The sequence below is a fragment of the Microbacterium sp. P5_B6 genome, from assembly GCF_056400345.1.
Genome location: NZ_JBFULL010000004.1, coordinates 1 through 224974, shown reverse-complemented (window position 1 = coordinate 224974; position 224974 = coordinate 1). Strand labels below are relative to the sequence as shown.

The window sequence follows — 224974 nt, the reverse complement described above, 5'->3', positions numbered from 1 at the left end:
CGTTCCGGCGGTTCTGGCAGCCGCACCTCGACGCGCTCGCGACCGAGCTCGCCCGAGGACGCCGTGCCCGGCGGGCTGCGGCCGAGAAGACCCCGGCAGACGCGACGACGGATGCCCCGGCCGGGCCCACGCGCCCCGAGGCTCGGCGCGCGGCGCCAGCCGCGGGTGAAGAGGGCATGGGGACCGTCACCCGACAAGATGCGGCCGTCGATCCCGACGGCCCTGCCGAGAAGACAGAGGAGAACACACGATGGTCGATGTGAATGCGCAGATTGCGGCGGTCGAACGCGGCGTCGAGTCGAGTGAGCGCCACGGTCAGGCCGTCCGCGTGCAGCGGCTCGCGCAGGAGTACCCGGCCACGATCGAAGAGGCGTGGGATGCCGTCGCCACCGAGCGTGTCGGACGATGGTTCCTGCCCATCACCGGCGACCTGCGGGTGGGCGGCCGGTATCAGCTCGAGGGAAATGCCGGGGGCGTGGTGCGCGAGTGCCACCCGCCGGCAGGCGGCGTTGCCAGCTATCACGCGTCGTGGGAGTTCGGCGGGAACGTCACCTGGATCACGGTCCGGCTGACGGCGACCGGTGACGAGAGCACGCGCCTCGAACTGGAGCACGTCGCGCCCACCGCGGACGTCCCCGACGACATGTGGGAGCAGTTCGGCCCTGCGGCCACCGGGATCGGGTGGGACTCGGGCCTGCTCGGCCTCGCCCTTCACCTGGGGTCGGCGGTCGACGGCCCGACGCCGGAGGAGGGTCTCGCCTGGATGATGTCCGACGAGGGGAAGTCCTTCACCCGGGCCTCGGCGAAGGAATGGGAGGGCGCCCATGTCGCCGATGGGGCGGACCCTGAGGTGGCCGCCCGTGCGGCTGCCGCGACGGCCGCGATGTACCTGGGCGAGGCTCCGCACGACATGGGCGAGGCGCCCGCAGCGGAGTGATGCCGGCGGCGCTCGACCCGTCGACACGACGGCGGAATCAGGCATCCGTCACCCGCTCTGCGACGCCCTGGTCGCACGCACGCTGATCGATCACAGGCTCTCGGACGCGGGGCTATAGTCGAGGCAGCACGGGGGCTGCTCGCCGCTCTCGGCGACAGTGGAGGACTCGCAATGACCCTGTTCGACGGCATCACATCCCGGACCATCGAGACGTCTCGACTCGTCGTCAACATCCTCGAGCGGCAGGCTGATGACGCCGCGACGCCTCCCGAGCGCACCGTCGTCTTCATCCACGGAAACGGCTCGTCTTCGCTGTTCTGGCAGGAACTGATGCAGGACCTGCCCGGCGAGCTGCGGGCCATCGCGATCGACCTGCGTGGCTACGGCGGCACGGAGCACGCCCCGATCGATGCCACTCGAGGGGCGCGCGACTTCAGCGACGACGTGTTCGAGACGCTCCAGGCGCTCAGCATCCCGACAGCGCACTTCGTGGGGTGGTCGATGGGTGCTGGCGTGATCATGCAGTACGCACTCGAGCATCCGGTGCTGAGCCTCACGCTCGAGTCGCCCGTGTCACCCTACGGATTCGGCGGCACCCGCCGCGACGGCACACGGCTGACCGACGATGATGCCGGCACCGGGGGCGGCGCCGCGAACCCCGACTACATCGAGCGCCTGATCGCGCACGACATGAGCGACGAGGCGCCGACGTCGCCGCGGAACGTCTTCCGCTCGGGCTACGTCGCCGAGGGTTACACGACCGAGCACGAGGACGTCTGGGTCGAGTCGATGCTGTCGACCTCGACGGCGACGGGCAACTATCCCGGGGACTCGGTGCCGAGCCGCAACTGGCCTGGTTTCGCGGCGGGCACGGTGGGAGTCCTCAACGCCCTCACGCCCCGATACTTCAACGTCTCGGGGATCACGGATCTCGCGCACAAGCCGCCGATTCTGTGGATCCAGGGCACGGTCGACGCGATCATCTCGGACGCGTCCTTCTACGACTTCAACCACCTCGGTGCGTTGGGAATCGTCCCGGACTGGCCGGGAGCCGAGGTGGCGCCCGCGCAGGAGATGGTCTCGCAGATGCGCGATGTGCTCGGCGTCTATGCGGAGCGCGGCGGCGCGGTGACCGAACTCGCACTCGAGGGCGTCGGCCATACGCCCCACCTCGAGCGCCCGGCAGAGTTCCGCCATGCGCTTCTCGTCGTGATCGGCTACGTGGGCATGTCTGCCGACCCCGCGCCGCCGACCGAAGCGATCATCCTGCGCTCTGCGGACTAGGCGGGACTCCCTCGTCAAGGGGCGCGAGGCGCGCGACGCGGCATCCGTAGACTCATCCCCATGAGTGCATCGGGCGGCGGCAAGGCGATCATCGCGGCGTTCCTGGCGAACATGGGGATCGCCGTCGCGAAGTTCATCGCGTACTTGGTCTCGGGCTCGGCATCCATGCTCGCCGAGGCGATCCACTCGCTCGCCGACTCGGGCAACCAGCTCCTGCTGATGCTCGGCGGACGCATGGCGCGCCGCAAGGCCGACGTCGAGCATCCGTTCGGCTACGGCCGAGAGCGGTACGTGTACGCGTTCGTCGTCTCGATCATCCTGTTCTCGGTCGGCGGGCTCTTCTCGATCTATGAGGGCGTCGACAAGCTCACGCATCCCCACGAGCTCGAGAACGTCTGGGTGCCGCTCACGGTGCTCGTGATCGCGATCGTGCTCGAGTCGCTCTCGCTGCGGACCGCGGTCAAGGAGAGCAATCACGTGCGGGCGAAGGGGCAGTCCTGGGTGGCGTTCGTGCGCCACGCCAAGGCGCCCGAGCTGCCCGTCGTGCTGCTCGAGGATGTCGCGGCACTCACCGGCCTGGCCTTCGCCCTGCTCGGCGTGGGCCTGACGGCACTGACCGGCAACAGCGTGTTCGACGCCGTCGGGACGCTCATGATCGGGACGCTCCTCGTGATCGTCGCTATCGTGCTGGGCATCGAGACGAAGAGCCTGCTGGTCGGAGAGGGCGCCGGTCCGCGCGACCAGGATCGCATCGTCACCGCCATCGAGGACGGCCCGGAGGACGCGACGCTCATCCACATCAAGACCCTCTACCTCGGCCCCGACGAGCTTCTCGTGGCAGCCAAGCTGGCTTTCGCGGCAGACCGGCACCTCGGCGACGTCGCCGCCGACATCGACCGGATCGAGGAGCGCGTGCGCGCCGCCGTGCCGGCCGCACGCGTCATCTACTTCGAGCCCGACATCCTGCGCCACGACGGCCCCGTGCCCACCACGGAGGCGATCGTGCTCAAGGGGAGCGACTGACCGAACGCCGTTGCCGCGGCCGGACCAGCTTCGCGACAGCTGCTGCGGTCTCAGTCGTCAGCGCCGAGCGTCGAAGAAGTGCCGCAGCAGGGCAGATGACTCCGCCTCGAGCACTCCCCCGATGACCTCGGCCCGGTACGGCAGGCGCCGGTCGCGCACCACGTCGTACATCGATCCCGCGGCCCCCGCCTTGTCGTCCCACGCCCCGAAGACGACCCGCCCGACGCGCGCCTGCAGCAGTGCGCCGGCGCACATGAGGCAGGGTTCGAGGGTCACGACCAGGGTGCAGCCGGCGAGATTCCACGAACCGACGGATGCCGCTGCCGCTCGCAGGGCGATGACTTCGGCGTGCGCGGTGGGGTCGCCTGTCGCCTCCCGAAGGTTGCGACCCTCTCCGACGAGCATCCCGGCCGCATCCGTCACCACCGCACCGACGGGGACGTCACCGCCCGCGCTCGCCTCGGCTGCGAGCGCCAGTGCGCGCTGCATGGCGGCGAGGTCGGCGGAGGATGCGAGCACTCCTCGAGACTACGGCGGGGGGGGCGTCGGGCGCGGGAAACTCGGTCAGGGCCCCGACCCGGTGACGCACTAGCCTGAGCGTATGCGCCTGCACGTCGCCGACCACCCGCTCATCACACACAAGCTCACCGTGCTCCGCGACGCCGGCACTTCGTCGCCCGTCTTCCGACAGCTGACCGAAGAGCTCGTCACGCTGCTCGCATACGAGGCCACCCGCAATGTGCGCGTCTCGCCGATCGAGATCGAGACTCCTGTGACGCGCACCACGGGCGTGAAGATCAGCGAGCCCCGCCCTCTGGTGGTGCCGATCCTGCGGGCCGGGCTCGGGATGCTCGAGGGCATGGTCAAGCTGATCCCGACCGCCGAGGTCGGATTCCTCGGCATGGTGCGCAACGAAGAGACGCTCGAGCCGTCGACTTACGCGGAGCGCCTTCCCGATGACCTCAGCGATCGGCAGTGCTTCGTGCTCGATCCGATGCTGGCCACCGGTGGATCGCTGGGCGCCGCGATCGAGTTCCTCTTCGCCCGGGGCGCACAGGACGTCACGGCGATCTGCCTGCTCGGCGCGCCCGAAGGGGTGGCGGCGATCGAGAAGCAGGTCGGGGACCGCGATGTGACCCTCGTGCTGGGCGCCCTCGACGAGCGTCTCAACGAGAAGGGCTACATCGTCCCGGGGCTCGGCGACGCCGGCGACCGCCTCTACGGGACGGTCTGAGCACCGATTCGAACGCTGCGGCGTGATCCGCTGATCTGACCGCTCTGCTGCGGAGGCTCACCCCGGGCAAAAGAGTGGTGCGGTATCCGCCCCTCGCCGAACGGATACCGCACCTACGCCTGGTGGCGCGTAGCCAGGTTAGGCGGGGACGATGAATGTCTCCGAGGGGGTTGACATCTCCGAAGCTCGTCGCTTACAAGGCTGCGAGGCCGGATGACGCGTCGGCCTCGGTCACGAGGCGCGCGAATCCGCTGAGCCTCGCGACCCCCTCCGGCGTCCGAGGGAAGTCATCGAGCAGCCCGGGGGCGTAGACGACGTAGGCGGTGTGCTTGGCACGGGAGATGGCGACGTTGATGCGGTTGCGGAGGAGGAGGAACTCGAGGCCTCGGGGAGCGTCCCTCCCCGAGGAGGCTGCGAGGGAGACGATCGCGACGACCGCCTCCTGCCCCTGGAAGCGGTCCACCGTCCCGACGCGCACGTCCCGGCAGCCGGCCGCGGCGAGTGCGCGCTCGACCTCCACCTGCTGCGCGTTGTAGGGCGTGACGACGATGATGTCGCACTGCTCGAGAGGCCGCGGATCGAGAAGCGTCGCCGACCCGTCGTCGTGAGTCTCGGCATCCGTCCACGGACGGGACAGCAGATCGCGCACGAGTCCGACGACGACCGCCGCCTCTTCTGGCGATTGCGTGGCGTTGCCACGGTGACGGACGGGCAGGGCGTGCACTCCCGGCGCGATGCCCTCGAGCGATCGGAGCGCCGCCGAGGGGTGCGAGACCAGCTCGCCCCGGTAGGAGAGTCGCGAGACGACTCCGGCCACGGCAGGGTGCATGCGCCAAGTGCGACCCAGGAAGTAGCCGTACTCGGGCGGCACCACATCTGCGCCGTCCATGACCCACCCGAGAGCCGACGTGTCGACGGGCTCGGGGTGCGTCCCCTGGCTGACCTGCGGAAGCTGCTGCGGGTCACCCAGCAGCAGCAGCCGAGGTGCCGCGAGCGAGACGGCGATCGTCGACGCCAGGGAGAACTGCCCCGCCTCGTCGATCACGAGGAGATCCAGACTCCCCCGAGGCACCCGGCCCTCGTGGCTGAAGTCCCACGCCGTCCCGCCGAGGACGAATCCGCCGGCCTGCTCTGCGACGAAGGACGCCACGCCGTTCTTGGGGATGACGGTGAACGACACGTCGGTGGTCGACGCATCCTTCGGCGCCTTGGCGACGTGCGAGGGGTCGACGCCGGCTGCGACGACACGATCGAGCATGTTCTCGACCACGGCGTGCGACTGCGCGACGACGCCCACCCGATACCCGTGGTCACGGACCAGGCGGGCGATGACGTGCGAGCCGACGTACGTCTTGCCCGTGCCAGGAGGGCCCTGGACGGCGAGGTAGCTGCGGTCGAGATCGAGGAGGCTGCGAACGATCGCATCGGTGTCGTCGCCCGAGGAAGGCGCGAGGCCACCCGACGGCCCGTCCTGCGACGTCCGCCGCGTACGGGGCGGCAGTCGGCGCAGGATGTCGGTGGCAGGGCCTTCTGGCAGGCGCGGCGCCGAGGCCAGCACGGTGTCTGCCCACGCGTCGATGGCCGACTGCTGGTTGCCGGCGCGCGGGGGCGGGGACGGGGTCAGCGCGATGGGCAGCTCCGCCCACGTCACGCCGTCGACGGCCGTCTCGCAGACGAGGGCCCCATCGTCGAGCACCTCGACGACCGTGACCGATCTCGCGGCATGGATCCACCGGGCGTGGGACTGGTACGGGAAGGGGGCCGGCAGCTCGTACAGAGCGAACGGGTTCGACCCTTCGCTGACCCGGGTGCCGGGTGCCAGTTCGCCTCGCAGTTCGATGATCCGCCGCTCGCCGCCTCGGCCACCCTCGGCGAAGTGCCAGTCCTCGACCACTCGGCACCGCAGCGGGTCGATCACGATGACGTCGCGTGCCTCGTCCCACACCGAGACGGGCTCACGGAGACGGAGGAAATGCGTCGCCCAGAAGCTCTTGGCCTCGCGCGGGTAGTAGTCGATCGCCGCCGCGCCGAGACGCAGCGCCCGCGCCTCTGGGGAGTCCTGCGGATGCTCGGTCGCGCGAGCAGCGAGCGCGAGGGCACGCGGAGACGGCTCGTAGGCGTACTCGTCCGGCTCACGGTCCACGGCGGGGCGCAGGTCGGCTTCGCGGGCGCGGTCGACCAGCCAGTCGCGAAGGCGCCGCGTGGAGACGCAGTCGTAGCGGTTGTAGTCCGCGAGATCCTCGAGGATCGCGCGCGCGGCATCGGTCGCACCGTCGTCCTGGAGCGCCCGGGCCTGGACGTAGCGGACGATCGAGTCGTCGCCCTTCTGGACGTCGCTCGTGCGCACCTCGTCGCCCATGTAGAGGGGCTCGAGCTTCTTGATGGAGTACGACCTCGATCCGACGCGCAGCGCGCGCCGCACGATCGGGTACAGGTCGACGAACACCCCGTCGCGGAGAAGGCGATCCACCTCGGCTTCTCGGGTGCCATGCCGAGCGGCCATCGACAGCAGGTGGGTCGGCTCGTAGGGCGCGTAGTGGTAGATGTGCATGGCGGGATGCTGCGCCCGGCGCAGCATCACGAGATCGACGAAGGCCTCGAGCGCCGCGCTCTCTTCGAGGAAGGAGTGCGCCCACAGCTGCGTGTAGCGCTCGTCGAGGTCGACGAAGCCGAAGAGGTAGTCGATCCCCCACTGCACCGGCTCGCCGGCCGGCTGCGCCTCGCTGTAGAGCGGGTCGCCCTCGAAGTCGAAGAACAGATCGCCGAGATCCGGTCGGGGCAGGGCGCCGAGCGCCTGGGGATGGACCACCTGGTAGGTCGGCACCGGAACGGGCGCGGGAGGCGCGGCGAGAAGCAGCGCCGTGGGGGCGGATGACGACCCGTCATCGGGGTCGGCGAGCGGAACGCGACCGGGAATCGCGGCAGGGTCGACGACGAGCGAGTCGGGGATCGGCGGCATCGGCATGGCCGGCACACCGATCCCCGCGGGGCTCGCCAGCTGCAGGCGGGCCTGCGTGCGCAGCGACGCGAAGGTCTCGGGGTTCATGCGCGCAGGCACGACGGCGGCCTCTGCGAGGGAATCGATCGTCGCGATGCCGGCTGCGCGCAGGCGATCGCGCTGCACAGGTCGCATGCCGGCCACGAGGAGAAGGTCGCGGCTTGCGACGACCTCGAGTTCGCACGTCGCGCATCGTCCGCACGCCACGATGTCGAGCTCGCCCCGGGCGTCGCCCCAGGCGATCGGGGCGCCGTCGGATCCGAGGTCGACCCTGCGGTCGGCGATGAGGGCGAGAAGCCGCGCTCGCCGCAGAGCGAACACGGGGAGGAGGTCATCGACCTCGTGCGTGCTGACCGAACCGTCGCCGAGCAGCAGCTCGACGCGATCTGCCCGTGGGATGCCGAGGCGATCGAGCTGCACGACATACGCGGCCAGTTGCATGAGCGCGGTGACCCGTGCACGGCGTGCGAGCTTGGTGTCCTGCACGATCCAGGGGCGGGGCGCGCCCGGTTCGGCGGTCGGCTCACGCACCAGGAAGTCCGCGAAGCCGACGAAGTCGTCCGTCGCGAACGCCGCCTGGTAGACCACCTCGACGCTCTCTGACGCCAGCGCCTCGTTCGTCGATGCGACGGCGCGGGCAAGGGCTTCGGCATCGCCCGACCTGGTCTCGGGAATCTCGACCACCCGATCGCCGAACTCGTCGCGGTACCGCGCGAGCACCGTGCGCTCGTGCTCGCCGCCGAGCCGGCCCGCGCGCTCGAGCGTCGCGTCCTCCGGCTCGACGACGGCGGGGATCCTGTCGAGTCGCGCATCGATCCCCCGCAACCAGGCGAACTCGCACTCGGCCGCAGCCTTCAGGTCGCTCGCGCTCCAGACGATCCGGCCTTCGTCCTTGATGTACCGCATATGCCCCTTTCGCTTCTCGACCATAGCCGCGACCCCCGACACCGCCTGCGCCGTGGCGAGACCTGTGAGGCCGCACATCACGCCGCCCGCGGGCGCCTCCTGCCAGACTGGGACCATGAGCCTCCCGTTCGAGAGCGCGTACCGCCACGGCTTCGCGCGGGTCGCCGCGTGCACGATCCCGATCGCCATCGCAGACCCCGTCGCGAACGCCGATGCGGTGCTCGCCACGGCCCGCGAGTGCGACGCCGACGCCGTCGCGGTCGCGGTCTTCCCCGAGCTCTGCCTGACGGGGTATTCGATCGAGGATCTCGTCATGCAGGATGCGGTGCTCGACGGCGTCGAGGCATCCATCGAGCGGCTGGTCGAGGCATCCGTCGATCTCCTCCCCATGCTCGTGGTGGGTGCTCCCCTGCGTCACCGCAGCCGGCTCTACAACTGCGCGGTCGTCATCCACCGCGGCGAGCTGCTCGGCGTCGCGCCCAAGTCGTATCTGCCGACCTATCGCGAGTTCTACGAGCGCCGCTGGTACGCACCCGGCGACGACCAGTCAGGGCAGGACATCCGGGTCGGCGCGCTCGAGGCGCCCTTCGGTCCCGATCTGCTGTTCGAAGCCCTAGACATTCCGGGGCTCGTCGTCCACGCCGAGGTCTGCGAAGACTACTGGGTGCCCATCCCGCCCTCATCGTCCGCCGCTCTGGCGGGTGCGACGGTGCTCGTGAACCTCTCCGGCAGTCCCATCACGATCGCCCGCGCGGACGACCGCAAGATCCTCTCACAGTCCCAGTCGCTGCGGTGCCTCGCGGCCTATGCCTACGCAGCCGCGGGCGCCGGCGAATCCACGAACGACGTGTCGTGGGACGGCCAGACGATGATCTACGAGGGCGGTCAGCTGCTCGCCGAGACGGAGCGGTTCCCGGACGGGCCGCGCCGAAGCGTCGCTGACGTCGACCTCGACAGGCTCCGCCAGGACCGCCTTCGCCAGGGCACGTTCGACGACAACCGGCGGACGCACGACCCGCACTTCCGGGTGGTGCACTTCGAGCTGGCCCCGCCCGCCCGCGACATCGGCCTGCGCCGCCCGCTCGACCGCTTCCCCTTCGTCCCCGACGACCCCGCCCGGCTCGCGCAGGACTGCTACGAGGCGTTCAACATCCAGGTGTCGGGACTCGTGCAGCGCATGACGGCGATCGGCGGCCCCAAGCCCGTGATCGGGGTGAGCGGCGGCCTCGACTCCACGCACGCCCTGCTCGTCGTCGCGCGGGCCATGGACCGGATGGGCCGACCGCGCAGCGACATCCTCGCGTACACGATGCCCGGGTTCGCGACGAGTGAGCACACCAAGTCGAACGCGATCGCCCTGGCCGAGTCGATCGGCGCCTCGATCGAGACGCTCGACATCCGCCCGCTGGCGACCGAGATGCTCGAGCGGCTGGGTCACCCCTTCGCCGACGGCGAGCCGGTCCACGACATCACCTTTGAGAACGTGCAGGCGGGCCTGCGCACCGACTACCTCTTCCGTCTCGCCAACCACCACGGCGGCATGGTCATCGGCACCTCCGACCTCTCGGAGCTCGCGCTGGGCTGGGCCACCTACGGCGTGGGCGACCACATGAGCCACTACGCCGTGAACACCGGCATCCCCAAGACCCTCATCCAGCACGTCATCCGCTGGGTCATCTCGCACGCCCCCGACGAGGGCGGGTCGACCGAGCTCGACGAGCGTGCGCGCGAGGTGCTGCAGTCGGTGCTCGACACCGAGATCAGCCCCGAGCTGGTGCCGGCCGGTCAGGATGGCCGGATGCAGTCGACCGAGGACCGCATCGGCCCGTACGCCCTGCACGACTTCGCTCTGTACTGGATCCTGCGCTTCGGGATGCGCCCGTCCAAGATCGCGTTCGTCGCCGAACGGGCGTGGCGGGATCCGGATGCCGGTGCCTGGCCGCCGGGATTCCCCGAGGAGGATCGCTACGCCTACGACCTGCCGGCGATCGCGAAATGGCTGCGGGTGTTCCTGCAGCGCTACTTCGCCTTCGCGCAGTTCAAGCGATCCGCCATCCCGAACGGCCCGAAGGTGTCGCCCGCAGGCTCGCTCTCGCCCCGCGGCGACTGGCGCGCCCCGTCGGACGGCAATGCGCGGGTCTGGCTCGCCGAGCTCGAGGCGGCGCTGCCGGAGAGCGCCCGGGCCTGAGGCGCCTCCTCACGAGGCGTTGTGTCCTTCCGGAGGCGTGCATCACGGCATCCCACCTCCGAACAGGGACATCACCTCCCCAAACGGGCGGTCAGTTCTCGTTCTGGTAGGCCAGCGTGATGATCCAGCCGTCGCGAGACAGGTCGACCAGCGAGTAGTGGACGGGCCGGTCGGGGATCCATCCCTTGTGCTTGGCGAGGTCGAGCCGCACGTACTCCGCCTTCATGCGGACCCCGCGGCCGTCGGCCTCGCGCACCGCCTGGACCTTGGTCCAGTGCGAGAGCAGTGCGTCCATGTTGTCGGTCGAGAAGCCGCCGGAGTGCCGGCGCATCTCGGAGAGCGTCACCTCATCGGGGTGGGCGTCACGCAGGTCGAGCCCGAGCCGCAGTCCCTCGTCGGCCACGGCCGCGACGGTCGCCGCACGGAAGCTCGCCGTCCGGATCTCGAGGGGCAGCTCCTCACCATCGACCTCCGCGAAGAGCTGGGTGTGGAAGCCGAACTGGGCGGGCGCTTCGCGCTGCACCTTGACCGCCTTCTCGTCGATCTTCAGCCGGGCAGCCACCAGCTGCTTGGCGAGGATCCGCTTGCGGTCGTGCTCGGTCACCTTGGGGTCCCACCCCAGACGAGCGCCGATGCCGGACGGGGTGTCGAGCAGAATCGACTCCATGAGCGAGACCTCTTCCTGCGGGGAGCGAGCCGCATGTTCATCCTGGCCCATCGTCTGTCGGGACGCACGCCCATTGCCGGGTGTCGGCCGAGCCATCCCGTGGGCGGTCGCGTCAAGGCCCTTCGCCCGATGCACCCCGATGGAAGACTGAGGGCATGGCGGAGCGCGCGACGGTCGTCGGCAGCGGCCCGAACGGGCTGGCCGCCGCAGTGGCGCTCGCTCGCGCAGGCTACGAGGTGCGGGTGCTCGAATCCTCAGCCACGACCGGCGGCGGAACCCGCACCGCTGAGCTCACACTTCCCGGCTTCCGCCATGACGTGGGATCGGCGGTGCATCCCGGCGCGCTCACGTCGCCGTTATTCCGTGCCTTCGGTCTGCGCCGGAGGGTCGAGTGGATCGTGCCTGAGGCGGCCTTCGCTCAGCCGCTCGACCCCGCACGGCCCGGGGGCGAGGGCCGGGCCGCCATCGCCTGGCGCGACCTCGAGCGGACGGCGGAAGGGCTGGGGAGGGATGCCGGCGCCTGGCGCTCGGTCGTCCGCCCGCTCGCGCGGAACCTGGAGGGCGTCCTGGACTTCACCGGACACCAGCTGCTCCGGATGCCGCGCCACCCCGTCACCACGGTGCGGTTCGGGCTGCGCGCGCTCCAGCTCGGGACCCCGCTCGGACGAGCCACCTTCCGCACCCCGGAGGCTGACGCGCTCTTCGCGGGTGTCGCCGCCCACGCGAACACCCGGCTGCCGTCGATCGGCGCCGCATCCTCTGCGCTCTTCCTCCTCGCACACGCGCACGTGGGCGACGGGTGGGCGTTCCCCCGGGGCGGGGCGCAGGCGATCGCCGATGCGCTGATCGCCGATCTTCGCGAGCACGGCGGCACCATCGAGAACGGCATCCGGGTCGCGAATCTCGCCGACCTCGACTGGGGCGACCCCCTCGCCGGCGACCTGCTCGTGCTCGACACGTCGCCGCGGCTGCTGCTCACGCACCCCGACATCCCCGCGGCGTATGCGCGCAGCATCCATCGCTATCGATACGGAGCCGCCGCCGCGAAGGTGGATTTCGCCCTCGACGGGCCCATTCCCTGGGCGCACCTGGACGTCGGCGCATCGCCGACCGTGCACCTGGGCGGCACCCGCGACGAGATCGAGGCGAGCGAGAATGCGGTCGCGGAGGGCAGGATGAGCGCGCGGCCCTACGTGCTCGCGGTGCAGCCGTCGATCCTGGACGACACCCGCGCTCCGGCAGGGAAGCACGTGCTGTGGACATACGTGCACGTGCCCGCGGGGTCGACGCTCGACCCGACGGAGCTCGTCACCCAGCAGGTGGAGCGGTTCGCTCCGGGGTTCCGCGAGCGGATCCTCGCCTCCACGGCGATGACGGCAGCCGAGCGTGAGGCGTTCAATCCGTCCGACATCGGCGGAGACATCCTGGGCGGGGCGTTCTCGTTCATCCAGGCCGTCCGGAGGCCGGTCGTGTCGCGGACCCCGTGGCGGACGCCGATGCGGGGCGTGTACCTCGCCTCTGCGTCCACTCCCCCCGGTCCAGGTGTCACCGGGATGCCGGGCTGGTACGCCGCACGGCAGGCCTTGAGCGACAACGCAGGAGTCGGCGTCGAACTGGGCGATCTCTTCGGGTGAAGCGATGGATGGGTCTGCAGCAGTCGACTTCGGGTTCGCCCGCGAGGCTCTGCAGCGCGGCATCGCCGCCATCTATGTGGTGGCCTTCGTCTCGACACTGAACCAGTTCCGGCCCCTGCTCGGCGAGCGGGGCCTGCTGCCCGCGCCTCGGCTGCTGGCATGGGCTCATACCCGGTCGCGCTGGCCGTTGAACCCGACGATCTTCCGGCGGGTGGCCTACAGCGATCGCCGCCTCGTCGTGCTGTGCGCCGTCGGGATCGCCGTCGCCGCAGCGCTGGTCGTGGGACTGCCCCAGCTCGGACCGGCCTGGGTGCCGATGCTCTGCTTCCTCGCGCTGTGGCTCGGATACCTCTCGGTGGTGTCGATCGGGCAGACGTTCTACGGCTTCGGGTGGGAGATGCTCCTGGTCGAAGCGGGATTCCTCGCGGCGTTCCTCGGATCGGCCGAACAGCCGCCTCCGACCGTCGTCATCGTGCTCTTCTGGTGGCTGGTGTTCCGGCTGGAGTTCGGCGCCGGGATGATCAAGATCCGCGGCGGCAGCGAGTGGCGCGATCTCACCGCCCTCACGTTCCACCACGAAACGCAGCCCATGCCGGGGCCGCTGAGCAGGCAGGCCCATCTCCTGCCGCGCTGGTTCCACAAGGCCGAGGCCCTGGGCAACCACTTCGCCCAGCTCGTCGTGCCCTGGTTCCTGTTCGCGCCGATCCTCGGGCTGTGGATTCCCGGCCCTGGACCCGCGATCGTGGGCGCTGTGGCTGCCGCGTTCGTGATCGGAACCCAGCTGTGGCTCGTCATCACCGGCAACTTCGCGTGGCTGAACTGGACGTCGATCGTCATCGCCGCTTCTGCCATCGGGCTGCCGGGGATCGGTGCCCCCTCCGAGCCTCCTGCAAGCGACCCGCCCTGGCTGCTCGACGGCATCCCGCTGTACTGGGTGATCGTGACGACCGCCGTGGGCCTGCTGTATCTGGTCATCAGCTGGCCCGCCGCCCGCAACCTGGCAGCTCGTCACCAGCTGATGAACGCGAGCTTCAACCGGTGGCAGCTCGCCAATGCGTACGGGGCTTTCGGGTCGGTGACGAAACAGCGCATCGAGTACGTCATCGAGGGCAGCGCCGATGGCCCGCACGACACCGCCGACTGGCGCGAGTACGAGTTCAAGGGGAAGCCCGGAGATGTGCGACGGATGCCGCGGCAATGGGCCCCGTACCACCTGCGCCTCGATTGGCTGATGTGGTTCCTGCCGCTCGGCAGGTCGCTCGATGACTGGTTCACTGCTCTGCTGGGCAGGCTTCTGGAGGCGGATGCACCCACGCTCAAGCTGCTGGCCCGCGACCCCTTCGAGGGGAGGCGGCCCGAGTGGGTGCGTGTCGTCTCCTACCGCTACCGGTTCGCAACCCGCCAGGAGTTCCGCGAGACCCGCCAGCGGTGGGTGCGGGAAGGCCGCCGCGTGCTCGTGCGGCCCGTCCACCTGCCGGGGTGACACCGGCAGGCAGACGGAGGTCGCGCACCGACCTTACGCGATGACCCGGCACACAGCAGAAACGGCCGCCCACCCCTGGTGTGCGGCCGTTTCCTTGTGGATCAGCGAGTCATTCTCACCCCGCGACGAGGAACGGCGCCCATGCAGGGTCGGTGGCCGCGATCTGTGCCAACTTAGCCTGACCTGCGAGTGACGGGTGGAAGTAGTCCCTGGTGGAGATGTCGGCCCTCACGAAGGCGCCCAGCGCCCCGACTCTGTCGGCAAAATGGCAGTTCGTGGTCAGAGTGCACGCCGCTGCCAGCGCCGCGTTGTACGCGTCCACTCGCTGTTGGACCTGTGTGCGGTTGCCGTCGAACGCACTGTTCCCGGGGCCCGCCAGCATCGACTGGCATACCTTGAGCAGGCTCCACGTGAACCGAGCAGAGGAATTCCCGACGTTGATGTCGTACAGCGTCTGGAGGCTCGGGATCGCGGCGACGTAGATCTGCGGGTCTTTCGGGCTCGCTTCCAAGGTCGCCATCGCCGTGTTGACGGAAGAGGCGAAGAGGGCGGGGTCGGTCATTCCGCCGACGGTCGGGGTGCACGCGTCGTTCGCGCCGATTTCGATCGTCACGTGCGTCGCGCCTCTGCCGACGGCCCCTGTCGCCTGACCAGGCAGCTGATCGACCTTCACGCCGCTCACGGCGAGGTTGTACCTCGCCGTGCTGGGGACGGCGAGTCGTGCCGCGATCGAGTTCACACTCGTCGTCGTGCCGGTCGCCCAGCTGTTCGCCGCGCAGCCGGTGGTGGTGAAGCTGCTGCATGACGAGACGGCCAGAGTTATCGAGTCCCCGAGGGCGGTGATGACACGTGTCGGCACGGGCGTCGGGGTTGGGCTCGGACCCGGCTTCATGATCTGCGCCGCCATCGCGGCGGAGCCGCCGAAGAGCGATCCGGCGACGAGAACGGCACCGGTGACCACTGTGGCCAGGACGCGGCGCGCCCGACGAGTCGTATTCATTTCTTGTCTCCCCAGGGGGACTCCGCCGGCAAGAGGTCCGCGCTTTCGGGCTGCGGTCGAGATCATCGGCGATGTCGGACTTGGACCGGCCCCCACGGCCGACCTGGCGCAAACCCTACCCCTCGGCAGGAGGATCCCACAATCACGCACGCGTACGGTGCGAAATCACACCAGGGAGCGGGCGTCCTGGCGGATCACACTAGGACCGCGCGGTGTCGCCTCGACGAGCAGCTGGGCGGGGAGCTGCTCCTTCATCGCCTCGACGTGGCTGATCACTCCAACGGTGCGCCCGCCCTGGCGCAGTTCGTCGAGCGTCCGCATCGCGAGTTCGAGCGTGTCGCCGTCGAGGGATCCGAAGCCCTCGTCGATGAAGAGGGTGTCGAGCCGGATGCCGCCCGCTCTGGCGGTGACCACCTCGGCCAGGCCCAGGGCGAGCGAGAGCGAGGCGAGGAACGTCTCGCCCCCGGAGAGGGAGTGGGCGGGCCGCGCCTGACCCGTGTAGGAGTCCAGGATCTCGAGCCCGAGGCCGGATGCGGCGTTGCGGGCGGCACGGGCATCCGTGTGCTGGATGAGGTAGCGACCTGACGACATGGCGGTGAGCCGGAGGTTCGCCGCGGCCACGATCTCTTCGAGCTCGGCGGCGAGTACGAACGCCTCGAGCGTCATCCGATGGGTGTTCGGCGGTCGTCCGGCAACCGTGTGCGCGAGGCGAGCGACGACGGCGGCGGCGTCCGCGAGCACGGAGGTCTCACTCCGCTGAGCCTCGACCCTGGCGAGCAGGTCGCGCAGACCTCGCGCAGCCTGCTCCATGGTGAGCGCAGCCTCGACCGACGCGCGCCAGGCGCTCCTCGCGGCCGCCAGCTGGGCGGCGGCGGTCTCGACGTCGACAGGCTCATCCGGAACGCCCGCGAGCTCCAGTTCGAGCTCTCGCAGTCGCTCGCGCTCGGCATGGAGTGCCTGCTCGTGCGCCCGGACCTGCACATCGATCGCTGCGCGGGCGGCGCCGCCGAGCAGGGCCGATTCGACCGCTGCCGCGGATTGCTCCATGTCAGCGCCTGCGAACACCGAGAGCGCGAGCCGAGCATCCCGATCGGCGTGCGCCTCGGCAGAGGCGCGCCGCGCTTCGGCCGTCTCGTCGAGGGCCTGGGCCAGCGCTTCGGCCCGGAGACGGCGGTCGGTGGCCACGGCGATGCGCTCGGCGACCGAGCCGAAGTCGCCACGCGCTTCGTGCACGACGCGACGCAGGCCATCCGCCTCGGCGGTTCGTGCCGCCATGGCCTCGCGCCTGTCGGCCAAGGCGGCACCCAGCCGCTCGCGCTCGAGCGCGGCGGCCTGATCCTCCGCAACGAGCCGATCCTTCTCGAGCGCGAGCTCATCGCGCACCCGGCCGGCATCGCGCGCCGCCTTCACCGCGTCGTCCAGCTCGGTCAGGGCCGACGCGAGGGCCTCGACGAGCTCTCCGCCTGCCTTCGCCGTGGCCGCCGCGTGGCGCTCGCGCGCCGCCTGCTCCGCGTCCGCCGCCGCTCTCTCGCGCGCCGCGGCCGCGTCGCGGAGCTGCTCCGCGTCGGCGATGACCGCGTCGGTGATGGGGTCGTCGAGCGGCGGAGCGGGTGCCGGGTGGGTCGTCGCGCCGCACACGGCGCACGGCTCGCCTTCGACGAGCCCCGCCGAGAGCTCGGCGGCACGCCCGCCGAGGCGACGCCGGAGGAGGTCGGTGACCGCCGCGCGTGCGGCGTCGTGATCGCCGATCGCGGCGAGACGGTCTACCTCGGCGAGCTCGAGGACGCGGGCGAGCGACTGCGCGTCGCGCGCCGCGGCCAGCTGCCGTGCGGCCACCTCGCGCGCCGCTTCGCGCGCCGCGAGGTTCGCAGCGAGGTCACGCGCCGGAGCCAGCTGCTCTTCGAGTCGCGCGAGCGCCTCGGGATGCGCTGCCCTCCCTGCGTCGAGCTCTGCGATGGCCTGCGCGCCCCGGACGACCTCGGCGCTGTCTTGGTCGATCATCCGGTCGAGCTCGGCGAGCTCCTGCTCGCGGGACGCGGCGAGCGTCCAGATCGCGAGCTGTCCGGTCAGGTCGCCGATCGCCGCGCGCAGACCCACGGCATCCCACTCGCTGTCTGGCTCGAGCGCAGCCCACGCATCGCGCGCCGTCCGCTCCTCGGCGAGACGGGCTGCGAGGGCGTCGTCCGCCCGACGCGCCGCCTCGACCGGCGCCCTCAGCGCTTCGGCAGCGTCGGCGCGCGCGAGACGATCTCGTCGTTCGCCGATGTCAGGCTCTCGACTCTCGAGCTCGGCCATTGCCGCTCGCGACGCCGCACGCCGATCCTGGCTCTCCCGGAGCCTGCGCGCCTCCGCATCGGCCGCCTCGGCCCGCAGGTGCGCCACGGCGGCCGCATCCCGCTCGCGGCCGAGCGTCTCAGCGCGATAGTCGGCGCGCTGCAGCCCGCGCTGCGCAGCCTCGACGCGTGCGGGGATGCCGAAGGCCGTCTCGTCCGCCGCACCGCTGCCGGCGTCGCCGCCGGCGGCGGCATCCGACGCGGCCCCCAGGAGCTCATGCTGGACGAGAACTCGCTCAGCCTCGGAGAGCAGCATCTCGACGAGCGTGCCGGCCGTGGCGAGCGTCTGCTCGGCGTTCTTGCGCCGATCGTCGAGCGCCGTCTGATAGCCCTCGTACGTTCTCGTGCCGAACAGGCGGCGCAGCAGCTTCTGCCGATCGTCGCTGCCCGCGAGGAGGAACTCGGCGAACCGGTTCTGCGCGAGCAGGATCACCTGCAGGAACTGCTGCTTGTTCAGGCCGAGCAGCTCGTCGATCTCGTGGCCCACGTCGACCGCCCGCGCGGCGCGCCCGACCCACTGGCCGCCGATCCATTCGAACAGCTCGGCGCGGTGCGGCTCTTTCGCGGTGCCGACACCCCGGCGCTTCGGACGCTCGTACTCCGGAGAGCGCACGAGACGCAGGCGCCGACCCGCGGTGGTGAACTCGAGCGAGACGGTGGTGGGGTCTTCCGGTGCACAGTGATCGCTGCGCAGCCGCCGATCACCGCCGTCGTAGCGCGGCACCGATCCGAAGAGAGCGAAGCAGACACCGTCGAGCACACTCGACTTGCCCGCGCCCGTGCGGCCGGCGATGAGGAAGATCCCCTCGTCGGCGAAGGCATCGAAGTCGACGATCTGCCGCTCGCGGAACGGCCCGAAGCCCTCGAGTTCGAGTCTGTGCAGCTTCACGCGGTCGCCTCGGCGAGAGCGCGGTCGCCGACGATGTCACGGATGACCTCGAGCTCGGCCGCAGAGGCTCCCTCGCCTGCCCGCACGTGGCCGAGGAACGCCTCGAAGAGCTCGACATCGCTGCGCGCTTCACGCACCCGCGCCACGTATGTGCGGCCGTCATCGACGGCGTCGCCCTCAGGAGCATGCATGACCGTCGCGCAGTAGGGGAAGCGCGCCTGCAGTCTGCGCATGGTGTCGAGCTGCGGCGTGGCGTCCGTGTACTGAGCGCAGACCCAGAAGCCCTCGAAGCGCGCGTACCCGCCATCGGTGAGCAGGTCGTCCAGCGGCGCGCGGAGGGTCGTGAGCGTGCGCGGCACCGGCAGCGGGAGCCACTCGGCCGACGCGAGGCCCTCGGCGTCGAAGTCGACCAGCCACGATCCGCGCGGCTTGTCGGCCTCACCGAAGCTGTAGTGCAGCGGCGCCCCGGCGTACCTCACCCGCTCGGAGAGCTGCTGGCGTCCGTGGATATGGCCGAGCGCGACATAGTCGGGACCGTCGAGCACCGAGAGCGGCACGACATCGAGGCTCCCCTGCCGGATCTCGCGCTCGAGATGCGGCGTGGGCTCGACCCCTGCGGCGAAGCAGTGCGCGATGGCCACCGAGCGCCCGCCCCGCTCGGCGAGATCGGCGACCACGAGCGACATCGCCTCGGAGAGAGCGTGCCGCTGGGTGCGGACCCCGGGCCAGAGCCTGCGCACGAGGGCCGGCTCGAGATACGGGATGCCGTAGAAGTGCACCGGGCCGTGCTCGTCGTGGATCGTGACGGGCGTGCCGACCTGCTCGGGGCGCGTGATGACGTGGATGCCGGCACGAAGGAGCGCGGACTGGAAGCCCAGGCGGGCGGCGGAGTCGTGGTTGCCGCTGGTGATCAGCAGCTGCGCGCCGGCGTCGGAGATCGCGACCAGGGCATCGGTGAGGAGCGTGTAGCAGTCGGCGGAGGGCGTCGCGGAATCGAACACGTCTCCGGCGACGATGACGACGTCGACCCGGTGAGTGCGCACCTGCTCGGCCAGCGTCTCGAGCACGCCGCGCAGCGCCTCGAGCGTCGAGTGGCCGTGGAAGGACCGGCCGATGTGCCAGTCCGAGGTGTGCAGGATCCGCATGCTGAAAACGGTATGCGCGGCCTCCGACATCGCTGGAGAGGCGGGCGGGCGGTTCGCCGAAAGCGATCCCGAAGCCGCGCGGATGTTTCCCGAAAGTCCGACGCGCGTCACCCCATCGAAACAACCGCGGGCGTACCGTGGAATATGGCGCACTCTCACGAACGCTCTCCCCGGTCCACGGTCGTCGCTCTCGTGGGTTCCGAGAGCGACGAACTCCTCGCCGGACTCCAGGGGCTTCCCGCTCTCGTCGCGCTCGCGCTGCACGGCGCCGAGCCCGCTGAGACCTCGCGCGCTCTCGCCACCGCCCACGCGCCGTACGTCGTGCACGACGCCGACCCGCTCGAGCACGTCGCTGCAGCGTGGGTCGAGCTGTTCGGCGAGCAGGCGACGCTCGGGACGCTGGAGCTCGAAGTCGAGGCGGTGCTCGCCCAGTTCGCCACCGGAGAGGCGATCATGCCCGATTACTACATCGTGCTCGGGCCCGACTCGATCGAGGGCACGTGGCGCCACTGGTGGCTCGGCGCCCTCGCGCATCGGGCTCCGTCGAGAGTGCTGCCCGTGGAGGCGTCCGGCACCGCGCTGCGTGCACGCCTGCGCGCGCTGCCGGCCTCGCGTCCGTGGCCGGAGCCCTCGAAATGGCTTCCGCACGTGCACTTCGACATCCCCGACCGGGTGGGCCTGCGCGACGACCACCCGGGCGCCGCGTAACGGCCGCGCTCAGCCCGCAAGGGCCTGACCCACGCCCCGGAAACGCCGGAGGCCGCGCCCAGCACGGCACGGCCCCCGATGTGATCCACCCGGTTCAGCCGGGGATCGTCCGATCTCTGACGAGGTCTGCGTACCAGAGACCGGAATCCTTGACCGTGCGCTCGAGCGTGTCGAAGTCGACCCGCACGATGCCGAAGCGCTTGGCGTAGCCGTAGCCCCACTCGAAGTTGTCGAGGAGCGACCACACGAAGTACCCGCGCAGGTCCACTCCGCGCTGGATCGCGCGGTGGGCCGCCGTGAAATGGCGGCGCAGATAGTCGAGGCGGTCGGCATCCGGGACGGATCCGTCCTCCGCGACCCGATCGTCGAACGCGGCGCCGTTCTCGGTGATCATGAGCGCCTGGTCCGGGAACTGCTCCGACAGCGAGACGAGCAGCTCCTCGAGGCCCTCGGGCGCGATGTTCCAGCCCATCTCGGTGTGCGGCCCCGGCTGTTCGAGGAACTCCACCACATGGTCGCTGCCCGGCCAGGCGGTGCCGCCGGCGGCTCCCTTGTGCCCGTCGTTCAGCTGCCTCGGTGAGACGCCGTCCCACAGCTGCACCGTCGCCGTCGAGTAGTAGTTGACACCCAGGACATCGATCGGCTGGTTGATATCCGCAAGATCGCCGTCTTCGACGAACGACCAGTCGGTGACGGATGCCGTGTCCTCGAGCAGATCAGCCGGGTACTCGCCGCGAAGCATCGGCCCGGTGAAGGCGCGGTTGGCGAGCGCATCGATCCGCCGGATCGCCTCGGCGGCACCATCCCCCACTCCGCGGAGCACATGGAAGTTGAGCGTCGCGGAGTACTGCGGCGCACCGGTCGAGGTCGCACGGAGCGCCTGGACGGCGCGCCCATGGGCGAGGTTGAGGTGATGCACCGCGGCCAGAGCGGCCGCCGGCTCATGACGCCCGGGAGCGTGCCCGCCCTGCCCGTACCCGAGGTACGCCGAGCACCACGGCTCGTTGAGCGTCGTCCAGGTGTGCACGCGGTCGCCCAGTGCGGCGCCCATGATGGACGCGTACTCCTCGAACGCGTCGGCGGTCGCGCGGACGGCCCAGCCGCCGGCGTCCTCGAGCGGCTGCGGCAGGTCCCAGTGGTAGAGCGTCGCCACCGGCTTGATGCCGCGCTCGAGCAGGCCGTCGACCAGGCGCGAGTAGAAGTCGACGCCCTTCCGGTTGAGGGGACCCCGGCCGGAGGCCTGGATGCGCGGCCAGGCGATCGAGAAGCGATATGCGTCGAGTCCCAGCGAGGCCATCAGATCGAGGTCGCTCTCGTATCGGTGATAGTGGTCGCACGCCACATCGCCGGTGTCGCCGTTCCACACCTTGCCCGGGGTCTTGGAGAACGTGTCCCAGATCGAGGGACCGCGTCCGTCCTCGTCGAAGGCCCCCTCGACCTGGTACGAAGCCGTTGCCGAGCCGAACGTGAATCCCGGCGGGAAGACCAGCCCCGAGTCGCGATAGTCCGTGCGTGCCTGAGCCACTGCTTCCTCCACACTCGTCATTTCGTCACCTCCGCTCGGTCGACCGCGAACTGGCGCGCCACGCCTTCGGGAGTCGTGACGGTGACGGATGCTTCACCTTCGCCGCCCGGGAACACCCGGAGCGTCAGCCCCTCAAGGTAGTCGTAGTCCGGCCGATCCGTGCGGGCACCCCAGGGGATGACGGCACCGGGACGCGCGAAGACGGGGAGCGACGTGAAGCCGTGCTGCTCGCGGCGCCATCGTCCGCCTTCGACCTCCTCGCCGGTCAGCAGGTTCGTCCAGGTGCCTGCCGGCAGATAGAACTCCACGTCGCCGGCAGCCGAGAACACGGGCGCGACCAGGATGTCCGAGCCCAGCATGTACTGCCGATCCAGGTACGCGACGGCCGGATCCTCCGGGAACTCCAGCTGCATCGGACGGAGCACCGGGATGCCGGTGGATGCGGCATCCACTCCCGTCTGGAAGAGGTACGGCATCAGCTGCATCTTCAGGTGCGTGAAGATGCGGGTCACCTCGACCGCCTCGTCGTCGAACTCCCACGGCACCCGATAGGAGCCCGAGCCGTGGAAGCGCGAGTGGCTGCCGAGCAGGCCGAAGGCCGTCCAGCGCTTGAAGACCTCGGCATCCGGCGTCCCCTCGAAGCCGCCGATGTCGTGGCTCCAGTGCGCGAAGCCCGAGAGCGCGAGCGAGAGTCCGCCGCGGAGGGTCTCGGCCATCGACGCGAACGTCGAGGTCGAGTCGCCGCCCCAGTGCACGGGCATGGACTGGCCGCCCGTGGTGGCGGACCGGGCGAACAGGACCGCATCGCCTTCGCCCCGCGCCTCGACGAGGACGTCGTAGACGGCCTTGTTGTAGAGCTGGGTGTAGAGGTTGTGCATGCGCGACGGGTCGGAGCCGTCGAAATAGTCGACCTCGAGCGGGATCCGCTCGCCGAAGTCGGTCTTGAAGCAGTCCACGCCCTGGTCGACGAGCGCACGCAGCTTCGACTGGAACCAGGCCGTCGCGTCCGGGTTCGTGAAGTCGACGAGCCCCATGCCGGCCTGCCACAGATCCCACTGCCAGACCGAGCCGTCTGCGCGCTTGACGAGGAAGCCCTGCGCCGCAGCCTCGGCGAACAGCGGCGAGCGCTGTGCGATGTAGGGATTGATCCACACGCACACCCGGAGGTCCTTCTCGTGCAGCCGGGCGAGCATCCCGTCGGGGTCGGGGAAGACCCTCGGGTCCCACTCGAAGTCGCACCAGTTGAACTCGCGCATCCAGAAGCAGTCGAAGTGGAACACCGAGACGGGAAGCTCGTGCTCGGCCATGGCGTCGATGAACGACGTGACCGTCGCCTCGTCATAGTCGGTCGTGAAGGATGTCGACAGCCACAGTCCGTACGACCACGCCGGGACGACCGGGGGCCGCCCGGTGAGCGCCGTGTAGCGCGAGAGGACGTCCTTGGGAGTGGGGCCGGCGATGACGAAGTACTCCAGCTCCTCCCCCGCGACCGAGAACTGCACCCGCTCGACTGCTTCGGAGCCGATCTCGAACGAGACGTGGCCGGGGTCGTTGACCAGCACGCCATAGCCGCGGTTCGACAGGTAGAACGGCACGTTCTTGTAGGCCTGCTCGCTCGAGGTGCCGCCGTCGGCATTCCAGATGTCGACCGACTGGCCGTTCTTGACGAGCGGACCGAACCGCTCGCCCAGACCGTAGATGAGCTCGCCGACACCGAGGTCGAGCTGCTCGTGGACGTAGGCCCGGGACTCCGGTGCGCCGAGGCCGCTGCGTGCATTGCCCGCGATGCCGTGCCCGACATCCGCGCCGTCGGCGAGGTGGATGGAGCCCTGGGCCTTGTGCCCGCTGCCGGTCACCCGCCTGCCGTCGACGTCGAACGACAGGTTCCAGGGCGAACCCTGCGCGATGCGCGCCGAGAGCGGGCCGGTGGTCAGGATGCCGGAGCCGGCGCCGTCGATCTCCACGGCGCCCGCGCCCGAGACCGCACCCGGCAGGTCGAATCCGCCGTGCCACTTCGTGCCCTTGTGGTGTGCGATGCGGACGCGCACCACTCCCTCCAGGGGCGAGGAGAGCTCGACCGAGAGCACCGGCCGGTTGAGGACGTCGCCGCGCTTGGCGATGACGGTGGTGGGGGCGGTGACGAGCAGACCGGCGCCGTCGGCAGCGGCATCCGTCTGCCAGATGTCGTACGCCTCCTGCGCGTAGAGCGCCGTCACGCCTGGTCGGAGCTGCCAGAACCCATCGGTGAACTTCATTACTTGACCGCTCCTGCCGTGATGCCGCGTGTGAGTGTGCGTTGGAAGATGAGGAAGAAGACGATCGTCGGAATGATGCTGAGCAGCGCCGCTCCGGCGGTCGTCGTGACGTCCATGAGCCGGTCGCCGGTCAGCACGCTGATCGCGACGGGAACCGTCTGGTTGGCGTTGGACGGCAGGAACGTGAGCGGGAGGAGGAACTCGTTCCACGTCCAGATGAAGAAGAAGATGAGCAGCACCGAGAGCGTCGGCCGCGTAATCGGGAAGACCACGCGCCACAGGATCTGCCAGCGCGTAGCGCCGTCGATCGAGGCCGCCTCGAGGACTTCCTTGGGGAACGTGCCGAGCACCGATGCGAGGAGGTAGGTGCCGAACGCCGCCTGGATCACCGTGAAGACGATGATGACCGACCACACGCTGTCGTAGAGGTGCACCGACTTGAACATGTAGTACAGCGGGTACAGCAGCGCCTCCTGCGGGAGCAGGTTCGCCATGAGGAACAGCAGCACGATCCACGAGCGTCCGCGGACCCGTCCGACACCGATCGCGAAGGCGTTCAGCAGCGAGATGAGCACGGCCAGCACAGCGACGGTTCCCGAGATGAAGATCGAGTTCCACACCTTCTGGGGGAAGTTCACGCGATTCCAGAAGGCCTGGATGCCCGAGAAGTCGATCGCCTGGGGAAGTGCGAACGGCCCCGACGTCGCATAGTCGATCGGCGACTTGAAGGCGTTCACAAGGATCAGATAGAACGGCACCATCACCACGAGCGCACCCAGGATGACGGCGATCAGCAGCACCCAGTCGCTTCCGCGCTTCTTCGTCATACCGCCGCGTGCGCGKGAAGGCTTGCCCGCGGGGACGATTGCGGCAGCGGCCATCAGAGTCCCGCCCTTTCCTTGCGCTCCATCGAGTTCTGCACCCGGATGAAGATGATGGAGACCACCACGACGAGGATCGTGAGGACGGTCGCGATGGTCGCGCCGTAGCCGATGTTCCGCTTGGTGAAGAACTCGGAGTACGCGTAGTAGGCGGGCACCAGCGTCGCGCCGGCAGGGCCGCCCTGCGTGATGATGTACACGGGCGCGAAGACCTTGAGCGCCGCGATCGTGCAGGTGAGCGTCACGACGAACACCTCGGGGCGGATGATGCTGAGGGTGATCGCAGTGAACCGCTGGTACCAGTTGGCGCCGTCGAGCTCCGCCGCTTCGTACAGCTCAGGATCGACGCGCTGAAGCGCCGCCATGAACACCACGACCGGGTAGCCGATCTGCACCCAGACGAGCACGCCCATGAGCACGAGCAGAGCGGACGGCATCTGCCCCAGCCAGTCATAGGCCGGGATGCCGAACACCGCGAGCATCTGATTGACCGAACCGGTCGCGCCCGGACGGAACATCCAGCCGATGACGATGCCGGCGACGGCAATGGGGAGGATCTGGGGAAGGTAGTAGGTGGCTCGCAGGAAGCTGCCGACCTTGCCGCCGAACTTGCGGCCGACGACGTCGAAGAGGAGGGCCGCGATGATCAGGCCGACCGTCGTCGGGATCACGACCATCGCGAGGACCATCCAGATGGAGTTGATGAAGGAGGTCCAGAAGTCTTCATCGGTGAAGATCTTGAACCAGTTCTCGAGGCCGATGAACTCAGGGGTGCGGACACCGCGCCACTTCGTGAACGTCAGATAGATGTTGAAGAGGAGCGGGACGATGACGATGACGAGAAGAAGGACGAACCCCGGCAGGAGGTAGAGCCAGTACCCTGCCGTGCCGCGGGTGCGCTGCGGGATCAACGGCTCCTCAGGGGGAAGCTTCGTGCGCGCGCCGCGTTCGGCGCGGGTGATGACAGACATGGCGTCTCCAGTCAGGGGCGGGGGCGGCGTGGGAACGCCGCCCCCGCGTCTCGGTCAGCGGAAGTCCGCTGTTCCTTCTTCGTACTCGGCGCCCAGGTTGGCGTTCGTCGTCTCGGCGTCCTGCGTGCCGGTCACGAGACCCTGCAGCTCACGGACGATGACGTCGTAGAAGCCGGCGGCGGGCCAGTCCGGGTAGAACGAGAGGCCATCGTCGTCGAGGATTCCGTTGAACGTGGCGATGAGCTCCTGGCTGTTCGGGTCGGTGATGTCGGCCGGGTCCGCGGCGACGGGGACGCCGCCGTTGTTGCCGATGATCGCCTGGATCTCGGGGCGCATCGTGATGTCGATGAACTTGTACGCGAGCTCCTTGTTCGCGGCGTTCTCCGGCACGACCCACAGGTTTCCCGACGACCCGAGCGACAGCTTCGAGTCGGGGAACGCCTGAAGCGTCCAGTCGAAGCCCGCCTGCTCGACGAAGCGTCCGAACCACCACGAGCCCGAGACGAAGATCGGCGCGCTGCCGTTGATGAACGCGACGCCTGCATCCTCCGCCTTGACGGACGAGACATCCGAGGCGATGTATCCCTTGTCGACGTATTCCTTGAGCGTGTCCGTCGCGTAGGTCAGCTCGGGTCCCTGCCAGTCGACCGGGTTCTCGTAGAGCTGGTAGTCGTCGACGAACTGGCGGTCGGCCTGCGTCAGGGCGAGCTGGTACCAGAGCTGGCCGAGCGGGTACTCGGCGCCCGCCTCGGAGAGCGGCGTGATCCCCTGGGCGACGAAGGCGTCGAGCACGTTCACGAACTCGTCGTACGTCGTCGGGATCTCCAGGCCGGCCGCTGCGAAGGCGTCCTTGTTGTAGTACACCCCGACGAATTCGCCGTAGTTCGGGACGCCGTACCAGGTGTCGCCGCCCATGACGCCGTCTTCGGTGTACTTCGCCGTCGTCTGCAGCGAGGGGGCGAGCTTGTCGGCCCAGCCGTACTCGTCCACGGCGTCCGAGATGTCGGCGATGAGGCCCGTCGAGGCGAGGAAGCCCGCCGTCGCGTTGCCCTTGTTGTACTCCATGACATCGGGAGCGGCGTCTGAGTCGAGCACCTGGCTCGCGCTCTTGTTGATCTGCTCGAACGACTTCTGCTCGAACTCGACGGTCGCGCCGGTCTCGTCTTCGAAGACCTTGATGGCCTCCGTCCAGGCCTTGGCCATGGCGCTGTCTTCGCCTTCGTAGTGCCAGAGCTTCAGCGTGTCGCCGCTCTCGCCCTCGGATCCACCGGCGGCGCAGGCGGAGAGTGCGAGGCCCGCGACGGCCAGCGTGCCGGCGACCGCGAGGGCCCTCTTCTTGGTGATGCGTGCCATCTTCGGCACTCCTTTCTTGGTTCCCGGGGACCGGGCGGGTGGGGTGCGCACCGGGCCTCGGAGCCTGGCGCGATATGAAGTTGTGTTCGGGCGGGTCGGGGGTCAGGTCCGTCGCGACTCGGGTGGGCTGGTCACGGAGCCGCCGTCGCTGAGCACGGGCGCGAGCAGGTGCAGCCCCGGCGCGGGGCGATCGGGCGTGAGGCTGCGCACCGCGAGTTCGACGGCGAGATCGCACGAGGGCTCGGCGCTGAGCGGGATGACATCGAGCTCGAGCGACAGCGCACTCGTATCGAAGGATGCCGCGACAGAGACGAGAGAGAGGTCGCGGGGCACGCTGATCCCGCGATCGGCGATCTCGGCGAGCGCCGCGTGGTGGACCTCGTCGGTGCCGTGGATGAGCAGCGCTGTGGCGCCGCCGTCCAGAAGGCTGCCCACCGCCTGCCGGGTCACCTCGACACTGGGCATCCGGTCTCCCGAGACCCGGAAGTCGTGCGCCAGCCCTCGCTCGGCCGCACGGCGTTCGAACGCTCGCCGCACCCGAGGGGGGAAGTTCGACTTCTCGTACGCGACCTGGGGCTGGCCGATGAGGCCGACCGTCCGGTGGCCCGCGTCGGCGACGCGATCGACGGCGAGCACCGCGGCGGCGTCGAAGTCGAGGTCGACGCACACCAGGCCCTCGTGGTCGTCCGGCACGCCGATGAAGATCGACGGCGTGTCGATCGCGCGGGCGAGTTCGACCCGTTCGTCGTCAGCGGCGACATCGAGCACGAGGATCGCGTCGACCAGCCCCGATGCGGCGACCCGGGCCATCCCTGCCGACGCCTGCTCGTCCGTGAGGAGCAGCACGTCGTAGTCGCTGCGCCGCGCAGCGACCGCGGTGGCGAGCACGAACGACATGTGGGTCGGCGCATGGGTGTCTCGGCGCAGCGGCTCCGTGAGAGCGAAGATGTGTGTCCGGCTTCCTGCGAGCATGCGTGCGCCGGCGTTGGGGCTGTACCCCAGATCGCTCACGGCCTGCTCGATCCGTCGCCGGGTCTCCGCTGAGACGGGGCGCTTGCCGCTGAGCGCGTACGACACGGTGCTGATCGACACGCCGGCGGCCTCTGCCACCTCGCTGATCTTCGCCATGCGGACTCCGTTGTGCAGGACGGCACCCGTGCCGCCTCCTGGCACTCCCTTGATTCCGGGAGTCGAAGCGCTTCGCGGAAACGCTTCGACACGCATGTTACGCATAGATCTGTCGAGAGCGCAACCCTTTCGTGGGAGCACGCAACATATTCGTCGCGTCGGCGGCGTCGGGTAGCGTCGTGAGATGACCATCCCCGCCCACGTCACGCGCTTCTCGTGGGGCGGGGCGACTCTCGTGGCGGAGGCGACGGGAGCGGGAGCCCGCACGTTCGTCCTCATCCACGGAATCGGGATGGGCCGCAGCGTCTTCGGCGACCTCACCCGGCATCTCCTCCCGCACGGGCGCGTGGTCGCCGTGGACCTGCCGGGATACGGCGAGGCCCCCGAGCCGCCGCGAACACTCACCATCGAGCGCAACGCCGACGTCGTCGCCGGGCTCCTCGCGGAGCGCGGCTACCCCGATGTGACGCTCGTCGGTCACTCGATGGGCGCCCAGATCGCGGTGGAGACGGCAGTGCGGCATCCGGGGCTGGCGGCGCGCGTCGTCCTCGCCGCTCCCACGGTCGACCCGACCGCCCGTCGCGCGTCGACGCAGCTCGGCCGTCTCGCACGCGACATCGCGGTCGAGAGCCCGGTCGTCTGGGCTCGCGGCGCTCGGGCCTACCTGCGCGCGGGTCCGAACCTTCGCATGAAGCTCCGCGCGATGCTCGTCCACCGCATCGAGGGGAGTCTTCCCCGCGTGACCGTGCCGGCTCTCGTCCTGCGCGGGAAGGACGATCTGGTCGCCCCCGAGGATTGGTGCGAGATGGTCGCCGGGCTCCTGCCGAACAGCTCACTCGCCGAGATCGAGGACCACGGTCACGAGACGATGATCCGGGATGCCGCGCCCGCCGCGGCCCTCATCGCGAGGTTCGCGGCGGGCGCCTGACCGGCTACGCGTCGCCGACGGTGATCTGACGCGCGAGCTCTTGGATCTCGGCGTCGGGAAGGTCGATGCCCGCCTGCTCGAGCCGCTGCCGAAGCACCTCGGGCACGCGCTCGGGCTCGGTGCCCGCGAGGTCGTTGCGGGTCTGCGAGACGATCCCCGCCACCTTGTCGATCTCGCTCGCGTTGTTCTGCGACATGGCGGGGAGTCGCTGCTCCTGCGCCTCGTCGAGGCCGCCTTCGCGCTGCGCTTCGCTCACGGTCAGAGTGTCGCGGCCTTGGTCCTGGCCGTGGTGATCGCCCGACGGGTTCACCCCGTCCTCGATCACGCCGATGCCCACCGCCTGGTGGCTGGGCTCGCCGGGCGGCGGGAACGCACCGCCATGACCCTCCTCCGCGGCGCCGGCTCCAGGGGTTCCGGCCGCAGCCGCGGGATCGGCGACCTCGCGCTGCTCGGGCTCGCGCGTCGGCTCGCCCTGCTGGGGAGTGTCTGGAGCGCCGTCGGCGTCCTTGCGGTCGGGGTAGTTGGTTCCCGGCTGTTCGTACTCATTCCCGGTCGTCGACATCTCAGTCCTCCTCGTCTCGCGGATCCGGCGCCATGTCGGGATCGGCTCCCTGGGTGGCTTCGTCGCCCTCGACGGGGCCGACGTCGGTCCCCGCGTCGGCGGAGGCCGCGGCATCCCGCGCGTCGTTGTACTCCTGGTACGTGGGCAGGTCCACCGTCCAGCCGTCCGTCACGGCGGCGCTCGACTCCTCGGTCTCACCGTCGGCCGTCTCGCCGGACTGCCAGCCACCCGCGGGATCCGCCTGGATCACGCCTTCGGGCAGGTCACGGTCATCGTCGTGCATCGCGCACTCCTCTCGCTCCCCCACAGCCTCATCCCGGCCGGGGCCCTGCGTCACGGGCTTGACGCGCAGGGAACGGGCGACTACGCCGTGCGGCGCGGTCTCAGGATGGCGGCGCGGGAGGGGTGGGCTGCGAACCAGTCGTCGACGTACCAGCACACCGGGATCACCCATCGATCGCCCGCCGCCTCCAGCGATGCGACCGCCCGATCGACCACCTCGGCGGCATATCCATGACCCCGGAAGGAAGGGACGGTGTAGGCACGCGTCAGCGCGACACTGTGCCCGTCGTCGCGGTAGTCCAGCACGCTCACCAGGTCGCCGCCCTTGTGCAGGGTGTAGCGCGAGGCGTCCGCCTCGTGCGCGAAGGTGAACTCCGTCATCTCTCCACGGTAAGCCCCCTGAAGGCCACGAGGATCGGCTGCGCGCGGGATGTCGCGCTCCCGCTCAGCGCGTGCGCGGAAGCTGCAGGGCAGCACTGAGCATTCTGATCAGGTTCGCTGACCGCCGCGCCTCGGCATCCGTGCGATTTGACACATTCGGACCCTCTCCGACATAATCGGGCCATGACTGACAATGCTCACGCTCTGTCCGCCCGGGAGGCGAACAGGACTGCCGCCATCATGATGGCCGGCAGCGTTGTCATGTGTTGTCGAATGTGCCGCTGATCTCGGTGTACCACGCCGGATTCCGCCGCGGTGCCGGTTCTTGATCTCAGAACCCCGCGACGAAATCCCCGAGCACCGATACGCCCCATCCCTCGCGTATCCGGTTGCCTCGCACACGGCCCACGGGCCCGGCCTTCCGGCCGAACAACAACACGTCACCGGCTCACACCCGGACTCCCGCAAGGACTCTCTCATGTCGAACACCGCCATCCTCGACCGCACTGATGCCCCCGCCGCTCCCGCCCGCCACCTGCGCGCTGTGACAGGCCCGGTCCAGACCATCGCCGCGTCGTCAGACGAGCAGGGCTCCTCCGCTCAGCGCAACCTGCCTGCCGGCACCGCCCCTCGCGGCTTCGCCCTCTACGTCGGCCTCGACGAGGTCAAGGCCGCTGCGGCCGGCGTCTCGCTGGGCGTCCTCGTCGACGCGCTGCGCCGCACCATCGCCGACCTCGCGCCGAACGCCGAGACGTACGCAACGGTGGCGCTCGCGCCCGTCGGCTCGGGTGGTCGCGACGTCGACGTCGTGCGCCTTGCGCTGCACGAGCCCTCGGCCATCGCCCGCACGAAGCAGGAGGACGTGCAGGAGGAGGATCAGGCCGCCGGGGGCGTCGTGGTCGACATCTCTCGCAAGCGCGTCCTCATCGACGGCGAGTCCGCCGCCTTCACATTCAAGGAGTTCGAGCTGCTGCAGTACCTCGTGCTGCGCGAGGGCCGCACGATCGAGCGCACCGAGCTCGTCTCCTCGCTCTGGCAGGGCGCGACCGACGACGAGGCTCCCGGCGAGCGCACCATCGACGTGCACGTCCGGCGCCTGCGGGCCAAGCTCGGCCGCTACGAAGACATCGTCCGCACGGTGCGCGGCATCGGCTACCGCTTCGACCGTCACGCCGACGTCGTGATCCGCTACGGCCACGGCACGCCTTCGCCCGACCGCTTCTGAGCCGGGCGGCCGCGCCTCAGCCCCTGGCTGCAGGCCCCGCATGTCGGAGCCCGGCGCGTAGGGTGAGCGCATGACAACCTCGCTGTCGCGGATTCGGCCTCTTGGCGCGCGCGCCAGCGAGCCGGGGGTGTGGGGCGGAGCCCCATTGGAGACTGCGCGCGCCAGCGAGCCGGGGGCGTGGGGCGGAGTCCCATCGGAGAGTGCACGCGCCGGCGAGCTGGCGGCGTCGGTCGGCGCCCCATCGGAGAGCGCGGACGGCGGCACCGCGACGCGGAACGCGGCGGCTTCCCGCGAACGCCCGCTCGAGACGGTGTATCGCCCGCGTCACCCGCTCGATCTCGCGCGCACCGTCCTGTATCAGCGGCACGGCGCCGGCGACCCCACGATGACCACCGGAGGCGCTGTCATCTGGCGCGCCAGCCGCACACCGGACGGCATCGCGACACTGGCGCTGCGCGAGTCGGCGCCCGGCGTGGTCCGGGCGGCGGCCTGGGGGCCGGGGGCGGCATGGGCGCTCGCCCAGCTGCCCGACCTGTGCGGCGCCCGAGACGAGGTCGCCGGCTTCGACGCCGGACTGCACCCGCTCGTGGCCGACGCGCACCGCCGCAATCCCGGCATCCGTCTGAGCCGCACTGACCTTCTCTTCGACGCGCTCGCAAGTGCGATCTTCGAGCAGAAGGTCACTGGCATGCAGGCGTTCGGCGCGTGGCGACGGATCGTGACGTGGTTCGGCGAGCGCGCACCAGGCCCGACGCCCCGGCCGATGTTCGCCCCGCCCACCGTCGAGGGCTGGAGGCGCATCCCGTCGTGGGCATGGCATCGCGCCGGTCTCGAGCCGTCTCAGGCTCGGACCATCGTGGCGGCGGCTCAACGAGGGGAGTCCATCGTCCGAGCCGTCTCGGCTGCCGCGGAGGCCGCCGATCGCGAGCGGATGCTGACGTCGGTCAGCGGCGTCGGACCCTGGACGAGCGCAGAGACCCGCATCCGGGCCTTCGGCGATCCCGACGCCGTGAGCGTGGGCGACTATCACCTGGCGCACGAAGTCGGATTCGCCTTGAGCGGCCACCGTGTCGACGACGAGGGGATGCTGCAGCTCCTGGCGGCATGGCCAGGCCACCGTCAGCGCGTCATCCGCCTGATCGGCGCGAGCGGCGTGCACGAGCCTCGCCGCGGTCCGCGACTCCATCCCGAGGACCATCGACAGCGTTGAGTCAATCGCCTGCCCGCGCGGGTGCGGAGGCGGCAGGATGGAGCCATGATCGAGCCGCTTCCCGACCTTCCGCCCGGCGTTCTGGGGTTTCGTGCCGTGGGCACCGTCGAGGCATCCGACTACCGCACCGTACTCAACCCCGCGGTGGATGCGGTCATCGCGAAGGGGCAGAAGGTGAATCTCGTCATCGTGATGGGCGAGGAGTTCAGCCGCTATTCGCTCACCGCTCTGTGGCAGGATGCGCTGCTCGAGGGGAAGCCCGAGGGGAGCTGGGGCCGCATCGCGCTGGTGACGCACCGGAAGATCCTCGGTGAGATCGTCCAGGGACTCGCGGGGATGCTGCCCGGCGACTTCCGCCGATTCCCCCTCGGCGAATTGGACGACGCCGTCGCCTGGGCGGGGGCAGGAGAGCGCCCGGCTGAGGGGTGATCCTTGCGGATGTCGGAGGCCGGGACGACACTGGGTGCGCCGCAGGCCGGTGGCGGCATCCTTCAACCGACGAACGCAGGAGCAACCATGGCCACGCTGAATCCTTACCTCTCCTTCCGCAGCAACGCGCGCGAGGCGATCGAGTTCTACCGCAGCGTCTTCGGGGGTGACGTCCAGATCTCCACCTTCGGCGAGTACGAGGGGATGGTGGAGGACCCTTCCGAGAAGGAGCTCGTCATGCACTCCCAGCTCACGAGTCCAGACGGTTTCGTCCTGATGGCGTCCGACACCCCGTCGAGCATGCCGTACCGCGAGCCGGGCGGCAGTTCGATCTCCGTCAGCGGCGAAGACGAGGCGCAGCTTCAGCGCTTCTGGGACGGGCTGGCCGATGGCGGCAGCGTCACGATGCCGTACGACACTCCGCCGTGGGGCGGCCGGTTCGGAATGCTCCGCGACAAGTTCGGCATCGACTGGATGATCGCGCTCAACGCCGCGCAGGGATGATGCAAGTGCGGTGAGGACCGGTCTGTCGACCCGGTTCCCTCGGCACATCTCCGTGGGTATCGTGACGGCAGGAGGTGTGCCATGAAGGCCACGGTCGGCGATCGGGTTCTGATCCACGGGCGCTCTGTCGGGATGAGGACGAGAGCCGGAGAGGTCCTGGAGATCCGCGGGGACGACGAGCATCCACTGCTCGTCGTCCGGTTCGACGACGGCCACGAGTCGATCCTCTCGCCGGGATCGGACTGCGAGATCCTGCACACGTCCTGATCCTCGGCGGCTCCGCCTTAGGCTGACCACATGGCGAATGCGAGCGGGGACGGCGGTCAGGGGCGCGGGTGGCCGAGAGGCCGTGTGCAGTGGCTGCTCGGCACGATCGTGCTGCTGGCGGCGGGTGCGGTCGTCGGCCTGCTGCTCGGCAGTCTGCTGCTGGGGCTGGTGCTCGCCTTGGCCGTCTCCATCGGCTGGCTGATGGCGTACGAATCGTGGCGTGGCCGCACGCCCGACATGTACGACGAAGACGACAACGGCGCGCGGCTGTAGGGCCGGACCCGAATGGGGATGGGCGAAGAGCGCCTGCGCATGAGGATCGCCGTGGCTGGCGGCACGGGTCAGGCAGGGTCGGCCGCCGTGGCTGCCGCCCGGAGCCGTGGGCATGACGTCGTCGTGCTGGCCCGGTCAGCAGGGGTCGACCTCGTGAGCAGCTCCGGCGTCGCCGATGCGCTCGTCGGGGTCGATGTCGTGATCGACGCGTCCGGCGTGCAGGGCAAGGACGATCCCACGTCGTTCCACGAGGCGGTCACGCGATCTCTCGTGACCCACGGAAGCACGGCCGGCGTGCGGCACCTCGTAGCGCTCTCGATCGTCGGCTGCGACCGCGTGCCGGGCTTCGCGCTCTACGCCGGGAAGGTCGCGCAGGAGCGGGCCACGGCGAGGGGCGGCATCCCGTACACGATCGCCAGGACCACGCAGTTCCACGAGTTCGCCCGCCAGATGTGGGGGGTCGCGAGGATCGGTCCGCTGCACGTCGCGCCGCGCGGGCGCACACAGCCGGTAGCTGTGCGCGAAGTGGGCGCACGTCTCGTCGACCTGGCCGAAGCGGCTCCCGTCGATGGCCGCGGGCGGGACTTCGCGGGGCCCCGCGAGGAGTCGCTCGCCGAGATGGTGCGCTCCTATGCCAACGCTACCGGTGCACGGCGGATCCCCGTCACGGCGGGCATCCCGGGAGAGATCGGCCGCGCCTTCCGGGACGGGTCGCTCCTGCCCGGTGCCGACGCCGTCCTCGGCACCCAGACCTTCGCGGATTGGATCGCTCAGCTGCCGAAGAGTCGCTGAACCCCTACATCTCCTCGTGGGTGTCGGGGTCGCCGTCCCACAGCCGACCGCGCTCGAGAGCCGAGATGGCTGCGACCTGCTCATCGGTCAAGGTGAAGCCGAAGACGTCGGCGTTCTCGACCTGGCGCTGCGGGTCGGCCGACTTGGGGATCGGGGTCGATCCGAGCTGGACGTGCCATCGCACGACGACCTGAGTGGGCGAGACGCCGAGCTCGGAGGCGATCTCGCCGATGACCGGCTCGCTCAGCAGCTCGGACCGCCGGGCGAGTGGACTCCAGCTCTCGGTGCGGATGCCATGCTCGCGGTGGAACGCGCGGAGGTCGTTCTGCGGGAAGTAGGGGTGCAGCTCGACCTGGTTGACCGCCGGCGTGACGCCGGTCTCGTCGATGAGGCGCGTCAGCATGGCCTCGGTGAAGTTCGAGACGCCGACCGACCGCACGAGTCCGCCCTCGCGAAGCGCGATCATGGCCTGCCACGTCTCGAGGTACTTGCCGACGCTGGGGTTCGGCCAGTGGATGAGATACAGATCGATCCGGTCGAGACCGAGCGTCGCGAGCGATCGCTGAGCGCTCCCCATGGTGGAGTCGTAGCCGTGGTCGCGGCCCGGGAGCTTGGTCGTGACGATGAGCTCGTCGCGGGCGACCCCCAGCTCGTCGCCGGCACGGCGCACCGCTGCGCCGACCTCCGCCTCGTTCTCGTAGTTGACCGCCGAATCGAGCAGGCGGTAGCCGGACGAGATCGCCGCGACGATGGCGTCGATCCCCTCTTCGTCGCGCAGCTTGTAGGTGCCGAGCCCTACCTCGGGGAAGGCGGTGCCGTCATTGAGTGTCACTGTGGAGATCGTGGGCATGCATCCATCCTGCCTGCCCAGAGGCTTCTGCGCCTCCCGCCCTTCTTCCCCGACCCCCGTGCCCATTGTCGACGAGCGTGCCCCTTGTCAGCGCGAACTGGCCGCTCTCTCGGGGAGAGTGCGCGCTGCGGCAGGCGCGGCACATTCCGGCGAACGCTACAGCAATCCGCGGGGCGCTCGCAGGAAAGTGCCGCGGTCGCGCCGCGGGAGGGCCCTGCGAGGAGTGGCCAGCAGCGGCGCGGGCAACCGCCCGCTACGGGGTGACGGCGTCCGCCTCTCGCGCCTCGCCGAGAGGGGCGCCCGCCAGGAGGCGCCGGATCGTGGTGATCACGCCGCCGTCGACGTTCGAGGGAGCGCGGTGCCGGGCCCGCGCCAGCACATCGGGATGGGCGTTGGCCATCGCGAAGGAGTAGCCCGCGGCATCCAGCAGCTCGAGGTCGTTCAGATAGTCGCCGAAGGCCGCCGTCTGACCCCGCTCGACGCCGAGCGCCGCCTGGAGCCGTGTGAGCGCGACGCCCTTGTTGACACCGGGGTTCATGATGTCGATCCAGTGCTCTCCCGACACGACCACCTGGTGCGTCTCGGAGAGATCGGCGAGCCGAGGCGCGGCCGAGCTCTCGGCCACCGCGAAGTCGAAGACCGCGAGCTTGAGGACCTGATCGTCGGCGTCGAGCAGATCGTCGACGACCTCGAGCTTCGCGTAGTACTTGTCGCATTCCGCGCGAAAGGCGGCATCCGCTCGCTCGATGTATGCGGACCGCTTGCCGCACACCACGAGTCCCACGTCGAGCCCGTCGTCGCGGAGCGCTCGCACGCGGCGGATCACGGATGAGGCGAACTCGCCGTCGATCGCATCAGAGCCGATCTCGTCGTCACCGCGCACCACGTAGGCGCCGTTCTCCGCGATGTAGACGACATCATCTCGGGTGTGGTCGAACGAGCGCCGGAGAGTGGCGAGCTGCCGTCCGCTCGCGGGCGCGAAGAGGATGCCGCGGTCGTCGAGCTCGTCCAGCAAAGGCCACAGATCGTCCGGGATGTGCCCGTCGCCGTCGAGGAGCGTGCCGTCCATGTCGACGGCGATGAGGCGGATGTCGTGGTGCACGGCCTCGCCTTCGGCCCCGGAGAGCCGCCATTCGGACGTGCGGGGTCCGAGACCGAGCGCGACGGCCGCCTCGAGGTGCGCCGGGGTGTCGACGTCGCGTCGCAGCGAGGAGCCGGCAGGCACCTCGAGCACCGTGCAGCCGAGAGCGACGTGCCGCCGGAACGACGCGCCGCCGAACGCGGATGCCCAGGGCACGCCCGCACGGGCGGTCACCAGCGTCGACCCCTCGTTCTCGGCATCCGGCACCACCCCTCGCTCGACCTGCGCGGCCGACTGGAGGACTCTGTCGAGGTCGGCGGCGCGCAGGGCCGCGAGATCGGCGAGCAGAGCGGCGCGGGGCACCGAGGGCGGGATGGACGCCATCGCGGCCACGATCGCCGCGTTCGGTCCGTCGCCCTCCCGGTCCTCGACGATCACCACGCCGGACGGGACGGATGCCGCCAGCCCGTCGTCATCGGTCACCACCACGACCCGCTCGACCGCGGCGCAGGCGGTGACCGCCTCGATGGTGTCGAGTGCGATCGCGCGCGCGAGCGCCGGACCGGCATCGGGAAGTCCTGCGAGCCGCGACTTCGCCCGCCCCGCGTTCTTGACCGGGAGGACGACGGTCCACCCGGTGGGGTTGCCGGTCGTCACGCGAAGCGCTCCCGCAGCCGCGGCAGTATCTCTTCGCCGTAGCGCCGCAGGAAGTCCGCCTGGTCGGCGCCGGGATCGTGGAAGACGAGGTGGCGGAAGCCGAGCCCGATGTACCAGGCGATCTTCTCGATGTGCTCCTCGGGGTCGTCCGACACGATGAATCTCGAGGCGGCGCGCTCGATCGGCAGCTGCTCGCCGAGCCGCTGCATCTCGAGCGGGTCGTCGACGCCCATCTTCTCTTCGGGGCTGAGGGCGAGCGGCGCCCAGAACCGGGTCTTCTCGAGCGCCTGGGCGCGATCAGGGTGGTACGAGACCTTGATCTCCATGAGCGTGTCGATCGCGTCGTCCGGCCGCCCCGCCTTCTCGAGCCCCTCGCGCAGCGCGGGCAGCAGCGTGTCGGTGTAGAGCTCGCGCTTCTTTCCGCTCGTCGTAATGAAGCCGTCGGCGATGCGTCCGGCCAGGCGTGTGGCCGCAGGGCCGGCGGCGCCGATGTAGATCGGGACGGGGTCGTCCATCTTGTCGTAGATCGTGATGTTGCGGGTGGTGTAGAACTCGCCCTCGAAGTTGACGCGATCCTCCGACCAGAGGCGCCGGATGAGGCCGATCGCCTCCTTCATGCGGCGGAAGCGCTCGGGCGGCTCGGGCCACACGATGCCGAGATTCGCCTCGTTCAGCGCTTCGCCGGTGCCGACTCCCAGGATGACGCGGCCCGGATACAGAACCCCCAGGGTCGCGAAGTCCTGGGCGACCACCGTCGGGTTGTAGCGGAACGTCGGCGTCAGCACCGACGTGCCCATCAGCACCCGCGAGGTCTTCGCGCCGAGCGCGCCGAGCCACGGGACGGATGCCGGGGCATGGCCTCCCTCGTGGAGCCACGGCTGCAGGTGATCCGACACGAAGACCGAGTCGAAGCCCATCTCCTCCGCGAGGATCGCGTAGTCGAGCAGCTCGGTCGGCCCGAACTGCTCGGCCGAGGCCTTGTATCCGAACCTGAGGGGAACGCTCATGCGCCGCGCCTTCCTTCCGCCGGCAGCGCCGGCCTGTCGTCTGTCTCGCTCGCGCCGGCAGGCTCGAACTCCGAGCCGTCGGTGGCGGCGGTGATCGCCCGGTAGTCGGCGACGGTGCCCGGCCACACGAGGGTGAGGCGCCGTGAGCGGTCGTCGACGTACCAGTTGCGGCATCCGCCCGTGAGCCACGGAGTGCCCGCCGCCCGGTCGTCGACCAGGCGCGTGTAGGCCTGCTCCGCGTCCGGTCGCACGCGAAGCACTCCCCCGGGCCGTCGCGCCGAGAGGACGCGGGCGGCGTACTCGGCCTGCGCCTCGAGCATGAGCACCGACGAGGTGTGCCCGAGCGACGCGTTGGGGCCATTGAGCACGAGGAGGTTCGGGAACCCCGCGACGACCGTCGAGCCGAAGGACGTCATGCCGCCCGCCCAGTGCTGCTCGAGGGTGAGTCCGCGCTCTCCGCGCACGAAGCCCGCGTAGGGCTGGCGTGTGGTCTGGAAGCCGGTCGCCAGCACGACGGCGTCGACACCGCCATAGCGGGCGCCGGATGCCGCGACGAGGTCGCCGCCGTCCACCGCCGCGAGCGCGCTCGCCTCCAGCGTCACCTGGCCCGAAGCGATCGCCGGGTAGAAGGCGTCCGACAGCAGCACCCGCTTGCAGCCGAAGGCGTAGTCCGGCGTCAGCAGCTCGCGAAGGTCGGCGTCGACGACCTGGGCCTCGAGATGGGCGCGTGCCTGCGCTTCGGCGGCCGCGGCATCCGATCCGCCCGCACGCGACGCGAACCGCGCCTCGCCCTCAGCGTCGAGTCGTGAGCGAAGGGCGGCGAGCTCCTCGGGATGCTGGGCGAAGCGACGCCGCTCCTCGTCGGTGAACGCCCGCCCGCCGCGCGGCATGATCCACGCCGGGCTGCGCTGGAAGAGCGTGACGGCTGCGCCCTGACGGGCGAGCTCGGGGACGACCTGGATCGCGCTCGCTCCCGAGCCGACGACCGCGACGTGGCGCCCCGCCAGCTCGGCCGAGTGATCCCAGCGCGCCGTGTGGAAGATGGGGCCGGCGAAGCTCTCTAGGCCGGCGACGGCGGGGATCCGGGGCTCGCTCAGGCGCCCGCAGGCGAGGACGAGGACTTCGGCGTCGACCTCGAGCGGCTGCGCGCCGCCGAACCGCAGACGCCAGCGCGCAGCATCCCGATTCCACTCTGCGTCGACCAGGGTCGCACCCAGCGTCAGCGCGGCCTCCAGGCGCTCGCGCTCGGCGACGCGCTCGAGGTACGCCTGGATCTCGGCACCGGGCGCGAACTCGGCCGACCAGTCCGGTTCGGGATGCCGCGCGAAGCCGTAGAGGTGGGACGGCACATCGCACGCGACGCCGGGGTAGGTGTTGTCACGCCACGTGCCGCCGACGCGATCGCCGCGCTCGAAGAGGGCGACCTCGTGCCCGGCGTCGCGCAGCTCCATCGCGGCGGCGAGGCCGGCGAAGCCCGCGCCGACGATCGCGACCTCGACCGAACGGCGGGTCATCTCGACACCTCGCGGTAGTCGGTGGTGCGCTCGCGCAGCGGCCGGAAGATGCGTCCGACCCGCGCGGAGGCATCGGCGAGCGGGAACTCGAGGCCCTGCTCGACGCCCGCATCGGGCCGCACCCGGCCGTCGAGGAGAGTCCCGCCCAGGTCGTCACCACCGGCGCGCAGCAGGTCGAGGGCGAGGTCGCGCCCGTGCCGTGTCCACGGGATCTGGATGTGCCGGATGCTGTCGGCCAGCATCAGGCGCGACACTGCGACCATCGCACGGTGCTCGTCGGCCGGCGCACGGTCGGCCACCAGGGGGACGTCGAAGCCGGGCAGCGGGATCGGGACGAACTCCGTGAAGCCCTGCGTCTCGTGCTGCAGGGACCGAAGCATCCGCAGGTGGGCGATCCGCTCCCCCGCCGTCTCGACGTGCCCGTAGAAGAGCACCGAGGTGGAGCGCAGGCCGGCACGGTGCGCGGCGGTCATGACCTCGATCCACCGGTCGATATCCAGATCGCCCGGCGCGACGAGTGCGCGTACGCGCTCGCTCAGCACCTTGACGCCCGTTCCGGGCACGGTGGCGACGCCGGCGTCCTTCAGGGCGCCGAGCGCTCCACCGAGGCCGAGACCCGCTCGATCGCAAAGATCGGCGATGTCCTGCGGCCGGTAGGCGTGGAGGTGCAGGCTCGGGGCGGCGCTCGAGATCGCGCGTGCGAGCTCGAGGTAGAGGTGCGGGTCTTCGGTGGGGGGCAGCGCCCCCTGCACGCACACTTCGGTGGCGCCGAGGTCGACAGCATCCCGAGCCATCGCCGCGGCGTCGTCGAGCGTGAACGTCGGGGGCGCGGCGGGCGCTGACCGCAGGTGGGTCGACGTGATGTTGCGGTTGACGACCATGCTGACGGCCTCGCCGACCGTATAGCGGCGAACGTCGTCGGCGGTGCCCACCACGGCCTCGAGGTCGTCACCGGTCGCGGTGAGCAGGGTGACCCACTCGGCGTCATCGAGGGTCGCCGGCTGCTGCGCCGCGCGCTCCGCGAGCCGGCGAAGGCTCGCCCCGCCGGCGTCCGTGCGTCGGAGATTCGCGCCAACGTCGGATCCATCAGCCCGATTCGCTCCGAGCGAGGGCGAATTCTCCGAAGTTGCGGCGCGGGTCGGAGTCGCGGCATCCGTCTCCTGGAGGCCCGACCCCGCAAGCGCCGAGACCGCGAGGCCCGAGACCGGGTCCGCCAGCCGGGCGACCGCCGGGTGCAGCGCCGGGTCGATCCAGCGGTCCGCATCGAGCACGTACTCGGGATGCGCCGTGAGGCGCTCCTGCAGGTCGAAGCCGGATGCCGCGGTCAGCGCCGCGAGGTCATCCAGGTGCGGCCACGGCCGCTCCGGGTTCACGTGATCGGCGGTGAGCGGCGAGACGCCGCCCCAGTCGTCGATCCCGGCCCGCACGAGCAGGTCGAGCTCGGCCGGATCACTCAGGTTCGGCGGCACCTGGATCCGCATGCGCGGGCCGAGCACGATCCGGGCGACCGCGACCGTGGCGAGATACTCGAGGAACTCGGCATCCGGAGTCGATCGCATCGCGGTGCCCGGCTTCGCGCGGAAGTTCTGGACGATGACCTCCTGCACGTGCCCGTGCTGCGCCTGGAGATCGCGAAGGGCGACGAGCGACTCGGCGCGGTCGCGGACGCTCTCGCCGATCCCGACGAGGATTCCGGTCGTGAACGGGATGCCGGCCGCTCCCGCGTCGGCGATCACCTGCAGGCGCACCGCGGGGTCCTTGTCGGGCGAGCCGTAGTGCGCACCGCCGGGCTCGTCGTAGATGGCCCGGGAGGTGGTCTCGAGCATCATCCCCATCGACGGAGCCGTGGGGCGGAGGTCGTGCAGCTCCGCCGCCGTCATGACGCCCGGGTTCAGGTGGGCGAGCAGGCCCGTCTCCGCGGTGATCAACCGGGCGGCATGGCCGACGTAGTCGAGGGTGGAGGCGAACCCGTGCTCATCGAGCCAGGCGCGGGCCTCGGGCCAGCGATCCTCAGGCCGGTCGCCGAGGGTCAGCAGCGCCTCTTTGCAGCCGCGGTCGCGCCCCGCACGCGCCACGAGCAGGATCTGCTCGTCCGACATGTAGAGCGGGGCCCGCTTCAGCCGGAGCTGCCCTGGGGTGTCGACGAAGACGCAGTAGTGGCACCGATCCCGACACAGGGTCGTGAGGGGCACGAACACCTTGCGGGAGTAGGTGATCGTGCCGGGCCTTCCGGCGGCGGCGAGCCCTTCATCGCGCAGAGCAGCGGCGCGCGCGAGGAGCGCGTCGAGATCGGCCCCTCGGGCGGCGAGCAGACGCTCGGCCTCGCCGACGGTGACGGCGGAATCGACGGAAGTCGTGGAGTGCGGCATGGCGGGTGCCGCGTTCAGAGCGCCGCTGCGAAGGCTTCGTCGTAGATCGCGAGGGCCTGCGCGACTTCGTCGTCGGTGACGACGCACGGCGGCACGACGTGGATGCGGTTCTCGATGACGAAGGGCAAGAGGCCCCGCGCGACGAGCTCGCTCTTGACCTTGCCGATCCCCGCCGCAGGCAGAGGCTCGCGGGTCGCCCGATCGGCGACCAGCTCCACCGCCCAGAAGACGCCCTCGCCGCGCACCTCGCCGATCGCCTCGTGCCGCTCGGCGAGTTCGAGCAGGCCGGGACCGATCGCCTCAGCGCCTACGCGCCGGGCGTTGTCGACGATCCCCTCGTTCTCCATCGCATCGAGCGCGCCGACGATCGACGCCGCCGCGAGCGGATGCCCGCTGTACGTCAGGCCCCCGGGGAAGACCCGCTCGTCGAAGGTCGCCGCGATCGGCTCCGAGATGATCACGCCACCCACCGGCACGTAGCCGGAGTTGACGCCCTTGGCGAAGGTGATGAGATCGGGGACCACGTCGTAGCCCTCGAACGCGAACCAGCGGCCCGTGCGTCCGAAGCCCGCCATCACCTCGTCGAGGATCAGCAGGATGCCGTGCTTGTCGGCGAGCGCGCGCACGCCCGCGAGATAACCGGGCGGCGGGATCAGGATGCCGGCCGTACCAGGGATCGATTCGAGCAGGATGGCCGCGATGGATGCCGCGCCCTCGGACTGGATCACTCGTTCGAGGTGGTGAAGGGCCCGCGCCGACTCCTCTTCGGGGTTCGTCGCCCAGAACTCCGAGCGATACAGGTAGGGGCCGAAGAAGTGCACGTGCCCGCGTGCGAACTCGTTCGGCACACGGCGCCAGTCACCCGTCGCGACGATCGCCGCGCCGGTGTTGCCGTGGTACGAGCGGTACGTGGACAGCACCTTGTCGCGACCGGTGTGCAGCCGCGCCATGCGGATCGCGTTCTCGATCGCATCGGCGCCGCCGTTGGTGAAGAAGACCTTCGAGAAGCCCTCGGGAGCGCGCGCGACGATCCGCTGGGCGGCCTCCCCTCGCGCGAGGTTCGCCGTGGCGGGTCCGATCGTGGCGAGAAGATCCGCCTGCCGGTGGATCGCGTCGATGACCGCCGGATGCTGGTGCCCGATGTTGACGTTGACGAGCTGACTCGAGAAGTCGAGGTAGCGCCGGCCGGTGTGATCCCACACGACGCTGCCCGACCCGCCGGCGATGACGACGGGATTCAGCCCGGCCTGCGCCGACCACGAGTGGAACACGTACTCGCGGTCGAGCTCGGTGGTGAGCTCATCCAGATCGGTGGTCGCGTCGCTCAACGTCATGCCTGCCATTCTTCCCCTCAGACCCGCAGTCGGAGTCCGTTGCCGAGGATTTGGTCGCCGATGATGTGCCGGCCGAGCCCKMGGGCTCGGCCGGCACGCGGCATCCGCTCTACTGACCGCCCTCGGTGAGGGTCACGTCGATCGGCGTGTACTCGCCCGAGACGTCGACGCCCTCATCGGCCAGCTCGCTCAGCGCCTGCTCGATGTACTCGTTGGAGTAGGCGCTGTCGGCGGGCTCTGCGGTGATGAGGTTGAGGCCGTCCTGGTTGACCGCGGCGAGCGCGCCCTTGACGGTCTTGTCCCACGCGCCCTCGTCGATGACACCGAAGTCCGCGCCCGTCCAGATGAGCTTGTTGACCTCGTTCATCTGCCAGAGCTGGTGGACGGGACCGACCGGGAACGCGGCCTCGGCGTTGGATGCGATGTCGTAGACGATCTTCGCCGCGTCCTCAGGGTTGTCCCGGGCGTAGAGCCAGCCCTTCGTGATCGCCTTGAGGAACCGCACGGCGGCGTCGGCGTAGGCGGGGTCGTCGAGGCGCTTCGTGTCGGCCCAGATGGCGTCCTGCAGCATCGCTCCCTCGGTGTCTTCGTACGACACGACGTCGAAGTCCTCCGGCTGGTAGAGCTCCCCGGTGTCGGGGTTCACCACCTCGAGGATCTGCGCCCATTCGTTGTACGTCATCGCCTGCGCGGCGTCGACATCCTTATCGAGGAGGGCGTTCATGCTGAAGTCCTGGGTGGTGATCGACACCGTGGTGGAGTCCAGGTCCTCCGCGGCCATCGCCGCGAAGATCTCCCACTCGTTGCCGAATCCCCACGAGCCGATCTTCTTGCCCTCGAAGTCGGCGACGCTCGAGACGCCGGTGTCCTTCCACGAGACCTGCAGCGTGCCGGACTTCTGGTACACCTGCGCGATGTCGGTCAGCTCCACACCCGATGCCTCGAGCGTTCCGAGCACCTTCGGCACCCAGGCGATCGCGAAGTCCGTGTCGCCCGCCACCAGGGCGTCCTGCGGCACGATGTCGCCACCGGAGGGGATGATCTCGACGTCGTCGAAGCCTTCGTCCTCGAAGTAGCCCTTCTCCTGCGCGATGTAGTACCCCGCGAACTGGGCCTGCGGGAGCCACTGCAGCTGCAGCTTGATGGAGGTGAGCGGCGTGAAGTCGCCGTCATCGGAGCTCGACTCGTCGGGCGAACCCGAACCGGCGCATGCCGCGAGTGCGAGGGAGGCGATGGCGACGGTGGAGGCGGCGGCGAGGCCGCGACGGATGCTGTGACTCATGCTGTTCCTTTCTTGGTGATGGCTGGTGCAGGGGATGCCGGTCACACCGGCGGCCGCCTCGTGACGAGCCGCTCGAGGAGCGAGGTGACGAGGAAGAATGCGAGCCCGATGAGGATGCCGCCGAAGACGTACGCCCACGCGAGGGTGGCGCGCCCGGATTTCGCGTAGGTCGCGATCGCGGTGCCGACGCCGTCGGCGGGACCTCCGAAGTACTCGGCGACGAGGGCCGAGATGACGGCGATGGATGCGGCGATGCGAAGCCCCGTCATCAGGTAGGGCAGGGCCGTGGGGAGGGTCAGCAGACGGAACGTCTGCGAGCCGGTCGCCGCGGACGAGCGGAAGAGGTCGCGATGCACCGGCCGGGACTGCCGGAGACCGCGGAGGGTGTTGATGAACACCGGCACGAAGGCGGCGATCGCGGCGACGGCCTGCCGGCCGAACTGGCTGGATGCGCCGAACATCGTGTTGAGGATCGGCGTCAGCGCGACGATCGGCACCACGGCGACCGCGGCGACGAGCGGTGCCAGCATCCCGTCGATGGGCCTGACGGATGCTGCGAGCCCGGCGAGGACGATCGCGAGCAGCGAGCCGGCGATGAGGCCCACGAGGGCGTTCGTGGCGGTGACCGCCATATCGGCGGCGATGATGTTCCACCGCAGCACGAACTCCTGCAGGATCGCGATGGGGCTCGGGAGCATGCGGGGAGCGGTGCCGAGCACGTCGACCCAGACGATCCAGAGGACGAGTCCGATGATCCCGACCGCCACCGGCGCGGCCCACCTCAGCCAGCTGGGCAGCGGTCGAGGCTCGAGACTCGCGCCGCGCCGGCGCCTCGGGGCAGGTCCAGCCGGCTGCGCGATGCCGGCCGCGTCCGTGACCGTCATCGTTCGTTTGCCCGCTCGACGGGTGCTCCGTGCAGCGCTTCGCGGACGGCGGTGACGCGCTCGAAGAACTCGGGCGACTCTCTCAGGTTCTCGGTGCGCGAGGCGCCGAGGCCCGTCGTCAGGACATCGGTGATGCGGCCGGGGCGCGGGCTCATGACGACCACGCGATCGGAGAGGAAGACGGCTTCGGGGATCGAGTGGGTCACGAAGACGACCGCGGCCCCGGTCTCGCCCGCGATGCGGGAGAGCTCGGACTGCAGGTATTCGCGCGTCATCTCGTCGAGCGCGCCGAACGGCTCGTCCATCAGCAGCAGGCGGGGACGGGATGCCAGGGCCCGCGCGATCGCCACGCGCTGCTGCATGCCGCCCGAGAGCTGGTCGGGATAGCGGTCGGCGAACTCGGTGAGCCCCACCAGCTGCACGAGGTCCTGGACTCGAGCAGCGCGCTCGGCCTTGCCCGAGCCGCCGAGCTCGAGCGGCAGCCCGATGTTGGCGGCGACCGTGCGCCACGGAAGCAGTCCGGACTGCTGGAACGCGATGCCGTAGTCCTGGTCGAGCCGCGCGGTGCGGGCCGGCTTGCCGAAGATCTCGAGGCTCCCCGTCGTGGCCTCGTCGAGATCGGCGATCAGCCGAAGCAGCGTCGACTTGCCGCAGCCCGATGGTCCGATCAGCGACACGAACTCCCCCGCGGCCACCTCGAGCTCGACCCCGGTGAGCGCGACGACGTCGCCCTCTCTGGTCGCGAAGGTCTTCCCGACACCGGAGGCCCTCACCGCTCGCGCGGCCTGGTCTGGAAGGGTCATGCGGTCTCCTCGCCTCGGCGATAGTTCTGAAGAGTCAGCCCGAGCAGCGCGATGGAGCCTGCCGCGACCAGGCCCAGGCCGATCGTTCCGAACGTCGGTCCCCAGGGCGCTGCCGGATCGCTCGACGCCTGTCCTGCGAGCTGGATGAGCATGCGCCCGATGCCACCGCGCATGCCGATGGAGACCTCCGCGACGACGGCGCCCACGACCGCGCTCGCTGCTGCGAGACGCAGCGCCGGCAGAAGATGGGGCACGGCGGCGGGCAGCCGCAGGCGGAACAGCGTCGCCCAGTATCCGGCCGCGTAGGTGCGCATGAGGTCGAGGTGGATGCGGTCGGGCGCACCCAGGCCGCGCAGCATCCCGACCGCCACGGGGAAGAACGCGAGGTACGACGCGATGAGGGCGACCGACAGCCACTGCGGCCACGGCGCGACATCGCGGTCGATCTGGTTGCCGATCGCGTTCACCACGGGCGCGAACGCGATCAGCGGCACCGTCTGGCTGAGGACGATCCAGGGCAGCAGTCCCCACTCGGCGAGGCGCCACCGCTGCATCGCCGCGCCGAGCACCGCGCCGACGGTGACCCCGATGACCCACCCGACCGCGGCGATGCCGAGGGTGACGAAAGCAGCGCCGACAACCGACATCCACAGCGGCGGAGTCTCGCCGCCGCTCGTCGGCGCGAACAGCCGCGCCCCCATGTCCCAGACGTGCGGCATCGCCCGATCGTGCGTCCGGGGCAGGATCATGAAGCCCGAGCCGGCTTCGTCCGATCCGCCGAGCACCACGCCCTCGGCGGGCCCCAAGAACTTGTAGATTTCCCAGAGCGCGATGACGGCCACGACGCCGAGGACGCCCCAGAGGAGGGCGCTCCCGCGTCGGGATGAATGCCGGCGCCGCATCGGGAGCAGCGCCTCGGCCGCAGGTGCGACGGAGGCGATCGCCGCGTTCGGCGCCTCGTGGGGCGGTGACGTCATGACTTGGCCGTGACGTGCTCGGCGATCGCCGGGATCACGCGCTCGCCGTAGACGCGGAGGGTCTCCTCCTTGTTGTCGTGCTGGAGATAGCCGGCGAACTGCGTCACCCCGATCGCTTGCAGCTCCTTGAGCTTGGCGATGTGGTCGTCTGCCGTGCCGAGCACGCAGAAGCGGTCGACGATCTCATCGGGCACGAAGTCCACGTGGTCGTTCTCGGCGCGGCCGTGGGAGTTGTAGTCGTAGCCGGTGCGGCCCGCGATGTAGTCCGTCAGGGCATCCGGCACCGCCCCGTGGTGGCCGTACTTCGTGACGATGTCGGCGACGTGGTTGCCGACCATTCCTCCGAACCAGCGACATTGATCGCGCATGTGGGCCCAGTCGTCGCCGATGTACATCGGGGCCGCGACGCAGAAGGCGATCGAGTCCGGGTCGCGACCCGCGTTCGCCGCGGCATCCCGAACCGTATTGATCATCCATGCCGCGATGTCGAGATCCGCCAGCTGCAGGATGAACCCGTCGCCGACCTCGCCCGCGAGCTTGAGGGCGAGGGGCCCGTACGCGGCGACCCAGACGTCCAGGCTCGAGCCGCGGCTCCACGGAAACCGCAGGGTGGCGCCGTTGTACTCGACGGCGCGCGAGTTGCCGAGCTCGCGGATCACATGGATCGCCTCGCGCACCTCGCCGAGGGTCGCCGGCTTTCCGTTGGTGACGCGCACCGCCGAGTCGCCGCGGCCGATCCCGCAGATCGTGCGGTTGCCGTACATCTCGTTGAGGGTCGCGAAGACGGATGCCGTGACCGTCCAGTCCCGCGTCGAGGGGTTCGTCACGAAGGGGCCGACGGTGATCCGGTTGGTCTGGGCGAGGATCGCCGAATAGATGACGTAGGGCTCTTCCCACAGCAGGTGCGAGTCGAAGGTCCAGACGTGGCTGAAGCCGTGGGCCTCGGCGAGCTTGGCGAGCTGCACGGTGCGGGATGCGGGCGGGTTGGTCTGCAGGACGACGCCGAAGTCCATCAGCTGCTCACAGGGGTCATGTCATGTCCCAGTTCTGTAGGGGTCGTGTCCCACTTTCGACAGGCTGGAGGGTCTCCAGCATGGAGAAAGTGGGACATGGGGGCGTTGAGGGATGCTGTCTCACACCAGGTACTGCGAGAGGCCTCGCTTGACGTAGCGTCCGTCGCCCTTCGTGCCGAGGTACTGCCCGCCGTCGACGATGACCTTGCCCCGCGACAGCACGGTGTCGACGTGCCCGTCGATCTCGAAGCCCTCCCATGCGGAGTGATCCATGTTCATGTGGTGGGTCTTGTTCACGCCGATGGACGTGTGCCCGTTCGGGTCGTAGACGACGATGTCGCCGTCGGCTCCGGGCTGGATGACGCCCTTCCTGCCGTACATGCCGAACATGCGCGCGGGCGTCGTGCTGGTGAGCTCGACCCAGCGCTCGAGCGTGATCTTGCCGGTCACCACACCCTGGTACATGAGGTCGAGGCGATGCTCGATGGATCCGATGCCGTTGGGGATCTTGCGGAAGTCCCCGAGCCCCAGCTCCTTCTGGTCCTTCATGCAGAACGGGCAGTGATCCGTCGAGACCATCTGCAGGTCGTTCGTGCGCAGCGCCTGCCACATGTGGTCCTGATGGCCCTCCTCCCGCGAGCGCAGCGGCGTCGAGCACACCCACTTGGCACCCTCGAACGCGCCCCACTCCTCGCTCGAGGCACCCAGCTGGTCTTCCAGTGAGAGGTAGAGGTACTGCGGGCACGTCTCCCCGAAGACGTTCTGGCCTCGGTCGCGCGCCCACGCGAGCTGCTCGACGGCCTGCTTCGCACTGACGTGCACCACGTACAGCGGCGCGCCGGTGACGTTGGCGAGCATGATCGCCCGGTGCGTCGCCTCCTCCTCCATCTGCCAGGCGCGAGCGATGCCGTGGTAGTACGGGTCGGTCCGCCCCTGCTCGACGAGCTGAGCCGCGAGCACATCGATCGCCGGCCCGTTCTCGGCGTGCATCATGGTCAAAAGCCCCGTCTCACGCGAGACCTGCATCGCCCGGAGGATCTGCGCGTCATCGGAGTAGAAGACGCCTGGGTACGCCATGAAGAGCTTGAAGCTCGTGATGCCCTCGTCGATCAGCGTGGGCATGACGGCGAGGGAGTCCTCGTCGATGCCGCCGATGATCTGGTGGAAGCCGTAGTCGATCGCGCAGTTGCCCGCCGCCAGGTCATGCCACTTCGCCAGGCCGTCGAGCACCTTGGTGCCGTAGGTCTGCACCGCGAAGTCGACGATCGTCGTCGTGCCGCCCCACGCGGCGGCCCGGGTGCCCGTCTCGAACGTGTCGCTCGCGGAGGTCCCGCCGAACGGAAGCTGCATGTGGGTGTGCGCGTCGATCCCGCCGGGGATCACGTACTTGCCGGACGCGTCGATGACCGTGTCGACGGATGCTGCGACATCCGTCCCCAGCAGTGCCGACCCGGGCGACAGCACCGCGACGATCCTCTCGCCGTCGATGAGGACGTCCGCGTCGGTGCGACCGGTCGCCGAGACGACGGTTCCGCCCTTGATGAGTGTGGTTGTCATCGTTCTACCCCTCCTCCGTTGTCGAACGCTGCTGTTTCCTGCGGCCGCTGCATAACTCGACGGCGCCCTCGCAGGAAAGTGCAGCGCTCGCGCATCTTCTGCGCCGGCGACCGCGTCACGGCTTGGCGATCATCGTGTACGAGTCCGGCCGGCGGTCGCGGTAGAACTGCCAGTCGTCGCGCATCTCGCGGACCATGTCCATGTCGAGATCCCGGATCAGCAGCTCCTCGTCGGTGCCGGAACCGCGCTCGCCGACGAAGTTGCCGCGAGGGTCGATCACCTGACTGGTGCCGTAGAAGTCGACCGCCAGCTCGCCGTACTCGTTGTCCTCGCGTCCCACGCGGTTCGGCTGGAGCACGAAGTAGCCGTTCGCGACCGCCGCTGCGGGGCCCTCGACCTCCCAGAGCCGGTTCGAGAGGCCGGGCTTCGTGGCGTTCGGATTGAACACGACGTGCGCGCCGTTCAGGCCCAGCTCGCGCCATCCCTCGGGGAAGTGCCGGTCGTAGCAGATGTACATCCCGATCTTGCCGACGGACGTGTCGAAGACCGGATACCCCAGGTTGCCCGGCCGGAAGTAGAACTTCTCGTAGAAGCGGTCGAGGTGCGGCAGGTGATGCTTGCGGTACTTCCCGAGGATCGTGCCGTCGGCCTCGACGATGACCGCGGTGTTGTAGTACACCCCGGTGATGTCCTCCTCGTAGATCGGAAGGATCATGACGAGGTTCAGCTCTTTGGCGAGTGCCGCGAAGCGCTGCACGATGGGCCCATCCGCGGGCTCCGCGTAACGGTAGTACTTCTTGTCCTCGGTGATGCCGAAGTAGGGGCCGTAGAACAGCTCCTGGAAGCAGATGACCTGCGCCCCCTGGGCCGCAGCATCCCGCGCGAACTGCTCGTGCTTGTCGAGCATGGACGCCTTGTCGCCCGTCCAGGTCGTCTGGGTGATCGCCGCTCGAACAACAGCCATGTGCCGCCTCCATGTCGCGCGCCATCGGCTGGGGCGAAGCGTCACTGCTCGCGCCAGGCTCGGGCGTCCTGCCGGTTCTCTGTATTCCAGGGCATGAAGGTTTCATCCCTGTTTCCTGTCGTGTCCCCATAGTTAAGTCCGCGGCGCCGGCGCGCAAGAGGCATTCAGTCCGAACGCGCGCGCGACGGGGTTTCACGTGCGGAAGCTGCCGGGAGAGAGCATGCCGGTGGCCGCATGACACGCCGCGAAGAAGGAGGGCCCGAGCCGTTGATAGCGTGACGGGATGCCCGAGCACGCCGAACTCTCGATCCGCCCGCTTCGCGGCATCCCGGAGATCTCCGCCGGAGACGATCTCGTCGCACTCATCGCTGCGGCCGCACCCGATCTGGAGGATGGCGACATCCTGGTCGTCACCTCGAAGATCGTCTCGAAGGCCGAAGGTCGTTTCGTGGCGGCTGACGACCGCACCGAGGCCATCGAGGCCGAGACCGTGCGGGTTGTGGCGTCGTCGGCCGACGGCGGCGTGCGCATCGTCGAGAGCCGGCTGGGCATCATCGCGGCGGCAGCGGGCGTCGATGCGAGCAACACTCCCGAGGGGACGGTTCTGCTGCTGCCCCTGGATCCGGATGCCTCGGCCCGCGCCCTCGCGGCGGGCCTCCGCACCGCCACCGGCGCCCGCGTCGGCGTGATCGTCTCGGACACCCTCGGGCGGGCGTGGCGCGACGGCCAGACCGACAGCGCAATCGGCGCCGGCGGGGTGCACGTCTTCGAGGACTATCGCGGCAGCACCGACTCGGCCGGGCGTCCGCTCGTGGTGACGCTGCCGTGCGTCGCCGACGAGCTCGCTGCGGCCGCCGACCTCGTGAAGCGCAAGACCACAGGACTGCCGGTCGCCGTCGTGCGCGGCCGAGCCGATCTCGTCGGCGACCTCGACCTGCCGGGCGCCCGCAGCATCGTGCGCGTCCGCGAGCGCGACCTCTTCCACACCGGATCCCGGGAGGCGTGGGAGGCGGGGTACGCAGCAGGTGCCGCGGCCGCGGGAAGCCTGACGGAGGGCGTGGGACCATAGCGATCCCTCCCGGCCCACGGAACACTGGGCTGATGAGCATGGATCGCATCCTCGAGACGGTCGGATCGTTCGACGGCATCTTCGTGCTCGCCCCCGAGGCCGCCGGCCCGTACCCCGAGATCGCGTGGGGCGACTCCTTCTACTACTACGCCCCCGACGGCGAGGTGCCGGCCAACCAGCAGCCGTTCGCGACGATCATCACGAAGGACTATCCGGGTGACGCGGACTCACGGCTGGGCGACGGCCGCTGGCGCGTGAATATCCACGTGGGCAAGACCCTCTTCACAACCCTCACCGGCGACCGCGTCGAGCCGCTGGACTTCGCCGAGGCGGACGTCATCCTGCCTCACCCGGTCTACGGCTCCCTCGGCTGGGTTTCCGTCGTGAACGCCGGAGAGCGCACGCTCCCGACGGTGCTCGAACTGCTGCAGGGCGCGTATCGGGATGCCCGCACCCGCGCCGAGCGGCGGTCGCCGCATCGCGATTCCTGACCGCCGACGACGGTCGGAAAAAGAATCACGAAAAGATAACGCCGGGGTCTTCCCTTCCGTTACCTCGTCGTTATAGAGTGCTCGTACTGGTAGTTGTTTTGCTGTGGCAGCTACCAGCATGTGATTGCAGGACACTCTTGGTGCAAGGGACAAGGGCCGGTCGGGAGCCTCTCCGACCGGCCCTTACTCTTGCCACGGCTCGGATCAATGCGAGCGAAGCACGCGTTGATGCGAGCCGTGGCAAGGTTGAGTAGCCCGCGAAGCGCGCGTATCGAAACCTCATAAAGCGCAGCTCAATGCGAGCGAAGCACGCGTTGATGCGAGCCGTCGCAAGGTTGAGCAGCCCGCGAAGCGCGCGTATCGAAACCTCCCGAAGCGCAGCTCAATGCGAGCGAAGCACGCGTTGATGCCCGGCGTCCGATCGTGCCTCACTAGGCCCTTGATCTGGCCTTTTTCCGTGCGCCGTTCACACGACCTGTCCAGGTAACGCTGTGGACTCGTCCAGAAACACCACGCAGACTCGAGGATTCGTGCCCGACCCGAAGGGCCACGCCGGCGTTCTGCCGGTGCAGCGAACCCGAAGGACCATCTCCCCGCATGCTTTTGACGCGCCCGCTCCGCCCTGCCCGAATGTCACGCCGCCGCGCCGCCGCCTCCACCACCGCCGCCGTCACGGCCGCCATCGGCGTCGTCGTCCTGTCGGGTCTGACGACCGCGGCTGCCTTCGCCGACGTCGGAGACAACGGATCCATTGCGGCCGCCATCGCGTCCTCGCGCGTGCCGGCGTTCGGAACGGTCGTGCACGCCGAGGCCCTGAGCGAGATCACCGCGAACGCCTCTTCAACCCTCGCGGAGGCCCGGAGTGCCGTCGCGGCCGCGAAGGTCGTCACGGCAGAGATCGCGGCATCCGGACTCGACGTCGGCGCCCAGACGAGCGTCGACACGACTGACCTCACCGATCAGATCGAGCAGCTCGACGCCCTCGACATCCTGCCCCTCATGCTGCTCCCCGCGGTCGCAGACACGACTGCGCTCGAGACCGCGGATGTCGTGGCTCAGACCGCGACGCTGCGGGGGCGTCTCGACGCCGCCGTGGCGCAGAAGGCAGCCGAGGAAGCTGCCGCGCAGGCGCAGCGCGAAGCCGAAGCGGCAGCGGCCGCCGCCGCGCAGGCGGCCGCGCAGGCCGCCGCAGCGCAGGCGGCCGCGAACACCCCGGAAGGCGCCAAGGCCACCGCCCGCCAGCTGCTCGGCGAGTATGGCTGGGGCGACGGGCAGTTCTCGTGCCTCGAGTCGCTGTGGACGAAGGAATCGGGCTGGAACTACCAGGCCTACAACCCCAGCGGGGCGACGGGCATCCCGCAGTCGCTCCCCGGGAGCAAGATGGCGAGCGCCGGCACCGATTGGCAGTCCAACGCGACGACGCAGATCCGCTGGGGCCTCGGCTACATCCAGAGCGTCTACGGCAGCCCCTGCAGCGCATGGGGCCACTCCCAGGCGACCAACTGGTACTGAGCCGCGCTACCTGCTGACCGGATCCGCGGCGCCGCGGTCGAGCCAGGCGAGATCGCTGCGCGTGGGAGCTGACTCCCAATCGCCCTCGGCCAGGCAGGCGAATGCGCCGCAGCGCACGGCGAGATCCAGGCAGGCGCCGGCATCCCCGCCGTTGATCCACTCGACGAGCCATCCCGCGGCGAACGCGTCACCTGCGCCCACGGTGTCGACCACCGTCACCGGGATGGCATCCCGACGTGTGACCCCTCCGTCGGCAGACTTCTGCAGCGCCCCGCGCTCGCCGAGCTTGACCACGGCATGCTGGGCGCCGAGAGCGAGCAGCGCATCGAGCTGGATCAGCGGGTCGGTCTCGCCGGTGAGGATTTCGGCTTCATCGTCACCGGCGAAGATGACGTCGGCGCGCTCCGCGAGACCGCGGTAGGCATCCCGTATCGAATCGACATCGTCGACGAGCGTGCCGCGGTGGTTCACATCGAAGGCGACGCGCGTGCCGGCGCTCTTCGCATGATTGATCGCCGTGTGCGCGGCTGCCAGCGGACCTTCACCGAGCGCAGCCGAGATGCCGGTGAGGTAGAGCACCCGCGCATCCGCCACCGCGCCTGGGGTCACGTCTTCACGGCCCAGCCCGCTTCCCGCCATGCCCCGCCGGTAGTAGGTGATGCGGCTCGCGCCGGGATGCGGCCGCTCCTTCAGCATCAGCGCCGTCGGGAGGTCGGGATCACGGGTGGGATGCGCCGACACCCCTTCGGCGCGCAGTTCGCGGACGATGAGATCGCCCACCGCATCACATCCGACCCGCCCGATCCACGATGCCGTGCCGCCCAGCCGCTGGACGCCGATGGCCACATTGCTCTCGGCGCCTCCGAAGGTGAGCCGCAGCCCCGTCCCCAGTGAGAGGCGTCCGGTCTGGTCGCTCACGAGAAGGCCGAGACTCTCGCCGACGGCGACGACGTCATGGGATGCGGCGACGTTGCCGACGCTCACGCGGCCACGGCCTCGCGGGCGAGCTCCGCGACGGCATCGGCTCCCTGCGCCGCGGCCTGCACGATCCAGCTGCCACTCGCCGCGAAGACCGCGGGGTGGGCGAGATGGATGCCGAGGTTCGCGGGGCCGATTCCGCCGGACGGCATGAATCTCACGTCGCGGAAGACCGCCGCGTAGGCCTCGATGAGCGCCAACCCTCCGAAGACACCGGCGGGGAACAGCTTGACTCTGGTCAGCCCCGCGGTGCGCGCAGCCTGGATCTCGGTCGGGGTGAGCACGCCCGGCACGATGGGAAGCCTCGCGTCACGCACATAGCGGACGACCTCGAGGTCGAGGCCCGGCGTCACGACAAAGGACGCACCGGCATCGATCGCCTCCCGCGCCTGCTCGATCGAGAGCACCGTGCCGGCACCTACGAGCAGGTCACCGCGTTCGGCCAATTCGCGCAGCGCGGGCATCCCCCATTCGCCGCGCAGCGCCACCTCCACGACCGGAAGGCCGCCGGCGACGAGTCCGTCGCCGATCGCGCGGACCGTCGACGGATCCGAGACGGACGCGAGGGGGATGACGCGGTGGCTGAACAGCGGGTGGTCGGAGGCGGGCTGCGTCATCGGCCCAGCCATCCGCCGTCGACAGGAAGCACGACACCCGACACGTAGTCCGACGCGCGGCTGGCCAGGAACACGGTGGCCCCGGCGAGGTCGCCCGCCTCTCCCCAACGGCCCGCGGGAATCCGCGCCAGGATCGACTGCGACCTCTCCGGATCGTCGCGGAGCGCTTCGGTGTTGTCCGTGGCGATGTACCCGGGTGCGATCGCGTTCACCGTCACGCCTCCCGCGGTCCACTCGTTGGCGAGCGCCTTGGTGAGGCCCCCGATCGCCGACTTGGCTGCGGCATAGCCGGGCACCGTCACTCCGCCTTGGAAGGTCAGCAGGCTCGCGGTGAAGATGACCTTTCCGCGGCCGCGCTCGAGCATGGAGCGGCCCACGCGCTGGGCGAGCACGAACTGGCTGTTCAGGTTCACGTCGATCACCTCGTCCCACCACTCGAGCGGATGCTGGGCAGCCGGCGACCTGCGGATGGTCCCGGCGTTGTTCACGAGGATGTCGGCGCGGTCGGCGACGAGCTCGGCGAAGGCGACGACAGCATGCCGATCCCGGAAATCCACCTGGTGGCCCTCGAAGGAGCGCCCCGACTCCCGCACCTGTCGGCCGATCGCGCCTCCGTCCGCCTCCTGACTGGCAGAGGCGGCGATGATGTCGGCGCCTGCATCAGCGAGAGCCGCGGCCATGGCGAAGCCGATTCCGCGGCGCGCGCCGGTGACGACGGCGGTCGTCCCCGTCAGATCGAAAAGTTCGTTGGTCATGTCACTCCTCAGTCAGTCCAGATCCGCGAGGGGAAGACGAGGGAAAGATCTCTCGAGTTCCGTGTGGCGAAACTGTGTTCCGTGCACTGTAGGATAGCCCATCAGGAACGGTGAATGCGGGTGTGTGTCATGGAAGCGACCGGTCAGCAGGCGGGCAGTTCGAACGCCAACGCCAAGATCCTGCGCGTGCTCGAAGCGGCACTGCTCAGTGAGCGCTTCACGGACATCGTCGATGAGACGGGGCTCGCGAAGTCGACCGTCCACCGAATCCTCGCCGGACTGATCGACGAGGGATTCGTGGCAGGGGATGCCGAGCGGGGCTACCGGGCCGGGCGCAGATTCATGGCGCTCGCAGGACAGGTGATGTCGCAGGTCGACATCACGCGGCTCGCGGCACCGGTGGTCGATCGACTGGTCGCAGACGTCGACTGCACGGTGCACATCGGAGCGCTTGCGGGCGACGAGATGGTCTACGTCATCCGCACCGACTCGTCCAAGCCGTACCGGATGCGGTCCCGGGTGGGCCTCGCGATCCCGCTCCACCCCACCGGGATGGGCAAGGCGGTGATGGCTTCCTGGGACGATGACCGCATCAGGGACTACGCCGAGCGCACGGGCCTCCCGGCCCGGACTCCGGCGACGATCACGGATCTCAACAGGCTTCGGGAGGTGCTGGCCGACGTCCGTGGGCGGGGATACGCGCTGGACGTGGGTGAGAACGAGCTGGGGACGGTGTGCGTCTCGGCGCCGATCTACGACCACACCGGCACGGCCACCCACGGGCTGTCGATCTCGTCGATCGCACTCGAGCACCCGGACAGGACCATCGAGGAGTTCGCACCGAAGGCCGTCGCGGCAGCCGACGAGATCTCGCGCCTGATGGGCGCGAAGCGCTGAGCCTTCGAAACCCGTGAGCGGCGAGGCGCCGCGATGCACCCGGCCGCACGCGTGCCGGCCGCGCTACGGTTGACCCCGTGAGTGCTCCCATCGATGCCACAGCAACGTCCGCCTGGGCCGAACTCGAGGCCCACCGCTCGTCCTTCGAGCCCGACCTGCGGGGGTGGTTCGCGAGGGATCCCGAGCGGGTCCCCAAGCTGAGCTTCACGCTCGCCGACCTGCACGTCGATCTGTCGAAGAACCTCGTCACTGACGAGGTGCTCGCGAGCCTCGTGCGCCTCGCCGAGCAGACGGGCGTCGCCGACCGCTACGCCGCGATGCTTTCGGGCGAGCACATCAACACGACCGAGGATCGTGCCGTCCTGCACACCGCGCTGCGCAGGCCGCCCGGTGCGACCCACGCACTGTCCGTCGCGGGACAGGATGTCGACGCCGACGTGCAGTCCGTGCTCGGCGCGATGGACGCCTTCGCCGAGCGCGTGCGCTCGGGAGAGTGGCGCGGGATCACCGGCAAGAAGGTCGAGACCGTCGTCAACATCGGCATCGGCGGCTCCGACCTCGGCCCGTACATGATCTTCGAGGCGCTCAAGCCGTACGCGGACGCCGGCATCCAGGCCCGCTTCGTCTCGAACATCGACCCCGCCGACATCTCCCTGAAGACAGCCGGGCTCGACCCCGAGACGACGCTCTTCGTCGTGGCGTCCAAGACCTTCACCACACTCGAGACGCTTACGAACGCCCGTCTCGCACGCGACTGGCTGTGGGCCGGGCTCGAGCAGAGCGGCGCGATCAGCGGCGACGAATCCTCGCGCACCGATGCCGTCGCCCACCACTTCGTCGCCGTCTCGACCGCCCTCGACAAGGTCGCGGCCTTCGGCATCGATCCCGCGAACGCGTTCGGGTTCTGGGACTGGGTCGGCGGCCGGTACTCCGTCGACTCGGCCATAGGCCTCTCGCTCGTCGTCACGCTCGGACCCCAGGCCTTCCGCGACCTGCTCGCCGGCTTCCACGCGGTCGACGAGCACGTCGGCTCGACGCCCCTCGCCGAGAACGTCCCCGTGCTGATGGGCCTGCTCAACGTCTGGTACACCAATTTCCTCGGCGCGCAGACGCACGCCGTCCTCCCGTATGCCCAGCAGCTGCACCGCTTCGCGGCCTACCTGCAGCAGCTCACCATGGAGTCGAACGGCAAGTCGGTGCGCTGGGACGGCACCCCCGTCACGACCGACACCGGCGAGGTGTTCTGGGGAGAGCCGGGCACGAACGGACAGCACGCCTTCTATCAGCTGATCCACCAGGGCACGCGTCTCATCCCGGCCGACTTCATCGCCTTCGTGAACCCCGCGTTCCCGCTGCAGTCCGAAGGGCGCGACGTGCACGGGCTGTTCCTCGCGAACTTCTTGGCGCAGACGAAGGCCCTCGCGTTCGGCAAGACGGCCGAAGAGGTCGAGGCCGAGGGCACCACCGGACCTCTCGTCGCGGCACGCACCTTCGCCGGCAACCGTCCGACGACCTCGATCTTCGCCGAGTCGCTCACCCCGCGAGTCCTCGGTGAGCTCGTCGCGCTGTACGAGCACATCACCTTCACGCAGGGCGTGATCTGGGGCATCAACTCCTTCGACCAGTGGGGCGTCGAACTCGGCAAGCAGCTGGCCCTGCAGATCGCGCCCGCTCTCGAAGGCGACGAGGCCGCCCTGCAGGCTCAGGATGCCTCCACCAAGGCGCTCCTCGAGTACTACACGGCGCACCGCAGCTGACCAGCGCGTGACACAGGAACGGGCCCACCTCCGAAGAGGTGTGCCCGTTCTCGTGCGCTACGGCCGTCAGTGCGCCGGGTTCGTCACGTTCACCGTGAGCGGCCCGTTGGTCGTCTGCGAGGTGACCGTCGCCTTGACGCCCTGCCCCGCGACCGTGACCCCGCCGAGCGGGTTCGTCGCCGAGAAATACGCGTCGGGGTTCGTGTCGTCGAACGTCGCGATGCCCGGGTTCGAGGGCGCGGTGGCCGCCACACTCTGGACCGTCTGGTTCTTGCCCTTGCCGACCAGGATCTCCTTGTGCAGCGCGACGGCGTCCGTCGCCTGCAGGCCGAAGGTCGCGTCGAACGGCTGGCGCCGGTTGCTCGGCCCCGTGCCGTCCTGGTAGGTGAACTTCACCGGACGCGCGTCGACCGGGAGCGCGAGGCCGTGCCCCGGGTGGTCGATCGTGTTGTTGTCCGAGTAGCTCTCATCGACCGCCCACACGAGCAGACCGTCCTGGAACGGGAAGTGCTCCACGTGGTCGGGTGCGGTGTAGGGCTTGTCGAACTGGTACGGACCGACCTGGAGTGTCGAGTCGTACCCGACGTAGGTGCGGTTCTCCAGCAGGTAGTAGCGGTCGCCGACCGCTTCCTCGCTGCCCGTGCTGATCTTGAAGCCGCCGGCCGCCGTCCAGCCATTGGCCCCGCTCTCGACGCTGTCGCTGAGGAGAGTGGTGCCCCCCGACTTCACGACGATGTCATCGATGAACGCTCCGGCGAGATGCACTCCCCCGTCCGACTGGTAGCGGAAGCGGAAGTCGACCTTCCCGTTGCCCGGAACGGTGAACCGCAGGTTGCTCCACTTGCCGTTGGACGAGCCGCTGATCGTGGCGAGCGTGGTCCAGTTGGCCGCGCCGGCGGGCTTGTACTCCGCATAGAGGTAGTCGAACCCGTCCTCGATCTCGTACCAGGCGTTCGCGGTGACGGTCGCCTTCGAGACGCCGGTCAGGTCGAGCGTCCGGGTGAGCGTGGTGTTGAGGTCATCCGCGCTCGACGTCCACCACGCATGCCCGCCGGCAGGCACGGTGTAGTCGGTCTTGATCGGCTGATCCGCGACATCGACGACAACCGCCTGGTCCTGCCCGTCCACCTGCAGCGCGGCAGGACTCAGCGTGAAGTCGCCGCCTTCGCCGGGTGACACGACGGAGTAGTCGAGCCAGCCGAGCTGCAGCTTCTCCCACGGACCCATGTAGCCGGGCGTGGTGCCGATGTCTTCGATGCCGTGGTTAAGCCACGAGCCGCTCGACATGAGGGTCCAGAACGCGGTCGAGTTCTCGCCGCCGTTGGTGTCGTAGAAGTCGGGCAGACCCAGATCGTGGCCGAACTCGTGCGCGAACACGCCCAGGCCGCCGTTCTCGGCCTCGACGGTGTAGTCGCCGATCCAGTAACCCGTGTTGCCGATCTGCGAGCCGCCGAACTTCGCTGCGGCGGGACCGGTCGTGCCGTAGTCGGTGGAGTTCACATACCAGCGGTGCGACCAGATGGCGTCCTCGCCCTGGGCGCCGCCACCAGCGTCCTCGCCCTCTCCGGCGTGGACGGCCTGGAAATGATCGATGTAGCCGTCCGGCTCGTCGAAGTTGCCGTCGCTGTCGAAGTCGTAGCGATCCCAGACGTCGTAGCTCGCCAGCGTCGCCTTGATCTGCTCGGGGGTCGCACCGCTCGCGACCTGCGCGTCGTACCAGGCATTCCCGGTGTCCTCGATGAACTGCCAGGAACCTCCGAAGTCCTCCACCGCGTTGTCGCCATAGGTCGAGGCGTTTCCGGGCACCTTCACCCAGTCGCTCACACCGCCGGCGACGCTGTACGCGCCCGACGACTGCTTCTCATAGAAGTCCTTGAACGACTCGCCGTCGCCGAAGAACAGGTCCTCGTACGCCGCCGTGTTGAAGTCCGGCAGCCAGTGCGTGCTGTTGTTCACCGTGCGTTCGGGCTTGGGGATCTGATTGTGCAGGGGTCCCGGCGCGAGCCCGAGCTTCTTGCTGCCCTGGTCGCCGAACTCGGACAGGATCGTGAACACCTGCGCGGGTCCGGTGACCGTCGCCTCGAAGTACTTGTCGTCAGCGAGTGCGACGACGCCGTCCTCGTCGGGAGCCGCCTGCCCCGACAGGATCAGCTCCTGCGCCGCCTTGCGGCGCTGGTTCTGCCGTTCGGTCAGAGGCCCGGGCCGGTTGTCCTGCCTCTGCGCCGCGGACGGCTGCGAATCATCGGCGGGCGCAGCGACAGCCGCCGGCCCGAAAGCGGCACCGGCGACGACTGTTGCGCCCACCGCAAGGATGGCTCCCAGACCGCGAATGCGTTGTTTCACGCGTTTCTCCTTCGTCATTTTGCACTCGAGATCGTCGAGCGCCCCGCCGAAACGTAACAGCGCACCCCGCTATGACAAAGCAATGTGAGCCATTTCTCACATTCACACAAAAAGAGACGGGATGCCGGTCCCCCCGGCATCCCGTCTCATCGTGGATCTGGGCTACTCCTTCGGCTCGACCGTGATGAGCGACGCGCCAGGCGTCACATCACCCTCGAGCACCGGCGAGACCGTCCCGAAGTCATCGGCGTTCAGCACGATGACCGGCGTGACGAGTGGGTAGCCGGCCTTCTCGATGATGGCCCGGTCGAAGGTGACCAGCGGCGTGCCGAGCTCGACACGATCGCCGTTCTTGACCTTGACGTCGAACCCCTCACCGCCGAGATTCACCGTGTCGATGCCGACGTGGATGAGCACCTCGACTCCGCCGTCGAGCACGATGCCGAAGGCATGACCCGTCGGCTGAGCCGCGGCCACCACACCCGCTCCCGGCGAGTACACGGTGTCACCGGTCGGTTCGATGGCCGCACCCGGGCCCATCACTCCCCCGGCGAACACGGGGTCGGGGACTTCGGACAGCGCCACCACCCTGCCCGCCAGCGGCGACGCGATTTCGAACGAGACGCGCTCGAGCACGGCCGTGGCTGTCGCTGCCGCGACAGTGGCGGGCGCGGCATCCGATGCGTCGATCCGGCGAGGCTCGGCAGCTTCGATCCTCGCCGCCGAGACACCGGTCGCTGCGGCCGCCGCCTCGGCGGCATCCCGGGTCGCCTCGAACTCCGCCTGCTGCTCGGGCGTGCGGAAGTTGGACCCGATGACGAGGAACATCGCGGTGAAGAAGGCGCCGGCGATGGCGATCGCATACAGCCCGATGGGGTTGAACGCCGGGATCGTCAGCAGCGAGGTGAAGACGAACGCGGTCGTGGTGACGCCGTTCGGCAGGTTCAGGACGAGGCTGCCCACGCCGATGATCAGACCGCCGACGAAGCATCCGACGAGCATCCGTGGATAGATCCGCTTGAACCTGAGGTGGATTCCGTAGAGGGAAGGCTCAGAGATGCCACCGAGAAGACCGGCTGCCAGAGCACCGGTGGCCGTCTGCCGCATCTGAAGGTCACGGTGACGGAGCGACAGGACGAGCACACCGGCGGTCGCGCCGAAGCACGCGAAGTTCCAGGCGCCCATGGGTCCCTGAATGAAGTCGTACCCGAGGGTGTTGATGTTCAGAAGCATGACGGCGTTGATGGGCCAGTGCAGGCCGAGCGGCACCATGAACGGGTACGCGAGCGGGATGACGATCGCGAAGATGAACGGCGACCATTGGTTGATCGCCGCCAGCCCCTGCGCCAGGGCGGCACCTGCGTACACGCCGATCGGGCCGATGATGAACGCGGTCAGCGGGATCATGATCAGCATCGCGAAGAACGGCACGAAGATCAGCTGCAGGTTCGCCGAGATGATCTTGCGCAGCAGCTTGTAGAGCGGTCCGAGCACGGCTGCCATGAGCAGCGGCGGGAAGACCTGCGAGCTGTAGTCGAAGATCGTCAGCGGGAAGCCGAAGATCGGGACGATGAACACCGGCGAGCCGAACACGACCTGCTCGGTCGCCTCGCTCTTCAGCGCCGCAAAGCCCGGCAGCATGAGCACCGCCATGATCGCGAAGCCCACCCACGGGTCTGCCCCGATCTTCTTCGAGGCGTTGTAGGCGACCATCAGCGGGAGGAAGACGAAGACCGACTGCCACATCAGGTTGATGAAGGCCCACGAGGGGTCGAGCGTCACACCGGGCGCATTCCAGTCCGGGATCACATTGAGGGTCGCCATGAGCGCCATGAACGTGATGAAGAACGATGCGCCGAGAAGCGCGCCGAGGATCGGCCGGAACGAGTCCGAGAGGAACTCGAAGAACGAGTCGATCCAGGCGACCTTGCCGCGGACGCCCTTCGCGCGCTCCCGCGCCTTGATGGCGTCGGGATCATCGAGATCGGCCTGAGCGGTGGCGACACCCCCGCCCTTCATCTCGGGAAGAGCCTGGATGTCGTTGTACACGTTCTGCACGCCGCCGCCGATCACCACCTGGTACCGGTCGCCGGCCTGGGGCACTGCGCCCATGACGCCGGGGATGGCCTCGACGGCCTTCGTGTCGACTGCTCCCCCGTCGCGGAGCTGGAATCTGAGCCGGGTCGCGCAGTGGGTGAGGCTCTCGATATTGCCGGCACCTCCCACCGCCTTGACGATGTCTGCTGCTGAGTTGGAAGCCATGGGATTCTCCTTCGACCATCCGTGTTTCGCGCTGCCCTGGTGACGGTTCCCCGTAATCCCTACCCGTCGATTCGGACTCTATCGGCGGTGAACCGCGGGCGCGAGAGGGTACCCGCGCAAATCACCCGAGAGGGGTGCCGCCTACACGCCTCCCCCTCCGCCGCCGCCGCCTCCGCCCCCGGAAGAGCCGCCGCCGCCCGAGCCTCCCGACGACGATGAGGCAGAGGTGCTCGTCGAGAGCGTGCCGATTCCGGATGAGAATGCCGAGGCGTCGAAGCCGCTCGATCCGGAGTACCAGACGGGCGTTCCCTGCTCGCCGTAGAGCACGGCGAGCTCTTTCGCCCACTGCTTCTCCTGCCCGAACACGACGGCGTACGGCAGCAGCGCCTCGTACAGCTTCAGCATCTGCCGGCGGTCAGTGGTGTCGATCGGCACCCGTTCGGCGCCCTCGATGGACTGCAGCATCCGGATGCGGTCGGCTTCGGCCCATTCGATGAACTGGAAGAGACCCGTCAGATGGTCACGGGTCTCCGCGCCGAGCGCGGTGAGCGGCTTGTGCGACACGAGGCGGATGGCCAGCAGCTCGGCGAGGATCGCGCCCACCATGACCACGAGGGGAAACCCCGGATAGACCGAGGCATCCAGCGCCGCCAGTCCGAACACGAACACCAGGCCCGCCCCGATCGTGGTGGCCACCACCGGAAGCGCGCGCACCCGCAGCGGCACCTGCCGACGCAGCCCTCGGCGCTCGAGCTCGGTGCCGGCCGCCTTGAGGATCTTCTGCGCGGCGGAGGAGAGCCGGCGGTCGGTCTGGCCGAACTCGTACTCCTCGCCGGGGGCGAGGCCCGGGAAGAGCCCGTCGAGCAGCATCAGCCCATCGCCGTCCGCCCGCGTCGGATCGACGAGCTGGGCTCGCAGGCGGACCTTGCCGAAGAAGCTCCGGGAGCCTTCGATGATCCGGATGCTGCCCACCACCGCCTGCTCGAGGACTTCGGCCGGGATCGCCTTGGAGGTGCGCCCGAGCAGCACGGCGCTCTCGAGTGCGTCGATGGCCGGCGGAGGCGTGTACTCGGCGATGAGTATCGGCCTGCCCGGGGCGTCACGCAGACCACGCCGGCGGACCACCAGAGCCCAGGCGACGGCGGCGAGCAGCAGGAGCGCCGAAAGAGCCTGGAGCCATCCCCAGCTCGATGCGAAGTACGACGGGTCGAACGGGGTGAAGGTCCCCCGCTGGAACCCGACGGCGATGGTCATGTTCTGGTACGGCGGCAGCTCGGCCGTCTCGGCGAAGACCTCGGTCTGCCCATCCGCTGTGGTCGTGATGGTGCACGCGTCGGTCGAGCCCTCGGAGCCCCGGTAGCAGGCGGTCGCCCCTGTCATCGCGTCGACGAGCTGCCCGGACAGGTGGAGGGTCGCGGTGACGCGCCCGAACGGCTGGGCCCATTCGAGCCCGTTGACGTTCCAGTAGAACTCCTCCACGCCGGCGTCATCGAAGAGCGTCACGTTCTCGAGCGTGTAGGTGAACACGTAGGTCTGTGCCCCGTGGACGAACTCGTCTGCGCGCGAGGTCATCGAGAAGACGCCGTCCTCGTGCTTGACTTCGGCCGGTCGCTCCGCACCCTCGGCGTCGGTGATCGAGACGAACTCCGGGTTGAGCGGCGCTCCCAGATAGGTGTCGGGGATGAGTCGGCGCATCCCGAGGTTCTGGTCGAAGTCCGGGAACATCGCCTCGAACCGCTCGACGACCTCGAGCGTGCTCGTGCCGTCTTCGGCGCGGCCGAGGGTGTAGTCCACGTCGAGACTCGCGAAGCCGAAGTCGTCGACTCCGGCCGGCACCCCCACCGCGGCGGCGCGACTGTCGAGGGAGGTGGGCCACCCCCCGCAGGGGGTGAGGACGAGGACGGATGCCGCGACCCCAGCCGCGACCAGACGCCGTACGAGGCTCCGCATGCGCACAGCCTAAGGGTCCGGCATCCGGTCGCCCGGCGGCGGCAGGTTGGTCCTATTCTTTTGGACATGACCGACCGCCGCCTCGCGATCGACGCGTGGGAGAGCCTCTTCCGCGCGCAGCACGAGGTGTTCGGCGACGTCAGCGGCGACTTCGACGCGACGGCGCTGTCTCAGGCGGAGTACGACGTGCTGCTGACCGTCACGCGGGGTCCCGACCAGACGGCGCGGCTGCGCGATGTGACGGCCAACATGCTCATCAGTCAGCCGAGTGTCTCGCGGCTCGTCGACCGCATGGTGTCGCGGGGCCTGTTGTCGAAGTGCGCCGATCCCGAGGACGGCCGGGGCGCGCTGGTGCATGCCACCGAGGAGGGCTGCGCGATCTTCCGCAGGATCGCGTCCTCGCACGGGCGGGCGATCTCGGAGCGGATGTCGGTCCTCAGCGACAGCGAGCTGGCACAGCTGCGCGAGCTCACCGCCAAGCTGCGCAAGCCCCAGCCCGACTGCTGAAGGCCGTCGGCCGCGCCGCCGCGACGCGGTGCTGCCTGGCTACTGGGTGCGCCGGCGAAGCGTCAGCGACGCCAGGATGAGCGCCGCGACGAGGAAGCCGAAGACGACGAGGAGGGGCCCTGCGACGTCCCAGCCCTCATCGCCGGCGGTCACCGCGTTGATCGCGTCGATCGCGTAGCTGAGGGGCAGGACCTTGCTGATCGCATAGAGCGCGTCGGGCATGTCCTCCCTGGGCATGAACAGGCCGCCCAGCAGGATCTGCGGGAAGACGATGAGCGGCATGAACTGCACGGCCTGGAACTCGGTGCGGGCGAAGGCCGACGCCAGCAGCCCGAGCGCCATGCCGAGGACGGCATCCGTGACGGCGACGAGGCCCAGCTGCCAGACCGGTCCGTCGGTCTCGAGCCCGCACACCCAGACCGCGAACGTGACCGTCACGACGGCCTGCAGCATCGCCATGATTCCGAACGCCAGGCCGTAGCCGACGATGAAGTCGCCCTTGCCGAGCGGCGTGGTCATCAGCCTCTCGAGGGTGCCCGACCGGCGCTCGCGGAGGGTCGTGATCGAGGTGATCAGGAACATGATGATGAAGGGGAACAGCGCCAGGATGGGCGGGCCGTAGATGTCGAAGACACCCTCCTGATCGCTGAACAGCCACGCGAACAGGCCGACGAGCAGGCTCGGTGCGATCAGCATGAGGGCGATCGAGCGGCGATCGTGGCTGAGCTGCCGGAGCACCCGACCGCTCGTCGCGAAGGTGCGGAGGCCGTTCATCCCTCCGCCTCCTCACGTGCCTCGCGACGCGTTCTCGGCCGGTGGGGAGGTGCGGCGGATGCCTCGTCCCCCGCGGGCGCGGTGCGTGGCTGACCGCCGGCGACATCGCGTTCGATGAGCGTGAGGAACGCGGCATCCGGATCCGGGGCACCCGTATCCGACAGGAGGCGCGCGGGTGTCGTGTCGGCGATGATCCGCCCGGCGCGCATGAGCACGATGCGATCGCAGCGGAGCGCCTCGTCCATGACGTGGCTGCTCACGACGATCGTCGCCCCGGACTCGGCGAGAGTGCGGAAGATCGCCCAGAGCTCGGAGCGCAGCAGGGGGTCGAGCCCCACCGTCGGCTCGTCGAGTACGAGCAGCTCAGGCGTTCCGAGCATGGCCACGGCGAGCGACACCCGGCTCTCCTGGCCGCCGCTGAGCGAGTCGACGGTCTGCCGGGCCTGGTCGCCGAGGCCGACCTGCTCGATGACCCGGTCGACGTCCGACGGCGGCGCGCCGATGATCCGGGCGAAGTAGCCGAGGTTCTGCTGGATCGTCAGGTCGCCGTAGACGGAGGCCGCCTGCGTGTCGTAGGCGACGCGACGCCGCTGGGTCTGGGTGCCGGCGGGATCGCCGAGCACGGTCACCGTCCCGCCCTTGACTTTCTGCACACCCACGATGGAGCGCATGAGGGTGGTCTTGCCGCAGCCCGACGGACCCATGAGCCCCGTGATCTGGCCGCGCGGGATGTCGAGATCGAGGCCGGTGAACACCTCGGTGCTGCCGCGCCGCACCTGCAGGCCGCGCACTTCGACGGCATTGCCGGTCTGGTCAGTCATGGCGGGCTCGGACAGGGCGTGAAAGCGAGGGATTGATCACGGGACGAATTATCCGCTTGTTGCACCAACGCCGACAGCGGCGCTCGGGCATGGTCCGACATGCACGCGAAGACGGCGACAGCCCCCGGGCCCTGGGGGCTCGGGGGCTGTCATCGTCAGAATCGCGCGCCGACGCGTAGCCGGGGTGACTCCGCGGAGTCACTGCTCGACCGGCTGCGGCTCCTCGCGGTTCTCRTGCGCCATGATCGTCGGCGAGTTCTGGTCGGATGCGACCTCGATCTTGCGCGGCTTGGCCTTCTCGCTGACGGGGATCGTGACGMTGAGCACACCGTTGCTGTAGTTGGCCTTGATGTTCTCGGTGTCGATGCCCTGGCCGAGGTTCAGCTGACGCAGGAAGCTGACGGCCTCGCGCTCGCGGGTGATCCACTTGACGCCGTCGCCCGAGGTGAGCGAGCGCTCGGCGCGGATCGTGAGCAGCTGACCATCCACGTCGATGTCGACGGAGCCGGGGTCGACGCCCGGCATGTCAGCCGTGAGCACGTAGTGGTCGCCATCGCGGTAGAGGTCCATCGGCATGCGGCGGGGTCCGCGGCGCGTGTCGAACAGGCCGGACGCCAGGCGGTCCAGGTCACGGAACGGGTCGTAAGAAGCCATTTTCGTCTCCTTCGTTGCGTGGTTTCCCATTGATCTGAAACTTGAGCCTCAGCGGCTCAAGTACCTCCAGATTAGCACTCGACCCCCGAGAGTGCCAGATGCCCCGTTCGCCCCCAGCGAACAACTCACCAAGAAGCGGCCCGTTCCCACGACCCTCAACCAGCCCATCAGACGCCAAGCACGGTCCCATCCAGCGCCCACCCTGAACGGCCCCCAAACCGAGGCTGGATCCGGTCGTCCCAGACGCCGAGCCGAGGCCCCCGAAAGGCGCGCGGGAGCGCCCACGTCAGCTAGGCGACCTGCGTCCCCCATCCAAAGCGACCAACGCGACGCAACCTGCAAAACCAGCGGAACCATCGTCGATCATGGAAAGAAGTCAACATTCGATGACGTTCACCGCGAGCCCGCCTTCGCTGGTCTCCTTGTACTTGTTCGACATGTCGATGCCCGTCTGGCGCATGGTCTCGACGACGGCGTCGAGCGACACATAGTGCGACCCGTCGCCGCGCAACGCCAGACGCGCTGCGGTCACGGCCGTCGACGCAGCGATCGCGTTGCGCTCGATGCAGGGGATCTGCACGAGCCCGCCGACGGGGTCGCAGGTGAGACCGAGGTGATGCTCCATGGCGATCTCGGCGGCGTTCTCGATCTGGCGATTCGTGCCGCCCATGACCGCGGTGAGGCCCCCGGCCGCCATGGCGCACGCCGAGCCGACCTCGGCCTGACAGCCGCCTTCGGCGCCCGAGATCGACGCGTTCGCCTTGAACAGCGAACCGAGAGCGGTCGCGGTCAGCAGGAAGCGGCGGATGCCGCGCCGCCGGTTCGCGTGGGCGATGAGGTCGTCGTCGACTGCGTCGGTCGAGGCCAGGACGGGCGGCGCCCCGAAACCGAGGAGCGCGCTGCCGACGAGCTCGCCGTACGGTGTCACGGCGTTGCCGGCCCCGAGCCCGGAGTCGGCGAGGAACCGCCACCAGTACATCGCGACCGCGGGGAGGATGCCGGCGGCGCCGTTCGTGGGCGCCGTCACGACGCGTCCGCCCGAAGCGTTCTCCTCGTTCACGGCGAGGGCGAAGGCTCCGAGCCACTCCCCCGGCAGTTCGCGGTGCCCGGCCGACTCGGCCTCCTCGAGCTGCTCTCGGATCGACGCCGCCCGCCGCTTGACGCGCAGCATCCCGGGCAGCTGGCCCTCGGCGGCGAGGCCCGCCTCGATGCATCCCGCCATCGCGTCCCAGATGGCGTCCAGCCCGTCGGCGATCTCCTCCTCGGTGCGCAGCGCCTCCTCATTGATGCGGGCGGCCTCGGCGATGGTGATCCCGCGCTCGTCGCAGGTCGCGAGCAGCTCTTCGGCGTTCTCGAACCGCAGCGGGTACGGGTGCGCCTCGACTCTCGCGGGCTCCCCGTCGCGGCGGATGAACCCGCCGCCGATGGAGTAGTAGGTCTCTTCGCTGAGCGGGGAGCCGTCCACTCCGACGGCGACGAGCGTCATGGCGTTGGGGTGGCCTGGCAGGCGGGTGCGGGGAGCGAAGGCGATGTCGGCCTTGGCGAAGGGGATGCCGTGCGCGCCGTCGAGGAGGAGCTCGCGTCCCTCGGGCCAGTCGGTCCACGCCGAGCGGACGGCATCCGGATCAACGGTGTCGGGCGCCTCGCCCCGCAGACCTGCGACGACGGCATCCGGAGTGCCGTGTCCGATGCCCGTCGCCCCGAGCGAGCCGTACAGGGTGCAGGTCACCCGGGCCACGCGGTGGAGCATCCCGGCCGATGACAGGCGTGCGGCGAAATCACGGGCGGCCCGCATGGGACCGACCGTGTGGGAGCTCGAGGGTCCTACACCGATGGAGAACAGCTCGAACGCCGAGACGTAGGCGCTCATGTCTTCAGGCTACGCGTCGCGCGCCAGCCCGGATCAGCGAGGCTGGAACGAGACGAGGCCGACCGTGTTGCCCTCGGAATCCCGGATGAACCCCTGCCATTCCTCATGGCCGGCAGGCCCCAGGGTGCCGGCGTCATCGTGGGCGAAGATGACGTGCGGATGCGCGATGACCTCCACGTCGCCGAGCCGCTCGATCACCTCGTGGATGTTCTCCACCTGCAGGTAGATGAGCGACGAGGGCGCGTTGCGGTCGAGCAGCAGCCGCACGCCGCCGAGGTCGAAGAACAGCAGGCCCGGCGGGTCGAAGAGACCCGTCGGCTCGGATTCCGTCAGTCTCCGATAGAACTCCGCGGCGCGCTGCAGGTCGTCGGCGTGCTGGGCGATCTGAACGAGGAGCATGTTCACTTCTTGCACAACCGGCGCCCGGCTTCAAGGGGGTCGACGGGTGAATGATCGAGCGCCAGAGTCGGGGCATGACATCTCTCGCAGTGATCCTGCTCATCGTCGGAATCGTCCTGCTGCTCCTCGGCCTGTTCGTCGAGGCGGCCAAGTTCCTGCTGTGGATCGGGATCATCATCCTCGTCGTCGCGGTCATCATCTACCTGATGCGCTACATCAGGCGCGGTGCGTGACAGAGCGACGCTGAAAGGGAGTCCCAACCCGGACTTCCTGGACTCACGCTGGCGATAAGAGCGTTTTGGAGGTGATCGATGCTCTTCGCGATCTACGGAGTTCTGCTGATCGGCGGCATGATCGTCGTCGGTCTGTCGTTCTCACTGCCGGCGTTTCAGGCGCTCGTCTTCATCGGAGGCGTGCTCCTGATCGCCGCGGCCGTCGCCGTGCCGATCACTGCGGGAGTCCGGGAGCACCGGAAGTAGGGCGAATCAGAAGTCGAGGGGCCGAGTGACCCCTCGATTTCGTCTGTGCGGAATCGATGACAGTACTCGCGCTACGAGGATGACCCCGGCTGGGGATGCTCGGAGCCGGCTCGGCCGAGGGCGTAGTGTGGCGAGGACCGAAGTCATCGACAGAGCGAGGAACGGCGGATGCAGACACTGCTCCATCTGCTTCCCCTGGCGATCGCGCTCGCATTCAGCACCGTCCCCATCCTCGCGGCGCTCCTCATCCTCCTTTCGGAGAATCGGTCGCGGTCCGCGGTCCCCTTCCTGATCGGGATGCTGGTGGGGATGTTCGCCGTCGTCGCGGTGTTCACGATGGCGGCCCAGCTCGTTCCGACGGCGCGCTTTCCGCGCCGCACGGACGAGGCGGTCGGTCAGCTCGAGATCATCGTCGGCAGCGCGCTGATCCTGCTGGGCATCTTCTCGATCTGGCGGTCACGGCGCAGGACCGCGAAGGCGATTCCGCAGTGGCTGAAGTCGGCCGAGACGCTCGGACCGGTGTCCTCGTTCGGTCTGGCGTTCATCCTCAACCTGCGCCTGAAGAGCCTGCTGCTCGCGAGCGCCGCCGGCCTCGCCCTTCGCGCGRATGTGAATTCGGCGGCGGAGGGCGTGATCTGGCTCGTCGTCTACACCGTGATCGGCGCCTCCACCGTCGCGGTTCCGATCATCGCAACGGTCATATCGCCGGCGAAGACAGAACCACGGCTCATTGCAAGTCGCGAGTGGCTGACTCGCAACGGCGAGCTCCTCACCGGGATCATCCTCGTGATCATCGGCGTCATCGTCATCGTGATCGGCGTCGGGCGACTCTGACCCACTGACCCCCCACATCCCGCTGTCTGATCGCAACTCGTCGGCGGGTGCTTCGCCATGCCCACCGATGCGTGGCTATTCAGTGTTGCTAACTACCGGTACTCAGTGTTACTGTCTACTGGTACTCAGCAAGACAGAGTAGATGGGAGGTGACTGATGGGCAGTCAGATGACGGAGATGCTCAAGGGCACTCTGGAGGGGATCGTGCTCGCGAGCCTGGCGAGTCAGGCCGCTTACGGGTACGAGATCACGGCGCGCTTGAGGGAACAGGGATTCACGGACCTCGTCGAGGGAACGGTCTACGCCCTGCTCGTCCGCATCGAACAGAGGGGCTTCGTGGACGTCGAGAAGGTCCCCTCCGAAAAGGGACCACCGCGCAAGGTGTACTCCCTCAATGCGCAAGGGCGCGAACAGCTCGAAGAGTTCTGGAGGACGTGGAGCTTCCTCGCCGAACGAATTGAACAGCTCCACGAAGGAGAGAAGTGATCATGGCCGCGAAGTGGATCGAGTTCCTCACGGGATCTCTGGACGACAAGAAGGCGTATCGGCAGTACAAGGCCCGCATCGCGGGGCTGCCGGAGCCCTATGGAACAGCGGCGAAGGCTTTCGAGCGCTACTTCATGTACAACGGCGGGATCACCGACGGCGACCCCTCGATGATGATGACGATGCTGAACGACTTCGCCGATCTGTGGGAGCGCGCTGCCGCAGACGGTACGCCGGTCGACGAGATCGTCGGCGACGACCCGGTCGAGTTCGCTGAAGCGTTCGCCGCCGCCTACTCGGGCAAGCGCTGGATAGACAAGGAGCGCGCCCGCCTCGCCGACACCATTCGGGGACTCAAGAAAGAGGGCGAGCAATGACCACCGTCGCAGAGCCCGCGATCCGGGTGCAGGGCGTCGAGAAGTCGTTCAAGGACCTCCACGTGCTGCGCGGCGTCGACTTCGACGTCGCGGAGGGGACCATCTTCGCGCTGCTCGGCTCGAACGGAGCCGGCAAGACGACACTCGTGCGCATCCTGTCGACCCTGCTCAGAGCCGATGCCGGCACCGCGACCGTCAAGGGATTCGACGTCGTCGCCCAGTCGGGGGACGTGCGCGAGTCGATCAGCCTCACCGGCCAATTCGCGGCGATCGACGAGGTGCTCAGCGGACGCGAGAACCTCGTGCTGGTGGCACGGCTCCGGCATCTGAAGAACCCGGGGGCGATCGCCGACGACCTTCTCAGGCGCTTCGCGCTCACCGAGGCCGGCGGCCGCAAGGCTGCAACCTATTCCGGAGGCATGCGGCGCCGGCTCGACATCGCGATGAGCCTGATCGGCAACCCGCCGATCATCTTCCTCGACGAGCCCACGACCGGCCTCGACCCCCAGGCGCGCCTCGAGGTGTGGCAGACGGTCAAGCAGCTCGCGAAGGGCGGGACGACCGTCCTCCTCACCACGCAGTATCTCGACGAGGCCGAGCAGCTCGCCGACCGCATCGCGATACTGCACAAGGGCACCATCATCCAGAACGGCACCCTCGCCGAGCTCAAGCAGCTCCTGCCGCCGGCAAAGGTCGAGTACGTCGAGAAGCAGCCGTCCCTCGAGGACGTCTTCCTCGCGCTCATCGGCGAGCCGGAGGAGACGGATGCCGCTCCCGACGGCGGCGAAGCATCCGTCACCGCACGAAAGGAACTCCGATGACCACGCACGTGATCGGCGACACCGCCGTTCTCACCAGCCGGTCGCTCCGGCACATCCTGCGCAGCCCCGACACGATCATCACCACGGCGGTCACGCCCATCGCGCTGATGCTGCTGTTCACCTATGTGTTCGGCGGCGCCATCGACATCGGCTCGCAGGAGTCGTACATCGACTACATGCTGCCCGGCATCCTGCTCATCACGATCGCCTCGGGCGTCGCGTACACCGCCTATCGGCTCTTCCTCGATATGCAGGGCGGGATCTTCGAGCGCTTCCAGTCGATGCCGATCGCGCGATCCAGCGTGCTGTGGGCGCACGTGTTCACCTCGCTCGCGGCCAACCTCGTCTCGATCGCGATCGTGGTGGCCGTCGGCATCCTGATGGGGTTCCGCACGGGAGCATCGGTTCTGGACTGGCTCGCGGTGACCGGCATCCTGGTGCTGTTCACGCTGGCCCTGACCTGGATCGCGGTCATCGCGGGACTCTCGGCCAAGACCGTCGACGGCGCCAGCGCCTTCAGCTATCCGCTGATCTTCCTGCCGTTCATCAGCTCGGCGTTCGTGCCGACCGAGTCGATGCCGGCACCGGTCGCCTGGTTCGCCGAGAACCAGCCCGTCACCGCGATCGTCGACACGATCCGCGCGCTGTTCGCCGGGCAGCCCGTCGGCGGCGACATCTGGGTCGCCCTCGCCTGGCTCGTCGGCATCCTCGTGGCTGCATACGCCTTCGCGATCCGGATCTACCGGCGCAAGATCAGCTGATCCCACGCATGGCGCGCAGACGCCGTCCGTCCCCKMGGGGACGGACGGCGTCTGCGTGTGAAGTGGGCGCCGACTTACTTGAAAGCGTCCTTGACGTTCTCGCCAGCCTGCTTGATGTTGGCGCTCGACTGGTCGGCCTTGCCCTCGGCTTCCAGGCGCTCGTTGTCGGTCACCTTGCCGGTGGCCTCCTTCGTCTTGCCCTTGAGGTCTTCGGCAGCGTTGCTGATCTTGTCGTCCATACCCATGGTGATGCCTTTCTCTCTGCCGCTGCAGGTTGTGCCCGCTGCGTGCTGTGACAAGCACACGCCAGGCACCACAGCCAGACAAGGGCTTGACGAGGTGGCGGTCTGGGGCTAATCGCGCGTTGCTGAACGCTTGCTGGATGCCGCTCTCACCGAAGTCACAACCGCGCAGTGTTAGCGTCGCGGAAGACCGATCGACCGGAGGATGCTGTGAGCGACGACCCGGCACTGGGGCTCACCCTCGGTGGTGGCGGCGCCTTCGGCGCAGCCCACGTAGGGGTCCTTCAGGTGCTCGACGAGCGAGGCATCCGTCCCGGGATCGTCGCAGGGACGAGCTCCGGCGCTCTCGTCGCCGCGGCGTATGCGGCGGGACTGGGCGCCGCCGACATCGAGAGTGCCGCCCTCGCCTTCCGCTGGCGGGCCATCGCCCGGTGGTCGGTGTCGCCACGGTGGGGTCTCCTCGACACCCGGGCCGTCACCGACGGCGTGCACCGCGTGCTGGGCGAGGACCCTCTCATCGAAGACCTCCCGCGTCGTTTCGCCGCATTCACGACCGATCTTCGTACACGGCGCGGCGTGATCCTCGACAGCGGAAGGYTCAGCGTGGCCCTGCGGTCGACCATCGCGGTGCCGGGCCTCCTTCCGCCTGTGCGCCGTGGGAACCAGCTTCTGGCCGACGGCGGGATGATCGACAACGTTCCCGTCGAGGCGACGCGTTCGATCGGTGCCACGCGCCTCATCGTGGTGCGGCTGCACGCCAAGTGGGAGAACGTGCGCATGATGCGTACCGTGACTCGCACGGCGGATCTCGCCCGCGATCCATCCGTCGTCCTCATCCAGCCAGAGATGGAGCGCATGGCCCAGTGGACCATGACGGACGTGCCGCGCTTGATCGCGGAGGGACGCCGTGCGGCGACGGCGGCGCTGGACGCCGCGAACGTCGGTGCCGCATCCGGCGAGGGGGGCCTCTCATCAGCCTTCGCCCGCTGAACCCTCGCCCCTCCGGGGAGTTCCCGCGCACGGGGAGGGAATCATGTGCGGGGGCCGATGGCAATACCCTGCCGCCGGACGCCTCTCCTTCGTACGCTGGGGGGATGACGGATCAGGCTACGAGGGTGAGAACCGAGCTCACGATCAATGACACGCCGTTCCTCATGGCCCAAGGCCAGGACGTGGATGACCTCAAGCACCGGATCGAGGCTGCATCGCAGACCGGTGGGCGATTCGTCGACTTCATCGTCGTGGGCGATCGCACCCACAGCGTGCTCATCACCGCCACCACTCGCGTTGTCGTCACTGTCGATATCGTGCCGTTCGAGGTGCTCGAGGCCGATGAACGGGACACGTACGACGCCAACTTCGACTTCGACGGCTTCCCCACGCGCGGCCGGGATATCCCACCCGGCTGGTGACCTCGCTACCCTGGGTCGATGCGCTTCGGAACCTTCATCCCCCAAGGCTGGCGATTCGACCTCGTCGGCATCGATCCCACCGAGCACTGGGCGGTGATGAACGGCCTGGCCCAGCGGGCAGATGCAGGGCCGTGGGAATCGCTGTGGGTGTATGACCACTTCCACACGACGCCGGTTCCGAGCGAGGAGGCGACGCACGAGGCCTGGACTCTGATGGCCGCGTTCGCCGCATCGACCAGCCGCATCCGTCTCGGACAGATGTGCACGTGCATGGGATACCGCAACCCGGCGTACCTGGCGAAGGTGGCCGCGACGGTCGACATCGTGTCGGGCGGACGCACCGAGATGGGGATCGGCGGCGGCTGGTACGAGCACGAATGGAAGGCGTACGGCTACGGCTTCCCCGAGGTGCCCCAGCGGCTGGCCATGCTGCGCGAGGGCGTCGAGATCATGCGCCAGGCCTGGACGACCGGCAGTGCGACGCTCGACGGGAAGCACTACCAGGTCGACGGGGCGATCGTCCGCCCGCTGCCGCTTCAGGCAGGCGGCATCCCTCTGTGGGTGGCGGGTGCCGGCGAGAAGGTCACGTTGAAGATCGCCGCGAAATACGCGTCATACACCAACTTCGCCGGATCGCTCGAAGAGATCGACCACAAGAGCGATGTGCTGCGCGGGCACTGCGATGCCATCGGGCGGGACTTCGACACGATCACGCGCTCGTCGAACTTCAACACGATCGTCGGTTCCACCGAGGCCGAAGCCCGCGACCGTCTCGCCGAGGTCAAAGCACGTCTGGTGCCGCACCTCGGCCAGGACCGAGCAGATCACATGGAGCAGGACTACCTCTCCTCTCCCGCTTTCGGGTCGACGGAGCAGGTCGCCGAGCGGCTGGCGGAGCGGGAACGGCACGGCATCGGCTACGCGATCCACTACTTCCCCGAGGCTGCGTACGATCTCTCAGGCTTCGAGCTGTTCGAGCGCGAGGTCATCGGCGCGCTCGCGTAGGCTGCGATTTCGGGCCTGGGGCGGACGCCGGAGCTTCGGGGTCACAGAGCCGCGGGAAGCAGCCGCGGGACGAGCAGCGACACGCGCGCGGCGATCTGGTTGAACGCCGCCTCGAATGCGGCGTCGGTGCCCGCCCGGACCGGGTCGGGCACCGACCAGTGCGCCGAGCCGCCCGGAAACTCCTCGTGTGCGCGATCGCAGACTGTGATGACGAAGTCGGTGGATTCGATCACCCCGTCCACCTGCTGAGGTGCCGCACCGCCGAGCGTGAACCCATGCCGACTCGCGACGTCCACGGCGCCCGGAGCGACACGGTCTGCGGGGTGCGTGCCGGCGCTGACTGCCGGAATCTCGCTCGCGTCGTTCCACAGAACCTGTGCGAGCTGGGAGCGGGCCGTGTTCGCCGAGCAGACGAAGACAACCCGGCGCGCGTACGCTGCGGCAGTCGGGACGAGATCGGCGAGGCCATCCGGCGTCAACGTTACGTAGGTGCGGCGCCCGTCTCCCTCCGAACGTCCTCGCCGAATGATTCCTTCGTGCTCGAGCACATTCAAGTGATGCGCGAGGAGGTTGGACGAGACGTCGAGCTGATCGCGCATCTCGGTCGGCGACAGATCGCCCAGCCCGAGCAGATCCACGATGCGCAGGCGCACCGGATCCGCGAGCGCGGCGTGCTTCCTCGCCCGCGCCTGCAGACTTCGGTCACTGTTCATTGACTCAATCTTGACTGAGCTATATTCGGATGGTCAAGATGAGGAAGCCATGAATCGCACGATCCCCCTTCGCCGCGCGGGTGCCGAGCTGCTGGGCACCGGTCTGCTCGTGACCGTCGTGGTGGGCTCGGGGATCGCGGCGCAGCGGCTCAGCACCGACACGGGTCTGCAGCTCCTCGAGAACTCGATCGCCACTGCGCTCGGACTCGGCGTGCTGATCCTGCTGCTCGGACCTGTCTCGGGCGCGCACTTCAACCCGGTGGTCTCGCTCGCGGACATGATCTTGGGCCGCCGTTCGCGGAGTGGCCTCACCGTTTCCCTCCTCGCCGCCTACGTGGCAGCCCAGGTCATCGGCGCGATCGGAGGCGCCCTGCTGGCCAACGCGATGTTCGAAGTGCCTTCGGCCGTCTCAAGCACCGAGCGCGCCACCCCCGGCACCGTGCTGGGCGAGGTGGTGGCGACAGCAGGACTCGTCATGCTCATCATCGGCTTGGCTCGCGCCGGTCGAAGCGCGCCCGTCGTCGCGGCTGCCATCGGCAGCTACATCGGCGCCGCGTACTGGTTCACCAGTTCCACCGCGTTCGCGAACCCGGCCGTGACGGTCGGCCGGATCTTCACCGACACGTTCGCCGGCATCGCACCMACCTCCGTCCTGCCGTTCCTCGCGGCCCAGCTCGTCGGAGCAGCGATCKGGGTAGGACTGGCGACGCTGCTCTTCCGGCATCCCGAGCGAACGGCCGACAATCTCGTCGTCGCGCATCCCCTCACAGAAGGCGAGAAGGATTTCTCATGACCTCGACACCCACGGTGCTGTTCGTCTGCGTGCACAACGCGGGCCGGTCCCAGATGGCCGCCGGCTATCTGCAGCATCTCGCCGGCGATCGGATCGACGTGCGCTCCGCCGGTTCGGAGCCGAAAGACCAGATCAATCCCGTCGCGGTCGAGGTGATGCGTGAAGAAGGCATCGACATCACCGACAACACCCCCCAGCTGCTCACGGTGGACGCCGTGCGGGAGGCCGACGTCGTGATCACCATGGGCTGCGGCGACGCCTGCCCGATCTTCCCCGGCAAGCGATACGAAGACTGGGAGCTCGACGATCCGGCCGGGCAGGGGGTCGACATCGTCCGCCCCATCCGCGACGACATCCGCGCGCGGGTCGAGGCGCTCATCGAGTCGCTGGGCTGAGAGCTGCCTCGGCGGAGTGCGAGGCAGCCCGAGTTGCTGCTGTGGGCCGTCGCCGGATAGCCATTGCTCGTCCTACTCGACGATTCCGGCTTCCCGCACGTCGATTATTTCGCCCTCATCCATCCAGTTCACCCCATCGAATCTGCCGGGGGTTCCCGCATCTCCTGGACATTGCTTCGGCACACGCCCTATGGTCAGCACCATCAACTGAATAACAATCTGGGGGCCAGAACGCGATGAGCACCGATCTAGATCCGAGAACGAAATGGAGTCCGTCTTGGCAGCTCGGATTCCTCGTCTTTCTCCTCTGCGCCAATATTGCGGCTCTCCTTGCCATTCCTTGGCTGTTCTCGATCCTCAAAGCGGCGAAAGCCTTTAGTCCCGAAATAGTCGTTTCTGTCGTCGTTATCGCGGGCGCGGCGCTGCTGGTGCTCGGCCTCGCCACCACAGCCGTCATCTTCAGGCACCTCCGGTTGGCGAACAAGACCGAGCCAATGGGGCTCCCCTCTGGCAGCATTCGCGCATTGATCGCGTTGATGCTGATCCTCATCTTCACCTTCGTCTCGGTTTTTCTCATCACCAATGTTGATACGGCAACGGGGCCGATCGACTGCCTTACGCTTGATGACGCAAATGCGATCCCGATTGAGCAGGTCCAGTCTCGTCTCGTATCGAAAGCAGACTGCGGCAACGAAGACCCGTATTTCGTTGTAGTCAAGAAGGACTCGACGTTCTCAGAGCAATTGTCGCAACAGCTCATGACGACCCTGGGAACTCTCGTCGTGGCGATTGCATCCTTCTACTTCGGCTCCCAAGCGGTGATGAACGGACGGCGAAAGAGTCGGAAAACGGTCACCCCGAAGCGGTCCACCGCCCCGGACGAGTCGAAAACGTCCAACACCGCGAAATCGGCAGGCGAGTCGACGAATTCAGTCGTATCGAATACGTCCGAAGAAGTGAAATCGTCGGACCAGCGGACGAATCCAGTCGAATCGACGCGCGCGCCGGAAACGCCACCGGCTAGCGGGGATCGTGCTGTGGTCAACGGTGTGAATGACACCAGCGAGGCGCCCGCCAAGGTCGCACCGGGAAACGTCGTCGTGGGCGAAGATCAATCGAGCGTCGACGGACGGTTATCCTCCGACGATCCTCCCCCGGCATCCGTTGGGCCCGGTCGTTAGGGGATTGCGGAGCGGGAACCCGATCTCATAACTGCACCGCGCACGATCGGCGCTACTGAACAGAATCGTCGCCGCTCATCCACCCAACCCGAGGGCCCGATCCTGGCGTCAGAAAACACGAAAACCCGCGGAGATCCGCGGGTTTTCGATAGTCACTGTCTCAACACAGTGTGCGCCCGAAGAGACTCGAACTCCCAACCTTCTGATCCGTAGTCAGATGCTCTATCCATTGAGCTACGGGCGCATGTTCCCCCACACGAGACGGCGCGGAGGAACTTCATGAGTTTACCCCACGGCTTGCGCAACCGCGAATCGAGGCGGGAAGCGCCGGCGCCGGGAGGTCAGGCGTCTTCCTTCTCGCCCTGACGAAGCCGGCGGCGGTGCGCGCCGAGGCGCGGCAGGTCGACCAGCCGCAGCGCCTGCATGCGCGCCTCGCGCATCGTCTCGTAGTCGGGGTCGTTCTCCGCTCGCATGCCCTCGACGCGCAGCCGGCGCTGAAGGTTCGACTCGACGTCGCCCCACGCGGCATCCCGTGCCTGCTCGACCAACTCGCGGACCGCATCGGGGTCGGCGGCCCGGCGGCGGAGCTCCTTCGCGACACCCTCGTACTGGCGCTGGCGACGCCTGAGGTTGCGGGTGTCGCGATCGCGGTAGTCGTGGGTGCCGTTGGAGTCGCTGTACTTGCCCCATGCGGCCCGCCGCTGGCGTCGTACCAGGTTCGCCGCATCCTTCTGCTCGTCGGCGAGCGCGACCAGTGTCTGGTGCCCGAAATGCGCGAGGCGGTCGAGGTCGTACGAGGCATCGTTCGCGATGGCCTCGACGAGGATGTGGTTGCGCACCGCGAGGCGGGCCGCGGCGGAGGCGATCGACAAGCCTTCCTCGATCGCGTCAGCGGTTCTCCCCATGCCGACGCACCTCCTTCCCCACGAGATTACAGGGGCCCGGTGGTCATCACCTCGCCGCGATTGGGTGAGAATCGAAGGCGGCGTGCAACGCCGCGGAAGGACGATGATGACCAGGATGCAACGGCTCGACGTGCGAGGACGCACCAGCGTCATCACGGGGGCGGCGAGCGGCATGGGCGCCGAAGTCGCCCGGGAGCTGGATCGGCGCGGTGCGCGACTCGCGCTGCTCGACCGCAACGCGGAAGGACTCGCGGCGCTCGTGTCCACGCTCACCGGAACCGGGCACACCACCCACGCCGTGGACCTGACCGATGACACCGCTGTCGAAGGCGTCGCGGCGGAGGTCGCAGCATCCCACCCCCACGTTCAGACCCTCATCACGTGTGCCGGCTCTTCGATGCTGGGCGACATCGACCAGCTCACCATGGAGGAGATGCGCTGGCTGATGGACGTCAATCTCTGGGGCACCGTCAACATCACCCAGGCGCTGCTTCCGGCGCTTCGCCGCCAGCCGGCCGCGCACATCACGCACCTGGTGTCGATCTACGGGCTCGCCGCGCCCGCAGGGCGCATCCCCTACGCGATGAGCAAGTATGCCGTGCGGGGCTTCACCGAGTCACTGCGGCACGAGCTCGAGGGCTCGGCCGTCAGCGTCGGCGCCGTCTACCCGGCCGGGGTCAAGACGGGCATCATTCTGCATGGCCGGTACGCGGCGGCCCTCGATCCCGCGATCGCCCAGCGGGCCGCGAATGCGCAGGCGAAGATGTACCACACGGAACCTGCCGACGCGGCGCGGCGCATCGTCGATGCGACCGTGAAGCGCTCAGCGCGCACGATGGTCGGGCGCGAGGCGCGCCTGGTCGACGTGCTGGCGCGCATCACGCCGAACGGGTACTGGGCGTTCATGCGGCGGCCGCTGCGGGACGCGATCGACACCCGCACCCCGGTTGCATAGCCGAGCCGGCATCCCCGCCCCCGCTCAACGCCGCCCGGGCTGCCTGGTCCCGCGTCGATAGAGCGCTCTCTCCCCGAGCGAGCATGTTGCCGACGTCGACAAGCAGCTCTCTGGTCGACAGAGTGCTCTGTCGCCCCCTGCGGCTGCGCGAGGAGACGCGGGCAGGTGTGCGGCTGGTTCAGCCCGCGAGCCCCGCCACGACCGCCTGCACGCGACGCGCGCGCGTCTCGGCCGCCTTCGCGGATTCCACGCTCGTGACATGGGCCTTGCGCTGGCTGGGTGAGAGAGCATCGAAGCTCTCGCGGATCCCCGCCTCGGCGAGCGCCGCCGCCAGATCCTCGGGCAGCTCGACGGTGCGCGGCGCTGTATCGAGCGTCACGTCGACGGTGATCGGATCGCCGCCCCGGATGCCGGTGGCAGCGCGCTTGTCGGAGCTGAAGGGGATGAGCGACTTCCCGCCCATGACTCCGACCGTGCTCCGGTACTCGAAGCCGTTGACGCTCACCTCGACCGCCGGGCGCTTGCCGCCGCCGAGCGCCTCGATCACCTCGGGCGGCACCTCGATGCCGGTGTTGTTGCCCATCTGACTCATCGTCGTCTCGAATCGCACGAGGTCGAGTCTGGCACCACTAGCAATGGTCTGGCCGCGATGCAAGGCCTCGTCGTATCGACCGGCGGCGTCGTAGCGTCGATTCACGGCCCGCATACGGGCACGACTCGCCTCGAAAGGAGCACCCCATGGGATTCGGTGAAGACATCAAGGACACCGCTGACACTGCTGGTCGCAAGATCCAGGATGCGTGGGAAGACACCGCGGACCGCGTCGGCGACAAGATCGACGAGGCGCAGGCGGACGCGAACGTCAAGAAGGCCGAGGCCGAGCGCGACTCGGTCGAGCACAAGAACGAAGTCAAGGAAGCGCTGCGCGGCGACAACCGCTGAAGACGCGCCGCGACCGCTGCGCGCTGCCCGGTCGCGGCGTTTGACAGTCGGAGGGCCCCGGAATCATTCCGGGGCCCTCCGCCCTTGTTCGAGGGGCCTGTCCCCTGGGCTGCCAAACCGATCGGCAGGGCGCTCCGAAGAACCCTTCAGACGCGGCACAGGGCCGCGCCGGAAGGAGAGGCATCCATGCGCTCGTCACCCAATCGCCTCGTCGCGACGATCTTCGGGGCCGTCTACATCGTCGTCGGCCTGCTCGGCTTCGCCGTCACCGCGGGAATCCCGTTCATGTCGACCGACGGCGGCCTGCTGCTCGGGATCTTCGAGGTCAACCCGCTGCACAACATCGCCCACCTGCTGATCGGCGGGGCACTGCTGGCCGGCGGACTCGTCTCGAGCCGCGCCGCGAAGACCGTCAACATCATCGTCGGCGCGACCTATCTGCTGCTCGGCATCGTCGGGTTCTTCCTCGTGGGCACCGCGCTCAACATCCTGGCGCTGAACACCGCCGACCACTTCCTGCACCTGGCCAGTGCCATCGTGCTGGTCGGCGTGGGGCTCGCGGCGGACCGCAGCCCTCAGCTGGCGCACCGAGCCGCCTGATAGAGGCCGACGAGATGCAGCAGCCACAGGCCGCCCTGACGGCGCCGCTCTCGCCGGGCGTCGTCGGCCGCCGCGGGGATGCCTCGCAGTCAGCGTGGCCTGCGGTCGCCGCGTGGGGGGCCGCGCTCATCCTGCTCGCGCTCGGCGCCGGAGCGATCACGGCAGCCGACGGGTCGGGACCCTCGGACGCGTCGGCAGTCGGGGCCTCGGCCGCCGCAGCCTCAGCCGCAGGGTCCTGGGCCGTCGGGCTGCCGCTGATCGCGCTCGGCGCGGCGGGCCTCGTCTGGGGTGGCCTGACGCTGGCGCGCGGTCGCCTGGTCGCTCCCCGAGCGGCTGTCGCGGGCACGCTGGTCGGGCTCGTCGCCGGCGGTGCCGCACTCGGCGTCGACCCGGTTCGCACCAGCGTCGCCGCCTTCGGTGCCGTCACCGTGCTGCTCGTCGCGGTCGCGCTCGGCTGCGGGCGCGCGCTGCGGTCGACGGAGCGGGGACCGGATGCCGCGCCCCGGCGCCGGCTGGCTGGCTTGCTGGTCGCGGCCGTGGTGGTGGCGGGAATCGTGACTCCGGCCCTGGGCGCGACCGAGGCGGGGAGATCGGCCGGCCACTCCGGTCACGGGATCGTCCTCGAGGGTGGCCACTCCCACTGACTGCCGCGGGCCTACAGCGCGGCGATCCTCCACGAGGCCGAGGACTCGGCCCCGGGCTCCAGGACGAGCAGGCCGGTGTCGTAGTCGTACGATCCGGCATTGAAGGCGTCGGGGGCGCACGTCATCGGCTCGACCGCGAGGCCCGCACGGTGGCCCGGCTGCGCGGGACCGCCCGGCAGGTCTGCGGTGTGGATCTGCACCCAGGGGCAGGAGGCATCCCACGACATCTCTACCCCCGTGCCGGCGGGATCCGTCAGTCGCACCGTGGCGATCCCCTCGCCGTCCCGGATGAGACCCGTATAGGCGTGGTCGATCTCGGCCGCGCCGATGGTGCGCGCCTCCCGGTAGTCGAAGCGAGCGGCGTCGTCTGCGTCAGCGGGGCGAAGCCCGGTCGGGATGAGCCGGTCATCCGTGACCAGGAGAACCTCGGCTGCGGGCAGCTCGAACGTCCACTCGTCCAGCGCGCCGGCGCCGGCAAGGAGATACGGGTGCGGAGCGGTGCCCCACGGCGCCTGCTGCGCGCTGGTGTTGCGAGCGGTCACCGTCTGCACGAGGCCCTCGGCGCTCAGCTGATAGGTCGTGGTGACCTCGACGCGCCACGGGTAGCCCGCCTGCGGTTCGATGGTGGCCGCGAGGGTGACCCGGTCGGAGCCGCCACCCGTCTTCTGGAAGTCGAGCCACGACGCGAGGCCGTGGAGGGCGTGTCCGCGCTTCGGCTCGGTCAGCGCGAGCTCGTACTCCTCACCCCCGAACGAGTACCTGCCGTCCACGACCCGGTTCGGCCACGGCGCGAGCGTTGCTCCCCGATAGGCCCGCCGCAGCTCGTCAGCCTCGAAGGGCACGACCAGATCCCGGCCCTCGTGGCGCAGCTTCCTCAGCGATGCGCCGACGCTGGCGATCACCGCCTCGTACTGGTCGCAGCGGAGGGTGTGCTGGATGCCGGAGACAGGTGTGCGCACGGTGATGGATGTCCTCTTCGTCGAAGTCGTTCGTTGCCCCAGGCCACAAAAGGCCAAGTGTAGGGTCGCCGAGGGGTGCGCGTCGACCCCTCGGCGAACCGTGTCAGCTCCCGCTCACAGCCCCTGGGCCAGCCGGTAGTACGCCTGGTTCCATCGCAGTTCGCGCTGGAAGTCGCGCACGGTCGTGGACTCGTCGATGACGACGAGTTCGGTCTTGGCGATCTCGGCGAAGTCGCGGAACACCTCGATGCCTACGGCCGTCGTCATGACCGTGTGGTGCGCCGCGCCTGCGGCCAGCCAGCATCCCGCGCTCGTGGCGAAGTCGGGTGCGGGCTTCCAGATGGCACGGCCCACGGGGAGCTTGGGCAGGTCGGGTGCCTCGACGTTCTCGACGACGTTGGCGACCAGGCGGAACCGGTCGCGCATGTCGCTCAGCGCGACGACGAGCGCGGGCCCCGGGTCGGCGGTGAAGACCAGGCGCACCGGGTCCTCCTTGCCGCCGATGCCGAGGGCGTGGACCTCGAGGCGGGGCTTGGCGGTCGTGAGCGACGGCGAGACCTCGAGCATGTGTGCGCCGAGGATGCGCTCGTTGCCGGGCACGAGGTCGTACGTGTAGTCCTCCATGAGGCTCGCGCCACCCGGAAGCCCCACCCCCATGACGTTGGCGACGCGCACCAGGATCGCGGTCTTCCAGTCGCCCTCAGCGCCGAAGCCGTAACCCTCGGCCATGAGCCGCTGGACGGCGAGGCCCGGCAGCTGCTTCAGCGCGCCGAGGTCCTCGAACGACGTGGTGAACGCGCCGAAGCCACCCTCCTCGAGGAAGGAGCGCAGGCCGAGCTCGATCGCGGCGCCGTCTCGCAGCGACTGGTGGCGGTCGCCGCCGGGAAGGAGCTCGTCGGCGACGTCGTAATCGGCGACGTAGACATCGACGAGGGCGTCGATGTCGGCATCCGTCGCCTGCGAGACCGCCTCTGCCAGCTCGTTGACGCCCCACGTGTTGACTTGGACGCCGAAGCGCAGCTCGGCCTCGGTCTTGTCGCCCTCGGTCACAGCGACGTAGCGCATGTTGTCGCCGAAGCGGGCGAGCTTGAGCGTGCGTGAAGCGGTCCAGCCGGCGGCGGCGCGCTGCCAGTCCTCGACCTGCTGGCGCACGACGGGGTTGGACACATGTCCGACGACGGTCTTGCGCGCGACGCCGAGACGGGTCTGGATGTACCCGAACTCACGGTCGCCGTGCGCGGCCTGGTTGAGGTTCATGAAGTCGAAGTCGATGTCGGCCCACGGCAGCTCGACGTTCGCCTGGGTGTGCAGGTGCAGCAGCGGCTTCTGCAGGGCATCGAGCCCTGCGATCCACATCTTGGCGGGGCTGAAGGTGTGCATCCAGGCGATCACGCCGATCACGTCATCGCGCGCGTTCACCTCGAGGGCGAGGCGGCGGATGCTGTCGGAATCCTTGAGGACGGGCTTCCAGACGACCCTGACGGGGAGGCCGGCGAGCCCCTCGGCGACGGCCTGCGACTGCTCGGCGACCTGGCGGAGCGTCTCTTCGCCGTAGAGGTTCTGGCTGCCGGTGACGAACCAGACCTCGTAGCCGTCGAGAGAGGTGGAAAGGGGTGTGCGGGTCATTTCTGTTCCTTCAGAAGGTTTGGGGCGAAGCAGACGTGTCCCGATTTGTGTCGCCTGGGGTGGCTGCAAGCGGGAGGAAGTGGGACATGGTCGGGTGCGGGAGGCGCGGCTCAGGCGGCTCAGAGGGCGGAGACGGCGGATGCCTCGACGGCGAGGCCCGCCCGGTAGCGGTCGAGATAGGCCGAGAAGCCGGCCACATCGGCGGGGTGCGGGTCGACGGTGTCGATGGCGGCGCCGGCGAAGACGCGGTCGCGGAGGTACTCGTCGAGAGGGATCCCGGATGCCGAGACGTAGGCCGCGAGCACCGCGATGCCCCACGCCCCGCCTTCGGATGCCGTCTCGCCGACCGCGACCGGTGCGCCGAGCGCTCCGGCCAGGAACCGCTGTGCGACGCCGGCCGTCCGGAAGATGCCTCCGTGGGCGAACATCGCATCCAGGGCCACGCCTTCGGCCTCGAGCACCTGCATGCCGAGCGCGAGCGTGCCGAACACGCCGTACAGCTGCGCCCGCATGAAGTTCGCGAGCGTCAGTCGGCTGTCCGGGGTCCGGACGAACAGCGGCCGTCCTTCGTCCAGCCCCGCGATGGGCTCGCCGGCCAGGTGGTTGTAGGCGACGAGGCCACCGGCATCCGCTTCGCCGTCGAGCGCCTCGGTGAAGAGAGTCTCGAAGACCGCGTCGCTGTCGACCGGCGTGCCGGATGCCGACGCGAAGCGGCCGAACAGCCCGGCCCAGGCGGCGAGCTCGCTGGCGCCGTTGTTGCAGTGCACCATCGCGACGGGGTCGCCCGCGGGGGTCGTCACGAGGTCGAGCTCGTGGTGCACCTGCGCGAGCGGGCGCTCGAGCACCACCATCGCGAAGATGCTCGTGCCCGCGCTGACGTTGCCGGTGCGCGGTGCGACCGAGTTGGTCGCGACCATGCCGGTGCCGGCGTCGCCCTCGGGCGGGCAGAACGGGATGCCGGGGCGCAGCGCTCCGGACGGGTCGAGGAGCGCCGCGCCCGCTGCCGTCAGCTCTCCAGCGGGGGCGCCGGCGGTGAGGACCTCGGGGAGGAGATCGGCCAGGCCCGCGCCGAGCGCCGAGCCGGCGACGCGGGTGTCGTAGGTCGCGACCAGACCGGCGTCGTAGCCGCCCGTGGAGGAGTCGATCGGGAACATGCCCGAGGCGTCGCCGACGCCGAGCACGTCGCGCCCGGTGAGGGCGCGGTGCACGTAGCCGGCGAGGGTCGTGAACGAGGCGACGCGCGCGACGTGGGGCTCATCGTCGAGGATCGCCTGATGCAGGTGCGCGATCGACCACCGCAGCGGGATGTTCACGCCGAACAGCTCGCTGAGTTCGGCCGACGCGGGGCCCGTCGTGGTGTTGCGCCACGTGCGGAACGGCACGAGCAGCTCGCCGGCCTCGTCGAAGGCGAGGTAGCCGTGCATCATCGCCGAGACGCCGATCGCGCCGAAGGTGTCGGGGGCGACGCCGTGCCGGCGGACGGAGTCGGCGATGAGATCGGCATACGCGGTCTGCAGCCCCGACCACACGGCCTCGAGGGAGTAGGTCCAGACGCGGCCCTCGAACTGGTTCTCCCACTCGTGGCTGCCGACGGCGAGGACTGTCGTCGGGTCGTCGGCGGCGATGAGGCACGCCTTGATGCGCGTGGAGCCGAGCTCGATGCCKAGGGCGGTGCGTCCCTCGAGGATCGCCGCGGCCGCGGCGGCGGCATCCGTGGCGTCGACGTTCATCCCCCCGGTCATCGCCGCTCGTCCCCGCTCTGCCCGTAGACGTTCTGATAGCGGTCGTAGAGGCGGTCGATGGACTCCTGCGGGATCGGGATCAGGGGTCCGGCCTCGCGGGCGTAGTGGACGGTGCGCGCGACGTCCTCGACCATGACGGCCGCCTTGACGGCGTCCTTCGCCGACGTCCCGATGGTGAATGGGCCGTGGTTCTGCATCAGCACGGCCCGCGAGCGGTGGCCGGAGAGCGTCTCGACGATCCCCCGGCCGATCGAGTCGTCGCCGATGATCGCGAAGGGCCCGATGGGGATCGGGCCGCCGAACTCGTCGGCCATCGCCGTGATGACGCACGGGATTTCCTCGCCGCGCGCGGCCCAGGCCACCGCGAAGGTCGAGTGGGTGTGCACGACCCCGCCGACGTCGGGCATGTTGCGGTACACGTACGCGTGGGCCGCCGTGTCGCTCGAGGGAGCGCGCTCGCTGCCCGCGGTGCCCGGGACGGCATTGCCATCCAGGTCGCACAGGATCATGTTCTCGGGGGCGAGGTCGTCGTACGAGACGCCCGACGGCTTGATGACGAAGAGGTCGGCTCCGGGCACCCGGCCCGAGACGTTGCCGCCGGTCCAGACGATGAGTCCGTACCGGACGAGTTCGCTGTGCAGCGCCGCGACATCGGCGCGCACCGCCGCGATCGCGGCCTCGATCTCGGGACTGAAGGGGGCTGCCGGCGGCGTCGCCGGGTCAGTCAGGGTCACGGGTTCCTCCATCGGGGCTCGTGTGCGGGGAGGGCGGGATGCCGCATCCTCCGCAGGGCGATGTTACCGGTAACATCGCATTCGCGCCAGTCTGCTCCCGACGACTGGGCGGAGGGGAGGATCACCGCGATTCCGGCAGCTCGGCCAATTCGCGCCACAGCTCAGCGGGAATCTCGACCTCGAGGTTCGCGACGAGCTCGTCGACGCGGTCGGGCGACGAGACGCCGACCAGGGTCGACGACACCCGGGGGTCGCGCGTCGAGAACTGAAGGGCGACGGCGGCAAGCGGAACCCCGTGCCGCGCGCACAGCTCACGCAGTCGCGCGGTGCGCGCGATGACCTCGTCGCTCGGCATCCCGTACTGATACCGAGGCTCGGCGGTCGGCGGCTTCGCCAGCATGCCGCTGGCGTACGGCGCGGCATTCACGTACGCGAGCCCGGCGGCGAGCGCGTGGTCGATGAGCGGGCTCGCCGACCGGTCGAGGAGCGTGAAGCGGTTGTGATTGAGCAGGATGTCGAAGGCGCCGGTGTCGACATAGCGCCGCATCTCGTCGAGATCGCCGCCGGCGACCCCGATGCGGTCGACGAGACCGCGCTTCTTGAGCTCGACCATCGCATCGACCGCGCCGCCCCGTGCGATGTCGGCGAAGTCGAAGAACTCCGGGTCGTGCAGGTAGAAGATCGGCACGCGCTCGAGGCCGAGGCGCTGCATGCTCTCGCCGAATGAGGCGAGTACGCGCTCGCCCGTGAAGTCCTTGGCCCCCGGGACAGGATCCGCCTTGGTCGCGATGACGAACCCCTCCGGCAGGCCGCCCCTCCGCCGGATCGCCTCGCCGATGCGCCGCTCGCTCTCACCCCGCCCGTAGTTGTTGGACGTGTCGAGGAAGCCGATCGGCGACTCGAACGTGCGCAGCACCGTGGCGATCGCCCGATCCTCGTCGACGTCGTATCCGTAGGTCTGCGGCATCCCGCCGAGCGGGCTCGCACCGACGCAGAGTTCGGTCACGAGCGGGCCACCGGGGGTCAGTTCTGTACGGTCCATCACGATCCTCTCTTCTTCGCTTCATTCCTGACTCGTGCACAGCGCGGCCGCCTTCGGTGCGCTTCCCTCACTGCTGGGCCGTGCAGGATCATGATCCGTCGCGCCCGGCGGTCGAGGAGCGGATGACGAGGGCGGGCGCAGCGGGGCGAGCCGGCTCCGCGAGCCCGAGAACCTCCGCGATGCACCAGCGGGCCTCGCCCGTGAGGTCGAGATGGACCGTCGTCAGCGCGGGACGGTAGAAGGCTGCATCCGGGTTGTCGTCGAAGCCGGCGATGCTGACCTCCCGGGGAACGTCCAGATCCTGCTCGCGAAGCCCCGCGATGAGTCCCAGCGCCATCTGGTCGTTGGCCGCGACGACCGCAGTCGGCCCCTGCGGGCTCCGGATCGCCTGCGCGACGGCGGGAGCGAGCGCCGCCGCCGTCGCGGCGGTCCAATCACCCTCCCAGCGACCCGCCGAGAGAAGGCCGTGCTCAGCCGCCGCGCGGGTGAATCCCCTCTCGCGCGCGCCCGCCTCCAGCCAGTCGGCGGGACCCGCCAGGAGTGCGATGCGCCGGTGCCCGAGCTGCGCGAGGTGGGCGACGACCAGGCCCACCCCGTCCGCCTGCATCTGGGCGCCCGGCCCGCCGTGGAATGCGCCGAGCGGCACCCCCAGCGGCCGTGCAGCGAGGGTCTCGAGCGTCTTGGCATGCGGGGCGAGCACGACGATCCCGTCGACTCCCTGCGCGAGGAGCCGCTCGGCGGCGTCGTGCACCGACGCCTCGTCGGCGGCATCGGCGTACGCCGTCGCCACCCACCGGCCGACCTCCCGCGCCGCCGCCTCCAGCGCCGCGATGCCGACCGACGGCCCGTAGAGGGTCGCATCCGAAGCCAGGACGCCCAGGGTGCGCGTCGTGCGGGTGCCGAGTGCCCGGGCCGCATTGTTGACCCGGTATTCGAGCGCCTCCATCGCCTCGAGCACGCGGCGGCGCGTCTCGGGACGGATGCTGGGGTGATCGTTGATGACCCGCGAGACCGTCTGCGACGAGACGCCGGCCCGCAGGGCGACGTCACGCACGCCGACGCGCCCCGTCCGCGCCCCGGCTTCGCTCATGCGCTCCACCGTAGTGGCGGGTCCGGAGACCAGGGCCCGCCGGCATGCGACGCTGGAAGCATGCGGCCGGCCGAGGGGAACACCGACAGGGCATCGACTCCGCGCGGGATCGACGCCCTCCGGGCACGGCTGCTGACGGCGATCTCGGGCGACCCGGACGGAGCGCCCGCGTGGGTGCGGGCACTCGCCGACGGCGACGACGAGGGCTACTTCCTCGAGGACGGCCCGGCCTGGATCGTCCACGGCGGCAGTGCGACCTTCGTGGCCGGCATCCGGGCACTCCTCCTCCAGGCGCTTCATCCCGGGCCGATGGCAGGGGTGCACGACTGGTCGCGCTACCGCGAGGACCCGCTGGGCCGGCTGTCGGGCACCGTGCGGTGGATCCTCTGCCTGACCTACGGGTCGCGTGCCCAGGCGGATGCCGAGACGGCCCGGGTGGCACGCTTCCACTCCCGCGTCACGGGCGAGTACGTGGACGGGCACGGCATCGAGCGCAGCTACTCGGCGGACGACGCCGCGCTCTCGGACTGGGTGCACCTGGCGTTCACCGATGCATTCCTCACCGCGCATACGACGTGGGGCGGCCGCATTCCCGGCGGGCCCGACGCCTACGTCTCGGAGTGGGCCCTCGCCGGCCGCCTTATGCGGGTGGCGGATCCGCCGACGACGGTCGCCGAGCTGCACGAGCGCATGGACGGCTACCTCGAGCGGGGTGAGCTGCGCGGCGACGAGCGCGCGCGGGCCGTCGTGGAGTTCCTGCGGCGACCGCCGTTCACCGGGCAGATGGGGATCGCATACCGGATGCTGTTCGCCTCGGCGGTGGCGACCATCCCCCGTCGCTATCGCACCCTTCTCGGCATCCGGCGCACTCCCCTGCCGGTGATCACCGCTACACGGGTCGTGCTGGCTGTCGCCGATCGCGCACTGAACTCCGGCGGGCCGCGCGCCAGCGATCGCGCGCGGGAGCGGCTGCGCCGTCTTGAGGCAGGCACTGCCTGAGTCGCCCGCATCAAGCGCGCCGGTGCCGAAATGTGATCGCTCACGTTTGCGAGCGGTAGTGCCCATGCGCTGAATCGTTACAAGCCTCTCGCCGACCGCGTGTTACCCAATTGTTATCGCTCACATTGTGGTGTAGCGCGGAATGTTAGGGCTAACATTCCCAGCAGGCCGCCTCATGAGAGGTCGGCCATCCCCCACATCCGGCACTGATGCCGGACCAAGACGAGGAGGTTTTGGGCATGAAGAAGAAGCAGCTTCTCGCCGGATTCGCGATTCTGGGCACCCTGGCCCTGGCGGCTACCGGCTGCGCCAGCAACGGTTCGAACGCAGGCTCGGGCGGCGGCAGCGGTGACGACGACGGAACCGTCACCGTCGGCTTCGCCCAGACAGGGTCGGAGTCCGGCTGGCGCTCGGCCAACACCGAGTCGATGAAGGCGGCGTTCTCGGAGGAGAACGGCTTCGACCTGGTCTTCAACGCCGCCGACAACGATCCTGCCGCGCAGATCGCGGCCGTCCGCGACTTCATCAACCAGGGCGTCGACGCGATCGTCATCGCCCCGATCGTCGAGGACGGCTGGGACGACGTCCTCCAGGAGGCATCGGATGCCGGCATCCCGGTCGTCCTCGAAGACCGCACGGTGACCTCGGCGGACGACCTCTATGAGAGTTGGGTCGGCCTGGACTTCAAGAAGGAAGGCGTCACGGCGGGCGAGTGGGCGGCCGAGAACTTCGGCGACACCCCCACCAAGATGGTGGTGCTCGAAGGCACGACCGGTTCCGCGCCGGCCAACGACCGGGCCGAGGGCTTCGACTCCGCGATCAAGGGCACGAGCATCGAGAAGATCGACTCTCAGACGGGCGACTTCACGCGCGACGGCGGCAAGACGGTCATGGAGGGCTTCATCCAGAAGTACGGCCTCGACGGCATCGACCTGCTCTACGCGCACAACGACGACATGGCGCTCGGTGCCATCGAGGCGATCGAAGCGGCGGGCGGCGTCCCCGGAGAAGACATCAAGATCATCTCCATCGACGCGGTCAAGGACGGCATGCAGGCGCTCGTCGACGGGAAGATCAACTTCATCGTCGAGTGCAACCCGCTGCTGGGCGAACTGGCATCGGGTCTCGTCACGGACGTGCTGGACGGCAAGTCCGTCGAGAAGCAGAACTACGTGAAGGACGAGAGCTTCACGCAGGAGCAGGCTGCGGCTGTCATCGACGACCGCGCCTACTGAGCTCACCGGGCGGCACCGCCGCGACACGCCGCCGGGAGGTCGAGTGATCGGCCTCCCGGCCGGCGTGGCGACAATGAACACAGAAAGGGTCACGACACATGCCCGCGGACACCGAGGTCCCCCCCGTCGTCGACATGAGCAGCATTACCATCCGCTTTCCCGGAGTACTCGCCCTCGACGGCGTGGACTTCCGGCTCTACCCCGGAGAAGTGCACTCGCTCATGGGCGAGAACGGCGCCGGCAAGTCGACTCTCATCAAGGCGCTCACGGGCGTCTACAGGGTCGACGCGGGTGAGATCACCGTCGCCGGCCGCCGGCAGGTGCTCACCTCGACCGCCGATGCACAGGATGCCGGGATCTCCACGGTGTACCAGGAGGTCAATCTCAGCGCGAACCTCTCGGTCGGCGAGAACGTGATGCTCGGCCACGAGCCGCGCAAGGCCCGCGGGATCGACTGGCGAGCGGCGCACGCGGAGGCGGCTCGGCACCTCGAGAGCCTGGGACTGTCGATCGACACCCGATCGACACTGTCCACCCATTCGATCGCTGTGCAGCAGCTCGTCGCCATCAGCCGCGCCATGGTTCTCGACGCCAAGGTGCTCGTGCTCGACGAGCCGACCTCGAGCCTCGACCGGGGCGAGGTGGAGCGACTCTTCGCCGTCATCCGCGACCTGCGGGCGAAGGGCGTCGCGATCCTCTTCGTCAGCCACTTCCTCAATCAGGTGTACGAGATCTCCGACCGCATCACGGTTCTCCGCAACGGGCGGCTGATCGGCGAGTATCTCGCCGCCGACCTCCCCCGCGCCGAGCTCGTCGCCAAGATGATCGGCCGCGAGCTCGACGAGCTGGCCGCGCTGTCGTCGGTCGCCGAGCGGGAGATCGATCGCACGTCCACTCCGGTCCTGCGTGCGAGCGGCATCGGCCGGCGCGGCGGCCTCGAGCCGGTCGACGTCGAGGTCTTCCCGGGCGAGGTCGTGGGAATCGCCGGCCTCCTCGGCTCAGGGAGGACGGAGCTCGTCCGGCTGCTGTACGGGGCGGACCGCGCCGACACCGGACTCATCGAGGTGAACGGCGAGGCGGCGCGGATGACATCGCCCCGGCAGGCCATCGATCGCCGCATCGCGTTCTCGTCGGAGGACCGCCGGGGCGAGGGCATCATCGGCGACCTGACCGTGGCCGAGAACATCGTGCTCGGGATGCAGGCCCGCCGCGGCGCCATGCGCAGGATTCCGCGGKCCGAAGCGGACGCCGTCGTCGCGGAGTACATCGAGGCTCTCGGCGTGCGGCCTGCCGATCCGTCGATGCTCGCCGGCAATCTCTCGGGGGGCAATCAGCAGAAGGTGCTGCTCGGTCGATGGCTGGCCACCGCCCCAGAACTGCTCATTCTCGACGAGCCCACGCGCGGCATCGATGTCGGCGCGAAGGCGGACATCCAGCGCAAGGTGGCTGAGCTGAGCGCCAAGGGACTGTCCGTCATCTTCATCTCGTCCGAGCTCGAAGAGGTGCTCCGCATCGCGCAGCGCGTCGTCGTCATGCGCGATCGCAGGAAGATCGGCGAAGTGTCGCCGCAGGAGACCGACCTCACGGGGCTCGTCGAGTACATCGCCAACAAGACCGAGGAGACCGCCGCATGAAACGGATCGCGAGGCACCGCCTGTTCTGGCCCGTCGTGGCCCTGATCTCCCTCATCCTGATCAACACCATCGCCCGCCCCCAGTTCATCGGAGTGACCGTCAGGGACGGCGAGCTCTACGGGGCGCTCATCGACATCCTCCGCAACAGCGCTCCGCTCATGCTCGTCGCGCTCGGAATGACGATCGTCATCGCGACCCGGGGCATCGATCTCTCTGTCGGCGCCGTCATGGCGGTCTCGGGTGCTGTCGCACTCACGATCATCGACGACTCGCCCGACCCGGGAGGCCTGGGAACGGTGACGGTCGCCGTCGTCACGGCGCTGGCCGTCGCGCTCGTCCTCGGGGCATGGAACGRATTCCTCGTCGCGATCGGCGGGATACAGCCGATCATCGCGACGCTGGTGCTGATGCTCGCCGGCCGGGGCGTCGCCCTCCTCATCACCGAGGGGTTCATCACCACGGTCAACAGCGCGCCCTACTCCTTCATCTCCACYGGCTACCTCGTCGGCCTTCCCGTCGCCTCCCTCATCGCCGCGGTCGCGATCACGACCCTCGCGGTGCTCGAGCGACGGACGGCGCTCGGCGTCCTGACCGAGGCCGTCGGGATCAACCCCGCGGCCAGCCGGCTGGCCGGCGTACGGGCACGGGGCATCGTCTTCAGCGCGTACGTCACCACGGGGCTCCTCGCCGGAGTCGCCGGCATCCTCTACAGCTCGAATATCCGAGCCGCTGACGCGAATGCGACGGGGCTGTTCATCGAGCTCTACGCGATCCTGGCCGTCGTCCTCGGAGGCACTTCGCTCGCGGGCGGAAAGTTCACCATCGCCGGCACCGTGATCGGCGTGCTGATCATCCAGACGCTCGAATCGACGATCCTCTTCCTGGGCGTGCCTTCGGCGCAGAGCCCGGTCTTCTTCGCGATCGTCGTCATCGTGGTGGTCGTGGTCCAATCCCCCCAGCTGCACGCCTGGGCGAGATCCATCGCCAGGTCCCGACAGCGCGCGAGAGCAGCAGCGCCCCAGAAGGTGGAGGTGGCATCGTGACCACGGCCCAAGCATCCCTGCAGAGCAGCTCGACGGTGTCGACGCGCTACGCCACCTTCATGATCCGGCATGCCTCCCTCGTGCCGACATTCGCCGCCGTCCTGATCCTCCTGGTGCTGCTGGTCGGCGCCCAGGTGCAGTTCGAGAACTTCCTGACCCCCCGCAACCTCTCGGCACTGCTGCTCGACAACGCGTACCTCGTCGTGCTCGCGGTGGGCCTGACGCTTGTCATCATCACCGGCGGCATCGACCTCTCGGTGGGGTCGGTCATGGCCTTCACCGGCATCCTGTGCGCAAGTCTGCTCTCTCAGGGTCTGCCGGCGGTCGTCGTCGTCCCGATCATGCTGCTCGGCGGAGCCGCGATCGGCCTGCTCATCGGGGTGCTGGTGCAGTACTTCAACGTCCAGCCGTTCATCGCCTCGCTCGCGGGACTGTTCCTCGCACGGGGACTGGCCTTCGTGGTGAGCCTCTCGTCGATCCGGGTCGAGGACCCGGCGATCCTCTGGCTTCAGCGCACGCGGTTCACGGTCGGAGAGTGGTACATCACGCCCACCGGCATCATCGCCCTGCTCGTCGTCGCGCTCGGAGCGGTCGTCATGCAGTGGACCCGCTTCGGCCGGACCATCTACGCGCTCGGCGGGGGCGAGCAGTCCGCCCGCCTCATGGGACTGAAGGTCGCCCGCACCAAGATCGTCGTCTACGTCATCAGCGGCGTGTGCGGCGGCCTCGCGGGACTGCTGCTGACCGCCTATTCGGGTGCCGGCTACCCGCGCAACGGAATCGGCACCGAACTCGACGCGATCGCGGCCGTCGTCATCGGCGGGACGCTGCTGACCGGAGGCACGGGATACGTCCTCGGCTCGCTCGTCGGGGTGCTCGTCTACGGCACGATCAAGAAGATCATCTCGTTCATGGGCGCGGAGCAGTCCTGGATGCAGATCATCATCGGCGGCCTGCTGCTCCTGTTCATCGTGGTCCAGCGGGTGATCGTCGCCCGTTCGCAGCGACGCACGTGAGCGGGCGACGATCGGCCCCGCCTGCGCGGGGCGCGGGGGTCCGTGTCGAGATAATGGCGTGATGGACACGGCGCCGCTCCTGCAGCTCACCGCGGCGACGGTGCGCTTCGGAGCGGATGCCGCCATCGAGGGCGTCGACTTCCGGCTCTTCCCCGGCGAGGTGCACTCGCTCATGGGCGAGAACGGCGCAGGGAAGTCCACGCTGATCAAGGCGATCACCGGAGCGATCCCGCTCGACGAGGGGACGCTGACGCTCGACGGCCGGCCCGTGCGCTTCTCGTCGCCGCACGATGCCCAGCGCGCGGGCATCAGCACGGTCTACCAGGAGATCGACCTGCTGCCGAACGTGTCGGTCGCCGAGAACATCTGGCTGGGCCGGGAGCCGCGCAGGCACGGGCGCATCGACTGGAAGGAGATGCGCTCCCGGGCGCGGGAGCTGCTCGCCGATCTCGGCATCGACATCGATCCCGCATCGATCCTGGGCACGCATTCGCTCGCCGTGCAGCAGCTGGTCGCCATCGCCCGTGCCATCTCGACCGATGTGCGCGTGCTGGTGCTCGACGAGCCCACGTCCAGCCTCGACCTCGACGAGGTCGCCGAGCTCTTCCGGGTGATCCGCGACCTTAAGCAGCGCGGGGTCGCGATCCTCTTCGTCTCGCACTTCCTCGACCAGGTCTACGAGCTCTGCGACCGGGTCACGGTGCTGCGGGACGGCAAGTTCGTGGGCGAATACCTCACGCGGGAGCTGCTGCGGATCGACCTGGTGCAGGCGATGCTCGGTCGAAGTGCCGCGGCGCTGCAGACACGGCCAAGACCTGAGGCCGAACCGGCTGAGGACCGCACCCCCTATCTGAGCGCTCGGGGGGTGACCGCCCGCCGGGCAATCACGGATGCCGACATCGACCTCTACGAGGGCGACGTGCTCGGCGTCGCCGGACTCCTCGGCTCAGGACGCACCGAGGCCGCTCGGGCGATCTCGGGGATCGACCGCCTGGAGGCGGGGATCATCCGGATCGCCGGCTCCCCCACCTCGTTGTCGGGGCCGCGTTCGGCCATGTCGCTCGGGGTGGTCTACTCGTCGGAGAACCGCCGCGCCGAAGGCATCATCGCCGACCTCAGCGTGCTCGACAACATCACCCTCGCGCTGCAGGCCGACCGCGGCGTCTTCCGCCGCATCCCGCCCGCCCGGCGGCGCGAGCTGGCCGCGAGCTGGGTCGAGGCCCTGGGCATCCGGCCGCCGGACCTCGATCGCCCCGCGGGCACGCTGTCGGGCGGCAACCAGCAGAAGGTGCTGCTCGCGCGCCTGCTCGCGCTCTCTCCGCGAGTGCTCATCCTCGATGAGCCGACTCGCGGCATCGACGTCGGCGCGAAGGTCGAGATCCAGAACCTGGTGGCCGAGATGGCGTCGAACGGACTCTCGGTGATGTTCATCTCGGCGGAGCTGGAAGAGGTGCTGCGGGTCGGCGATCGCGTCGCGATCCTCCGCGACGGCCGCATCGTCGAGACGCTCCCCTCCGACCAGCTGACCGTGGACTCGCTCCTCGCACTGGTGGCGCGTCCCGAGGATTCCGATGGCTGAACCGCGCACCGGCGCCGACGACGGCGGCACGCCGCGGCCGTCGAACATCTTCGACGTCGCCCGGCTCGCCGGGGTCTCGCACCAGACCGTCTCGCGCGTGCTCAACGACCTCCCGAACGTCCGGCCGGCCACGCGCGCACGTGTCGAGCAGGCGATCGCGCAGCTGCGGTACAGCCCCTCCCCTGCCGCGCGTGCGCTCGTGACGCGGCGCACCCGCACCATCGGCCTCGTGACCCCGGGCGTCTCGGACTACGGGCCCACCTCGATCGCCATGCACTTCACGTTCGCGGCGCGCGCCGCGCGGTACAACGTCGAGACGATCAGCTCGCTCGATTCGGATGCCGCCGGCCTGCGCGAAGTCGTCGAGAGCCTCCTGCGCCAGCGGGTCGACGCCATCGTGCTGGTCGTCGTCGATGTGGGGGTGCTCGAGGCGGTGCGGGGGCTGGACCTCAGCATCCCGGTCGTCGCCGCCTCGTCGACCTCACGGCGGAGCCCGCTGATCGTGTCGATCGACCAATACCGCGGGGCTCGCTCGGCCGTTCGCCACCTGGCCGAGCTCGGGCATCAGCGCATCCTCCATCTGGCAGGTCCGCGGGAGGCTCCGGATGCCGTCGAGCGCGTGCGCGGGTGGCGCGACGAGCTCGCCGCGCACCGCCTCGAGGTCATCGAGCCCGAGCACGGCGACTGGAGCGCTGCGAGCGGCCATCGCCTGGGCTCGACGCTCGACATCGCGCCCGGGTCGGCCATCTTCGTCGCCAACGACCACATGTCGATCGGCGTGCTGTCGGCGCTGCGCGAGCGGGGTCTGCGCGTGCCCGAGGACGTCAGCGTGGTGGGGTTCGACGATGTGCCGGAAGCGGGATACCTCTACCCGCCGCTGACGACGGTGCGACAGGACTTCGCCGCGCTGGGCGAGCTCATCATGCAGAAGGTGCTGATCGCCGTCGAAGAGCCCGACAGCGCCACCGAGGACACCCCGCTGCCCACGCACCTCATCGTCCGGAAGTCCACGAGCGCACCCCGCTGAGCCTCGTCGAACGGCCTGCATGTCGTCTCCGCATGAAAAACTGGTGAGATGCGCATCGCCCTCACCGGATCATCCGGAAAGCTCGGCACGGTCGTCCTCCGCGAGCTCCGGGCGGCCGGTCACGACGTCGTCGGGCTGGACGTCGTCGGCACCCGCGGCCCCGGGTTCCTTCAGGTCGATCTCACCGATTACGGTCAGGTCGTCGACGCTCTGAAGGGGGTGCACGGGGAGTCGGGCGGGTTCGACGCGGTCGTGCATCTCGCGGCGATCCCGGCCCCCGGCATCCGGAGCGACATCGCGACCTTCCGCAACAACATGCTGACCACGTTCGACGTGTTCTGGGCCGCAGTGGGGCTCGGCATCCGTCGCATCGTGTACGCGTCCAGCGAGACGGTGCTGGGCCTTCCCTTCGACGTCGCGCCGCCCTATATCCCGGTCGATGAGGAGTACCCCGCACGTCCGGAGTCGGCCTATTCGCTCGTCAAGCACCTCGAGGAGCAGCTCGCGATCGAGCTCGTGCGGTGGCACCCCGACCTCGCGATCACGGCCCTTCGCTTCTCGAACGTCATGGTGCCCGAGGACTACGCCCAGTTCCCGTCGTTCGACGCCGACGCCCGCCGGCGCAAGTGGAACCTGTGGGGCTACATCGACGCGCGTGACGGCGCCCAGGCTGTCGAGAAGGCTCTGGATGCCGCTCCCGGCTTCGACCGGTTCATCATCGCCGCGGCCGACACCGTCATGACGCGCCCCAACGCCGAGCTCGTCGCCGAGGTGTTCCCGGGCGTGCCGCTGAAGGGCGACCTCGGCGTCAACGACACCCTGCTCTCGATCGACCGCGCGCGGCGCGTGCTGGGGTTCGACCCGCAGCACAGTTGGCGCGATCACGTCTGAGGCTCTGCCGGAGCATGGCCGAAGACCCCCGGGAAGCCGCAGAGCGCTACCGCTTCGAGAAGTGGCAGCGCGAGCAGGGGCTCGAGCCCGAGAAGGACTCGGAGCCCGGCGACGGGCCGCAGCATGTCCCCACGTCCGCCGAGCGCGCCGCGTTCGTCGAGGTGTCGATCCAGCAGGCGATGCGCCGCGGGGAGTTCGATCAGCTCCCCGGCGCGGGCAAGCCGCTCGAGGGCCTCGGTGAGAGCCACGACCCGGACTGGTGGATCCGTCGCAAGATCGAGCGGGAGCAGCTGCGCGGCCTCGGTCCGCCCGCGCTCATGCTGCGCGTCGAGCACGCTGAGTTCGAGGACCGCCTCGATGCGCTCACGCGCGAGGACGAGGTGCGCGAGTACATCGAGGACTTCAACCGCCGTATCATCGAGGCGCGACGCCAGCTTCTGGGCGGCCCGCCGGTCGTGACCCCGACCCGGGATGCCGACGCCGAGGTGCGGGCATGGCACGAGCGGCGCACCGCGAGATCACGCGCGGACGCCGAGGCGAGGGCTGCGGAGGCGGAGACAGCTCGCCGCCGGCGCCTGCTGCGGTGGCGCCGGCGGGATTAGGCGAGCGCCTCGACCAGCCAGGCGCGGGCGCCCGCAAGCAGCTCCTGCGCGGGAGGCGTCGTGTACGCCCACGCTTCGAAGCCGTGGGCGGTGTCGTCGAGGGTCACGACCGTCACGGGCACGCCCGCGGACGCGAGCGCCTCGGCGTAGGCGCGATCCTCTGCGGCGAAGAGCTCGATCTCGGACCAGTAGATCCAGGCGGGCGGGAGGCCCGAGAGGTCGGTGCGCCGTGCGGGAGCGGCGTAGGACGCGACGCCGTCGCGCCCCGGCTCGTGACCGAGATACGACCGCCAGCCGACAAGGTTGGAGCGGTTGTTCCACACCAGGTGCCGGCGCGCGTCGAGTCTGCGGTCGGCGGCGGTGCGGTCGTCGAGCATGGGGCAGAAGAGCAGCTGCGCCGCGACCGGAACGCCCTCGTCGTGCAGCCGCTGGACGAGGGCCGCCGCGAGCCCGGCGCCGGCACTCTGGCCGCCGATCGCGATCCTGTCGGTGTCGATGGCCAGTTCGGCGGCGTGCAGTCGCAGCCAGGACCACGCGCCGTGCACGTCATCGTGCGCAGCGGGGAACGGATGCCGGGGCGCCAGGCGGTAGTCGGCCGAGACGACGACGGCGCCCGTCTCGCGCGCGGTCTCGCCGCACATCCGGTCTTCCACCCGCGCCGAGCCCAGGACCAGACCGCCACCGTGGATCCAGAGGAGTGCCGCGCCGCTCGGATTCTCCGGCACGAAGACCCGCAGACGCGCATCCCCTTCCCGCACCGTGCGGCGCTCGACGCCTTCGACCTTCGCCCCCGGCGCGAGGCCGGACGCCGTGGCCATGAACCAGCGCACGAACGGCTTCTCGAGGTTGATCTCGGGCAGCGCCGTGAATGCCGGCACGATCTCGGGGTCGAGTTCCTCGACCGTCATCGGCGACGTCATGGCATGGCCATCCAGCGCGAGAGGATCGCGTCGGCGATCTGATCGGGGGGCTCGGCGATGTCGAGCACCAGGCCGGTCTCGTCCGGGTCGAGCGGCTCGAGGGTCGCCAGCTGCGAATCGAGCAGCGTGGTCGGCATGAAGTGCTGAGAGCGCGAGCCCATCCGCTCGGCGAGGAGCTCTCGCGAGCCCACGAGGTGCGCGAACAGCACGGACCCTCCCCGCGCGCGGATGATGTCGCGGTACGACCGCTTCAGCGCGGAGCACGCGACGACGACGGGGACATCGGGATGCTGTGCCAGCACGTCGCCGACGGCGGCGAGCCACGGCATCCGGTCCTCGTCCGTCAGCGGGATGCCCGCGGCCATCTTCTCGACGTTCGACGCGGGATGCAGATCATCCGCATCGACGAAGGAGGCCCCTGCGCGCAGAGCGACGGCGGCGCCGATCGTCGACTTGCCGCAGCCCGAGACTCCCATGACCACCAGCGACATCCGGCTCCTCTCGACCCCGTCCACGGTATCCCAGTCCTCACCCGACCCAGGGCGAGCGGGACGGAGATGCGCCCAGGCGGGGCGCCGACTCCCGGCATTAGGCATCCCGCCGCCGCCTCGCCCTCCGCCGACGAGGGCGAGTAGCCTTCGTCCAGCGCCGCGATCCCCGAACGGCGCCCGCCAGTGAGGAGCCGCCATGCGCACGAAACCCTCGGACGGGGTCGTCCTGGTCGCCGTGATCGCGTGGATCTCGGGCATCCTCCAGCTGTTCTCGGGCGCGGTCATGCTGTTCAGCGGTGGTTCGCCGGTGACGGGCTGGCTGCACATCGTCATCGGCGTCGTGACCTTCCCGGTGTGCCTGGGGCTGTTCCGCGCCCGGACGAGCGCGCGGATCATCGTGACCCTGGTGTTCCTGCTCGAGGTCGGGGCGGGGGTCGCCGCGTTCCTCGACCTCAAAGCGCTCGCCTACACGGCCATCACCTCGGCGGTGCTGGCGATCTTCGGCCTCGTGCTGCTCTACACCCCCGCCGCGAACGCCTCGTTCCGGGCCGCGACGGCGGCGCGGAAGGCCGCCGCCGCGGCCGCGTAAGGCTGCCGCGCGGGTCACGGCTGAGGGCAGCGGCGGCCTCCGGGCGGCACGCGGTCTGCAAAGGTGGGGTCATGTCGATAAAGGTCGCGCTCGAGCATTACACCGCGTACGAGTTCGCTCGTCCGGTCACGGTGCAGCCGCATGTCATCCGGCTGCGGCCCGCTCCGCACTCGCGCACCCCGATCGAGGCGTACTCGCTGGAGATCAGCCCCAAAGAGCACTTCATCAACTGGCAGCAGGATCCGTTCGGCAACTGGCTGGCGCGGATCGTCTTCCCCGAGAAGGTCAGCCGCCTCGAGATCACCGTCGGGCTCGTCGCCGACATGATGGTCGTCAATCCGCTCGACTTCTTCATCGAGTCCTACGCCGAGCGATTCCCGTTCCGCTACCAGCCGGCCCTCGCCGCCGACCTCGCGCCCTACCTCCGGCCGGTGGGCGAGAGCGATCGCGTCGACGGGTGGATGACGGATCTCCCGTCGCTCCCGGACGACGGGGTGCCGACCGTGAAGTTCCTCGCCGACCTCAATCGGGCGGTGTACCGGGATGTCGCGTACAGCCTGCGCATGGAGGCCGGCGTCCAGACCCCCGACCACACCCTCGAGTCGGGCATCGGATCCTGCCGCGACAGCGCGTGGCTGCTCGTGAGCATCCTGCGCCGGTACGGGCTCGCCGCACGCTTCGTGTCGGGGTACCTCGTGCAGCTCGCACCCGACCGCGCGGCACTGGACGGGCCGGCGGGTCCGACCGAGGACTTCACCGACCTGCACGCCTGGGCCGAGGTGTTCGTCCCCGGCGCCGGCTGGATCGGACTCGACCCCACGAGCGCCCTCTTCGCCGGTGAAGGCCACATCCCGCTGAGCGCGACACCGCACCCGAGCAGCGCGGCGCCCATCTCGGGGTCGACCGAGCCGGTCGAGGTGAGCTTCACGTTCCGCAACGAGGTGCGGCGCGTCCACGAGGACCCGCGCACCACGCGGCCCTACTCCCCGCAGCAGTGGGCGCGGATCGACGCGCTCGGCGAGGCCGTCGACGAGCGGCTCGACGCGAACGACGTGCGCCTGACGATGGGCGGCGAGCCCACCTTCGTGTCGCTCGACGATGCGCGCAGCCCCCAGTGGCACGTCGCCGCTGACGGGCCGGAGAAGCGTGAGCTCGCGAGCGCCCTCGCCCATCGGCTGCGGGACGTGTACGCGAAGGGCGGTGCCGTGCACCGCGGACAGGGCAAGTGGTACCCGGGCGAAGCCGTCCCCCGCTGGGCCATCGCCCTCCAGTGGCGCACGGACGGCGAGCCGCTGTGGACCGACTCCGCGCTCTTCGCCGATCCCTGGGGCCCGGACGCCGATCCCGGCGCCCCGGCGGCCGCCCAACGCCTCGCGGCGCGCATCACCGAGCTTCTCGGCCTCCCCGGCGCGCAGCTGCTGGCCGCCTTCGAGGACCCCCTCGCCGAGCTGACCGCCGAGCTCCGGCGTCCCGAGGGAGCGCGGCCGGACGCCGACGAGTTCGACCGCTCGCACGTCGAGCAGGTCGAGACGGCCGCCGTCGCGGCCGCCGGCTGGGTGCTGCCACTCACCACGCACGGCGACTGGACGAGCCCGGCCTGGCGCTTCCGGCGAGGACGCCTCGTGCTGCTGCACGGCTCCAGCCCTCTGGGGCTCCGGCTGCCGCTGGACTCGGTCTCGTGGCACGACCCGGAGTGGACCGGCGAGCCGTCGTACCTCGAGGCCGCGCCGCCGCTGGCTCCCGGCATCCCGTCCGTCACGATCGTCGATCCGGAGGGCGCCCAGACGACCGCCCTCACGATCGAGGCACGGGACGGCGTGGTGCACGTCTTCCTGCCGCCGACCCAGGAGCTCGACGCCTACGCCGACCTGCTGCACGTCATCGAGCGGGCGGCGACGGATGCTGCCTGCCCGGTGGTGCTGGAGGGCTACGGGCCCCCGCCGGACGCCCGACTGCGCCAGCTCATCGTGACGCCCGACCCTGGAGTGGTCGAGGTGAACCTGCAGCCGACGTCCACGTGGGCCGAGCAGCGCGACCTCACACTGTCGCTCTATGAGACCGCACGGCAGGTGCGCCTCACGACCGAGAAGTTCGACGTCGACGGAACACACACCGGCACCGGCGGCGGCAACCACATCACCCTCGGCGGTGCGCACCCGATCGAGTCGCCGCTGCTGCGCCGGCCCGATCTCCTGCCGAGCCTGCTGACCTACTGGCAGCGGCATCCGTCGCTCTCGTATCTCTTCTCCGGGCGGTTCGTGGGCCCGACGAGCCAGGCCCCCCGCTTCGACGAGGGACGCCCCGAGGCCGTCTACGAGATGGAGATCGCGCTCGCCGAGATCCGGCGGCTGACCGACGAGGCCAACGGCGGCAACCTGCTCCCGTGGGTCGTCGACCGGTCGCTGCGGCACCTGCTGACCGACCTCACGGGCAACACGCACCGGGCGGAGTTCTGCGTCGACAAGCTCTACAGCCCCGACAGCAGCCGCGGGCGGCTGGGGCTGCTGGAGCTGCGCGGCTTCGAGATGCCGCCGCATCCCGAGCTCGCGCTCGTCCAGGCGCTGCTCGTGCGGAGTCTCGTCGCGATGTTCTGGGAGAAGCCGCTGACGGCGCCCCTGATCCGCTGGGGCACGGGGCTGCACGAGGACTTCCTGCTGCCGGAGGGGGCGATCCGCGACATCGGCGAGGTCATCGCGGACCTCCGCGCGCACGGCATCGCGTTCGAGGAGACCTGGCTCGACGCGTTCACGGAGTTCCGCTTCCCGCGGATCGGGATGACGCGCGTCGCGACGGGAGCGGGTGCCGGCGTCGAGCTCGAGCTCCGGCACGCGATCGAGCCGTGGCACGTCCTCGGCGAGGAGGCGGGCAGGTCGGGCACCGCCCGCTACGTCGACTCTTCGCTTCAGCGGCTGCAGGTCAAGGTCCGCGGGATCGACCTCGAGCGCCATCTCGTGACCTGCAACCAGGTGCCCGTGCCGCTCGCGCCGACCGGTCACCTCGGCGAGTACTACGCGGGCGTCCGGTACCGCGCCTGGCAGCCCTGGTCGGCGCTGCACCCGATGATCCCGATCCACGCACCGCTCACGTTCGACGTGATCGACACGGATGCCGCGAGCAGCCTCGGCGGTGCGACCTATCACGTCGTGCACCCCGGCGGACGGGCGTACGAGCATCCGCCGATCAATGCCAACGAGGCCGAAGCCCGGCGAGCCCGGCGATTCGAGCCGCACGGTCACACATCGGGTACCGTCGATGTGGCCGCGCTGCGGGAGAAGGCCCGGCGTGCGGCCACCTCCGACTATCCCCGCACACTCGACCTGCGGAGGGTCCCCCACTCGTGACCGTGCTGCGTGACTACGCGACGACCCTGGCTCAGCCGACGCTGTCCTTCGGCGGCGTCGAGCCTCGCTACGACGAGGTCGTGGCCCCGGACGGCTCGCTTCGTCCCGCGTGGAAGGGCATGGCCGAGGCCGCCCTGGGGCTCACGCCCGAAGAGCTCAAGCGCGTCGGCGGCGAGATCTCGCGCTTCCTGGCCGACCGCGGCGTCACCTACGTCGCGCGCGGATCGGGCGCCCAGCCGTGGCAGCTCGACCCGATGCCGCTGGTCATGGACGCGGTCAGCTGGTCCCGGCTCGAGATCGGGCTCGCGCAGCGGGCGGAGCTGCTGAACGCTCTGCTCGTCGACCTGTACGGCGAGCAGTCGCTCCTGCGCGACGGCACCCTTCCGTCCGCCATCGTGTTCGGGCACTCAGGGTATGCGCGCCCGCTGGCACGGGCGAGCGCCCACGACCTCCAGCCGCTGCTGCTGTCGGCGGCCGACCTCGGTCGCGACGCCGAAGGCGAGTGGCGCGTGCTCGCGGATCGCGTGCAGGCGCCGTCCGGTCTCGGGTACGCGATGGAGAACCGGCGGGTGATGGCGCAGGTCATGCCCGACCTGTACCAGGAGAACGACCTGCATCGCATGGAGCCGTACTTCGCGGCCCTGCGATCCGCCCTCCTCAACTCCGCGCCCGAGGGCGTGACCGAGCCGCGCGTGGTCGTGCTCTCGCCCGGCACGCACTCCGAGACGGCGTTCGACCAGGCGTTCCTGGCGAGCACGCTGGGCTTCCCGCTGGTGCAGGCGAGCGACTTGACGCTGCGGGGCGGCTCGATCTGGATCAAGCCGCCGGGATGGCCCAAGACCGGCCCCGGCGAGCGCGTCGATGTGATCCTGCGGCGAGTGGATGCCGATTGGTGCGATCCCCTCGAGATGCGCGGCAACTCGCGGCTCGGCGTCGGCGGCCTTTCCGAGGCGGTGCGCCGCGGACGCGTCCGCGTCGTCAACGGGCTCGGGGCCGGTGTGCTGGAGAACCCCGCCCTTCTGCCGTACATGGCCGACATCTGCCAGCGTCTCCTCGGAGAGCAGCTGCGGCTTCCGGCCGTGCCGACGTGGTGGTGCGGCGACCCCGAGGGCCGCGACGCTGTGCTCGACAGGCTCGGGGAGACTCCGGACGGCTTCATCGTGCGCCGCATCGACGAGCCGCGCAGCGCCTCTGCGGCCCTCTCGCCCGACGAGCTGCGGGCCCGGATCCTCGCTGCACCGCACCGCTACGTCGGCCAGGACCGCCTGCCGCTGTCGCAGGCGCCGGTGTGGTCGAGCGAGGGACGAGCGGATGCCCACCCGGTCGTCATGCGCGCCTTCACCGTCCGCTACCGCTCGGCGTTCCGCCCGCTGGTGGGAGGACTCGCGACGGTGATGGTGCCCGGGCGCACGCCCATCACGAAGGACATCTGGGTCGTCAAGGGAGCCCCCGAGGATCCGGATCAGGGCTTGGTCGACGTCGCGCCCCTGGATTTCCAGCCGAGCATCCCCGCCCTCGCGCCGCGCTCGCTCGAGGACATGTACTGGGCGGGTCGATACGCGGAGCGCGCCGAGGACCTCCTGCGACTCCTGCTGACCGCCGACGCGCATATCGAGGAGCTCGCAGCGCCCATCGAATCCGAGCACGCCGTGGCGGCTCGTGTCCTGATCGGCGCCCTGCGTCGCCTCGCCGGCCGCCGCTCGGAAGACCCCGAGGCCGAGTTCCGGTCGCTGCTGCTCGACTCGTCGCGCCCCGGATCGGCCGCCTATGCTCTCGAGCGCCTGCGTGATGCGCTCGAGGGCGTCCGCGATCAGCTGTCGAACGACACCTGGCGCGTCTTCTCGCACACCGATCGCGCGAAGAAGGCCCTCCAGGGTTCGGAGCGCTCGCACCGGATCACGGAGTCCGCCGGACGCATGCTGACCGCCGTGCTGTCGCTCCAGGGCGTCACCGCGAGCATGATCCGCGACCCCGGCTGGCACATGATCGAGGCGGGTCGCGGCATCGAGCGCGCGATGCAGGTCTGCCTGCTGCTCGGCGCCACCACCACCGAGCGACGGGGCATCGCCGCCGATCGCGACGTGCTGGAGGGTGTGCTCGTCGCCGCCGAGAGCTCGGTCACGTTCCGTCGCCGGTACCGGGGCAACGTGCGCACGAGCGGCGTGCTCGAACTCCTGCTGACCGACCGCGACAACCCGAGGTCGCTCGCCTTCGCCCTGCGGGAACTGCGCGGACACCTCGCGGCGATGCCCGCGTCGACCGGGTCCACCCGCCCGGAGCGGCTGCTCGAGCACCTCGAGACCGCCCTCGACAACATCGACCTGGCCGCTCTGGCGACGCCGTCCGGCCCCCGCCGGCCGCGGCTGCAGCGCTTCTTCGACACCACCCGCGGGCAGCTCGAGCAGCTGTCCGATGCGATCGCCGACGTGCACTTCGCGAGCGGCCCGCCGCCCCAGATGCTGTCGACGCTGTCGCTCATCGAGCTCCCGGGGACGAGTGCACCATGAAATACGTCGTCTCGCACCGCACCACGTACACCTACACCGCACCCGTCCGCGACAGCCGGGGGCTCTACCATCTGTCGCCCCGCTCGCTGCCGTGGCAGGAGATCGGCGCGCACACCGTCACGGTCGAGCCGCTGCCGATCGACCTGCACCGAGACACCGACTGCTACGGCAACGCCGTCACGTACTTCCAGGTCACCGATCCGCACCGCGAGCTCGTCATCGATTCCCAGACGGACGTCACCGTTGTGGAGCCCCGCTACGACGAGGACGCCCTCGCCGTGCCGTGGGAGAGCGCGCGACCGCTTCTGCACTCAGATGCTCCGGATGCCTGGGCCGCCGTCGAGTTCGCCCTCGAGTCCCCGCGCGCAGCGCATTCAGCCGGCGTCGCGGACTATGCCGCGGCATCCCTCACCCGCGGGCGCCCGATCGGCGAGGCGGCGACCGATCTCATGCACCGCATCTACGCCGACTTCGACTACGACAGCACCGCGACGACCGTCACCAGCACCGTCGACGACGTCCTGCGAAAGCGCGCGGGAGTGTGCCAGGACTTCTCGCACTTCGCGCTGGCGTGCCTGCGCAGCCACGGCATCGCCGCCCGCTACGTGAGCGGCTACCTCGCCACGCAGCCCCCTCCGGGCAAGGAGCGCATCGTGGGCGCGGACGCGTCGCACGCCTGGCTCTCGGTGTGGATGCCGGGCTCGAGCGACTGGCTCGCGATCGACCCGACGAACAACCAGTGGGCCAACGAGCGGTACGTGACGGTCGCATGGGGCCGGGACTACGGCGACGTCTCCCCGGTCAAGGGCGTGATCTTCACGAAGTCGAAGAAGTCGACGCTCCGGGTGAACGTCGACGTCTCCCCCGTCGGCTGACCACGGCGCCGGCATCGTCCCGGCGTCGCCGAGGCAGGGGATGTCGCCGAGGCGGGGCGACGTGCCGCCCTGTCTCGGCGAGACACCCTGTGTGGATGCGGGGCGGGGCTTGTGGCGGCGGGGTTCCCAGCGCGTGGCGCCCTCGCCGAGGCAGGGGATGTCGCCGAGGCAGGGCGACGTGCCGCCCTGTCTCGGCGAGACACCCTGCCTCGGCGCGACCCGTGGGCGAGCGCCGGTGCCCGGCGCGCGGCGCACGGCGGCCCGGGCGTCACGTGGCGGCGCACGGCGCCGGCGTCAGGTGGTGCGCGCCGCCGCCGCGTCGAGCGCGAAGCGCGGGAGTCCCAGCATCCCCTCGACCGCCCGATGGGGAGCCGATCCGCGCGAGCGATCAGCGTTCCACCGCACGAGGGCGTGGGCGTTGAGGCCGTCGATCATGCCCAGGAGCTGCCATGCGGTGTCGGCGGCGTCCTCCGCCTCGAACTCGCCGCGCGCCGCACCGTCCTCGACGACCTGCTGGACGAGAGCCTGCCACGCGTCCATCTGCTCGCGCACGGCGGCCGCAAGCGACTCGTTGCGCCGGCCCATGGCCCACGCCTCGACCCACACGACCGTGACGTCGTCGCGGGTGCCGTCGAGGAGCGTCTCGAGCAGGAGCGCCATGCGCTCGGTGGGAGTGGCGCGACCGGCGAGCACCCGGCGCACATCGTCGAGCTCGACGGCGACGATGGTGCGGAAAGTCGACGCGACCAGGGCATCCATGCTGGGCTGGTAGTGGGCCACGAGGGCCGGCGCGACCCCGACCCGCTGGGCGATCGAGCGCAGCGTGACGGCCGACAGACCCTCGTGGAGGGCCAGGTCGCAGGCAGCCTGGCCGATCTCATCGGCCCGCTCCGCCGGGGACTTGCGCGCCGCGGTCTTGCGTGGAGTGCTTGACATCGCCACCTCCTCGTGGTTATCGTCGCCCAGGCTTATTGATCACTTGATCAACAGTAGCCCGCCATCCCTCATCCTGTCGAGAGAGTCCCATGCGCAACGAAGCCATCGCGACATCCGCCCCCGCAGACGTCCCCACCGAGTCGCCGTTCCAGGCGCCCTCGGGCACCGGGCACATCCCCGAACCCGCCGCAGATCGCAACGGGCATCTTGCCGAACCCGCCGCAGATCGCGCCGGCCACATCGAGACCCACGGCGCGGACTACATCCCGCCCGCCGAGCGTCACGGGCACCCGCGCGAGCTGTTCTGGGTCTGGATGTCGGCCAACGTCATCTACCTGTACTTCGTCATCGGCGGCGTGCTCATGCTGCTCGGACTTCCGCTGTGGGAGGCCCTCGCCATCACGATCGCCGGCAACCTCTGGTGGGCGGTCGTCGGATGGCTCGCGATCAGCGGCCCGGCATCCGGAACCCCCAGCGTCGCGATCATGCGCGCCATGTTCGGCGTCCGCGGCAGCCGGATCTTCGGCGCGGGCCTCGGCGTCGTGATCGGCGTGTTCTACGAGATCATCAACATCGCCTTCGCGACGCTCGCCGCCATCGCCATGGTCCAGTGGTTCGGGATCACCCTCCCCGCCGGAGCCGAATGGGCCGTGCTCGTCGTGATCGGCGTGCTCAGCTTCGCGATCAGCATCTACGGGCACGCCACGATCCTGAAGCTCGCGCCGTGGTTCTCGGCCGCCCTCGCCGTCATGTTCATCGTGCTGGGCGGCTTCGTCTTCGGAGCCGCAGACTTCACCTACGCCCCGGCCCCGCTCGCACCCTCCGAGCACATCGCGATGATCCTCCTCGGCTTCGCGATCGTCGCCTCGAGCCCCCTGTCGTGGGGCACGGGAGCCGATTACGCCCGGTATCTCCCGAGCGACGTGTCGAAGGGCCGCGTAGCGCTCTGGACGGCCCTCGGCGGCTTCGTTCCGGCGGTGGTCATCGGCACGCTGGGCGTCGTCGCCGGCACCGCGATCGACATGACCGACCCGCAGCTCACCATCGCCGAGATCGTGCCGGCGTGGTTCATGCCCGTGTTCCTGGGCATGATCGTGCTGTCGAGCATCACCAACAACGTGCTGGTGGCGTACTCGACAGGCCTGTACGCGCTGGGGCTCGGCATCCGGATCTCCCGTGTCGCGACGATCGTCGTCACGGGCGCCGCCTCCACGGCTGCGGCCGCGTGGCTGCTGTTCGTCGCACCGAGCTTCCTCGACACGCTGAACTCGTCGCTGGAGCTCGCGGTGACCGTGCTCGGCCCGCTCGTCGCGGTCTATGCGGTCGACATCCTGCTGCGGCGCAACAGCTACGACGGCGAGGCGCTGGCCGCCGAACGCCGGGATGGACCCTTCTGGTACCGCACCGGCTTTTACTGGCCGGGCATCATCGCGATGACGGGCGCCACGACCACGGCGGTGCTGATGGCGAATACGACGCTGTACGTCGGACCGCTCGCGCTCGCGCTCGGCGGTGCCGACCTCTCGGCCATCGTCGGGCCGGTGCTCGCCGGCATCCTGTACGCCGTGCTCTGGCTGACCTCCTCGCCGTACCGCGACCGGGCGGCCCGACCGGCGCGGTCGTGGAACGAGGCGCGTCCGGCGGCGCGGGGCGAGCTCGAGGAGGTCGTCGCATGAGCTGGCGGATGCCCGCGGAGACCGCTCCGCACGAGCGCACCTGGATGGCGTTCCCGCGCGAGGGGATCACGCTCGGCGACAGCGCGGCCGAGCGCGAGGAGGGGTATGCCGCGTGGACCGCGGTCGCCCACGCCGTGGCCGAGTTCGAGCCGGTCACCATGGTCGTCGATCCGTCCGAGACCGAACGGGCGCGACGGATGCTGGGGGCAGGCATCGACATCGTCGAAGCGCCGCTCGACGAATTCTGGATGAGGGATGTCGGACCCACGTTCGTCGTCGACGACGAGCGGCCCGCTGCCCTCGGCGCGGTGGACTGGACCTTCAACGGCTGGGGTGCGCCGGACTGGGCGGAGTGGCGCCTCTCGGCGGAGCTCGGACGCGTGGCCGGCGGGGTGGCGGGGGCCGAAGTCATCAGCTCACTGCTGGTCAACGAGGGTGGCGGCATCCATGTCGACGGCGAAGGCACCGTGCTGCTGACCGAGACCGTGCAGCTGGATCCTCGACGCAACCCGTTCGCAGACAAGGCGCGCGTCGAGGCTGAACTCGCCCGCACCATCGGGGCCACCGCCTTCATATGGCTGCCGCGCGGCCTCACCCGCGACTACGACGACTTCGGCACGAACGGCCACGTCGACATCGTCGCGACCATCCCCTCGCCCGGGCGGCTGCTGCTGCACGCGCAGACGGACCCCGACCACCCGGATTTCGGCGTCTCGCGCGAGCTGCGCGCGCACCTCGAGCAGAAGACGGATGCCCGGGGCACCCGCTTCGAGATCGTCGACCTCCCTGCGCCCGAGACGCTGAAAGACCACGAGGGCTTCGTCGACTGGAGCTACGTGAACCACACCGTCGTCAACGGGGGCGTGATCGCCTGCGGCTTCGGCGAGGAGCGGGCCGATGCCGCGGCACGGGAAATCCTCGCTGACGCGTATCCGGGGCGTCGCGTCGTGACCGTGGACGCCCGGCCGATCTTCGCTCGGGGCGGCGGCATCCACTGCATCACGCAGCAGCAGCCGAAGGTGGCGTCGTGACTGCCTCCGGTCGGCCCGTCCTCCACTCGAATCCACCGATCTCGCCCGAAACCACAGACTTTGTGCGCGCGAACCGGGTGGATTCGCCGACATCGTGTGGATTCGAGTTCGAAGTGCAGGGAGGCGCAGCGTGATCGACGTCGTCGAGGCATCCATCGCCGACCTCCGCCGGGCGCTCGAAACCGGCGAGATCACGGCTGTCGAGCTCGTCGAGGCGTACCTCGCCCGGATCGACGTCTACGACGCTCCGAGCACGGAGACCGCGCTGAATGCCATCGTCGTGCCCAATTCGGCGGCGCTCGACGAGGCGGCCGCCTCCGATGGGCGACGGGCGCGGGGCGAGTCGCTCGGCCCTCTCGACGGCATCCCGTACACCGCGAAGGACAGCTACCTCGTGCGCGGCCTGACCGCCGCCGCCGGAAGCCCGGCTTTCGCCGACCTCGTCGCCCAGCGCGACGCCTTCACGATCGAGCGGCTGCGTGCGGCCGGAGCGATCTGCCTGGGCCTGACGAACATGCCGCCGATGGCCAACGGCGGGATGCAGCGCGGCGTGTACGGACGCGCGGAGAGCCCGTACAACGCCGACTGGCTCACCGCGCCGTTCGGCTCGGGCTCGTCGAACGGGTCGGGAACGGCCACCGCGGCGAGCTTCGCCGCGTTCGGCCTCGGCGAGGAGACCTGGTCGAGCGGCCGCGGCCCGGCCTCGAACAACGCGCTCTGCGCCTACACGCCCTCGCGCGGCGTCATCTCGGTGCGCGGCAACTGGCCGCTCGTGCCGACGATGGACGTCGTCGTGCCGCACACGCGCACCATGGCCGACCTCCTCGACGTGCTCGACGTCATCGTCGCCGACGACCCCGAGACGCGCGGCGACTTCTGGCGCGCGCAGCCCTGGGTGCCGCTGCCCGCCGCGTCGGCCCAGCGACCGGTGTCGTACCCGGCACTCGCCGGGGAGGCCGCACCCGCCGCTCTCGCGGGCCGGCGGTTCGGCATCCCGCGCATGTACATCAACGCGGATGCCGAGGCCGGTACCGGAACGGGCATCGGCGGCCCGACCGGCGAGCGCATCGAGACGCGCCCCTCGGTCATCGCGCTCTGGGAGGCGGCACGCCGCGACCTCGAGGCCGGGGGTGCCACCGTCATCGAGGTCGACTTCCCTGCGGTGTCGAACTACGAGGGCGACCGGGCGGGAGCGCCGACCATCGGGACGCGCGGGCTCGTGACGCCCGAGTATCTGCGCCGCGAGATCGTCGACCTCTCGGCCTGGGGCTGGGACGACTTCCTCGCCGCCAACGGCGACCCCGCGCTCTCGACGCTCGCCGACGTCGACGGCGCCCGGATCTTCCCTCGCCCGGAGGGGCAGCTCGTCGACCGCTACACGGGCGTCGACGACGACATCGCCGAGTACCCGGACTGGGTCAGAGCGCACCCCGACGCGACGCCGTGGACCGACATGCCTGAACTCGAGGCGGGCCTCCACGGCCTCGAGGAGACGCGCCGCCTCGACCTCGAGGAGTGGATGGACGAGCTCGGCCTGGACGCCGTGGTCTTCCCCGCCGTCGCCGACGTCGCCGCGGCCGACATGGACCGCAACGACGCCTCGGCCGAACGCGGCTGGCGGAACGGGGTGTGGGTCGCGAACGGCAATCTGGCGATCCGGCATCTCGGCATCCCGACCGTCACGGTGCCGATGGGGACGATGGCCGACATCGGGATGCCGGTGGGCCTGACCTTCGCCGGGCGCGGGTACGACGACACGAACCTGCTGCGGCTCGCGGCCGCGTTCGAGGCGACCGGAGCCCGCCGGACCGAGCCACCCCGCACCCCGCGGCTGCCCTGAGTGTCGTAGCGTCGATCTGTGCCGTCACTGGAGTTCTCCGCCGCCCTCGATCGCCCGGACCTTCTCGCCGGCCGTGTGCAGGCAGCACTCGAGCGCCTGGACCCGGCGCTCGCGGCCGAAGTGCGCGTGTCGTCCATCGACCCGTCGCTGGCCGACACTGCAGCGTTCTGCCAGGCGTACGGTGTCGCCACGGACGAGAGCGCGAACTGCATCGTGGTGGCGGGCACCCGGGGTGAGACGACGACCTACGCCGCGTGCCTCGTGCTGGCAACCACGCGCGCCGACGTGAACGGCGTCGTGCGCCGGCTCCTCGCCGCCCGACGGGCGAGCTTCGCCCCCATGGACGACGCCGTCGCACACACAGCGATGGAGTACGGCGGCATCACGCCGATCGGCCTGCCGGAGGACTGGGCCATCCTCGTCGACGCGAGGGTCGCGGAGCTGCCCGCGGCGATCGTGGGGGCCGGCATCCGGGGCGCCAAGCTGTCGGTGCCGGGGCGCGTGCTCGCGGCGCTGCCGGGCGTCCAGGTCATCGAGGGCCTCGCACGCTGACCCCGCGCGCGCACAACCGCGAGTCTTCTGCACGACCCGCCGGGAAGGCGCGGCGCGCAGACTCAGGCGTGCACAACCGCGGGGGTTCTGCATGACACGCCGGGGGGCGCCCGGCGCGCCGCGCACCATCCCCGCCGTTGTGTACGGCGGGGATGTGCCGAGGCCATGGCGCGACCTCCGACCCACCCGGCTCCGCGCCCCGAGCGCGGTCAGGCCAGAGTGTCGAGGATCGAGGTCAGCAGCTCGAACGTCGTGAGGGGGCTGATGATCGCGAAGCGCAGCACCGGCTCGCCGGCGTGCGAGCTCGGCACGACGAAGGCGTGCTGGTCGTCGAGGAGGCGATCCGACCACGCCTGGTAGTCCGCCAGGGTCCATCCCTCGCGGCGGAAGACCACGACCGACAGCTGCGGATCGCGCACCAGCGACAGCCCGTCGCGCGACTCGATCTCGTCGGCGATGCGCCGGGCGAGCGTGATGCCGAACTCGATCGCCGCGCGGTACTCGTCGGTGCCGTACGTCGCCAGCGAGTACCAGAGCGGCAGGCCCCGAGCCCGGCGCGTCAGCTGCACCGCCAGATCGGACGGATTCCAGTCCGCCGCGTCGATGGTGTCGAGGTACTCGGCCTTCTGCGTGTGCGCGAGGAGCGCCACCGACGGGTCGCGATAGATCAGCGCGCAGGCGTCGAACGGCGCGAAGAGCCACTTGTGCGGATCGACGATGACGGAGTCGGCGAGCTCGACGCCCGCGAAGGCCGGGCGCGCGCTCTCGACGAGCATGGCCGCGAGGCCGTAGGCGCCGTCGATGTGCAGCCACACTCCGCGCTCACGCGTCACCGCCGCGATCGAGGCGACGTCGTCGACGATTCCGAAGTTCGTCGTACCACCCGTCGCGACGACGGCGAAGACGGCGTCGCCGTGCTCGTCGAGGACCGCGGCCACGGAGTCTCCGTGCAGCCGGCCCCCGGCATCCGGAGCAGCCTTCGCGATCTCGATGTCCATGACGAGCGCGGCGGACGCGATCGAGGAGTGGGCCTCGGCGCTGCACACGACCACCCAGCGGGCGGGGTCAGGACGGCCGGCCTCGCGGTTGCGGCGTCTGGCCGCATCGCGCGCCGCGACGAGAGCCGACAGATTGCCGATCGTGCCGCCCTGGACGAACACGCCGCCCGCACCCTTCGGCATCCCGAACTCGGCGGCGAGCCAGTGCAGCACCTCGTTCTCGGCGAAGATCGCGCCCGAGCCCTCCATCCACGATCCGCCGTAGATCGCGGAGGCCGAGACGATCAGGTCGAACGCGATCGCCGCCTTCGTGGGAGCCGAGGGGATGAACGAGAGGTATCCGGGGTGGTCGGTCGACACGCAGGCGGGCGCGAGGACGTTCTCGAACAGCGCCGTCGCGCGGCGGGCACCGATGCCGTCGCGGGTGATCGAGCCGGAGGCGAGCCGCGCGAGGTCCCGCGGGTTGAGCGGCTTGTCGAGCGGGATGTCCTCGTACAGCGCGCGGCGGCGCGCGTAGTCGAGCACGACGTCGACCGTCGCGCGCGTCTCATCGGTGAGAGCGTGCATCCGGTCGGGTGAAGGGGCGTCGGTCACTGGGGCCTCCCGTGGGTCGTGTCCCATTCTGGAGCCCCGCCCGCCCGCCGGGGGCTCGCGAACCCATGTGCTGTTGCCGAACCCATGCATTGTTCCTCATGGGTTCGCGAAGAACTCATGGGTTCGCGAGTCCCGGGGTCAGCGCGGAGAGCGCAGGCCGACGGTCGGCCCCGCTCGCGGAGCCCCGGGGGTCGACCCCGCTCGCGGAGCCCCGGGCCTCAGCGCCGCTCGCGCAGCCCGACCCGCTCGAGGTGCGCGTTGACGAAGCGGCCATCCGGGTCCAGGCGCTCGAATACCGCCCGGGCATCTGCGAGACGAGGATGCACGCGCGCCATATCGTCGGCGGTGAACCCGTGCACCTTGCCCCAATGCGGGCGCGCGGCGAACGGCCGCAGCGCCTGCTCGATGGCCGGAAGGAGCGCGGCGACCTCCTCGGGGTGATCGAACCAGGTGAAGTGGATGATCACGATGTCCTGCTGGTACGCGCCGCTCAGCCACAGGTCGTCGCGCGCCGCGGTGCGGATCTCGCTCCACACCAGATGGGGACGGATGCTGTCACCCAGCGCTCGCACCGCCTCCAGCGCCGCGGCACCGTGCTCGCGCGGCACGAAGTACTCGGTCTGGATCTCTTCACCCAGGGACGGCTCGCTGTCGAGCCGGAAGTGCGGGAGCCGCAGCATCCAGGGCCCGGGCACGCCGCCGACCTCGGTGACGTTGTCGCCGAGGCCGAGCGGCGACTCCAGGCCGAGCACGCGCCGCCCATCGAGGAGCGTGTCGCCGACCGGGTCGTCGTCGGCGTCGAGGCGGGTCTTCACCCACACCGCCTCGATTGTCTCGGGGTCCCAGCGGGTGAAGAGCGAGACGCTGTAGCCGGCTCCGGTGAGCGCCGAGAGGTCGGCGAGCGCGGCATCCCACGTCACTCCCGCGTAGATGTCCTGGCGAACCCGGTAGGACGGGTGGATGTCGAGGGTCAGCGCGACGATGACGCCGAACGCGCCGACTCCGACCGCGAGCGCATCGAAGTCGGCATCGCCGCGGAGCACCTCGTGCACGTCGCCGTCGGCGCCGACATACCGGATGCCGCGCACGGCGGTCGTAAGCACTCCGTTGGCGTCGCCGGAGCCGTGGGTGGCGGTGGCTGTGGCGCCGCCCACGGAGATGTGCGGGAGGGAGCCCAGATTGTGCAGCGCCCACCCGCGCTCGTCCAGGGCGCGCGCGACGATGCCGTACCGCGTGCCGGCGGCCACGGTCACGGTACGCGCCTCCTCATCGAGATCGAACTCATCGGCGAGCCCCGAGACGTCGATGAGCGTGCCCGCGGTGTCGGGCAGGTCGGTGAACGAGTGCCGCGTCCCGAGAGCGTGGATACGGCCGCCCTCTCGGACGATCGTCTGCACCTCGTCGACGGTCGAGGCCGTCACGATGCGGGGTGCGCGGTATTCGTACGTTCCTGCCCAATTGCGGGGCATGCGGTCTCCTCAAGGGGTCGGGCGCGGGGGCTCAGCCGGCGGCTTCGGCCGCCAGCCGGGCGGAGGCTGTGGCCATGTGGACCGCCATGGCGGAGGCGGCCGCATCCTCATCTCCCCGCTCGATGGCGCGGAAGACCGCGTCATGCTCATCGATGGCGGTGACCGCGGACGCTTCGTCCTGCACGGCACGATCCGCGTAGACCTGCAGGAGCGATCGCACCACGTGGAGCTGGTCGACGACCGTCGCGTTTCCCGCGCCGCGGGCCAGCGCATCGTGGAAGTCGAGGTCGGCCTTCGCGAAGGCCTTGAGCGAGCCGACATTCGCACGCATGCGCTCAAGGGTCGACCGCAGCTCATCAAGATCGGATGCCCCGATCCGGGAGGCCGCGAGGCGGGCGACGAAGATCTCGAGGCCTGAGCGCAGTTCGAGCAGATCCGCGGTGTGGTGCTCGCCGATGAGCAGCCCCCAGCGCAGCGTCTGCGGGAGCAGCTCACTGGCCGCTCCCCTGAGGTAGGTCCCCGAGCCCGGCCGCACCTGGACGATGCCGAGGATCTCGAGTGCGGCGAGCGCCTCTCGCACCGCCGAGCGTCCCACGCCCAACGTGGCAGTGAGATGGCGCTCGGGAGGCAGCCGCGTGCCCGGGGCGATCGAGCCGCTCGTGAACAGGTCGAGCAGTCGCCGGGCGACCTCGGACACCGGCGTGCCCGCGGGGAGCGTGCCGAGTGCGGCCGAGATCTCGGCCGATCGGTCGCCGGGGTAGGCAGGCATGCTCTCAACCTATCGCTCTCCGGGGGTTTTGGACATTGCAATTGGTCAACCGGTTTGCCATACTCGACCGAACGCACATGCCCGTCGATCGATTCGGAGTCACCGTGGATCTCACTCAGGGGGCGCGTCGATGACGCGCCTGTGGAACGAGCCTGCCGCCTTTGCGGACGAGATGATCGACGGCTTCGTCGCGGCGAACGGCCGCTGCGTGCGGCGTGTGCAGGGCGGGGTCGCCCGCAGCACGGTGTCGCCGGGAGGTCAGGTCGCGGTCGTGATCGGCGGCGGCTCGGGGCACTACCCCGCATTCGGCGGCCTCGTCGGCCAGGGCCTCGCCCACGGCGCGGCGATGGGTAACCTGTTCGCCTCGCCCTCGACCCAGCAGGTCGTGGCGGTGGCGAAGGCGGCCGACAACGGCGGCGGCGTGTTCTTCAGCTATGGCAACTACGCGGGGGACGTCCTCAACTTCGACGCGGCGCAGGACCGGCTGCGCGCCGAGGGCATTCCCTGCGAGACCGTCACGGTCACCGACGACATCGTCAGCGCCGAGCCCGGCGAGAAGCACCGGCGGCGCGGGATCGCGGGCGACCTCACGGTCTTCCGCGCGGTCGCGGCCGCGGCGGAGGCCGGGTACGACCTCGCCGGCGTCGCGCGGGTCGGTCGGCTCGCGAACGAGCGCACCCGATCCTTCGGAGTCGCCTTCACAGGCTGCACGCTGCCCGGCGCCGAGCGAGCGCTCTTCTCTGTGGCGGAGGGTCGCATGGCGATCGGCTTGGGCATCCACGGCGAGCCGGGCATCGATGAGACCGACATCCCCACGGCCGACGGTCTCGCAGAGCTGCTTGTGTCGCGACTTCTCGACGACGCCGAACGGCCTGCGGACATCGACTCGCCGCAGGGCGCGAGGGTCGTGCCGGTGCTCAACGGACTGGGATCCCTCAAGTACGAAGAGCTCTTCGTCGTGTACCGGCGGATATCGCAGCTGCTTTCGGAGGCGGGCATCGAGGTCGTCGATCCGCACGTCGGCGAGTACTGCACGAGCTTCGACATGGCGGGCGTCTCGCTCACCCTGTTCTGGCTCGACGACGAGCTCGCCGAGCTGTGGGAGACCCCGGTGGACACTCCGGCCTATCGCCGCGGCGCCGTACACGCGGCGACGAGACGGGATGCCGCTGCCGAGGCCGACGACGTGCTCGAGGTGATCCCGCCCGCCGACGACGACTCGCGCGCCGCGGCATCGACCGTGGTCGCGGTCCTCGAGACCGTCGTCGCCGTCATCGACGCAAACGCCGAGGATCTCGGCCGCCTCGATTCCATCGCCGGCGACGGCGACCACGGCATCGGCATGCAGCGCGGCTCGCACGCCGCGCTCGACGCGGGACGTGCGGCCCTCGATGCCGGCGCCGGCGCCGGGACGGTGCTCGCCCGCGCTGCCGACGGCTGGTCCGACAAGGCGGGTGGCACCTCGGGCGCACTCTGGGGCGTCATCCTGTCGTCGATCGCCGCCGCACTCGGCGACGAGGGCCGGCCCTCGGCATCCGTCGTCGCTTCTGGAGTCGACGCGGGCAGCGCCGGCGTGATGGCGTACGGCAGAGCCGAGGTGGGCGACAAGACGATGGTCGACGCCCTCGTGCCGTTCAGCGTCGCCCTGACCCGCGAGGTCGGGGCAGGCGCGAGGCTGGCAGGCGCCTGGCACGCGGCAGCCGCCGAGGCCACCCGGGCGGCCGCCGCGACCGCCGCGCTGCTCCCCCGCATGGGTCGCGCCCGCACGCACGGCCAGAACAGCGTCGGCACCCCCGACCCCGGCGCCCACTCGCTCGCCCTCATCGCGACCGCGGTGGCGGAGCTTCTCGCGACGGAAAGGAACTGACATGGCAGATCCCCTGCGCATCGTCGTCGGCTGCGACGACGCCGGCTTCGACTACAAGGAGATCCTCAAGAAGGATCTGGAGCAGAACGAGGGTGTCGCATCCGTCGTCGATGTCGGCGTGACCGCTGACGGGCACACGGCCTATCCGCGCGTCGCAATCGAGGCGGCCGAGCGCATCGCGAAGGGCGAGGCGGATCGCGCCCTTCTCATCTGCGGCACCGGGATGGGCGTCGCAATCGCGGCGAACAAGGTCGCGGGCATCCGCGCGGTCACTGCGCACGACAGCTTCTCGGTCGAGCGCAGCGTGCTCTCGAACGACGCGCAGGTGCTCACGATGGGCCAGCGTGTCGTGGGCATCGAGCTCGCCCGCCGGCTCGTACGCGAGTGGCTCACGTACCGCTTCGACCCGACGTCGGCGTCGGCCGAGAAGGTCGCGGTCATCGACGAGTACGAGACCACCGGATCCTGCTGATGCCCAGAGCCGTCGTCGGAGTCAGCCTGAAGGCCTATTTCGGCCATCGTCAGGCGATCGAGTGGTGCGAGCGCGTGGCTGAGCGCGGGCGGAGCCACCCCGCGGTGGCTTCGGGCGACGTCATGCTGTTCGTCATCCCGACCTACCTCGGAGTGCTGCCGGCGCTCGACGCGTTCGCGGGCACTCCCGTGCTCGTGGGAGCCCAGGACGTCTCGGCCTACGAGCCCGGCGCGTACACGGGCGAAGTGACAGCCGCGGAGCTCGCCGAGGCGGGCGTGCGGGTCGCCGAGGTCGGCCACGCCGAGCGGCGACGCCTGTTGGGGGACACCGACGACGTGGTGAGGGCGAAGACCGCCGCCGCGCTGGCCTACGGCATCACGCCCGTGCTGTGCGTGGGCGAGCACGACCGCGAGGAGGCGACGGATGCCGCGGCCGCCACGGTCGCGCAGCTTCGGCGTCACCTCGCCGGCGCTCCCGCCGGCCCCGTCATCGTCGCCTACGAGCCCGTCTGGGCGATCGGCGCGCCGGCTCCTGGACCGGTGGAGCACATCGTCACGGTGACCCGCGCGCTGCGCGCGGCGGTCGACGCGCTGCCCGAGCGAGCCGGAAGCGCCGTGATCTACGGCGGATCAGCGGGCCCTGGCCTGCTCACCGAGCTTGCCGATGCGGTGGACGGCCTGTTCCTCGGCCGCTTCGCGCACGACGTCGACAACCTCATGGCCGTGCTCGACGAGGCCGCCGATCACGCCGTGCGATCGGGGCACGCCGCATGATCGGCCTCGGCACGTATGCGTTCTTCTGGCAGCACTCGGAGCGGGTGCCCGAGCCCCTCACGCTCCACGGCGCGCTCGAAGCGACCCGCGAGCTCGGCGTCGACCTGTTCCAGATCTGCGACTACGGCCCGCTCGACGCCATGAGCGATCCCGAGATCGCGCACTCAGCCGCCGCCGCCCGCGACCTCGGCCTCACCATTCAGCTCGGCACCAAGGGCATCGAGCCCGCGCACCTCACGCGCTACCTCGACCTCGCGGCCGCCTTCGACGCGCGACTCGTCCGCAGCATGCTCTACGGCCCGGACTCGCGGCCGACGCTCGGCGAGGCATCCGCCTGGCTCCGCGAAGCCCTTCCCGCCTACGAAGCCGCCGGCGTCACGCTCGCCCTCGAGACGTACGAGCAGGTGGCGACCGCCGACCTCGTCGGACTCGTCGAGTCGTTCGGCAGCCCGCAGCTCGGGATCTGCCTCGACCCCGCCAACGTCGTCGCGCGCCTCGAGCTCCCCCGAGACTGCGTCGAGCGGAGCGCCGATCTCACCGTGAACATCCACGTGAAGGACTTCGCGTTCGCCCGCCAACCCGGCTGGGTGGGCTTCACCTACAGCGGGGAGGCGATGGGGGCGGGTCTGCACGACTACGGGCACCTGCTCGAGACCGTGCGCCCCCGCGAGCGAGGCATCGACGAGATCGTCGAGCACTGGCTGCCCTGGCGGGGCGACCTCGAGACCACCATCCGCATCGAGCGGGAATGGACCCGCGCCACCATCGACTACCTGAGGAGCACATCATGACCATCACGACCGAGACGTACAGGATCGCCGTCATCGGCGCGGGCGGGAAGATGGGGATGCGCGTCTCCGACAACCTCGCGCGCACCGATCACACCGTCGCCTACGTCGAGAACTCCCCCGCCGGACAGCAGCGCACGATCGACGCGGGACGCGAGCTGACCGACGCCTCTGTCGCTGTTGCGGATGCCGACATCGTCGTCCTCGCCGTTCCCGACCTCGCACTCGGCCCCGTGACCGCCGACCTCGTGCCGCAGGTGAAGGCCGGCGCAATCGTGCTGACGCTCGACCCTGCGGCCGCCTACGCCGGACTTCTCACAACCCGCGATGACGTCATCCAGGCCGTGGCGCACCCGTGCCACCCGTCGATCTTCCTGCAGCGCCAGACGCCGGAGGAGTGGGCCGACACGTTCGGCGGGATCGCCGCCCCGCAGGACGCCATCGCGGCGGTCGAGTCCGACGACCCCGCCAAGAAGGCCGTCGTCGAGGCGACCGTCCGCGCGATCTACGCACCGGTCATCGACGTGCACTGGGTCACGATCAAGCAGCTCGCCCAGCTCGAGCCGACCCTCGTCGAGACCGTCGCGTGCATGATCGGCGCTCTCCTGAACGAGGCACTCCACGAGACCGTCCACACGATGGGCGTCCCCGAGGGGGCGGCGCGCAGCATCCTGTACGGCCACACGCAGGTCGCGCTCGCCAACGGCCTGCGCGGCGACAACCCCTTCAGCGACGCCTGCCTGATCGCAATGGACTACGGACGCGAGAGCATCATCAAGGAAGACTGGAAGAAGATCTTCCGCGACGACGAGCTCGACCGCAACCTCGCCCGGATGCTGCACCTCGACCACATCGAGCGCTGAGAGACACCATGAGCAGACTTGAAGGAAAGACGGCCCTCGTCACCGGCGCGGGCACGGGCATCGGCCTCGCCGTGGCGGAACGGTTCGCCCGCGAAGGCGCGCGCGTCGTCATCGCGGATCGCGATGCGGATGCCGCAGCCCGCGCGGCGGCTGGGATCGGCGAGCGCGCACGCGCCGCCGTGATGGACATCTCCGATGAGAAGGCCGTCGAGGCCGCGTTCGCCGACCTGGAGGCCACCGGCTGGGCACCCGATGTCGTGGTGGCCAACGCCGGCGTGCAGCTCTTCGGGCACGATGCCGCCGCCGCCGACCTCGACCTGGAGGTGTGGCGCCGCACGATCGACATCAACCTGACGGGCACGTTCCTGACGGTGAAGCACGCCGTGCGATCGATGCTGCAGCACGGCGGGGGGTCGATCATCCTGACCGGCAGCCCGACGGGCCTGAACGGCGAAGGAAGGGACTTCACGGCGTACAGCGCCTCGAAGGCCGGCATCCACGGGCTCGCGCGCACCGTGGCCGCGGCATATGCCGATCGCGGCATCCGGGTGAACACGGTGGTCCCGGCGTACACCGAGACCACTCTCGTCACGACCATCACGTCCGACCCCGAGGCTCGGGCAGCGATCATCGGCCGCATCCCGCTCGGCCGCGCCGGTGCACCCGACGACGTCTCGGGGATCATGGTGTACCTCGCGAGCGATGACGGCGCCTTCGCGACGGGGTCGCTGTTCGCGGTCGACGGCGGGATGACGACGCTCTGACATGACGGACGCCTGGCACGGTTCGCACGCCCCGTCCCGCTTCTGGCGGGGCGGGCTCTGGGCGCTCGAGCTGCGCGACGACGAGCTCGCCGACCTCACCTACGACGGTCGGCCCGTGCTCCGGAGCGTCCGGGCCGTGGTGCGCGATCGCGACTGGAACACGGCGGCCTGGGTGATCGAGCGCGTGACCGAGACGGCGTCCACGCTCGAGATCCTCGCCCACACCGCGGGCTTCGACGCGGAGCTGCGCGGGACCGTCCTGGTCGACGCCGCCGATGACGTCCTCGTCGTGAGCTTCGACGCCGAGTCGGCCACCGCATTCGAGACCAATCGCACAGGGCTCGTCGTGCTGCACCCGCCCCGCCTCGCCGGCAGCCCGCTGGCGATCGCGCACAGCGACGGGTCGACCGAGCGCACGTCGTATCCCATCGACATCAGCCCGCATCAGCCCGCCCTCGACATCGCCGGCCTCTCGTGGCACGACGACGGCCTCGACCTCGACGTGCGCTTCGCCGGCGACACGTTCGAGATGGAAGATCAGCGCAACTGGACGGATGCCTCGTACAAGACGTACTCCCGGCCGCTGGCGCTGCCCTTTCCCTACCCGCTCGCCGCCGGCGAGCACGTGGGGCAGTCGATCTCCGTGCGGGCGACGGCCACGGCGCCGCCCGCGCACCGCGACGACCTCGACCGGATCCTGCTGACGGAGGCCGGCAGCCCGTTCCCGGCGATCGCGGTGGGCGCCTCGACCGGTGCCGACCCCGAGCCCGTCCACGCCCCCGTCACCGAGAGCCTGCTCGTCGAACTCGATCTCGCCGCTCCCAGCCGGCACGCCGCACTCGATCGGGCCGCGGCATCCGGTCGTCCGCTCGATGTGCGGCTCGTGCTCGACCCCGCGCATCCCGAAGCACTCGACGAGCTCGTCGGGCGGCTGGCCGCACTGCCGGTTCTGCGCCTCGCCGCCTTCGACCGGGTGACGCATGTGACCGATGCCGCTGCCGCCGCCGCCGTCCGTGCGGCACTCGCGATGGCCGGGCTCGACCTTCCGGTGATCGGGGGTGCGCGCTCGCACTTCACCGAGCTGAACCGCGAGCGCGACCGGATCCCCCGCGACCTCGACGGCATCGTCTTCAGCGTCACTCCCCTGTTCCACAGCGCGACGACGGAGCAGCTCGTCGAGTCGATCGGGATGCAGCGGCTCGTCGCCGAGCAGGCCGTCCGGCTCGCGGGCGCGGCGCGGGTGCACGTCGGTCCGGTGACCCTTCGTCCCCGGTTCAACAACGTGGCAACGGTCCCGCCGCCGGTTCCCGACGACGCAGATCTCACCCACGGGTACGGCGCACACCTCGGCGACGCGGATGATGAGCGGCAGGATGCTGTCGAGCTCGCCGCCTGGACGATCGCGAGCGCCGCGGCCCTCGCCGTCCCGGGCGTCGCTTCCGTCGCCTACTTCGAGGAGTGGGGGCCCCGCGGAGTGCTCGACGACGCCGGCGCCGAACGCCCGGTCGCCGACGCGGTGCGCGCCCTCGTCGCCCTCTCGGGGCTCCCGCTCCTGCGTGGCGCCAGTCCCGACGGGCTGCTCTGGGCCGTCGGCGCCGACTCACCCGAGGGTCCAATCATCCTCGTCGCGAACCTCGACGTCGTGGCACGCGAAGTGACAGTGGCGGTGGGAGAAGCCGAGCAGACGGTCGCCGTGCCGGCGGAGGGCTGGCGCCCGCTCACGTTCTGACGGGCAGCGCAGGCGTCATCCGCGGCAGGGACACTCGCCCCCTGCAGCGCCGAACGCCCCGCCGGAGTCAGCCGGCCGACCGCGCGTGGGCCACCATCCGGTCGAACGCGGCATCCTGATCCGCGTCGATCTGCTGCAGCTCGGGGTGCGCGTCGTGGTGCTCGACGGCCTCCCGGGCACCCTCGTCGTAGCGGATCGTGGTTCCGAAGCCGGGCGCGAGAGCCTTGATCTTGCTGTTGTCGAAGAGCGCGGTGTGCGACTTGTCGCCGAGGAGGCCGGGGCCCGACTCGGGGCGGAATGCCGCGATCGTCTCGGAGGCGATGTGGACCAGCTCGGGCTCGTCCACACCGGCGGCGGCGGCGAGCCACGAGTAGATCTGGTTCCAGCTCGGCGCGTGGTCGCCGGTGATCGTGTAGGCCTCGCCGATCGCGTCGGGATGGCCGAGCAGCGCGGTGAAGCCCACCGCGAAGTCCTTCGCGTGCGTCAGCGTCCAGAGCGTGGTGCCGTCGCCGTGCACCACGACGGGCTTGCCGGCTCGCATCCGGGCGATGTCGGTCCAGTGGCCCATGGTCGGCAGCAGACCCTTGTCGTAGGTGTGCGACGGGCGCACGATCGTCACGGGGAAGCCCGCGTCGCGATAGGCATCCATCAGCAAGTCCTCGCCGGCGATCTTGTCGCGCGAGTACTGCCAGAACGGATTGCGCAGCGGCGTCGACTCCGTGACCGGCACGCGCCGCGGGGGCTTGTCGTAGGCCGAGGCCGAGCTGATGAAGATGTACTGGCCGGTGCGCCCCTGGAACAGGTCGACGTCGGAGGCGACGTGGTCGGGCGTGAAGGCGAGGAACTGCGCGACGACGTCGAACTCGACATCCCCGATCGCAGCGCGCAGCGCCTCGGGATCGCGCGCATCGCCGACCAGCTCTCGCACCCCGTCGGGGAGCGCACGGCGCCCGGATCCCCGGTTGAGGACCGTGACGTCGTGGCCTCTCCCCAGGGCGTCGGTGACGCACGATGCGCTGATGGTTCCGGTTCCGCCGATGAAGAGCACTCGCTGAGCTGACATGCCAAGTATTCTTCCCTCTCATGGCGACTCTGAGGCGGATCCTGTCGTGGTGGGGCCAGGACTACGCCTACGCGGCGTACTGGCAGGTGCGCGGAACGCTGCGCCCCGGCCGCCGCGAGAGCTTCGAATCCGGCACCGGACGCCCGGTGGTCGTGGTGCCCGGCGTGTGGGAGCCGTGGGGGTTCCTCGGCCCCGTGATCGAGGCGCTGCATGACGCCGGGCATCCGGTTCATGTCGTTCCGGCACTGGGCCGCAACAGCCGGCCGGTGGCGGATGCTGCCCGCACCGTCGCGGGTTTCCTCGAGGAAGAGGACCTCCGTGACGTCGTCATCGTCGCCCACAGCAAGGGCGGTCTGATCGGCAAATACGTCATGAGCGAGTTCGACCCCGGCGACCGGATCACCTCGATGGTCGCGATCTGCACGCCGTTCGCCGGCTCCGAGTACGCGCGCTACATGGCGATGCGCACGCTCCGCGCGTTCTCGCCGAAGGATCCGACGACCGTGATGCTGCAGGCGAACCTCGAGACGAATGCCCGCATCACGACGATCGCCGGCGTGTTCGATCCGCACATCCCCACGATCGTCGGACTCGAGGGCGCCACGAACATCACGATCCAGGACGGCGGGCACTTCCGGCTGCTCGACCGGCCCGAGGTGATCGACATCGTGCTCGAGGTCGCCGGGCGATCGGCGTCGAAGCAGGAGGACATCGTCGACGACGCGGTTGCGGAGGAGAGCGACGACGCCTCCGTCCGCCCCGCGACAGCGGCCATCGACACGCCGCTGCCGCCGGATGCCGAGGTGTCGCGCGGGGGAACCCCCGAGACGCCTACCGTCCCGTGAACTGGGGCGGGCGCTTCTGCTGGAAGGCCGCGAAGCCCTCGCGGTAGTCGTCGCTGTCGCAGAGCGCCGCCTGGGCCGCGTTCTCGATGTCGAGGGCGTCCCAGAGCCCGAGCCGCTCGTCCCGCAGGCGCTGGACGAGCTCTTTGCTGGCGAGGAATGCTCGCGTCGCTCCCTGGGCTGCGCGTTCGGCGGCTGCGGTGGTCGCCGCGATCAGGTCGTCGGCCGGCAGCACCTGCGAGAACAGCCCGGACTGCACGGCCTCGGCGCCCGACATGAGGCGGCCGGTGTAGATCAGGTCGAGGGTCTTGTGCGCGCCGAGCCGCTCGAAGAACAGCGCATGCCCGCCCGAGTCGAGCGTCGCCCCGAGCGCGGCGAAGGGCGAGCCGATCTTCGCCGAGTCGGCGACGTAGACCACGTCGGTGGCGATCAAGAGGCCGAGCCCCACTCCGAGGCACGCGCCGTGCGCCGCGGCGAACGTGGGCGCCGGGAACGACGCCATGCGCCGCAGGAGCGGGGTGACGAGGCCGCCGAGGTAGCCCAGCACGTCGTCGTCGGCGGGATCGACCTCCGAGATGTCGCGCCCGGCGCAGAACGCGCGCCCTTCGCCCCGGAGGACGAGGGCGCGGACCCCGGATGCCTCTGCCTCGGCGTAGGCGACACCCAACTCGCGGATCGCCTCCTCGTCGAGGGCGTTGAGCTTGGCCGGGTTGTTCAGGACGACGTGGGCGACGGCATCCGTCACAGTCAGGTCGATCATGCCCGCTCACGCACCGACGTCTCGAGGGAGGTCATGAGGAGAGTATGCCCCCGCTCTCAGCCGGCCGCCTCCCAGACGTCGCGGGCCCGCAGAGTACGGACCGTGGTGACGGGCTGTGTCGCGAGCACGACCTTTCCGCGCGAGTGGAGCCGCTTGAGGTCGGTGTAGGCGTCGGACACATCGGCGAGCGGATAGAGACCCGACACGAGCAGCCGGAAGGCGCCCTTCTCGGCCAGATCCGCGACTCCCTGCAGCAGGGCGGTGCCGGTGCCGACCGACGCGGGGTCGTCCGCGAGCAGGCGCAGCTCCGTATCGCGGCGGTCCTCGCTGGAGCGGTAGCGCACGGCGGGGACGCCGAGGTCCTCTGCCAGCGCGCGTCCGTCCTGCCCGAAGTTGTCGATCAGCGCCGTGATCGGCCTGCCGTCCGCCGCCTTCCTGATCCGGTCGGCCACACCCGGTCCGTAGACGACGGGCTTGATGCCCAGCTGGCGCAGGTAGTCGAAGTTGCGCTCCCCGCAGGTCCCGATGACGAGGGCGCCCCGGAAGCGCGCGATCTGCGCCTCGATGCTTCCGACACCGCCTGCGGCGGCCGAGATCACGATCGCGTCGCCCGAGCCGATGCGCAGCTGATCGAGAGTGTCCAGGGCGGTCGCGCCCGCCAGGTAGAGCCCGCCGGCCACTTCCCATGGGATGCTGCGGGGCTTGTGCACGAGAGCCGCGGCGGGCACGGTCACCGCCGACGCATGAGCGCCTGAGCGCACGTGCCCGATCACGTCGGCACCGCGCCGGAAGCCCTGCACGCCCTCGCCGACCGCTGCGACGATCCCGGCGAAGTCACTTCCCGAACCTCGCGGGAAGGGATCTTCGGCGAACGCCTCCTCGGCGCCGCCGCGGATGAAGCCGTCGATGTGACTGATGCCGGACGTGACGACGTCCACGAGCACCTCGCCCGGCCCCGGCGGCGCCTGAGGTCGCGTGCGGACCTGCAGCACGTCCACGTCACCGGTCGAGTCGTACTCGACGACGACGGCATCCCCGCTTCTCTTCGCCATGATCCACCTCACTGTGCCCTCGACAGGCGCCGATGCCCGCACAGGGTTATTCCGGGCTCGGCGCCGGTTTGGATGCACCTTGTTCGGGCAGTGGTGCGCTCGCCGGGGCGACCTTGCTGCGCGTTCCCGAGGAGATCTGCAGAACAGAGGAGGATTCGGGCTGATTCCATCCTCGGGACTGCGGATCTCCTCGCTTGCGCGCGGTCAGACGTTCGGTCGCCAGGAGGCGCTTGCTGCGCGTTCCCGAGGAGATCTGCAGAACAGAGGAGGATTCGGGCTGATTCCATCCTCTGTACTGCGGATCTCCTCGCTTTCGCGCGGTCAGACGTTCGCTCGCCAGGAGGCGCTTGCTGCGCGTTCCCGAGGAGATCTGCAGAACAGAGGAGGATTCGGGCTGATTCCATCCTCGGGACTGCGGATCTCCTCGTTTGCGCGCGGTCAGACGTCGTAGTCGACGACGACCCGGGCGGTCTTCGGATGCGACTGACACGTGAGCACGTAGCCGCGCTCGAGTTCGTCGGGTTCGAGCGCGTAGTTCTCCGTCATCGCGACGGAGCCTTCGACGAGCCGCGCGCGGCACGTGCCGCAGACGCCCCCCGCGCACGCGAAGGGCACGTCGGGACGCACGCGCAGCGCCGCGTTGAGGATGGACTCGTGCGCGTCGACGGGACTCTCCACGCTCGTGGACTGGCCGTCGAGCGAGAACTCCAGGCGGTAGACCTGCTCGCCCTCGCGGACGACGACGGGGCGGCCGGTCGAGGGGGTCGCGCCGCCGGGCTCTCCCGTCGTGAAGAGCTCGTAGCGGATGTGCGCGGGGTCGACGCCGACGTCTTCAAGAGTGTCGCGGCACAGCTGCACGAGATCGAAGGGTCCGCAGAGGAACCACTCGTCGACGGTCTCGGGAAAGACGAGGGCGTCCAGGATGCTGCGCAGCCGCTCCTCGTCGATCCGGCCTGACAGCAGCGGCGCCGTGCGCTGCTCGCGCGAGAGCACGTGATGCAGCGCCAGCCGCGTCGGGTAGCGGTCCTTCAGCTCGGAGAGCTCCTCCACGAACATCACGTCGGTCGTCGAGCGGTTCGTGTACACGAGGGTGAACCGCGACGTCTCGGAGCGCGCGAGCACCGTGGCCGCCAGCGCCATGACGGGCGTGATGCCGGATCCCGCCGCGATCGCGGCGATATGCCGTCCGTCGAGATCGGCGAGCGTCGAGGTGAAGCTCCCCTGCGGGCTCATGACGTCGAGCGCATCGCCGGGTCGCAGCTCGCTCTGAGCCCACGTCGAGAAGCGTCCGCCCAGGTCGCGCTTGATCGCGACGCTGATCGTCTGAGGCCCGTCTCCTCCCCCGCCCGAGTCGATGGCGCGACAGAGCGAATACGAGCGGCGCACCTCCTGGCCGTCGAGGACGGTGCGCAGGGCCACGTGCTGTCCGGCCAGGTAGTCGTACTCGCCGCGCAGCTGCTCGGGGATCGCGAACGTCACCTCCACCGCGTCATCCGTCAGGGCGCGCACCGCCGCGACGCGCAGGGTGTGGAAGCGTGCGCGGTGCCGCGATCCCTGGGGACCACCGACGGCGCTCGCGAGGAAGCTCTCGGCGATGCGGGCGCTCTCGGCCCCGCCGGCCCCGCCCATCAGTTCAGACGCCATCAGTGCGCCTTGAAGTGGTCGAAGGGTTCGAGGCACGCCCGGCACTCGTAGAGCGCCTTGCAGGACGTCGAGCCGAACCGCGACACTTCGCGCGTGTCGAGCGAGCCGCACTGCGGACACCGGATGCTGAGCCGCACCGGAATCGGACCTCGCACGGCAGCCCGACCCGACGGAGGCGCGATGCCGAACGCTTCGAGCTTGCGCTTGCCCTCGTCGCTCATCCAGTCAGTCGTCCACGCCGGCGCGAGCGTCAGCCGCACCTCGACCTCGGCGAACCCCGCGGCGGAGAGGGCGAGGATGACGTCGTCGCGGATCACGTCGACCGCGGGGCATCCCGAATAGGTCGGCGTGATCATGACGGTCACACGCTCTCCGTCGACGTCGACACCGCGCAGGATGCCGAGATCCGCGATCGTGAGGACAGGGACCTCGGGATCGGCGACGGATGCCGCGATGGAATGCGCGAGGGCTGTGCGGTCTGTCGTGATCACCATGTCGCCCCCGGATGCTGTCGCGCGAGCACCTGCATCTCGGCGAGGAGGAAGCCGAGTGTCGCGGCGTGACTGCCGTGCCGGCCTCCCCCGGACGACACGAAGCTCGCGGGCAGCTCGATCTCGGCCTCCTCGAACACTGCGGCGATCACGGCGTCGAAGCCCGCGCGCAGCGCGGACGGGAGCACCGCGATGCCGGCGGCGGCGAGCGCGTCCATGAGCTGCTCGTCGCGGAAGAGCTCGTCGACATAGGGCCACACATCGGCGACGGCCCGCAGCATCCGTCGTCGGGATTCCTCGGTGCCGCCCCCAAGCCGGAGGGTCCACTGCACGGCGTGGTCGCGGTGGTACTCGACCTCTTTGACCGCTTTCGCCGCAACCGCCGCCAGCGTCGGGTCTGCCGAGCCCTGCAGCGCGGAGTACAGCTCGAACCAGTAGACGGATGCCGCCAGCTGGCGTGCGATCGTCTGCGCGAAGTCCCCGTTCGGCTGCTCGAACAGCCAGGCGCTGCGGAACTGGGGCTCGTCGCGCCAGTAGGCGAGGTCATCCTCGGTGCGGCCGTCCCACGAGCCGCTGTAGCGGAGCAGCGAGCGGGCGTGGCCGAGCAGGTCGAGGGCGATGTTGCCGAGCGCGACGTCCTCCTCGAGCTCGGGGGCCCGCGCGATCCAGGCGCCGAGCTGCTGGGCGAGGATCAGCGCGTCGTCGCCGAGCCAGAGGGCGTACTCGGCGACCTCGGCCGAGGCGGGGCGCGAGCCGAGGTCGGCGAGCTCGGACGAGAGCGCGAGCTCGTCGACGGTGACGCTGCCGTGCGGGTCGGTCACGGCCGACTCGCCGTGCGGGTCGGGTGCGCTGAAGCGGGTGGTCACAGGTGCGGCACCCCCTGCGAGGCGGTGTAGTACGTCGCGTGGCGATAGTTCTTGCCCGCGGGGCTCTCGAAGAAGGCGCCCTTGGCGTCGGGGTCGCTCGTCGTGATCGCATCCGCCGGCACGACCCACACCGAGGTGCCCTCCCCTCTGCGGGTGTACAGGTCGCGGGCGTTGCGGAGTGCGAAGTCGGCGTCAGGCGCGTGGAGCGAACCGGCGTGCACGTGGCTGAGCCCGCGGTTCGCGCGCACGAACACCTCCCAGAGGGGCCAGGTCTCGCGCTCCGAGGCGCCGGGACTGGTCATGACGCCACCGCCTCGCGCGCGGAGGCGGCGTCGGCGTCCGGGGCAGCGCCCGCGCCGGCGCCGGCGGCCGCCGATTCTCGGTCGGCCTGCTTCCGCGCGTACGCGGCAGCGGCCTCGCGGACCCAGGCACCGTCCTCGTGGGCCGTGCGACGGTTGCGGAGGCGCTCGGCGTTCATCGGTCCCCGGCCGGAGAGCACCTCCGTGAACTCGGTCCAGTCGATCTCGCTCATGTCCCACCGGGCCGTCTCGTCGTTCCAGCGGAGGTCCGGGTCGGGAAGGGTCACCCCGAGCACCTCGGCCTGGGGCACCAGCATCCCGATGAACCGCTGACGAAGCTCGTCGTTCGAGAAGCGCTTGATCTTCCAGGCCATCGACTGGGCCGAGTTGGGCGAGGCGTCATCGGGCGGACCGAACATCATGAGCGAGGGCCAGTACCACCGGTCGACAGCATCCTGCGCCATCTGGCGCTGAGCAGGGGTGCCCTGCATGAGCGTCAGCAGGATCTCGAAGCCCTGCCGCTGGTGGAACGACTCCTCTTTGCAGACGCGCACCATCGCGCGGCCGTACGGACCGTAGGACGCCCGGCACAACGGCACCTGGTTGCAGATGGCCGCCCCGTCGACGAGCCAGCCGATTGCGCCCATGTCCGCCCACGTCGGAGTCGGGTAGTTGAAGATCGACGAGTACTTGGCCTTGCCGTCGATCAGCTGCTGGGTCATCTCGTCGCGGGTGATCCCGAGGGTCTGCGCCGCGGAGTAGAGGTAAAGGCCGTGGCCGGCCTCGTCCTGCACCTTGGCCATGAGGATCGCCTTGCGCTTGAGGCTCGGCGCCCGGGTGATCCAGTTGCCCTCCGGCTGCATCCCGATGATCTCCGAGTGCGCGTGCTGCGAGATCTGCCGGATCAGCGTCTTGCGGTACGCCTCGGGCATCCAGTCGCGGGGCTCGATGCGCTGCTCGGCCTCGATGAGCGCGTCGAACGTCCGCTGCTCCTCGGCGACGTCGGCCTCGAGCACTCCTGAACCGGCTGTGCTGGTCATCGTCGACCTCCTCGCTCCGCGATCGGCCTCATTCCTGATCGATCGTTCAGTTATTCTAACGCGAGTCGGATGCCGCGGAAAGCCTCATCCGTCTGCTCGACGTCCTGTCGTGAGCGAGCGCCCGCGGAACTCCGCGACGACGTCGCCCGTCTCGTCGGTCACGGCCACATCGCAGATGCCGGAGCGGCCGACGACGGAGCGTACGGCCGCCCGAGCGGTGAGCGTCTGCCCCGCGCGGGTGGGCTTCAGGAACGAGATGTCGGCGCCCGACGACACGGTCACGATCTCGTCGTCGTTGCACGCGATCGCGAACGCCGTGTCGGCGACCGCGAAGACGAACCCGCCGTGGGTGATCCCGAAGCCGTTCGTCATGTCGTCGCGGACGACCATGGAGACCACGGCGACTCCCGGTTCATCGACCTCGACGACCATCCCGAGGGCGGCCGACGCCCTGTCGCGCTGCATCATGCGCCGGGTCGGGGCATCCGTCATCGGACGTCCTCCAGCGACTCCGCCTGCTGCTTGGCCACGAGCGTCAGCACGTCGTAGGTCGCCACGATCCCGTCGTCCTGGTTGAGGATGACGGCATCCCACCGCACTTCGCCGTACTCGTCGGTCTCTCGGGGGGTGATCTGCTTCGCCGTGAGGATCACCCGGATCGTGTCGCCCGGCGAGACCGGGGTGAGGAACCGCAGGTTCTCGAGGCCGTAGTTCGCGAGCACCGGACCCGGATCGGGATCGACGAAGAGCCCGGCTGCCCACGACACGAGGAGGTACCCGTGCGCCACCCGGCCGGGGAAGAACGGGTTGGCCTCGGCTGCCACCTCGTCCATGTGCGCGTAGAACGTGTCACCGGTGAACCGCGCGAACGTCTCGATGTCGTCGAGCGTCACCTCGCGCGAAGCCGAGACCACCTGATCGCCCAACTCGAGTTCAGCGAGCGACTTGCGGAACGGATGCCGCCCCTGCTGCACGGCGGCCCCCTGGTGCCACACGCCGGTCAGCGCAGTCAGCATCTCGGGCGAGCCCTGCACGGCCGTCCGCTGCATGTAGTGCAGGACGGCGCGGATGCCGCCCAGCTCTTCGCCGCCGCCCGCCCTTCCGGGGCCGCCGTGGACGAGGTGCGGGACCGGCGCGCCGTGCCCGGTGGAGGAGCGCGCGGTGTCGCGGCTGAGGAACAGCACGCGCCCGTTGAACGCCGCGATCCGGGTCATCAGCGCCGTGGCGACGTCGGGGTCGTTGGTCGCGACGCTCGTCACGAGCGACCCTCCGCCGAGGTCGACCAGCGCCGCCGCCTCGTCCAGGGTCCGGTACGCCAAGACGCTGGCCACCGGGCCGAACGCCTCGATCTCGTGGACGGCCGGAGCCGCGGCATCCGCGAATCCCACCAGGATCGGCTCGAGGAAGGCGCCGTCGCCGGCGGGGCCGGTCGAACCGTCCGCGCGCACGACCTCGGGGGCGTCCGTCGATCCGAGGAGCAGGCTCCCTCCCGCCGCTTCGAGTGCCCGGATGCTGGCCACCACCTCGTCGCGCTGCGCCCTCGAGACGAGGGGCCCCATCGTCACCGCATCGGCGTGGGGGTCCCCGATCACCACGCGCTCGGCGACCTTGTCGCGCACGGCCTCGACGAGGGCGTCGACCGATGCCGCCGGGACGATGGCCCGCCGGATGGCGGTGCACTTCTGCCCCGCCTTGGTGGTCAGCTCGACCACGAGCTGCCGGACGTACGCGTCGAACTCGGGGGTGCCGGGCACCGCGTCGGGTCCCAGCACCGAGGCGTTGATGGAGTCGGTCTCGCTCGTGAAGCGCACGCCGGGCGCGGCCTCGACCTGCAGGCGTGCGGCGGTCGACGCACTGCCGGTGAAGCTCACAGTGTCGCCCAGCCCCAGGTGGCTGAAGAGGTCGGGCACGCTCCCGCTCACGAGCTGGAGGGACCCCTCGGGAAGGCTGCCGGTCTCAACGAGGATGCGCACCCATGCCTCGGCGAGATACGCCGTGGGCGTTGCGGGCTTCACGACGGTCGGCACACCCGCCAGGAACGCCGGCGCGAACTTCTCGAGGGCCCCCCACACCGGGAAGTTGAAGGCGTTGATCTGGACGGCGACACCCGGGAGCCGCGTGTAGATGTGGCGGCCGAGGAACGAGCCGTCCTTGGAGAGCGGCTCGACGGGCCCGTCGAGGTAGACGGTGGTGTTCGGCAGCTCGCGCCGTCCCTTGGACGAGTAGGTGAAGAGGACGCCGATGCCGCCGTCGACGTCACCGAGGGCGTCGCGCTGCGTCGCACCGGCGCGCTTCGACAGGTCGTAGAGCTCCTGCTTGCGGTCGGTGAGCGCGAGCGCGAACTCCTTGAGCAGCACGGCTCGCTGATGGAACGTCAGTGCGCCGAGGGATGCCTGACCCGTCGAGCGCGCGTACTCCAGCGCCCCGTCGAGATCCGCCCCCTCGGCGCTGACGCGGACGATCGGGTCCCCCGTCGATGGATCGCGCACCAGGGCTCCGCCCGAGTCGCCGAGGCCCTCGGGCGCCCACCACTCCCCCTGCAGATAGCTCGGCAGCACTCCGGTCATCTTCCGCTCCCTGTTCAGCTCCATACGTAGAACCCCTCGCCGCTCTTGCGTCCGAGCTGCCCGTCGGCGACCATGCGGCGCAGCAGCTCGGGCGGCGCGAATCGCTCCCCCAGCCGCTCGTGCAGCCCCTCGGCGATCGCCAGCCGCACATCCAGGCCCACGAGATCGGTCGTCCGCAAGGGACCGAGCGGATGCCGGTACCCCAGCTGCATGGCGGTGTCGATGTCGGCCGCCGAGGCGACGCCGTCCTCGAGCATGCGGATGGCTTCGAGCGCGAGCGCGACGCCCAGGCGGCTCGAGGCGAAGCCCGGCGCGTCGCGGACGACGATCGGCGCCTTGCCGAGTGCCTCGACCCATCCCCGGGCACGCTCGACCAGCGCCGGCGAGGTCGCGGCGCCCGTCACGATCTCCACGAGTTGCGACGCGGGAACCGGGTTGAAGAAGTGCAGGCCCAGGAACCGCTCAGGCCGCTCGAGCGCCGATGCCAGACCGTCGATCGACAGTGAGCTCGTGTTCGAGGCGATGACAGCGTCGGCCGCCATCGCGTGCTCGAGGCTGGCCAGCGCTGCCCGCTTGAGCTCGGGGTGCTCGGGCACCGCCTCGACCACGAGCCCGCACCCGGCGAAGGCGGCAGCGTCCGTCGCGGTCGACACGAGCGGCACGAGGTCCTCGAGCGAACGAGCCGTCGTGCCGAGTTCGACGCTGCGAGTCAGGCTCTCGGAGATGCGGGCCTCCGCCCGTTCCGCCGCCGACTCGTCGGCTTCGACCACGATGACCCGGGCGCCGGCGAGCGCGAATGCGTGGGCGATACCCGCGCCCATGCGCCCCGCCCCGAGTACGCCCACGACGGGCGGAAGGCCGGGGTCGCTGCCCGCGGCGGCGGCATCCGTCATCGTCTTCTCGCCTCCAGGAACTGCGTCATGCGCTCGGCCTTCTCGGGCCGGTCGAACAGCTCCGCCTGCAGCTCGAGCTCGACCTCGGGATGCGCGTCGGGAGCCGCCCGCAGCGCGGTCTTGGTGTGGCGGGTCGCGAGCGGGTCGTTCGCCGCGATGCGGTCGGCGATGGCGTGCGCGGCGGCGAGCAGGTCGCCGGGCTCGTGGAGCGACGACAGCAGGCCCCACGCGAGCGCCTCATCGGCGTCGAGGATCCGGCCGGTGAGCAGCAGCTCGGCCGCCCGCGCAGGCCCGACGATCACCGGAAGACGCCACGTCGCCCCGGCGGCGGCGATGATCGCGAGGCTCGTCTCCGGGTTGCCGAATCGCGTCCGGACAGTCCCGATGCGGATGTCGGCGGCATAGGCGAGCTCGGCTCCGCCGCCGAGGGCATGGCCGTCGACGGCCGCGATGACCGGCATCGGCAGCGCGGCGAGCCGCGAGAAGGCATGCGTGTTGATGCCTCTGAGCGCATCCTCCGCGCGCCGCTCGCGCAGCTCCGCGATGTCTGCCCCTGAGGCGAACACGCCACCCGCCCCGGTCACGATCAGGATCGCCGGTGTCTCCTCCAGCTCGGCGCAGAGCGCGTGCAACTCGTCGACCATCGCGAGATCGATTGCATTGCGGGTCGCCGGTCGATCGAGCGTCGCCACCACCCGATCGCCGCGCCGCTCGATGAGCAGACGGGGCGGGATGCTGTCCGCCATGGCTGAGCTCCGGGTTCTCCGATTATCTAACCGATCGTTCAGTAATCATGGCAGACACTGAGCGACTGGCCAAGGGGCGCGCTCATTCGTGCCTCGTGAGTGGAAGACTGACCCCATGACGGAGCCCAGGACGGAGCCGGCGGAGCCCACCACTGAGCCGGCGGCCCCGCGCCTCGACGACGCCACGACGGCGACGCCGGACGCGCCCGCCACCGCCGCGCGACGCGGCCGGCCCGGCTACGACCGCGCCCGGATCCTCGAGGTCGCCGTCGGGCTCTTCAACGAGCAGGGATACGACGCGACCTCCGTCTCCGACCTGGCACTGCGGCTCGGTCTCACGAAATCGGCGCTGTACCACCACTTCGACTCCAAGGAGCAGCTGCTCGCAGAGGCGCTGGACGACGCCCTGAGCGCGCTCGAGGGTGTCCTCGCCGAGCCCGAGGCCACGACCGGCACGCCGGCGGAGCGGCTCGACTTCGTGCTGCGCGCGGCCGTCGACGTGCTCATCGAACGACTCCCCTCGGTGACCCTGCTGCTGCGGGTGCGCGGCAACAGCACCACCGAGCGCGACGCGCTCGAACGACGGCGGGCGTTCGACCAGCATGTGACGGCACTCGTCACCGAGGCGCAGGTCGCCGGCCTCGTGCGCTCGGACATCGACGGGGCCGTCACCACTCGCCTCGTGTTCGGCATGATCAACTCGCTCGTCGAGTGGTACCGGCCCGCCGGCTCCATCGACCGCGCCCGCCTCGCTCACGACGTCGTGACGATCGCGCTCGACGGCATGCGCACGCGCTGAGCGCGGCATCCCGCCCCCGCAGATCAGGGAGCGAAGACCTGGGCGACCCGGTCCAGCGCGTCGGGGACGAGCGAGTAGTACGCCCAGGTGCCCCGTTTGCTGCGCGTCAGGAAGCCTGCCGAGGTGAGCACCTTGAGGTGGTGCGAAACGGTCGGCTGCGAAAGGCCGATCGGCTCGATCAGGTCGCAGACGCAGGCTTCCGCACCGGCGGAAGCCGCCACGATCGACAGCAGACGCAGGCGCGCCGGGTCTGCGAGCGCCTTCATCGTCACCGCGAGACTCTCAGCCTCGGCCGCTGTCAGCGGCTCGCGCACGAGCGGCGCGCAGCACGGGCCGGCGCCGGCTGATGAGACGTCCGTGACATCGAGCATCGTGACCATGCATTGATACTAATCGATATTGACAATCATCGATACAGCGGACGAGAATCCAGTATCGACCGTCATCGATCAACAGGATTCTCATGACCCTTATCGACCTCACGCCTTCCGCCGGCACCGCTTCGCGGCTGACCTCCCTCCCCGTCGCCATCATCGGCGCGGGCCCCGTGGGCCTCTCCGCGGCGGCGCACCTCATCGAGCGCGGCATCGACTTCACCATCTTCGAGGCGGGGACGGATGCCGCGGCCAGCGTCCGGGCGTGGGGTCACACCCGGCTCTTCTCGCCATGGATGCACCTTGTCGATCCCGCCGCCCGGCGACTGCTCGAGACGACCGGCTGGACACTTCCCGACCCGGAGCGAGCGCCGACCGGGATCGAGCTCGTCGAGCAGTACCTCGGGCCGCTCGCAGCCCTCGAGCCCATCGCATCGCGACTGCGCACCCGCACAGGAGTCCAGGCGGTCTCTCGTGAAGGCATGGACCGCACCCGCACACGCGGCCGGGCGGCGACCCCGTTCGCGCTGCGCATCGGGACGCCGGATGGCCACGTCGAGGATGTCGCGGCGCGCGCCGTGATCGACGCCTCCGGCACCTATCTCTCCCCCAACTCGTTGTCATCCAGCGGTCTCGACCTGCTGGGGTTCAGCGACATCGCCGATCGCGTGCAACCCGCCCTGCCGGATGTGCTGGGTCGTGATCGGCCCATCTTCCGGGGCCGCCGTACCACCGTGGTGGGCGCGGGGCATTCGGCGGCCAACACGCTCCTCGCGCTCGCCGAACTCGCGCGCGAGGAGCCCGGTACGAAGGTCGCCTGGCTCATCCGGAACCCGCGGGCGGTGCGGGTCTCCTCGTCGCCGGACGACGAACTTCCCGGCCGCGCACATCTCGGCGGTCGGGTGGGTGCAGCCGTCGCCGAAGGACAGATCGAGGTAATCGACAGCTTCGAGATCCTCCGCGCACGCCGCCGGGGCGACGACGTCGACCTCGTCGGTCACCGCCGCGGCGTTCTCGTCACCCACACGACCGATGTCGTCGTCAACGCGACGGGCTTCCGTCCCGACCTTTCGCCGCTGCGCGAGATCCGGCTCGAGCTGGACGAGATCGTCGAAGCCCCGAAGCGCCTGGCACCGCTGATCGACCCGAATGTCCACTCGTGCGGCACCGTCGAGCCGCACGGCTTCCGAGAGCTCACTCATCCGGAGCCGGGCTTCTTCATCGTCGGCATGAAGTCCTACGGCCGGGYTCCGACTTTCCTCCTTGCGACCGGATATGAGCAGGTGCGATCGGTCGTCGCGTGGCTCGCGGGCGATGCTGCCGGCGCCTCGAGCATCCAACTGGTGCTTCCGGCGACGGGAGTGTGCTCGACGGCCGAGGGTGGCTGCTGCTGATGCCGCGCATCCGTGAGCTCACAGCGGCGGACTGGAGGGCCGTCGAGGAGGCGTACCGGCACGGCATCGAGGATGGCGAGGCGACGTTCGAGACGAGCACCCCGTCGTGGGAGGCGTTCGACGCTGGCAAGGTCCCTTCACCGCGCCTGGTCGCCGAGGACGATGACGCGCGCGTGCTCGGCTGGGCCGCAGCATCCCTCGTCTCGACCCGCGCCGCATATCGAGGCGTCATCGAGCACTCGGTCTATCTGCACCGCGACGCGCGGGGGCGCGGGATGGGACGGATGCTGCTCACGGCGTTCGTCGACGCCGCGGACGAGGCCGGATACTGGACGATCCAGTCGAGCATCTTCCCCGAGAACCGGGCGAGCCTGGCACTCCACGAGGCTGCCGGCTTCCGGGTGGTCGGACGCCGGGAGCGCATCGCCCGCTCGGCTCTCGGCGAGCATGCCGGAAAGTGGCGCGACACGCTGCTCGTCGAGCGCCGCAGCGCGCGGAACGGCGCCGACTGACCCGACCCGGCAGCGGTGATTCAGCCCGAGACCACCGAACTCCACACGGCCCGGGCTCCGGCATCGCCGATGAGGATGACGTCGATGATGATGCCGACCGCCACGACGACCGCGAGCACCTTCAGCACGATGTCGATCGCGACGACGCCGCCGCGCGGCATCCGCTTCTCGGCCCATCCTCTGCCGGAGAACCTGCCCCACCCACTGCGCGAGGGCGTGCCGGTCCGCGCCCACAGCCACACGGCGGTCGCCACGACGAAGAGCCCGATCGCCCACGGCAGGAGCGTGTCGCCGAGTTCGGCATGTCGCTCGACGGCGTCGGTGAGCACCACGGCATCGCGCAGCGCTCCGCCCGCGTTCGCCGTGATGGGCACCAGAACGAGCACGAGGAGCGCAGCCAGCGGCGTCACGATGCCGAGACGGCGGGCGGCCGTCGGCCAGAAGGCGTGCAGCAGCAGCGCGAGCGCCGTCAGCGGCGTGAGCACGACGACGGCGTGCACGAGGAGCACATGGAGGGGCAGACCCGCGATCGTGTAGGAATCCATGTCGAGATCACGACACGGCGGGCTCCGCGGTTCAGGGAAGGCGCGCGGGCCTCAGATCGCGCTGCTCGACGGCAGACACGTGAGCGCCTCCCGCGGCGGCCGCGGCGGGGCACGCGGATGGGTCGAACCGATCCGACAGCGCATAGCGCAGCAGCACCACGTCCCCGATCTGCCGGGTCTCGGCGAGTGTCGCGCGGTGCTTCACCGTCCAGGGGAAGTGGCCGGATTCGACGAAGCGAGGAGCCCGCGACTCGCCCACGAAGAAGGGAGCCACCACCAGCTGCAGCTCATCGGCGAGTTGGTCGGTCAGGAACTGCGTGTGCACGTGCCCCCCGCCCTCGACCATCAGCCGCTTGATGCCGCGCAACTCGAGGTCGAGCAGGACGTCGCACATCGCGACCTCGTCGCCGTGCAGACCGACGACCGTGGCGGCACCGCCGAGCTTCGCGGCGAGCGCCTGCTCGACCGCTTCGGGGCAGTAGACGATCTTCTCGGCATCCCCTTCCCGAAAGAACGCGGCGTCGGCCGAGATGTCACCGGATGCCGTCACTGTGACCTTGGCGGGAGATTCGGCGCGCCCTGACGCGGTGCGCTGCCGCCGCCGCTCCGCACTGCGCACGAGCAGCCGGGGGTCGTCACGTCGGACGGTGGAGGCGCCCACGAGGATGGCGTCGCTGTCGGCGCGGAGCTGGTCGACGCGGTCGAAGTCTGCGCTGTTCGACATGGCGAGCTTGTGCGGATCGGCGCTGTCCAGGTAGCCGTCGATCGACATCGCGCAGCTCAGGGTGACGTATGGCCTGGTCATATCGTCGGCTCCTCTCGTGAGGCGAGGGTGACGGGGTCTGGGGAGGCCAGGGCTCGCCGGTGCCGCAGCGCCGACGCGCCGATGACCACGGCTCCGGGAGTCAGCGCGATCATAGCGAGCACGCCATACGCCGTCGAGGCCGCGATGCCATCCGCTGCTCCCAGGCCGACGACGCCGAACGCCCACGCAGCGGCGCCCTCGCGCGGCCCCCAGCCTCCGACGGCTAATGGAAGGGATGCTGCGAGCACGACGACGATCGAGACCGCGACGACGCGCTCCGGGGAGGCCTCGATCCCCACCGCGAAGCACGCCACGACGAACGTCGCGACGTGACACGACACGACGAGCGCCGATGCGACGACGACCCGCACGACCGTGCAGCGCGGGGCGAACGCCGCCCGCGCGCGGGAAAGCTCGCGCGCGACGAGCCTGCGGACCCGGCGGCTCAGGGCGAGGACGAGCCCGACGGCGGCGCAGCCCACGAGGAGCGCGAGCAGCACGCCGTCCACGGCGCTCGAATACGCGGTCACCCCCAGCCCGGCCAGCACGACCGCGGCCAGCACCAGCTGGACGGCCTGCCCCGCTGCGCGCTCCGACACGACGGCACGGGAGGCATCCGGAATGCGCGCCTCCTCGATGCCGTGCGCGAACGCGCGGTGCACGTCGCCCATCACTCCGCCGGGCAGCACGCTGTTGAGGAACTGCGACCGGTAGTAGGACGCGAACGCGCTCCCCGGCCCGAGCGGTACGCCCAGGCCTGCAGAGACGAGCCGCCAGCGCCACGCGGCTGCCCACGTGGCGATCGCCGTCAGGCTCGCGGCCGCGGCGATGGCGCCTGGAGTCACCGATGTCAGGCCGCGGATGAACGGCTCGCCGCCCGCGATCGCGACGATTCCGGCGAGGATCGCGATGCCCGCCACTGCGTTGAGGCCGGCGCGCGCCCGTGGCGAGCGGAGCACGGCTCGGCACCGCTGGCGGAGAACCGTCCGCGCACCCATGGCACCCGCCGTGCCCCCGCCGCCCGCGGTGTTCACGGCGTTCATGGCGTTCACTGCGGGAAGGCGAGCAGGTCGGCGTGATGGATGACGGCGTGCAGCTGACCCGCGGCGAGCTGTCGCCGGCGCGTCACGAGGTACTCCTCGCCCCATTCCGCGAGTGCCGGCCGCTGCTGGACTGCGGCACCGACCCAGCCTTCGAGCCACTCGGCGGCGAGTGCCCGGTCAGCGGCGCCGAGGCGCCACCCCGAACCGGCGACCCTGGTGGACCACCCCGCCCGCCGGAACGCTTCGACCGCCGAGGCCACGGCGTCGGGTCCGAGCAGGCGACGGCCGTCCTCGACCCGTCGCTGATGGTCGTTGAAGGCCGCCTGGAACACCCGGTCTCCGGGGTCCGCGGGTTCCATCCGGACCCGTCCGATGACGGACAGGCTGAAGAATGCAGGGGCCCCGGCCGCGACGCAGGCGGCGACGATCGCCTCGACCTCGTCCTGCGTGAGGACGTCGAGCAGCGCGGACGCGGTCACGAGCGATGCTCCGTCCAGGTGGTCCGGGCGCAGATGCTCGAAGTGCTCGACGCTGCTGGTCACCTGCACCCGATCACCCCGCCCGTCGATGCCGGGCCGGGATGCGGCGGCCTCGAGCAGGTCGGCGTTCCAGTCGTGGAGCACCCACGTCTGGCGCCCCGGCAGCAAGGGGGCGAGCCAGCGCATCATCGAGCCGGTTCCGCTGCCGAGGTCGTGCACGACGAGCGGCTCCTCCAGCCGGCGTCCCGCCGCGCGGGCGAGCCGCCGCGACCGCGAACGACCGTCGGCATCCTCCCGCAGCGCGAGCCAGTCGGTCGAAACCAGGATCACATCCGTCATGCCGCCACCTCCTCGAGTGCGTGGGCGACCGCAGCCGCCGTGTCATGCCAGTCGCGCCGGGCGGCTGCGCCGCGGCGCGCCGCCCGGGCGAGCTCGGAACGGAACGCCGCATCGTCGATCCAGCGCGCGAGGGCTGCGCCGAGGGCCACGGGGTCGTCCGGCGGCACCAGGATCGCTCCGCGACGGGACCCGACAGCCTCCGAGATACCGCCGACATCACTGGCGACCACAGGGATGCCGCGACCCAGCGCGTCCGCGACCGCGATGCCGTACGCCTCGACGCGAGACGGGGCGACGAGAAGGTCGGCATCGCGGTATGCCGCCTCCAGCGCCGGGCCCGTGAGCACGCCCGCCAATCGCACTCGGTCGCCGATCCCGGCTTCGTCCGCGCGACGGGCGACCTCATCCGCGAACCGGGACTCGCCGGTCTCGTGGTCGGTCGCGCCGGCGATCGTGCACGTCCAGTCGGGCCGGCCGTGCAGGTCGGCGAGCGCGCCGATCAGCACGTCCTGCCCTTTGTGCGGTGCGACGAGCCCGACGCAGAGGAGGGCACCCCCTCGTGCGGTGCCGTGCGCGGTGGGAGCGGCATCCGTTCCGGGCCTGGCGACACGGATGCGATCGGCCGCCGCGATTCCTCTCGACACCAGCTGCGAGCGGGTCCAGTCGCTGGTCGCGATGATGAGGCGGGCGGCGCTCAGAGCGCGGCGCTCCGCCTCGGCCACCGACGGATCGGCGTCGGGGAATGCCTCCGACACCATGTGCGCGAGCACGACCACGCGGAGGCGATCGCTCTCGGCGACGACGGCCTCTGCGGAGCGCCCGGCGACCAGTCCGTCGATCAGGACGAGTGCGTCGTCGTCGACCGCCGCCAGAGCCGACGCCGCGGCATCCGGCGCCGCTTCGTCCTGCTGCACCCGCCAGCCGAGCGCTGCGAGAGCGTCGCGCACGCGCATGTCGTAGACGTTGCCTCCGCTCACGCGGGAGGGTTCCTCGATGCCGTCGGGCACGATGAAGCGCAGGGTGCGGGTCGCCGGCGGGCGGGCCACCGAGCGGGCGTCGCGAACCGAGCCCGGGGCGCTCACAGCTCGACCTCGTACGACGCCCAGGCGATGTGCGACTCGTGCAGCGTGACGACGATGCCCGAGAGCGCCGCCTCTCCGAGCCCGCCGGCGCGCAGAGCCGCGACGAGCCGGTCGGCGATGACGCTGCAGAGCCGCTCGGTCGTCGTGTTGACGCCCCGGAAGTCGGGCTCGTCGTCGAGGTTGCGATACGACAGGCCCGACAGGATGCCGCGCAGGGCCTCGCTCGCGCGCCCGATGTCGACCACGACCCCGTCGGCGTCCAGCTCACGGGCGCGGAAGGTGGCGTCCACGACGAACGTCGCGCCGTGCAGCCGCTGGGCGGGACCGAACATCTCGCCCGTGAAGCTGTGGGCCACCATGATGTGGTCGCGCACCGTGAGGGAGTAGGTCATGCGTCGTCGCTCCAGTCGATCGTGTGGCACAGTCCCGGCGAGGATCCGTCTGCCACCGCGGCCATCGCCGCGGGCAGCTCGCGCCACGACGACTCCCCGGTGAGCAGGGCATCGAACGCGGGGTCGCGCAGCAGTTCGAGGGCGAGCCGCAGCCGGTCGGCGTTCGTGCGGGCGCCCCGACGGCGAGGCGCCACCATCCCCACCTGGCTGGAGCGGATCCGAAGCCGCCGCGAGTGGAACGCACCGCCCAGGCTGATCCGCACCTCGCGGTCCCCGAACCAGCTGGCCTCGATGATCTCGCCTTCGATCCTCGCGGAGTCGATCGCGAGCTGCAGCCCGGCATCCGATCCGCTGGTGTCGATGATGATGTCGCGTTCGCGTGGAGCATCGCCCGGGGATGCGAAGGGCACCCCGAGTCGTTCGCAGACCTCGGCCTTGGTGCTGTCGACGTCGACGACCGTGACATCGATGCCCGGGATGCCGGCCACCACGCGTGCGACGGAGCATCCGATCATGCCCGCCCCCACGACGGTGACACGGTCGCCGACCAGGGGCGCGGCATCCCACAGGATGTTGATCGCGGTCTCCACGGCGCCCGCCAGAACGGCCCGGCGCGCGGGAACCGCCGCGGGCACGACGGTCACGGCCGAGGCCGGCACCACGAATGCCGACTGGTGCGGGAACAGCGTGAACACCGTCGAGCCCTCGAGCTCGGCATCACCCGACTCGACCACGCCGACGTTGAGGTAGCCGTACTTGACCGGGGCGGGGAAGTCCCCCGCCTGGAAGGGCGCGCGCATGCGGTCGCGCTCGCCCTCGGGCACCTCACCCCGGTAGACCAGCGATTCCGTGCCGCGGCTGATGCCCGTGTAGAGCGTCCGCACGAGCACCTCGCCGGTCGCGGGCGCAGCCAGATCCTCGGTCCGGAGCCGGCCCGAGCCGGGATCCTCCACCCAGAACGACGTCGCCTGCCTCATTTCGATCCGATCCGCAAGTGAACTCCCTGATACCCGTGCACCGTGTAATCACTTGTATGCACGAGGGGAGAACGGTCGGAACGATGACGAAGGTTCAGTTCGCACCGATGATCGCGGTCGCCGGCGGCGTCGCGGTGCTCATCGTGGTGTCCGGGTATGGGCATCTGTCCCCTCTCGGGTGGTTCGCCGGCATGGCCTACCTTGTCGTGTCGAACGCGCTCCTCGCGAGGGGGTTGCGCCGCAGCGGGATGCCGCACTTCGGCTGGGCCAACGCGGTGACCGCCGCGCGATCGTCTCTCGTGGCAGGGGTGACGGCGCTCGTCGCGACCTCCTTCGTCGCCCCGATCCCCGTGCCGCTGCTCATCGGCCTGGCGATTCCCGCCCTGGCACTGGACGCGGTCGACGGCTGGGTCGCACGGCGCACCCACTCCGAAAGCGAACTGGGCGCGCGCTTCGACATGGAGGTCGACGCCTACGTGCTGCTCGTCCTCGGCGTCTACGTCGCGCAGGACGTGGGGTGGTGGGTCGTCCTCATCGGCGCGCTCCGGTACCTGTTCATCGCGGCCGGCTGGATGCTGCCCTGGATGCGCGCGACCCTCCCCCCTCGGTACTGGCGAAAGGTGGTCACGGCGTGTGCGGGCATCGCCCTGGTGGCAGCGGCATCCGGACTCTTCCCGGAGTGGGTGTCGTTCGCCGTCACCCTCACGGCTTTCGGGATGCTGCTCGAATCGTTCGGACGGGATGTGCTGTGGCTCGTGCGTGCCCGCCCCGCGAGAGCCGTCGCTGCGCCCGCCGAGGCGGAGCCGGTCTGAGCCTCGGGCTCCTCTGAGCCTCGGGAGACTAGACGTGCGCGAGCAGGTCCGAGGGGGTCGGTCCGACGGCCACCGACCGGTTGGAGCGCGCCCACTGGCTCCATGAGCCGGTGAAGATCGTCGCCTCCACGCCGATCTGCGTGAGCGCCAGGGCGGTGTGGGCAGAGCTGATCCCGGCACCGCAGTAGAGGGTGATGGGCAGGTGCGGGTCGACGCCGCGTGCCGCGAGGCTCGCCCGGATCTCCTGCGGCGAGGTGAGCGCCCCGTCGCGGGCGATGTGCGTCACGACCGGGATGTTCAATGCCCCGGGGATGTGGCCGGCGACCGGGTCGAGCGTTCCCGCGAGGCCGCGGTAGTGCTCGGGAGCGCGGACGTCGACGAGATAGCCGTCGACATGCGCCCGTGCCGCGTCGTCGATCGTCGCGATGCCGAGGTCGGCATCCCGGAGTGTGGCGTTGCCCGGTGCCGGCGCATGGTCCCCGCGCTCGAGCACGTTCCCCGCGCGGACCCAGGCGCGGATGCCGCCATCGAGCACCCGGATGTCCACCCCGCGCCGGCGCAGCAGCCACCACACGCGAGCCGCGGCGACGGAGTGGTTGTCGTCGTAGGCCACGACGAGATCGCCGTCGTCGACGCCCCAGCGGCGCAGCGCCCTCTCGAGGTCGTGCAGGGTCGGCAGCGGATAACGGCCCTCCTCGGGATATCCAGGTCGCGCGAGCTCCCGCTCGAGGTCGACATAGACGGCGTCCGGCAGATGGCCGTCGATGTACTCCGGCCGCCCCTCAGGCGCGTCGAGGCGCCAGCGCACGTCGAGCAGGCGCACGCGCCGGCCCGAGTCGCGAGCGGAGACGAGCTCGCCGGGGGTGATCAAGTGGGGCATATCACGATTGTCGGGGCGTGCGCGGGTGGGCTGCATCCGGCCTCGAAACATGCCGCAACCTGACGGCGGATCCTTGCGTCGTGTTACCTCGTGCGACGCATCTTTACCCCGTGTGAGCGGTCCCCCGACGCCGTGTGCGGCGCCGCCCTAGCGTGAACGGACGTCGGCCCGATCGGCCGCGACCACGACCTGAGGGATCGCCATGACCACCACCGCAGATGACCGCATCCGCACCGTTGAGCCGCCGCTCGCCGACGGCCTCCCGACCGGCGCGGCAGGCGCGGCAGGCGCGCTGTCGAGCGGAAGCGACCGGGTCGACCTCGGATCGTTCCCCGTCGTGCACACGCGCCACTGGTTCCGCTGGACGCTCGGCGCCATCGTGCTGTTCCTCGTCGCGCAGTTCGTCTGGTCGGTGATCACGAACGCCAACTACGAGTGGGACGTCTTCGCGCACTACTTCTTCGCTGAGCCGGTGCTGATCGGCATCGGCTACACGCTGTCGCTCACCGCCATCTCGGCGATCATCGGCTTCACCCTCGGCACGGTGATCGCGCTCGGGCGCCTCTCGAAGTCGCCGCTCCTCCGATCCGCCTCGTGGTCGTACATCTGGTTCTTCCGCTCCGTGCCACTCGTGGTGCAGATCATCGTCTGGTACAACCTCGGCTACCTCTACCCCACGTTGGGTCTCGGCACCCCCTTCACGACCGACTTCTGGATCGTCGAGTTCCCGACCGTCAACCTGATCAGCGCCTTCGCTGCGGCGATCCTGGGTCTCGGCCTCCACCAGGCCGCCTATTCGGCCGAGATCATCCGCGGCGGGCTGCTGTCGGTCGACCAGGGGCAGTCCGAAGCGGCCGCAGCCCTCGGCATCCCTTCGCACAAGCGCCTGTTCCGCATCATCCTCCCGCAGGCGATGCGCTCCATCGTCCCGAACGCGACCAACGAGATCATCGGGCTCGTGAAGGGCGCATCCGTCGTCTTCGTCATCGCGATCCCCGAGGTCTTCTACGCCGTCCAGGTGATCTACAACCGCAACAGCCGCGTGATCCCGCTGCTGCTCGTGGCGGTGGTCTGGTACACCCTCATCACCACGATCCTGAGCATCGGCCAGTACTACATCGAGCGGCACTACGCCCGCGGGTCGGTGCGGGTGCTGCCTCCCACCCCCTTCCAGCGCTTCCGCGGCTGGGCTTCGGTGCAGTGGGCGCGCCTCGGCGACGACACCCCCTCGGCACCCGGTCCTGCCGCTGACAGCGCCTCTGCCCTCACTTTCCCTGCAACGACGGATGCCGGCATCCGTACTCCCGAGGAGAACCGATGAGCACCATCACCCCGGCCGCCGGCCCTGCCGCGAGCCCTGCTTCGAGCCCTGCCGTCACGCGTGGCCTGGTCGAGATCCACAACGTGCACAAGAGCTACGGCGGTCTCGAGGTCCTGTCCGGCATCGACCTCACCGTGCAGCCGGGCGAGGTCGTCGCGATCCTCGGACCCAGCGGCTCGGGCAAGTCGACGCTGCTGCGCACGATCAACCACCTCGAGTCCGTCGACCGCGGCTCGGTCACGCTCGACGGCCAGTTCATCGGCTACGAGCGCCGGGGCGAGAAGCTCTACGAGCTGCGCGAGAAGGAGATCCTGAAGCGGCGCACGCAGGTGGGCATCGTCTTCCAGAACTTCAACCTGTTCCCGCACCTGACCGCGATCGAGAACATCATCGAGGCCCCGGTCGCGACCGGCATTCTCCAGAAGGATGCCGCGCGCGACCTCGCAACGAGCCTGCTCGAGCGGGTGGGGCTGGCCGACAAGTCCGACCACTACCCGCGCCAGCTCTCGGGCGGACAGCAGCAGCGCGTCGCGATCGCTCGCGCGCTCGCCCTCAGCCCCAAGGTCCTGCTCTTCGATGAGCCGACGAGCGCGCTGGACCCGGAGCTGGTGGGCGAGGTGCTCGACGTCATCCGCGACCTCGCGCGCAGCGGCACGACGCTCCTCATCGTCACGCACGAGATCGGCTTCGCCCGTGAAGTGGCCGACCGGATCGTGTTCGTCGACGGCGGTCGGATCCTCGAAGTCGGACCGCCCGAGCAGGTCCTGATCAACCCGGAGCACCCGCGCACGCGGGAGTTCCTCGCCAAAGTCCTGGCCTGAGCACCGCTCCGGCACGAGGCATCCCGAAAGAAGAGAGACACAGCATCATGGCCAGCATCAGCAAGAAGCAGGGAATCGCGATCGGGGCAGGCGCGATCGCGCTCGTCGCCATCGTCGGAGGTGTGTTCACCGCCGTCAGCATCAACAACGGCAACCAGCCGCGTGGCGATGCGGCTGCCGCCGCCGAGCCCGCGGCTGAGTCAGCCAACACGGCGACCGATGAGATCACGTGGTTCCACATCGATCCGGTGCCCGAGGCTGTCGATGCCCTCGCAGCGAGCGGCTTCACGCCGGCGCAGGCCGGCAAGCTCACCGTCGCGATCGGCGCCTTCGTGCCGCCGCTGAGCTACCAACCGGAGGGCACCTCTGCCCCCACCGACGTGGCCGGCACCGAGCCGAACCTCGGTTCGCTCATCGCCGAGGGCCTCGGGCTCGAGTACAACCCGCAGGTCGTCGCGTGGGCGGACTGGCCGCTCGGCATCCAGTCCGGCAAGTACGACCTCATCACGTCCAACGTCACGGTCACCGAAGAGCGCAAGGAGCTGTACGACTTCGCGAGCTACCGGAAGGATCTGCTCGGCTTCTACGTGAAGTCAGACAGCAAGATCGACTCCATCACCGAAGCGGCAGACATCTCGGGCCTGAAGATCGTCGTCGGCTCGGGCACCAACCAGGAGCAGGTGCTGCTGGCGTGGAACAAGGAGCTCGAAGACGCCGGCAAGGCCCCGGCCGAGCTGCAGTACTACGACGACAACGCCGCCGCGACGCTGGCGCTGCAGTCGGGACGCGTCGACGCCACCTTCGGCCCGAACGCGACGTCGGCCTGGTCGGCGCTCGAGACGGGCGAGACGAAGCTCGTCGGCATCGTGTCGGGAGGGTGGCCCCTCACGGCCGACATCGCGGCCGGCACCAAGAAGGGCAACGGCCTGATCGAGCCGGTCTCGATCGTCCTCAACTCGATCATCGAGGACGGCACGTACACCGAGCTGCTCGAGTTCTGGGGGCTCGACTCCGAGGCGCTCGACGCGTCGGAGGTCAACCCGGCGGGTCTTCCCAAGTCCTGACGATGCCCCGGCGCGGGCGGAGCCTCCCCAGGTTCCGCCCGCTGTCGTTCCCGTTCCCTCACGTCCCCCGAGGAGCCTCCGATGACCACGACACCCCTCTCGGTGCTCGACCTCTCGCCCTTCGGTGAGGGCCAGACGCCGGCTGACGGACTTCGCGCCAGCATCGCGCTCGCGCGTCGCGCCGAAGAGCTCGGCTTCAGCCGCTACTGGCTCGCCGAGCACCACCTGAACCCGGGCGTTGCGGGCGCCGCGCCGCACGTCCTGCTGGCGGCGATCGCTGCGGCCACCTCGGAGATCCGCATCGGGACCGCGGCGACGATCATCGGCAACTACTCTCCCCTGCAGGTCGTCGAGGCGGCCGGCGTGGTGGCGGCGCTGCATCCCGGACGGTTCGATCTCGGCATCGGGCGGTCGGGATCGACGGGCGTCGCCGCTGGCCCCCCTCGCCCGCCGGTGCGCGACGAGCGCATCGTCGATGGCCTCCTGCTTCCCGCCACGCACACCTTCTCCCCCGACCCCGCCCGCTTCATCGCGCAGGCCCGGCTCCTCGGTCGGACGGCGGGTGACGCCGACCGCTTCGAGCAGGATGTGCTCGACATCCTCGCGCTGATCGACGGCACGTACGTCGCCCCGGAAGGCGTCCCTGTTCACGCGACGCCCGCCGAAGGGCAGGACATCCAGGTCTGGCTGCACGGTAGCACCGCCGGACCCAGCGCTGAGCTCGCCGGGCGCCTCGGACTGCCGTTCGGCGCGAACTACCATGTCGCTCCCACCTTCGTGCTCGAGGCCGTCGAGGCGTACCGCGCGGCCTTCCGGCCCGGTGTGCTGGACGAGCCCTACGTGATCGTCTCGGTCGATGTCCTCGCGGCTGATTCGAGCGACGAGGCGATTCGACTCGCGGCGGGCTACCCTCGCTGGGTGCACAGCATCCGCGCCGGTCAGGGCGCCCTCCCCTTCCCCAGCCCCGAGCGCGCGCTCGCGAACCCCCTCGATCACGCAGCCCTCGAGGTCGTGCGCGATCGTGTCGCGACGCAGATCACGGGCAGCGCTGACGCCGTCGCGGACCGCCTGGAGACGGTCCGCCGAGTGACCGGAGCCGACGAACTGCTCATCACGAGCATCACGCACGATCCGGCGGACCGGGAGCGATCGTACGAACTGCTGGCTAAGGCGTGGGGGCTCGAGGCGCGGAGCGCGGTCGGTGTCGGCGGCGTTGGTGCCGGGTTTGGTGGGAACGTGGCGGGTGACGCGCCCGCAGAGGCCGGAGCGCTGGCGAAGTCTGGAGCGTCGGCGGAGTCTGGGGCGCTGGCGAAGTCCGGAGCGCCGGCGGAGTCTGCAGAGAACGCAGAGTCGGGTCTCGGGACCCAGGCGGTCTTCGCATGACCGCCACTGCCCAGCCCGCCGAAAGCGCCACCCTCACGATCCGCCTCGTGCGGCCTGAGGAGCATGAAGAGGCGGGCCGCGTCACCGCCGACGCGTATTCCGCGAGCTACGGCGACCTTTCCGAGTCATACCTGGAGTCCCTTCGCGATGTGGCGGGCCGGGTCAACGATGGAGACGTGTGGGTGGCCGTCGACTCGGATGACACGATCCTCGGCACGGTCTGGGTCGCACCCGCGGGGCGCCCACTGTCCCCCGTCGCCGAACCTGGAGAGACCGACTTCCGGCAGCTCGCAGTCGCACCGGCGGGCCGGGGGCGCGGCATCGGCGAGGCACTCACCCGACACGTGATCGAGCTCGCAAGGGAACGGGGATCGCACCGCGTCGTCATGAACAGCGGACCTCAGATGCTCGGCGCTCACGCGCTCTACGCGAAGATCGGCTTCCGTCGCCTCCCCGACCGCGAGAAGCGCATCGAGGTGGAGCCGGACCGGTGGATCGACCTGCTGACCTTCGGTCTCGACATCTCCTGACGTCCTGCTCCGAACATCCCTTTGAGCGCCCCGACATCGCGCGCAATTGCGAGGAGATCTGCGATTCCGAGGGTCGTTTCCGCCGAATTCCTCCTCGGAATCGCAGATCCCCTCGGGTCTGCGCGGCCGCACCGACGAAGAGGCCGCGACCCAGGGCACCCGGTGTCTTGCTTCCTGCTCCGAACATCCCTTGAGGGCCCCGACATCGCGCGCAATTGCGAGGAGATCTGCGATTCCGAGGGTCGTTTCCGCCGAATTCCTCCTCGGAATCGCAGATCCCCTCGGGTCTGCGCGGGCGCGCGCCGACGAACCTCAGCGCGCCTCCTCCACGAGGTCCGCGAGGATTCGCCCGATCACGGGAGCGAACTTGAAGCCGTGTCCGGAGAACCCTGCTCCCACGGCCACGGGTCCGACGCGCTCGAGGAAGAACGCCGAGTCGGGCGTCGACGTGTACGTGCAGGTGATCTCGCGCATGGTCGAGGAATCCACTCCCGGAAGCCACTCGTCGGCGTACCGCCGGATCAGCGCTGACAGGACGGGGTCTGGTTCGTAGGTGCGGCGATCGGGATGCGTCTCGGGCCCCACGCCGTGCCACCCCGCCTTGATGCCCTCGCCGGGCGACCCCATGCCATACACACCGCTGCGGAACCAGGCGGTCGCCGGGTCGTCGAGGGACGGCGCGTGGTTGAAGCCGGGCCACTCCTCGATGCCGTCGAGAGGGGCGAAGAAGGCCGGCTGCTCCTGCGTCACGCGCAGCGGCGGCAATCCAAATCCAGCAACCTGCGAGGACGCACCCAAGACCGAAAGGATGTCGCGCGTCCACGCTCCGGAGGTCACCACCGCTCGCCGTGCCCGAATCACGCCCTCGCCGCCGCCTTGGTCCCGCACCCGCACCTCGACGGCGTCATCACCGACCGTTCCGCCGACCACAGCCGTCTGCTGCACGACCCGCGCTCCCCGCGCCTCGGCGGCAGCCGCGAACCCCGCGACGGCACGATCGGCGTGGAGTCGCCCGGCTTGCGGCGTGTGCAGCACCTGGCCCGCGAAGCGGAACCCCGGCCAGCGCGACGACGCCTCGGCCGGGTCGAGGAGTTCGGTGTCGAAGCCCCCGACCGACACGGCGGCCGCGACCTGTGCGAAGTCGCGGCCCGGGCCGTGGTTCACGATCCCGGTCGCCGTGAGGACGCCCTCGCCGATCTCGGCCTCGAGCTCGCGCCAGAGCACCGAGGCCTCGCGCAGCCAGCCCAAGTGCCGCTCGTCCTCGTAGCTGAGATTGAAGTTGCGGGAAGCGCCGTGCGAGGCGCCGTGCCTGTGCCCGATCGAGAAGCGCTCCACCAGCACCACATCGACCCCGCGGCGAGCCAGCTGCCACGCTGTCGCGGCGCCCATGACGCCCGCACCGATGACGACGGCCTCGGCGTCGAGCGAAAGAGCCTCGCTCACGCCACGACGTTCTTCTCGAAGCAGTTCGAGAACGTGATCGCGAGGTACGGCGGATAGATCGGAATCGGGGTGTAGCCGATCCTCTCGTAGAGCCCGACGGCCTCGGGCTGCCTGTCCCCCGTCTGCAGGATGAGACGTCCGACCCCGGCAACGGCCGCGATGTGCTCCAGCTCCGCCATCAAGGCGCGGCTCAGCCCCGTTCCCCGCGCCTCCGGTGCGACGTAGACGCGCTTCACCTCGAGCGAGCCGGCGTACGGCGATCCAGAGAGCACCTCGCCGAGATCCCGGAGCGCCGCGTGTCCGACCGCCCTGCCCTCGGCATCCGATGCAACGACGGTCGCGGTGATCGTGTGCGGGTCGATGGCGAGAGCCGCTCCCAGACGCTCTGCCTCCTCGTCGCTGATCCCCTCGAGCTTGTCGTGGTAGCGAGGGCCGATCTCGGCATCCATCGCCGCACGAAGCGCAATCGCGCGGGAGTCGTCCCACGCCACGGTCTCGATGGTCCACACGGCAGTCGTCTCTGGCACCGCGCCATTCTCGCCTGCCTGCACCCCGGGCACCGCGTCGGCGGCAACACCCCGTAACGCGACCGCCGCCCGGCGAAGCGACGGATCGAACGCGATGAGCGCCGAGATCGCGACTCCCGCCGCGCACAGCGCGAGGGCGCTCTGCAGCGATTCCGCGGTCGGCGCTCCGGCAGCGCCGAGCAGGATCCCCGACGCGAGAGCCACGACATACGTGGCCGACAGCCTCTGCGTCAGCTGCAAGAAGGATGCCGCAACCCCGTGCAGCGCGGGCGTCGCGTGCGAGAGCGTCACGGTCCGCAACGGCGGCTCGACCAGACCTCCCGCGATCCCGAGGACGAAGTTGACGACGGCCACCACCACGAGCAGCCCAGCAGTGCTGAGAACGGTGACGGATGCGGCGAGCCCGGCCGTCAGCACGGCCTCGGTCGCGAGACCCCCGATGAGCACCGCGATCCCCCACCGAGCGAAGAGCTGCCGGCTCACGAGTGAGACGGCGAGACGTCCCAGTGCCCCCGGAACGAAGACGGCGGCGATCACGATCGCGGGCGCGCCGGTCGTCTGCAGAAGGTAGAGCGTCAGCACGCTGCCCTGAGCGAGCAGCGCCCCGAACCACAGCAGGGCGACGAGGTTGCCCGCGACGAACCCGCGCGAGCGCACGAGCACCGGCGTGAAGAGCGCCAGCTTCCCCCGGCGCACATACGCGCGCTCCCACATGATCAAGAAGACCAGCAGGATTCCGGATGCTGCGAGCACGACGAGCTGCGGAGCCCCCTGCATGCCCGGCTCGATCACCGGGAGCATCAGGAGCACGACGATCGCGCCGAGGATCGCGATGCCGGGGAGGTCGAGAGTCACTCGCGGGCGGCTCACATCTGTGCGCGGGAGCCCGCGGAGGGCGAGCACGATCGCGAAGCCGGTGAGCGGCAGCGGCGCGAGCAGGATCAGCCGCCACGCGGCGTCGGCCGGGGCGAGGGTCAGCACGAGGCCGGCGACGAGCGGTCCGGTCAGTCCCGCGACGGCACCCGCGGCCGTGTAGGCGACGAACGCGCGGATGCGCGCGGCGCCGTGGTAGAGATCCTGGATCACCCCGAGCACCTGGGCGCTCACGAAGCCGGCCCCCAGGCCCTGCACGAATCTGCCCGCGATGACCGCGCCGATGACGGGGCCGCCCGCCGACAGCAGCCCCCCGATCAGGAACACCGTCAGACCGGCGACGAACAGACGCCTTCGCCCGAACGCGTCACCGAGCCTGCCCGCGGGAACGAGTCCGAGACCGAACGTCAGCGAGAAGGATGCCAGGAACCACTGCAGCGAGGCGGTCGAGGCATCCATGCTGGCGGCCAGCGAGGGAGCCGTGTACGCGACGGTCGTCGCGTCGAAGAGCGTCGCGAAGCCGGCGCCCAGGCACGACCACAATGCGGCGGCCGAGGCGCGGGAGGAGAGGACCGCCTCGGCGGCATTCGAGGGCAGGGCAGGTCCGGGCGCCTCGGCCGGAGACGTGCCGGGCGATCCGGCCGCCGGCTCCGCGGCCCGCCCGACCGCAGAGTCAGCGAGCCGTGTCACGCCGAGACGACCTCGCGCACCGGAGAGTCCTGTTCGCTCCACAGCGTGGTCGGCAGCTCCCGCCGGAGCACCGGTGCCACCTCGACGGCGAAACGCTCGAGGATCTCGAGCTGCTGCGCGAACGGCACCGTCGTGGGAAGGCTGACCGACTGCAGGGAGTGGCCGAACCTCGCGTGGAACGCGGCGATCTTGTCGATGACCTGCTGCGCCGTTCCGACGAGGACCGGGCCCTCTGCGACGGCGTGATGGATGTCGCGGTACAAGGTGTTGTTGCCGGGCACATTCGTCGCCGCCACGATCGCGTCGTACACAGGGCCGTACTGGCGGATCGCCTCCTGGGTGGTGTCGGCGATGAACAGCGCGCCCGCGCCGGCCGCGACGTAGTCCCGGCCCGGCTCGTGGCCATGCCGCGCATACTCCGACCGGTAGTGGTCGACGAGCACGCCGTAGTTCTCGAGCGGCTGCAGCGCGTTCGCGCTGAACAGCGGGTCGCCCCAGCGCGCGGCGAGCGCGGCCGAGAAGAGGGTGGTGGCCGAGCCGTGCCACACCCTCGGGGAGCCCGCGTACGGTCGCGGAAGAGTCGTCACATCCGACAGCGGACGGGTGAACTCACCACCTGCCCAGTCGACGCCTTCCGAGTCCCAGAGTGCCCGCAGCACCGCGTACTTTTCAGCGAGGAGCTCCCACTGGTCGTCGATCTCGTAGCCGAACAGCGGGAACTGCGCGACCTCGTTGCCTTTGCCGATCGTGATTTCGAGCCGGCCTCTGGACAGCTGGTCGATGGTCGCGTAGTCCTCGGCCACCCGCACCGGGTCGAGCACCGGCAGCACGGTCACGCCCGAGTTGAGTCGTACGCGACTCGTGCGCGCCGCGATCGCGGCGAGCACCACGGTGGGCGACGACGACAGGAACGGGCCTGCATGACGTTCTCCGACGGCGACCGCGTCGAAGCCGAGCTCCTCGGCCCGGACGGCGGCCTCGAGCGTCTGCTCCAGCCGGTCAGCGGGCGAAACCTGGTGCCCGGTGATCGGGTCCGCCCGATACGGGATGATGTCGAGCAGCTGGAACTTCACGCAGGAGCCCCGACCGCAGGAGCCCCGAGCGCAGCATCCGCCCGCACCCGTGCCAGCGGCTTCTTCTCGCCCGCCTCGATGCCCAGCGGAAGGTGGTTTCCGGCGGGGGGCAGCGGACAGGTCGCGAAGTCCGTGTAGGCGCACGGCAGGTTGACGGCGCGGTTGAAGTCGAGCACCGTCCAGCCGTCCTCGCCGGGGGCGGGCACCGACAGGCTGCGGTTCGCCGCATAGGTCGTCAGGCCGCTCGTCGCGTCGGTGAACAGCACGAGCAGGTCGCCGTCGCCGTGACCGGGGAAGGCCACGAGCCGGAAATCCTCGCCCTGCAGCGTGAACTCGAGCTCCCCGGGGGCGCCGTAGACGTGCGTCAGCCCGTCGACCGCGGCGCCCACCTCCGTGGAGCGGGGAGCGTCGTACGCGAGGTAGCGGGCGCGCACCTGCCACCGCGGGTTCGGCAGGTAGGTGGGCGTGCCGCCGTAGGTCGCGAGGAACGGATGATCGGCCCGGCGGGGACGAAGGATGTCGTGACCGCCGCGCTTGGCGACCTCGATGACTCCCCCCTCGAAGCCGACCGTCAATCCGCCGCGCTCGGGGATGACGCCGAAGGCGTGGCGGCCGGTGACCGTCTGCCCGGCCACGACGAGCGACTCGCCGGTGGCGAGGTCGACCAGGGGACCTTCCTCGCCTGTCGACCAGACGCCCGGAAGACCCTCCACGGCCGACGGCTCCGAGGAGAGCCAGTGCAGTCCGGTGATGGCGAGGAAGCCGTGCGGGTCAGCGCGGCGCGCCTCGTGTCCGCGGTGCCAGTTCTCCCAGTCCCGTCCGAACTGGGCGCGGTCCACGGTGGGTTCAGCGGTGATCGTCATGTCTTCGTCTCCTATCGGCCGGTCGCCGCGAGGGCGCCCTGGCGCTCGGGGATGGGCAGTCCGAGGTTCTCTCGGAGCGTCGATCCGTCGTACTCGGCGCGGAGGGATCCGCGCTCCTGCAGGAGCGGAACCACCGTGTCGACGAACTCGTCCAGACCGCCGGGCGTGAAGTGCCCGCCCAGCACGACCCCGTCGGCGCCGTCATTCTGGATGAAGTCGTCCAGCCCCTCGGCGACCTGCGCCGGCGTCCCGATGAAGTTCGCACGCGGCGAGATCTCCGCGGCGAGCCCGCGGATCGTCAGTCCCTTGGCCTCAGCGAGCTCACGCCAGGCGCGCACCGTCTCGAAGCGGTCCTGGTAGATGAATGCGCGACCCTGGATGATGGGCGCGGCGTCCGGATCGGGTTCGACGTCCGGCAGCGGACCGTCGATGTCGTACGCCGACAGGTCGCGGTTCCACACGTGCTCGAGCAGCACCTGGACCGTGCGGTCGGTGAGCTGCTGCTCGAGGATGTGCCGCGCCTTGTCCTGCGCGTCGGCGAGCGAGTCGCCGAGGACGAATCCGGCGCCCGGGATGATCTTCAGGTGGTCGGGATTGCGCCCGTAGCCGCGAGCGCGCGCCTTGATGTCGAGATAGAAGTCGCGCGCCTCAGGCAGCCGCGAGTACGGCGAGAAGATGAGGTCCGAGTTCGCCGCCGCGAAGTCGCGGCCCTGCGACGAGATGCCCGCCTGCACGATGACGGGGTTGCCCTGGGGGCTCCGCGGCACGGTGAAGCGGCCCTCGATGTCGAACTGGGCTCCCGAACGCGAGAACGCGCCGGCAGCGGCATCCGTCAAGAACTCGCCCGTCTGCTTGTCGGCGACGATCGCGTCCTCGGCCCAGGAGTCCCAGAGGTCGCGGACGGTCCGGACGAACTCCTCCGCGCGGCTGTACCGCTCCTCGCGGGTCAGGAAGCCGCCGCGGCGGAAGTTCTGACCGGTGAAGGCGTCCCAGCTCGTCACCACGTTCCAGCCGGCTCGGCCGCCCGAGAGGTGGTCGAGGCTCAAGAGCTGACGCGCCAGCTCGTACGGCTCGTTGAAGGTGGCGTTGATCGTGCCGACCAGACCGATGTGCTCGGTGACGGCGGCGAGCGCGGCGAGCACCGGCAGCGTGTCGGGGCGCCCCGCGACATCCTGCTCGAAGACCTTGCCCGCACGCTCGCGCAGCGCGAGGCCCTCGGCGAGGAAGAAGTAGTCGAACCGCCCCCGCTCGGCGGTCTGCGCGACGTGCCGGAAGGTCTCGAAGTCGATCTGGCTGCCCGCCTCGGGGTGCTCCCAGAGCGTGTGCTCGTTGACGCCCCCGACGTAGGCGGCGAGGATGATCTGCTTGCGTGAATTCGTGGTCATGGTGAGCTCCTGAGTGGCCGATTCAGCGGGCGAGCGCGGACGCGTAGCGCGTAGGCGCTGTCGCGTAGCGGTTGGGGACCGTGGGGGGAAGACCGAGGCGCGAGCGCAGCGACACGGAGTCCTCCTGGATCGCGAGCAGGTCGCGGCGACGAAGCTCCGGGATGACGTCCTCCACGATGCGGGGCAGGTCGTCGGTCGTGACACCGGGGCGAAGACGCACACCGGCGTAGCCGACGCCGCCGAGCGACGACACGAGATCTGCGAGCTCGGGCGCCGACCCGGTGAAGACCAGAGCATCGGAGGCGAGCGGCCTCCCGAGCGCCTCGAGTCGCGCGAGTCGGGAGGCACCCGTCTCGGCGCCCGCCTCCGCACCGTCGAGGAACACCACGATGTCCGCATAGATGCGCAGGCGCTCCCCGTCGCGGCCGACCTCGTCCTCGGCGCGACGCACCTGGCCGACGATCGCCGCGGCGTCGTGGATGTCCTGCGGCGTCACGAACACGACGTCAGCCGACTCGGCGGCGAAGCGGTAGGGAAGCTCCGCGTGCGCGAGCGCCGCCACCACCGGCTGCCCCTGCGGCGGCCGGGGAGTGATGGACGGCCCGCGCACGCTGAAGCGGTCACTGGAGAAGTCAACGGTGTGCAGTTTGTCGGCATCGAGGAAGCGGTCGGTCGCGACATCCCGGATCTCGGCGTCGTCCTCCCAGCTGTCCCAGAGCCGGCGCACGACCTCGACCACCTCGGCCGCTTCCGCGAAGAGCTCCTCGGCGAAGGCCTGGCCGCGCGGGTCGTCGATCCGGTCGAACTCGGGCACGTCGCGGCGGCCGAAGTGGCGCGCCTCGTCCCAGCGTCCCGAGACCTTGGCCTGCCATCCCGCCCGGCCGAGGCTCGCGTAATCGAGCGTGGCCACGGCCTTCGACACGTGGAACGGCTCGGTGTGGGTGGTCGTCACGGTCGGGATGAGCCCGATGCGCTCCGTCACGGGGGCCAGTCGCGCCGCGAGCAGCAGCGCGTCCAGCCGGCCGCGCACCTCGTCGGTGCGGTCGTCCGGGCCGAAATGGCGGCTCGACTGAAGCGCCAGCGAATCCTCGATCGTCGCGAAGTCCACACCGCCCCGATCGGCGAGCTGCACGATGTCGGTCCAGTACGCGGGCGAGAACAGCTCGGTCGGGCGGGCCGACGGCTCGCGCCACGCCGCAGGGTGCCAGCCGGCACCCTCCAGCGCGATTCCGAGGCGGAGCGGCGAGAGCGGCGAGAGCGGCTCAGTGGTGGTCATCGGTTCTCCTGTTCGTCAGCACTTCGTCTGCTCGCGCCTGGTCTGCGCTTCGATGGTCAGCTTGTCCTGGCCGCGGTGCGGGGCGCGAAAGGCGCCGTCAAAGGCGGTCATGCGACTTCACGAGCCGTAATGGATGCGTCGGCCCGGGCATCCGTCCCCTGTTCGGCACCCGGCTCCCAGCCGAGCGCGGGCAGCACCGCATGCCGGATGTCGAACAGGATCTGTCGGTACTCGTCCTCGGTGAAGCCGTACGGCAGGGCGACGCGCAGCTCGGTGGCTCCGTCGAAGCTCGGGTCGTCGGCAAGACGCTCGACGATCTGCTCGGCCGTCCCGACGAGATCGCGCTGGAACACCACCCGCCGACCTCCGAGTTCGGCGGGCTCCGCTGTGCGGGCCGAACGCGCCTCCGCGTACGCGAGGTAGTGCGCGCGCTGCTCGGCCGTCGCCGTCGTCGTCGGAACGATCACGCGCTCGACGCCGACGACGGCGTCGCCGGACCCTTGGAACTCGGAGTGGTAGAGATCGAGGTGATCGCGCTGCGCCGGTTCGAACGTGTCGTGACCGCCGGCGTCGCTCAGGTTGCCGAGCAGGAGCTTCAGCCCGTGCGCGGCGGCCCAGCGGACGGAACGCTCCGAGCCGCCGCCGAGCCAGACGCGATCGCGCAGACCGTCGATGTGCGGCTCGATCCTCGGCACCTGCGGCCCGTACGGGGTGTACAGCGGCTCATCGGCCAGCACCTCCCCCTCGAGCGCCGCGAGGAACCGCTCGATGAGCACGTACGGGTCGAGCGCATCATCCGACCGCCCCAGCGAGGCGAGCAGGTCGCCGTGCGGCGAGGAGGTGCTGATGCCGACGTTGACCCGGCCCCCCGAGAGGGCGTCGACGGTGCCGTAGTCCTCGGCGAGGCGGAAGGGCGTCTCGTACCCCAGCGGCACGACATCGGTCTCGAGCCGGATCGTGCGTGTGCGCTGGGTGGCCGCCGCGAGGAACGGCAGCGCCGACGAGATGCCCCGCTCGAGATGCCGCTGACGGATGCCGKCCACGTCGTAGCCGAGATCCTCACCGAAGGCGAACAGCCGAAGCGCTGCCTCGAGCCCGGCGCGCGGATCGCCCGCGGGGTGGTTCCCCGCGAGGATGAATCCTGCGCGGGGAACCCGGCGGCTCGTCACGAAGCGTCCTTCCACGCGCCCACGAGCGACTCCAGACGCGAGTCGGCGCCGAGGGTCACGCCGTGCACCGCCACCTGGGTGCCGATGATCGACGTCAGCTCGTGGACCGGGATCTGGTAGTACTGGCTCGCGATCCGCTCCTGCGCGTCGGCGAGGATCGCGTCGCGCTTGGCCGGGTCCGGCTCCGCCAGCTGTCCCTGCAGGAGCGCTTCGAGCTCGGGGTCATCGATGTTCGCCTTGGTCGTGGCCTGGGAGAACTGCGTGCGCAGGACGTCTCCATCGGCGCGCGAGAGGTTGCCCCAGGTGATGTCCCAGTCGCCGGCCTCCTGCTTCGCGAGGAAGTCGGGCACGACGCTTCCCGACAGCTCCAGCGTGACGCCGACCTGCGCGAGCTGCTGCTGGATGAGTTCGAGGCTCGTCTGGTTGGGGCCGAAGTTGGTGACCCAGATCAGCTGCAGCGTGAGCGGCTGCCCATCCTTCTCGCGGACGCCGTCCGACCCGAGCTTCCAGCCGGCGTCGTCGAGCAGCTCACCGGCGCGATCCTGGTCGAACGCGAAGTACGAGCTCTGGTCGGCGTACGACGGCGTGTTCTTGGCGAGAGCGCTCGTGCCGACGTTGAAGAGCTCGTTGAGCGACGTGTCGCGCACCTCCTCGGCGTTCACCGCCGACGCAAGCGCCTCGCGGACAGCGGGGTCCGACACGATGGGCCGCTCCACGTTGAAGGTGAGCCCGAAGCTGATGCCCGGGTTCGCCCGTGAGACGAGCGGACGACCGGATGCCTCGACCACCGGCACGTCGGTCGGCTGCACGCCGCCGATCACGTCGAACTGGTCGGACTCCAGTCCGCCCGTGCGCACACTGGCCTCGGGCACGACCTGGAAGGTCACCGTGTCGAGGTGGGCGGCTCCGTCGTTGCCTCGGGATGCCGGTGCCCACGCGTAGTCGTCGCGCTGGTCGAGGACTGTCGAGACGTCCTTCGTGTAGGAGTCGAGCGTGAACGCGCCGGTGCCCACGACCGCCTTGCCGTCGGCACGCTCGGCGTACGGTACCGCCAGGGTGGCTGCGCCGACGATGCCGAGACCGACGGTGGAGGTCGCCTGCGGGAAGGCCGCATTCGGCGTCGTGAAGTGCACCTCGACGGTGTCCTCGTCGACGGCGACCGACTCGGAGTAGCCCACGAACGATCCGACGGACGCGCTGAGGGCTCCGGCGGAGACGAGGTCGTCGAACGTCGCCTTGACCGACTCCGCCGTGAGCGGCGTCCCGTCCGAGAAGGTGACGTCGTCGCGCAGGTCGAAGGTGAACACGGTCGCGTCGTCGTTCACCGTGTACGACTCGGCGAGCCAGGGCTCGAGCTCATTGTTCTCGGGGTTCTGGTAGAGCAGCGAATCCACGAGCTGGCGCGTGACGTACCAGGTGTCGTTGCCCGAGCCGAAGCCCGACGGGTTGAGCGAGATCGGATCGTTCGCGATGGCGAACGTGAGGTCGCCCCCGTCGACGGGACCCGCTTGCGGATCCGGCGCGCTCGCCGTGTCCGTCGAGCTCGCGCACGAGGTGATGACGAGGGCGGCCGCGAGGGCGATGGCGGCGCCTGCCGCCGCGCGGATGGGCGGAATGGTGCGGTTCGTGCGGGTGCTCATGATGCTCCTTGGTGTGGAAGTCGTGGGGTGCTGATGGGAAGAGTCGCGCGAAGTCCGCCGGGGATGGCATCGATCAGTGCTCGGGTGTAGTCATCCGTCGGCGAGTCGAAGATCTCGTCGACCGATCCGGACTCCACCACGCGACCGGTGCGCAGCACGGCGACGCGGTGGGCGATCTGGCGGACCACCGCGAGGTCGTGCGAGATGAAGAGATACGTCAGGCCGAAGTCCCGCTGGAGGCCGACGAGCAGGCTCAGGATCTGGTGCTGAATCGACACGTCCAGCGCCGAGACCGGCTCGTCGAGCACGAGCAGCTCGGGCGAGATGGCCAGGGCACGGGCGATCGCGACCCGCTGGCGCTGCCCGCCCGACAGCTCGGAGGGGCGGCGGTGCAGCGCCGACACGGGCAGCGCGACGACATCCAGCAGCTCAGCGGCGCGCTGCGCGCGCGATCGCCGGCCGCCCACCCCGAATGCCCGCAGCGGGTCGACGACCACCTGCTCGACCGTCAGCCGGGGATTGAGGGTGGCGTACGGGTTCTGCTGCACGAGCTGCACACGCCGGCGGAGTTCGCGCAGGCGGCCGCCCCGCACCGACGTGACATCCTCGCCGTCGAGCAGGACCTCGCCGGAAGTCGGCTCCGTCAGCCGCAGCGCGAGTCGCGCGGTCGTGGTCTTCCCCGACCCCGACTCGCCGACCAGGGCGAGTGTCGTCGCACGAGGGATGGCGAACGAGACGCCGTCGACGGCGCGCTGTGCGGCGCCGGCTGATCCGCGCGGCAGGGCGAACTCCTTCACCAGGTCGCGCACCTCGAGCACCGGGGCCCGGGGCGCGGCATCCGGTTCCCCATCCGGCTCGGCGGATCGCGTCTGCCAGGCGAGTGCCGACGTCCGCCCCGCTGCCGGCGTGCGCTCCGCTGCCCGCGGCGTGGAGAGACCCTCATCGTGCGTCTCCGTCGCCAGGAGGGATGCCGCACCGCGGTGCACGCTGAGACTGGGAGCGGCGGCGATCAGCCGCTGCGTGTACGGGTCTCGGGGCGAACCGAGCACGTCGCCGGGGGTGCCAGACTCCACAAGACGACCGCGGTGCATCACCAGGATGCGGTCAGCCCGATCCGCCGCGACGCCGAGATCATGCGTGATGAGCAGGATGCCGGTTCCCGTGTCGTGACGGACGCGATCGAGCTGGTCGAGGATCTGGCGCTGGACGGTGACGTCGAGTGCGCTCGTCGGCTCATCCGCGACGATCAGCTCGGGCCGGCCGATCAGCGCCGTCGCGATCAGCACGCGCTGCCGCATGCCGCCGGAGAGCTCGTGCGGATACTGCCGCGCGCGCAGTTCGGGGTCCGGGAGTCCGGCCTCGGCCAGCGCCTCGACAGCACGCGCGTGCGCGGTTGCCCGGTCCGCGAGGCCGTGCACGAGAAGGACCTCCGCGACTTGGGCGCCGATGCGCGTCACGGGATTCAGGCTCACCGTCGGATCCTGGGGCACGAGTCCGATGCGACGTCCGCGGATGCGGGTGAGCTCTGCACCGCTCGCGGACACGAGGTCGACGTCGCCGAGCAGGGCCGCGTCGGCGCGGACGCGTGCCGAGGCCGGGAGCAGCCGCACGATCGCGTGCGCCGTGGTCGACTTGCCTGAACCGGACTCGCCGACGATGGCGACGGTCTCACCGGCGCCGACGTGGAACGAGACGCCTTGCACGGCATTCACCGTGCCTCGCGAGGTCTCGTACGACACCGAGAGCCCCGCCACGGTGAGCACCAGGGGCGCTGTCTTCTCCGACGCGATGGTCATCGTGCGCTCCGATCCGAGTCGAGTGCTCGCGAGAGCCGGTTGGCGGCGAGGACGGTGAGGGCGATGACGATGCCGGGGAACGTCGTGAGCCACCACGCGTAGCGCAGGTAGTCGCGTCCGGCGGCGACGAGCGAGCCCCATTCCGCGAGCGGCGGCTGCGCTCCGTACCCGAGGAAGCTCAGCGCCGAGACGGCGAGGATCGCCCCGCCGAGCTCGAGGACCGCCAGGACGATGACCGGCCCGACCGCGTTGGGCAGCACGTGTCGTCCGAGCACGCGGAGCCAGCGATTGCCAGAGGTGTAGGCGGCCTCGATGTACGGCGACGAGCGCACGCGCAGCACTTCGGACCGCATGATCCGGGCGACCGAGGCGATGCTCGCCGCGCCGACGGCGATGGCGACGTTGACTGTTCCGAATCCGAGGGCCGTGATGATCGCGAGCGACAGGAGCAGGCCGGGGATGGCGAGCAGCACGTCGGCTCCACGCATGATGAGGTCGTCCACGCGTCCCCCGCTGAAGCCGGCGACGAGGCCGAGTCCCGCACCGACCAGGATCCCGACGGCCACCGCCACGGCAGCGGCCGAGAGGGTGAGGGATGCGCCGTGCACGACGCGGGTGTACAGGTCGCGGCCGATCTGGTCTGTGCCGAACCAGTGCTCGAACGACGGCGGCTGCAGCTTGTCGGCGGGGACCCCGAGGAACGGGTCGCCCGGGGCCAGGAGCGAAGGCACCAGGGCGGCGATCGCCACGAGCGCGAGCCACACGACGGCGGCGGCGACCGTGGGACGCCGGAGCGGTCCGAGCAGCCGGGTCACGCGAGGGCGCCGGGTGTGCTCCGTGACGGCGTCATCGAACCGGTCGTTCGCCGTCTGCGCGAAGGTGTCGTGCGGGTGCTCGGGCGCACCGGGAGGCGAATCGGGAAGAAGGGCGATCGTCTCGCTCATCGGGGGCCTCCGGCCGGTTCGAGGGGTCGCGGATCGGCGGAGTCCGCTGAGTGGTCCGCGCCGTGCGCGTCGGCGCCGCCGACGACCGGCGCGCCGGGCTGGGCATCCGTCGCCTTCACCGCTGAGGCAGCCGGGCGACGTCGCCTCCCCCCGCCGGTCAGCACGATCCGCGGGTCCATGAGCGGGTAGATGAGGTCGACGAGGAGGTTGACCGAGACGAACACGATCGCGGCGAACAGGACGACGCCCTGCACGACGGGGATGTCCTGCTGCTGGACGGCCGAGGCCGTCACCCGGCCGATGCCGGGGCGGGAGAAGACCGTCTCGGTGACGACGGTGCCCGCGAGGAGCTGGCCGACGATGAGTCCCGTCATGGTGAGCGCCGGCAGGGCGGCATTGCGCAGCGCGTGCCGCACATGCACGCGCGAGCGTCGGGCGCCCTTGGCCCAGGCGGTGTCGATGTACGGCTCCCGCAGGGTGGTGTCGAGGCTCTTGGTCAGCAGCTGCGCGACAACCGCACCCGTCGGGATGGCGAGGCTGATGGCGGGCAGCACGATCGAGAGCGGGCCTCCGTCGCCCACCGCCGGGAAGATCGGGATCGCGAACGAGAACCACTGGATGAGCAGGAGGCCGAGCCAGAACGACGGGATCGCGACGCCGAGCGGCGGCAGTCCCACGAGGAAGTCGCCCAGGCGGCGGCTGCGCGTGTACGTGGCGAAGAACGCGAGTCCGGCCCCGCCGACCACGGCGAGCGCGAAGCCCGCGGCCGCGATCTGCGCGGTGGGAGGAATGGCCTCGCCGAGGATCTGGGTGACCGGCCGCCCCGTGACGATCGAGGTGCCGAGGTCGCCGTGCAGCGCGTCGCCGAGCTGGGTGACGTACTGGACGATGAGCGGCTGGTCGAGGCCGAGCTCTTCCCTCAGTGCGTCGAGCTGCTGCTGGCTGACATCGCTCGCGTCGGCCCCGGCAAGCAGCTGGACCGGATCAGCCGGCAGCGCATAGAGCACGAGGAACGAGACCGTGTAGGCGGCCCACAGCACGACGACAGCCTGCAGAAGCCGTCTCGCCAGATACCGCGCCATCCGTGCACCCCCCGGGTTCCGGCCCGTCCTTCGGGCCAGAACGACACGTTCCCAGGGGTCGACGGCGGCGCGCACGCGCGCTTGTCACCGCTCGACATTCCCCGTCACGGGGCGTCACAGGAAAAGGTGCGGGGGGAGCCGTTCAGCCGAGCGGCACGAGGGGCGGCCGCTCCGGGCTCGTACGGATCTCGACCCGCGAGCCGGTGCTCGACGACTCCAGGAGTCCCGTCATCACCTCGAGCACGTGCAGTGCCATGTCACCCGAGGCGCGAGGTGCGGCACCGTCGGTCGCGCGCACCATGTCGAGGAGCCCCGTGCCCCGTGCCGCCCCGGCGATCCCCGCGCGGGCCGGGACCGTCCCCCAGTCCCCAGACCCCAGCCGCCGCACCGAGACCTCGCCGTCGAAGTTGTTCGGGTCGGGGACGATGAGGGATGCCGCTTCGCCGTGCACCTCGATCGGCGGCGCCGTGGAGGCCACGGAGTCGAAGCTCGTCGTGATCGTCGAGAGGGCGCCGGACGCGTGCTGCAGGATCCCGGTCACGTGCGAATCGACGGCGACCGGGACGACTTCGCCTGCGCGGGGACCCTTCGCGATCACGCGCTCGTCCCGCAGCCGGCTCGCAGCGCCGATCACCCAGTTCACCGGACCGAGAAGCTGGACCAGAGCCGTGACGTAGTACGGACCCATGTCGAGCAGGGGTCCGCCGCCGGGCTGGTAATAGAAGTCCGGGTTCGGGTGCCACCCCTCGTGGCCGGGTGACGCCATGACCGCCGTCGCGGCGAGCGGCCGGCCGATCTCACCGGCGTCGATGAACGATCGAGCGGTCTGGATGCCGGTGCCGAGCACCGTGTCGGGCGCGCAGCCGAGGCGCACCCCGGCGGCGCGCGCCGCCTCGACGATCGCGTGTGCGTCCGCCAGCGATGCGGCGAGCGGCTTCTCCCCGTACACGTCCTTGCCGGCCGCGATCGCCGCCAGGGCGATCTCGGCGTGCGCGGCCGGGATGGTGAGGTTGAGGACGACGTCCACCTCGTCCGAAGCCAGCAGGTCGGCGACCGAGAGCGCGCGCGCCGACGGCAGGGTCGCTGCGACGGCCTCGGCGCGCGCGGCATCGAGGTCCGCGACCGCCGTGATCTCGGCATCCGGAGCCGAGGCGAGCGTCTCGAGGTAGACGCGCGAGATGACCCCGAGCCCTATGACTCCGATCCGGTGCGCGCTGCCCACAGCATCCCCCTCTCGATGATCGTGCGGACGCTCGGGTTGTCGATCACGTCGACGCTGTGCCCCGGGGTCGACACGGCAATCCGGCCCGAGCCCCACCGGCGCGTCCAGACCGCCGGGGACGTGTGCGGCCGATGCCACGGCTGCTCGGGTTCTGAGGCGTGGGTCGTGGTCGCCAGCACGTCGCTGAGGTCGTCCGTGAGCACCCAGTACTGCTCCGTGTGCAGGTCGAAATCGTCGATTTCCGCGGTGATCGGATGCTGCCGCCCGAGTTCCGTGATGTTCACCGTGTGATGGCGGAAGTACTCCTCGCCTTCGGCGTGCGGCACATCGGGACCGACCGCGGGGTGCGAGGCGAAGATGCCGCCGACGAGCTGGAGGTAGTCGGACGAGGTGCGGAATGAGTCCACGATCCCGCCGTGCCAGCCGGCGAAGCCCGTTCCCGCCTCGATCGCCGAGCGCAGGCCCGCAATCTCCTCCTGTGCGATCTCACTCATCGTGATGCATTGCACGATGAGGTCTGTCTCCGCCATCGTCTCGGGCTCGGCGTAGACGGCCGTCGACTCCTCGACGCGCACGGCGAAGCCGTGCTCCTCGAGGAAGGGGATGAAGCGCTCGGTCGCCTCGACGGGCTGGTGACCGGGCCATCCGCCTCGGACGATCAGGGCCTTGCGGGGTGCTGACATGGGATTCCTTCCGCGACGCCGGCCTCGAGGGCACGGCTCCGCCGACGATACCGGGGAGGTAGCCTCGAAGCCATGGACGACCCTCGTGAAGGCAAGAACGGCATCACGCCGACGCGCATCGGCATCTGGGTCGTCGTGGCGGGCATCGGCCTCTACATGATCGTGTCGGGGCTGATGGGCGCGCTCGGCGGCGGAAGCTAGGAACGCGGCTCCGGGTTCGCCGGACGTCTCGGCGGAACGTCCGACACCCCGAGCACGAAGCGCGCGATCTCGAGAGCAGTTCCCTCGAGGACCGGTCCCCGGCCGAATTCCCAGTCGGCGTCGGTCGCGCGCAGAGCGTGACCGCCGACCACGGCTCGTCGCTCGAGCGGCGCCGATGTGGCGCCGTAGAGCGAGACGATCCCCAGCGTCGTCGCATCGATGCGCGGCTCGGCGCCGAGGTGGTCGCTCAGCTGAAGCAAGGCACGCACGGCGTGCGCCAGAGTCTTCGTGGACTGTCGGCGACCCGACGTGATCGTGGCGGCGACAGCCCGGAGGTCGGCCGGGCTCGCAACCGATGTCGAGGCATCCGTGACACGGGCGGCGCGCGCGAAGTCGGACGCGCGCCCGGCTCGATCTGGCGCCGTGTCGAGCAGCCGCGCCGCCTCCTCGACAACCGCCGCGAGGGGGAGGCGCCGGTCAGAGGTGACACCTGATTCGTCACCCCGCGGGCGATTGCTGAACGGCAGGAACCGGGACAGGTCGGACACGCTGTCAGCCTAAGCGTGTGACGGCGATGTGACACCGGCGGGCTTCACGGCGGGGATGCGGGCCCTATCGTGTGACAAGTCACATTGCGGGGTTGAGCCTCGCGGCTTGACCCGCGCAAATCCGCCGGGTTGGATGTGACCGTACACATTCCATCGGGAAGATCTGAGTTCATGAGCGACGACACGGCAGGGCGCCGACCGCCGAGCATCCGGGATGTCGCCCGACTGGCGGACGTCTCGCATCAGACGGTGTCGCGCGTGCTGAACAGTCACCCGAGCATCCGGCCCGAGACGCGCGATCGCGTGCTCGAGGCCATGCGAACGCTCAACTATCACCCGAACCGAGCCGCCCGGGCCCTCGTGACCAGCAGGTCGCAGACGCTGGGGATCCTCGCGGCGGGCAGCACCATGTACGGGCCGGCCTCGAGCATCGCCGCCATCGAGGCGGCGGCTCGCGCCCGCGGCTACTGGGTGAACACCGCGAACATCGACGCGGCCGATCCGCAGTCCATCACGAACGGCCTCGCCCATCTCATGGCCCAGTCGATCGAGGGCCTCGTGGTCATCGCGCCGCAGGTGCGTGTGGTGCGGGCGCTCGCCGCCCAGCGCCTGGACATCCCGTACGTGACCCTGCAGTCCACGGACGTCGACCCCGATCACACCCTGTCGGTGGATCAGATCGCCGGAGCTCGGATCGCCACAAAACACCTGGTCAGCCTGGGACACCGGTACATCTACCACCTTGCAGGACCGCAGGACTGGATCGAGGCCGAGGCTCGTATGCGCGGATTCCTCGAGGAGATGGGCGCGAACGACATGCCCATCACGCCGCCCATCCTGGGGGACTGGACGGCGAACTTCGGGTACTACGCCGGACGGGAGCTTCTCGGTGTGCGGGACTTCACCGCGATCTTCGCGGCGAACGACCAGATGGCACTCGGGCTCATCCACGCCGTGCGCGACGAAGGGCTCGACGTTCCCCGCGACATCAGCATCGTGGGGTTCGACGACATTCCCGAGGCGGCGCACTTCTGGCCGCCGCTGACGACCGTCCGGCAGGATTTCGCCGATCTCGGTCGCCGTGCCGTCGACCTGCTGCTCGGTGCCGAGACCGAAGCGGAGCGTTCGCAGGCGGCGACGACGATCTCCCCTCAACTGGTGGTTCGGGCATCAGCCGGACCTGCGCAGCTGCTCTGATCGCGTTCGTTATCAAGCCGATACCTCTTCTGATTGACAGACCTGGGCACGGGCTGGCTATAGTCGCTCTTGCCATGTGAACGGTCACATGGAGTTGTCAGATCGACTCACCGACGAGGAAGTACGTTTCGTGGCCCGGACCGAAGATGCCCTGCAGCGCGAGCAGTACGTGCGCGGCGTCAAGACCGAGGTCGCGATCGCCCGCACCAGGGCCGAGGTCGCCGCGCTGAGCGCCGAGCTCGTCCAGGGCGGCTTCGCCGGCTGGGGCGGCGGCAATGTCTCCTCACGGGTCGCAGGCGCAGACCTCTTCGTCATCAAGCCGCCGGCGGGCGAGCACGATGATCTCGCCCCCGAGAACGCGATCGTGTGCGACCGCGAAGGGATCGCCCTCGCGGGCACTCCGGGCAGCGAGCGCCTTCCGGCCGTCGATGTCGCCGTGCACGGGCGCATCTACCGCGACTTCGCGGAGGTCGGCGGGATCGTGCGCAGTCAGTCTCCTCACGCTCTTGTCCATGCTGCGGCGGGCTCCGGCATCCCGTGTCTGCTCGTCGCGATGGCCGAGAGGTTCGGAGGCGGCATTCCTGCGGTGACACCGCCGCTGGACGACGCCGAGGCGGTGGCGGCAGCGGTCGCAGGAGCCCTCGCCACGGGCCCCGCGCCTGCGGTTCTCGTCGCCGGCGACGGAGCGTACGTCACCGGAGCGACCGCCCGCGAGGCGGTCGAGTCTGCCCGCCTGCTCGAGCAGATGGCCTGCGTTGCGGCGCTGACTCCTGGGGCAGACGCGGCACCCCTTGCCCCATCCACGGTGGAAGCGCTGCACGACGCCTTCCGCGAGCGGATCATCCAGTCCACCGACGGCCGCCGGTAGCCCGAGCGGGCGCGGTCACCTACATCGACACAGACGACGATGTACAACGAAAGGAAAACCAAGTGAAGGCGAACAAGATCCTCCTCGCGGCCGTTGCCGCAGGAGCACTMATGCTCACCGCATGCTCGGGTGGCGGTTCCACCTCGGGCGAGGGAGACGGCGACGGCGGCGGTGGCCTCATCGGCGTCGCGATGCCCACGAAGAGCTCGGAGCGCTGGATCCAGGACGGCGACGCCGTCAAGGCTCAGCTCGAGGACGCGGGCTTCTCGGTCGACCTGCAGTACGCAGAGGACGACATCCCCACGCAGGTCTCGCAGATCGAGAACATGATCACCAAGGGCGCCGAGGCGCTGATCATCGCCTCGATCGACGGCACCACGCTGTCCGAGGTCCTCCAGACCGCCGCAGATGCCGACATCCCCGTCATCGCGTACGACCGCCTTATCCGCGAGAGCGAGAACGTCGACTACTACGCGACGTTCGACAACTTCCTCGTGGGCCAGCAGCAGGCGTGGACGGTCCTCAACGGCCTGGGTCTCACCGACCTCGAGGGCAACCCGACCGATGGAGCTCCCGCGGGTCCGTTCAACATCGAGCTTTTCGCAGGCTCGCTCGATGACAACAACGCGTTCTTCTTCTTCAACGGCGCCATGGATGTCCTCCAGCCGCTGATCGACGACGGAACGCTCGTCGTGAAGTCGGGCCAGACCGACATCGAGCAGGCCGCCACGCTGCGCTGGGACGGCGAGACCGCTCAGAGCCGGATGGAGGACCTCCTGACGGCGAACTACTCCGACGGCACGCAGGTCGACGCGGTGCTCTCGCCCTACGACGGCATCTCGCGCGGCATCATCTCGGCCCTCACCGACGCCGGCTACTCGGTCGGCGACGAGTGGCCGATCATCTCGGGTCAGGACGCAGAGGTCAACTCGGTCCAGGCGATCCTGTCGGGCGAGCAGTACGCGACGATCTTCAAGGACACGCGTGAACTGGCGAAGGTCGCGGCCAACATGGCCATCGCGCTCCTCAACGGAGACGACGTCGAGGTCAACGACACCGAGACGTACGACAACGGTGTGAAGGTCGTGCCGTCGTACCTCCTCGGCCCGGTGCCCGTGGTCAAGGACAACGTCGAGTCGGCTCTGGTCGACACCGGCTACTGGACCAAGGAGGAACTCGGCCTGTAAGAGGTCGAGTCCCTTGGTCATCGAGACGGTGGCGGGGCAACCCGTCACCGTCTCGATCACCCGCTACGCTCCCCCTGTCAATACCCCACGAGGAAGTCGGCGAACATGAGCGAGATCATTCTCGAGATGCGCGACAKCACCAAGACCTTCCCCGGCGTCAAGGCGCTCTCGAACGTGAATCTCGCGGTCGAGCGCGGCGAGATCCACGCCATCTGCGGCGAGAACGGCGCCGGCAAATCCACCCTCATGAAGGTGCTGTCGGGGGTCTACCCGCACGGCACGTATGACGGTGACATCGTCTTCGCGGGCGATGAAGTGCAATTCAAGAGCCTCAGCGAAAGCGAGGCGAAGGGCATCGTCATCATCCACCAGGAGCTGGCGCTCAGCCCCTACCTGTCGATCGCCGAGAACATCTTCCTCAACAATGAGCGCAAGGGCGCCGGCGGCCTCATCGACTGGAACAAGACCAACTACGAGGCGGGTGCGCTGCTCAAGCGCGTCGGGCTCAAAGAGAATCCCACGACCACGATCAATCAGATCGGCGTCGGCAAGCAGCAGCTGGTCGAGATCGCCAAGGCGCTCTCGAAGGAAGTCAAGCTCCTCATCCTCGACGAACCGACGGCGGCTCTCAACGACGAGGACTCCGACCACCTGCTCGACCTGATCCTGAGCCTCCGAGAGGAGGGGATCACGTCGATCATCATCAGCCACAAGCTGAACGAGATCAAGAAGGTCGCAGACACCGTCACCGTCATCCGCGACGGGAAGACGATCGAGACGATCGCCAAGGCCGACGTCACCGAAGACCGCATCATCCGCGACATGGTGGGGCGCGACCTGGAGMACCGCTACCCGGACCACGAGCCGCAGATCGGCGAGGAACTGCTGCGCGTGGAGGACTGGAYGGCGCACCACCCGCAGGACGGCTCGCGCGTCATGGTCGACAACGTCTCGATCAATGTGCGCGCCGGCGAGATCGTGGGCATCGCCGGGCTCATGGGCGCAGGCCGCACCGAGTTCGCGATGAGCCTCTTCGGCCACTCCTACGGCAGCCGGATCTCGGGCCGCGTCTTCATGCGCGGCAAGGAGATCAAGACGCGCACGGTCTCGGAGGCGATCGAGAACGGACTCGCCTRCGCGACCGAGGACCGCAAGACCTACGGGCTGAATCTGATCGAGGACATCAAACGCAACATCTCGATGGCCTCCCTCGGCAAGCTCACCAACGGCGTGCTCGTCAACGACAACGAAGAGTTCAAGATCGCCGATGAGTTCCGGCAGAGCATGAACATCAAGGCGCCGAGCGTCCTCGCCAAGACCGGAAAGCTCTCGGGCGGCAACCAGCAGAAGGTCGTCCTCTCGAAGTGGATCTACTCCGATCCCGATGTCCTGATCCTCGATGAGCCGACGCGAGGAATCGACGTCGGCGCGAAATACGAGATCTACACGATCATCAACAAGCTCGCGGCATCCGGAAAGGGCATCATCGTGATCTCCTCCGAACTGCCCGAGCTGCTCGGCATCTCGGACCGCGTCTACGCGCTCTCCGAGGGGCGTATCACGGGCGAGCTGCCGATCGCTCAGGCGACTCCCGAATCCGTTCTCAAGCTCATGACCATGGAGAAGCCGCGCTGAGCGGCTCCGCAGGAGACACAGAAATGTCAGACAACTTGTCCACCGCCGTCGGCGCGAACGTCAACCCGCCCGAGAACAAATTCACGAATTGGCTCAGCCACGTTCTTGCCGACCTCGGCAAGAACGGCATCTTCATCGCGCTGATCGCCGTCGTGGCACTGTTCACGATCCTGACCGATGGCATCCTGCTGCGACCGCAGAACATCTCGAACCTGATTGTGCAGAACGGGTACATCCTCGTGCTCGCGATCGGCATGGTGATGGTCATCATCGCTGGCCACATCGACCTGTCCGTCGGGTCGGTCGCCGCGTTCGTCGGGGCATGCTCCGGCGTCTTCGCCGTCACCTGGGGCCTGCCGTGGTGGCTGTCAGTGATCCTGTCGCTGGTGATCGGTGCCCTGGTCGGCGCGTGGCAGGGCTTCTGGGTCGCCTTTGTCGGCATTCCCGCCTTCATCGTGACCCTCGCAGGCATGCTGATCTTCCGCGGCCTTGCGCTCGTCGTGCTGGGGAACGCGAACATCGGCAACTTCCCGACCGAGTACCGCGGTCTCGGCAACGGCTTCGTCTCGGGCGTCTTCGGTGAAACCGATCCCGACCTGTTCACTCTGGTCATCGGCGCGGTCGCCATCGTCGCTCTGGTGGTGCAGCAGCTGCGCACGCGCCGCGGTCGTCAGAAGTACGGCCAGGAGGTGGAGCCCTTCACGTGGTTCGTCATCAAGCTCATCCTCATCTCGGTCGTCATCGGCTGGTTCGCGTGGGCGCTCGCTTCATACAAGGGCATCCCGGTGACGCTGATCATCCTCGCCGCGCTCGTGCTGATCTACGGCATCGTGATGAACCGGACGGTGTTCGGCCGTCACATCTATGCGATCGGCGGCAACCGTCACGCCGCCGAGCTGTCGGGCGTCAAGACGCGTCGCGTGGACTTCTGGCTGTTCGTGAACATGGGCACCCTCGCGGCGCTCGCCGGCCTCATCTTCACCGCGCGCCTGAACCTCGCCGGACCGAAGGCGGGTGACGGCTTCGAGCTCGAGGCGATCTCCGCGGCCTTCATCGGCGGCGCGGCCGTCCAGGGCGGCGTCGGCACGATCGGCGGCGCGATCATCGGTGGTCTGATCATCGGCGTCTTGAACAACGGCATGTCGATCATGGGCATCGGAATCGAGTGGCAGCAGGCCGTCAAGGGCCTCGTGCTGCTGCTCGCCGTCGCGTTCGACGTCTTCAACAAGCGCCGCGCCGGCAACTGACCGACGGGGACCCGAATGGGGCTCCGCCCCAAACCCCCGGCTCGCTGACGCACGCCAACCAACGGGGCCGAGAGCTCCCCTTCCGACCGCCTTCGGGCGACGGGACGGGATGCTGTCGGCCCCGACGTCTTTCACGTGCTCCCGCGGCAACCCGGCGAGCGAACCGACCGGAACGGCATCCGCCTCACCCGCTCGTTCGGCTAGCGTCGGAGTCATGCCCGCACGCCCGGCCGACAAGGACGACGAGGTCGACCTGCTCATCGACGCGTGGTCACGCCTGCTCCCCGACATCGACCTGACGCCGCTCGATGTGATGTCGCGGCTGCGGCGCGCGGCCGTGCAGCTGGCGAAGCTCCGGGCGCGTGCCTTCGCGCACGCGGGGCTCGCCGCGTGGGAGTTCGATGTGCTCGCCGCGCTTCGCCGTGCGGGCACCGAGCTGACGGCCACGCAGCTCGTCACGGTCGCCATGATCGGCAGCGCCGCCATGACGACCCGACTCGACAAGCTCACCGACCGTGGGCTGGTCGTGCGGCGCCCCAATCCGGACGACGGTCGAGGCATCCTGGTCGCGATCACGACGGACGGCGAGAATCGGGTGGATGCCGCGATGACAGAGCTGGTGCGAGCGGAGGCAGCGGCGCTCGCCGGCGTGAGCGGGCCCGATCAGGCCAAACTCGCCAGCATGCTGCGGCTGCTGGTCGAGGACTAGCTCGAGCGCTGATCCGGCAGGAGCTCGGTCCGCCCGCGTACGCAACGGCGGGGATCATGGGCGACGCGCCGAGGGGTAGGCGGCGTGTCGTCCTGAATCCCCGCCATTAGGCACGTCTCGTCCGCACCGGCAGGAGCGGCTGGGGGCAGGGGCACCAGGGCGCGAGGCCCCCCTTTCTGGACTCGGTGCGCCAAGCCCTAGAATTGGCGTGTCCGGTGCCTATCTCCCGGGCCCGCACCCATGAACTCTTCGCTTGATCACGCGCGTCCCGCCGCGACCATCGCCATCGTCGGCGCAGGGCGCCTCGGACGCGTCCTCGCACGGGCCCTCCGTGCCGCGGGCCTCCGCGTGCACGGGCCGACCGCACGTGGCGAGCACATCGCACCTGCCGAGATCGTGCTCCTCTGCGTGCCCGACGACGCCATCGCCGGTGTCGCCGCCGCCCTCCGCGGCCACGGCGGTCTCATCGGCCACACGTCCGGGGCGACGCCCCTCACCCAGGTCGACTTCGGCCTGCACCCGCTCCAGACCTTCGTCGGCGACGAGGGACCCGACGCCTTCCGCGGCATCGGCTGCGCCGTGGCAGGCCGCACGCAGGAGGCGACGGATGCTGCGCTGAACCTCGCGACGGCGCTCGGCGCGCATCCCTTCGTGATCGCCGATGAGCAGCGCGCCGCCTATCACGCGGCCGCCTCCCTCGCTTCGAACTATCTCGTGACCCTCGAAGCCGCCGCCGAGCGCATCGCGGGCGCCGCCGGGCTCTCCCCCGAAGACGCCCGCGAACTGCTCGCACCGCTCGTCCGCCGGACGGTGGACAACTGGGCGGCGCTCGGTCCTGAAGCGGCCCTCACCGGACCCGTCGCGCGGGGCGACAGCGAGACCGTCGCACGCCAGCGGACCGCCATCGGGGATGCCGCGCCCTACTTGCTGCCGCTCTTCGACGCCCTGACCGCCGAGACTCGCGCGCTCGCCCATCGATCGCCGGGCGCCCACACCTCCCCCGCAGCTCTCACCGCCGCGGGAGCCCTCGCCTCACCGGAAGCCGTCGTCTCGTGAGGGTCATCCGGACGGTGGCCGAGGTCCGCACCGCCGTCGCGGATGCACGGTCGCGCGGTCACGTCGTGGGCCTGGTTCCCACGATGGGGGCGTTCCACGACGGACACCTGTCGCTCATCCGCCGGGCTCGCGCCGAGAGCGACCTCGTGGTCGTCTCGCTGTTCGTCAACCCGACGCAGTTCGGCGCGAACGAAGACCTCTCGGCCTACCCCCGGGACGAGGCGCGGGATGCCGACCTCGCGCACGCGGCTGGGGCCGACATCCTCTTCGCCCCCGGGGTGACCGAGGTCTACCCCGACGGGTTCGCCACGACGATCCATGTCTCGGGAGTCACCGAGGTGCTCTGCGGCGCAGTGCGCGGTGCGCAGCACTTCGACGGCGTCGCGACGGTCGTCGCCAAGCTCTTCGCGATGGTCGCACCCGACGCCGCCTACTTCGGACAGAAGGACGCGCAGCAGATCGTGGTCGTCCGTAGCCTGGTGCGCGATCTCGACATCCCGGTGCGGATCGTCGCGTGCCCCATCGTCCGCGAGGCGGACGGGCTCGCGATGAGTTCCCGGAACGTCTACCTCGACGCGGCCGCGCGCACCCAGGCGACCGCGCTGAATCGTGCGCTGACCGCCGCCGAGGCTCTCGTGCGGGCAGGGACGACGGATGCCGCCACCCTGCTCGCGGCAGCCGAGGCCGAGCTGACGGCATCCGGAATCGTCCCGGAGTATCTCGAGCTGCGCGCACCGGACGACCTCCACTCCCTGGCCGCCGTCGATGGCGCTGCCCTGCTCGCCGTCGCCGCCCGGGTGGGCGGCGCACGACTGATCGACAACCGGATACTGGAGGCCTGATGCGCCGGACGATGCTCAAGTCGAAGATCCACCGGGCGACAGTCACGGGGAGCGACCTCAACTACGTCGGCTCGATCACGATCGACCCGGATCTGCTCGAGGCGGCCGACATCCTCGAGCACGAGCAGGTGCACGTCGTGGACGTCGACAACGGCGCCCGCTTCGAGACCTACACGATCGCGGGCGTGCGCGGCGCGGGTGAGATCCAGGTCAACGGGGCCGCCGCGCGACTCGTGCACCGCGGCGACACCATCATCGTCATCTCCTACGCCGACTACGACCGCGCGGAGCTTGCGGACTACGAGCCCGTCGTCGTGCACGTCGATCGCGGCAACGCGATCGTCTCGATCGACGACGCCGTGGCCGAGCTGCACGGGATGCACGGAGTGCTCGCGTGAGCGCCCGGCCCCCTGCATCCGATCCCCACGGGGCTCCGCCCCCCACCCCCGGCTTGGCGACGCGCGCGCCCGAGGCGACCGCTCGCTCGAAGGTGACCTTCGCCGAGCTCGCCGCCAAGAAGGCCGCGGGCCAGCCGATCGTCATGGTGACGGCCTACGACCACCCGACTGCACAGGTCGTCGACGCGGCCGGTGTGGACGTCGTCCTCGTCGGCGACTCGGCGGCGATGACCGTGCTCGGCTACGAGAGCACCGTGCCCGTCACGATCGACGAGATGCTGATGCTCACCTCGGCCGTCCGGCGTGGGCTCTCGAGCGCGCTCCTGGTGGCCGACCTGCCGTTCGGGTCGTACGAGGCCTCCGACGAGCAGGCCGTCGCCACCGCGCAGCGCTTCGTGAAAACGACCGGCTGCGACGCCGTCAAGATCGAGCGCGGCGGCACGTCGGTCGACCGCGCACGGGCGATCGTCGCGGCGGGCATCGCCGTCGTGGGACACGTCGGCCTCACGCCGCAGACCGCGGCCACGCTGGGCGGCTACCGGTCGCAGGGCCGCACCGCCGACGAGGCCCTCGCCGTCTGCCGCAGCGCCCTCGCCCTGCAGGAGGCGGGATGCTTCGCCGTCGTCTTCGAGGCGATCCCGAGCGACGTCACCGAAGCCGTGATGCCGCTCATGCGGGTGCCCGTCATCGGCATCGGCGCGGGACCGGCGACGGACGGGCAGGTGCTCGTCTTCCACGACCTCCTCGGTATCTACGGCGGGCGCCCGGCGCGCTTCGTCAAGCAGTACGCCCACTTGCGCTCGGCGATGATCGACGGCGTGAGCGCGTACGCGGGCGACGTCCGCGAGGGCCGCTACCCCGCGCCGGAGCACGGCTACTCGATGGCTGCCGACGAGTCGGCGCGCCTGCGGGCCCTGCTCGCCGACCTCTGAGAGCTCAGAGCATCGCCTTCATCGCAGGTACGCGTCGACGAACAGCGGCCCCCGGATGTCTCGGAACGCGTCGATGAGCCGTTCGATCCCCTTGCGGCCCATGGTCGACATCTGCACGTCGTAGGGTCCGAGCTTCTCGAGCTTGCCGGTGCGGATCCGCACGACCTCCCAGTGCGCGGCCCGCAGCACCCGGTCTTTGCGCCGATCCGTCTCTTCACGACCGCCGACGTGTTCGAGGCCGAACCGCCCGGGGCTGTCGTACTCGATCGCGATCCGCAGCTCGGGAAGGAGGATGTCGGGCCACACCTCCACGTGGTCGAAGAACGGGCGACCGACCTTCACGGCGTTGAAGCCCGGGGTCACCTCCAGGCGCGCGAAGACGTCCGCCCGCAGCTGCGCCTCGACCGCGGACGCGGGCTTCGGCGCGCACGCGCTCACGAAGGCCTCGCCGACCGGCAGAGGGGGTGTCTTCGCGCACATTGCGGCAGCGGGCCTCGCGGGCTTCGGCCGCTTCGCCTTCGCCGGTCCTGCACCGCGCACCCTGCCCGGCACGGCGAGCGTTGAGCACTCCGGGCACCACGCCGAGCGCCGTCGCTCACGTCCTGGCCGCCCTCGCTGCTCGCCCGGTGTCGCCGCGAAGGTGTGCCCGGCCTCACACTGCCAGAGCAGCAGGACGTCGGCTGCCGGCGGCACCTGCGTCAGGGTGATCCCGGCGTTGAGCTCGGGGTGGTACTGCCGGATGAGCGCTGGATACGCCGCCCACGCCTCACGGTAGGTGCCGATCGGGTAGGGCACGTCGGCTCCGCGCGAGAACTGCCGTCGCGCCCACCACGCCTCGACCCGTTCCGCCATGAGGGCACAGTATCCCCGACCTCCGACAGAGCGATCAGACGCGGAGGCCCCTAGATGGCGGCGACAACGAAGCAGCACAGGCGCAGAGCAGGTGCCCGATCGGCTGCCGCGCGTTCATGACCAAGCGAGGGCGAATGCCGAGGCGAGGATGCTTTGCGCTCACTTCCCCCTCGCCTGGGCATTGCCCCTCGCCTGGGCATTGCGCCTCGCCTGGGCATTGCGCCTCGCCTGGGCATTGCGCCTCGCCTGGGCAGTGCGCCTCGCCTGGGCAGTGCGCCTCGCCTGAGCCGAGGGGTTCAGGCGAGCAGGGGTCAAGCGCACACGATCAGGCGAAGAGGCCGGCCCCCACGTAGGAGCCCTGCTTCGCCCCGGGCGGGACCGCCCAGAGCCCCGACCCGACGTGGCGGACGTACTCGCTCATGACGTCGGTCGACAGATTCCGCTGCACCCGGACGAACTGGTCGGGGTCGCGCTGGAACGACAGGAAGAACAGTCCGGCATCCAGTCGGCCCAGGTCGTTGTTGCCGTCCACGAAGTTGTACCCGCGGCGCAGCATCCGGGTCCCTCCGTTCGATTGGGGATGCGCGAGGCGCACGTGACTCGTGGTCGGGATGGCGGGGGTGCCGTCCGCCGCCGTCGCCGCGAGATCCGGCTCGGTGAACTCCTCGCCGCCCGAGAGCGGCGCGCCGCTCCCCTTCTCGCGCCCGATGATCCCGTTCTGCTCCGAGAGCCGAACCCTGTCCCAGGTCTCGATGAGCATCGCGATCTTGCGGGCCACCAGGTACGAGCCGCCCGCCATCCATGCCGGCTGATCGGATGCTGCGACCCACACGTGATCGGCGAGCGCCTCGCGGTCGTCGGCGAGGATGTTCGCCGTGCCGTCCTTGAACCCGAAGAGGTTGCGCGGGGTGGCCTGGGTCGATGTCGTTCGGGAGGTCCGCCCGAAGCCGAGCTGCGACCAGCGCAGACGCGCCCGGCCGAAGGCGATCCGGCTCAGGTTGCGCACGGCGTGGACGGCCACCTGAGGATCGTCGGCGCACGCCTGGATGCACAGGTCGCCCCCCGAGGAATCCGGTGCGAGGTCGTCGCCCACGAAGGCGGGGAGGCGCTCGAGTGAAGCCGGCCGTCGTGCGGCGATGCCGTAGCGGTCGACACCGTCCGACTCGAACAGCGTCGGACCGAACCCGATCGTGATCGTCAGGTTCGCGGCCGGCAGCCCCTGGGCCTCACCCGTGTCGTCCGGCGGCGCCTCCGGTGAGCCTCCGACCGAGCCGGTCGCGCTCACCTCGAGCCCCTGCGTCATGCGGGAGGCCGCGTACGACCAGTCCTGGAGCAGCGAGACGAGGTCGTCGCGGTTCGTCCGCGCCATCATGTCGAACGAGGCGAAGTGCAGGTGGTCCTGCACGGGCGTCGTGATGCCGGCCTGGTGGGCGCCGAAGAACTCGTGCGCTGATGCCGCAGCATCCGCGTCCTGTGCCCGGCCTACCGCGACGGCCGTCGCCGTCCCCGCACCGACGGCGAGGCCTGCGGCACCCGCGCCGAGGGCGAGCCCGAACAGGCCTCGCCGGGACACGCCGCGCGGCGCGTCGCCGACCGCCGACGCAGCGCTCGCCCCGTCGCCGGCGGCTGCCGCCCCGTGTGGCACGTCGTTCATGTCACGCGAGGACGGTCGCGGTGAGCTGCGAGAGCGGCTCGGCGAGCGCGTTGATGAGGTCGGTGAGGGCGCGCTTGTCGTCGGTGGTGAGTTCGTCGTAGTTCTGGAACCCTTCGGCGAGCGAGCCGTGGGCGGCGAGCGCGGCTTCGAGGTCGGCATACCCTGCCTCGATCTCGGTCGCGAGCGCAGCGCCTTCGTCACCGGTGGAGGTGGCGAAGTCCTTCACGAGCGAGAAGGCCATCTCGGATCCCTCCACGTTGGCGGCGAAGTCCCAGAGATCCGTTCCCGACCACCAGTCCTCTTCGCCGGTGATCTTGCCGGTCGCGACCTCGTCGAGGAGCGCGATGGCGCCGTTCGAGATCCCCGACACGCCGCTCTTGTCCAGCGCCGCCTCGAAATCGGCCGAGTGGACGTAGTCGTACAGCTCCTGCACGTCGGCGATCAGCTGGTCTCCGAAGGCGGCCCGCTCCTCTATGGTCGAAGGCGCCCAGTCCTGCCACGCCGGCGTCTCGCCGTCGGCGTTCAGCGCGTCCTGCGCCGGTACCCAGAGGTCCTTCTCGATGCGGTGGAATCCGGTCCAGTCCAGTCCGTCCGCGACGGCGTCGACCTCCCGGAAGTCGATGCGCGGGTCGAGGTCGCCGAGCGACTCGGCGACCGGCTCGATCCGCTCGTAGAAGGCGCGCGTCTGGGGGAACTGCTCGCGCGCTGCGGCGTCGTCGCCCGACTCGTACGCGCTGACGAGGGTCTCGGTGGCCGGCACCAGCTGGCCGACCTGGTCCTTCACGAACGCGGCGTACAGGTCGACCGCCTGCTGCTTCTGCTCGGCATCCGGTCCGTCCAGGGCCACCGAATCACCCGTCACCGTGAACGCGGCCCTGCCGACGCCGTCACCGACCATGCCGGGCTTGCACACGGTGTAGTAATCGCCGGGCTGAAGGGTGACGGTGAGGCTGCGCGATGCTCCCGGAGCGATGTTCTCGACCTCTCCGGCGATGCGGAGGCCGTCCTCGGCGAGCAGGTAGAACTCGCTCACGTCGTCCGTGTCGTTCGTGACATCGAAGGCCACCGTGCCGCTTTCGACCGTCGAGGACGACACGGTGCAGGCGTCGGCGGTGGACGAGACGCTTAGCGTGCCGCTCGTGGCGGCATCGGCTTTCGCGACGCAGCCCGAGAGGGCGATCGCGCCGATGGCGGTGATGGCCAGAGCGCCGACGAGGCGGTGCGAGGTCATGGTGCTCCTTGCTGTGGAGTGGACGAGAGGACGGGTGCAGGCTGGGCGGCCGCGCCGGAGGGCGCGGCTCCGGCGGAGGGAGCAGGCGTGCGGCGGAACTGCACTCGCGCCCACAGCGTTCCCACCACGGCGATGTACCCCACCCACGCGACGACCTGCAGCCACGACATGCGCGGCATGAAGCCGACGGTGGCCTGCAGCACCGTGGCGAGCGCCGAGCCGGGAGGGATCGCGCCCGTGACATCGAAGGCCCAGCCGAACGGGAATGCCGCCCAGCCCACCGCGACCGCGCCGGTGTGGGGGTCGATGGGGGCCATCGCGGTGAAGGGGCCGGGCAGCGCCCCGGCCTCCTGCAGATCGAGGATCCCGTAGGCGAGGACGCCCGCGGCGACGACGATCAGGAAGGCGCCTGTCCACGTGAAGAACGTGCGGAGGTTGAGGCGCAGCATCCCGCGCGACAGGAGTGCTCCGAGCACCACCGCCGCGCCGAGTCCGAGGAGAGCCCCGAGCAGCGCAGCGGGCGCATCTCCGAACGACTGGACCATCGACCACAGCAGCAGGGTGGTCTCGACCCCTTCGCGCGCCACCGAGACGAACCCGATGACGACGATCGCCCACAGCCCCCCGGTCGCGAGCGCGCGGTCGAGATCGCCTTCGAGGCTGCGCTTCAGCGTCCGCGCCGTGCGCTGCATCCAGAAGATCATCCACGTGACCATCGCGACGGTCAGCACCGACAGAAGCCCGCCGAGCAGCTCCTGCGCCTCGAAGGTCATCTCGTAGGCGCCGAACGTGAGCACCGCGCCGATGGCGACGGCGAGGCCCACCGCGAGCGCGACACCGGCCCAGAGCCGCGGAAGCACGTCGCGGCGCTCCAGCCGCGTCAGGTACGCGATGAGGATTCCGACGACCAGAGCCGCTTCGAGCCCTTCACGGAGGCCGATGAGGAAGGTGGCGAGCACAGCGTTTGTCCTGACGGAAAGGGAGGGGTATGGACGTATGGGGCGTCCTGAAGGCGCTCTTGTGAGGCAAGCCTTACCTGACCAATATAGGCAGACCCTCAACCGACGGCAAATGCGGGTCGCGCCATATGACGCCCCTTTAGCCCGTGGCGGGCGCTTCGAGAAGCTGCTCGAGAAGCACGAGGGCCGCGTTCTGCGGCGTCTCCGGGTCGAGCAGCCACTGCGTCTGCAGACCGTCGGATGCTGCGACGACGAGCGCCGCGATCGCCTCKGGGTCGAGGTCGGCACGGATCCGCCCCGCACCCTGACTGCGGCGAACCCTGTCGGCGAGATCCTCGCGGACCCGGGCGAAGCGCTCGCTCGCGAATTCGCGGGCCACGGGATGCCTCTCCTCGAGTGCGGCGGCGACGAGAGACGAATAGAGCTGGACGAGCCCCGCGACCTCGCGGTTGGACTCCGTCCACAGGCGCATCACCTGGATCGGCGTGGCATCCGGATCGGTGGGCCGGCGCAGGCCGTTCTGCCGCTCCGACTCCTGGTACACCGCGACGAGCAGTTCATCCAGTGAGCCGAAGTAGTGCGAGAGGGCCGCGTGCGTGACGCCGACCTCCTGGGCGATCGCGCGCAGGCTCGTCCGATCCGCCCCCCGCGCCGCGAAGACCTCGATCGCCCGATCGAGGATCTCCTGCCGTCGAGCCACGCCCTTGGCGTACGAGCCGCGCACGCGCGGCGGATTCCCTGTCTCGTCGGGCACCGCCGAAGAGGGTGGCACAGGAGGAACGGAGGGCACACCACGAGTGTAGCGATGAAAACCTCCATGCGGAGGTATTTCGTGCTAGCGTGAGATTTCGCGCCTCGCGCGCACCTGTCACCGAAGACTTGAAGGAGCACACGGCCATGCCGGTTCAGACGTCCGTCCAGCTGTTCACCGTCCGCGAGGCCCTCGAGGCAGACCTCGATGCGACCCTCGCCGAGCTTGCGGCACGCGGCTTCACCGCCGTCGAGCCCTATGACTTCGTGCGACGCGCCGAGCCGCTCGCCGCCGCCCTCCGCGCGAACGGGCTCACCGCTCCGACCGGGCACGCCTTCCTCGCCTCGGAGTCCTTCGTGAACCCCGATGGCAGCGGCACCACCGTGCCCGTCCCCGCTCCCGAGGTCGTGTTCGACGCGGCCGAGGTCCTCGGGATGACCACCGTCATCGAGCCGTACACCGCTCCCGACCGGTGGACGAGCGTCGAGCAGATCGAAGAGACCGCGCGTCTGCTCAACCGCGCGGCCGAGATCGGGGCCGCGCGCGGCATCCGCGTCGGCTACCACAACCACGCGCACGAGCTCGAGGCGACGTTCGACGGCGTCACCGGACTCGAGCTCCTCGCAGGACTCCTCGACCCGCGGGTGGTGCTCGAGGTCGACCTCTACTGGGTCGCGCGCGCCGGTGTCGACTCCCCCGCCCTCCTTCGCACCCTCGGCGACCGGGTGGTGGCGGTGCACGTCAAGGACGGGACGCTCGACCCCGAAGCGATCGCGGCCTATCCGCCCGCCGACCAGGTCCCGGCCGGGCAGGGCACGGTGCCGCTCGCCGAGGCGCTGGCCGCGGCATCCGCCCTCGAATACGCGATCGTCGAGTTCGACCACTTCAACGGCGACCTCTTCGGCGCCCTCGAGACCAGCCGCCGCTTCCTCGACGAGGCGGCCCGCTGATGGCGGCGACCGGTCCCGTCGGCGTCGGCCTCATCGGCGCAGGGAACATCAGCGACCAGTACCTGACCAATCTCACGCAGTTCCCCGATGTGAGGGTGCTCGCCATCGGCGACCTCCGTGAGGACCGCGCGCAGGCCCAGGCTGAGAAGTACGGCGTTCCGCTCGCGGGCGGCATCGACGCGGTGCTCCAGCATCCCGAGATCGACATCGTCGTGAACCTGACGATCCCTGCCGTCCATGTCGAGGTGTCCGAGGCGATCATCGCCGCGGGCAAGCACGTGTGGACCGAGAAGCCCATCGGCGTGGACCGGGCGTCCTCGCTCGGCATGCTCGAGAAGGCGGATGCCGCCGGCCTGCGCGTCGGCGTCGCACCCGACACGGTGCTCGGCCCCGGTATCCAGACGGCCAAGCGCGCCATCGCGCGCGGCGACATCGGCCGCCCGCTGTTCGCGCACACGGCGTTCCAGTGGCAGGGCCCTGAGGTCTTCCACCCGGACCCCGCCTTCCTGTACGCCCGCGGCGGCGGCCCGCTCCTCGACATGGGGCCGTATTACGTCTCGGCGCTCATCCACGTGTTCGGGCCGGTGGCCGCAGTCGCGGCCCTGGGGCTCAAGGGCACCGAATCGCGCCGGGTGCAGGTGGGCCCGCTCGCCGGCCAGGAGTTCCCGGTCGAGGTGCCGTCGACGATCTCGCTGCTCATGCAGTTCGAGCAGGGCGGGCACGCCCAGAGCCTGTACAGCACCGACTCGCCGCTGCTGCGCCACGGCGTCGTCGAGATCACCGGTACGGAGGGGACGCTCGTCGTGCCCGACCCGAACACCTTCGGCGGACCCATCACGATCACGCGGCCGCTGTCCGAGGCATCCCGCGAGCAGGAGACCATCGAGGTGCTCCAGGAGGGCATCCTCACGGGCCGCGGCCTGGGCCTCCTCGACATGGCGCGCTCGATCCGCGCCGGGCGCCCGCACATCGCCACCGGACGCTTCGGCTACCACGTCCTCGACACGCTGCTCGCGGTCGAGGAGGCCGTCGAGAGCCGTCAGTTCACGCCGGTCGAGAGCACGGTCGACGAGGTCGGCTCGCTCCCGGCCGACTTCGACCCGTTCGCGCCGACGCTCTGAGTCTCGCTCGGGCGCAATGATCCGCGCCGAAGACGAAGCGCGGTGGGCCGATGGCCCGCCGCGCTTCGTGCTGCGATCCCGGGTGATGCGTGAGGGCCCCCGGCCGGCTTGGGGATGCGCCTGGGGAAGCGCCCGACCGGGGACCTGCTCGCTTCGTCCCCGCCGATCCTGGTGAACCGGCGAGGCGAGGTCTGTGGGGTAGATATTCTCACACCTGCCCTGCCACACCTAGTGTGACGCGTCATCACGTCGATCTCGTAGGGGTTGACGCGGCCCATCTGGCAAGCTCGAGCGGTGGGATCCTTCTCGATCGGCGACGCCGACTTCCTTCTCGACGGCAGGCCGCACCGCATTCTGGCCGGGGCGATTCACTACTTCCGGGTGCATCCCGACCAGTGGGCGGACCGCATCCGCAAGGCGCGGCTCATGGGCCTCAACACGATCGAGACCTACGTCGCGTGGAACGCCCACGAACCCCGCCTCGGAGAGTGGACCGCCTCCGGTGCGCTGGATCTGGCGCGGTTCCTCGACCTCGTCGCCGCGGAGGGCATGCACGCCATCGTGCGTCCCGGTCCCTACATCTGCGCGGAATGGCACAACGGCGGCCTGCCCGTGTGGCTCACCAGCGCCCCGGGCATCCGTCTCCGCGAATCGGACCCCGTCTACCTCGCGCACCTGCGCCGCCATCTCGAGCACGTCTACGAGATCGTCGGGCCCCGGCAGATCGGTCTCGGGGGGCCGGTGATCCTCGTGCAGATCGAGAACGAGTACGGGGCGTACGGGTCGGATGCCGCGTACCTGCGCGAGCTCGTCCGGATCACGCGGGATGCCGGCATCACCGTGCCGCTCACGACGGTCGATCAGCCGCAGCCCGAGATGCTGGTCGCGGGCAGCCTCCCCGAGCTCCACCGCACCGGCTCGTTCGGATCCGACATCGAGCAGCGACTCGCCACGCTGCGCGCGCACCAGCCGACGGGCCCACTCATGTGCTCGGAGTTCTGGGACGGGTGGTTCGACTGGTGGGGCGGCACCCATCACACGACGAGCGCCGAGACCGCGGCCGGGCACCTCGAGGCGCTGCTGGCGGCCGGGGCATCCGTCAGCATCTACATGTTCCACGGGGGCACGAACTTCGGGCTCACGAACGGCGCCAACCACAAGGGCCGCTACCTGCCGATCGTCACGTCGTACGACTATGACGCGCCCCTCGACGAGGCCGGGGAGCCGACCGAGAAGTACTGGGCCTTCCGCGAGGTCATCGGCCGCTACGCGGGGGTGCCTGAGGAGCAGCCGACCCGATCGCAGGCGGCGCCCGAGCTCACCGTCGAGCTGGTCGCCGTGGACGAAGGGCCCGCGCCGGCGCCTCACGATGCCGCCGCTCACCCCTCTCCTCCCACCTTCGAGGACCTCGGCTTCCTCGGCGCCCTCGTGGAGTACGCGACCGACCTGCCGGACGATGCCTTCCCCGGCGGCCGCCCGCAGGTGCTGTCATTCGGGGAGGTGCGCGACCTCGCCTGGGTCCGCATGGACGGGGTCCTGGTCGGCACGCTTTCGCGCACCCGGCAGGAGAGCCGCATCGTCGTGCCCCCCGGGCGCCGGCTCAGCGTGCTCGTCGAGGAGCAGGGCCGGGTCAACTACGGCTCGCGCCTGGGCGAGGCGAAGGGCATCATCGGCGAGGTCCGCCTCGGTGCCATTCCGCTCGCCGGCTGGCAGGTCACCGGCATCGACCTCGATCGGTGGGCGGATGCTGCGTCCCGCGCCCGCGACGTGCCCCAGGCCGCGCCGCATGCGGGTCCCGTCGCACTGCGCGGGCGCTTCGCGCTCGATCGGCAGTCCGATCTCTTCCTCGACACGGACGAGTGGTCGAAGGGCTACGCCTTCGTGAACGGGTTCTTCCTCGGCCGCTACTGGCGCAACGGCCCCCAGCGCACGCTTTACGTTCCGGGTCCCGTCACCAGGGTCGGGGAGAACACGCTCGTGGTGCTCGAGCTCGAATCCGCGGCCGGGCCTGCCCGATTCACCTCGGCACCGCTCCTGGGCGACACCGAGGAGTGACGTCGACGCCGGAACTCAGGCCCGTGTGGACTCCCGCTCTGCGAGCCGGACGGGTGCGGTGAAGACGCGGTAGTCGTCCGCCGGCCGCGCGCCCTCGATGCGGTCGACGACCATCGAGATGACGGCATCCGCCATGGCCTCGTGGTCGGGAGCCACCGAGGTGAGCGAGGGCGTCAGAAACGATGCGAGCGGCACATCGTCGAAGCCGACCACTTTCACCTCGTCGGGGACGCGCACGCCCCGGTCGGCCAGCGCTCGCAGCGCCCCGACCGCGACGAGGTCGGTGGCGCAGAACAGCCCGTCGACGTCGCCCCACTCGTCCAGCAGCGCGTGGGTCGCTCGATGGCCGCCCTCGTAGGTGAACTCGACCGGGCGCACGAGCCGCTCGTCCACCCGCCATCCGGCTTCGGCGAGCGCCGCGAGATGGCCGCGGCCGCGCAGGGTTCCGACGTCGATGTCGTCGGGTGCGCCGATGCGGCCGCCGAGCATCGCGATGCGGCTGCACCCGCGCTCGATGAGGTGGCGGGTCGCGAGCGCCGCCCCTTCCTCGTTGGCCATCAGCACATGGTCGAGCGGCCGCGTGTACGAGCGCTCGCCCAGCAGGACGATCGGGAAGTCCCCCCGCAGCAGGCCGGCATCGTCGTCATGAAGGCGCACGGCACTGAGGATGAGCCCGTCGTAGCTGCGCAGCCGCGACCGCGCGATCGCGTCGAGCTCGCGATCGCGGCGCGCGGCCGTCTGCTCGACGAGCAGGTCGTAGCCGCGCGCTGCCGCCCGTTCGATCAGCAGCGTCGCCAGCAGTCCGAAGTAGGGCCTGTCGATCTCCGGCACCGCCAGGACGATGACACCCGTTCGCCCCTGCCGCAGACTCCGTGCCGCGGTGTTGACGTGATAGCCGAGCTCGGAGATCGCCTCGAGCACCTTCGCGCGTGTGGCCGGGCGGACGTGCGGCTGCTCGTTGACGACGTTCGAGACGGTCATCACCGAGACGCCGGCGCGGCGCGCGACATCCTGCATCGTCACCATGATCAGGCCCGCGGCATCCGCTCAGCGCATCTCACGACGGGATGCGGGGTGCGTGCTCACTCGGCATGGGCGACCCTCACCGTCGCGACCGAGTGCGGCGGCAGGGTGAAGCGCACACGGCCGCCGTCCACCCGCACCGCGAGGTCCGCGAGCGCCACCTCGTCGGGCCGCTCGAAGGTGTTGTGCGAGGTGGCCGCCGGACCCGTCAGCACCTGCGCGCGCAGCACGTCTGTGGCGTTCCCCGGCAGCTGGAAGTCGGCCTCGAGCTCGTGGCCGAGCCCCCAGTTGGTCGCGCTGATCGTGAGGGCGCCGTCCTTGCGCGAGACCGTGAAGTCACCCTGGGCTCCCAGCGCCCCCGGCGTGGTGCCCGGGGTGGTCGGGGTGGCGACGAACTCGGCATCCTGGTGATCGGTGTACAGATCGAACACGTGATAGGTCGGCGTCTTCACGAGCTGTCCACCGTCGGTGAGCAGCATCGCCTGCAGCACGTTGACCATCTGCGCGATGTTCGTCATGCGCACCCGGTCCCCGTGCCGGTGGAAGATGTTGAGGTTCAGCGCCGCCACCACCGCGTCCCTGATGGTGTTCTGCTGGTAGAGGAAGCCCGGGTTGGTTCCCTGCTCGACGTCGTACCAGGTCCCCCATTCGTCGACGATGAGGCTCACCCGCTTGTTGGGGTCGTACTTGTCCATGATTCCGCTGTGCCGGCGGATGAGCTCCTCCATGCGGCGCGTCTGGCGAAGGGTCTCATACCACTCGTAGTCGTCGAACTCGGTGGCAGCGCCCTTCGCGCTCCATTCGCCCGTGGGGATCGTGTAGTAGTGCAGGCTGAGCCCGTCCATGTGCTCAGCGGCCCGCGCCATGAGCACTTCCGTCCACTCGTAGTCGTCCGAGTTGGCTCCGCACGCGATCTTGGTGACGGGCGACTCGCCGTACTGACGCACGTAGGTCTGGTACTGGCGGTACTGGTTCGCGTAGTGGAGCGGCAGCATGTTGCCACCGCATCCCCAGCTCTCGTTGCCGACCCCGAAGAACTCGACCTTCCAGGGCTGCTCCCGGCCATGGCGCTTGCGCAGTTCCGCCATCGGCGCCGTGCTGTCGAGCGTCATGTACTCGATCCAGTCGTGCATCTCGGCGACGGTGCCGCTGCCGACGTTGCCGTTGATGTACGCCTCGGCGTCGAGCTGGTTCAGCAGCTCGAAGTACTCGTGCGTGCCGAACTCGTTCGGCTCGACCACTCCGCCCCAGTGCGTGTTCACCATCGCCTGGCGGTCGGGTCCGACGCCCTTCAGCCAGTGGTACTCGTCGGCGAAGCATCCGCCCGGCCACCGCACGAGCGGCACCTTGATGTGGCGGAGGGCATCGACGACGTCGCTGCGGATGCCGTTCTTGTTCGGGATGCCGGACTCGGCGCCGACCCACACTCCTTCGTAGATGCTCCGCCCCAGGTGCTCGGCGAACTGGCCGTAGATGCGGCGGTCGATGCGGTGCGTGGCGGCAGCGGAGGGGATGTGGACCATCGGGATCTCTCTGAGGACTGGGTGTGCGCATCTCTCCGTGCGCGCGAGTTTTAACGTTACACACACGTGTGCTCGCAACGGAAGATGCACGCCCTCGATTACTCGTTCAGCGTGCCCGTCGCCTGCTCGCGCAGCGCCGCGTCATCTGATCACGGCGCCGCGCGGCGGCGGTCGTCACATCCGCGCGTAGCGGGCGCGGAACAGGCAGAAGACGCCGTAGATGATGAGACCGGCACCGACGATCCAGAGGATCACGGTGCCCATGGGCAGCGCGGCGAGCGAATGCAGCGCCGCGTCCAGTCCACCGGCCGCGGCGGCGTCGTGGGTGAATGCCGCGACGATGAACAGGATGCCCGTGATGGCCACGGCGATGCCCTTGGCGACGTATCCCACGATGCCGAACGTGACGATTCCACGGCCCGTCTTCCCAGCCGGGATGTTGAGTCGCTTCTCGAAGGCCTTCGTGAAGCCGCGGATGATGAACGCGACGCCGATGGCGGCGACCACGAGGCCGATGAATCCGACCAGGAACACGCCTCCGGGGGTGGCCATCAGCTGCGCGCTGAAAGTCTGCGTCTGAGTCGAAGAGTCGGAGTTGCCGCCGATGGCGTAGGTGAGCGCCGTCCCCGCGATCGCGAAGTAGGCGAGTGCGGTTCCGATGTACTTCGCCCGGTAGCCCCACTTCTTCTTCGTGTCCGGGTTGCGCTCGAGAATCGCCTCGCCGATCTGCCAGATCGCGAGCGCGGCAAGCCCCAGGGCGATGACCCACAGCAGCACCACGCCGGCGGGGGCGCTGCGGATCTGCTCCATCGCGCCGCCCTGGTCTGCCTCGCCGCCGCCTCCCGTGGCGACCGAGATCGCGATGCCGCCGATGACGGCGTGCACGATGCCGAGCACCACGTATCCGATGCGGGCGACGGTTTCCAGGGCGGGGATGTCCTGCACAGCGTTCGCTGCGCTTTTCGGGCTGGTCATCCTCGAACAGTAGCGAGCAGGGAGGCTCTCAAGCGAGGGCTTGCGGAGTGATCCTCCTGCGTGGCAGAGGATTCAGGATGCCGGCGTGGAGGAGGTCGCGGGCGGGGCCGCCGCCTCCTGCTCCTTCGCCTTGAGCGCTCGGCGATCGCGCACGGCCTCCACCGCGCACCAGACCAGACACGCCACCGCGATGCCCTCGAAGAGTCCCGCGAGCACATCGCTCAGCCAATGCGCGTGCAGGTACGTGCGGCTCCACATCATGGCCGCGACCCAGACGGCGCCGATCACCCAGACGTACCAGCGCCGGAAGATGAACGCCAGCGTGATCGCCACTGTGGCCGCGACCGCCGTGTGTCCGGACGGGAACGAGGTCGCCGTGCTCTCGGCGAGGGAGTCCGAGGGGCGCACGCGCGCGACGATGTACGACATTGGCGCGCCGATCGCCACCACGATGACCATCGCGATGGCGACGTGCGCGGCATCCCACGGGCGCTTGCGCCACAGGAATGAGAGGACGATGAGGAGGCCGATGACGATCATGCCGATCGTGCCGCCCACGATGGCCGGGACCCAAGCGATCAGCACGCCTATGTCGCTGAGCGTCGTGAGCATCAGCTCATGCCACCACACGTCCATGGCGAGCGGATCGTGCCCGCCGAGCGCCACGAGGAGCCGGATGACCACGAAGGCCACCGTCGCGATGATGCCGACGGTGAGGATCACCACGCGGCGCGCATCGACCTCCTTGGCGATCTGAGTGGCGGGTTTGACAGCCTGTTCATCGCTCACGATGACTCCGTTCTCCGCGCGGGTACGCGACGGGTGCATCGATCGTCGCAGACCGGAGGCGAGAACGGCATCCCCCCGCCGCGGCGAGCCGGCGCGGTATGATCCGCGCCGGCCACTGCAGCGGCTATCCGGCCGGGGCGATCCACACGGTGGTCTCGGCAGGCACGGCCCCGTCAGGCGCGCCGCTCGACGACACGGCGATCTCCGCGCCGGCCAGCGGGAACGGCTCCTCGCCGAAGTTGGTCACGACCTCCCAGCCGTTCGGCCGACGGAACCTCAGGACGTCGGCGCGGCCCGTGTCGAGCCACTCGAGCGTCTCGGCCGTCTGCCAGCGGTGCCGGAGCTCCAGCGCCCGCCGGTAGAGCGAGAGCGTCGAGTGCGGGTCCTCCGCCTGGACGTCGGCGGCGGACTCTGCGAACCATGCCGGCTGCGGCAGATGCGGAGCGCTCCCGCCGAAGCCGAAGAAGGGGAGGTCTGCGCTCCACGGCAGCGGGACGCGGCATCCGTCCCGTCCGATCTCCTCGCCCCCGGTGCGGAAGAAGGTCGGATCCTGGCGCTCCGAGGCCGGGATCTCGGCGACTTCATGCAGCCCCAGCTCCTCGCCCTGGTAGAGATAGGCGGAGCCGGGCAGTGCGAGCAGGAACAGCGTCGCCGCGCGCGCCTTGCGAAGCCCGCCCTCGCGATCGAGTTCGGGCTCGGTGCCGCCGCTGTGCAGCCACGCGCTCCCCTGCTTCACGGCGCCTCGGCCGCGTTGGGAGGCGCCCAGCTTGGGCAGTCCGTAGCGCGTGGCGTGACGCACGACGTCGTGGTTGGACAGCACCCACGTGCTCGACGAGCCGGATGCTGCGGCGAGCGCGAGGTTGTCGGTGACGATGTCGCGGAACTCTCGCGCGTCGAAGTCCGCCTGCAGCAGATCGAAGTTGAACGCCTGACCCAGGCTGTCGGGGTGGGCATAGAGCGGCACCCGGTGAGGCTCGACCCACGCTTCGGCGACGGCCGTGCGAGGAGGGTCGTACTCGTTGAACACGCGACGCCACTCGCCGTAGATCTCGTGCACATCGTCACGGTCGATGAGGGGGTGCTTGCCGTCGAAGGGCAGCTTCTCCAGCTCCGCCCGAGACGGCAGCGGCTCGGTGAGGTCCTTGGTGAGCATGTGGGCGACGTCGATCCGGAAGCCGTCGACGCCCCGATCAGACCAGAACCGCAGCGTCTTGACGAAGTCCGCGCGCACCTCAGGGTGGTCCCAGTTGAGGTCGGGCTGCTCGATGGCGAAGTTGTGCAGATACCACTGGCCGTCCTCGACGCGCTCCCACGCGGAGCCTCCGAAGACCGAGACCCAGTCGGTGGGAGGCGCCGATCCGTCGGCACCGGTCCCCTCCCGGAAGATGTAGCGCTGGCGAGCAGCCGAGCCGCGTCCCGCCGCGACGGCCTCCTGGAACCACGGGTGCAGGTTCGAGGTGTGGTTGGGAACGATGTCGACCACGACCCGGATGCTGTGGGCATGCAGCGCGTCGACCATCCGGTCGAAGTCGTCGAGCGTCCCCAGCCGAGGGTCGACGTCACGGTAGTCGGCGACGTCGTAGCCGCCGTCGGCCAGCGCCGACGGGTAGAACGGGCTCAGCCACACGGCATCGACGCCGAGGTCCGCCAGGTGGGGAACGCGCGAGACGATGCCGGGGAGGTCGCCCAGGCCGTCGTCGTTCGCATCGGCGAAGCTCCGCGGATACACCTGGTATACGACGGCCTGCCGCCACCAGGGAGCCGCGGCATCGGTGGAGGGTGAGCGGCGCTCGTGAGCGGAGATCGTCACGGGGTTCCTTTCTCGGACGTGTCCGTCTTGCACAGCGTTGATAGGGCGACTAGATTTTTCTTTCGAATCAACTGCGCCGCGTCCAGTGTGCAACGAGTGCTCGAGGAGGTCAAGACCCGTGTCGCACTCACCCCTCGTCAGCTCGGCTCGCGCCACTCCGCCTCGCCGCGCGAGCGTCGACGCGGTCCTCCAGTTCGCCTGGGATGCCGAGACCTTCACGAGCAGCGACGCCATGCCTGTCGTCGGACTCACGCGGTCGACGACGATCGACGCCATCGACGAGCTCATCGATCGCGGGCTCCTGCGTGAGATGCCCAACGCCCGCGAGGGCGGCGACTATCGCAAGGGCCGCCCGTCCCGGCGCTTCTCCTTCGCCGCCGATGGCGGGGCGGTCCTCGGGGTGGACGCCGGACGCGCGCACGTCGTGGTGCACGTCGCCGATCTCTCGGGGGCCACCCTCGCGACCGCCACGATGTCCATCGCCCCGGCCGACGACACCGCGGACGGACGAAGAAGCGCTATCAGCGGCGTCATCGCTCAGGCTCTCGACGAGGCCGGCACCGAGCCCTCTGGGGTCGTCGCCGCCTGCGCCGGCGTACCGGCCCCCGTCGACGAGAGCGGTCGCAGCCCCCGGGATCGGTCGGAGTTCTGGGATCGCATGAATCCGGATCTGCCGGGTCTGCTCTCGGAGTGGGCGCCCATCGTCCGAGTCGAGAACGACGCGTCGCTCACCGCGATCGCCGAGGGCTCGGTCGGCGCTGCCGTGGGCTGCCGCAGCTACGTCGCCCTGCTCGCGGGCGACCGGATGGGGGCGGGCATCGTGATCGACGGCAATCTCCTTCGCGGCATCCACGGAGGCGCCGGCGAGATGGCCGCCTTCGACAACGTGTCGGGAGTCGGCAACGCGGACGGCATCGGCGCGCGCCTCGCATCGTGGGCCCTCGACGCCATCGCGGCCGGCGAGATCGGCCCACGGCATCCGCTCGCCGCAATGCCACCCTCGTCCGTGACGGCCGAGGCGATCCTCGCCCTGGCGAAGGACGGCGACGTCGAGGCCCGCAGGTTCACGGCGAAGGCGGGTGCGGTCATCGCGCGGGTCGCCGGGGTGTTCGGGAGCCTGCTCGACCCCGAGCGCATCGTCATCTCGGGCGCCGTCGCCGTGGGCATCGAGGACGTCCTGGCGATCGCCCGCGAGCTCGCCCCGCACGAGCAGGCCCTCCCCTCGCCGGCTCTGGCCGCTTCACCGCTCGGCGCCGAGGTGGTCGCTATCGGCGCCGTCTCCGCCGCGGTCGCCGCGGCCCGCGCGGGCATACTCGACCTGACGCCCCGACGCTAGCGGCGGCAGCCGCGCGAGTGCGTCAGATGACGAGCAGAGACAGCGCGGCGACGACGGTCAGGACGAACACGATCCGCTCGAACACCCGCTGGTCGATGCGATCGGCGATCAGCCGCCCGATGAAGGCGCCGATCAGCACCGCCGGCACGAGCACGAGGTCGATGAGCAGCGACTGAGGGCTCAGCAGGCCCAATCCGATCGCGAAGGGGAGCTTCGCGATGTTCACGATGGCGAAGAACCACGCCGCTGTGCCGAGGAACGCCTTGACCTCGAACCGCGCCGCGAGGAAGTACATCGACATGACCGGTCCGCCGGCGTTCGCCACCATGGTGGTGAACCCGCCGAGCGTTCCGTAGCCCGCTCGCACCGCGCGCCCTCCCCCGCCTACGAGCGTCGATGCATCGCCCCTCCTGCGCAGCCAGAGCGTGAACCCCACGAGCACGAGCAGAATGACGGCGATCGTCTTGCGTACCCCCGTGTCATCGGCCAGCCACAGGAAGACCGCGCCGAGAACGAGGCCCGCCAGCACGGCCGGGGCGAGCTTGAGCAGCGTCGGCCAGTCAGCGTGGCGTCGGTAGAGCAGCAGCGCCAGCGCATCGCCGACGATCAGCAGCACGAGGAGCGTCGCGGTCGAGTGCCGCGCGGGAAGCACCCCCGCGAAGATGGCGACGGCGAGCGTGGCAGCGCCGGGCAGGGCGGTCTTCGACACTCCGACGACGACGGCGCCGACGGCAAGGAGCGCCCATGCGGTGGCAGTCAGGTCGCCCATCTAGAGCGCGCCGCCGGCGTGAACTGCCATCCGTCCAGGCTAACGTCCCGCTTCCGCTGGACGCCGCGGTTCGATGGCCGTGAACCCCGGGCTGCGAAAGCGGATGGCCCCACGCGCCTCAAGAAGAGCGCGTTGTCGTGGCACGCGACAGAGTGCCGGCCACGAAGGCGTGTGATCCGCTCTCGTCCGTCTTCCGGGGAAGGGGATCGAGAATGTTCTTGGTCCTCCGAGYCGGTGGCGTSACGCCACCGGCTCGGAGGGGATGTCAGGCGGAGCGCAGATGCGACTCAGACTGACGAGTGAGCTCAGAGCGGACGAATGTTCGCTGCCTGCATGCCCTTGGGGCCGCGCTCAGCATCGAATTCAACCTTCTGCGCCTCGCGCAGCTCCTTGAATCCGTCGCCAGTGATCGCGCTGAAGTGCGCGAACAGGTCGGCCGAGCCGTCATCGGGAGCGATGAAGCCGTAGCCTTTTTCGGAGTTGAACCATTTCACGGTGCCAGTGGCCATCGTGTCTTTCCTTCTTTGTTATTCGGGCCGGCAGAGCCGCCCTGGGTGCCGCGACGAATGAAAACGCGCGGACGATATGTGACGACGGTGCGAATGCACCGCGTGAGTGTGAGAGGAATCGCCGGTCAGCATATCCGCTGGCCTCAACTCCACGATGAGTCGAAGACACACAGGGGGAACCAGAATCCAGGAGAACCAGAAAATCGTCCCCTTCAGTCTAGCAGTGCTGACGCCGTCTGCGAGACGACATCCGAACCTCAGGCGCTCTCGACGAGTGTGAGTTCGGGTCGGCGTTCGAACATGTCGAGATCGACGTTGAGGCCGCCAGAACGGCCGGCCTCGTTGGCCAGTCGCTGCAGCACCTCCGTGTCGAGCGATTCGCCCTCTGCGGAGTCGAAGATGAAGCGGACGGGGATGGATGCCTGCATCCACAGAGTCGTCCGGCCACCTGCCACGTCGTCCTGATGCTTCCAGGAGATCGTGAATGATTCGCCGCGACGCAGTTTGGTCGCGATGATCACTTTGAGGTGGCTGAGCACGCGATCAGGGATGGCGATCGCGTGTGTGTCATTGCCGTAGAAAAGGCTTCCCATGTCGGCTCCTTCGTATCTTCACCGCCGGCAGCTATCGGCGGCGTCGGATCCGTCTCGCCTTGATCGGCGGGTGAGGGACCGTTTCCTTAATCTAGCATATGGTTCACTCGTTTAATCAAATCCGCTGATAGTTCACTGAGTTGATTATCAAGGTCATCGGCGCTATGCTGTCAACGGATGGGATGACGTGATGCAAACGGGACAGGAACCCTCGAAGCTCCGTACGGCGTTGAGCCGCTACGTACAGGCCCGCTCGACCGCGCTCGCAGAAGCGCGGCGCGAGCTCAGCATCGGCGAGGGCGACGCGAAGGCGCTCCTGTTCATCAGCGACAATCCGGGATGCAGGGCGGCCGACATCGCCGCCTATCTGGGCATCACTGCCGCCGGCGTCACCGCTCTCGTGGATCGGCTCGTTGAGCGCGGAGCGGTCAAGCGTGAGTACGACAAGGCCGACCGCAGGGTCATCCACATCTCGTGCACCGTCGATCTGCTGGAAGAGCCCTGGGTGGCGCTGAGTCGTTTCGACGACCACTTCGACGGGATCCTGGGCGGCTACGACGAAGTGCGCACAGAGGACTTCGCGTCCCTGCTGGACGAGCTCCTCGGTGAGATCGCGCTCGCGATCAAGCCGCGCTGAATTCCGGCGACAGTCTAGGGGCTGTCGAGGCCCATGTACTCTGCGGACTTGCGCTCCAGGAACGCGCACAGCCGTGCGACGGTGCCCAGCTCGTCGGCGAGTTCGGCGACGCCATCGGACTGGAGCACGACGGCGGTCTCACGCGGCTCCATGGTCACGAGCCAGGCAGTCGAGCCGGCACCCTCGGGGTGGATGTAGGTCACTGTCGACGCATTGGTCAGCCGCACGCTCACCAGGCCGGTGTCGGCGCCTCCGGCGCCATCCTGCTCCATGACGCGGATCGACCCGTCGGTCTCGGCATGCAGCAGAAGGAACTCGTCCAGCCACAGCTGCAGCGTCGTGGCATTCCGAAAGGGCATCCCCGTCACACGTTCCTCTCATGACACCGGACGACGTCAGGGGCCATTATCTGACATCCCGTCCATTCCCGCATTCTCGCTGGAGCTGTTCTTGATCCAATCTGCGATCCTGGGTCCATGCGATCGGAACGGAGAGCTTCGCCTCCGCTCACCATCGTGGGCGCCATAAACCTGGACCTGACGGCGACAACGGCCCGGGCGCCAGAACGAGGAGAGACGGTCGCGGACGGCGTGCTCACCCGCGGCCCCGGAGGCAAGGGTGCCAACCAGGCCGTCGCGGCGGCTCGGCTCGGTGCAGCCGTGCGACTTGTCGGCGCCGTCGGCGCGGACGCCGCGGGAACGACGATCCTCGAGTCCCTCGCGTCAGCGGGAGTAGACATCTCTCCTGTCCAGAGAGTGGCCGGCGAGACCGGCACGGCGATCATCGTCGTGGATTCGACCGGCGAGAACTCGATCGTGGTCTGTTCTGAGGCCAACAGCCGAATAGAGGCGAGTCGGGTCGAGGTTCCTCCCCACGGTGCCGTGCTCGCGCAGCTCGAAGTGGCCGACGACGTCATCGAGCAGGCGGTCGCGGCCACCGACGGATTCGTCGCCATCAACGCATCACCGGCCCGGATGCTGAGCGCAGCAGTCCGCGACCGCGTTGACCTGGTCATCATGAACGAGCACGAATATGCGGCGCTCCCCGGCCTGTGGACCGCCCCGCTCGTCGCGGTGACCCTCGGCTCTCGCGGCGCGCGCCTGCTGGCCCGCGGCGAGGTGGTGGCCGAGTCGAACGGACGAGCGGCGCGAGCGGTCAACAGCGTAGGGGCGGGCGACGCGTTCGCCGCTGCACTCACACTGGGCATCCTGCGCGGAGATCCTCTCCCTGAGGCGCTGCATCGCGCGTGCCTGGTGGGCGCCGCGGCCGTCGAGGATGCCCACTCGCAGCCGGCGCTGCAGCGACTCGACGACTACCGGAGCTCGTGACTGACTAGCACGCGGCATCCCGCGAGGACAGCCCTTCTTCGCGCGGGCCTGTTCGATGAGACTCGGGACATGGCTCGCCTCGCACCCCCTCGCGTCGACCGGTCGAGCGCGCATCCCGCGGCGCCGCCCAGCGTCCCGGATGTCTGGCGGGTCGAGGTCGATGCGCTCGCTTTCCGCGTCCTCGCCTCCGGCCCCGAGAGCACCGACTCCCGTCCGGCCATCGTCCTCATCCACGGCATCGGTGTGTCGCACCGCTATCTCTCACGTCTCCACGACGTCCTCGCGGYCGAGCGCCGGGTCTTCTCGATCGACCTCCCCGGCTTCGCGGGCCTCCCCAAACCGCCCACCGACCTCGACGTCCCGGCGATGGCCCAAGGACTGGGTCGGGTCATCGACTCACTCGGTGTCGCGCCTGTCGTCCTGATGGGCCACTCCATGGGCACCCAATGGGTGGTGGAGGCGAGCCTCCAGCGCCCCGACCTGGTGACGGATGTCGTGATCATGGGACCCGTTGCCGACGCGGCCCATCGAACGATGCTCGCCCAGTCGGCAGCCCTGGCCGTCGACACGCTGGGCGAGCCGCCCGGGGCCAATGCCATCGTCCTGACCGACTACCTCCGCTGCGGCGTGCCGTGGTATCTGACCCAGCTGCGCCACATGCTCGCGTATCGCCTCGAGGAGCGCGTTCCCGGTCTTCCCTGCCCGCTCCTGGTCGTCCGGGGGTCGCGGGATCCCATCGCCGGACTCGAGTGGTGCCGACGACTGCGCGATGCCGCGCCGGTCGGGCGGCTTGTGCAGATCCCCGGCGGATTCCACGTGGCGCAGCATTCGGCACCTCGAGCGGTCGCGTCTGCGATCCTCGCCCACGTCACGCCGTCGGGCTGAAAGCTGCTCGGCTGATCAGCGCCCGGTCTCCTCGCGAAAGCTCAGGGGGTCTCGTCGTGCGCGGCGAACCGGCCAGGCCCGAACGGGAGAACCGGAGCCCGGTACTCGAGCGCGGGCGCGTGATGCGCCTCGAGTGCGATCTCCGCCTCGCCGAATCGCCAGAGCCTGTTGAAGAGGAAAACCCGCAGCACGACGGTCTCGTCCGTCGGCACCTGCCATGTGCCGATGCCCCACTGCACCGGCTGGCCCCGCCCGGCGATGATGAGCGTGGGGCGGATGCCGCCGTAGAGCGCGAACCGGGGCTTATGGAGCGTCAGCTGTATTCGGCGGGTCACCGGCGGAGGGGAGTTCACGGGCATTTCGACTTTCGGGTTGCCGCCGGAGCGCGGGTGTACGCCCAGTCAATCAGAGCCCCCGTCATCTCCGGCAGCCGCCACTCCCGCCTGGAGCGCGCGGATGGTCCAAGCGAGGACGCCCCTGCTCAGGAGGCCCGATCCGAGCGGACCCGCGGGATCCTCGCCGAGCGGCGGCAGTCGTCGGAGCGCTGCCGTGACCTCGGGAGTCATGTGGCCGAGTTGCCACCGGATCTCGTCATCCACCGCCCGCTGCCGATCAGCGGCAGCCAGCCCGGCCGCCTTTGCGGCGTACGCTGCCGCCCCGAGAGCGTGCGCGCCCATGTGCGCGACAGCCGATGCCTGCGAGGCGGCCCGCGCTGCCGCGACGGCTGCAGGTGACGAAACGCCGGCCGCTGCCCGGCCGGCGACGAAGCGACGGCGGATCTCCTCCGCCGCACCGAGCTCGCCTCGCGCGAAGGACCGCGCACGGGCGACGGCGTCCCGCGGTCGGTCATCCGTGGGAGCCTCGGCTTGGAACAGGACGAGCACACGCTCCGCGCAGTCCGCCGCCCAAGCCGCCACGAGCCGTCGGTCTCTCTCGCTGAGCGTCTGGGCGGAAGGCATGGCGTCAGTCTCACACCGCTCCCGCGCCCTCGCCGTCGAATTCCCGGCGCAGGTACCGGGGAGCCTGCAGGCGCCACGCCTCCGTCACGAGTTCCCCCAGATGCTCCAGGTCGATCACCGCCATGCGGAACGCGACCTTCGGCTCGCCCCACGGCGTGGTGGTGCGCAGGAAGACCTCAGGCGCCATCTCCACCAGTGCCAGCGCGTCCACGCGGTCGGCGACCTTCACCCCGACGACGAGCTCCGTGGCGATGATCTCCCTCACGTCGGCGGGGATGCTCGGCCAGGGGTGGCATTCCCACGCGTAGAGCTTGCCGCGGATGAACCACGCACCGCCGCCGGTCGTCGCGCGCTCCTCGCTGCCCGGCAGCCCGCTGGTGATGGATCGCAGATCGTCGAGGGCGGCCACGGCGCGAGCCTATGCCGGACCGCCGACACCGGCACGACACTCGCGTCGACCGGGACGAAGCAGGTCAGTCGAAGACGGGCGTCAGGAAGCGGCGCTCGTAGCGGCGGATGCACCGCGTCTCGCGCGCGAACTGGAACATCGCGACGCACTCCGGGTCCGAGAAGGAGGCGATCCGATATGCCTCGTAGTCCGCGAGCGAGGGGAAGGTGAACAGCGCGAACGCCTCGTCGCTGTCGCCTTCACTGGGCATGAAGTACCCGTGGTGGGTGCCACCGAGCTTCTCGACGAGCCGGATCCATTCCCGTCCATAGCGGGTGAAGTCCTCGAGCTTGTCGGGGTCGATCTCGTAGCGCAGGTGGATGCTGATCACCTCCCGATTGTGCGGCCACCGGGAACCGAGGACCGTCAGACCGCACGGCTCCGGACTGCTTCTGGCCGGATCTCACGCACGATTGGCAGAAGCGCCCACCGTCCGCGACGGTGAAGAACGACGGCCGCTCATCACCGTCGCTGAAGCGAGCGAGAGACCTGGATGCCGACCGCCAGGATCCCGGTGATGATCGCCCACAGCGCACACGCCGGCGGCAGGACCCGATAGCCGAGGTGAGCGGCAGCGAACTCGCTGTCGAGCGGTCCGAACGCAACAAGCCCCGCACTCCAGGCCACGACCAGGAAGATCGGCAACGACAGCCACCAGGTCCAGCGCAGCCAGTTGGGCACAAGACGGGGGACGGATGCTGCAGCCTCCCGGCGTCCCAGCCACCAGAGGACCCAGCCCGCGAGGACGATCATCCCGACGACGCTCGAGCCGTGCTGCAGCCACTTGTAGCCGAGCAGCGGGCCCCACTGCTCCCCGAGCGCCGGGACGAGCCTGACACCCCAGCGGCCTTCATGGGTGAAGAGATCCCACACGATGTGGCTCACGACCCCGAGCGCGAGGGATGCGAGGAGGAGCAGCATCCGGATCCATGACACTCGTCCACCGCGTGGGGACTGCCCGTCAACCGGCTCCCGAATGCCGAGGGTCTCCCGCGCGGCAGGCCCCGCTCCGCGATCCCATTCCTGCGGAAGCCGCGCGGCGAGCCACCGCGGCGCGAGTTCGCGAGAGGCGGGACGCAGGACGCTGCGCCAGACCAGGAGCAGCACCAGGGCAAGCAGCACGGTGGCGGGAAGCCACTGGAGATCATGGGTGCGCGCGTAGCCCAGCGGCGAGAAGCGGACGAAGAGCGGCAGGTCCGGCGCCATCGCTCCGACCGCGATCGCTGCCGGGATCAGCCGCGTGCCGACGAACGGCAGCGCGACGATCGCGTGACTGGGAGTGAACGGCATCGCTGCCGGCGGCTCAGTCGCCCTGTCCCACGAAGAGCCCGGCGAGAGTCTTCTTGCCCCGGCGAAGCACCGACGCTCCGCCGGGAAGCGAACCGACCACGACGGCCGCCTCGTCCGAAACGCGTTCGCCGTCGAGTGTCACTCCACCCTGCGCGACGGCACGTCGGCCTTCGCTGAGGCTCGACACAAGGCCGGTGTCGACGAGCGCCTGGACGACGGACGACCCCTTCGCGATGTGTGCATGGGGCAGCTCCTCGAGCGCGCTGCGCAAGGTCGGAGCGTCGAGTCCGGTCAGATCACCCTGCCCGAAGAGGGCATCGGATGCCGCCACTACGGCGGCCGTCGCATCCGTGCCGTGCACGAACGTGGTGACCTCGAGCGCGAGTCGCTTCTGCGCCGCACGGCGGAAGGGCTCCGACCCGACGAGACGCTCGTACTCCTCGATCTCGGCGCGGGTGAGGAAGGTGAAGATCTTCAGCCGCGGGATCACGTCCGCATCGTCTGTGTTGAGCCAGAACTGGTACATGCGGTATGGACTGCACATCGCCGCATCGAGCCAGATCGCGTTGCCCTCGCTCTTGCCGAACTTGGTGCCGTCGCTGTTCGTGATGAGCGGCGTGCCGATCGCGTGCACGGGCGAATGCTCGACGTAGTGGATCAGGTCGACACCACTGGTGAGGTTGCCCCACTGGTCAGAGCCGCCCGTCTGCAGGACGCAGCCATAGCTTCGGAACAGCTCGAGGTAATCCAGGCCCTGCAGGATCTGGTAGCTGAACTCGGTGTAGCTGATGCCGGCTTCGGAGTTGAGCCGCGCGCTCACCGCGTCCTTGCTCAGCATCTTGCCGACGCGGTAATGCTTGCCGATGTCGCGCAGGAAGTCGATCGCGGACAGCGGCGCCGTCCAGTCGAGGTTGTTCACGATCCGCGCGGCATTGTCACCCTCGAAGCTGAGGAAGCGTTCGACCTGCGCCCTCAGGTAGCCGACCCATTCCGAGACGGTCTCCTTCGTGTTGAGCGTGCGCTCGGCGCTGGGCCGGGGGTCGCCGATGAGGCCGGTCGAACCGCCGACGAGGCCGAGCGGCTTGTGACCGGCGAGCTGCAGCCGACGCATCGTGAGCAGCTGCACGAGGTTGCCRAGATGCAGGCTCGGGGCGGTCGGGTCGAAGCCGCAGTAGAACGTGATGGGGTCGCCGCCCAGCAGCGCCGACAGCGCATCCTGATCAGTCGACACGTGCACCAGCCCGCGCCACACGATCTCGTCCCAGACGTTCTCGAAGGACGGGTCGTTCGCGGGGGAAAGCGCGTTCACCAGGGGTTCAGACACGCGTTTCAGGCTACCAGCAGAGACAATTGTGGTTGTTAACGTGAAATGGCCACCAGCGTTGGGTGGTTGTTAACGTGAAATGGCCACCCAGCGTTGGGTGGCCGTTTCATGAAGTAAGTCCGGCGGTGTCCTACTCTCCCACAGGGTCCCCCCTGCAGTACCATCGGCGCTGTGAGGCTTAGCTTCCGGGTTCGGAATGTAACCGGGCGTTTCCCTCACGCTATGGCCGCCGAAACACTATTGATGTTTCAGTCTGCACAAACAAAGTCATTGTTGGTGCGGTTCTCGACCGTACATCGAGAACCACTCAGTGGACGCAASCACCATAAACGGTGTGTTATCAAGTCATCGGCTTATTAGTACCGGTCAGCTTCACGCGTTACCGCGCTTCCACATCCGGCCTATCAACCCAGTAGTCTGGCTGGGAGCCTCTCGCCCGAAGGCATGGAAGTCTCATCTTGAGGCCGGCTTCCCGCTTAGATGCTTTCAGCGGTTATCCATCCCGAACGTAGCTAATCAGCGGTGCTCCTGGCGGAACAACTGACACACCAGAGGTTCGTCCAACCCGGTCCTCTCGTACTAGGGTCAGATCCTCTCAAACTTCCTACGCGCGCAGCGGATAGGGACCGAACTGTCTCACGACGTTCTAAACCCAGCTCGCGTACCRCTTTAATGGGCGAACAGCCCAACCCTTGGGACCTACTCCAGCCCCAGGATGCGACGAGCCGACATCGAGGTGCCAAACCATGCCGTCGATATGGACTCTTGGGCAAGATCAGCCTGTTATCCCCGAGGTACCTTTTATCCGTTGAGCGACAGCGCTTCCACAAGCCACTGCCGGATCACTAGTCCCGACTTTCGTCCCTGCTCGACCTGTCAGTCTCACAGTCAAGCTCCCTTGTGCACTTACACTCGACACCTGATTGCCAACCAGGTTGAGGGAACCTTTGGGCGCCTCCGTTACTTTTTGGGAGGCAACCGCCCCAGTTAAACTACCCATCAGGCACTGTCCCTGAACCGGATTACGGTTCTAAGTTAGATATCCAGAGTGACCAGAGTGGTATTTCAACAATGACTCCACATGAACTGGCGTCCATGCTTCAAAGTCTCCCACCTATCCTACACAAGCCACACCGAACACCAATACCAAACTATAGTAAAGGTCACGGGGTCTTTCCGTCCTGCTGCGCGTAACGAGCATCTTTACTCGTAATGCAATTTCGCCGAGTTCGCGGTTGAGACAGTTGGGAAGTCGTTACGCCATTCGTGCAGGTCGGAACTTACCCGACAAGGAATTTCGCTACCTTAGGATGGTTATAGTTACCACCGCCGTTTACTGGGGCTTAAATTCTCAGCTTCGCCTTGCGGCTAACCGGTCCTCTTAACCTTCCAGCACCGGGCAGGCGTCAGTCCGTATACATCGTCTTGCGACTTGGCACGGACCTGTGTTTTTAGTAAACAGTCGCTACCCACTAGTCTCTGCGGCCTCCAAACGCTTTCGGAGCAAGTCCTAATACGTCGAAGGCCCCCCTTCTCCCGAAGTTACGGGGGCATTTTGCCGAGTTCCTTAACCACGATTCTCTCGATCTCCTTGGTATTCTCTACCTGACCACCTGAGTCGGTTTGGGGTACGGGCGGCTTGAACCTCGCGTCGATGCTTTTCTTGGCAGCATAGGATCACCCACTTTTTATCCGCATCGTGTCTCAGCCTATGTGAGCTGCGGATTTGCCTACAGCTCGGCCTACGCACTTGCCCCGGGACTACCATCGCCCGGGATGGGCTACCTTCCTGCGTCACACCTGTTAATACGCTAACCGCCTCAGCATAGGGTCGTGTGCTAGGCCCAACGCGTCACCCCGAAGGGATCAGTCAAAGGGATTCAGACACTTAGCATTACTGGATTGGTTGGGGCGGTTCTTCGCCGGTACGGGAATATCAACCCGTTGTCCATCGACTACGCCTGTCGGCCTCGCCTTAGGTCCCGACTTACCCAGGGAAGATTAGCTTGACCCTGGAACCCTTGGTCTTTCGGAGGACGTGTTTCTCACACGTCATTCGCTACTCATGCCTGCATTCTCACTCGTGTGGCCTCCACGGCTGGTTCACACCGCCGCTTCGCTGGCCACACGACGCTCTCCTACCCATCAACACGGCTGGACCACGAAGGCCTACCAATAATGTCAATGCCACAACTTCGGTGGCGTGCTTGAGCCCCGTTACATTGTCGGCGCGGAATCACTTGACCAGTGAGCTATTACGCACTCTTTCAAGGGTGGCTGCTTCTAAGCCAACCTCCTGGTTGTCTAAGCAACTCCACATCCTTTCCCACTTAGCACGCGCTTAGGGACCTTAGTTGGTGGTCTGGGTTGTTTCCCTCTCGACTATGAAGCTTATCCCCCACAGTCTCACTGCTGCGCTCTCACTTACCGGCATTCGGAGTTTGGCTGACGTCAGTAACCTTGTAGGGCCCATCGGCCATCCAGTAGCTCTACCTCCGGCAAGAAACACGCAACGCTGCACCTAAATGCATTTCGGAGAGAACCAGCTATCACGAAGTTTGATTGGCCTTTCACCCCTATCCACAGCTCATCCCCTCAGTTTTCAACCTAAGTGGGTTCGGTCCTCCACGACGTCTTACCGTCGCTTCAACCTGGCCATGGATAGATCACTTCGCTTCGGGTCTAGGACACGCGACTGAATCGCCCTATTCAGACTCGCTTTCGCTACGGCTACCCCACTCGGGTTAACCTCGCCACGTATCGCTAACTCGCAGGCTCATTCTTCAAAAGGCACGCTGTCACCCCTACTAAGGAGGCTCCAACGGTTTGTAAGCAAACGGTTTCAGGTACTATTTCACTCCCCTCCCGGGGTACTTTTCACCTTTCCCTCACGGTACTTGTCCGCTATCGGTCATCTGGGAGTATTTAGGCTTATCAGGTGGTCCTGACAGATTCACACGGGATTTCTCGGGCCCCGTGCTACTTGGGATACTCTTCGCGTCAAGAGAGGCATTTCGACTACGGGGTTCGCACCCTCTATGACCGGCCATTCAAAACCGTTCGTCTATACCTTCTTGTAACGCCGGCTGCTCGGCAGAGCAGCCCGAAAAGTCCCACAACCCCGAATACGCAACTCCTGCCGGATATCACACGTACTCGGTTTAGCCTGTTCCGGTTTCGCTCGCCACTACTAACGGAATCGCGGTTGCTTTCTCTTCCTGTGGGTACTGAGATGTTTCACTTCCCCACGTTCCCTCTACCCGCCCTATATATTCAGGCGGGAGTCACTGGGTCGGCACGCCGCCCAGCGGGGTTTCCCCATTCGGACACCCTCGGATCAAAGTGTGCTTATCCACTCCCCGAGGCTTATCGCAGATTGCTACGTCCTTCTTCGGCTCCAGATGCCAAGGCATCCACCGTTTGCTCTTAAAGACTTGAAATCACATGAGTTTAAATCAAAGAATCGGTACGACCAGATCCCGAGACACCAGCAAGCTGGCTACTCGATCACCGATCATCTCGAAATTGACTAATGATCTTTAAGATCATCTATTACGAGATGGCCCCCTAAAGGGTCATCTCGAAGATGCTCGCGTCCACTGTGTAGTTCTCAAAGTACGGGCGGTACCCTCCCCRMCWGCCCCCAAACAGGGGCAACCAGRAAAGGTCCAGAGGATTCGTCCACCAGAATCCGAAGACCCCGGCATCCGGTCCCTCAGGACCCAACAGCGTGCATGTGCGAACTCCGCAGCCCCCCACCTTTCCAGCCGCAAGCGGCGTACTCGATGAAGAACCTCGTCCTTCGCACCTTGTCTAATGTTCCACCCATGAGCTGACAGTCGAGAACGTGTGTCTCGAATCYGSCGCCTGGACACTCCGAAGAGTGCCAGATGCTCCTTAGAAAGGAGGTGATCCAGCCGCACCTTCCGGTACGGCTACCTTGTTACGACTTAGTCCTAATTACCGATCCCACCTTCGACGGCTCCCTCCACAAGGGTTGGGCCACCGGCTTCAGGTGTTACCGACTTTCATGACTTGACGGGCGGTGTGTACAAGACCCGGGAACGTATTCACCGCAGCGTTGCTGATCTGCGATTACTAGCGACTCCGACTTCATGAGGTCGAGTTGCAGACCTCAATCCGAACTGGGACCGGCTTTTTGGGATTCGCTCCACCTTACGGTATTGCAGCCCTTTGTACCGGCCATTGTAGCATGCGTGAAGCCCAAGACATAAGGGGCATGATGATTTGACGTMATCCCCACCTTCCTCCGAGTTGACCCCGGCAGTATCCCATGAGTTCCCACCATTACGTGCTGGCAACATAGAACGAGGGTTGCGCTCGTTGCGGGACTTAACCCAACATCTCACGACACGAGCTGACGACAACCATGCACCACCTGTTTACGAGTGTCCAAAGAGTTCCACATTTCTGCAGCGTTCTCGTATATGTCAAGCCTTGGTAAGGTTCTTCGCGTTGCATCGAATTAATCCGCATGCTCCRCCGCTTGTGCGGGTCCCCGTCAATTCCTTTGAGTTTTARYCTTGCGGCCGTACTCCCCAGGCGGRGARCTTAATGCGTTAGCTGCGTCACGGAATCCGTGGAATGGACCCCACAACTAGTTCCCAACGTTTACGGGGTGGACTACCAGGGTATCTAAKCCTGTTTGCTCCCCACCCTTTCGCWCCTCAGCGTCAGTTACGGCCCAGAGATCTGCCTTCGCCATCGGTGTTCCTCCTGATATCTGCGCATTCCACCGCTACACCAGGAATTCCAATCTCCCCTACCGCACTCTAGTCTGCCCGTACCCACTGCAGGCCCGAGGTTGAGCCTCGGGTTTTCACAGCAGACGCGACAAACCGCCTACGAGCTCTTTACGCCCAATAATTCCGGATAACGCTTGCACCCTACGTATTACCGCGGCTGCTGGCACGTAGTTAGCCGGTGCTTTTTCTGCAGGTACCGTCACTTTCGCTTCTTCCCTGCTAAAAGAGGTTTACAACCCGAAGGCCGTCGTCCCTCACGCGGCGTTGCTGCATCAGGCTTKCGCCCATTGTGSAATATTCCCYACTGCTGCCTCCCGTAGGAGTCTGGGCCGTGTCTCAGTCCCAGTGTGGCCGRTCACCCTCTCAGGYCGGCTACCCRTCGWCGCCTTGGTGAGCCRTTACCTCACCAACAAGCTGATAGGCCGCGAGCTCATCCCTGACCGAAATTCTTTCCAACTGCTGACCATGCGATCGCAGCTCGTATCCAGTATTAGACGCCGTTTCCAGCGCTTATCCCAGAGTCAGGGGCAGATTGCTCACGTGTTACTCACCCGTTCGCCACTGATCCAGGGAGCAAGCTCCCCATCACCGTTCGACTTGCATGTGTTAAGCACGCCGCCAGCGTTCATCCTGAGCCAGGATCAAACTCTCCGTAAAAGAAAAATACCCAACAATCCGGAATAGGACTGCCGAGCGAGTTTGAACTGACGATCGGATGTCATTACTGACATATATCCGTTTAATCTCAAAAGAATCTCAACGGCCAGCAAGCTGACCGCGAGGTAAATTTGGCATTTGACAAGTGCACGCTGTTGAGTTCTCAAGGATCGGACGCTCCCACGCTCAGGCCTCTCGACCTCACCCGCAGGGCAACTTCTCTATGTGTGTCCACGAGGTTCCGTCTGTCAAACCGGAGTGCGCGGGATCTTGGATCCTCCGCACGGCCGATGACCGCGGTCCACGAGGTGGAACCTCCATCATAGACCCGAAGGCCGGCACACTCAAGTTCGAATGTGGATTCTGATGGGGGGTGGTTCTCCGCTTGAGGGGGGTGAGGCTCTCGGCCCTTCCGCTTCCCTGTGGGGCGAACAAGTAATAATTTACGTGGGATCCAGGGGTTGGGCAAATCGGGCTCGCAGCCCGGGCGTGTCGTGCGGTGGAGCCGCGGAATCACGCGGCTCGGGGCATGGAGCGACTCCTCTTACACACCACGGAGGGCAGACATGGCGAGCGCAACCGAGATCCTCGCGTCGTTCGGCGTGGAGGCGTCGGCAGAGGTCGCAGGGGAACGGCATCCGGTGCCCCTGTCCTCGCGACTGTCGGTCGGGGCACTGGCATGGTCCGCCGTCGGCGCGTCCTCGCTCGCCGCTGCCGAGATCGCCGGCGGGACCACCGTCCGGCTCGATCCGGACAGGATCGCACTCGCCTACGCCAGCGAGCGTCATGGCCGGCTCGGTGGGAGCGCGCCGACCGCGTTCGCTCCGCTGTCGGGGTTCTTCCGCACGGCCGACGGGTGGGTGCGCACGCACGGGAACTATCCGCACCACGCGATCGCGCTGCGCGCGGCTCTCGAACTGCCGGAGGAGGCGGACGCGGAGGACGCGGCATCCGTCCTCTCGTCGATGACGGCGAGCGAGGCCTCGCGCGCGATCACGAGCCGGGGTGGCATCTGCTCGGCCGTGCTCCCGGAGGTGCGCGACACCGATGAGGCTCGGCGCCTCGAGCCCCTCGTCAGCCTCGGGCGGAGCGGAACCGCCGCCCGCCGTGCGCTCTCTCCGGAGGCGGGGGCCCCGTTGGCCGGTGTACGCGTGCTCGATCTCACGAGGGTGATCGCCGGCCCCATCGCCACACGTACCCTCGCGCTGTTCGGCGCCGAGGTGCTGCGGGTGGATCCGCCGGGCATGCCCGAGATCCGGTGGCAGCACCTCGACACAGGACACGGCAAGCGCTCCACTCTGCTCGACCTCTCGTCGTCGATGGACCGGGCACGCTTCGACTCACTGCTCCAGACCGCCGACGTCATCGTGCTCGGCTACCGCCCGGAGGGGCTCGCGCGACTGGGGCTGTCCCCTGAGGGTCTGATGGCACAGCATCCGTCGATCGTCATCGCGCAGCTGTCGGCCTGGGGAACCTCTGACCGGCGCGGGTTCGACAGCATCGTCCAGGCCGAGTCGGGCATCTCGTGGGTCGAGTCGCGCGACGACGCGACACCGGGAGCCCTGCCCGCACAGGCGCTCGATCACAGCGCCGGCTACCTGCTGGCGGCGGCGGTGATGAGCGCGCTTCGGCGGCGAGCGATCGAGGGCGGCTCGTGGCACGTCGCCACCTCGCTGCGGCGGGTCGCCGCCGAACTGCTCGGGATGCCGCGCACGGCGAAGCCCTCGGCCTTCCCTCCCGTCGAGCGGGCCGCGCACATCCAGAAGTTCGACGTGGACGGCTCGGCCCTCGAGACCGTCGCACCGGCGGCCGCCTATGACGGCGGACGCACCGCCTTCGCTCCCCCGCGACCGTGGGGACAGGACGAGCCGGTCTGGAGGGACGGGTGATCAGCGGCATTCCCCGCCCCTCGTGACGATGCCTAGACCGCCGCACCGGGTCGACGTAGTGTGAGCATCGGACGGCCCGGACCCCGTCATCCGTGCAGCGCGGAGTACGCGCTGCGGKAACGACGACAGGGCCACTCATGTCCGCCACACCGGTCCGCTCCACATCCGCTTCCACCCGATCGTCGGGAGGAGCGCCCCCGAGCGAGTACACCGCCTTGTCGCAGCTCGTCACCGCCAGCGGCCTGATGCGCCGCCGGTACGGCTACTACTGGACGAAGCTCGCTGCCGCGCCGCTCGTCCTCGGGACGGTGGTCGCCGCCTTCGTCCTGATCGGCGATTCGTGGTGGCAGCTCTTCACCGCGGCTCTGCTGGCCATCGTGCTCACGCAGATCGCGATGCTCGGGCACGATGCCGCGCACCGCCAGATCTTCCGGTCGGGCCGATGGAACGACTGGACCACCCTCGTGATCAGCAACCTCCTCGTAGGGATGAGCTACGGCTGGTGGCAGCACAAGCACACGCGACACCATGCCAACCCCAACAAGATCGGCTCGGATCCGGATATCGAGCTGCCGGTCATCTCGTTCACCCCGGAGCAGGCGGATCGCCGTCGGGCCAGCAGGCGAGGACCGGTCCGCTGGGTGATGGCGCATCAAGGGATCCTGTTCTTCCCGATCCTGCTGCTCGAGGGCTTGTCGCTGCACGCCTCGAGCGTGCGGCGCGTGTTCGCCCGGGAGCCGCTGAGGCGCCGGCCCGTGGAGATCGGGTTCATCACGCTTCGGATCGCGGGCTATGTGGCGCTCGTGTTCCTCGTGCTCTCGCCCGGAATCGCGTTCGCCTTCCTCGGCGTGCAGCTCGGGCTGTTCGGCATGTACATGGGCATGGTGTTCGCACCCAACCACAAGGGGATGCCGCTCGTTCCCGCAGAGGTGAAGGTCGACTTCCTTCGACGCCAAGTCCTGATGAGCCGCAACATCCGCGGCTCACGGCTTCTCGACACGGTGATGGGCGGGCTGAACTATCAGATCGAGCACCACCTGTTCCCATCGATGCCCCGACCGCACCTTCGCGCAGCCTCGGCGATGATCGCCGAATTCTGCCGCGATCATTCGGTGCGGTACACCGAGACGGGGCTGTGGGAGTCGTACGGGATCGTCGTCCGCTACATCAATCGGGTCGGCCTCGGCGAGCGCGATCCGTTCGACTGCCCCTTGCTGCAGCAGCGCCAGAGCGTCTGATCGGAGGGGCGCCGACGGCCGGCGAGATCACGGAAGCCGACCAGTTCGAAGGACGCCGGTCAGGCGTCGGTACGGGAATTCCGCCCTGTCGCGCTTGGGCTGGTCGCCGTCGACCCGCGCACGACGAGCTCCGTCGAGAGCAGCGGAGACTCGGCGCCGGCAACGCCGCTGGCGAGCTCGGTGAGCAGGTGCCGGGCGGCGCGCTGTCCGGCCTGTTCGAGCTGAGCTCGCACGGTCGTCAGTGCCGGCACGATGAGCTCGCTGCCGAAGATGTCATCGAAGCCCGCGACGCTCAGCTCTGCGGGAACCCGCACCCCGTTCTCGGCGAGCGCCTGCATGAGGCCGATGGCGATCAGGTCGTTGAAAGCGACGACGGCCGTCACCTGTGCCGCTCGCACCCGCCGTGCGATCTGCCGGCCGCCCTCGATGGTGGGGGCGTTCGGACCGACCTCGACGAGCGCGATCCCCCGGCGCTCGGCGTGCTCCAGCAGGTGCTCCCAGCGGCGGGCGCTCACCCACGAAGTGTGGGGCCCCGACAGGTAGGCCACCGATCGGTGCCCGAGATCGTCGAGATGCGCCAGCAGCGCGGCGACACCCGCCTCGACATCGGGAAGGATCGCGGCGACGTCGTCGACCGCCCGATTGATGAGGATGACGGGCTTCGTGGCGGACAGCTCCCGGATCGCGGCGTCGTCGAGCCGGCTCGTCGCCAGGATCACGCCGTCGATGCTCGGCAGCAGCCGCTGCACGACCTCGGCCTCGGTGGCACCCGACTCCTGCGACTCGGCGATGACCAGCGTGTAGCCTTCGGCGCTGGCCTCGCGCTCAGCCCCTCGGACGATTCCGAAGACCACGGGATTGGTGATGTCGGCGACCACCAGCGCGAGCGTGTGCGTGCGACCGGTGTGCAGGGCTCGCGCCATCGGGTTGATGCGGAAGCTGAGCTGCTCGGCCGCCGCCCTGATACGCGCCTCGGTCGCGGCGCTGATGCGTCCCGGCTTGCTCAACGCGCGCGAGACTGTCGACGGGCTCACACCCGCGAGCTCTGCCACGTCGTAAATCGTCGCCGCGCCCTTCTTGCGGCGCAGCGGCTCTGCCCCGGTATCACCCGTCATGCGACTCCATCCACCGTGCGCCGGTCTCGACGATATCGCTCGCACTCACCAGTCGTGGACGGTGCCGTCCAGCAGCCGGTTGTAGGGCAGGTAGGCCTGCTCGTACGGGTACTTCCCCGCCCCGTCGACGTCGAGCTCGACTCCGAGACCGGGTTTGTCGCCGGGGTGGAGGAAGCCGTCCGTCCAGGTGAAGGACTGCTGGAACACCTGGTCGGTCTTCTCGCCGTGACGCATGTACTCCTGGATGCCGAAGTTGTGGATGGCGAGACCGAGGTGCATGGCGGCCGCCATGCCGACCGGCGAGATGTCGGTCGGGCCGTGCATGCCCGACTTGATCTGGTACATCGCGGCGTAGTCGAGGGTCTTCTTCAGCGGCGAGATGCCGCCCATGTGGGTGACGGCGCCGCGGACGTAGTCGATCAGCTGGTCGCGGATGATGTCCTTGAAGTCCCAGATCGTGTTGAAGATCTCGCCGATCGCCAGCGGCGTCGTGGTGTGCTGACGAACCAGCCGCAGTGCCTCCTGGTTCTCCGCCGGTGTGCAGTCCTCGAGCCAAAACAGGTCGAAGGGCTCAAGATCCTTGCCGAGCCTGGCCGCCTGGATCGGCGTCATGCGGTGGTGGCCGTCGTGCAGCAGCGGGATGTCGGGGCCGAACTCATTGCGGACAGCCTCGAACACGCCGGGGAGGTGGTTGAGGTAGGCGCGGGTGTCCCAGTCCTCCTCGACCGGCTTGGCGCCGCGGCGCGCGGGCTCGTGGTCGTAGCGCACCGACGCGTCGCCGACGTCGGCGCCCTGGGCGGCGATCCCGTAGATCGCCTTGAGCGTCGGAACGCCGGTCTGCACCCGGATCGCCTTGTATCCCTGCTCCTGGTGCGCGCGGATCGAGTCGAAGAGCTCGGGCAGCTCCTTGCCGGAGGCATGCCCGTAGGCCATCAGTCCGTTGCGGCTCGCACCGCCGAGGAGCTGGTACACCGGCATCCCGGCCGCTTTGCCCTTGATGTCCCACAGGGCCATGTCGACCGCCGCGATGGCGGCCATGGTGACCGGACCCCGCCGCCAATACGCGCCGCGATAGAGGAACTGCCAGGTGTCTTCGATGCGGCTCGCGTCCGCGCCCAGCAGCAGCGGGACGACGTGCTCGGTGAGGTAGGCGACGACGGCGAGCTCACGGCCGTTGAGGGTCCCGTCGCCGAGGCCGGTCAGTCCGTCGTCGGTGGTGATCTTCAGGGTCACGAAGTTGCGGTCCGGACTCGTGACGATGACTTCGGCCTTGTCGATGATCATCTCTGTCTCATTTCTGAACGTGGGTGGGAAGTGCGGCGGTGACGAGGTCGACGAACCTGTCGTCCGTCGCGAGGCGGGGTGAGATCAGCCGCACGAGCGCCCTGACCGGGTCGGGCGCGCGGAAGCTCTGCGCGATGTCGCCGGCGAAGCCATCCGCGGGGATCACGCCCTGTCGCAGGGCGTCGATCCAGGACGCGGTGGCGCGGGCCGATCCGGTCGGGTCGCCGCCCGACGCGACCGTGCGCTCCGCGACGGCGGCGAATCGGTACCGGACCTTCGTCGTCGCGTCGCCCGCGATCTGCTCGAGTCGGTGCACGATGCGGGGGTTGCCGAATCGGGCGAGCAGCCGGCGGCGGTACTCGGTGTGCTCGATCTCGGGCGGGAGGAGCGCGGCCGCCTCGGACCAGAAGCCCTCGACGAGTTCACGGCAGGCGGGATCGGCGATGGCGTCGGCCACCGTCTCGTGACCGCTCGCGAGACCCGCGAACGCGAGGATGCTGTGAGCGCCGTTGAGCAGCCAGAGCTTGCGGTTCTCCCACGGCTCCAGGTCGTCGACGAAGCGGGCGCCCGCCGTCTCCCATGCGGGGCGGCCGGCGGGGAACGCCCCGGCAAGGACCCAGTCCGAGAACGGCTCGGTGACGACGGGCGATGCGTCGATCCACCCTGCGTCGAGCACTGCGGCCACTTGGCCGTCGAGGCGGGGCGTTATGCGATCGACCGAGGTGCCGACGAAGGCGACGTCGCTCGCCACCCACTCCGCCAGCTCGGACGACACCTCGGCGGCAAGCCCCCGCAGACCTCGCGCCACATACGCGCCGTTGTCGGGGATGTTGTCGCACGGCACGATGGCGATCGGGCCGGCGCCAGCCCGCCGGCGCGCCTCGAGCCCGAGGAGCAGGCGCGACAGAGCGCCGGCGGGCGCGGCATCCGTCAGTCTCCCGCTCTGGAACGCCGCCCTGAGAGCGGCGATGTCATCGCGCGTCGCGGGATCAGCGAGGTCAGGGGCGCCCGTGGGGTGGAGTCGGTACCCGGCCTCGGTGACGGTGAGCGTCACGACCCCCACCACGGGGTCGGCGAGGAGTTCTACGAAGCGGTCKAGGCGGGAGGCATCGTGGACTTCGAGGATGCTCGGCACGATCTCGACGCGGTCCGCCTGATCGTCTCGAACGACGAGGGAGTAGAGGCCCTGCTGGGCCTGGAGGAGCTCCGCCTGGAGCGGGGAGCGACCGGTGAACGCGGCGATCCCCCAGTCCGCGGCATCCGTCGTGTGCGCGGTGTACCAGGCCTGATGCGCGCGATGGAAGTTGCCGAGGCCCATATGGACGATGCGCACGCGCCCTGGGCGGGCAGGCCCGCCCCGCCGAGCGAGGACGGCTTCACCGAGCGGCTCGGCCATCACAGCTTGAACGCCTTTCGGGGGATCTCATCCACGAGATCGCGCGCGGTGCGTCGGGCAGTGGGAATGCCGACGCGTCCCTCGCGCACCAGCCGCGCCAGGAAGCCCGCGTCGAGGCGACGCGCCATGTCGTGACGCGCCGGGATCGAGAGGAACGCGCGGGTGTCGTCGATGAAGCCGCTGCCGCGATACAGGCCTGCCGTCTCGGTGACGGCGCTGCGGAACCGCAGGATGGCGTCGGGAGCGTCGAGGAACCACCACGGCGCACCGATGAAGACGCTGGGATAGAAGCCGGCGAGCGGAGCGACCTCGCGCGAGTAGACCGTCTCGTCCACCGCGAACAGGATCACATGGAAGCCCGGAGCGGTGCCGAAGGCGTTCAGCAGAGGGCGGAGATTGCGCGTGTACTCGGTCTGGACCGGGATGTCGTGCCCGGTGTCGGGGCCGAACGCCTCGAACGTGGGCGCGTGATGGTTGCGGCTGACACCGGGATGGATCGTCATGACGAGCCCGTCAGCCACGCTCATGCGCGCCATCTGGAAGAGCATGTGTCCGCGGAAGAGCCGCTGCTCCGCGCCATCGAGGCGCCCTTCACGAGCGCCCCGATAGAGCCGCTCCGCATCGGTCGCCGACAGGTCGGCGGTGAACGGCTCGAGGACGCCATGGTCGGCGGACACAGCTCCGTGGGCGACGAAGTGCGCCCGACGATCCTCGAGGGCGTGCAGGTAGCCCTCGAATGTTCCGGCGCGTCCGGTGGCATCGTGGAGCGCCTGGATCCGGTCGGCGAAACCGGCCGTCGAAGGATCGAGATAGGCATCCGGTCGGAAGGTCGGGATGACCCTACCCGCGACCACGCGTCCGGCCGCGATCGCCCGGTGCACCGACAGATCGTCGAGCGGATCGTCGGTCGTCGCGAGCAGTTCTATGCCGAAGCGGTCGAACAGGGCCCGAGGTCGGAAGTCGCGCTCGCGCAGGACTGTCGCGATGCGGTCGTAGATCTCATCGGCGTTCGAGTCCGACAGATCGTCATGGACGCCGAAGAGGGCGGCCAACTCGTACTGCAGCCAATAGCCGCTCGCGGTGCCCGCGAACCGATGCCAGTGGGCCGCCAGCCGGCGCCAGACAGAACGAGGATCCTGCGGCGCGGCGGTGTCCATTCCGAGGTCGGCAAAGGAGACGCCCGAGGCGAAGAGCAGCCGGGTGACGTAGTGATCGTGCCGGATGAGCAGCTCGGCCGGGTCAGGGAAAGGCGCGTCGTCGAGCAGCATGCGCGGATCGACGTGACCGTGCGGCGAGATGATCGGGGCGTCGGCGATCTCGCCGTACAGGTCTAGGGCGATCTCGCGGGTCGCCTCGTCGGCCGGCAGAAGTGCCGTGGTGCTGGTGCCGGTCGTCGGTGACATGACTCAAGTATCTCGGCCGACTCGAATTCTGTCAACCGATTGCCATCGCCGCAGAAGGCCGATGGCTCTGAGCAAAGGAGCGCGGCAGGGAAATCGGGTACGGACACCGGCAATCGGTTGTTCCACCCGGAGACGAGCGCACGCCCGAGACGCGAGGTGACGAGGAGGTGGCGGCTACCTCGCGGCGCGGGCGTGCTCAGAGCGGTGCCGCCACCGTCCCTCGGCGGTCAGAGGTCGTACTCTTCCATCTCGGCGAGGAAGGCGATGTCGTCCTGGGTCAGCGGGGTGTCTCCACTCGAGTGGAGGCTCTGCGCCCTCGTCATCAGATCCATCAGAACTGGATGGTCAGACAACTCGGCGTGTTCACCCGGGTGATGAGCGGCGTTGACGTCGATCTGCCATCCCACGCTCAGCCGGACGGTGCCGATGGCTCCGTGGTCGTCCGTCATGACGTGCGGGACGTCGACCAGATCCACGCGCTGCTCATTTGCGAGCGCCGCGCCGTAGCGCAGTACCGCGTCTGCGATGTCATCGCCTGTGAGATATGCGCCAGCACTGTTGCTCAGCAGCTTCACGAGGCCCCTCCGTTTCGCTCGATTGAGCTGTACCGGGGTCTCGGGCACTCTCTGATGCTACGCCTGCCTGGGGGAACCAGACAGGGAGGTCACTGGGAGTCGGTCGGGAGGCGGAGCTCGCGGTTCACGAGGCGCACAGCGACGTCGCTCAGCCGCAATTGGTGGCTGCGGGCGTACGCGCGGATCAGGTCGAACGCCGCGTCCACGGGGACGCCGTTCGTGTGCGACACCACGCCCTTCGCCTGCTCGATCACCACGCGCGTTCTCAGTGCCAGCTGGAGCTGTTCCGTGAGCGTCTCGGACTCCCGGATCGACCGCTCGTGCAGGATGCCGATCGTGGCGACGTCGGCGAACGCCCGTGCGGCGATCAGGTTCTCCTCCGAAGGTCGCCCCGGTTCGGCATTCAAAAGGTTGAGGGTGCCGATGGTCGCGTCGCGCAGGCGGAGCGGGATCGCCTCGGCGGATGCGAATCCCTGCTCGAGCGCGCTGTCGCGGAACTGCTCCCACCCGGCGGGAGCGTCGACGATCGACGGGAGCGAGACAGGGGCGCCGGTCCGATAGCACTCGATGCAGGGCCCGGCCTCGGCACCCAGCTGCATGACCTCGACGAGGCGACTGGCTTCGCTCGTGGAGACGATGACCTCGAGGTTGCCGTTCTGGTCGGCGATGAGGATCCCCGCCGCTGTCGTGTCGAGAAGGTCCCGGCACGCATCGACCAGGGACTGGAGCAGGTCGACGACGTCGTAGTCGTCGACGAGCGTGTCGGCCAGCCTCGCGAATGTCTGGAGCAGCTGCGCCTCGCGGGTGGTCCGGTTCACGGCAGCACCTCGATCCGGCCGCTCCGCGAGCGGAAGGCGAGGCTGCCGTCGACGATCTCCGTCGCAACCTCCATCATCGAGCGGCTCGTCGCGAACGCGTGCCCCTGGATGATGAGGAGGGCGTCGTCAGGTGGCAGATCCAGCTGGGCGAGAACGATCCCCGTCGCCTGTTGGATGACCCTGCGCGTGCGCGGGTTGGCGTCGACGTCGGTCGGCGAGTCCGACGTGCCGAGCGCTTCGCGCAGCACCCGACGCCCCGCGACGGCGGCAAGCGTCGACGCCCGGTGAACCTCGGCCGCATCGAGCTTCAGGGGGGTGCGCGAATAGAGGTCGACCGCGCCGAGTCGCAGGGGTCCGACGATCAGCGGGAACGCGAAGATCGAGCTGACGGGCTCGTCCCGGATGGCATCGACGAAGGACGGCCAGCGCGCGGCGCCGTTGAGCTGCAGCGAGGGCTCGGCGATCGGAGCGGCGACGCGGAGGGCATCCCAGCAGGGGCCCTCGCCGAGGTCGAACTGGACCTCGTCGAGCCGTGCTGCGTGCTCGTCGGACGCAGAAAGCGTCTCACTGCCCAGCACGTCTCCCAGCGTGGACACGGCCGCTCCGGATACCGGGAGGAGGGCAACGAAGGTCTCACTGAACCGCTCCGAGTGGGGGTGCGAGTTCTCGAGTGCCGCGATGGCCGCCGTCATGTCCTCACTCATGTCTCCTCCCACTCCACGCTAGCCTCTGGGCGATCCGAGGCAAACCCGTTGACATCTGCCGCCTCGCATCGGCGCATCGCACGGTGACGTGGTGGTCGGGTGGCGG

At 69.4% G+C, this 224974-nt stretch carries 211 protein-coding genes, 1 tRNA gene and 3 rRNA genes (1 of these 215 cut by a window edge); 94 read left to right on the top strand and 121 right to left on the bottom strand.

The genetic code is table 11. The features are described 5' to 3' along the window. The 4 genes from AC1DP3_RS07690 to AC1DP3_RS07675 form a co-directional block, all read left to right on the top strand. Positions 1–263: the 3' portion of an ArsR/SmtB family transcription factor gene (locus AC1DP3_RS07690; RefSeq protein ID WP_477292567.1), read on the top strand. 250 nt of this gene lie to the left of the window's left edge; the window shows 263 of its 513 coding nt (coding positions 251–513); the start codon falls outside the window, past its left edge; its stop codon occupies positions 261–263. Beyond that, a complete protein-coding gene (locus AC1DP3_RS07685) occupies positions 251–937 on the top strand; it encodes an SRPBCC domain-containing protein (RefSeq protein WP_477292566.1) in 687 nt (228 codons plus the stop codon). The genes AC1DP3_RS07690 and AC1DP3_RS07685 overlap by 13 nt, the downstream gene beginning before the upstream one ends. Positions 938–1108: 171 nt before the next feature. Further along, entirely contained in the window at positions 1109–2221 is a 1113-nt protein-coding gene (locus AC1DP3_RS07680) for an alpha/beta fold hydrolase (RefSeq protein ID WP_477292565.1), read from the top strand. A 60-nt stretch (positions 2222–2281) separates the two neighbouring features. Next, positions 2282–3244, top strand: a complete 963-nt coding sequence (locus tag AC1DP3_RS07675) for a cation diffusion facilitator family transporter (RefSeq protein WP_477292564.1) — start codon at positions 2282–2284, stop codon at positions 3242–3244. A 57-nt stretch (positions 3245–3301) separates the two neighbouring features. Here AC1DP3_RS07675 and AC1DP3_RS07670 read toward each other — a convergent pair whose 3' ends face one another. Then, entirely contained in the window at positions 3302–3763 is a 462-nt protein-coding gene (locus AC1DP3_RS07670) for a nucleoside deaminase (RefSeq protein WP_477292563.1), read from the bottom strand. Between the two features lie 82 nt (positions 3764–3845). Here AC1DP3_RS07670 and upp point away from each other — a divergent pair, with 82 nt between their 5' ends. Then, positions 3846–4478: a uracil phosphoribosyltransferase gene (gene upp / locus AC1DP3_RS07665; protein ID WP_477292562.1), complete on the top strand. Its 633-nt coding sequence runs from the start codon at positions 3846–3848 to the stop codon at positions 4476–4478. A gap of 193 nt (positions 4479–4671) precedes the next feature. Here upp and AC1DP3_RS07660 read toward each other — a convergent pair whose 3' ends face one another. After that, positions 4672–8382 (bottom strand): TM0106 family RecB-like putative nuclease, encoded by a 3711-nt coding sequence (locus AC1DP3_RS07660; protein WP_477292644.1) that lies wholly within the window; start codon positions 8380–8382, stop codon positions 4672–4674. 115 nt (positions 8383–8497) lie between these two features. Here AC1DP3_RS07660 and AC1DP3_RS07655 point away from each other — a divergent pair, with 115 nt between their 5' ends. Beyond that, complete coding sequence (locus AC1DP3_RS07655) at positions 8498–10570, top strand: NAD(+) synthase (RefSeq protein WP_477292561.1); 2073 nt, start codon at positions 8498–8500, stop codon at positions 10568–10570. A 91-nt stretch (positions 10571–10661) separates the two neighbouring features. Here the strand turns inward: AC1DP3_RS07655 and AC1DP3_RS07650 are convergent, their stop codons facing one another. Next, positions 10662–11288 (bottom strand): hypothetical protein, encoded by a 627-nt coding sequence (locus AC1DP3_RS07650; RefSeq protein ID WP_477292560.1) that lies wholly within the window; start codon positions 11286–11288, stop codon positions 10662–10664. Between the two features lie 104 nt (positions 11289–11392). On the opposite strand from AC1DP3_RS07650, the gene AC1DP3_RS07645 reads away from it, so the two are divergent. Both AC1DP3_RS07645 and AC1DP3_RS07640 read left to right on the top strand, forming a co-directional pair. After that, complete coding sequence (locus tag AC1DP3_RS07645; protein WP_477292559.1) at positions 11393–12871, top strand: phytoene desaturase family protein; 1479 nt, start codon at positions 11393–11395, stop codon at positions 12869–12871. Positions 12872–12875: 4 nt separating this feature from the next. Further along, complete coding sequence (locus AC1DP3_RS07640; protein WP_477292558.1) at positions 12876–14354, top strand: lipase maturation factor family protein; 1479 nt, start codon at positions 12876–12878, stop codon at positions 14352–14354. Positions 14355–14469: 115 nt separating this feature from the next. Here the strand turns inward: AC1DP3_RS07640 and AC1DP3_RS07635 are convergent, their stop codons facing one another. The 3 genes from AC1DP3_RS07635 to AC1DP3_RS07625 form a co-directional block, all read right to left on the bottom strand. Further along, the gene (locus AC1DP3_RS07635; RefSeq protein ID WP_477292557.1) at positions 14470–15354 is read right to left on the bottom strand and encodes a GDSL-type esterase/lipase family protein; all 885 of its coding nucleotides are present in this window, start codon (positions 15352–15354) and stop codon (positions 14470–14472) included. A gap of 165 nt (positions 15355–15519) precedes the next feature. Then, entirely contained in the window at positions 15520–18576 is a 3057-nt protein-coding gene (locus tag AC1DP3_RS07630; protein ID WP_477292556.1) for an AAA family ATPase, read from the bottom strand. Beyond that, the gene (locus tag AC1DP3_RS07625; protein WP_477292555.1) at positions 18573–19721 is read right to left on the bottom strand and encodes an exonuclease SbcCD subunit D; all 1149 of its coding nucleotides are present in this window, start codon (positions 19719–19721) and stop codon (positions 18573–18575) included. The genes AC1DP3_RS07630 and AC1DP3_RS07625 overlap by 4 nt, the downstream gene beginning before the upstream one ends. 144 nt (positions 19722–19865) lie before the next feature. On the opposite strand from AC1DP3_RS07625, the gene AC1DP3_RS07620 reads away from it, so the two are divergent. Next, positions 19866–20429: a hypothetical protein gene (locus AC1DP3_RS07620; RefSeq protein ID WP_477292554.1), complete on the top strand. Its 564-nt coding sequence runs from the start codon at positions 19866–19868 to the stop codon at positions 20427–20429. A 94-nt stretch (positions 20430–20523) separates the two neighbouring features. On the opposite strand, the gene AC1DP3_RS07615 is transcribed toward AC1DP3_RS07620, so the two are convergent. From AC1DP3_RS07615 to AC1DP3_RS07590, 6 genes are all read right to left on the bottom strand, one after another. Beyond that, positions 20524–21975 carry a GH1 family beta-glucosidase gene (locus AC1DP3_RS07615; protein WP_477292553.1) on the bottom strand — a complete coding sequence of 484 codons (1452 nt, stop codon included), beginning with the start codon at positions 21973–21975 and terminating at the stop codon, positions 20524–20526. Continuing rightward, a complete protein-coding gene (gene yicI, locus AC1DP3_RS07610; protein WP_477292552.1) occupies positions 21972–24209 on the bottom strand; it encodes an alpha-xylosidase in 2238 nt (745 codons plus the stop codon). The genes AC1DP3_RS07615 and yicI overlap by 4 nt, the downstream gene beginning before the upstream one ends. Next, the gene (locus tag AC1DP3_RS07605; RefSeq protein WP_477292551.1) at positions 24209–25090 is read right to left on the bottom strand and encodes a carbohydrate ABC transporter permease; all 882 of its coding nucleotides are present in this window, start codon (positions 25088–25090) and stop codon (positions 24209–24211) included. Before AC1DP3_RS07605 ends, yicI begins: the two co-directional genes overlap by 1 nt. Then, positions 25090–26061, bottom strand: coding sequence for a carbohydrate ABC transporter permease (locus tag AC1DP3_RS07600; protein ID WP_477292550.1), 972 nt, complete (start codon positions 26059–26061; stop codon positions 25090–25092). The genes AC1DP3_RS07605 and AC1DP3_RS07600 overlap by 1 nt, the downstream gene beginning before the upstream one ends. A gap of 54 nt (positions 26062–26115) precedes the next feature. Then, the gene (locus AC1DP3_RS07595) at positions 26116–27414 is read right to left on the bottom strand and encodes an ABC transporter substrate-binding protein (RefSeq protein WP_477292549.1); all 1299 of its coding nucleotides are present in this window, start codon (positions 27412–27414) and stop codon (positions 26116–26118) included. A gap of 102 nt (positions 27415–27516) precedes the next feature. Next, on the bottom strand, positions 27517–28542 hold the full coding sequence (locus tag AC1DP3_RS07590) for a LacI family DNA-binding transcriptional regulator (protein WP_477292548.1): 1026 nt from the start codon (positions 28540–28542) through the stop codon (positions 27517–27519). A gap of 184 nt (positions 28543–28726) precedes the next feature. Between AC1DP3_RS07590 and AC1DP3_RS07585 the strand changes: the two genes are divergently transcribed. Then, positions 28727–29470 carry an alpha/beta fold hydrolase gene (locus AC1DP3_RS07585; RefSeq protein ID WP_477292547.1) on the top strand — a complete coding sequence of 248 codons (744 nt, stop codon included), beginning with the start codon at positions 28727–28729 and terminating at the stop codon, positions 29468–29470. A gap of 4 nt (positions 29471–29474) precedes the next feature. Here the strand turns inward: AC1DP3_RS07585 and AC1DP3_RS07580 are convergent, their stop codons facing one another. The 3 genes from AC1DP3_RS07580 to AC1DP3_RS07570 form a co-directional block, all read right to left on the bottom strand. Beyond that, a complete protein-coding gene (locus tag AC1DP3_RS07580) occupies positions 29475–30032 on the bottom strand; it encodes a hypothetical protein (protein WP_477292546.1) in 558 nt (185 codons plus the stop codon). 1 nt (position 30033) lies between these two features. Next, the gene (locus AC1DP3_RS07575; protein ID WP_477292545.1) at positions 30034–30315 is read right to left on the bottom strand and encodes a hypothetical protein; all 282 of its coding nucleotides are present in this window, start codon (positions 30313–30315) and stop codon (positions 30034–30036) included. A gap of 80 nt (positions 30316–30395) precedes the next feature. Then, complete coding sequence (locus AC1DP3_RS07570) at positions 30396–30695, bottom strand: GNAT family N-acetyltransferase (protein WP_477292544.1); 300 nt, start codon at positions 30693–30695, stop codon at positions 30396–30398. 478 nt (positions 30696–31173) lie between these two features. Here AC1DP3_RS07570 and AC1DP3_RS07565 point away from each other — a divergent pair, with 478 nt between their 5' ends. From AC1DP3_RS07565 to AC1DP3_RS07535, 7 genes are all read left to right on the top strand, one after another. Continuing rightward, positions 31174–31920, top strand: coding sequence for a winged helix-turn-helix domain-containing protein (locus tag AC1DP3_RS07565; protein ID WP_477292543.1), 747 nt, complete (start codon positions 31174–31176; stop codon positions 31918–31920). Positions 31921–31990: 70 nt separating this feature from the next. Continuing rightward, a complete protein-coding gene (locus AC1DP3_RS07560; protein ID WP_477292542.1) occupies positions 31991–33130 on the top strand; it encodes a DNA-3-methyladenine glycosylase family protein in 1140 nt (379 codons plus the stop codon). Positions 33131–33175: 45 nt separating this feature from the next. Continuing rightward, entirely contained in the window at positions 33176–33559 is a 384-nt protein-coding gene (locus AC1DP3_RS07555; RefSeq protein WP_477292541.1) for a SpoIIAA family protein, read from the top strand. A gap of 87 nt (positions 33560–33646) precedes the next feature. Further along, positions 33647–34063 carry a VOC family protein gene (locus AC1DP3_RS07550; protein WP_477292540.1) on the top strand — a complete coding sequence of 139 codons (417 nt, stop codon included), beginning with the start codon at positions 33647–33649 and terminating at the stop codon, positions 34061–34063. An 81-nt stretch (positions 34064–34144) separates the two neighbouring features. Next, the gene (locus tag AC1DP3_RS07545) at positions 34145–34330 is read left to right on the top strand and encodes a DUF1918 domain-containing protein (RefSeq protein WP_477292539.1); all 186 of its coding nucleotides are present in this window, start codon (positions 34145–34147) and stop codon (positions 34328–34330) included. A 30-nt stretch (positions 34331–34360) separates the two neighbouring features. Beyond that, complete coding sequence (locus AC1DP3_RS07540; protein WP_477292538.1) at positions 34361–34603, top strand: hypothetical protein; 243 nt, start codon at positions 34361–34363, stop codon at positions 34601–34603. Between the two features lie 51 nt (positions 34604–34654). Next, a complete protein-coding gene (locus AC1DP3_RS07535; protein ID WP_477292537.1) occupies positions 34655–35395 on the top strand; it encodes an SDR family oxidoreductase in 741 nt (246 codons plus the stop codon). A 4-nt stretch (positions 35396–35399) separates the two neighbouring features. Here the strand turns inward: AC1DP3_RS07535 and AC1DP3_RS07530 are convergent, their stop codons facing one another. The 13 genes from AC1DP3_RS07530 to AC1DP3_RS07470 form a co-directional block, all read right to left on the bottom strand. Further along, on the bottom strand, positions 35400–36245 hold the full coding sequence (locus AC1DP3_RS07530) for an aldo/keto reductase (RefSeq protein WP_477292536.1): 846 nt from the start codon (positions 36243–36245) through the stop codon (positions 35400–35402). A 253-nt stretch (positions 36246–36498) separates the two neighbouring features. Further along, a complete protein-coding gene (cofC, locus tag AC1DP3_RS07525) occupies positions 36499–37983 on the bottom strand; it encodes a 2-phospho-L-lactate guanylyltransferase (RefSeq protein ID WP_477292535.1) in 1485 nt (494 codons plus the stop codon). Then, the gene (gene fgd, locus AC1DP3_RS07520; RefSeq protein ID WP_477292534.1) at positions 37980–38990 is read right to left on the bottom strand and encodes a glucose-6-phosphate dehydrogenase (coenzyme-F420); all 1011 of its coding nucleotides are present in this window, start codon (positions 38988–38990) and stop codon (positions 37980–37982) included. The genes cofC and fgd overlap by 4 nt, the downstream gene beginning before the upstream one ends. After that, on the bottom strand, positions 38987–40504 hold the full coding sequence (locus tag AC1DP3_RS07515) for a flavin-containing monooxygenase (protein WP_477292533.1): 1518 nt from the start codon (positions 40502–40504) through the stop codon (positions 38987–38989). Before AC1DP3_RS07515 ends, fgd begins: the two co-directional genes overlap by 4 nt. After that, positions 40501–42873: a 7,8-didemethyl-8-hydroxy-5-deazariboflavin synthase CofG gene (cofG, locus tag AC1DP3_RS07510; protein ID WP_477292532.1), complete on the bottom strand. Its 2373-nt coding sequence runs from the start codon at positions 42871–42873 to the stop codon at positions 40501–40503. The genes AC1DP3_RS07515 and cofG overlap by 4 nt, the downstream gene beginning before the upstream one ends. A 14-nt stretch (positions 42874–42887) precedes the next feature. Continuing rightward, complete coding sequence (locus AC1DP3_RS07505; protein WP_477292531.1) at positions 42888–44207, bottom strand: aminotransferase class III-fold pyridoxal phosphate-dependent enzyme; 1320 nt, start codon at positions 44205–44207, stop codon at positions 42888–42890. Positions 44208–44316: 109 nt separating this feature from the next. Then, a complete protein-coding gene (locus tag AC1DP3_RS07500) occupies positions 44317–45489 on the bottom strand; it encodes an ABC transporter substrate-binding protein (protein ID WP_477292530.1) in 1173 nt (390 codons plus the stop codon). 41 nt (positions 45490–45530) lie between these two features. Continuing rightward, positions 45531–46373 carry an ABC transporter permease gene (locus AC1DP3_RS07495; RefSeq protein WP_477292529.1) on the bottom strand — a complete coding sequence of 281 codons (843 nt, stop codon included), beginning with the start codon at positions 46371–46373 and terminating at the stop codon, positions 45531–45533. Then, positions 46370–47176, bottom strand: coding sequence for an ABC transporter ATP-binding protein (locus AC1DP3_RS07490; protein WP_477292528.1), 807 nt, complete (start codon positions 47174–47176; stop codon positions 46370–46372). Before AC1DP3_RS07490 ends, AC1DP3_RS07495 begins: the two co-directional genes overlap by 4 nt. After that, on the bottom strand, positions 47173–48153 hold the full coding sequence (locus tag AC1DP3_RS07485) for an ABC transporter permease (protein ID WP_477292527.1): 981 nt from the start codon (positions 48151–48153) through the stop codon (positions 47173–47175). The genes AC1DP3_RS07490 and AC1DP3_RS07485 overlap by 4 nt, the downstream gene beginning before the upstream one ends. Further along, positions 48150–49166 carry a TIGR03842 family LLM class F420-dependent oxidoreductase gene (locus AC1DP3_RS07480; RefSeq protein WP_477292526.1) on the bottom strand — a complete coding sequence of 339 codons (1017 nt, stop codon included), beginning with the start codon at positions 49164–49166 and terminating at the stop codon, positions 48150–48152. Before AC1DP3_RS07480 ends, AC1DP3_RS07485 begins: the two co-directional genes overlap by 4 nt. Positions 49167–49286: 120 nt before the next feature. Further along, a complete protein-coding gene (gene hydA / locus AC1DP3_RS07475) occupies positions 49287–50723 on the bottom strand; it encodes a dihydropyrimidinase (protein WP_477292525.1) in 1437 nt (478 codons plus the stop codon). A 115-nt stretch (positions 50724–50838) separates the two neighbouring features. Continuing rightward, entirely contained in the window at positions 50839–51687 is an 849-nt protein-coding gene (locus AC1DP3_RS07470; protein ID WP_477292524.1) for a nitrilase-related carbon-nitrogen hydrolase, read from the bottom strand. 283 nt (positions 51688–51970) lie between these two features. Between AC1DP3_RS07470 and cofE the strand changes: the two genes are divergently transcribed. From cofE to AC1DP3_RS07455, 3 genes are all read left to right on the top strand, one after another. Next, positions 51971–52756, top strand: a complete 786-nt coding sequence (gene cofE / locus AC1DP3_RS07465) for a coenzyme F420-0:L-glutamate ligase (protein ID WP_477292523.1) — start codon at positions 51971–51973, stop codon at positions 52754–52756. Positions 52757–52788: 32 nt separating this feature from the next. After that, positions 52789–53247, top strand: coding sequence for a DUF6194 family protein (locus AC1DP3_RS07460; RefSeq protein WP_477292522.1), 459 nt, complete (start codon positions 52789–52791; stop codon positions 53245–53247). A gap of 630 nt (positions 53248–53877) precedes the next feature. Further along, positions 53878–54759 (top strand): aggregation-promoting factor C-terminal-like domain-containing protein, encoded by an 882-nt coding sequence (locus AC1DP3_RS07455; protein WP_477292521.1) that lies wholly within the window; start codon positions 53878–53880, stop codon positions 54757–54759. 6 nt (positions 54760–54765) lie between these two features. Here the strand turns inward: AC1DP3_RS07455 and AC1DP3_RS07450 are convergent, their stop codons facing one another. From AC1DP3_RS07450 to AC1DP3_RS07440, 3 genes are read right to left on the bottom strand one after another with little or no spacing between them, the layout of a single operon-like run. Next, the gene (locus AC1DP3_RS07450) at positions 54766–55743 is read right to left on the bottom strand and encodes a sugar kinase (protein ID WP_477292520.1); all 978 of its coding nucleotides are present in this window, start codon (positions 55741–55743) and stop codon (positions 54766–54768) included. Beyond that, a complete protein-coding gene (locus AC1DP3_RS07445) occupies positions 55740–56354 on the bottom strand; it encodes a bifunctional 4-hydroxy-2-oxoglutarate aldolase/2-dehydro-3-deoxy-phosphogluconate aldolase (RefSeq protein WP_477292519.1) in 615 nt (204 codons plus the stop codon). The genes AC1DP3_RS07450 and AC1DP3_RS07445 overlap by 4 nt, the downstream gene beginning before the upstream one ends. After that, the gene (locus AC1DP3_RS07440) at positions 56351–57109 is read right to left on the bottom strand and encodes an SDR family oxidoreductase (protein ID WP_477292518.1); all 759 of its coding nucleotides are present in this window, start codon (positions 57107–57109) and stop codon (positions 56351–56353) included. Before AC1DP3_RS07440 ends, AC1DP3_RS07445 begins: the two co-directional genes overlap by 4 nt. A gap of 129 nt (positions 57110–57238) precedes the next feature. On the opposite strand from AC1DP3_RS07440, the gene AC1DP3_RS07435 reads away from it, so the two are divergent. Beyond that, the gene (locus AC1DP3_RS07435) at positions 57239–58006 is read left to right on the top strand and encodes an IclR family transcriptional regulator (protein WP_477292517.1); all 768 of its coding nucleotides are present in this window, start codon (positions 57239–57241) and stop codon (positions 58004–58006) included. Positions 58007–58083: 77 nt separating this feature from the next. Then, the gene (pgi, locus tag AC1DP3_RS07430) at positions 58084–59763 is read left to right on the top strand and encodes a glucose-6-phosphate isomerase (RefSeq protein ID WP_477292516.1); all 1680 of its coding nucleotides are present in this window, start codon (positions 58084–58086) and stop codon (positions 59761–59763) included. Between the two features lie 66 nt (positions 59764–59829). Here the strand turns inward: pgi and AC1DP3_RS07425 are convergent, their stop codons facing one another. The 3 genes from AC1DP3_RS07425 to AC1DP3_RS07415 form a co-directional block, all read right to left on the bottom strand. Further along, entirely contained in the window at positions 59830–62106 is a 2277-nt protein-coding gene (locus tag AC1DP3_RS07425; protein ID WP_477292515.1) for an immune inhibitor A domain-containing protein, read from the bottom strand. A gap of 162 nt (positions 62107–62268) precedes the next feature. After that, complete coding sequence (locus tag AC1DP3_RS07420) at positions 62269–64368, bottom strand: glucose PTS transporter subunit IIA (RefSeq protein WP_477292514.1); 2100 nt, start codon at positions 64366–64368, stop codon at positions 62269–62271. 141 nt (positions 64369–64509) lie between these two features. Further along, on the bottom strand, positions 64510–66318 hold the full coding sequence (locus AC1DP3_RS07415; protein WP_477292513.1) for a DUF2207 domain-containing protein: 1809 nt from the start codon (positions 66316–66318) through the stop codon (positions 64510–64512). A 66-nt stretch (positions 66319–66384) separates the two neighbouring features. Between AC1DP3_RS07415 and AC1DP3_RS07410 the strand changes: the two genes are divergently transcribed. Beyond that, the gene (locus AC1DP3_RS07410; protein ID WP_477292512.1) at positions 66385–66825 is read left to right on the top strand and encodes a MarR family winged helix-turn-helix transcriptional regulator; all 441 of its coding nucleotides are present in this window, start codon (positions 66385–66387) and stop codon (positions 66823–66825) included. Between the two features lie 39 nt (positions 66826–66864). Here AC1DP3_RS07410 and AC1DP3_RS07405 read toward each other — a convergent pair whose 3' ends face one another. From AC1DP3_RS07405 to AC1DP3_RS07385, 5 genes are all read right to left on the bottom strand, one after another. After that, positions 66865–67599, bottom strand: a complete 735-nt coding sequence (locus AC1DP3_RS07405) for an ABC transporter permease (RefSeq protein WP_477292511.1) — start codon at positions 67597–67599, stop codon at positions 66865–66867. Further along, positions 67596–68420: an ABC transporter ATP-binding protein gene (locus tag AC1DP3_RS07400; protein ID WP_477292510.1), complete on the bottom strand. Its 825-nt coding sequence runs from the start codon at positions 68418–68420 to the stop codon at positions 67596–67598. Before AC1DP3_RS07400 ends, AC1DP3_RS07405 begins: the two co-directional genes overlap by 4 nt. A 198-nt stretch (positions 68421–68618) precedes the next feature. Beyond that, positions 68619–69074 carry an Hsp20/alpha crystallin family protein gene (locus AC1DP3_RS07395; RefSeq protein WP_477292509.1) on the bottom strand — a complete coding sequence of 152 codons (456 nt, stop codon included), beginning with the start codon at positions 69072–69074 and terminating at the stop codon, positions 68619–68621. A 376-nt stretch (positions 69075–69450) separates the two neighbouring features. Beyond that, positions 69451–70944: an L-serine ammonia-lyase, iron-sulfur-dependent, subunit alpha gene (locus AC1DP3_RS07390; protein ID WP_477292508.1), complete on the bottom strand. Its 1494-nt coding sequence runs from the start codon at positions 70942–70944 to the stop codon at positions 69451–69453. A gap of 33 nt (positions 70945–70977) precedes the next feature. Beyond that, complete coding sequence (locus AC1DP3_RS07385; RefSeq protein ID WP_477292507.1) at positions 70978–71343, bottom strand: VOC family protein; 366 nt, start codon at positions 71341–71343, stop codon at positions 70978–70980. Between the two features lie 74 nt (positions 71344–71417). Between AC1DP3_RS07385 and AC1DP3_RS07380 the strand changes: the two genes are divergently transcribed. The 7 genes from AC1DP3_RS07380 (at position 71418) to AC1DP3_RS07350 (ending at position 75101) form a co-directional block, all read left to right on the top strand. Then, positions 71418–71576 (top strand): hypothetical protein, encoded by a 159-nt coding sequence (locus tag AC1DP3_RS07380; protein WP_477292506.1) that lies wholly within the window; start codon positions 71418–71420, stop codon positions 71574–71576. A gap of 78 nt (positions 71577–71654) precedes the next feature. Next, positions 71655–71822, top strand: a complete 168-nt coding sequence (locus AC1DP3_RS07375) for a hypothetical protein (protein ID WP_477292505.1) — start codon at positions 71655–71657, stop codon at positions 71820–71822. A gap of 168 nt (positions 71823–71990) precedes the next feature. Then, complete coding sequence (locus AC1DP3_RS07370; protein ID WP_477292504.1) at positions 71991–72656, top strand: GAP family protein; 666 nt, start codon at positions 71991–71993, stop codon at positions 72654–72656. A 156-nt stretch (positions 72657–72812) separates the two neighbouring features. Continuing rightward, on the top strand, positions 72813–73142 hold the full coding sequence (locus AC1DP3_RS07365) for a PadR family transcriptional regulator (protein ID WP_477292503.1): 330 nt from the start codon (positions 72813–72815) through the stop codon (positions 73140–73142). A 2-nt stretch (positions 73143–73144) separates the two neighbouring features. Continuing rightward, a complete protein-coding gene (locus AC1DP3_RS07360) occupies positions 73145–73519 on the top strand; it encodes a DUF1048 domain-containing protein (RefSeq protein WP_477292502.1) in 375 nt (124 codons plus the stop codon). Then, the gene (locus AC1DP3_RS07355; RefSeq protein WP_477292501.1) at positions 73516–74340 is read left to right on the top strand and encodes an ABC transporter ATP-binding protein; all 825 of its coding nucleotides are present in this window, start codon (positions 73516–73518) and stop codon (positions 74338–74340) included. The genes AC1DP3_RS07360 and AC1DP3_RS07355 overlap by 4 nt, the downstream gene beginning before the upstream one ends. After that, a complete protein-coding gene (locus AC1DP3_RS07350) occupies positions 74337–75101 on the top strand; it encodes an ABC transporter permease (RefSeq protein ID WP_477292500.1) in 765 nt (254 codons plus the stop codon). The genes AC1DP3_RS07355 and AC1DP3_RS07350 overlap by 4 nt, the downstream gene beginning before the upstream one ends. 74 nt (positions 75102–75175) lie before the next feature. On the opposite strand, the gene AC1DP3_RS07345 is transcribed toward AC1DP3_RS07350, so the two are convergent. Further along, positions 75176–75346 (bottom strand): CsbD family protein, encoded by a 171-nt coding sequence (locus AC1DP3_RS07345; protein ID WP_477292499.1) that lies wholly within the window; start codon positions 75344–75346, stop codon positions 75176–75178. A gap of 207 nt (positions 75347–75553) precedes the next feature. On the opposite strand from AC1DP3_RS07345, the gene AC1DP3_RS07340 reads away from it, so the two are divergent. The 3 genes from AC1DP3_RS07340 (at position 75554) to AC1DP3_RS07330 (ending at position 77760) form a co-directional block, all read left to right on the top strand. After that, positions 75554–76333, top strand: a complete 780-nt coding sequence (locus tag AC1DP3_RS07340) for a patatin-like phospholipase family protein (RefSeq protein ID WP_477292498.1) — start codon at positions 75554–75556, stop codon at positions 76331–76333. 104 nt (positions 76334–76437) lie between these two features. Further along, positions 76438–76755, top strand: a complete 318-nt coding sequence (locus AC1DP3_RS07335) for a hypothetical protein (protein ID WP_477292497.1) — start codon at positions 76438–76440, stop codon at positions 76753–76755. 18 nt (positions 76756–76773) lie between these two features. Continuing rightward, on the top strand, positions 76774–77760 hold the full coding sequence (locus AC1DP3_RS07330; protein ID WP_477292496.1) for an LLM class F420-dependent oxidoreductase: 987 nt from the start codon (positions 76774–76776) through the stop codon (positions 77758–77760). 41 nt (positions 77761–77801) lie between these two features. On the opposite strand, the gene AC1DP3_RS07325 is transcribed toward AC1DP3_RS07330, so the two are convergent. Then, complete coding sequence (locus AC1DP3_RS07325) at positions 77802–78473, bottom strand: arsenate reductase/protein-tyrosine-phosphatase family protein (protein WP_477292495.1); 672 nt, start codon at positions 78471–78473, stop codon at positions 77802–77804. Between the two features lie 49 nt (positions 78474–78522). On the opposite strand from AC1DP3_RS07325, the gene AC1DP3_RS07320 reads away from it, so the two are divergent. The 3 genes from AC1DP3_RS07320 (at position 78523) to AC1DP3_RS07310 (ending at position 80842) form a co-directional block, all read left to right on the top strand. Beyond that, positions 78523–79266 carry an aquaporin gene (locus AC1DP3_RS07320; protein WP_477292494.1) on the top strand — a complete coding sequence of 248 codons (744 nt, stop codon included), beginning with the start codon at positions 78523–78525 and terminating at the stop codon, positions 79264–79266. Then, positions 79263–79661 (top strand): arsenate reductase ArsC, encoded by a 399-nt coding sequence (locus AC1DP3_RS07315; protein ID WP_477292493.1) that lies wholly within the window; start codon positions 79263–79265, stop codon positions 79659–79661. Before AC1DP3_RS07320 ends, AC1DP3_RS07315 begins: the two co-directional genes overlap by 4 nt. 236 nt (positions 79662–79897) lie before the next feature. Continuing rightward, a complete protein-coding gene (locus AC1DP3_RS07310; protein WP_477292492.1) occupies positions 79898–80842 on the top strand; it encodes an energy-coupling factor transporter transmembrane component T family protein in 945 nt (314 codons plus the stop codon). 171 nt (positions 80843–81013) lie between these two features. Here AC1DP3_RS07310 and AC1DP3_RS07305 read toward each other — a convergent pair. Together AC1DP3_RS07305 and AC1DP3_RS07300 are read right to left on the bottom strand one after the other, a co-directional pair. Beyond that, positions 81014–81086 (bottom strand) — tRNA-Arg (locus AC1DP3_RS07305). Between the two features lie 97 nt (positions 81087–81183). Continuing rightward, on the bottom strand, positions 81184–81747 hold the full coding sequence (locus AC1DP3_RS07300) for an asparagine synthase (RefSeq protein WP_477292491.1): 564 nt from the start codon (positions 81745–81747) through the stop codon (positions 81184–81186). 106 nt (positions 81748–81853) lie between these two features. Here AC1DP3_RS07300 and AC1DP3_RS07295 point away from each other — a divergent pair, with 106 nt between their 5' ends. Continuing rightward, entirely contained in the window at positions 81854–82702 is an 849-nt protein-coding gene (locus AC1DP3_RS07295) for an SDR family NAD(P)-dependent oxidoreductase (protein ID WP_477292490.1), read from the top strand. A 178-nt stretch (positions 82703–82880) separates the two neighbouring features. Here AC1DP3_RS07295 and AC1DP3_RS07290 read toward each other — a convergent pair whose 3' ends face one another. Continuing rightward, on the bottom strand, positions 82881–83399 hold the full coding sequence (locus tag AC1DP3_RS07290; RefSeq protein ID WP_477292489.1) for a YdeI/OmpD-associated family protein: 519 nt from the start codon (positions 83397–83399) through the stop codon (positions 82881–82883). A 41-nt stretch (positions 83400–83440) separates the two neighbouring features. On the opposite strand from AC1DP3_RS07290, the gene AC1DP3_RS07285 reads away from it, so the two are divergent. The 3 genes from AC1DP3_RS07285 to AC1DP3_RS07275 all read left to right on the top strand — a co-directional run bounded on the left by AC1DP3_RS07285 (position 83441) and on the right by AC1DP3_RS07275 (position 84888). After that, entirely contained in the window at positions 83441–83644 is a 204-nt protein-coding gene (locus tag AC1DP3_RS07285) for a hypothetical protein (protein ID WP_477292488.1), read from the top strand. A 186-nt stretch (positions 83645–83830) separates the two neighbouring features. After that, positions 83831–84244, top strand: coding sequence for a DUF4383 domain-containing protein (locus tag AC1DP3_RS07280; protein ID WP_477292487.1), 414 nt, complete (start codon positions 83831–83833; stop codon positions 84242–84244). Between the two features lie 14 nt (positions 84245–84258). Further along, positions 84259–84888 (top strand): hypothetical protein, encoded by a 630-nt coding sequence (locus AC1DP3_RS07275; RefSeq protein ID WP_477292486.1) that lies wholly within the window; start codon positions 84259–84261, stop codon positions 84886–84888. An 11-nt stretch (positions 84889–84899) separates the two neighbouring features. Here the strand turns inward: AC1DP3_RS07275 and AC1DP3_RS07270 are convergent, their stop codons facing one another. From AC1DP3_RS07270 to AC1DP3_RS07245, 6 genes are all read right to left on the bottom strand, one after another. Next, positions 84900–85847, bottom strand: coding sequence for an aldose 1-epimerase family protein (locus AC1DP3_RS07270; RefSeq protein WP_477292485.1), 948 nt, complete (start codon positions 85845–85847; stop codon positions 84900–84902). Positions 85848–85961: 114 nt separating this feature from the next. Next, the gene (araA, locus tag AC1DP3_RS07265) at positions 85962–87473 is read right to left on the bottom strand and encodes an L-arabinose isomerase (protein WP_477292484.1); all 1512 of its coding nucleotides are present in this window, start codon (positions 87471–87473) and stop codon (positions 85962–85964) included. Between the two features lie 119 nt (positions 87474–87592). Further along, a complete protein-coding gene (locus tag AC1DP3_RS07260) occupies positions 87593–89215 on the bottom strand; it encodes a xylulokinase (protein WP_477292483.1) in 1623 nt (540 codons plus the stop codon). Then, the gene (locus AC1DP3_RS07255) at positions 89212–89961 is read right to left on the bottom strand and encodes an L-ribulose-5-phosphate 4-epimerase (RefSeq protein WP_477292482.1); all 750 of its coding nucleotides are present in this window, start codon (positions 89959–89961) and stop codon (positions 89212–89214) included. The genes AC1DP3_RS07260 and AC1DP3_RS07255 overlap by 4 nt, the downstream gene beginning before the upstream one ends. A 109-nt stretch (positions 89962–90070) precedes the next feature. Further along, positions 90071–90991 (bottom strand): aldo/keto reductase, encoded by a 921-nt coding sequence (locus AC1DP3_RS07250; protein WP_477292481.1) that lies wholly within the window; start codon positions 90989–90991, stop codon positions 90071–90073. 88 nt (positions 90992–91079) lie between these two features. Further along, entirely contained in the window at positions 91080–92081 is a 1002-nt protein-coding gene (locus AC1DP3_RS07245; RefSeq protein ID WP_477292480.1) for a LacI family DNA-binding transcriptional regulator, read from the bottom strand. A gap of 60 nt (positions 92082–92141) precedes the next feature. Here AC1DP3_RS07245 and AC1DP3_RS07240 point away from each other — a divergent pair, with 60 nt between their 5' ends. The 9 genes from AC1DP3_RS07240 (at position 92142) to AC1DP3_RS07200 (ending at position 102107) form a co-directional block, all read left to right on the top strand. After that, positions 92142–93080: an oxygenase MpaB family protein gene (locus tag AC1DP3_RS07240; protein WP_477292479.1), complete on the top strand. Its 939-nt coding sequence runs from the start codon at positions 92142–92144 to the stop codon at positions 93078–93080. Between the two features lie 239 nt (positions 93081–93319). Continuing rightward, a complete protein-coding gene (locus AC1DP3_RS07235) occupies positions 93320–94315 on the top strand; it encodes an ABC transporter substrate-binding protein (RefSeq protein WP_477292478.1) in 996 nt (331 codons plus the stop codon). A 134-nt stretch (positions 94316–94449) separates the two neighbouring features. Then, positions 94450–95949 carry a sugar ABC transporter ATP-binding protein gene (locus AC1DP3_RS07230; protein ID WP_477292477.1) on the top strand — a complete coding sequence of 500 codons (1500 nt, stop codon included), beginning with the start codon at positions 94450–94452 and terminating at the stop codon, positions 95947–95949. Beyond that, on the top strand, positions 95946–96992 hold the full coding sequence (locus tag AC1DP3_RS07225; RefSeq protein ID WP_477292476.1) for an ABC transporter permease: 1047 nt from the start codon (positions 95946–95948) through the stop codon (positions 96990–96992). The genes AC1DP3_RS07230 and AC1DP3_RS07225 overlap by 4 nt, the downstream gene beginning before the upstream one ends. Further along, positions 96989–98008: an ABC transporter permease subunit gene (locus tag AC1DP3_RS07220; RefSeq protein ID WP_477292475.1), complete on the top strand. Its 1020-nt coding sequence runs from the start codon at positions 96989–96991 to the stop codon at positions 98006–98008. Before AC1DP3_RS07225 ends, AC1DP3_RS07220 begins: the two co-directional genes overlap by 4 nt. 61 nt (positions 98009–98069) lie before the next feature. Beyond that, on the top strand, positions 98070–99587 hold the full coding sequence (locus tag AC1DP3_RS07215) for a sugar ABC transporter ATP-binding protein (RefSeq protein WP_477292474.1): 1518 nt from the start codon (positions 98070–98072) through the stop codon (positions 99585–99587). Then, a complete protein-coding gene (locus AC1DP3_RS07210; protein WP_477292473.1) occupies positions 99580–100614 on the top strand; it encodes a LacI family DNA-binding transcriptional regulator in 1035 nt (344 codons plus the stop codon). The genes AC1DP3_RS07215 and AC1DP3_RS07210 overlap by 8 nt, the downstream gene beginning before the upstream one ends. A 48-nt stretch (positions 100615–100662) precedes the next feature. Further along, positions 100663–101505, top strand: coding sequence for an NAD-dependent epimerase/dehydratase family protein (locus AC1DP3_RS07205; protein ID WP_477292472.1), 843 nt, complete (start codon positions 100663–100665; stop codon positions 101503–101505). 14 nt (positions 101506–101519) lie between these two features. Next, a complete protein-coding gene (locus tag AC1DP3_RS07200; protein ID WP_477292471.1) occupies positions 101520–102107 on the top strand; it encodes a DnaJ family domain-containing protein in 588 nt (195 codons plus the stop codon). Here the strand turns inward: AC1DP3_RS07200 and AC1DP3_RS07195 are convergent. After that, on the bottom strand, positions 102104–103015 hold the full coding sequence (locus AC1DP3_RS07195) for an alpha/beta hydrolase (protein ID WP_477292470.1): 912 nt from the start codon (positions 103013–103015) through the stop codon (positions 102104–102106). The genes AC1DP3_RS07200 and AC1DP3_RS07195 overlap by 4 nt on opposite strands. Positions 103016–103023: 8 nt before the next feature. Continuing rightward, a complete protein-coding gene (locus AC1DP3_RS07190; protein ID WP_477292469.1) occupies positions 103024–103518 on the bottom strand; it encodes a gluconokinase in 495 nt (164 codons plus the stop codon). A gap of 196 nt (positions 103519–103714) precedes the next feature. On the opposite strand from AC1DP3_RS07190, the gene AC1DP3_RS07185 reads away from it, so the two are divergent. The 4 genes from AC1DP3_RS07185 (at position 103715) to AC1DP3_RS07170 (ending at position 110830) form a co-directional block, all read left to right on the top strand. Continuing rightward, entirely contained in the window at positions 103715–104107 is a 393-nt protein-coding gene (locus AC1DP3_RS07185) for a hypothetical protein (RefSeq protein ID WP_477292468.1), read from the top strand. 71 nt (positions 104108–104178) lie between these two features. After that, on the top strand, positions 104179–107448 hold the full coding sequence (locus tag AC1DP3_RS07180) for a transglutaminase family protein (RefSeq protein ID WP_477292467.1): 3270 nt from the start codon (positions 104179–104181) through the stop codon (positions 107446–107448). Then, complete coding sequence (locus tag AC1DP3_RS07175) at positions 107445–109955, top strand: circularly permuted type 2 ATP-grasp protein (protein WP_477292466.1); 2511 nt, start codon at positions 107445–107447, stop codon at positions 109953–109955. The genes AC1DP3_RS07180 and AC1DP3_RS07175 overlap by 4 nt, the downstream gene beginning before the upstream one ends. Beyond that, positions 109952–110830 carry a transglutaminase family protein gene (locus tag AC1DP3_RS07170; protein ID WP_477292465.1) on the top strand — a complete coding sequence of 293 codons (879 nt, stop codon included), beginning with the start codon at positions 109952–109954 and terminating at the stop codon, positions 110828–110830. The genes AC1DP3_RS07175 and AC1DP3_RS07170 overlap by 4 nt, the downstream gene beginning before the upstream one ends. A 294-nt stretch (positions 110831–111124) precedes the next feature. Here the strand turns inward: AC1DP3_RS07170 and AC1DP3_RS07165 are convergent, their stop codons facing one another. After that, entirely contained in the window at positions 111125–111766 is a 642-nt protein-coding gene (locus tag AC1DP3_RS07165; RefSeq protein ID WP_477292464.1) for a TetR/AcrR family transcriptional regulator, read from the bottom strand. An 89-nt stretch (positions 111767–111855) separates the two neighbouring features. Between AC1DP3_RS07165 and AC1DP3_RS07160 the strand changes: the two genes are divergently transcribed. The 4 genes from AC1DP3_RS07160 (at position 111856) to AC1DP3_RS07145 (ending at position 116865) form a co-directional block, all read left to right on the top strand. After that, a complete protein-coding gene (locus AC1DP3_RS07160; protein WP_477292463.1) occupies positions 111856–113442 on the top strand; it encodes a purine-cytosine permease family protein in 1587 nt (528 codons plus the stop codon). Beyond that, positions 113439–114473 (top strand): agmatine deiminase family protein, encoded by a 1035-nt coding sequence (locus AC1DP3_RS07155; RefSeq protein ID WP_477292462.1) that lies wholly within the window; start codon positions 113439–113441, stop codon positions 114471–114473. Before AC1DP3_RS07160 ends, AC1DP3_RS07155 begins: the two co-directional genes overlap by 4 nt. A 130-nt stretch (positions 114474–114603) precedes the next feature. Next, entirely contained in the window at positions 114604–116313 is a 1710-nt protein-coding gene (locus tag AC1DP3_RS07150) for an amidase (RefSeq protein WP_477292461.1), read from the top strand. An 18-nt stretch (positions 116314–116331) separates the two neighbouring features. Further along, a complete protein-coding gene (locus tag AC1DP3_RS07145) occupies positions 116332–116865 on the top strand; it encodes a YbaK/EbsC family protein (RefSeq protein WP_477292460.1) in 534 nt (177 codons plus the stop codon). Positions 116866–117074: 209 nt separating this feature from the next. On the opposite strand, the gene AC1DP3_RS07140 is transcribed toward AC1DP3_RS07145, so the two are convergent. The 3 genes from AC1DP3_RS07140 to AC1DP3_RS07130 all read right to left on the bottom strand — a co-directional run bounded on the left by AC1DP3_RS07140 (position 117075) and on the right by AC1DP3_RS07130 (position 120695). After that, positions 117075–118484 (bottom strand): pyridoxal phosphate-dependent decarboxylase family protein, encoded by a 1410-nt coding sequence (locus tag AC1DP3_RS07140; protein WP_477292459.1) that lies wholly within the window; start codon positions 118482–118484, stop codon positions 117075–117077. Between the two features lie 191 nt (positions 118485–118675). Next, on the bottom strand, positions 118676–119926 hold the full coding sequence (locus tag AC1DP3_RS07135; RefSeq protein WP_477292458.1) for a D-arabinono-1,4-lactone oxidase: 1251 nt from the start codon (positions 119924–119926) through the stop codon (positions 118676–118678). Positions 119927–119957: 31 nt separating this feature from the next. Beyond that, the gene (locus AC1DP3_RS07130) at positions 119958–120695 is read right to left on the bottom strand and encodes a FadR/GntR family transcriptional regulator (protein ID WP_477292457.1); all 738 of its coding nucleotides are present in this window, start codon (positions 120693–120695) and stop codon (positions 119958–119960) included. A gap of 130 nt (positions 120696–120825) precedes the next feature. Here AC1DP3_RS07130 and AC1DP3_RS07125 point away from each other — a divergent pair, with 130 nt between their 5' ends. Genes AC1DP3_RS07125 through AC1DP3_RS07095 form a run of 7 tightly spaced genes read left to right on the top strand, consistent with a single transcriptional unit; the run spans position 120826 to position 127951 of the window. Beyond that, positions 120826–122562, top strand: a complete 1737-nt coding sequence (locus AC1DP3_RS07125) for a dihydroxyacetone kinase family protein (protein WP_477292456.1) — start codon at positions 120826–120828, stop codon at positions 122560–122562. Between the two features lies 1 nt (position 122563). After that, entirely contained in the window at positions 122564–123034 is a 471-nt protein-coding gene (locus AC1DP3_RS07120) for a ribose-5-phosphate isomerase (protein WP_477292455.1), read from the top strand. After that, entirely contained in the window at positions 123034–123807 is a 774-nt protein-coding gene (locus AC1DP3_RS07115) for a triose-phosphate isomerase family protein (protein WP_477292454.1), read from the top strand. The genes AC1DP3_RS07120 and AC1DP3_RS07115 overlap by 1 nt, the downstream gene beginning before the upstream one ends. Next, a complete protein-coding gene (locus AC1DP3_RS07110) occupies positions 123804–124598 on the top strand; it encodes a sugar phosphate isomerase/epimerase family protein (RefSeq protein WP_477292453.1) in 795 nt (264 codons plus the stop codon). Before AC1DP3_RS07115 ends, AC1DP3_RS07110 begins: the two co-directional genes overlap by 4 nt. Continuing rightward, positions 124595–125458, top strand: a complete 864-nt coding sequence (locus AC1DP3_RS07105) for a phosphogluconate dehydrogenase C-terminal domain-containing protein (RefSeq protein WP_477292452.1) — start codon at positions 124595–124597, stop codon at positions 125456–125458. The genes AC1DP3_RS07110 and AC1DP3_RS07105 overlap by 4 nt, the downstream gene beginning before the upstream one ends. An 8-nt stretch (positions 125459–125466) precedes the next feature. Further along, the gene (locus AC1DP3_RS07100) at positions 125467–126222 is read left to right on the top strand and encodes an SDR family NAD(P)-dependent oxidoreductase (RefSeq protein WP_477292451.1); all 756 of its coding nucleotides are present in this window, start codon (positions 125467–125469) and stop codon (positions 126220–126222) included. Position 126223: 1 nt separating this feature from the next. Continuing rightward, complete coding sequence (locus AC1DP3_RS07095) at positions 126224–127951, top strand: D-apionate lactonase family protein (RefSeq protein ID WP_477292450.1); 1728 nt, start codon at positions 126224–126226, stop codon at positions 127949–127951. Between the two features lie 67 nt (positions 127952–128018). Here AC1DP3_RS07095 and AC1DP3_RS07090 read toward each other — a convergent pair whose 3' ends face one another. Continuing rightward, positions 128019–129014 (bottom strand): SDR family oxidoreductase, encoded by a 996-nt coding sequence (locus tag AC1DP3_RS07090; protein WP_477292449.1) that lies wholly within the window; start codon positions 129012–129014, stop codon positions 128019–128021. A gap of 20 nt (positions 129015–129034) precedes the next feature. Between AC1DP3_RS07090 and AC1DP3_RS07085 the strand changes: the two genes are divergently transcribed. After that, positions 129035–129859, top strand: a complete 825-nt coding sequence (locus AC1DP3_RS07085; protein ID WP_477292448.1) for an alpha/beta hydrolase — start codon at positions 129035–129037, stop codon at positions 129857–129859. Here the strand turns inward: AC1DP3_RS07085 and AC1DP3_RS07080 are convergent. From AC1DP3_RS07080 to AC1DP3_RS07030, 11 genes are all read right to left on the bottom strand, one after another. After that, positions 129846–130616 (bottom strand): enoyl-CoA hydratase/isomerase family protein, encoded by a 771-nt coding sequence (locus tag AC1DP3_RS07080; RefSeq protein WP_477292447.1) that lies wholly within the window; start codon positions 130614–130616, stop codon positions 129846–129848. The genes AC1DP3_RS07085 and AC1DP3_RS07080 overlap by 14 nt on opposite strands. Positions 130617–130672: 56 nt before the next feature. Then, on the bottom strand, positions 130673–131668 hold the full coding sequence (locus AC1DP3_RS07075; RefSeq protein WP_477292446.1) for an NADP-dependent oxidoreductase: 996 nt from the start codon (positions 131666–131668) through the stop codon (positions 130673–130675). Between the two features lie 438 nt (positions 131669–132106). Next, positions 132107–133312, bottom strand: coding sequence for a 1,2-phenylacetyl-CoA epoxidase subunit PaaE (gene paaE / locus AC1DP3_RS07070; protein ID WP_477292445.1), 1206 nt, complete (start codon positions 133310–133312; stop codon positions 132107–132109). Then, positions 133312–133806, bottom strand: coding sequence for a 1,2-phenylacetyl-CoA epoxidase subunit PaaD (gene paaD / locus AC1DP3_RS07065; RefSeq protein WP_477292444.1), 495 nt, complete (start codon positions 133804–133806; stop codon positions 133312–133314). The genes paaE and paaD overlap by 1 nt, the downstream gene beginning before the upstream one ends. Beyond that, a complete protein-coding gene (gene paaC / locus AC1DP3_RS07060) occupies positions 133800–134669 on the bottom strand; it encodes a 1,2-phenylacetyl-CoA epoxidase subunit PaaC (RefSeq protein ID WP_477292443.1) in 870 nt (289 codons plus the stop codon). Before paaC ends, paaD begins: the two co-directional genes overlap by 7 nt. Further along, positions 134666–134971, bottom strand: a complete 306-nt coding sequence (paaB, locus tag AC1DP3_RS07055; RefSeq protein ID WP_477292442.1) for a 1,2-phenylacetyl-CoA epoxidase subunit PaaB — start codon at positions 134969–134971, stop codon at positions 134666–134668. The genes paaC and paaB overlap by 4 nt, the downstream gene beginning before the upstream one ends. Next, positions 134968–136008, bottom strand: a complete 1041-nt coding sequence (gene paaA, locus AC1DP3_RS07050; RefSeq protein WP_477292441.1) for a 1,2-phenylacetyl-CoA epoxidase subunit PaaA — start codon at positions 136006–136008, stop codon at positions 134968–134970. Before paaA ends, paaB begins: the two co-directional genes overlap by 4 nt. Before the next feature lie 84 nt (positions 136009–136092). Then, a complete protein-coding gene (gene paaI / locus AC1DP3_RS07045) occupies positions 136093–136500 on the bottom strand; it encodes a hydroxyphenylacetyl-CoA thioesterase PaaI (RefSeq protein WP_477292440.1) in 408 nt (135 codons plus the stop codon). Next, positions 136497–138575 (bottom strand): phenylacetic acid degradation bifunctional protein PaaZ, encoded by a 2079-nt coding sequence (gene paaZ / locus AC1DP3_RS07040; RefSeq protein ID WP_477292439.1) that lies wholly within the window; start codon positions 138573–138575, stop codon positions 136497–136499. Before paaZ ends, paaI begins: the two co-directional genes overlap by 4 nt. A 14-nt stretch (positions 138576–138589) precedes the next feature. Next, entirely contained in the window at positions 138590–139468 is an 879-nt protein-coding gene (locus AC1DP3_RS07035; RefSeq protein ID WP_477292438.1) for a 3-hydroxyacyl-CoA dehydrogenase family protein, read from the bottom strand. Then, positions 139465–140214 carry an enoyl-CoA hydratase/isomerase family protein gene (locus tag AC1DP3_RS07030; RefSeq protein ID WP_477292437.1) on the bottom strand — a complete coding sequence of 250 codons (750 nt, stop codon included), beginning with the start codon at positions 140212–140214 and terminating at the stop codon, positions 139465–139467. The genes AC1DP3_RS07035 and AC1DP3_RS07030 overlap by 4 nt, the downstream gene beginning before the upstream one ends. Before the next feature lie 115 nt (positions 140215–140329). On the opposite strand from AC1DP3_RS07030, the gene AC1DP3_RS07025 reads away from it, so the two are divergent. Beyond that, the gene (locus tag AC1DP3_RS07025; RefSeq protein ID WP_477292436.1) at positions 140330–141013 is read left to right on the top strand and encodes a TetR/AcrR family transcriptional regulator; all 684 of its coding nucleotides are present in this window, start codon (positions 140330–140332) and stop codon (positions 141011–141013) included. 23 nt (positions 141014–141036) lie between these two features. Here the strand turns inward: AC1DP3_RS07025 and AC1DP3_RS07020 are convergent, their stop codons facing one another. Beyond that, positions 141037–141393 (bottom strand): ArsR/SmtB family transcription factor, encoded by a 357-nt coding sequence (locus tag AC1DP3_RS07020; protein WP_477292435.1) that lies wholly within the window; start codon positions 141391–141393, stop codon positions 141037–141039. Positions 141394–141476: 83 nt separating this feature from the next. Here AC1DP3_RS07020 and AC1DP3_RS07015 point away from each other — a divergent pair, with 83 nt between their 5' ends. Further along, a complete protein-coding gene (locus AC1DP3_RS07015) occupies positions 141477–142781 on the top strand; it encodes an FAD-dependent oxidoreductase (RefSeq protein ID WP_477292434.1) in 1305 nt (434 codons plus the stop codon). After that, positions 142781–143293: an N-acetyltransferase family protein gene (locus AC1DP3_RS07010; protein ID WP_477292433.1), complete on the top strand. Its 513-nt coding sequence runs from the start codon at positions 142781–142783 to the stop codon at positions 143291–143293. The genes AC1DP3_RS07015 and AC1DP3_RS07010 overlap by 1 nt, the downstream gene beginning before the upstream one ends. 20 nt (positions 143294–143313) lie before the next feature. On the opposite strand, the gene AC1DP3_RS07005 is transcribed toward AC1DP3_RS07010, so the two are convergent. Genes AC1DP3_RS07005 through AC1DP3_RS06975 form a run of 7 tightly spaced genes read right to left on the bottom strand, consistent with a single transcriptional unit; the run spans position 143314 to position 148955 of the window. Further along, on the bottom strand, positions 143314–143838 hold the full coding sequence (locus AC1DP3_RS07005) for a hypothetical protein (RefSeq protein WP_477292432.1): 525 nt from the start codon (positions 143836–143838) through the stop codon (positions 143314–143316). A 31-nt stretch (positions 143839–143869) separates the two neighbouring features. Then, a complete protein-coding gene (locus AC1DP3_RS07000; protein WP_477292431.1) occupies positions 143870–144643 on the bottom strand; it encodes a RibD family protein in 774 nt (257 codons plus the stop codon). Then, positions 144640–145686 carry a lysylphosphatidylglycerol synthase transmembrane domain-containing protein gene (locus AC1DP3_RS06995; RefSeq protein WP_477292643.1) on the bottom strand — a complete coding sequence of 349 codons (1047 nt, stop codon included), beginning with the start codon at positions 145684–145686 and terminating at the stop codon, positions 144640–144642. Before AC1DP3_RS06995 ends, AC1DP3_RS07000 begins: the two co-directional genes overlap by 4 nt. A gap of 5 nt (positions 145687–145691) precedes the next feature. Beyond that, positions 145692–146504: an SAM-dependent methyltransferase gene (locus AC1DP3_RS06990; protein ID WP_477292430.1), complete on the bottom strand. Its 813-nt coding sequence runs from the start codon at positions 146502–146504 to the stop codon at positions 145692–145694. Then, positions 146501–147586 (bottom strand): glycosyltransferase family 4 protein, encoded by a 1086-nt coding sequence (locus AC1DP3_RS06985; RefSeq protein ID WP_477292429.1) that lies wholly within the window; start codon positions 147584–147586, stop codon positions 146501–146503. Before AC1DP3_RS06985 ends, AC1DP3_RS06990 begins: the two co-directional genes overlap by 4 nt. Next, positions 147583–147978 (bottom strand): 6-pyruvoyl trahydropterin synthase family protein, encoded by a 396-nt coding sequence (locus AC1DP3_RS06980; protein ID WP_477292428.1) that lies wholly within the window; start codon positions 147976–147978, stop codon positions 147583–147585. The genes AC1DP3_RS06985 and AC1DP3_RS06980 overlap by 4 nt, the downstream gene beginning before the upstream one ends. After that, the gene (locus AC1DP3_RS06975; protein WP_477292427.1) at positions 147975–148955 is read right to left on the bottom strand and encodes a zinc-dependent alcohol dehydrogenase; all 981 of its coding nucleotides are present in this window, start codon (positions 148953–148955) and stop codon (positions 147975–147977) included. Before AC1DP3_RS06975 ends, AC1DP3_RS06980 begins: the two co-directional genes overlap by 4 nt. An 83-nt stretch (positions 148956–149038) precedes the next feature. Between AC1DP3_RS06975 and AC1DP3_RS06970 the strand changes: the two genes are divergently transcribed. Then, the gene (locus tag AC1DP3_RS06970) at positions 149039–149767 is read left to right on the top strand and encodes a CDP-alcohol phosphatidyltransferase family protein (RefSeq protein WP_477292426.1); all 729 of its coding nucleotides are present in this window, start codon (positions 149039–149041) and stop codon (positions 149765–149767) included. A 28-nt stretch (positions 149768–149795) separates the two neighbouring features. Here the strand turns inward: AC1DP3_RS06970 and AC1DP3_RS06965 are convergent, their stop codons facing one another. Beyond that, positions 149796–150647: a sulfurtransferase gene (locus tag AC1DP3_RS06965; RefSeq protein WP_477292425.1), complete on the bottom strand. Its 852-nt coding sequence runs from the start codon at positions 150645–150647 to the stop codon at positions 149796–149798. A 202-nt stretch (positions 150648–150849) separates the two neighbouring features. On the opposite strand from AC1DP3_RS06965, the gene AC1DP3_RS06960 reads away from it, so the two are divergent. From AC1DP3_RS06960 to AC1DP3_RS06940, 5 genes are all read left to right on the top strand, one after another. After that, positions 150850–151968, top strand: a complete 1119-nt coding sequence (locus AC1DP3_RS06960) for an amino acid ABC transporter permease (RefSeq protein ID WP_477292424.1) — start codon at positions 150850–150852, stop codon at positions 151966–151968. Continuing rightward, positions 151965–152789: an amino acid ABC transporter ATP-binding protein gene (locus AC1DP3_RS06955; RefSeq protein ID WP_477292423.1), complete on the top strand. Its 825-nt coding sequence runs from the start codon at positions 151965–151967 to the stop codon at positions 152787–152789. Before AC1DP3_RS06960 ends, AC1DP3_RS06955 begins: the two co-directional genes overlap by 4 nt. Positions 152790–152836: 47 nt before the next feature. After that, the gene (locus AC1DP3_RS06950) at positions 152837–153853 is read left to right on the top strand and encodes an ABC transporter substrate-binding protein (protein WP_477292422.1); all 1017 of its coding nucleotides are present in this window, start codon (positions 152837–152839) and stop codon (positions 153851–153853) included. An 81-nt stretch (positions 153854–153934) separates the two neighbouring features. After that, a complete protein-coding gene (locus AC1DP3_RS06945; protein WP_477292421.1) occupies positions 153935–155236 on the top strand; it encodes an LLM class flavin-dependent oxidoreductase in 1302 nt (433 codons plus the stop codon). Further along, on the top strand, positions 155233–155766 hold the full coding sequence (locus tag AC1DP3_RS06940; protein WP_477292420.1) for a GNAT family N-acetyltransferase: 534 nt from the start codon (positions 155233–155235) through the stop codon (positions 155764–155766). Before AC1DP3_RS06945 ends, AC1DP3_RS06940 begins: the two co-directional genes overlap by 4 nt. Positions 155767–156078: 312 nt before the next feature. On the opposite strand, the gene AC1DP3_RS06935 is transcribed toward AC1DP3_RS06940, so the two are convergent. From AC1DP3_RS06935 to AC1DP3_RS06875, 13 genes are all read right to left on the bottom strand, one after another. Then, positions 156079–157209, bottom strand: a complete 1131-nt coding sequence (locus AC1DP3_RS06935; RefSeq protein WP_477292419.1) for an FAD-dependent oxidoreductase — start codon at positions 157207–157209, stop codon at positions 156079–156081. Continuing rightward, positions 157206–159299 (bottom strand): MFS transporter, encoded by a 2094-nt coding sequence (locus tag AC1DP3_RS06930; protein WP_477292418.1) that lies wholly within the window; start codon positions 159297–159299, stop codon positions 157206–157208. Before AC1DP3_RS06930 ends, AC1DP3_RS06935 begins: the two co-directional genes overlap by 4 nt. Then, the gene (locus tag AC1DP3_RS06925; RefSeq protein ID WP_477292417.1) at positions 159296–160372 is read right to left on the bottom strand and encodes an LLM class flavin-dependent oxidoreductase; all 1077 of its coding nucleotides are present in this window, start codon (positions 160370–160372) and stop codon (positions 159296–159298) included. The genes AC1DP3_RS06930 and AC1DP3_RS06925 overlap by 4 nt, the downstream gene beginning before the upstream one ends. Then, positions 160369–161235 (bottom strand): DUF1684 domain-containing protein, encoded by an 867-nt coding sequence (locus AC1DP3_RS06920; protein WP_477292416.1) that lies wholly within the window; start codon positions 161233–161235, stop codon positions 160369–160371. Before AC1DP3_RS06920 ends, AC1DP3_RS06925 begins: the two co-directional genes overlap by 4 nt. A gap of 11 nt (positions 161236–161246) precedes the next feature. Beyond that, a complete protein-coding gene (locus AC1DP3_RS06915) occupies positions 161247–162620 on the bottom strand; it encodes an NtaA/DmoA family FMN-dependent monooxygenase (protein ID WP_477292415.1) in 1374 nt (457 codons plus the stop codon). A gap of 22 nt (positions 162621–162642) precedes the next feature. After that, a complete protein-coding gene (locus AC1DP3_RS06910) occupies positions 162643–163896 on the bottom strand; it encodes an LLM class flavin-dependent oxidoreductase (protein ID WP_477292414.1) in 1254 nt (417 codons plus the stop codon). A gap of 107 nt (positions 163897–164003) precedes the next feature. Continuing rightward, positions 164004–165065: an LLM class flavin-dependent oxidoreductase gene (locus tag AC1DP3_RS06905; protein ID WP_477292413.1), complete on the bottom strand. Its 1062-nt coding sequence runs from the start codon at positions 165063–165065 to the stop codon at positions 164004–164006. Next, the gene (locus tag AC1DP3_RS06900; protein ID WP_477292412.1) at positions 165062–166705 is read right to left on the bottom strand and encodes an ABC transporter substrate-binding protein; all 1644 of its coding nucleotides are present in this window, start codon (positions 166703–166705) and stop codon (positions 165062–165064) included. The genes AC1DP3_RS06905 and AC1DP3_RS06900 overlap by 4 nt, the downstream gene beginning before the upstream one ends. Further along, a complete protein-coding gene (locus AC1DP3_RS06895; protein ID WP_477292411.1) occupies positions 166702–168501 on the bottom strand; it encodes a dipeptide ABC transporter ATP-binding protein in 1800 nt (599 codons plus the stop codon). The genes AC1DP3_RS06900 and AC1DP3_RS06895 overlap by 4 nt, the downstream gene beginning before the upstream one ends. Beyond that, positions 168498–169445 (bottom strand): ABC transporter permease, encoded by a 948-nt coding sequence (locus tag AC1DP3_RS06890; protein ID WP_477292410.1) that lies wholly within the window; start codon positions 169443–169445, stop codon positions 168498–168500. Before AC1DP3_RS06890 ends, AC1DP3_RS06895 begins: the two co-directional genes overlap by 4 nt. Then, a complete protein-coding gene (locus AC1DP3_RS06885) occupies positions 169442–170527 on the bottom strand; it encodes an ABC transporter permease (RefSeq protein ID WP_477292409.1) in 1086 nt (361 codons plus the stop codon). Before AC1DP3_RS06885 ends, AC1DP3_RS06890 begins: the two co-directional genes overlap by 4 nt. 142 nt (positions 170528–170669) lie before the next feature. After that, positions 170670–171749, bottom strand: coding sequence for a Gfo/Idh/MocA family protein (locus tag AC1DP3_RS06880; RefSeq protein ID WP_477292408.1), 1080 nt, complete (start codon positions 171747–171749; stop codon positions 170670–170672). After that, positions 171719–172432: a ThuA domain-containing protein gene (locus tag AC1DP3_RS06875; RefSeq protein ID WP_477292407.1), complete on the bottom strand. Its 714-nt coding sequence runs from the start codon at positions 172430–172432 to the stop codon at positions 171719–171721. Before AC1DP3_RS06875 ends, AC1DP3_RS06880 begins: the two co-directional genes overlap by 31 nt. A 72-nt stretch (positions 172433–172504) precedes the next feature. Here AC1DP3_RS06875 and AC1DP3_RS06870 point away from each other — a divergent pair, with 72 nt between their 5' ends. Then, positions 172505–172633 carry a hypothetical protein gene (locus tag AC1DP3_RS06870; protein ID WP_477292406.1) on the top strand — a complete coding sequence of 43 codons (129 nt, stop codon included), beginning with the start codon at positions 172505–172507 and terminating at the stop codon, positions 172631–172633. Here AC1DP3_RS06870 and AC1DP3_RS06865 read toward each other — a convergent pair. Next, on the bottom strand, positions 172630–173181 hold the full coding sequence (locus tag AC1DP3_RS06865) for a hypothetical protein (RefSeq protein ID WP_477292405.1): 552 nt from the start codon (positions 173179–173181) through the stop codon (positions 172630–172632). The genes AC1DP3_RS06870 and AC1DP3_RS06865 overlap by 4 nt on opposite strands. Positions 173182–173352: 171 nt before the next feature. On the opposite strand from AC1DP3_RS06865, the gene AC1DP3_RS06860 reads away from it, so the two are divergent. From AC1DP3_RS06860 to panB, 10 genes are all read left to right on the top strand, one after another. Then, positions 173353–174378 (top strand): LacI family DNA-binding transcriptional regulator, encoded by a 1026-nt coding sequence (locus AC1DP3_RS06860; RefSeq protein ID WP_477292404.1) that lies wholly within the window; start codon positions 173353–173355, stop codon positions 174376–174378. 130 nt (positions 174379–174508) lie between these two features. Then, positions 174509–175246, top strand: coding sequence for a class II aldolase/adducin family protein (locus AC1DP3_RS06855; protein WP_477292403.1), 738 nt, complete (start codon positions 174509–174511; stop codon positions 175244–175246). 110 nt (positions 175247–175356) lie between these two features. After that, positions 175357–176433, top strand: coding sequence for a multiple monosaccharide ABC transporter substrate-binding protein (gene chvE / locus AC1DP3_RS06850; RefSeq protein ID WP_477292642.1), 1077 nt, complete (start codon positions 175357–175359; stop codon positions 176431–176433). A gap of 105 nt (positions 176434–176538) precedes the next feature. Then, complete coding sequence (mmsA, locus tag AC1DP3_RS06845; protein ID WP_477292402.1) at positions 176539–178068, top strand: multiple monosaccharide ABC transporter ATP-binding protein; 1530 nt, start codon at positions 176539–176541, stop codon at positions 178066–178068. Between the two features lie 23 nt (positions 178069–178091). Further along, positions 178092–179315 (top strand): multiple monosaccharide ABC transporter permease, encoded by a 1224-nt coding sequence (mmsB, locus tag AC1DP3_RS06840; protein ID WP_477292401.1) that lies wholly within the window; start codon positions 178092–178094, stop codon positions 179313–179315. Between the two features lie 214 nt (positions 179316–179529). Continuing rightward, positions 179530–180024, top strand: coding sequence for a MarR family winged helix-turn-helix transcriptional regulator (locus AC1DP3_RS06835; RefSeq protein WP_477292400.1), 495 nt, complete (start codon positions 179530–179532; stop codon positions 180022–180024). 240 nt (positions 180025–180264) lie between these two features. Further along, positions 180265–181080, top strand: coding sequence for a DUF2520 domain-containing protein (locus AC1DP3_RS06830; protein WP_477292399.1), 816 nt, complete (start codon positions 180265–180267; stop codon positions 181078–181080). Beyond that, the gene (gene panC, locus AC1DP3_RS06825; RefSeq protein ID WP_477292398.1) at positions 181077–181922 is read left to right on the top strand and encodes a pantoate--beta-alanine ligase; all 846 of its coding nucleotides are present in this window, start codon (positions 181077–181079) and stop codon (positions 181920–181922) included. The genes AC1DP3_RS06830 and panC overlap by 4 nt, the downstream gene beginning before the upstream one ends. Further along, positions 181922–182320: an aspartate 1-decarboxylase gene (panD, locus tag AC1DP3_RS06820; RefSeq protein WP_477292397.1), complete on the top strand. Its 399-nt coding sequence runs from the start codon at positions 181922–181924 to the stop codon at positions 182318–182320. Before panC ends, panD begins: the two co-directional genes overlap by 1 nt. Before the next feature lie 53 nt (positions 182321–182373). Further along, on the top strand, positions 182374–183252 hold the full coding sequence (gene panB, locus AC1DP3_RS06815) for a 3-methyl-2-oxobutanoate hydroxymethyltransferase (RefSeq protein ID WP_477292641.1): 879 nt from the start codon (positions 182374–182376) through the stop codon (positions 183250–183252). 18 nt (positions 183253–183270) lie between these two features. On the opposite strand, the gene AC1DP3_RS06810 is transcribed toward panB, so the two are convergent. The 5 genes from AC1DP3_RS06810 to AC1DP3_RS06790 form a co-directional block, all read right to left on the bottom strand. Further along, a complete protein-coding gene (locus tag AC1DP3_RS06810; RefSeq protein WP_477292396.1) occupies positions 183271–184104 on the bottom strand; it encodes a zinc-ribbon domain-containing protein in 834 nt (277 codons plus the stop codon). A 325-nt stretch (positions 184105–184429) separates the two neighbouring features. Further along, positions 184430–185758: an iron uptake transporter deferrochelatase/peroxidase subunit gene (gene efeB, locus AC1DP3_RS06805; RefSeq protein WP_477292395.1), complete on the bottom strand. Its 1329-nt coding sequence runs from the start codon at positions 185756–185758 to the stop codon at positions 184430–184432. A 1-nt stretch (position 185759) separates the two neighbouring features. Then, entirely contained in the window at positions 185760–186989 is a 1230-nt protein-coding gene (gene efeO / locus AC1DP3_RS06800; protein WP_477292394.1) for an iron uptake system protein EfeO, read from the bottom strand. Then, on the bottom strand, positions 186986–187948 hold the full coding sequence (efeU, locus tag AC1DP3_RS06795; protein WP_477292393.1) for an iron uptake transporter permease EfeU: 963 nt from the start codon (positions 187946–187948) through the stop codon (positions 186986–186988). Before efeU ends, efeO begins: the two co-directional genes overlap by 4 nt. A 139-nt stretch (positions 187949–188087) precedes the next feature. Continuing rightward, on the bottom strand, positions 188088–188738 hold the full coding sequence (locus AC1DP3_RS06790) for a TetR/AcrR family transcriptional regulator (protein ID WP_477292392.1): 651 nt from the start codon (positions 188736–188738) through the stop codon (positions 188088–188090). 107 nt (positions 188739–188845) lie between these two features. On the opposite strand from AC1DP3_RS06790, the gene AC1DP3_RS06785 reads away from it, so the two are divergent. From AC1DP3_RS06785 to AC1DP3_RS06775, 3 genes are all read left to right on the top strand, one after another. Next, positions 188846–189649 carry a sugar phosphate isomerase/epimerase family protein gene (locus tag AC1DP3_RS06785; RefSeq protein ID WP_477292391.1) on the top strand — a complete coding sequence of 268 codons (804 nt, stop codon included), beginning with the start codon at positions 188846–188848 and terminating at the stop codon, positions 189647–189649. Continuing rightward, complete coding sequence (locus tag AC1DP3_RS06780) at positions 189649–190770, top strand: Gfo/Idh/MocA family protein (protein WP_477292390.1); 1122 nt, start codon at positions 189649–189651, stop codon at positions 190768–190770. The genes AC1DP3_RS06785 and AC1DP3_RS06780 overlap by 1 nt, the downstream gene beginning before the upstream one ends. Before the next feature lie 294 nt (positions 190771–191064). After that, entirely contained in the window at positions 191065–192825 is a 1761-nt protein-coding gene (locus AC1DP3_RS06775; protein WP_477292389.1) for a beta-galactosidase, read from the top strand. Between the two features lie 15 nt (positions 192826–192840). Here the strand turns inward: AC1DP3_RS06775 and AC1DP3_RS06770 are convergent, their stop codons facing one another. The 5 genes from AC1DP3_RS06770 to AC1DP3_RS06750 form a co-directional block, all read right to left on the bottom strand. Further along, the gene (locus AC1DP3_RS06770) at positions 192841–193842 is read right to left on the bottom strand and encodes a LacI family DNA-binding transcriptional regulator (RefSeq protein WP_477292388.1); all 1002 of its coding nucleotides are present in this window, start codon (positions 193840–193842) and stop codon (positions 192841–192843) included. A gap of 65 nt (positions 193843–193907) precedes the next feature. Beyond that, positions 193908–195371, bottom strand: coding sequence for an alpha-N-arabinofuranosidase (locus tag AC1DP3_RS06765; protein WP_477292387.1), 1464 nt, complete (start codon positions 195369–195371; stop codon positions 193908–193910). 174 nt (positions 195372–195545) lie between these two features. Continuing rightward, entirely contained in the window at positions 195546–196346 is an 801-nt protein-coding gene (locus AC1DP3_RS06760) for a DUF1206 domain-containing protein (protein WP_477292386.1), read from the bottom strand. 72 nt (positions 196347–196418) lie between these two features. Beyond that, the gene (locus AC1DP3_RS06755) at positions 196419–197135 is read right to left on the bottom strand and encodes a phosphatase PAP2 family protein (RefSeq protein ID WP_477292385.1); all 717 of its coding nucleotides are present in this window, start codon (positions 197133–197135) and stop codon (positions 196419–196421) included. A gap of 124 nt (positions 197136–197259) precedes the next feature. Further along, positions 197260–198945 carry a glycoside hydrolase family 13 protein gene (locus tag AC1DP3_RS06750; RefSeq protein WP_477292384.1) on the bottom strand — a complete coding sequence of 562 codons (1686 nt, stop codon included), beginning with the start codon at positions 198943–198945 and terminating at the stop codon, positions 197260–197262. Positions 198946–199063: 118 nt separating this feature from the next. Here AC1DP3_RS06750 and AC1DP3_RS06745 point away from each other — a divergent pair, with 118 nt between their 5' ends. Next, the gene (locus AC1DP3_RS06745) at positions 199064–200281 is read left to right on the top strand and encodes an ROK family protein (RefSeq protein ID WP_477292383.1); all 1218 of its coding nucleotides are present in this window, start codon (positions 199064–199066) and stop codon (positions 200279–200281) included. A 22-nt stretch (positions 200282–200303) separates the two neighbouring features. Here AC1DP3_RS06745 and AC1DP3_RS06740 read toward each other — a convergent pair whose 3' ends face one another. The 3 genes from AC1DP3_RS06740 to AC1DP3_RS06730 all read right to left on the bottom strand — a co-directional run bounded on the left by AC1DP3_RS06740 (position 200304) and on the right by AC1DP3_RS06730 (position 202152). After that, on the bottom strand, positions 200304–201050 hold the full coding sequence (locus AC1DP3_RS06740) for a sulfite exporter TauE/SafE family protein (protein WP_477292382.1): 747 nt from the start codon (positions 201048–201050) through the stop codon (positions 200304–200306). Positions 201051–201355: 305 nt separating this feature from the next. Next, positions 201356–201559, bottom strand: coding sequence for a cold-shock protein (locus AC1DP3_RS06735; protein ID WP_477292381.1), 204 nt, complete (start codon positions 201557–201559; stop codon positions 201356–201358). A 257-nt stretch (positions 201560–201816) separates the two neighbouring features. Further along, a complete protein-coding gene (locus tag AC1DP3_RS06730; protein WP_477292380.1) occupies positions 201817–202152 on the bottom strand; it encodes a DUF7882 family protein in 336 nt (111 codons plus the stop codon). A 190-nt stretch (positions 202153–202342) separates the two neighbouring features. On the opposite strand from AC1DP3_RS06730, the gene AC1DP3_RS06725 reads away from it, so the two are divergent. Continuing rightward, entirely contained in the window at positions 202343–202789 is a 447-nt protein-coding gene (locus AC1DP3_RS06725) for a MarR family winged helix-turn-helix transcriptional regulator (protein WP_477292379.1), read from the top strand. Between the two features lie 14 nt (positions 202790–202803). On the opposite strand, the gene AC1DP3_RS06720 is transcribed toward AC1DP3_RS06725, so the two are convergent. Then, positions 202804–203148, bottom strand: coding sequence for a hypothetical protein (locus tag AC1DP3_RS06720; RefSeq protein WP_477292378.1), 345 nt, complete (start codon positions 203146–203148; stop codon positions 202804–202806). A gap of 156 nt (positions 203149–203304) precedes the next feature. Here AC1DP3_RS06720 and AC1DP3_RS06715 point away from each other — a divergent pair, with 156 nt between their 5' ends. Both AC1DP3_RS06715 and AC1DP3_RS06710 read left to right on the top strand, forming a co-directional pair. Then, positions 203305–204117, top strand: a complete 813-nt coding sequence (locus AC1DP3_RS06715; RefSeq protein ID WP_477292377.1) for a PfkB family carbohydrate kinase — start codon at positions 203305–203307, stop codon at positions 204115–204117. Between the two features lie 69 nt (positions 204118–204186). Further along, positions 204187–205002: an alpha/beta fold hydrolase gene (locus tag AC1DP3_RS06710; protein ID WP_477292376.1), complete on the top strand. Its 816-nt coding sequence runs from the start codon at positions 204187–204189 to the stop codon at positions 205000–205002. A 41-nt stretch (positions 205003–205043) separates the two neighbouring features. On the opposite strand, the gene AC1DP3_RS06705 is transcribed toward AC1DP3_RS06710, so the two are convergent. From AC1DP3_RS06705 to AC1DP3_RS06665, 9 genes are all read right to left on the bottom strand, one after another. After that, the gene (locus AC1DP3_RS06705; protein WP_477292375.1) at positions 205044–205337 is read right to left on the bottom strand and encodes a hypothetical protein; all 294 of its coding nucleotides are present in this window, start codon (positions 205335–205337) and stop codon (positions 205044–205046) included. A gap of 66 nt (positions 205338–205403) precedes the next feature. Continuing rightward, a complete protein-coding gene (locus AC1DP3_RS06700) occupies positions 205404–205961 on the bottom strand; it encodes a putative immunity protein (RefSeq protein ID WP_477292374.1) in 558 nt (185 codons plus the stop codon). A 10-nt stretch (positions 205962–205971) separates the two neighbouring features. Continuing rightward, entirely contained in the window at positions 205972–206370 is a 399-nt protein-coding gene (locus tag AC1DP3_RS06695) for a hypothetical protein (protein WP_477292373.1), read from the bottom strand. Between the two features lie 64 nt (positions 206371–206434). Beyond that, entirely contained in the window at positions 206435–206740 is a 306-nt protein-coding gene (locus tag AC1DP3_RS06690) for an NIPSNAP family protein (RefSeq protein ID WP_477292372.1), read from the bottom strand. 131 nt (positions 206741–206871) lie between these two features. After that, positions 206872–207699 carry a DUF4184 family protein gene (locus AC1DP3_RS06685; RefSeq protein ID WP_477292371.1) on the bottom strand — a complete coding sequence of 276 codons (828 nt, stop codon included), beginning with the start codon at positions 207697–207699 and terminating at the stop codon, positions 206872–206874. Positions 207700–207712: 13 nt separating this feature from the next. Next, positions 207713–209023 carry a tyrosine--tRNA ligase gene (tyrS, locus tag AC1DP3_RS06680; protein WP_477292370.1) on the bottom strand — a complete coding sequence of 437 codons (1311 nt, stop codon included), beginning with the start codon at positions 209021–209023 and terminating at the stop codon, positions 207713–207715. Between the two features lie 117 nt (positions 209024–209140). Then, a 5S ribosomal RNA gene (gene rrf / locus AC1DP3_RS06675) occupies positions 209141–209257 on the bottom strand. Positions 209258–209359: 102 nt separating this feature from the next. Continuing rightward, a 23S ribosomal RNA gene (locus AC1DP3_RS06670) occupies positions 209360–212463 on the bottom strand. 461 nt (positions 212464–212924) lie between these two features. After that, positions 212925–214446 (bottom strand): 16S ribosomal RNA (locus tag AC1DP3_RS06665). Together the 16S, 23S and 5S rRNA genes form the textbook arrangement of a ribosomal RNA operon. Positions 214447–215012: 566 nt before the next feature. Between AC1DP3_RS06665 and AC1DP3_RS06660 the strand changes: the two genes are divergently transcribed. Beyond that, the gene (locus tag AC1DP3_RS06660; RefSeq protein ID WP_477292369.1) at positions 215013–216335 is read left to right on the top strand and encodes a CoA transferase; all 1323 of its coding nucleotides are present in this window, start codon (positions 215013–215015) and stop codon (positions 216333–216335) included. 137 nt (positions 216336–216472) lie between these two features. Further along, complete coding sequence (locus AC1DP3_RS06655) at positions 216473–217573, top strand: fatty acid desaturase family protein (RefSeq protein WP_477292368.1); 1101 nt, start codon at positions 216473–216475, stop codon at positions 217571–217573. Positions 217574–217632: 59 nt separating this feature from the next. Here the strand turns inward: AC1DP3_RS06655 and AC1DP3_RS06650 are convergent, their stop codons facing one another. From AC1DP3_RS06650 to AC1DP3_RS06620, 7 genes are all read right to left on the bottom strand, one after another. Further along, the gene (locus tag AC1DP3_RS06650) at positions 217633–218688 is read right to left on the bottom strand and encodes a LacI family DNA-binding transcriptional regulator (protein WP_477292367.1); all 1056 of its coding nucleotides are present in this window, start codon (positions 218686–218688) and stop codon (positions 217633–217635) included. A 45-nt stretch (positions 218689–218733) separates the two neighbouring features. Beyond that, complete coding sequence (gene manD, locus AC1DP3_RS06645; RefSeq protein ID WP_477292366.1) at positions 218734–219972, bottom strand: D-mannonate dehydratase ManD; 1239 nt, start codon at positions 219970–219972, stop codon at positions 218734–218736. 7 nt (positions 219973–219979) lie between these two features. Next, positions 219980–221368, bottom strand: coding sequence for a mannitol dehydrogenase family protein (locus AC1DP3_RS06640; RefSeq protein ID WP_477292365.1), 1389 nt, complete (start codon positions 221366–221368; stop codon positions 219980–219982). Then, complete coding sequence (gene uxaC / locus AC1DP3_RS06635) at positions 221368–222771, bottom strand: glucuronate isomerase (protein ID WP_477292364.1); 1404 nt, start codon at positions 222769–222771, stop codon at positions 221368–221370. Before uxaC ends, AC1DP3_RS06640 begins: the two co-directional genes overlap by 1 nt. A gap of 227 nt (positions 222772–222998) precedes the next feature. Continuing rightward, positions 222999–223394 carry a hypothetical protein gene (locus AC1DP3_RS06630; protein WP_477292363.1) on the bottom strand — a complete coding sequence of 132 codons (396 nt, stop codon included), beginning with the start codon at positions 223392–223394 and terminating at the stop codon, positions 222999–223001. Positions 223395–223435: 41 nt separating this feature from the next. Next, entirely contained in the window at positions 223436–224164 is a 729-nt protein-coding gene (locus tag AC1DP3_RS06625) for an ANTAR domain-containing protein (protein ID WP_477292362.1), read from the bottom strand. Next, on the bottom strand, positions 224161–224868 hold the full coding sequence (locus AC1DP3_RS06620; protein ID WP_477292361.1) for a GAF and ANTAR domain-containing protein: 708 nt from the start codon (positions 224866–224868) through the stop codon (positions 224161–224163). The genes AC1DP3_RS06625 and AC1DP3_RS06620 overlap by 4 nt, the downstream gene beginning before the upstream one ends. Between the last annotated feature and the right edge of the window lie 106 nt (positions 224869–224974).

Coding starts and splice junctions, on each gene's coding strand:
- AC1DP3_RS07345 (WP_477292499.1), bottom strand. CDS start 75,346: ATGGGTATGGACGACAAGATCAGCAACGCTGCCGAAGACCTCAAGGGC.
- AC1DP3_RS07195 (WP_477292470.1), bottom strand. CDS start 103,015: ATGACGGTCGAGGAACTCGACCCCGAGATCGTGCCGGCATTCACGGCG.
- AC1DP3_RS07600 (WP_477292550.1), bottom strand. CDS start 26,061: ATGTCTGTCATCACCCGCGCCGAACGCGGCGCGCGCACGAAGCTTCCC.
- AC1DP3_RS07120 (WP_477292455.1), top strand. CDS start 122,564: ATGGCAGATCCCCTGCGCATCGTCGTCGGCTGCGACGACGCCGGCTTC.
- AC1DP3_RS07035 (WP_477292438.1), bottom strand. CDS start 139,468: ATGACGGATGCCGCCGCCGCGGGCAGCGACCCCGGCCTTCCGCCCGTC.
- AC1DP3_RS07485 (WP_477292527.1), bottom strand. CDS start 48,153: ATGACGTCACCGCCCCACGAGGCGCCGAACGCGGCGATCGCCTCCGTC.
- AC1DP3_RS07130 (WP_477292457.1), bottom strand. CDS start 120,695: ATGCCTGCCTACCCCGGCGACCGATCGGCCGAGATCTCGGCCGCACTC.
- AC1DP3_RS07325 (WP_477292495.1), bottom strand. CDS start 78,473: ATGAACAGTGACCGAAGTCTGCAGGCGCGGGCGAGGAAGCACGCCGCG.
- paaB (WP_477292442.1), bottom strand. CDS start 134,971: ATGACCAGTCCCGGCGCCTCGGAGCGCGAGACCTGGCCCCTCTGGGAG.
- efeB (WP_477292395.1), bottom strand. CDS start 185,758: ATGAACGACGTGCCACACGGGGCGGCAGCCGCCGGCGACGGGGCGAGC.
- paaA (WP_477292441.1), bottom strand. CDS start 136,008: ATGACCAGCACAGCCGGTTCAGGAGTGCTCGAGGCCGACGTCGCCGAG.
- efeO (WP_477292394.1), bottom strand. CDS start 186,989: ATGACCTCGCACCGCCTCGTCGGCGCTCTGGCCATCACCGCCATCGGC.
- AC1DP3_RS07415 (WP_477292513.1), bottom strand. CDS start 66,318: ATGCGGAGCCTCGTACGGCGTCTGGTCGCGGCTGGGGTCGCGGCATCC.
- AC1DP3_RS06660 (WP_477292369.1), top strand. CDS start 215,013: ATGGCGAGCGCAACCGAGATCCTCGCGTCGTTCGGCGTGGAGGCGTCG.
- AC1DP3_RS07085 (WP_477292448.1), top strand. CDS start 129,035: ATGGCGACTCTGAGGCGGATCCTGTCGTGGTGGGGCCAGGACTACGCC.
- AC1DP3_RS06900 (WP_477292412.1), bottom strand. CDS start 166,705: ATGAGCACCCGCACGAACCGCACCATTCCGCCCATCCGCGCGGCGGCA.
- AC1DP3_RS07640 (WP_477292558.1), top strand. CDS start 12,876: ATGGATGGGTCTGCAGCAGTCGACTTCGGGTTCGCCCGCGAGGCTCTG.
- AC1DP3_RS07555 (WP_477292541.1), top strand. CDS start 33,176: ATGATCGAGCCGCTTCCCGACCTTCCGCCCGGCGTTCTGGGGTTTCGT.
- AC1DP3_RS06785 (WP_477292391.1), top strand. CDS start 188,846: ATGCCGGTTCAGACGTCCGTCCAGCTGTTCACCGTCCGCGAGGCCCTC.
- AC1DP3_RS07190 (WP_477292469.1), bottom strand. CDS start 103,518: ATGTCGCTGGTGGTCATGGGAGTCTCGGGCTGCGGCAAGTCGACGATC.
- AC1DP3_RS06725 (WP_477292379.1), top strand. CDS start 202,343: ATGCAAACGGGACAGGAACCCTCGAAGCTCCGTACGGCGTTGAGCCGC.
- AC1DP3_RS07675 (WP_477292564.1), top strand. CDS start 2,282: ATGAGTGCATCGGGCGGCGGCAAGGCGATCATCGCGGCGTTCCTGGCG.
- AC1DP3_RS07330 (WP_477292496.1), top strand. CDS start 76,774: ATGCGCTTCGGAACCTTCATCCCCCAAGGCTGGCGATTCGACCTCGTC.
- AC1DP3_RS07435 (WP_477292517.1), top strand. CDS start 57,239: ATGGAAGCGACCGGTCAGCAGGCGGGCAGTTCGAACGCCAACGCCAAG.
- AC1DP3_RS07645 (WP_477292559.1), top strand. CDS start 11,393: ATGGCGGAGCGCGCGACGGTCGTCGGCAGCGGCCCGAACGGGCTGGCC.
- araA (WP_477292484.1), bottom strand. CDS start 87,473: ATGACCCGCACACCCCTTTCCACCTCTCTCGACGGCTACGAGGTCTGG.
- AC1DP3_RS07490 (WP_477292528.1), bottom strand. CDS start 47,176: ATGACCCTTCCAGACCAGGCCGCGCGAGCGGTGAGGGCCTCCGGTGTC.
- AC1DP3_RS06740 (WP_477292382.1), bottom strand. CDS start 201,050: ATGGGCGACCTGACTGCCACCGCATGGGCGCTCCTTGCCGTCGGCGCC.
- paaZ (WP_477292439.1), bottom strand. CDS start 138,575: ATGACCGGAGTGCTGCCGAGCTATCTGCAGGGGGAGTGGTGGGCGCCC.
- AC1DP3_RS06955 (WP_477292423.1), top strand. CDS start 151,965: ATGAGCACCATCACCCCGGCCGCCGGCCCTGCCGCGAGCCCTGCTTCG.
- AC1DP3_RS06770 (WP_477292388.1), bottom strand. CDS start 193,842: ATGCAGGATGTCGCGCGCCGCGCCGGCGTCTCGGTGATGACCGTCTCG.
- yicI (WP_477292552.1), bottom strand. CDS start 24,209: ATGAAGTTCACCGATGGGTTCTGGCAGCTCCGACCAGGCGTGACGGCG.
- AC1DP3_RS07505 (WP_477292531.1), bottom strand. CDS start 44,207: ATGACGTTGAGCGACGCGACCACCGATCTGGATGAGCTCACCACCGAG.
- AC1DP3_RS07315 (WP_477292493.1), top strand. CDS start 79,263: ATGACCTCGACACCCACGGTGCTGTTCGTCTGCGTGCACAACGCGGGC.
- AC1DP3_RS06830 (WP_477292399.1), top strand. CDS start 180,265: ATGAACTCTTCGCTTGATCACGCGCGTCCCGCCGCGACCATCGCCATC.
- AC1DP3_RS07405 (WP_477292511.1), bottom strand. CDS start 67,599: ATGAACGGCCTCCGCACCTTCGCGACGAGCGGTCGGGTGCTCCGGCAG.
- AC1DP3_RS07255 (WP_477292482.1), bottom strand. CDS start 89,961: ATGGAGGAACCCGTGACCCTGACTGACCCGGCGACGCCGCCGGCAGCC.
- AC1DP3_RS07165 (WP_477292464.1), bottom strand. CDS start 111,766: ATGTCAAGCACTCCACGCAAGACCGCGGCGCGCAAGTCCCCGGCGGAG.
- AC1DP3_RS07685 (WP_477292566.1), top strand. CDS start 251: ATGGTCGATGTGAATGCGCAGATTGCGGCGGTCGAACGCGGCGTCGAG.
- AC1DP3_RS06995 (WP_477292643.1), bottom strand. CDS start 145,686: ATGAACGCCGTGAACACCGCGGGCGGCGGGGGCACGGCGGGTGCCATG.
- AC1DP3_RS07180 (WP_477292467.1), top strand. CDS start 104,179: ATGTCGATAAAGGTCGCGCTCGAGCATTACACCGCGTACGAGTTCGCT.
- AC1DP3_RS07570 (WP_477292544.1), bottom strand. CDS start 30,695: ATGACGGAGTTCACCTTCGCGCACGAGGCGGACGCCTCGCGCTACACC.
- AC1DP3_RS06975 (WP_477292427.1), bottom strand. CDS start 148,955: ATGAGGCAGGCGACGTCGTTCTGGGTGGAGGATCCCGGCTCGGGCCGG.
- AC1DP3_RS07560 (WP_477292542.1), top strand. CDS start 31,991: ATGACAACCTCGCTGTCGCGGATTCGGCCTCTTGGCGCGCGCGCCAGC.
- AC1DP3_RS07275 (WP_477292486.1), top strand. CDS start 84,259: ATGCAGCAGCCACAGGCCGCCCTGACGGCGCCGCTCTCGCCGGGCGTC.
- AC1DP3_RS07400 (WP_477292510.1), bottom strand. CDS start 68,420: ATGACTGACCAGACCGGCAATGCCGTCGAAGTGCGCGGCCTGCAGGTG.
- AC1DP3_RS06735 (WP_477292381.1), bottom strand. CDS start 201,559: ATGGCCACTGGCACCGTGAAATGGTTCAACTCCGAAAAAGGCTACGGC.
- AC1DP3_RS07170 (WP_477292465.1), top strand. CDS start 109,952: ATGAAATACGTCGTCTCGCACCGCACCACGTACACCTACACCGCACCC.
- AC1DP3_RS06860 (WP_477292404.1), top strand. CDS start 173,353: ATGAGCGACGACACGGCAGGGCGCCGACCGCCGAGCATCCGGGATGTC.
- AC1DP3_RS07595 (WP_477292549.1), bottom strand. CDS start 27,414: ATGGCACGCATCACCAAGAAGAGGGCCCTCGCGGTCGCCGGCACGCTG.
- AC1DP3_RS07205 (WP_477292472.1), top strand. CDS start 100,663: ATGCGCATCGCCCTCACCGGATCATCCGGAAAGCTCGGCACGGTCGTC.
- AC1DP3_RS07090 (WP_477292449.1), bottom strand. CDS start 129,014: ATGTCAGCTCAGCGAGTGCTCTTCATCGGCGGAACCGGAACCATCAGC.
- AC1DP3_RS07660 (WP_477292644.1), bottom strand. CDS start 8,382: ATGCGGTACATCAAGGACGAAGGCCGGATCGTCTGGAGCGCGAGCGAC.
- AC1DP3_RS07215 (WP_477292474.1), top strand. CDS start 98,070: ATGGACACGGCGCCGCTCCTGCAGCTCACCGCGGCGACGGTGCGCTTC.
- AC1DP3_RS06700 (WP_477292374.1), bottom strand. CDS start 205,961: ATGCCTTCCGCCCAGACGCTCAGCGAGAGAGACCGACGGCTCGTGGCG.
- AC1DP3_RS07155 (WP_477292462.1), top strand. CDS start 113,439: ATGAGCTGGCGGATGCCCGCGGAGACCGCTCCGCACGAGCGCACCTGG.
- AC1DP3_RS07285 (WP_477292488.1), top strand. CDS start 83,441: ATGGGATTCGGTGAAGACATCAAGGACACCGCTGACACTGCTGGTCGC.
- AC1DP3_RS07005 (WP_477292432.1), bottom strand. CDS start 143,838: ATGGATTCCTACACGATCGCGGGTCTGCCCCTCCATGTGCTCCTCGTG.
- paaI (WP_477292440.1), bottom strand. CDS start 136,500: ATGACGGATGCCCCGACCCGGCGCATGATGCAGCGCGACAGGGCGTCG.
- AC1DP3_RS07390 (WP_477292508.1), bottom strand. CDS start 70,944: ATGAGCGCCTACGTCTCGGCGTTCGAGCTGTTCTCCATCGGTGTAGGA.
- AC1DP3_RS07355 (WP_477292501.1), top strand. CDS start 73,516: ATGACCACCGTCGCAGAGCCCGCGATCCGGGTGCAGGGCGTCGAGAAG.
- AC1DP3_RS06970 (WP_477292426.1), top strand. CDS start 149,039: ATGACGAAGGTTCAGTTCGCACCGATGATCGCGGTCGCCGGCGGCGTC.
- AC1DP3_RS06620 (WP_477292361.1), bottom strand. CDS start 224,868: ATGAGTGAGGACATGACGGCGGCCATCGCGGCACTCGAGAACTCGCAC.
- AC1DP3_RS07550 (WP_477292540.1), top strand. CDS start 33,647: ATGGCCACGCTGAATCCTTACCTCTCCTTCCGCAGCAACGCGCGCGAG.
- AC1DP3_RS07410 (WP_477292512.1), top strand. CDS start 66,385: ATGACCGACCGCCGCCTCGCGATCGACGCGTGGGAGAGCCTCTTCCGC.
- manD (WP_477292366.1), bottom strand. CDS start 219,972: ATGATCATCGACAAGGCCGAAGTCATCGTCACGAGTCCGGACCGCAAC.
- AC1DP3_RS07280 (WP_477292487.1), top strand. CDS start 83,831: ATGCGCTCGTCACCCAATCGCCTCGTCGCGACGATCTTCGGGGCCGTC.
- mmsB (WP_477292401.1), top strand. CDS start 178,092: ATGTCAGACAACTTGTCCACCGCCGTCGGCGCGAACGTCAACCCGCCC.
- hydA (WP_477292525.1), bottom strand. CDS start 50,723: ATGACAACCACACTCATCAAGGGCGGAACCGTCGTCTCGGCGACCGGT.
- AC1DP3_RS07540 (WP_477292538.1), top strand. CDS start 34,361: ATGGCGAATGCGAGCGGGGACGGCGGTCAGGGGCGCGGGTGGCCGAGA.
- AC1DP3_RS07240 (WP_477292479.1), top strand. CDS start 92,142: ATGCGGCCGGCCGAGGGGAACACCGACAGGGCATCGACTCCGCGCGGG.
- AC1DP3_RS07655 (WP_477292561.1), top strand. CDS start 8,498: ATGAGCCTCCCGTTCGAGAGCGCGTACCGCCACGGCTTCGCGCGGGTC.
- AC1DP3_RS06910 (WP_477292414.1), bottom strand. CDS start 163,896: ATGACCACCACTGAGCCGCTCTCGCCGCTCTCGCCGCTCCGCCTCGGA.
- AC1DP3_RS07385 (WP_477292507.1), bottom strand. CDS start 71,343: ATGCTCCTCGTTCAGATCGCCCAGCACGCCGACGACCTGCAGCGCGCC.
- AC1DP3_RS06945 (WP_477292421.1), top strand. CDS start 153,935: ATGACCACGACACCCCTCTCGGTGCTCGACCTCTCGCCCTTCGGTGAG.
- AC1DP3_RS07375 (WP_477292505.1), top strand. CDS start 71,655: ATGCTCTTCGCGATCTACGGAGTTCTGCTGATCGGCGGCATGATCGTC.
- AC1DP3_RS06940 (WP_477292420.1), top strand. CDS start 155,233: ATGACCGCCACTGCCCAGCCCGCCGAAAGCGCCACCCTCACGATCCGC.
- AC1DP3_RS07335 (WP_477292497.1), top strand. CDS start 76,438: ATGACGGATCAGGCTACGAGGGTGAGAACCGAGCTCACGATCAATGAC.
- AC1DP3_RS06990 (WP_477292430.1), bottom strand. CDS start 146,504: ATGACGGATGTGATCCTGGTTTCGACCGACTGGCTCGCGCTGCGGGAG.
- AC1DP3_RS07100 (WP_477292451.1), top strand. CDS start 125,467: ATGAGCAGACTTGAAGGAAAGACGGCCCTCGTCACCGGCGCGGGCACG.
- AC1DP3_RS07420 (WP_477292514.1), bottom strand. CDS start 64,368: ATGGCTTCCAACTCAGCAGCAGACATCGTCAAGGCGGTGGGAGGTGCC.
- AC1DP3_RS06685 (WP_477292371.1), bottom strand. CDS start 207,699: ATGCCGTTCACTCCCAGTCACGCGATCGTCGCGCTGCCGTTCGTCGGC.
- AC1DP3_RS06980 (WP_477292428.1), bottom strand. CDS start 147,978: ATGACCTACTCCCTCACGGTGCGCGACCACATCATGGTGGCCCACAGC.
- AC1DP3_RS07125 (WP_477292456.1), top strand. CDS start 120,826: ATGACGCGCCTGTGGAACGAGCCTGCCGCCTTTGCGGACGAGATGATC.
- AC1DP3_RS07075 (WP_477292446.1), bottom strand. CDS start 131,668: ATGGCGAAGAGAAGCGGGGATGCCGTCGTCGTCGAGTACGACTCGACC.
- AC1DP3_RS07310 (WP_477292492.1), top strand. CDS start 79,898: ATGAGCACCGATCTAGATCCGAGAACGAAATGGAGTCCGTCTTGGCAG.
- AC1DP3_RS07590 (WP_477292548.1), bottom strand. CDS start 28,542: ATGGCGAAGATCAGCGAGGTGGCAGAGGCCGCCGGCGTGTCGATCAGC.
- cofE (WP_477292523.1), top strand. CDS start 51,971: ATGCCCGAGCACGCCGAACTCTCGATCCGCCCGCTTCGCGGCATCCCG.
- AC1DP3_RS06760 (WP_477292386.1), bottom strand. CDS start 196,346: ATGACCAGCCCGAAAAGCGCAGCGAACGCTGTGCAGGACATCCCCGCC.
- AC1DP3_RS07480 (WP_477292526.1), bottom strand. CDS start 49,166: ATGGACTTCGGCGTCGTCCTGCAGACCAACCCGCCCGCATCCCGCACC.
- AC1DP3_RS07455 (WP_477292521.1), top strand. CDS start 53,878: ATGTCACGCCGCCGCGCCGCCGCCTCCACCACCGCCGCCGTCACGGCC.
- AC1DP3_RS07080 (WP_477292447.1), bottom strand. CDS start 130,616: ATGATCGACCTGACTGTGACGGATGCCGTCGCCCACGTCGTCCTGAAC.
- AC1DP3_RS06950 (WP_477292422.1), top strand. CDS start 152,837: ATGGCCAGCATCAGCAAGAAGCAGGGAATCGCGATCGGGGCAGGCGCG.
- AC1DP3_RS07115 (WP_477292454.1), top strand. CDS start 123,034: ATGCCCAGAGCCGTCGTCGGAGTCAGCCTGAAGGCCTATTTCGGCCAT.
- upp (WP_477292562.1), top strand. CDS start 3,846: ATGCGCCTGCACGTCGCCGACCACCCGCTCATCACACACAAGCTCACC.
- AC1DP3_RS06915 (WP_477292415.1), bottom strand. CDS start 162,620: ATGACCACGAATTCACGCAAGCAGATCATCCTCGCCGCCTACGTCGGG.
- AC1DP3_RS06835 (WP_477292400.1), top strand. CDS start 179,530: ATGCCCGCACGCCCGGCCGACAAGGACGACGAGGTCGACCTGCTCATC.
- AC1DP3_RS07160 (WP_477292463.1), top strand. CDS start 111,856: ATGCGCAACGAAGCCATCGCGACATCCGCCCCCGCAGACGTCCCCACC.
- fgd (WP_477292534.1), bottom strand. CDS start 38,990: ATGAGCGTTCCCCTCAGGTTCGGATACAAGGCCTCGGCCGAGCAGTTC.
- AC1DP3_RS06895 (WP_477292411.1), bottom strand. CDS start 168,501: ATGACCATCGCGTCGGAGAAGACAGCGCCCCTGGTGCTCACCGTGGCG.
- AC1DP3_RS07135 (WP_477292458.1), bottom strand. CDS start 119,926: ATGCCCCGCAATTGGGCAGGAACGTACGAATACCGCGCACCCCGCATC.
- panD (WP_477292397.1), top strand. CDS start 181,922: ATGCGCCGGACGATGCTCAAGTCGAAGATCCACCGGGCGACAGTCACG.
- AC1DP3_RS06885 (WP_477292409.1), bottom strand. CDS start 170,527: ATGGCGCGGTATCTGGCGAGACGGCTTCTGCAGGCTGTCGTCGTGCTG.
- AC1DP3_RS07295 (WP_477292490.1), top strand. CDS start 81,854: ATGACCAGGATGCAACGGCTCGACGTGCGAGGACGCACCAGCGTCATC.
- AC1DP3_RS07680 (WP_477292565.1), top strand. CDS start 1,109: ATGACCCTGTTCGACGGCATCACATCCCGGACCATCGAGACGTCTCGA.
- AC1DP3_RS07185 (WP_477292468.1), top strand. CDS start 103,715: ATGCGCACGAAACCCTCGGACGGGGTCGTCCTGGTCGCCGTGATCGCG.
- AC1DP3_RS07110 (WP_477292453.1), top strand. CDS start 123,804: ATGATCGGCCTCGGCACGTATGCGTTCTTCTGGCAGCACTCGGAGCGG.
- AC1DP3_RS07620 (WP_477292554.1), top strand. CDS start 19,866: ATGGCGCACTCTCACGAACGCTCTCCCCGGTCCACGGTCGTCGCTCTC.
- AC1DP3_RS07210 (WP_477292473.1), top strand. CDS start 99,580: ATGGCTGAACCGCGCACCGGCGCCGACGACGGCGGCACGCCGCGGCCG.
- AC1DP3_RS07615 (WP_477292553.1), bottom strand. CDS start 21,975: ATGACGAGTGTGGAGGAAGCAGTGGCTCAGGCACGCACGGACTATCGC.
- AC1DP3_RS06965 (WP_477292425.1), bottom strand. CDS start 150,647: ATGCCCCACTTGATCACCCCCGGCGAGCTCGTCTCCGCTCGCGACTCG.
- AC1DP3_RS06655 (WP_477292368.1), top strand. CDS start 216,473: ATGTCCGCCACACCGGTCCGCTCCACATCCGCTTCCACCCGATCGTCG.
- AC1DP3_RS07530 (WP_477292536.1), bottom strand. CDS start 36,245: ATGCCCACGATCTCCACAGTGACACTCAATGACGGCACCGCCTTCCCC.
- AC1DP3_RS07515 (WP_477292533.1), bottom strand. CDS start 40,504: ATGACCCGCCGTTCGGTCGAGGTCGCGATCGTCGGCGCGGGCTTCGCC.
- AC1DP3_RS07200 (WP_477292471.1), top strand. CDS start 101,520: ATGGCCGAAGACCCCCGGGAAGCCGCAGAGCGCTACCGCTTCGAGAAG.
- AC1DP3_RS07440 (WP_477292518.1), bottom strand. CDS start 57,109: ATGACCAACGAACTTTTCGATCTGACGGGGACGACCGCCGTCGTCACC.
- AC1DP3_RS07495 (WP_477292529.1), bottom strand. CDS start 46,373: ATGACGGTCACGGACGCGGCCGGCATCGCGCAGCCGGCTGGACCTGCC.
- AC1DP3_RS07500 (WP_477292530.1), bottom strand. CDS start 45,489: ATGAGTCACAGCATCCGTCGCGGCCTCGCCGCCGCCTCCACCGTCGCC.
- AC1DP3_RS07105 (WP_477292452.1), top strand. CDS start 124,595: ATGACCATCACGACCGAGACGTACAGGATCGCCGTCATCGGCGCGGGC.
- AC1DP3_RS07360 (WP_477292502.1), top strand. CDS start 73,145: ATGGCCGCGAAGTGGATCGAGTTCCTCACGGGATCTCTGGACGACAAG.
- AC1DP3_RS07575 (WP_477292545.1), bottom strand. CDS start 30,315: ATGCACGACGATGACCGTGACCTGCCCGAAGGCGTGATCCAGGCGGAT.
- AC1DP3_RS07235 (WP_477292478.1), top strand. CDS start 93,320: ATGAAGAAGAAGCAGCTTCTCGCCGGATTCGCGATTCTGGGCACCCTG.
- paaD (WP_477292444.1), bottom strand. CDS start 133,806: ATGGTGATCACGACAGACCGCACAGCCCTCGCGCATTCCATCGCGGCA.
- AC1DP3_RS06890 (WP_477292410.1), bottom strand. CDS start 169,445: ATGAGCGAGACGATCGCCCTTCTTCCCGATTCGCCTCCCGGTGCGCCC.
- AC1DP3_RS07460 (WP_477292522.1), top strand. CDS start 52,789: ATGAGCATGGATCGCATCCTCGAGACGGTCGGATCGTTCGACGGCATC.
- AC1DP3_RS07445 (WP_477292519.1), bottom strand. CDS start 56,354: ATGACGCAGCCCGCCTCCGACCACCCGCTGTTCAGCCACCGCGTCATC.
- uxaC (WP_477292364.1), bottom strand. CDS start 222,771: ATGTCACCGACGACCGGCACCAGCACCACGGCACTTCTGCCGGCCGAC.
- AC1DP3_RS06920 (WP_477292416.1), bottom strand. CDS start 161,235: ATGACGATCACCGCTGAACCCACCGTGGACCGCGCCCAGTTCGGACGG.
- AC1DP3_RS07030 (WP_477292437.1), bottom strand. CDS start 140,214: ATGGCGGACAGCATCCCGCCCCGTCTGCTCATCGAGCGGCGCGGCGAT.
- AC1DP3_RS06810 (WP_477292396.1), bottom strand. CDS start 184,104: ATGGCGGAACGGGTCGAGGCGTGGTGGGCGCGACGGCAGTTCTCGCGC.
- AC1DP3_RS07545 (WP_477292539.1), top strand. CDS start 34,145: ATGAAGGCCACGGTCGGCGATCGGGTTCTGATCCACGGGCGCTCTGTC.
- AC1DP3_RS07380 (WP_477292506.1), top strand. CDS start 71,418: ATGACATCTCTCGCAGTGATCCTGCTCATCGTCGGAATCGTCCTGCTG.
- AC1DP3_RS07650 (WP_477292560.1), bottom strand. CDS start 11,288: ATGGGCCAGGATGAACATGCGGCTCGCTCCCCGCAGGAAGAGGTCTCG.
- AC1DP3_RS07140 (WP_477292459.1), bottom strand. CDS start 118,484: ATGGGACACGACCCACGGGAGGCCCCAGTGACCGACGCCCCTTCACCC.
- AC1DP3_RS07020 (WP_477292435.1), bottom strand. CDS start 141,393: ATGGTCACGATGCTCGATGTCACGGACGTCTCATCAGCCGGCGCCGGC.
- AC1DP3_RS07365 (WP_477292503.1), top strand. CDS start 72,813: ATGGGCAGTCAGATGACGGAGATGCTCAAGGGCACTCTGGAGGGGATC.
- chvE (WP_477292642.1), top strand. CDS start 175,357: ATGCTCACCGCATGCTCGGGTGGCGGTTCCACCTCGGGCGAGGGAGAC.
- paaE (WP_477292445.1), bottom strand. CDS start 133,312: ATGGCGTCTGAACTGATGGGCGGGGCCGGCGGGGCCGAGAGCGCCCGC.
- AC1DP3_RS07000 (WP_477292431.1), bottom strand. CDS start 144,643: ATGACCAGGCCATACGTCACCCTGAGCTGCGCGATGTCGATCGACGGC.
- AC1DP3_RS06730 (WP_477292380.1), bottom strand. CDS start 202,152: ATGGGAAGCCTTTTCTACGGCAATGACACACACGCGATCGCCATCCCT.
- AC1DP3_RS07625 (WP_477292555.1), bottom strand. CDS start 19,721: ATGCGGATCCTGCACACCTCGGACTGGCACATCGGCCGGTCCTTCCAC.
- AC1DP3_RS06870 (WP_477292406.1), top strand. CDS start 172,505: ATGGACGACCCTCGTGAAGGCAAGAACGGCATCACGCCGACGCGCATC.
- AC1DP3_RS06765 (WP_477292387.1), bottom strand. CDS start 195,371: ATGGTCCACATCCCCTCCGCTGCCGCCACGCACCGCATCGACCGCCGC.
- AC1DP3_RS07585 (WP_477292547.1), top strand. CDS start 28,727: ATGACCATCCCCGCCCACGTCACGCGCTTCTCGTGGGGCGGGGCGACT.
- AC1DP3_RS07635 (WP_477292557.1), bottom strand. CDS start 15,354: ATGAATACGACTCGTCGGGCGCGCCGCGTCCTGGCCACAGTGGTCACC.
- AC1DP3_RS06780 (WP_477292390.1), top strand. CDS start 189,649: ATGGCGGCGACCGGTCCCGTCGGCGTCGGCCTCATCGGCGCAGGGAAC.
- AC1DP3_RS07095 (WP_477292450.1), top strand. CDS start 126,224: ATGACGGACGCCTGGCACGGTTCGCACGCCCCGTCCCGCTTCTGGCGG.
- cofG (WP_477292532.1), bottom strand. CDS start 42,873: ATGCCGCACTCCACGACTTCCGTCGATTCCGCCGTCACCGTCGGCGAG.
- AC1DP3_RS07245 (WP_477292480.1), bottom strand. CDS start 92,081: ATGAGCGAAGCCGGGGCGCGGACGGGGCGCGTCGGCGTGCGTGACGTC.
- AC1DP3_RS07010 (WP_477292433.1), top strand. CDS start 142,781: ATGCCGCGCATCCGTGAGCTCACAGCGGCGGACTGGAGGGCCGTCGAG.
- AC1DP3_RS06875 (WP_477292407.1), bottom strand. CDS start 172,432: ATGTCAGCACCCCGCAAGGCCCTGATCGTCCGAGGCGGATGGCCCGGT.
- AC1DP3_RS07250 (WP_477292481.1), bottom strand. CDS start 90,991: ATGGACCGTACAGAACTGACCCCCGGTGGCCCGCTCGTGACCGAACTC.
- AC1DP3_RS06960 (WP_477292424.1), top strand. CDS start 150,850: ATGACCACCACCGCAGATGACCGCATCCGCACCGTTGAGCCGCCGCTC.
- AC1DP3_RS06650 (WP_477292367.1), bottom strand. CDS start 218,688: ATGACGGGTGATACCGGGGCAGAGCCGCTGCGCCGCAAGAAGGGCGCG.
- AC1DP3_RS06720 (WP_477292378.1), bottom strand. CDS start 203,148: ATGCCCTTTCGGAATGCCACGACGCTGCAGCTGTGGCTGGACGAGTTC.
- AC1DP3_RS07300 (WP_477292491.1), bottom strand. CDS start 81,747: ATGGGGAGAACCGCTGACGCGATCGAGGAAGGCTTGTCGATCGCCTCC.
- AC1DP3_RS07350 (WP_477292500.1), top strand. CDS start 74,337: ATGACCACGCACGTGATCGGCGACACCGCCGTTCTCACCAGCCGGTCG.
- AC1DP3_RS07025 (WP_477292436.1), top strand. CDS start 140,330: ATGACGGAGCCCAGGACGGAGCCGGCGGAGCCCACCACTGAGCCGGCG.
- AC1DP3_RS07470 (WP_477292524.1), bottom strand. CDS start 51,687: ATGGCTGTTGTTCGAGCGGCGATCACCCAGACGACCTGGACGGGCGAC.
- AC1DP3_RS07580 (WP_477292546.1), bottom strand. CDS start 30,032: ATGTCGACGACCGGGAATGAGTACGAACAGCCGGGAACCAACTACCCC.
- AC1DP3_RS07565 (WP_477292543.1), top strand. CDS start 31,174: ATGTCGAACACCGCCATCCTCGACCGCACTGATGCCCCCGCCGCTCCC.